Annotated in this window: 217 protein-coding genes, 6 tRNA genes, 3 rRNA genes, 1 other RNA gene, 1 pseudogene and 1 other annotated feature (2 of these 229 only partly in view); of the genes and pseudogenes, 117 read left to right on the plus strand and 111 right to left on the minus strand. The window is 55.6% G+C overall.

Annotation, left to right across the window (positions count from 1 at the left end):
- Nucleotides 1–905, minus strand: partial view of a hemin-degrading factor gene (locus ACMYSN_RS20290; protein ID WP_462495960.1) — the 5' portion only. It extends 127 nt beyond the left edge of the window; the window shows 905 of its 1032 coding nt (coding positions 1–905); it begins with the start codon at nt 903–905; its stop codon lies off the left edge, out of view.
- A gap of 75 nt (nt 906–980) precedes the next feature.
- Nucleotides 981–3350, minus strand: coding sequence for a porin family protein (locus ACMYSN_RS20295; protein WP_462495961.1), 2370 nt, complete (start codon nt 3348–3350; stop codon nt 981–983).
- A 214-nt stretch (nt 3351–3564) separates the two neighbouring features.
- Here ACMYSN_RS20295 and ACMYSN_RS20300 point away from each other — a divergent pair, with 214 nt between their 5' ends.
- A complete protein-coding gene (locus ACMYSN_RS20300) occupies nt 3565–3858 on the plus strand; it encodes an Rdx family protein (protein ID WP_123756752.1) in 294 nt (97 codons plus the stop codon).
- Between the two features lie 75 nt (nt 3859–3933).
- Entirely contained in the window at nt 3934–4284 is a 351-nt protein-coding gene (locus ACMYSN_RS20305) for a nitrous oxide-stimulated promoter family protein (protein ID WP_462495962.1), read from the plus strand.
- 81 nt (nt 4285–4365) lie between these two features.
- Here ACMYSN_RS20305 and ACMYSN_RS20310 read toward each other — a convergent pair whose 3' ends face one another.
- The 9 genes from ACMYSN_RS20310 to ACMYSN_RS20350 form a co-directional block, all read right to left on the minus strand.
- Nucleotides 4366–5211, minus strand: a complete 846-nt coding sequence (locus ACMYSN_RS20310; protein ID WP_462495963.1) for a metal ABC transporter permease — start codon at nt 5209–5211, stop codon at nt 4366–4368.
- The gene (sitC, locus tag ACMYSN_RS20315; RefSeq protein ID WP_123756754.1) at nt 5205–6053 is read right to left on the minus strand and encodes an iron/manganese ABC transporter permease subunit SitC; all 849 of its coding nucleotides are present in this window, start codon (nt 6051–6053) and stop codon (nt 5205–5207) included. Before sitC ends, ACMYSN_RS20310 begins: the two co-directional genes overlap by 7 nt.
- Nucleotides 6050–6871 (minus strand): manganese/iron ABC transporter ATP-binding protein, encoded by an 822-nt coding sequence (locus tag ACMYSN_RS20320; RefSeq protein ID WP_154143974.1) that lies wholly within the window; start codon nt 6869–6871, stop codon nt 6050–6052. Before ACMYSN_RS20320 ends, sitC begins: the two co-directional genes overlap by 4 nt.
- Nucleotides 6868–7785 carry a metal ABC transporter substrate-binding protein gene (locus tag ACMYSN_RS20325; RefSeq protein WP_462495964.1) on the minus strand — a complete coding sequence of 306 codons (918 nt, stop codon included), beginning with the start codon at nt 7783–7785 and terminating at the stop codon, nt 6868–6870. The genes ACMYSN_RS20320 and ACMYSN_RS20325 overlap by 4 nt, the downstream gene beginning before the upstream one ends.
- 223 nt (nt 7786–8008) lie before the next feature.
- Entirely contained in the window at nt 8009–8971 is a 963-nt protein-coding gene (locus tag ACMYSN_RS20330; protein WP_123756757.1) for a LacI family DNA-binding transcriptional regulator, read from the minus strand.
- Nucleotides 8972–9025: 54 nt separating this feature from the next.
- The gene (locus ACMYSN_RS20335; RefSeq protein ID WP_462495965.1) at nt 9026–9940 is read right to left on the minus strand and encodes an ROK family protein; all 915 of its coding nucleotides are present in this window, start codon (nt 9938–9940) and stop codon (nt 9026–9028) included.
- Between the two features lie 71 nt (nt 9941–10011).
- On the minus strand, nt 10012–10326 hold the full coding sequence (locus ACMYSN_RS20340) for a PTS lactose/cellobiose transporter subunit IIA (RefSeq protein ID WP_123756759.1): 315 nt from the start codon (nt 10324–10326) through the stop codon (nt 10012–10014).
- Nucleotides 10327–10428: 102 nt separating this feature from the next.
- The gene (locus ACMYSN_RS20345) at nt 10429–11751 is read right to left on the minus strand and encodes a PTS sugar transporter subunit IIC (protein ID WP_462495966.1); all 1323 of its coding nucleotides are present in this window, start codon (nt 11749–11751) and stop codon (nt 10429–10431) included.
- A gap of 9 nt (nt 11752–11760) precedes the next feature.
- Complete coding sequence (locus ACMYSN_RS20350) at nt 11761–12075, minus strand: PTS sugar transporter subunit IIB (RefSeq protein WP_123756761.1); 315 nt, start codon at nt 12073–12075, stop codon at nt 11761–11763.
- A gap of 174 nt (nt 12076–12249) precedes the next feature.
- Here ACMYSN_RS20350 and ACMYSN_RS20355 point away from each other — a divergent pair, with 174 nt between their 5' ends.
- On the plus strand, nt 12250–13521 hold the full coding sequence (locus ACMYSN_RS20355) for a PTS sugar transporter subunit IIC (protein WP_462495967.1): 1272 nt from the start codon (nt 12250–12252) through the stop codon (nt 13519–13521).
- A gap of 290 nt (nt 13522–13811) precedes the next feature.
- The gene (locus ACMYSN_RS20360; RefSeq protein ID WP_462495968.1) at nt 13812–15212 is read left to right on the plus strand and encodes a glycoside hydrolase family 1 protein; all 1401 of its coding nucleotides are present in this window, start codon (nt 13812–13814) and stop codon (nt 15210–15212) included.
- Nucleotides 15213–15270: 58 nt separating this feature from the next.
- Here ACMYSN_RS20360 and ACMYSN_RS20365 read toward each other — a convergent pair whose 3' ends face one another.
- The 8 genes from ACMYSN_RS20365 to hypA form a co-directional block, all read right to left on the minus strand.
- Nucleotides 15271–16218 (minus strand): alpha/beta hydrolase, encoded by a 948-nt coding sequence (locus ACMYSN_RS20365; RefSeq protein WP_462495969.1) that lies wholly within the window; start codon nt 16216–16218, stop codon nt 15271–15273.
- Nucleotides 16219–16333: 115 nt separating this feature from the next.
- Nucleotides 16334–16762 (minus strand): TOBE domain-containing protein, encoded by a 429-nt coding sequence (locus tag ACMYSN_RS20370; protein ID WP_462495970.1) that lies wholly within the window; start codon nt 16760–16762, stop codon nt 16334–16336.
- A gap of 40 nt (nt 16763–16802) precedes the next feature.
- Entirely contained in the window at nt 16803–18875 is a 2073-nt protein-coding gene (gene flhA, locus ACMYSN_RS20375) for a sigma-54-dependent transcriptional regulator (RefSeq protein ID WP_462495971.1), read from the minus strand.
- Nucleotides 18876–19081: 206 nt separating this feature from the next.
- On the minus strand, nt 19082–20092 hold the full coding sequence (hypE, locus tag ACMYSN_RS20380; RefSeq protein ID WP_462495972.1) for a hydrogenase expression/formation protein HypE: 1011 nt from the start codon (nt 20090–20092) through the stop codon (nt 19082–19084).
- A complete protein-coding gene (gene hypD / locus ACMYSN_RS20385; protein WP_462495973.1) occupies nt 20089–21210 on the minus strand; it encodes a HypD family hydrogenase formation protein in 1122 nt (373 codons plus the stop codon). The genes hypE and hypD overlap by 4 nt, the downstream gene beginning before the upstream one ends.
- The gene (locus ACMYSN_RS20390) at nt 21210–21482 is read right to left on the minus strand and encodes a HypC/HybG/HupF family hydrogenase formation chaperone (RefSeq protein WP_462495974.1); all 273 of its coding nucleotides are present in this window, start codon (nt 21480–21482) and stop codon (nt 21210–21212) included. Before ACMYSN_RS20390 ends, hypD begins: the two co-directional genes overlap by 1 nt.
- Complete coding sequence (gene hypB / locus ACMYSN_RS20395; RefSeq protein WP_462495975.1) at nt 21473–22345, minus strand: hydrogenase nickel incorporation protein HypB; 873 nt, start codon at nt 22343–22345, stop codon at nt 21473–21475. The genes ACMYSN_RS20390 and hypB overlap by 10 nt, the downstream gene beginning before the upstream one ends.
- A 64-nt stretch (nt 22346–22409) precedes the next feature.
- Entirely contained in the window at nt 22410–22760 is a 351-nt protein-coding gene (hypA, locus tag ACMYSN_RS20400; RefSeq protein ID WP_462495976.1) for a hydrogenase maturation nickel metallochaperone HypA, read from the minus strand.
- A 215-nt stretch (nt 22761–22975) separates the two neighbouring features.
- Here hypA and hycA point away from each other — a divergent pair, with 215 nt between their 5' ends.
- From hycA to hycI, 9 genes are all read left to right on the plus strand, one after another.
- Nucleotides 22976–23425, plus strand: a complete 450-nt coding sequence (hycA, locus tag ACMYSN_RS20405) for a formate hydrogenlyase regulator HycA (RefSeq protein ID WP_154143969.1) — start codon at nt 22976–22978, stop codon at nt 23423–23425.
- An 81-nt stretch (nt 23426–23506) separates the two neighbouring features.
- Nucleotides 23507–24115 (plus strand): 4Fe-4S dicluster domain-containing protein, encoded by a 609-nt coding sequence (locus ACMYSN_RS20410; RefSeq protein WP_123756773.1) that lies wholly within the window; start codon nt 23507–23509, stop codon nt 24113–24115.
- The gene (gene hycC, locus ACMYSN_RS20415) at nt 24112–25938 is read left to right on the plus strand and encodes a formate hydrogenlyase subunit 3 (protein ID WP_462495977.1); all 1827 of its coding nucleotides are present in this window, start codon (nt 24112–24114) and stop codon (nt 25936–25938) included. The genes ACMYSN_RS20410 and hycC overlap by 4 nt, the downstream gene beginning before the upstream one ends.
- A gap of 2 nt (nt 25939–25940) precedes the next feature.
- Complete coding sequence (locus ACMYSN_RS20420; RefSeq protein ID WP_462495978.1) at nt 25941–26864, plus strand: respiratory chain complex I subunit 1 family protein; 924 nt, start codon at nt 25941–25943, stop codon at nt 26862–26864.
- Nucleotides 26865–26881: 17 nt separating this feature from the next.
- On the plus strand, nt 26882–28591 hold the full coding sequence (gene hycE, locus ACMYSN_RS20425; RefSeq protein ID WP_462495979.1) for a hydrogenase large subunit: 1710 nt from the start codon (nt 26882–26884) through the stop codon (nt 28589–28591).
- Nucleotides 28592–28600: 9 nt separating this feature from the next.
- A complete protein-coding gene (locus ACMYSN_RS20430; RefSeq protein ID WP_123756777.1) occupies nt 28601–29143 on the plus strand; it encodes a formate hydrogenlyase complex iron-sulfur subunit in 543 nt (180 codons plus the stop codon).
- Entirely contained in the window at nt 29143–29910 is a 768-nt protein-coding gene (locus ACMYSN_RS20435; protein WP_154143966.1) for an NADH-quinone oxidoreductase subunit B family protein, read from the plus strand. Before ACMYSN_RS20430 ends, ACMYSN_RS20435 begins: the two co-directional genes overlap by 1 nt.
- Complete coding sequence (locus ACMYSN_RS20440) at nt 29907–30317, plus strand: formate hydrogenlyase maturation HycH family protein (RefSeq protein ID WP_462495980.1); 411 nt, start codon at nt 29907–29909, stop codon at nt 30315–30317. Before ACMYSN_RS20435 ends, ACMYSN_RS20440 begins: the two co-directional genes overlap by 4 nt.
- The gene (gene hycI, locus ACMYSN_RS20445; RefSeq protein WP_462495981.1) at nt 30310–30795 is read left to right on the plus strand and encodes a hydrogenase maturation peptidase HycI; all 486 of its coding nucleotides are present in this window, start codon (nt 30310–30312) and stop codon (nt 30793–30795) included. Before ACMYSN_RS20440 ends, hycI begins: the two co-directional genes overlap by 8 nt.
- A gap of 95 nt (nt 30796–30890) precedes the next feature.
- Here the strand turns inward: hycI and ACMYSN_RS20450 are convergent, their stop codons facing one another.
- Nucleotides 30891–32315, minus strand: a complete 1425-nt coding sequence (locus ACMYSN_RS20450; RefSeq protein ID WP_462495982.1) for a 6-phospho-beta-glucosidase — start codon at nt 32313–32315, stop codon at nt 30891–30893.
- Nucleotides 32316–32341: 26 nt separating this feature from the next.
- On the minus strand, nt 32342–33784 hold the full coding sequence (gene ascF / locus ACMYSN_RS20455; protein WP_462495983.1) for a PTS cellobiose/arbutin/salicin transporter subunit IIBC: 1443 nt from the start codon (nt 33782–33784) through the stop codon (nt 32342–32344).
- Nucleotides 33785–34049: 265 nt separating this feature from the next.
- Between ascF and ACMYSN_RS20460 the strand changes: the two genes are divergently transcribed.
- The 4 genes from ACMYSN_RS20460 to ACMYSN_RS20475 all read left to right on the plus strand — a co-directional run bounded on the left by ACMYSN_RS20460 (nt 34050) and on the right by ACMYSN_RS20475 (nt 38995).
- Nucleotides 34050–35063 (plus strand): LacI family DNA-binding transcriptional regulator, encoded by a 1014-nt coding sequence (locus ACMYSN_RS20460; protein ID WP_462495984.1) that lies wholly within the window; start codon nt 34050–34052, stop codon nt 35061–35063.
- 147 nt (nt 35064–35210) lie between these two features.
- On the plus strand, nt 35211–35738 hold the full coding sequence (hydN, locus tag ACMYSN_RS20465; RefSeq protein ID WP_123756786.1) for an electron transport protein HydN: 528 nt from the start codon (nt 35211–35213) through the stop codon (nt 35736–35738).
- A gap of 12 nt (nt 35739–35750) precedes the next feature.
- Nucleotides 35751–37985: a carbamoyltransferase HypF gene (hypF, locus tag ACMYSN_RS20470; RefSeq protein ID WP_462495985.1), complete on the plus strand. Its 2235-nt coding sequence runs from the start codon at nt 35751–35753 to the stop codon at nt 37983–37985.
- Complete coding sequence (locus ACMYSN_RS20475) at nt 37982–38995, plus strand: HoxN/HupN/NixA family nickel/cobalt transporter (RefSeq protein ID WP_462495986.1); 1014 nt, start codon at nt 37982–37984, stop codon at nt 38993–38995. Before hypF ends, ACMYSN_RS20475 begins: the two co-directional genes overlap by 4 nt.
- A gap of 40 nt (nt 38996–39035) precedes the next feature.
- Here the strand turns inward: ACMYSN_RS20475 and norW are convergent, their stop codons facing one another.
- A complete protein-coding gene (norW, locus tag ACMYSN_RS20480; RefSeq protein ID WP_462495987.1) occupies nt 39036–40169 on the minus strand; it encodes an NADH:flavorubredoxin oxidoreductase in 1134 nt (377 codons plus the stop codon).
- Nucleotides 40166–41602, minus strand: a complete 1437-nt coding sequence (gene norV, locus ACMYSN_RS20485; protein WP_462495988.1) for an anaerobic nitric oxide reductase flavorubredoxin — start codon at nt 41600–41602, stop codon at nt 40166–40168. Before norV ends, norW begins: the two co-directional genes overlap by 4 nt.
- Before the next feature lie 187 nt (nt 41603–41789).
- Here norV and norR point away from each other — a divergent pair, with 187 nt between their 5' ends.
- Complete coding sequence (norR, locus tag ACMYSN_RS20490; RefSeq protein ID WP_462495989.1) at nt 41790–43334, plus strand: nitric oxide reductase transcription regulator; 1545 nt, start codon at nt 41790–41792, stop codon at nt 43332–43334.
- Here the strand turns inward: norR and gutQ are convergent.
- The 7 genes from gutQ to srlA form a co-directional block, all read right to left on the minus strand.
- The gene (gutQ, locus tag ACMYSN_RS20495) at nt 43297–44262 is read right to left on the minus strand and encodes an arabinose-5-phosphate isomerase GutQ (protein ID WP_174509799.1); all 966 of its coding nucleotides are present in this window, start codon (nt 44260–44262) and stop codon (nt 43297–43299) included. The genes norR and gutQ overlap by 38 nt on opposite strands.
- Nucleotides 44255–45028, minus strand: coding sequence for a glucitol operon DNA-binding transcriptional repressor SrlR (gene srlR / locus ACMYSN_RS20500; protein WP_123756793.1), 774 nt, complete (start codon nt 45026–45028; stop codon nt 44255–44257). Before srlR ends, gutQ begins: the two co-directional genes overlap by 8 nt.
- Before the next feature lie 71 nt (nt 45029–45099).
- Nucleotides 45100–45459, minus strand: a complete 360-nt coding sequence (gene gutM / locus ACMYSN_RS20505; protein ID WP_123756794.1) for a transcriptional regulator GutM — start codon at nt 45457–45459, stop codon at nt 45100–45102.
- A gap of 116 nt (nt 45460–45575) precedes the next feature.
- The gene (gene srlD, locus ACMYSN_RS20510) at nt 45576–46355 is read right to left on the minus strand and encodes a sorbitol-6-phosphate dehydrogenase (protein ID WP_123756795.1); all 780 of its coding nucleotides are present in this window, start codon (nt 46353–46355) and stop codon (nt 45576–45578) included.
- A 17-nt stretch (nt 46356–46372) separates the two neighbouring features.
- Complete coding sequence (srlB, locus tag ACMYSN_RS20515) at nt 46373–46735, minus strand: PTS glucitol/sorbitol transporter subunit IIA (RefSeq protein ID WP_462495990.1); 363 nt, start codon at nt 46733–46735, stop codon at nt 46373–46375.
- Between the two features lie 13 nt (nt 46736–46748).
- Nucleotides 46749–47726, minus strand: coding sequence for a PTS glucitol/sorbitol transporter subunit IIB (srlE, locus tag ACMYSN_RS20520; RefSeq protein WP_462495991.1), 978 nt, complete (start codon nt 47724–47726; stop codon nt 46749–46751).
- Nucleotides 47723–48286 (minus strand): PTS glucitol/sorbitol transporter subunit IIC, encoded by a 564-nt coding sequence (gene srlA / locus ACMYSN_RS20525; RefSeq protein WP_154143960.1) that lies wholly within the window; start codon nt 48284–48286, stop codon nt 47723–47725. Before srlA ends, srlE begins: the two co-directional genes overlap by 4 nt.
- Nucleotides 48287–48584: 298 nt before the next feature.
- On the opposite strand from srlA, the gene mltB reads away from it, so the two are divergent.
- The 20 genes from mltB to ACMYSN_RS20625 all read left to right on the plus strand — a co-directional run bounded on the left by mltB (nt 48585) and on the right by ACMYSN_RS20625 (nt 63859).
- A complete protein-coding gene (mltB, locus tag ACMYSN_RS20530) occupies nt 48585–49661 on the plus strand; it encodes a lytic murein transglycosylase B (RefSeq protein WP_462495992.1) in 1077 nt (358 codons plus the stop codon).
- Between the two features lie 201 nt (nt 49662–49862).
- Entirely contained in the window at nt 49863–50573 is a 711-nt protein-coding gene (locus ACMYSN_RS20535) for a metal ABC transporter ATP-binding protein (protein ID WP_462495993.1), read from the plus strand.
- The gene (locus tag ACMYSN_RS20540; RefSeq protein ID WP_462495994.1) at nt 50570–51433 is read left to right on the plus strand and encodes a metal ABC transporter permease; all 864 of its coding nucleotides are present in this window, start codon (nt 50570–50572) and stop codon (nt 51431–51433) included. The genes ACMYSN_RS20535 and ACMYSN_RS20540 overlap by 4 nt, the downstream gene beginning before the upstream one ends.
- A 7-nt stretch (nt 51434–51440) precedes the next feature.
- The gene (locus ACMYSN_RS20545) at nt 51441–52322 is read left to right on the plus strand and encodes a metal ABC transporter substrate-binding protein (RefSeq protein ID WP_462495995.1); all 882 of its coding nucleotides are present in this window, start codon (nt 51441–51443) and stop codon (nt 52320–52322) included.
- A 138-nt stretch (nt 52323–52460) separates the two neighbouring features.
- Nucleotides 52461–52958 carry a nicotinamide-nucleotide amidase gene (gene pncC / locus ACMYSN_RS20550; protein WP_123756803.1) on the plus strand — a complete coding sequence of 166 codons (498 nt, stop codon included), beginning with the start codon at nt 52461–52463 and terminating at the stop codon, nt 52956–52958.
- 80 nt (nt 52959–53038) lie between these two features.
- Nucleotides 53039–54103 (plus strand): recombinase RecA, encoded by a 1065-nt coding sequence (gene recA / locus ACMYSN_RS20555; RefSeq protein WP_462495996.1) that lies wholly within the window; start codon nt 53039–53041, stop codon nt 54101–54103.
- A 125-nt stretch (nt 54104–54228) separates the two neighbouring features.
- Nucleotides 54229–54729, plus strand: coding sequence for a regulatory protein RecX (recX, locus tag ACMYSN_RS20560; protein WP_462498302.1), 501 nt, complete (start codon nt 54229–54231; stop codon nt 54727–54729).
- A 254-nt stretch (nt 54730–54983) separates the two neighbouring features.
- A complete protein-coding gene (alaS, locus tag ACMYSN_RS20565) occupies nt 54984–57611 on the plus strand; it encodes an alanine--tRNA ligase (RefSeq protein WP_462495997.1) in 2628 nt (875 codons plus the stop codon).
- A gap of 238 nt (nt 57612–57849) precedes the next feature.
- Complete coding sequence (gene csrA / locus ACMYSN_RS20570; protein WP_000906486.1) at nt 57850–58035, plus strand: carbon storage regulator CsrA; 186 nt, start codon at nt 57850–57852, stop codon at nt 58033–58035.
- A gap of 341 nt (nt 58036–58376) precedes the next feature.
- A tRNA-Ser gene (locus ACMYSN_RS20575) sits at nt 58377–58469 on the plus strand.
- Nucleotides 58470–58473: 4 nt separating this feature from the next.
- Nucleotides 58474–58550 (plus strand) — tRNA-Arg (locus tag ACMYSN_RS20580).
- Between the two features lie 63 nt (nt 58551–58613).
- A tRNA-Arg gene (locus ACMYSN_RS20585) sits at nt 58614–58690 on the plus strand.
- Nucleotides 58691–58753: 63 nt separating this feature from the next.
- Nucleotides 58754–58830, plus strand: a tRNA-Arg gene (locus tag ACMYSN_RS20590).
- Nucleotides 58831–58921: 91 nt separating this feature from the next.
- Nucleotides 58922–58998 (plus strand) — tRNA-Arg (locus ACMYSN_RS20595).
- 187 nt (nt 58999–59185) lie between these two features.
- Nucleotides 59186–59500 carry a BON domain-containing protein gene (locus ACMYSN_RS20600; protein ID WP_123756806.1) on the plus strand — a complete coding sequence of 105 codons (315 nt, stop codon included), beginning with the start codon at nt 59186–59188 and terminating at the stop codon, nt 59498–59500.
- A gap of 120 nt (nt 59501–59620) precedes the next feature.
- Nucleotides 59621–60187, plus strand: a complete 567-nt coding sequence (gene yqaB, locus ACMYSN_RS20605; protein WP_123756946.1) for a fructose-1-phosphate/6-phosphogluconate phosphatase — start codon at nt 59621–59623, stop codon at nt 60185–60187.
- Nucleotides 60184–60612, plus strand: a complete 429-nt coding sequence (locus ACMYSN_RS20610; RefSeq protein ID WP_123756807.1) for a YqaA family protein — start codon at nt 60184–60186, stop codon at nt 60610–60612. Before yqaB ends, ACMYSN_RS20610 begins: the two co-directional genes overlap by 4 nt.
- A gap of 187 nt (nt 60613–60799) precedes the next feature.
- Entirely contained in the window at nt 60800–62356 is a 1557-nt protein-coding gene (gene gshA / locus ACMYSN_RS20615; protein WP_462495998.1) for a glutamate--cysteine ligase, read from the plus strand.
- Between the two features lie 163 nt (nt 62357–62519).
- Complete coding sequence (luxS, locus tag ACMYSN_RS20620; RefSeq protein ID WP_462495999.1) at nt 62520–63035, plus strand: S-ribosylhomocysteine lyase; 516 nt, start codon at nt 62520–62522, stop codon at nt 63033–63035.
- Nucleotides 63036–63091: 56 nt separating this feature from the next.
- On the plus strand, nt 63092–63859 hold the full coding sequence (locus ACMYSN_RS20625) for an AraC family transcriptional regulator (protein WP_462496000.1): 768 nt from the start codon (nt 63092–63094) through the stop codon (nt 63857–63859).
- Here the strand turns inward: ACMYSN_RS20625 and leuA are convergent.
- The 14 genes from leuA to ACMYSN_RS20695 form a co-directional block, all read right to left on the minus strand.
- Entirely contained in the window at nt 63838–65514 is a 1677-nt protein-coding gene (leuA, locus tag ACMYSN_RS20630; protein WP_462496001.1) for a 2-isopropylmalate synthase, read from the minus strand. The two genes, ACMYSN_RS20625 and leuA, sit on opposite strands and share 22 nt — an antisense overlap.
- Nucleotides 65515–65670: 156 nt before the next feature.
- Complete coding sequence (gene emrB / locus ACMYSN_RS20635; RefSeq protein ID WP_462496002.1) at nt 65671–67209, minus strand: multidrug efflux MFS transporter permease subunit EmrB; 1539 nt, start codon at nt 67207–67209, stop codon at nt 65671–65673.
- 15 nt (nt 67210–67224) lie between these two features.
- A complete protein-coding gene (emrA, locus tag ACMYSN_RS20640; RefSeq protein WP_462496003.1) occupies nt 67225–68397 on the minus strand; it encodes a multidrug efflux MFS transporter periplasmic adaptor subunit EmrA in 1173 nt (390 codons plus the stop codon).
- 130 nt (nt 68398–68527) lie between these two features.
- Nucleotides 68528–69058: a transcriptional repressor MprA gene (gene mprA, locus ACMYSN_RS20645; RefSeq protein ID WP_123756813.1), complete on the minus strand. Its 531-nt coding sequence runs from the start codon at nt 69056–69058 to the stop codon at nt 68528–68530.
- Nucleotides 69059–69148: 90 nt separating this feature from the next.
- Nucleotides 69149–69484: an L-valine transporter subunit YgaH gene (gene ygaH / locus ACMYSN_RS20650; RefSeq protein ID WP_462496004.1), complete on the minus strand. Its 336-nt coding sequence runs from the start codon at nt 69482–69484 to the stop codon at nt 69149–69151.
- Nucleotides 69474–70220: an AzlC family ABC transporter permease gene (locus tag ACMYSN_RS20655; RefSeq protein WP_462496005.1), complete on the minus strand. Its 747-nt coding sequence runs from the start codon at nt 70218–70220 to the stop codon at nt 69474–69476. Before ACMYSN_RS20655 ends, ygaH begins: the two co-directional genes overlap by 11 nt.
- Before the next feature lie 236 nt (nt 70221–70456).
- Entirely contained in the window at nt 70457–71455 is a 999-nt protein-coding gene (gene proX / locus ACMYSN_RS20660) for a glycine betaine ABC transporter substrate-binding protein (protein ID WP_462496006.1), read from the minus strand.
- Between the two features lie 81 nt (nt 71456–71536).
- Nucleotides 71537–72601, minus strand: a complete 1065-nt coding sequence (gene proW / locus ACMYSN_RS20665; RefSeq protein WP_123756817.1) for a glycine betaine/L-proline ABC transporter permease ProW — start codon at nt 72599–72601, stop codon at nt 71537–71539.
- Nucleotides 72594–73796: an ATP-binding cassette domain-containing protein gene (proV, locus tag ACMYSN_RS20670; protein WP_462496007.1), complete on the minus strand. Its 1203-nt coding sequence runs from the start codon at nt 73794–73796 to the stop codon at nt 72594–72596. Before proV ends, proW begins: the two co-directional genes overlap by 8 nt.
- A gap of 355 nt (nt 73797–74151) precedes the next feature.
- The gene (gene nrdF / locus ACMYSN_RS20675; RefSeq protein ID WP_462496008.1) at nt 74152–75114 is read right to left on the minus strand and encodes a class 1b ribonucleoside-diphosphate reductase subunit beta; all 963 of its coding nucleotides are present in this window, start codon (nt 75112–75114) and stop codon (nt 74152–74154) included.
- A gap of 10 nt (nt 75115–75124) precedes the next feature.
- Entirely contained in the window at nt 75125–77269 is a 2145-nt protein-coding gene (gene nrdE, locus ACMYSN_RS20680; RefSeq protein WP_462496009.1) for a class 1b ribonucleotide-diphosphate reductase subunit alpha, read from the minus strand.
- Nucleotides 77251–77652, minus strand: a complete 402-nt coding sequence (gene nrdI / locus ACMYSN_RS20685; RefSeq protein WP_123756821.1) for a class Ib ribonucleoside-diphosphate reductase assembly flavoprotein NrdI — start codon at nt 77650–77652, stop codon at nt 77251–77253. Before nrdI ends, nrdE begins: the two co-directional genes overlap by 19 nt.
- Nucleotides 77649–77891 carry a thioredoxin domain-containing protein gene (nrdH, locus tag ACMYSN_RS20690; protein ID WP_462496010.1) on the minus strand — a complete coding sequence of 81 codons (243 nt, stop codon included), beginning with the start codon at nt 77889–77891 and terminating at the stop codon, nt 77649–77651. The genes nrdI and nrdH overlap by 4 nt, the downstream gene beginning before the upstream one ends.
- Nucleotides 77892–78075: 184 nt before the next feature.
- Nucleotides 78076–78507, minus strand: coding sequence for a carboxymuconolactone decarboxylase family protein (locus ACMYSN_RS20695; protein ID WP_123756823.1), 432 nt, complete (start codon nt 78505–78507; stop codon nt 78076–78078).
- 89 nt (nt 78508–78596) lie between these two features.
- On the opposite strand from ACMYSN_RS20695, the gene pdxR reads away from it, so the two are divergent.
- Nucleotides 78597–79952, plus strand: a complete 1356-nt coding sequence (gene pdxR / locus ACMYSN_RS20700) for an aminotransferase-like domain-containing protein (RefSeq protein WP_462496011.1) — start codon at nt 78597–78599, stop codon at nt 79950–79952.
- A gap of 619 nt (nt 79953–80571) precedes the next feature.
- Here the strand turns inward: pdxR and ACMYSN_RS20705 are convergent.
- Complete coding sequence (locus tag ACMYSN_RS20705; RefSeq protein WP_123756826.1) at nt 80572–80898, minus strand: DUF883 family protein; 327 nt, start codon at nt 80896–80898, stop codon at nt 80572–80574.
- Nucleotides 80899–81049: 151 nt separating this feature from the next.
- Here ACMYSN_RS20705 and ACMYSN_RS20710 point away from each other — a divergent pair, with 151 nt between their 5' ends.
- Nucleotides 81050–81412 carry a YgaC family protein gene (locus ACMYSN_RS20710; RefSeq protein ID WP_462496012.1) on the plus strand — a complete coding sequence of 121 codons (363 nt, stop codon included), beginning with the start codon at nt 81050–81052 and terminating at the stop codon, nt 81410–81412.
- A 78-nt stretch (nt 81413–81490) separates the two neighbouring features.
- On the opposite strand, the gene alaE is transcribed toward ACMYSN_RS20710, so the two are convergent.
- Entirely contained in the window at nt 81491–81940 is a 450-nt protein-coding gene (gene alaE / locus ACMYSN_RS20715; RefSeq protein WP_462496013.1) for an L-alanine exporter AlaE, read from the minus strand.
- Between the two features lie 716 nt (nt 81941–82656).
- Here alaE and stpA point away from each other — a divergent pair.
- Nucleotides 82657–83058 carry a DNA-binding protein StpA gene (gene stpA, locus ACMYSN_RS20720; protein ID WP_462496014.1) on the plus strand — a complete coding sequence of 134 codons (402 nt, stop codon included), beginning with the start codon at nt 82657–82659 and terminating at the stop codon, nt 83056–83058.
- Nucleotides 83059–83151: 93 nt separating this feature from the next.
- Here stpA and ACMYSN_RS20725 read toward each other — a convergent pair whose 3' ends face one another.
- From ACMYSN_RS20725 to ACMYSN_RS20740, 4 genes are all read right to left on the minus strand, one after another.
- A complete protein-coding gene (locus ACMYSN_RS20725; protein WP_462496015.1) occupies nt 83152–83331 on the minus strand; it encodes a hypothetical protein in 180 nt (59 codons plus the stop codon).
- Between the two features lie 39 nt (nt 83332–83370).
- Nucleotides 83371–83898: a rhodanese family protein gene (locus ACMYSN_RS20730; protein WP_123756832.1), complete on the minus strand. Its 528-nt coding sequence runs from the start codon at nt 83896–83898 to the stop codon at nt 83371–83373.
- Nucleotides 83899–83907: 9 nt separating this feature from the next.
- Nucleotides 83908–84207 (minus strand): ArsR/SmtB family transcription factor, encoded by a 300-nt coding sequence (locus ACMYSN_RS20735; RefSeq protein ID WP_123756833.1) that lies wholly within the window; start codon nt 84205–84207, stop codon nt 83908–83910.
- Nucleotides 84208–84305: 98 nt separating this feature from the next.
- Nucleotides 84306–86105, minus strand: a complete 1800-nt coding sequence (locus ACMYSN_RS20740) for a sigma-54-dependent Fis family transcriptional regulator (RefSeq protein ID WP_462496016.1) — start codon at nt 86103–86105, stop codon at nt 84306–84308.
- Nucleotides 86106–86355: 250 nt separating this feature from the next.
- On the opposite strand from ACMYSN_RS20740, the gene exaC reads away from it, so the two are divergent.
- The 5 genes from exaC (at nt 86356) to ACMYSN_RS20765 (ending at nt 93674) form a co-directional block, all read left to right on the plus strand.
- Nucleotides 86356–87876, plus strand: coding sequence for an acetaldehyde dehydrogenase ExaC (exaC, locus tag ACMYSN_RS20745; RefSeq protein ID WP_123756835.1), 1521 nt, complete (start codon nt 86356–86358; stop codon nt 87874–87876).
- Between the two features lie 745 nt (nt 87877–88621).
- Nucleotides 88622–89218, plus strand: a complete 597-nt coding sequence (locus ACMYSN_RS20750) for a fimbrial protein (RefSeq protein ID WP_462496017.1) — start codon at nt 88622–88624, stop codon at nt 89216–89218.
- A 99-nt stretch (nt 89219–89317) separates the two neighbouring features.
- Nucleotides 89318–89983, plus strand: a complete 666-nt coding sequence (locus ACMYSN_RS20755; protein WP_462496018.1) for a fimbrial biogenesis chaperone — start codon at nt 89318–89320, stop codon at nt 89981–89983.
- Nucleotides 89984–90099: 116 nt separating this feature from the next.
- Nucleotides 90100–92553, plus strand: coding sequence for a fimbria/pilus outer membrane usher protein (locus ACMYSN_RS20760; protein ID WP_462498303.1), 2454 nt, complete (start codon nt 90100–90102; stop codon nt 92551–92553).
- Between the two features lie 17 nt (nt 92554–92570).
- Nucleotides 92571–93674 (plus strand): fimbrial protein, encoded by a 1104-nt coding sequence (locus tag ACMYSN_RS20765; RefSeq protein ID WP_462496019.1) that lies wholly within the window; start codon nt 92571–92573, stop codon nt 93672–93674.
- A 31-nt stretch (nt 93675–93705) separates the two neighbouring features.
- Here the strand turns inward: ACMYSN_RS20765 and ACMYSN_RS20770 are convergent, their stop codons facing one another.
- The 7 genes from ACMYSN_RS20770 to ACMYSN_RS20800 are packed head-to-tail and all read right to left on the minus strand — an operon-like array spanning nt 93706 to nt 100661.
- On the minus strand, nt 93706–94662 hold the full coding sequence (locus ACMYSN_RS20770; protein WP_462496020.1) for an ABC transporter ATP-binding protein: 957 nt from the start codon (nt 94660–94662) through the stop codon (nt 93706–93708).
- The gene (locus ACMYSN_RS20775; protein ID WP_462496021.1) at nt 94655–95641 is read right to left on the minus strand and encodes an ABC transporter ATP-binding protein; all 987 of its coding nucleotides are present in this window, start codon (nt 95639–95641) and stop codon (nt 94655–94657) included. The genes ACMYSN_RS20770 and ACMYSN_RS20775 overlap by 8 nt, the downstream gene beginning before the upstream one ends.
- Entirely contained in the window at nt 95638–96534 is an 897-nt protein-coding gene (gene ddpC / locus ACMYSN_RS20780) for a D,D-dipeptide ABC transporter permease (RefSeq protein ID WP_462496022.1), read from the minus strand. The genes ACMYSN_RS20775 and ddpC overlap by 4 nt, the downstream gene beginning before the upstream one ends.
- Nucleotides 96535–97554 carry an ABC transporter permease gene (locus tag ACMYSN_RS20785; protein WP_462496023.1) on the minus strand — a complete coding sequence of 340 codons (1020 nt, stop codon included), beginning with the start codon at nt 97552–97554 and terminating at the stop codon, nt 96535–96537.
- Between the two features lie 56 nt (nt 97555–97610).
- On the minus strand, nt 97611–99173 hold the full coding sequence (locus tag ACMYSN_RS20790; protein ID WP_462496024.1) for an ABC transporter substrate-binding protein: 1563 nt from the start codon (nt 99171–99173) through the stop codon (nt 97611–97613).
- Entirely contained in the window at nt 99170–99754 is a 585-nt protein-coding gene (ddpX, locus tag ACMYSN_RS20795) for a D-alanyl-D-alanine dipeptidase (RefSeq protein ID WP_462496025.1), read from the minus strand. Before ddpX ends, ACMYSN_RS20790 begins: the two co-directional genes overlap by 4 nt.
- Before the next feature lie 37 nt (nt 99755–99791).
- The gene (locus tag ACMYSN_RS20800; protein ID WP_462496026.1) at nt 99792–100661 is read right to left on the minus strand and encodes a MurR/RpiR family transcriptional regulator; all 870 of its coding nucleotides are present in this window, start codon (nt 100659–100661) and stop codon (nt 99792–99794) included.
- Nucleotides 100662–100974: 313 nt separating this feature from the next.
- Here ACMYSN_RS20800 and ACMYSN_RS20805 point away from each other — a divergent pair, with 313 nt between their 5' ends.
- Complete coding sequence (locus ACMYSN_RS20805) at nt 100975–101736, plus strand: type 2 periplasmic-binding domain-containing protein (RefSeq protein WP_462496027.1); 762 nt, start codon at nt 100975–100977, stop codon at nt 101734–101736.
- A gap of 47 nt (nt 101737–101783) precedes the next feature.
- On the opposite strand, the gene ACMYSN_RS20810 is transcribed toward ACMYSN_RS20805, so the two are convergent.
- Entirely contained in the window at nt 101784–102686 is a 903-nt protein-coding gene (locus ACMYSN_RS20810; RefSeq protein WP_462496028.1) for a LysR family transcriptional regulator, read from the minus strand.
- 134 nt (nt 102687–102820) lie between these two features.
- On the opposite strand from ACMYSN_RS20810, the gene speB (ACMYSN_RS20815) reads away from it, so the two are divergent.
- Together speB (ACMYSN_RS20815) and ACMYSN_RS20820 are read left to right on the plus strand one after the other, a co-directional pair.
- Nucleotides 102821–103792 carry an agmatinase gene (gene speB / locus ACMYSN_RS20815; protein WP_462496029.1) on the plus strand — a complete coding sequence of 324 codons (972 nt, stop codon included), beginning with the start codon at nt 102821–102823 and terminating at the stop codon, nt 103790–103792.
- A gap of 14 nt (nt 103793–103806) precedes the next feature.
- Nucleotides 103807–104622: a type 2 periplasmic-binding domain-containing protein gene (locus ACMYSN_RS20820; protein ID WP_462496030.1), complete on the plus strand. Its 816-nt coding sequence runs from the start codon at nt 103807–103809 to the stop codon at nt 104620–104622.
- Nucleotides 104623–104674: 52 nt separating this feature from the next.
- Here ACMYSN_RS20820 and ACMYSN_RS20825 read toward each other — a convergent pair whose 3' ends face one another.
- The 8 genes from ACMYSN_RS20825 to speB (ACMYSN_RS20860) all read right to left on the minus strand — a co-directional run bounded on the left by ACMYSN_RS20825 (nt 104675) and on the right by speB (ACMYSN_RS20860) (nt 112486).
- Nucleotides 104675–105469 carry an SDR family NAD(P)-dependent oxidoreductase gene (locus tag ACMYSN_RS20825; RefSeq protein WP_462496031.1) on the minus strand — a complete coding sequence of 265 codons (795 nt, stop codon included), beginning with the start codon at nt 105467–105469 and terminating at the stop codon, nt 104675–104677.
- 86 nt (nt 105470–105555) lie between these two features.
- Nucleotides 105556–106488: a 2-hydroxyacid dehydrogenase gene (locus ACMYSN_RS20830; protein ID WP_462496032.1), complete on the minus strand. Its 933-nt coding sequence runs from the start codon at nt 106486–106488 to the stop codon at nt 105556–105558.
- Between the two features lie 5 nt (nt 106489–106493).
- Nucleotides 106494–107222 (minus strand): class II aldolase/adducin family protein, encoded by a 729-nt coding sequence (locus ACMYSN_RS20835; RefSeq protein ID WP_462496033.1) that lies wholly within the window; start codon nt 107220–107222, stop codon nt 106494–106496.
- Entirely contained in the window at nt 107223–108743 is a 1521-nt protein-coding gene (locus tag ACMYSN_RS20840; RefSeq protein WP_462496034.1) for an amino acid ABC transporter permease/ATP-binding protein, read from the minus strand.
- Nucleotides 108744–108774: 31 nt separating this feature from the next.
- Nucleotides 108775–109578: an ABC transporter substrate-binding protein gene (locus tag ACMYSN_RS20845; protein WP_462498304.1), complete on the minus strand. Its 804-nt coding sequence runs from the start codon at nt 109576–109578 to the stop codon at nt 108775–108777.
- Between the two features lie 9 nt (nt 109579–109587).
- Nucleotides 109588–110664, minus strand: a complete 1077-nt coding sequence (locus tag ACMYSN_RS20850; RefSeq protein ID WP_462496035.1) for an isopenicillin N synthase family dioxygenase — start codon at nt 110662–110664, stop codon at nt 109588–109590.
- A gap of 2 nt (nt 110665–110666) precedes the next feature.
- Complete coding sequence (locus ACMYSN_RS20855) at nt 110667–111524, minus strand: sugar phosphate isomerase/epimerase family protein (RefSeq protein ID WP_462496036.1); 858 nt, start codon at nt 111522–111524, stop codon at nt 110667–110669.
- 11 nt (nt 111525–111535) lie between these two features.
- Entirely contained in the window at nt 111536–112486 is a 951-nt protein-coding gene (gene speB, locus ACMYSN_RS20860) for an agmatinase (RefSeq protein WP_462496037.1), read from the minus strand.
- 112 nt (nt 112487–112598) lie between these two features.
- On the opposite strand from speB (ACMYSN_RS20860), the gene ACMYSN_RS20865 reads away from it, so the two are divergent.
- Nucleotides 112599–113510 carry a LysR family transcriptional regulator gene (locus ACMYSN_RS20865; RefSeq protein ID WP_123756852.1) on the plus strand — a complete coding sequence of 304 codons (912 nt, stop codon included), beginning with the start codon at nt 112599–112601 and terminating at the stop codon, nt 113508–113510.
- Between the two features lie 65 nt (nt 113511–113575).
- Here ACMYSN_RS20865 and ACMYSN_RS20870 read toward each other — a convergent pair whose 3' ends face one another.
- The 9 genes from ACMYSN_RS20870 to ACMYSN_RS20910 all read right to left on the minus strand — a co-directional run bounded on the left by ACMYSN_RS20870 (nt 113576) and on the right by ACMYSN_RS20910 (nt 123412).
- Nucleotides 113576–114571 (minus strand): HAD family hydrolase, encoded by a 996-nt coding sequence (locus ACMYSN_RS20870; protein WP_462496038.1) that lies wholly within the window; start codon nt 114569–114571, stop codon nt 113576–113578.
- The gene (locus ACMYSN_RS20875; protein ID WP_462496039.1) at nt 114568–115596 is read right to left on the minus strand and encodes an oxygen tolerance domain protein; all 1029 of its coding nucleotides are present in this window, start codon (nt 115594–115596) and stop codon (nt 114568–114570) included. Before ACMYSN_RS20875 ends, ACMYSN_RS20870 begins: the two co-directional genes overlap by 4 nt.
- Nucleotides 115593–117110: a vWA domain-containing protein gene (locus ACMYSN_RS20880; protein WP_462496040.1), complete on the minus strand. Its 1518-nt coding sequence runs from the start codon at nt 117108–117110 to the stop codon at nt 115593–115595. Before ACMYSN_RS20880 ends, ACMYSN_RS20875 begins: the two co-directional genes overlap by 4 nt.
- Nucleotides 117107–118084: a VWA domain-containing protein gene (locus ACMYSN_RS20885; protein ID WP_123756855.1), complete on the minus strand. Its 978-nt coding sequence runs from the start codon at nt 118082–118084 to the stop codon at nt 117107–117109. The genes ACMYSN_RS20880 and ACMYSN_RS20885 overlap by 4 nt, the downstream gene beginning before the upstream one ends.
- Entirely contained in the window at nt 118077–118517 is a 441-nt protein-coding gene (locus ACMYSN_RS20890; RefSeq protein WP_462496041.1) for a DUF4381 family protein, read from the minus strand. The genes ACMYSN_RS20885 and ACMYSN_RS20890 overlap by 8 nt, the downstream gene beginning before the upstream one ends.
- The gene (locus ACMYSN_RS20895) at nt 118518–119423 is read right to left on the minus strand and encodes a DUF58 domain-containing protein (protein ID WP_462496042.1); all 906 of its coding nucleotides are present in this window, start codon (nt 119421–119423) and stop codon (nt 118518–118520) included.
- A complete protein-coding gene (locus ACMYSN_RS20900) occupies nt 119423–120421 on the minus strand; it encodes an AAA family ATPase (protein ID WP_462496043.1) in 999 nt (332 codons plus the stop codon). The genes ACMYSN_RS20895 and ACMYSN_RS20900 overlap by 1 nt, the downstream gene beginning before the upstream one ends.
- The gene (locus tag ACMYSN_RS20905; protein ID WP_462496044.1) at nt 120418–121713 is read right to left on the minus strand and encodes an anaerobic sulfatase maturase; all 1296 of its coding nucleotides are present in this window, start codon (nt 121711–121713) and stop codon (nt 120418–120420) included. The genes ACMYSN_RS20900 and ACMYSN_RS20905 overlap by 4 nt, the downstream gene beginning before the upstream one ends.
- A gap of 121 nt (nt 121714–121834) precedes the next feature.
- Nucleotides 121835–123412: an arylsulfatase gene (locus tag ACMYSN_RS20910; RefSeq protein ID WP_462496045.1), complete on the minus strand. Its 1578-nt coding sequence runs from the start codon at nt 123410–123412 to the stop codon at nt 121835–121837.
- 382 nt (nt 123413–123794) lie between these two features.
- On the opposite strand from ACMYSN_RS20910, the gene ACMYSN_RS20915 reads away from it, so the two are divergent.
- Entirely contained in the window at nt 123795–124478 is a 684-nt protein-coding gene (locus ACMYSN_RS20915) for a helix-turn-helix domain-containing protein (RefSeq protein WP_462496046.1), read from the plus strand.
- Nucleotides 124479–125019: 541 nt separating this feature from the next.
- Here ACMYSN_RS20915 and ACMYSN_RS20920 read toward each other — a convergent pair.
- Nucleotides 125020–125424, minus strand: a pseudogene (locus ACMYSN_RS20920) (integrase arm-type DNA-binding domain-containing protein); the annotation flags it as partial.
- Between the two features lie 504 nt (nt 125425–125928).
- Between ACMYSN_RS20920 and ACMYSN_RS20925 the strand changes: the two are divergent.
- The gene (locus ACMYSN_RS20925) at nt 125929–126132 is read left to right on the plus strand and encodes a helix-turn-helix transcriptional regulator (protein WP_023214634.1); all 204 of its coding nucleotides are present in this window, start codon (nt 125929–125931) and stop codon (nt 126130–126132) included.
- Nucleotides 126133–127042: 910 nt separating this feature from the next.
- Here the strand turns inward: ACMYSN_RS20925 and ACMYSN_RS20930 are convergent.
- The 3 genes from ACMYSN_RS20930 to mobQ form a co-directional block, all read right to left on the minus strand.
- The gene (locus tag ACMYSN_RS20930) at nt 127043–127420 is read right to left on the minus strand and encodes a hypothetical protein (protein ID WP_462496047.1); all 378 of its coding nucleotides are present in this window, start codon (nt 127418–127420) and stop codon (nt 127043–127045) included.
- A gap of 36 nt (nt 127421–127456) precedes the next feature.
- Entirely contained in the window at nt 127457–127951 is a 495-nt protein-coding gene (locus ACMYSN_RS20935) for a DUF4755 domain-containing protein (protein ID WP_079844914.1), read from the minus strand.
- 362 nt (nt 127952–128313) lie between these two features.
- The gene (gene mobQ / locus ACMYSN_RS20940; protein ID WP_462496048.1) at nt 128314–129624 is read right to left on the minus strand and encodes a MobQ family relaxase; all 1311 of its coding nucleotides are present in this window, start codon (nt 129622–129624) and stop codon (nt 128314–128316) included.
- 340 nt (nt 129625–129964) lie between these two features.
- On the opposite strand from mobQ, the gene ACMYSN_RS20945 reads away from it, so the two are divergent.
- From ACMYSN_RS20945 to ACMYSN_RS20970, 6 genes are read left to right on the plus strand one after another with little or no spacing between them, the layout of a single operon-like run.
- Nucleotides 129965–130150: a hypothetical protein gene (locus ACMYSN_RS20945; RefSeq protein ID WP_131008765.1), complete on the plus strand. Its 186-nt coding sequence runs from the start codon at nt 129965–129967 to the stop codon at nt 130148–130150.
- The gene (locus ACMYSN_RS20950; protein WP_462496049.1) at nt 130147–130482 is read left to right on the plus strand and encodes a DUF4017 family protein; all 336 of its coding nucleotides are present in this window, start codon (nt 130147–130149) and stop codon (nt 130480–130482) included. The genes ACMYSN_RS20945 and ACMYSN_RS20950 overlap by 4 nt, the downstream gene beginning before the upstream one ends.
- Nucleotides 130472–130813, plus strand: a complete 342-nt coding sequence (locus ACMYSN_RS20955) for a hypothetical protein (RefSeq protein WP_131008763.1) — start codon at nt 130472–130474, stop codon at nt 130811–130813. Before ACMYSN_RS20950 ends, ACMYSN_RS20955 begins: the two co-directional genes overlap by 11 nt.
- The gene (locus ACMYSN_RS20960) at nt 130806–131216 is read left to right on the plus strand and encodes a hypothetical protein (protein ID WP_462496050.1); all 411 of its coding nucleotides are present in this window, start codon (nt 130806–130808) and stop codon (nt 131214–131216) included. The genes ACMYSN_RS20955 and ACMYSN_RS20960 overlap by 8 nt, the downstream gene beginning before the upstream one ends.
- Complete coding sequence (locus ACMYSN_RS20965; RefSeq protein WP_462496051.1) at nt 131213–131449, plus strand: hypothetical protein; 237 nt, start codon at nt 131213–131215, stop codon at nt 131447–131449. Before ACMYSN_RS20960 ends, ACMYSN_RS20965 begins: the two co-directional genes overlap by 4 nt.
- A 1-nt stretch (nt 131450) precedes the next feature.
- Nucleotides 131451–131915: a hypothetical protein gene (locus ACMYSN_RS20970; RefSeq protein ID WP_462496052.1), complete on the plus strand. Its 465-nt coding sequence runs from the start codon at nt 131451–131453 to the stop codon at nt 131913–131915.
- Nucleotides 131916–132116: 201 nt separating this feature from the next.
- On the opposite strand, the gene ACMYSN_RS20975 is transcribed toward ACMYSN_RS20970, so the two are convergent.
- The 4 genes from ACMYSN_RS20975 to smpB all read right to left on the minus strand — a co-directional run bounded on the left by ACMYSN_RS20975 (nt 132117) and on the right by smpB (nt 136316).
- Entirely contained in the window at nt 132117–133856 is a 1740-nt protein-coding gene (locus tag ACMYSN_RS20975) for an LA2681 family HEPN domain-containing protein (protein ID WP_462496053.1), read from the minus strand.
- A gap of 82 nt (nt 133857–133938) precedes the next feature.
- Nucleotides 133939–135159 (minus strand): integrase, encoded by a 1221-nt coding sequence (locus tag ACMYSN_RS20980; protein WP_462496054.1) that lies wholly within the window; start codon nt 135157–135159, stop codon nt 133939–133941.
- 167 nt (nt 135160–135326) lie between these two features.
- Nucleotides 135327–135690: a transfer-messenger RNA gene (gene ssrA / locus ACMYSN_RS20985) on the minus strand.
- A gap of 143 nt (nt 135691–135833) precedes the next feature.
- On the minus strand, nt 135834–136316 hold the full coding sequence (gene smpB, locus ACMYSN_RS20990; protein ID WP_123756903.1) for an SsrA-binding protein SmpB: 483 nt from the start codon (nt 136314–136316) through the stop codon (nt 135834–135836).
- 152 nt (nt 136317–136468) lie between these two features.
- Between smpB and ACMYSN_RS20995 the strand changes: the two genes are divergently transcribed.
- Both ACMYSN_RS20995 and ACMYSN_RS21000 read left to right on the plus strand, forming a co-directional pair.
- Nucleotides 136469–136906 (plus strand): SRPBCC family protein, encoded by a 438-nt coding sequence (locus ACMYSN_RS20995; protein WP_462496055.1) that lies wholly within the window; start codon nt 136469–136471, stop codon nt 136904–136906.
- A complete protein-coding gene (locus ACMYSN_RS21000) occupies nt 136896–137186 on the plus strand; it encodes an RnfH family protein (RefSeq protein ID WP_462496056.1) in 291 nt (96 codons plus the stop codon). Before ACMYSN_RS20995 ends, ACMYSN_RS21000 begins: the two co-directional genes overlap by 11 nt.
- 72 nt (nt 137187–137258) lie before the next feature.
- Here the strand turns inward: ACMYSN_RS21000 and bamE are convergent, their stop codons facing one another.
- The 3 genes from bamE to nadK form a co-directional block, all read right to left on the minus strand.
- Nucleotides 137259–137600, minus strand: coding sequence for an outer membrane protein assembly factor BamE (gene bamE, locus ACMYSN_RS21005; protein ID WP_123756906.1), 342 nt, complete (start codon nt 137598–137600; stop codon nt 137259–137261).
- 147 nt (nt 137601–137747) lie between these two features.
- Nucleotides 137748–139409, minus strand: coding sequence for a DNA repair protein RecN (gene recN, locus ACMYSN_RS21010; protein ID WP_123756907.1), 1662 nt, complete (start codon nt 139407–139409; stop codon nt 137748–137750).
- An 86-nt stretch (nt 139410–139495) separates the two neighbouring features.
- Complete coding sequence (gene nadK / locus ACMYSN_RS21015) at nt 139496–140374, minus strand: NAD(+) kinase (protein ID WP_123756908.1); 879 nt, start codon at nt 140372–140374, stop codon at nt 139496–139498.
- Between the two features lie 124 nt (nt 140375–140498).
- Here nadK and grpE point away from each other — a divergent pair, with 124 nt between their 5' ends.
- Complete coding sequence (grpE, locus tag ACMYSN_RS21020; protein ID WP_148060401.1) at nt 140499–141089, plus strand: nucleotide exchange factor GrpE; 591 nt, start codon at nt 140499–140501, stop codon at nt 141087–141089.
- 118 nt (nt 141090–141207) lie between these two features.
- Here grpE and ACMYSN_RS21025 read toward each other — a convergent pair whose 3' ends face one another.
- Together ACMYSN_RS21025 and ACMYSN_RS21030 are read right to left on the minus strand one after the other, a co-directional pair.
- Nucleotides 141208–142494, minus strand: a complete 1287-nt coding sequence (locus ACMYSN_RS21025; protein ID WP_462498305.1) for an HlyC/CorC family transporter — start codon at nt 142492–142494, stop codon at nt 141208–141210.
- Nucleotides 142495–142569: 75 nt separating this feature from the next.
- A complete protein-coding gene (locus tag ACMYSN_RS21030) occupies nt 142570–143361 on the minus strand; it encodes a cytochrome C assembly family protein (RefSeq protein WP_462496057.1) in 792 nt (263 codons plus the stop codon).
- A gap of 171 nt (nt 143362–143532) precedes the next feature.
- Here ACMYSN_RS21030 and ffh point away from each other — a divergent pair, with 171 nt between their 5' ends.
- From ffh to ACMYSN_RS21065, 7 genes are all read left to right on the plus strand, one after another.
- Nucleotides 143533–144897 (plus strand): signal recognition particle protein, encoded by a 1365-nt coding sequence (gene ffh, locus ACMYSN_RS21035; protein WP_123756912.1) that lies wholly within the window; start codon nt 143533–143535, stop codon nt 144895–144897.
- Nucleotides 144898–145146: 249 nt separating this feature from the next.
- The gene (gene rpsP, locus ACMYSN_RS21040) at nt 145147–145395 is read left to right on the plus strand and encodes a 30S ribosomal protein S16 (protein WP_110277455.1); all 249 of its coding nucleotides are present in this window, start codon (nt 145147–145149) and stop codon (nt 145393–145395) included.
- A gap of 18 nt (nt 145396–145413) precedes the next feature.
- The gene (gene rimM / locus ACMYSN_RS21045; RefSeq protein ID WP_462498306.1) at nt 145414–145962 is read left to right on the plus strand and encodes a ribosome maturation factor RimM; all 549 of its coding nucleotides are present in this window, start codon (nt 145414–145416) and stop codon (nt 145960–145962) included.
- A gap of 31 nt (nt 145963–145993) precedes the next feature.
- On the plus strand, nt 145994–146761 hold the full coding sequence (gene trmD, locus ACMYSN_RS21050; protein ID WP_123756914.1) for a tRNA (guanosine(37)-N1)-methyltransferase TrmD: 768 nt from the start codon (nt 145994–145996) through the stop codon (nt 146759–146761).
- Nucleotides 146762–146800: 39 nt separating this feature from the next.
- Nucleotides 146801–147148 carry a 50S ribosomal protein L19 gene (rplS, locus tag ACMYSN_RS21055; RefSeq protein ID WP_041146788.1) on the plus strand — a complete coding sequence of 116 codons (348 nt, stop codon included), beginning with the start codon at nt 146801–146803 and terminating at the stop codon, nt 147146–147148.
- 120 nt (nt 147149–147268) lie between these two features.
- Entirely contained in the window at nt 147269–147703 is a 435-nt protein-coding gene (locus ACMYSN_RS21060) for a DUF2946 domain-containing protein (protein ID WP_462496058.1), read from the plus strand.
- Between the two features lie 53 nt (nt 147704–147756).
- Nucleotides 147757–149127, plus strand: coding sequence for a PepSY-associated TM helix domain-containing protein (locus ACMYSN_RS21065; protein ID WP_462496059.1), 1371 nt, complete (start codon nt 147757–147759; stop codon nt 149125–149127).
- 5 nt (nt 149128–149132) lie between these two features.
- Here ACMYSN_RS21065 and ACMYSN_RS21070 read toward each other — a convergent pair whose 3' ends face one another.
- From ACMYSN_RS21070 to ACMYSN_RS21080, 3 genes are read right to left on the minus strand one after another with little or no spacing between them, the layout of a single operon-like run.
- On the minus strand, nt 149133–149618 hold the full coding sequence (locus ACMYSN_RS21070) for an OmpA family protein (RefSeq protein WP_462496060.1): 486 nt from the start codon (nt 149616–149618) through the stop codon (nt 149133–149135).
- Nucleotides 149619–149629: 11 nt separating this feature from the next.
- Entirely contained in the window at nt 149630–150853 is a 1224-nt protein-coding gene (dgcN, locus tag ACMYSN_RS21075) for a diguanylate cyclase (RefSeq protein WP_462496061.1), read from the minus strand.
- Nucleotides 150846–151355 carry a YfiR family protein gene (locus tag ACMYSN_RS21080; RefSeq protein WP_462496062.1) on the minus strand — a complete coding sequence of 170 codons (510 nt, stop codon included), beginning with the start codon at nt 151353–151355 and terminating at the stop codon, nt 150846–150848. Before ACMYSN_RS21080 ends, dgcN begins: the two co-directional genes overlap by 8 nt.
- A gap of 349 nt (nt 151356–151704) precedes the next feature.
- Between ACMYSN_RS21080 and aroF the strand changes: the two genes are divergently transcribed.
- From aroF to ACMYSN_RS21095, 3 genes are all read left to right on the plus strand, one after another.
- Nucleotides 151705–152775, plus strand: coding sequence for a 3-deoxy-7-phosphoheptulonate synthase AroF (gene aroF / locus ACMYSN_RS21085; RefSeq protein ID WP_123756920.1), 1071 nt, complete (start codon nt 151705–151707; stop codon nt 152773–152775).
- Nucleotides 152776–152784: 9 nt separating this feature from the next.
- Nucleotides 152785–153906, plus strand: coding sequence for a bifunctional chorismate mutase/prephenate dehydrogenase (gene tyrA, locus ACMYSN_RS21090; RefSeq protein WP_154145319.1), 1122 nt, complete (start codon nt 152785–152787; stop codon nt 153904–153906).
- A 66-nt stretch (nt 153907–153972) separates the two neighbouring features.
- Nucleotides 153973–154845, plus strand: a complete 873-nt coding sequence (locus ACMYSN_RS21095; RefSeq protein ID WP_462496063.1) for an SMP-30/gluconolactonase/LRE family protein — start codon at nt 153973–153975, stop codon at nt 154843–154845.
- On the opposite strand, the gene pheA is transcribed toward ACMYSN_RS21095, so the two are convergent.
- From pheA to bamD, 4 genes are all read right to left on the minus strand, one after another.
- Nucleotides 154842–156002 (minus strand): bifunctional chorismate mutase/prephenate dehydratase, encoded by a 1161-nt coding sequence (gene pheA / locus ACMYSN_RS21100; protein WP_123756923.1) that lies wholly within the window; start codon nt 156000–156002, stop codon nt 154842–154844. The two genes, ACMYSN_RS21095 and pheA, sit on opposite strands and share 4 nt — an antisense overlap.
- 31 nt (nt 156003–156033) lie before the next feature.
- Nucleotides 156034–156158: a sequence feature (Phe leader region), on the minus strand.
- Entirely contained in the window at nt 156110–156157 is a 48-nt protein-coding gene (pheL, locus tag ACMYSN_RS21105; RefSeq protein ID WP_125294913.1) for a pheA operon leader peptide PheL, read from the minus strand. (Overlaps the previous feature by 48 nt.)
- A 106-nt stretch (nt 156159–156264) precedes the next feature.
- Nucleotides 156265–156600, minus strand: coding sequence for a ribosome-associated translation inhibitor RaiA (gene raiA / locus ACMYSN_RS21110; protein ID WP_004866516.1), 336 nt, complete (start codon nt 156598–156600; stop codon nt 156265–156267).
- A 270-nt stretch (nt 156601–156870) separates the two neighbouring features.
- On the minus strand, nt 156871–157608 hold the full coding sequence (bamD, locus tag ACMYSN_RS21115; protein WP_100686641.1) for an outer membrane protein assembly factor BamD: 738 nt from the start codon (nt 157606–157608) through the stop codon (nt 156871–156873).
- Between the two features lie 131 nt (nt 157609–157739).
- Here bamD and rluD point away from each other — a divergent pair, with 131 nt between their 5' ends.
- From rluD to ACMYSN_RS21155, 8 genes are all read left to right on the plus strand, one after another.
- Nucleotides 157740–158720, plus strand: a complete 981-nt coding sequence (gene rluD, locus ACMYSN_RS21120; RefSeq protein WP_462496064.1) for a 23S rRNA pseudouridine(1911/1915/1917) synthase RluD — start codon at nt 157740–157742, stop codon at nt 158718–158720.
- Nucleotides 158717–159448 carry a purine nucleoside phosphorylase YfiH/LACC1 family protein gene (gene yfiH, locus ACMYSN_RS21125; RefSeq protein ID WP_462496065.1) on the plus strand — a complete coding sequence of 244 codons (732 nt, stop codon included), beginning with the start codon at nt 158717–158719 and terminating at the stop codon, nt 159446–159448. Before rluD ends, yfiH begins: the two co-directional genes overlap by 4 nt.
- Nucleotides 159449–159577: 129 nt before the next feature.
- Nucleotides 159578–162151 carry an ATP-dependent Clp protease ATP-binding subunit gene (clpB, locus tag ACMYSN_RS21130; protein ID WP_462496066.1) on the plus strand — a complete coding sequence of 858 codons (2574 nt, stop codon included), beginning with the start codon at nt 159578–159580 and terminating at the stop codon, nt 162149–162151.
- Nucleotides 162152–162616: 465 nt separating this feature from the next.
- Nucleotides 162617–164155: ribosomal RNA gene (locus ACMYSN_RS21135) — 16S ribosomal RNA — on the plus strand.
- An 85-nt stretch (nt 164156–164240) separates the two neighbouring features.
- Nucleotides 164241–164316, plus strand: a tRNA-Glu gene (locus tag ACMYSN_RS21140).
- Nucleotides 164317–164534: 218 nt separating this feature from the next.
- Nucleotides 164535–167439 (plus strand): 23S ribosomal RNA (locus tag ACMYSN_RS21145).
- A 94-nt stretch (nt 167440–167533) separates the two neighbouring features.
- Nucleotides 167534–167649: ribosomal RNA gene (rrf, locus tag ACMYSN_RS21150) — 5S ribosomal RNA — on the plus strand.
- Together the 16S, 23S and 5S rRNA genes with 1 tRNA gene alongside form the textbook arrangement of a ribosomal RNA operon.
- 330 nt (nt 167650–167979) lie before the next feature.
- Nucleotides 167980–169278: an MFS transporter gene (locus tag ACMYSN_RS21155; protein WP_123755429.1), complete on the plus strand. Its 1299-nt coding sequence runs from the start codon at nt 167980–167982 to the stop codon at nt 169276–169278.
- A 4-nt stretch (nt 169279–169282) separates the two neighbouring features.
- Here the strand turns inward: ACMYSN_RS21155 and ACMYSN_RS21160 are convergent, their stop codons facing one another.
- The 5 genes from ACMYSN_RS21160 to trxC all read right to left on the minus strand — a co-directional run bounded on the left by ACMYSN_RS21160 (nt 169283) and on the right by trxC (nt 175005).
- A complete protein-coding gene (locus ACMYSN_RS21160; RefSeq protein WP_154144156.1) occupies nt 169283–169606 on the minus strand; it encodes a YfiM family lipoprotein in 324 nt (107 codons plus the stop codon).
- 41 nt (nt 169607–169647) lie between these two features.
- Nucleotides 169648–171003 carry a CDP-diacylglycerol--serine O-phosphatidyltransferase gene (gene pssA, locus ACMYSN_RS21165; protein ID WP_123755427.1) on the minus strand — a complete coding sequence of 452 codons (1356 nt, stop codon included), beginning with the start codon at nt 171001–171003 and terminating at the stop codon, nt 169648–169650.
- Nucleotides 171004–171123: 120 nt separating this feature from the next.
- Nucleotides 171124–173775, minus strand: coding sequence for a bifunctional acetate--CoA ligase family protein/GNAT family N-acetyltransferase (locus tag ACMYSN_RS21170; protein WP_462496067.1), 2652 nt, complete (start codon nt 173773–173775; stop codon nt 171124–171126).
- Between the two features lie 35 nt (nt 173776–173810).
- Nucleotides 173811–174509, minus strand: a complete 699-nt coding sequence (locus tag ACMYSN_RS21175) for a tRNA-uridine aminocarboxypropyltransferase (protein WP_462496068.1) — start codon at nt 174507–174509, stop codon at nt 173811–173813.
- A 70-nt stretch (nt 174510–174579) separates the two neighbouring features.
- Entirely contained in the window at nt 174580–175005 is a 426-nt protein-coding gene (gene trxC / locus ACMYSN_RS21180) for a thioredoxin TrxC (RefSeq protein WP_123755424.1), read from the minus strand.
- Between the two features lie 203 nt (nt 175006–175208).
- Here trxC and ACMYSN_RS21185 point away from each other — a divergent pair, with 203 nt between their 5' ends.
- Nucleotides 175209–176279, plus strand: a complete 1071-nt coding sequence (locus ACMYSN_RS21185) for a tRNA/rRNA methyltransferase (protein ID WP_462496069.1) — start codon at nt 175209–175211, stop codon at nt 176277–176279.
- Between the two features lie 68 nt (nt 176280–176347).
- Here the strand turns inward: ACMYSN_RS21185 and ung are convergent, their stop codons facing one another.
- Complete coding sequence (gene ung, locus ACMYSN_RS21190) at nt 176348–177037, minus strand: uracil-DNA glycosylase (RefSeq protein WP_174507683.1); 690 nt, start codon at nt 177035–177037, stop codon at nt 176348–176350.
- A 316-nt stretch (nt 177038–177353) separates the two neighbouring features.
- Here ung and grcA point away from each other — a divergent pair, with 316 nt between their 5' ends.
- The gene (gene grcA / locus ACMYSN_RS21195; protein ID WP_123755421.1) at nt 177354–177737 is read left to right on the plus strand and encodes an autonomous glycyl radical cofactor GrcA; all 384 of its coding nucleotides are present in this window, start codon (nt 177354–177356) and stop codon (nt 177735–177737) included.
- 56 nt (nt 177738–177793) lie between these two features.
- On the opposite strand, the gene srmB is transcribed toward grcA, so the two are convergent.
- Nucleotides 177794–179119: an ATP-dependent RNA helicase SrmB gene (gene srmB, locus ACMYSN_RS21200; RefSeq protein WP_462496070.1), complete on the minus strand. Its 1326-nt coding sequence runs from the start codon at nt 179117–179119 to the stop codon at nt 177794–177796.
- A 132-nt stretch (nt 179120–179251) separates the two neighbouring features.
- Between srmB and trmN the strand changes: the two genes are divergently transcribed.
- Nucleotides 179252–179989, plus strand: coding sequence for a tRNA1(Val) (adenine(37)-N6)-methyltransferase (trmN, locus tag ACMYSN_RS21205; protein WP_462496071.1), 738 nt, complete (start codon nt 179252–179254; stop codon nt 179987–179989).
- On the opposite strand, the gene nadB is transcribed toward trmN, so the two are convergent.
- Nucleotides 179974–181593 (minus strand): L-aspartate oxidase, encoded by a 1620-nt coding sequence (gene nadB, locus ACMYSN_RS21210; RefSeq protein WP_462496072.1) that lies wholly within the window; start codon nt 181591–181593, stop codon nt 179974–179976. The genes trmN and nadB overlap by 16 nt on opposite strands.
- A gap of 422 nt (nt 181594–182015) precedes the next feature.
- On the opposite strand from nadB, the gene rpoE reads away from it, so the two are divergent.
- The 11 genes from rpoE (at nt 182016) to acpS (ending at nt 191432) form a co-directional block, all read left to right on the plus strand.
- Nucleotides 182016–182591, plus strand: a complete 576-nt coding sequence (rpoE, locus tag ACMYSN_RS21215; RefSeq protein ID WP_004866461.1) for an RNA polymerase sigma factor RpoE — start codon at nt 182016–182018, stop codon at nt 182589–182591.
- 31 nt (nt 182592–182622) lie between these two features.
- Complete coding sequence (gene rseA, locus ACMYSN_RS21220) at nt 182623–183273, plus strand: anti-sigma-E factor RseA (RefSeq protein ID WP_123755417.1); 651 nt, start codon at nt 182623–182625, stop codon at nt 183271–183273.
- A complete protein-coding gene (gene rseB / locus ACMYSN_RS21225) occupies nt 183273–184229 on the plus strand; it encodes a sigma-E factor regulatory protein RseB (RefSeq protein ID WP_462496073.1) in 957 nt (318 codons plus the stop codon). The genes rseA and rseB overlap by 1 nt, the downstream gene beginning before the upstream one ends.
- The gene (rseC, locus tag ACMYSN_RS21230) at nt 184226–184705 is read left to right on the plus strand and encodes a SoxR-reducing system protein RseC (protein WP_123755415.1); all 480 of its coding nucleotides are present in this window, start codon (nt 184226–184228) and stop codon (nt 184703–184705) included. Before rseB ends, rseC begins: the two co-directional genes overlap by 4 nt.
- A 186-nt stretch (nt 184706–184891) precedes the next feature.
- A complete protein-coding gene (gene lepA / locus ACMYSN_RS21235; RefSeq protein ID WP_462496074.1) occupies nt 184892–186691 on the plus strand; it encodes an elongation factor 4 in 1800 nt (599 codons plus the stop codon).
- Nucleotides 186692–186707: 16 nt separating this feature from the next.
- On the plus strand, nt 186708–187682 hold the full coding sequence (gene lepB / locus ACMYSN_RS21240) for a signal peptidase I (protein WP_174507685.1): 975 nt from the start codon (nt 186708–186710) through the stop codon (nt 187680–187682).
- A gap of 295 nt (nt 187683–187977) precedes the next feature.
- Entirely contained in the window at nt 187978–188658 is a 681-nt protein-coding gene (gene rnc / locus ACMYSN_RS21245) for a ribonuclease III (RefSeq protein ID WP_123755539.1), read from the plus strand.
- On the plus strand, nt 188655–189560 hold the full coding sequence (gene era, locus ACMYSN_RS21250; protein WP_462496075.1) for a GTPase Era: 906 nt from the start codon (nt 188655–188657) through the stop codon (nt 189558–189560). Before rnc ends, era begins: the two co-directional genes overlap by 4 nt.
- Nucleotides 189561–189571: 11 nt before the next feature.
- Nucleotides 189572–190312 carry a DNA repair protein RecO gene (gene recO / locus ACMYSN_RS21255; protein WP_462496076.1) on the plus strand — a complete coding sequence of 247 codons (741 nt, stop codon included), beginning with the start codon at nt 189572–189574 and terminating at the stop codon, nt 190310–190312.
- Between the two features lie 8 nt (nt 190313–190320).
- Nucleotides 190321–191052 (plus strand): pyridoxine 5'-phosphate synthase, encoded by a 732-nt coding sequence (pdxJ, locus tag ACMYSN_RS21260; protein ID WP_123755410.1) that lies wholly within the window; start codon nt 190321–190323, stop codon nt 191050–191052.
- Nucleotides 191052–191432: a holo-ACP synthase gene (acpS, locus tag ACMYSN_RS21265; protein WP_123755409.1), complete on the plus strand. Its 381-nt coding sequence runs from the start codon at nt 191052–191054 to the stop codon at nt 191430–191432. Before pdxJ ends, acpS begins: the two co-directional genes overlap by 1 nt.
- A gap of 18 nt (nt 191433–191450) precedes the next feature.
- Here acpS and ACMYSN_RS21270 read toward each other — a convergent pair whose 3' ends face one another.
- Nucleotides 191451–191711: a YfhL family 4Fe-4S dicluster ferredoxin gene (locus ACMYSN_RS21270; RefSeq protein WP_004866440.1), complete on the minus strand. Its 261-nt coding sequence runs from the start codon at nt 191709–191711 to the stop codon at nt 191451–191453.
- A gap of 56 nt (nt 191712–191767) precedes the next feature.
- Nucleotides 191768–192616: a MurR/RpiR family transcriptional regulator gene (locus ACMYSN_RS21275; RefSeq protein WP_123755407.1), complete on the minus strand. Its 849-nt coding sequence runs from the start codon at nt 192614–192616 to the stop codon at nt 191768–191770.
- A 220-nt stretch (nt 192617–192836) separates the two neighbouring features.
- Here ACMYSN_RS21275 and yfhb point away from each other — a divergent pair, with 220 nt between their 5' ends.
- A complete protein-coding gene (gene yfhb, locus ACMYSN_RS21280; RefSeq protein WP_462496077.1) occupies nt 192837–193472 on the plus strand; it encodes an HAD family hydrolase in 636 nt (211 codons plus the stop codon).
- Between the two features lie 58 nt (nt 193473–193530).
- On the plus strand, nt 193531–194037 hold the full coding sequence (gene tadA, locus ACMYSN_RS21285) for a tRNA-specific adenosine deaminase (RefSeq protein WP_462496078.1): 507 nt from the start codon (nt 193531–193533) through the stop codon (nt 194035–194037).
- Here tadA and mltF read toward each other — a convergent pair whose 3' ends face one another.
- Nucleotides 194038–195651, minus strand: a complete 1614-nt coding sequence (gene mltF, locus ACMYSN_RS21290) for a membrane-bound lytic murein transglycosylase MltF (protein ID WP_462496079.1) — start codon at nt 195649–195651, stop codon at nt 194038–194040. It lies immediately after the preceding gene.
- Nucleotides 195652–195825: 174 nt separating this feature from the next.
- On the opposite strand from mltF, the gene purL reads away from it, so the two are divergent.
- From purL to glnB, 5 genes are all read left to right on the plus strand, one after another.
- Nucleotides 195826–199713 (plus strand): phosphoribosylformylglycinamidine synthase, encoded by a 3888-nt coding sequence (purL, locus tag ACMYSN_RS21295; RefSeq protein WP_462496080.1) that lies wholly within the window; start codon nt 195826–195828, stop codon nt 199711–199713.
- Between the two features lie 652 nt (nt 199714–200365).
- Nucleotides 200366–201802: a sensor histidine kinase gene (locus ACMYSN_RS21300; RefSeq protein ID WP_462496081.1), complete on the plus strand. Its 1437-nt coding sequence runs from the start codon at nt 200366–200368 to the stop codon at nt 201800–201802.
- A 17-nt stretch (nt 201803–201819) separates the two neighbouring features.
- A complete protein-coding gene (qseG, locus tag ACMYSN_RS21305) occupies nt 201820–202524 on the plus strand; it encodes a two-component system QseEF-associated lipoprotein QseG (protein ID WP_462498307.1) in 705 nt (234 codons plus the stop codon).
- On the plus strand, nt 202511–203848 hold the full coding sequence (gene glrR, locus ACMYSN_RS21310; RefSeq protein WP_123755400.1) for a two-component system response regulator GlrR: 1338 nt from the start codon (nt 202511–202513) through the stop codon (nt 203846–203848). Before qseG ends, glrR begins: the two co-directional genes overlap by 14 nt.
- A 65-nt stretch (nt 203849–203913) precedes the next feature.
- A complete protein-coding gene (gene glnB / locus ACMYSN_RS21315) occupies nt 203914–204252 on the plus strand; it encodes a nitrogen regulatory protein P-II (protein ID WP_002914032.1) in 339 nt (112 codons plus the stop codon).
- A 67-nt stretch (nt 204253–204319) separates the two neighbouring features.
- Here the strand turns inward: glnB and hmpA are convergent, their stop codons facing one another.
- Nucleotides 204320–205510 (minus strand): NO-inducible flavohemoprotein, encoded by a 1191-nt coding sequence (gene hmpA / locus ACMYSN_RS21320; RefSeq protein ID WP_462496082.1) that lies wholly within the window; start codon nt 205508–205510, stop codon nt 204320–204322.
- 323 nt (nt 205511–205833) lie between these two features.
- Here hmpA and glyA point away from each other — a divergent pair, with 323 nt between their 5' ends.
- Nucleotides 205834–207087, plus strand: a complete 1254-nt coding sequence (gene glyA / locus ACMYSN_RS21325; protein ID WP_123755398.1) for a serine hydroxymethyltransferase — start codon at nt 205834–205836, stop codon at nt 207085–207087.
- 68 nt (nt 207088–207155) lie between these two features.
- Here glyA and ACMYSN_RS21330 read toward each other — a convergent pair whose 3' ends face one another.
- Entirely contained in the window at nt 207156–207578 is a 423-nt protein-coding gene (locus ACMYSN_RS21330; RefSeq protein WP_123755397.1) for a DoxX family protein, read from the minus strand.
- Nucleotides 207579–207651: 73 nt separating this feature from the next.
- Complete coding sequence (locus tag ACMYSN_RS21335) at nt 207652–208848, minus strand: ROK family transcriptional regulator (RefSeq protein ID WP_462496083.1); 1197 nt, start codon at nt 208846–208848, stop codon at nt 207652–207654.
- 112 nt (nt 208849–208960) lie between these two features.
- Here ACMYSN_RS21335 and ACMYSN_RS21340 point away from each other — a divergent pair, with 112 nt between their 5' ends.
- The 4 genes from ACMYSN_RS21340 to ACMYSN_RS21355 all read left to right on the plus strand — a co-directional run bounded on the left by ACMYSN_RS21340 (nt 208961) and on the right by ACMYSN_RS21355 (nt 215791).
- Nucleotides 208961–212236, plus strand: a complete 3276-nt coding sequence (locus ACMYSN_RS21340; RefSeq protein WP_462496084.1) for a DUF5107 domain-containing protein — start codon at nt 208961–208963, stop codon at nt 212234–212236.
- Between the two features lie 70 nt (nt 212237–212306).
- Nucleotides 212307–213743 (plus strand): sugar porter family MFS transporter, encoded by a 1437-nt coding sequence (locus ACMYSN_RS21345; RefSeq protein ID WP_462496085.1) that lies wholly within the window; start codon nt 212307–212309, stop codon nt 213741–213743.
- On the plus strand, nt 213743–214570 hold the full coding sequence (locus tag ACMYSN_RS21350) for an aldose 1-epimerase (RefSeq protein ID WP_462496086.1): 828 nt from the start codon (nt 213743–213745) through the stop codon (nt 214568–214570). Before ACMYSN_RS21345 ends, ACMYSN_RS21350 begins: the two co-directional genes overlap by 1 nt.
- Nucleotides 214571–214657: 87 nt before the next feature.
- Nucleotides 214658–215791 carry a 3-phenylpropionate MFS transporter gene (locus tag ACMYSN_RS21355; protein ID WP_123755392.1) on the plus strand — a complete coding sequence of 378 codons (1134 nt, stop codon included), beginning with the start codon at nt 214658–214660 and terminating at the stop codon, nt 215789–215791.
- Here ACMYSN_RS21355 and csiE read toward each other — a convergent pair.
- Nucleotides 215788–217065 carry a stationary phase inducible protein CsiE gene (csiE, locus tag ACMYSN_RS21360; protein ID WP_462496087.1) on the minus strand — a complete coding sequence of 426 codons (1278 nt, stop codon included), beginning with the start codon at nt 217063–217065 and terminating at the stop codon, nt 215788–215790. The genes ACMYSN_RS21355 and csiE overlap by 4 nt on opposite strands.
- A gap of 124 nt (nt 217066–217189) precedes the next feature.
- On the opposite strand from csiE, the gene ACMYSN_RS21365 reads away from it, so the two are divergent.
- Nucleotides 217190–217828, plus strand: coding sequence for a DUF1007 family protein (locus ACMYSN_RS21365; protein WP_174507697.1), 639 nt, complete (start codon nt 217190–217192; stop codon nt 217826–217828).
- Nucleotides 217819–218799, plus strand: a complete 981-nt coding sequence (locus ACMYSN_RS21370) for a nickel/cobalt transporter (RefSeq protein ID WP_462496088.1) — start codon at nt 217819–217821, stop codon at nt 218797–218799. The genes ACMYSN_RS21365 and ACMYSN_RS21370 overlap by 10 nt, the downstream gene beginning before the upstream one ends.
- Before the next feature lie 42 nt (nt 218800–218841).
- Here ACMYSN_RS21370 and suhB read toward each other — a convergent pair whose 3' ends face one another.
- Nucleotides 218842–219645: an inositol monophosphatase gene (gene suhB / locus ACMYSN_RS21375; protein WP_462496089.1), complete on the minus strand. Its 804-nt coding sequence runs from the start codon at nt 219643–219645 to the stop codon at nt 218842–218844.
- A 120-nt stretch (nt 219646–219765) separates the two neighbouring features.
- Between suhB and trmJ the strand changes: the two genes are divergently transcribed.
- The 10 genes from trmJ to pepB form a co-directional block, all read left to right on the plus strand.
- Nucleotides 219766–220500 (plus strand): tRNA (cytosine(32)/uridine(32)-2'-O)-methyltransferase TrmJ, encoded by a 735-nt coding sequence (gene trmJ / locus ACMYSN_RS21380; protein WP_462496090.1) that lies wholly within the window; start codon nt 219766–219768, stop codon nt 220498–220500.
- Nucleotides 220501–220708: 208 nt separating this feature from the next.
- Entirely contained in the window at nt 220709–221200 is a 492-nt protein-coding gene (gene iscR, locus ACMYSN_RS21385) for a Fe-S cluster assembly transcriptional regulator IscR (protein WP_041146727.1), read from the plus strand.
- Between the two features lie 178 nt (nt 221201–221378).
- Entirely contained in the window at nt 221379–222593 is a 1215-nt protein-coding gene (gene iscS / locus ACMYSN_RS21390) for a cysteine desulfurase (RefSeq protein WP_123755386.1), read from the plus strand.
- A 26-nt stretch (nt 222594–222619) separates the two neighbouring features.
- Nucleotides 222620–223006, plus strand: a complete 387-nt coding sequence (gene iscU / locus ACMYSN_RS21395; RefSeq protein ID WP_002913991.1) for a Fe-S cluster assembly scaffold IscU — start codon at nt 222620–222622, stop codon at nt 223004–223006.
- A gap of 15 nt (nt 223007–223021) precedes the next feature.
- Nucleotides 223022–223345 carry an iron-sulfur cluster assembly protein IscA gene (iscA, locus tag ACMYSN_RS21400; protein WP_123755385.1) on the plus strand — a complete coding sequence of 108 codons (324 nt, stop codon included), beginning with the start codon at nt 223022–223024 and terminating at the stop codon, nt 223343–223345.
- 282 nt (nt 223346–223627) lie between these two features.
- The gene (hscB, locus tag ACMYSN_RS21405; RefSeq protein ID WP_462496091.1) at nt 223628–224143 is read left to right on the plus strand and encodes a co-chaperone HscB; all 516 of its coding nucleotides are present in this window, start codon (nt 223628–223630) and stop codon (nt 224141–224143) included.
- A 15-nt stretch (nt 224144–224158) separates the two neighbouring features.
- Entirely contained in the window at nt 224159–226009 is a 1851-nt protein-coding gene (hscA, locus tag ACMYSN_RS21410; RefSeq protein ID WP_462496092.1) for a molecular chaperone HscA, read from the plus strand.
- A gap of 1 nt (nt 226010) precedes the next feature.
- Entirely contained in the window at nt 226011–226346 is a 336-nt protein-coding gene (gene fdx, locus ACMYSN_RS21415) for an ISC system 2Fe-2S type ferredoxin (RefSeq protein ID WP_004866372.1), read from the plus strand.
- Nucleotide 226347: 1 nt separating this feature from the next.
- Nucleotides 226348–226548, plus strand: a complete 201-nt coding sequence (gene iscX / locus ACMYSN_RS21420) for a Fe-S cluster assembly protein IscX (protein ID WP_462496093.1) — start codon at nt 226348–226350, stop codon at nt 226546–226548.
- A 109-nt stretch (nt 226549–226657) separates the two neighbouring features.
- A protein-coding gene (pepB, locus tag ACMYSN_RS21425; protein ID WP_462496094.1) for an aminopeptidase PepB crosses the window boundary here: on the plus strand, nt 226658–227295 show its start. 649 nt of this gene lie beyond the right edge of the window; 638 of the gene's 1287 nt are visible here — the first part of the coding sequence; it begins with the start codon at nt 226658–226660; the stop codon falls past the right edge of the window.

Here is a 227295-nt window from a genome sequence, read left to right on the forward strand (position 1 = left end):
ACGCTTGTGACGTGGCCATCTGAAGTGGGCTTGCGGGTCACCCACACTTCATCGATGCTATCTTCGCGCAGATGCAGGGTAAAGGCGGTGTTGAAGATGTTCAGCCAGCCGCGCATCGGCGTGAGTTTTTCCAGCGCACCAGTAAAGATCTGCACGCAGCCGCGGTTGCCAACGAAGATCATGATCTCGTTCCCTTCTTCGCGTATGGTCTCCAGCAGACGCGGCAGGGCATCACTATCAATGCGGCAGGCCAGGTCGTCGTTGACCAGGCGGAATGCCTGCTGGCGGGAGAGGTTATATTTGCGCAGCAGCCCGAAGAACTGATGCACGTCGGTCATGGCGCGCCATTCGCTTTCCAGCGCAGCGCCGTCGGCAGAATCCGCGTAGCGGGGGGCATCGACCGGGCGGAGAGCCAGCGCTTGCGGAGCCGTCTGGCTGTGCCCGGCAACCAGCGCATCCCACGCCGCCATATCGGTCTGCTCGGTGGTGTAGACCTTCAGCAGCGCGTCGCCGTGATGGTCGAAGAACTGGATACTCTGACGACCGTTGTCGTTCAGGTGGAAGGCGCTGGCCCACTGGCTGAGGAACAGGCGAAGATCGAGCGCGCGCGGGTTGAGAACCAGCCCCGCGTGGCCGTTAAGATGCTGGTGGGTAAACTGGCCAACCTGCTCATGGACCGCATATTCGTTACGGCAGATGCATTTGGTCTCGCCGACGCTTTCCAGCCCGGCAATCAGCACCCGCGCGTCATCCTGCAGGCGCGTGGCGTCGTATCCAACGCGTGCGGCGGTCAGTTCGGCTTCACTGATCGCCATTTCGGCGGCGATATCGCGCGCATATTTGGCGGAGGAGTTGGCTTTGGCGGTCTGATAACGCTGCCACAGGTCGTTTTGCGCGTTTTGCATAATTCACATCCTTCTCTACGATGAATATCCCCGGCCTCGTCAGGCCGGGGAGCAGGTTTATTATTATTACGGTGATTAGAAGTCGACGTTCACGCCCAGCTGCCAGGTTCGGCCCGGCATGACCGCCAGCGCTTTATCGTTGGCATCCTGGTTGGTGGATGTCTCAATATTGCGGCTGCTCAGGTAATCCCAGTATTTACGATCGGTAATGTTGTACACGCCGCCGTTCAGGCGCACGTTCTTCGCCACCTGCCAGTAAGCGGTCCAGTCCAGCATCCCATAGCCCGGTACGCGCATGTATTCGCTGGTGGAATCGGTAATCGCGGTGCCGGTGTTGGTGTAGCTTTCGCGGTTGGTGGCGGTGGCCTGCTTACCTTTCACAAAGGTCGCGGTCAGCGCGGTACCGTAGCGTTTGGCCGGGTCATCCCATGCCACGCCGACAATCGCTTTCATTGGCGCAACGCTATCGATGTCGACATATTTGTCGCCGCTGTAGCTGGATTTCGATTTGCCTTCGTTATAACCGTAGGCGAGGGTCGCGCTCAGGCCATTAACCTCTTCAAACCAGGTGCCGAAGTTGAACTTCGCGCTGATTTCACCGCCGTAGATATAGGCTTTATCACGGTTTTCCGCCTGATAGATGGTGTAGATATTCGACGGAACGTTGCTGAACTTATCCGGGTTACCGGAGCGCGTATAGCGGCTATAGGCGATGAAGTTTTTATAGCTGTTATAGAACAGCGCGGTGCGCATGGTGATCCCTTCCACCACTTCACCTTTTAAGCCCCATTCGAAGTTATCGCTGGTTTCAGTTTTCAGATCGGTGTTACCGATCAACGCGTATTGCGCCCGGCCGGCGTAGCTGGAGCCGAGGTTCCACGAACCGTACAGCTGGCTGGCATTCGGGAATTCAGCGCCGCGCTTATACTGCAGATAGGTCATGGCGCGTGGCGTAATGTCGTACTGGAAGGTTAAGGACGGCAAGACCTGGGTGTCGGAGTTTTTGCCGTACAGGGTGGCAACCGAGTCTTCGGTCAACACGCTGCTGTTAGTGGTCAGCGAGCTGAGGTTTTCAGGCCTGGTGGATTGATGCACCACGCGCACGCCCGGGATCACCGCAAAGTTGTGGCTATCCAAATCGAAGTTGATCTTGTCCTGTACGAAGCCGCCCAGCGTGTAGCCGCGGCTGTCCGCTTCCGGCTGCATGATCGCAGTGTAGACGCTTGGTACCGGTGACTGGCTAAACGGACGCTGAGTTTTGGTGGTGCTGGCGTTCAGGCCGGCGCTCAGGTCGTGACGACCGATCGACTTCGCCAGCGCGGTCTGGAAGCCCCAGGTGTCGGTATCGTAGTTGGAGTTGACCGTTTCCATCGCCAGGGAGGTGCTGTCCGGCATGTAGGTCCAGTCGTGGGCTTCGGTGTGCTGGTAATAGACTTTGGTCGACATGCTGTCGATGTAGTCATTCATCGGCGTCCAGTCGTCTTTCAGGCTGATGCCCCAGCGACGAGTCTGGCTGGTCTGGTTAGAAGTACCGATAACGCTGTTACCGCTGGAATCCCACGCGTCGTAATGGGTATGGTTGGTTTTGTGGTAGTAATCGAAGGTACTGGTCAGCTTATGTTCGTCGTTCGGCTGCCAGATCCCGGAGGCCATAAACGCGTCGGAGTGCCAGTTTGCCGGGTACGCCTCTACCGTCCCGCTGTTATTTTCCGTTTCCTGACCATCGCGGCGGCTGTAGACGAAAATGCCGCGCAGGGTTTCATCCCCGCCCGCCACCGTCACGCCGTTATGCCAGCTGCGGTCCGCCGAGTCATAGCCGCTGCGGTAACCAAACGCGCTGGTTTTTCCCGGATGCAGATAGTCATCCGCCGATTTCGGCTGGAACGAGACATTTCCGCCGATCGAGGTATTCACGGTTTCAGTTGAGGTTGCACCGGACTGAATATCGATGCTGCCGTACATGTACGGGTCGATATAATCGCGGCCGATGCCGAAGGTATTCAGGCCAGCACGGCTGACGTAGCTGCGCCCGGTGGCGTCCGGCTGGGCGATGCCGTCGACGTCAATGCCGACGCGGTTGCTTTCCAGCCCGCGAATGTTATACCCGGTGTAGCCGCCGCGGTCGAAGCCGCTTTTGCCGTTGCCCGAGCCGCCACTGGCGCCAGTTGCGCCAATCAGCGGTTCATAACGCATGATGGAGCCAAAGTCTTTGGCCCCTTTATCCTGCAGTTCCTGGGCGCTAACCGAATGTTCGCTGCCCGGCTTGAACACCGGCGCAGGTGCCGTGACCGTCATCTGCTCCGTCGTATCGGACGAAGCATCGTTGATCGAAGTTTGGGTGGTCGTATCAGCCGCCCCGGCGGTGGTCTGATACATTGCTGCGAGCAAAGAAGTCACCAGCAGGCTTTTTTTAAACCAGACAGGTGATTGAGTGGATTTATACATAGTAGCCACGCCTTGATAATTATTAGTATCGGCTCACGCGTTACTTCCAGATTTGCAGGTTAGTCCCGTTGTTTCCCTGGCGGACCGTATTCTCCATGCTTGTTGATTGCGAATGGTAATAATAGGCATTATCATTTGCAACAAGATCTTCAACTATTCCTCATTTATTCTGCAACCTGTTTACAATTACCCTTTCAGACACCGTGAGATCACCATGAGCCATAAAGCCAACATCACCATCAACTACTGCTCGCAATGTAACTGGATGCTGCGCGCCAGCTGGATGGCGCAGGAGCTGCTGCATACTTTCAGTACCGATATCGCCTCGGTGAAGCTGGTTCCCGGAACCGGAGGGATCTTCACGATCCACGTGGACGAGGTACAAATCTGGGAGCGCAAACAGGATCAGGGCTTCCCGGATGCCGCCGAGCTGAAGCGCCGGGTTCGCGATGTCTGCTTCCCGGAAAAAGCGCTGGGGCACGTGGATAAACCGGCCGACCCGGCGTAAGCGGCAGGGGAAAAACGGCTGCGCCCTGGACGTTAAAGGTGTATTATTTTTGCATCTTTATTGAGGGGAAAGGCCATGGCAGGAAAACGCATCGACCGTGAGAAACAGACCATTCGTTGCATGATTGCGCTCTACCAGCGCCGCTGCCCGGATGCGCAGGGCGATGCGGAGCACTATCAGGCACTGAACGTCTATGCGGATAAGCGGCTGGATAAGTGCGTGTTTGGCGAGGAGAAACCGGCCTGCAAGCAGTGCCCGGTACACTGCTACCAGCCGCAAAAACGCGAAGAGATGAAGCAGATCATGCGTTGGGCCGGGCCGCGTATGCTCTGGCGGCACCCGATACTGACCATTCGCCATCTGATTGATGATAAACGCCCGGTGCCGGAGTTACCGGAGAAATACCGCCCGAAAAAGTCGCGGTGATTTCCCCGGAGGCGACCCATCGCACCTGCCAGTAGCCCGGACAGATGCGCAGCATCGCCGCCGGGAAGCGTATTCTGACTACTAACCACCACTCACGGTCGCCTGGGTTCGACTATCGCGAACCGACGTACCGACAAATGTGATCACGAACAGCGCGCTGAACAGCACCACGATTGTCGGCGCCGGTGCGCTATCCAGATAAAACGACAGCCAGACGCCGGCGAAGCTACAGCTAACGGCAATGGCCACCGCCAGCAGCAGCGCGCTGACAAACCGTCGGGTCAGCAGCAGCGCAATGGCGCCGGGGGCAATCAGCAGCGAGATCGACAGAATAATCCCAACCGCTTTGAGCGTCGCCACGATGGTCAGCGCAATCATGCACAGCAGCCCGTAGTGCAGCAGCCCGCAGCGCAAGCCGCTGGCTTTGGCCTGATGCGGGTCGAAGGCATGCAGTACAAAATCACGCCATTTTAATCCGACAATCAGCGTAATAATTAAGGCAATCACCGACGTTTGCCCAATATCACTCGCGGAAATCCCCAGCATATCGCCAAACAGAATGTGGTCGAGATGGACCTCCGACTGGATCGAGACGTACAGCACCAGCCCGGCGCCAAACATCCCGGAAAAGACAATGCCCATAATGGTATCGCGTTTGATGCGGCTGTTATCGTCGAGATAGCCGGTGGCCACGGCGCAGAACAGGCCGGCGACAAAGGCGCCGATGGCGAACGGAATACCGATAATGTAGGCCACCACCACGCCGGGGAAGACCGCGTGACTCATGGCATCTCCCATTAACGCCCAACCTTTCAGCACCAAAAATACCGACAGCAGCGCGCACGGGACGGCGACAATCGTCGCCACCAGGAGGGCGTTAATCATAAACGAAAACTGGAAGGGTTCGAGGAGGGTTGTTATCAGCATGAAGACCTCCGGGCGCGGCGACGGTTAGCCAACAGACCGTGTTTAGGCGCCATCACAAAGGTGATTAAAAAGATCAGCGTCTGGGCCACCACGATAATGCCGCCGGTGGCGCCGTCCAGATAGTAGCTTAGCCAGGCGCCGAAAAAGCTGGTCAGGCTGCCAATGGCCACGGCAATCGCCAGCAGACGCGGAAAGCGGTCGGTCAGCAGCCAGGCGGTGGCACCGGGGGTGACCACCAGGCAAATTACCAGGAAGGCGCCCACGGTTTGCAGGGCCGCCACGGTACAGGCTGCCAATAGGGTGAAGAACAGCAGCTTCAGCCCGGTGGTGTTGAGGCCAATGGAGCGGGCGTGACTTTCATCGAAAAAGGTCACCATCAGATCTTTCCATTTCAGTAGCAGTATCACCATTGAAATCGATCCGATGGCCGCCAGCTGGATAATATCCTCCGGCGCAATCGCCAGAATATTCCCGAGAATAATGGTCTGGATATTCACCGAGGTCGGGTTGAGGGAGACCATAAACAGCCCGATGCCGAAGAACGAGGAGAATATCAGGCCGATAATGGCGTCTTCTTTCAGCTTCGACCGTTGGTTGAGAAACAGCATGCTGCCTGCCGCCAGCCCGCCGGAGAGAAACGCGCCGACGGCAAAGGGCAGACCCAACATATACGCCCCGGCGACGCCGGGCACGATGGAGTGGGAGAGGGCATCGCCAATCAGCGACCAGCCTTTCAGCATCAGGTAGCAGGAGAGAAAAGCGCAGACGCCGCCCACCAGTGCCGATACCCACATCGCATTCAGCATGTATTGATAGCCAAACGGCTCAAGCAGCCAGTTCACTCTTCACCGCCCGTCGCCCGGCGGCTGATAAACGGACGTTCATCGTCAGTAATGACCTGAGTTTCACCGCCGCTGAGCACCACGTGGCGCAGGACGCCGCTGAACGCGCGCTCGAGGTTTCCGGCAGTGAAGGTGGTTTCCGTCGGCCCGCTGGCCAACACGGTACCTTTGACCATCACCGTATAATCGCAAAACTCGCTGACCGACCCGAGATTATGGGTGGAGACCAGCATGGTGCAGCCTTCATCGCGCAGTTCGCGCAGCAGGGCGATGATCCGCGCTTCGGTCTGGACGTCAACGCCGGTGAACGGTTCGTCGAGCAGAATCACCTGGCCTTGCTGAGCAATAGCGCGGGCAAGAAACACCCGCTTTTTCTGCCCGCCGGAAAGCTCGCCGATTTGCCGATGGCGGTACTCGCTCATGCCGACCCGGGCCAGCGCCGCATCGACGCGCTGGTGATCCTCGGCTTTGGCCCGCCGCAGCCATCCCATGTGTCCGTAGCGGCCCATCATCACCACATCCTCTACCAGCACCGGGAAGGACCAGTCCACATCCTCAGACTGCGGTACATAGGCCACCAGGTTCTGGCGCAGGGCGCGATTGACCGGCTGCCCAAGAATAGCAATCTCGCCGTGGGACAGGCGGACAAAGCCCATCAGTGCTTTAAACAGCGTCGATTTCCCCGAGCCATTCACCCCGACCAGCGCGGCAATCGAACCGCGCGGGACGCTGAACGTCGCATCGCGCAGCGCCGTGTGGCCATTGCGATAGGTGACACTGACCTGGTTGACCGCAAGGCCGGCGATGTCTGTACTCATTGCTGTTTCCTCAGGCCGTCGTTGATGCCCTGGACGATGGTTTGCGTGGTGACGCGCAGCAGGTCCAGATAGGTCGGAACCGGGCCGTCGGCGGCGCTCAACGAGTCTACATACAGCACGCCGCCGTAGTGGGCACCGGCTTCTCTCGCCACCTGACGCGCGGGTTTATCAGAGATGGTGCTTTCGCTGAAGATAGTCGGGATATGCTCTTTTTTCATGGTGTCGATGGTTTTACGCACCTGCTGCGGCGTGCCCTGCTGGTCGGCATTGATCGGCCACAGATAGCGCTCCTTCAGCCCATTATCCCGGGCCAGATAGGAGAAGGCGCCTTCACTGGTCACCAGCCAGCGCTTATCTTCCGGCAGCCGGGCCAGTTCCGCTTTCAGCGGCGCCATGGTCTGGCGGATTTTCTCTTTATAGGCTTCGGCGTTCTGGCGATAGGTATCGGCATGCGCAGGGTCGTACTTCACCAGCGCGTCGCGAATGTTATCGACGTAGATCAGCGCATTGTCCATCGACATCCACGCATGAGGATTGGGCTTACCGTTATAGGGGCCATCGCTGATCCCCATCGGCTGAATGCCGTTGCTGACCACCACTTCCGGGACTCCTTTCAGATGCTGATAGAAGCGGGCGAACCACAGTTCCAGATTAAGGCCGTTGGTGAGGATCAGTTGCGCCCCCTGGGCGCGCTTAATGTCGCCTGGAGTGGGCTGATATTCGTGGATCTCGGCGCCAGGTTTGGTGATCGAATTGACCTGGGCCGCATCGCCGGCGACGTTTTGCGCCATATCGGCAATCACCGTAAAGGTGGTGATCACGGTGAATTTTTCGTTCGCCTGAACCGGGGCGATGGTCATTACGGCCAGCAGCGTGGTAAAGAGCAGATGTTTCAGCGACGGCAAATGCAGCATAAGATCCCTCATTGCGATGTGGTTAATTAATCATCTTTTATAGCCATTGCTATGTTATATAGCATAGGCTATTTACAAATGAAAATGATTATTATTTATGGTGGAGATGCCGGGATAATGATTAGCACGGCAAGGGCATCGCGGGAGCTAAGCGGGGAAATTGCAGGAATAAAACAGGGTATCTGCCTGCCCGGCAGGGGATAACAGCCCGGGCAGGATAAAATCAGGAGATGTCGGCGACCGACTGGCGTGGGATCAGGCGGCCTGCGAGAGTGCGTCCTTCGGTGGCAAATGCCGGACGCTCATCAATCAGGTTGCGGATGCGCTGCAGGCAGTTTTCCATCAGCTGTTCCAGCGGCCAGGAGATACAGGTCAACGGCGGATAGAGCAGCGAGGCCAGCGGCGAATCTTCGAGGCTCAGCAGCGAGACTTCCTGCGGCACGGCAACATTAAATTCGCGCAGCAGGCGCATGGCCTCCGCCGCGTAGCGGTCACGCTTCACGATAATCACCGAATATTTGCTGAAGCTGTTGATCAGCGTAAGCAGCGCCTGTTCGACATCGTCATTGGCGGTCAGCACCAGCTGGCGGTTGAAAGGAATCGAGTAGTTTTGCAGGACGTTACGATAGCCTTCCTGCATCTGGCGGCTGGCGTCATCGCTGTCGCTGTCAGAGAGCAGGGCGATGTGACGATGGCCTTTGCCAATCACGTAGCGACAGGCGCTTTCGGTAGCAAAGGCGTAGTCGTAACCCTGATTGTTCACCCCGGCGATGCTGAAACGATCGAAGGAGATCACGTTGCGTGGCGTATCCGCCGGCAGGGGGCCGAGCACCACCACGGCGACACACTGGCGCTGGAAATCGTCGATGACGGCCGCCTGCTCGACAGCATCCGTCACGTACTGGACGATCAGGTTTTTATTCAGGCTTTTCAGCGCCACAGACAGCAGAGGTAGCAGCCGTGCGCTGCTGCTTTCATCCCGCACCGGGAGCACCAGACCGACATGATTGGATGTTTGACTGGCGAGGTTCTGCGCGGCAAAACTTGGGCGATAGTTCAGCTCTTCCACTGCCCGCAGGACGGCTTCCCGGCTTTCGTCACGCACGCCGCGGGTGCCGGTGAGCACACGAGATACCGTCGCTCTCGAGACATTCGCTAATCTTGAAACATCATCAATGGTTGGCATGGTATTTTCTGCTTTGATTATTTCGCTTAGCTTAACATACCTGCTGAAAAAGTGTCATCGCCAGCGGTCCGTGGAATTTGCCAGAACCGGCAGCCACGCTGCCCCGCGCACGCCGCTGGCATCGCCGAAGCGAGCCGGTTTAATCTGGGTTCTGCAACTGTCGGAAAACAGATAAGGCACCAGCGCTGCCGGCAACGTGTCGTAGATTTTTTCAACGTTAGATAAGCCGCCGCCTAGCACAATGACCTGGGGATCGAGAATATTAATCACCGATGCCAGGCTGCGGGCAAAAGCATCGATAAAGTGCTGCCAGTGGGCCAGTGCCTGCGGGTCGCCCTCGCCAGCGGCCTGAATAATCGCCTCCGCTCGCGCCTGCTCGCCGAAGCGACTGGCAAAGCCGGTGCCGGAGATAAAGCTTTCTATGCAGTTCACTTTGCCGCAGTAGCAAGGCTGATCCGGGCCATCGCGCTCCGGCGTATAGCCCGGTAGCGTGTTGTGTCCCCATTCGCCCACGATGGCGTTGGGTCCGCTCAGTAGCTGCTGATTGACGGCGATGCCGCCGCCGCAGCCGGTGCCAATAATCACCCCGAATACTGTACTGGCACCAGCCCCTGCGCCATCCACGGCTTCGGAGAGCGTGAAGCAGTCGGCATCATTGGCTATCCAGACCGGCTGGCCGAGCTGCTGCTTGAGATCCCGACGCAGGTCGTGGCCGTTGAGGACCAGGCAGTTGCAGTTTTTAATCAGGCCGCTCTGCGGGTCGATGGCGCCCGGCAGGCCAATGCCAATCGTAAACGGCTGTTCGCTCCACTGGCGCACGCTGTCGATCAGGCCAAGCAGCTGCTGCATAAAGGCCTCATAGCTCTCTTTGTGCGTCGGTCGACGTTGGCGATAGACGCATTCGCCGTCGGCATTGAGCATCACGGCTTCCATTTTGGTACCGCCGATATCTAAACCCAGATGTAGCATGGTTGTCCTCAGATAAGAGTGGGGGAGTGCACTCCCGGACGGTCGCGTCAACGCCCGTCCGGGTCGCCCGGCTACTGGTGCAGCGGGCGTGAACGGTAGACCGCAATCAGCTCGGCGATCAGCTCTTTCGCCAGAATTGAGGTCATCAAATGATCCTGGGCGTGAACCATCACCAGCGTCATTTTGGTTTTCCCTTCCCCTTCATCGGCTTCAATCAGCTGAGTCTGGACCAGGTGCGCTTCGCGGGAATAGTGCGCGGCTTCTTTCATCTTCTCGTCAGCGGCGGCAAAATCCCCCTCTTTGGCACAGCTTAGTGCTTCAAAGCAGAGGCTACGCGCCTGACCGGCATTGATGATAATGCCCATGATTTGTTCTTCTGATTCCATCATAAATCTCCATATCCGTCATACTTCAAGCTGCAGGGGATTCACTGCGTCGCCGCCTGCCTGCAACTTGAATTATTTAGGATATACATAGTGTTGTGTGAATTAAGCGGACTGAGCCACGGCTTCAGTCTGGGCTGCTGCGTTGTCGTGTTCTTGCTGCAGCAGCTGTTTTTCGTAGGCTTTCAGGAACGGCATATACATCACCATCGCTGTGGCCATACAGATCAGGCACATGATCACCGGGCTAAAGCTCCAGTTAGCCGCCCACGATGCGCCAATCGGCGCCGGGGTGGTCCACGGGGTCATCGAGACCACGCGACTCACCAGATCCAGCTTCAGGGCAAACCAGGCGAGGGTGGCGTTAATCATCGGTACCAGCACAAATGGCAGGAAGAACAGCGGGTTCATGATAATCGGCGCGCCGAACAGAATTGGTTCGTTGATGTTGAACACGCCCGGGACGACGCCCATGCGTCCAATGGTACGCAGATGGACCGCCTTGCTGCGCAGCAGCATCAGCGCCAGCGGCAGCGTTGAACCAACGCCGCCAATCAGCAGGTAGTGGTCCCAGAAACCTTGCACATAGATGTGAGGGATCGCCGTACCCGCCGCCATAGCGGCCTGGTTAATCGACAGGTTCGCCATCCAGAACGGATTCATGATCCCGGTGACGATCAGCGCCCCGTGGATCCCGGCAAACCACAGTACCTGGCAGACCAGCACCGACAGCAGAATGGCGGGTAAGGTATCGGAGGCGGCAACCAGCGGTTTCACCAGCGACATGATCGCTTCTGGAATGATCATCCCCAGTTGCGCTTCGATAAACAGGTTCAGCGGATGCAGCGTCAGGACGATAGCCAGCACCGGGATCAGGATTTCAAACGAGCGCGCGACGCCAGCCGGGACTTCAGGCGGCAGGCGAATGGTAATGTTGTGCCGCTTGAGGAAGGCGTACAGTTCGGTGGAGTAAATCGCCACCAGAATCGCGGTAAAAATCCCCTGTCCGGAGAAGTAGGCGGTGGAGATCTGCCCGTCTTTCAGCGGGGCGGCTACCAGCAGGAAGGACATCAGCGACAGCATGCCAGCGGTCAGTGAATCCAGGTTGTGATGCTTTGCCAGGCTGGCGGCAATGCCGACCGCGATAAACAGGGTCATCACCCCCATGCTGAAGTTAAAAGGCAGCATCAGGGCATCGCGATGATCGAGAGAGAACTGTAGCCACGCCCGGGCAAATCCCCAGCTGGTATCCGGCGAGAAGGGCGGGAAGATAAAGACCAGCAGGAAAGAGCCGACGATCATAAAGGGCAGCGCCGTGATGAAACCATCGCGGATCGAGGTGACATACTTTTGCTGCCCGATTGCCCCGGCCAGCGGAGTAATTTTTTGTTCAATAACGGCGATCAATTTAGCGTACAGAGAGCTCATGATCTTTCCTTAGTGGTTGTTATCAATCAGGGAGAGCGCGAAATCCAGTACGGCGCCGCCTTTCTGCATGCCGTAATCCATCATGTTGATGGGCTCAACGCGGATCCCATATTTGTCCGCCTGCTTTTGCAGATCTTTCTGCATGTATTTCACCTGCGGGCCAAGCAGGACGACCTGATAGTTCCCGACCTGCTGATCAAACTCGGCGACGCCAAAGGCATTGATCTCCACCGGCAGACCGCGCTGCTCTGCTTCGGCAATCATTTTTTTCATCAGCAGGCTGGTGGACATACCTGCGGAACAACACAACATAATCTTTTTCATAAACCGTTCCTGGTGAGTTGGATGGGTGGACTATAGTCACAATGGCGTCATTACGGAAAGCGCTTTCCATTTGTGGATTTATTAATTGTGATAACGATCACCTAAGGCGGGCTTTTACTTTATGTTGTAGTGCGCGATCATCCAGCCAACAAAACCACTCGATAAGGTAGAACCATGAACAATCCGTTGATGAATGTTGCCGTGGACATCATCGAACAGCGTCTGGCGCCACTGGCGAACATCCTGACGCGCAATAATCACATTACGGCGATGCGCGATAGTTTTGCGCTGGCGATGCCGTTCGTGATTGTGGGGAGTTTACTGGTGCCCGTTTTGTTTCCGCCCGTTTCCATAAATGGCGCGACGACGTTCGGACAGTTCTACCTGTGGCTGCGCCCGATGCTGCTGCCGACGTTTGAATTGACCATCGGCCTGGTGGCGCTGATTGTTGCCTTCGGCGCCAGTGCCAGCCTGGCGAAGCAGTACCGCCTGCCGGAAAGGCTCTGCGGGCTGACCGGCTGCCTGTCGTTTCTGCTGTTCATTGGCTTTCGTGATAATGGCGTAACCAATATTTTCCTCGGCGGCATGGGGATTTTTACTGCGCTGATATCCAGTACGTATTCAATTGAAATAATTAGGTTTTTTTATAAGAGAGGCTGGTGCATTCGCTTGCCTGAAGAGGTGCCGCTGATGACCCGCAATGGGTTCCAGCTGCTGGTTCCGCTGCTGTTTGTGATGATTTCCATCAGCGTGGTCAATGCGCTGATGCAGCAAGCCACCGGGCGGATTTTACCGGAGCTGATCAGCGAAGCGGTCAGGCCGCTGGTGGTGGCCTCAGATACCCTGACCGCGGTGCTTATCTCTTTGTTTATCTGTAATTTACTGTGGTTTGTTGGTATCCATGGCGCGCTGATCATCACTGGAATAATGAACCCGTTCTGGATGACCTATCTGTTTGAAAACCAGCAGGCGCTGGCGGAAGGAGCGACGGCGTTACCGCATATCTACCTGCAGGGGTTCTGGGATTTCTACCTGCTGATTGGTGGCATTGGCTCGACGCTGCCGCTGGTCTTTATGGCGATGCGTAGCCGATCGCGGCAGCTGAAAAGCGTCGGTAAAATTGGCCTTATCCCGTCGTTGTTTAATATCAACGAGCCGATACTGTTTGGTTTTCCTATCATTATGAACCCGGTTTTCCTGCTGCCGTTTATCTTCGTCCCGCTGATAAACGCCTGTATCGCATGGTATTTGACGCAGATTGGCATCCTCGATCGGGCGGTGGCGATGTTACCGTGGTCGATGCCGTCCCCGCTCGGCGCGGCCTGGTCTGCAAACGGCAGCTGGAAAAATCTATGCATGACGCTGTTCGCCATCTTCAACGCATGGATGCTATACCGGCCGTTCTTTAAGGTCTACGAACGCCAGCTTGCCGACGCCGAACGCTAGTTTTTTTGCCCTTCTGCTGGCCGACATCTCGCCCGCGTCATGCGGGCGTTTGAATATTTCATTGCGTGATGTAAATCACAAATATATCTGAGTCCCCCTCAAATTTGTGAACCAGGCCGACAATAATGGAAAGCGGTTTCCGTTTGTGGATGTACATTTCCGCATTTTGTCAGTAGATTTCTTTTGGTGCACTGGGCCGTATTTTTCACCTCAACAGATGAGGTGACAGGGTAGACCTTTTTTTGGCTGCGCCTGTCAGGCGCGGCCTTTTTTCACTGACAGGAGGCGTTATGACCCGGTATCAGTTTCCGGAAGGCTTTTTTTGGGGGGCAGCAGCATCAGGTCCGCAAACGGAAGGGGTAAGCAACAAGCCGCACCGCTCGATTTGGGACAGCTGGTTTGCCGAGCAGCCGGAACGTTTTTATCAGCAGATTGGACCGCAAACCGTCTGTGACACCTATCATCAATACCCGCAGGACGTGGCGTTGATGAAACAGACCGGCTTTAACTCCTTTCGTACCTCGATTCAATGGTCTCGCTTGATTGATGATTTTGAAACCGGGGCCGCCAATCCGGACGCGGTGCGTTTTTACAATGCCTATCTTGATGAGATGATCGCCAACGGTATCGAGCCGATGATCAACCTCTATCACTTCGATATGCCGGAAGCGCTGCAAAAGCAGTACGGCGGATTTGAATCGGCGCACGTGACGGATCTCTTTGCCCGTTTCGCCCGCACCGCCTTCGAGCTGTTTGGCCATAAAGTGAAATACTGGATCACCTTCAACGAGCCGATTGTGCCGGTGGAAGGTGGCTATCTGTACGATTTCCACTATCCGTGTAAAAAGGATGGCAAGCTGGCGGCGCAGGTGGCTTTTAACATTATGCTGGCCCACGCCAAAGCGATTCGTGAGTTCCGTGAGCTGGCGCTGCCGGGCGAGATCGGGGTGGTGCTGAACCTGACGCCTTCCTACACCCGCAACGACAGTCCGGAGGATAAAAAGGCGGCATGGTATGCGGATCTGTTTTTTAACCGCAGCTTCCTCGACCCGCTGGTCAAACATCAGTTCCCGAAAGAGCTATGCGAAATTCTGGCCGCTCACGATTGCCTGCCGGAAGTGACGAAAGCCGACGTTGAGCTGATTACCGGTTCGCACGTCGATTTTCTCGGCGTGAACTACTACGTTCCGCGTCGGGTACAGGCGCGTGAGAGCGACTATACGCTGGGCTATTTCACCCCGGAGTATTACTTCGAAAACTACGTTAATCCTGAAGGGCGGTTTAACCCGTATCGCGATAACAACGAAATTCTGCCGCAGGCGATCTATGACATTGCCGCCAACGTGCGCGACAACTACGGCAATATTAAGTGGTTCCTCGCAGAAATTGGTATTGCGATGGATATCGAGTCGGAAGGGGAACCGGGTGACGACGGGGTGATCGATGATTCATTCCGCATTCGTCTGATGGAAGAGCATCTGGTGCAGCTGCACCGGGCGATAGCCGACGGCGCCAACTGCTTCGGCGTGCACCAGTGGACCTTCATCGACAACTGGTCGTGGATTAACTCGTTCAAACGCCGCTACGGCTTCTGGCGCCTCGATCTGCAAACCGGCGAGCGGCAGATAAAACGCAACGCGCTGTGGTTTGCCGAACTGGCGGCCAGCAACGGCTTCAGCACCGATAAATAGCCCCGCAAAATCTCCCGGAGGCGGCGCAGACGCGCCTCCGGGGGAGATATATCTGGCGCTACTTTTTCATCTCCGGCAGTGATGCAATCCAGTTCATCGCCAACTGAGGCCACTCGGCGGCGGGCAGCCCCGTCGTTCCACGTATACCGAAACCGTGCTTACCCTCGGCAAACAGGTGTAACTCGGTCGGCACCTTGTGAGCACGCAACGCGTTAAACATCACCAATGCGTTATCGACCGGCACCGAAGGATCGTCCACCGCATGCATAATGAACGTCGGCGGCGTCGCGGCGGTCACATTGTGCTCCGGCGAATAGTGACGTTGCTGTTCTGCCGTCGGCGTATCGCCAATCAGCGCGTGGCGCGAACCGGGATGGGCAATGGCGGGATCCATCGAAATCACCGGATAGCCGAGCACCACAAAATCGGGGCGCGCACTCTGGTGGTCGACGGCGTCCGTGGCGGGATAGACCGTATCGTCATAACGGGTCTCGAGGCTGGCGGCGACATGACCGCCGGCAGAAAAGCCCATGATGCCAATTTTATGCGGGTTGATGTGCCACTCCGAGGCGCGGGCCCGCAGGGTGCGCAGCGCGCGCTGGGCATCAGCCAACGGCGCGTTGCTGCCTTCCGCGTGACCGTCCGCCGGCATGCGGTAGGTCATGACGAACAGGGTATAGCCTTGCGCAGTAAACACCGGGGCAAGATCGCTGCCTTCTTTGTCCAGCACCACCCGCTGGTAGGAACCGCCAGGGGTGATCAGCAACGCAATACCGTTGGGCTTCACGGGTGCATACACCGTGATCTCCGGCGCGCGGATACCGGTCACCGCTCGGTCGGGCAGGGCGCCATCTTTGCTACGATCCACCAGCGACGGGACCGCCTGGCTGTTTTTTGCACCGGGGGCCTCGCCGCCGGGCCAGACCGGGAGCGTGGGCAGGGCGGCGAGTGCCGCCTGAGAAGAGATAAGCAGAGTCATGGCTGCCGCCAGGGGTAAACGCGTCATAAGCATCTCCATGATGGAAAACGCTTATGTATCATTCATTCACGGCGGGTAACGCGAGGTGACTCACAGAACACTGTTTCATTTTTATCGAAATGAAACAGTGTTTTGGATGGTGTTAAGCGCGGGTGGCAATCAGGATCGCCGAGGCCTTAATCAGCGCCAGCACGCGGCTGCCCTGCACCAGCTGCATCTCTTCCTGACTCTCGTTGGTCACGACCGCCACAATATCAAACCCGGCATCGGTAGTAATATGCACCGTCGCGTTCACCGCGCCTTCGGTCACCCGGCTGACGCTGCCGGCAAACTGGTTACGGGCGGAGAACTTCAGACCGCACGCTTCTGTTGCCAGGGTCACCCACGGGGCTTTAATCAAGGCAATGGCTTCTTTGCCAGGGACCAGCCCCAGCGCCTGCTGGCTGCTGTGGGTGACAATCGCCACCAGTCTTGCGCCGCCGGTGAGCGTCAATTCAACTTCATCATTGACCGCGCCAGTGGCAACGGCACTCACCGTGCCGGTCAGTTGGTTACGTGCTGATACCGCCATAAAACCTCCTTCCAGTGATTGATTGCAATAAGTATGAAATTTATACTAACTCATCTTTGCCAATTCCAAGGCGTTTCATGCGGGAAAGTAGCGTGGTGCGTTTGAGACCCAGCCGTTGCGCGGCCCCTTTCGGCCCGGCAACCACCCCGTTACTCTCTTTCAGCACCCGAACAATCAGCTGATATTCGTCTTCCCCCTCCTGCGGCAGGGCGGCCTCCGGTAGGGTTTCCGGCTCAATATTCAGCTCAGGCAGCGACAGCTGGAGCACGCTGCCGCGGGTCAGCAGCACCGCGCGCTCAATCACGTTCTCCAGTTCCCGAACGTTGCCTGGCCACTCCATCCGGCTGAGGGTGCGCAGGGTCTCCGCCGGAATGCTGTCGATATTGCGCCCGAGGCGGCGGGCGATTTTAAAGGTAAACGCTTTGACCAGCAGCGGGATATCGTCCGGGCGCTCGCGGAGCGGCGGCAGATGGATCGGGAAGACGTTCAGACGGTAATAGAGATCGCTACGGAATTCGCGATCGGCGACCATCTGTTTAAGATCGCGGTTAGTCGCGGCGATCAGCCGGACGTCGGTCTGGATCAACTTATTGCTACCGAGCCGCTCAAATTCCTGCTCCTGCAACACCCGTAACAGTTTCGGCTGCAGCTCCAGCGGCATATCGCCCACTTCGTCGAGGAACAGGGAGCTTTTATCCGCCAGCTCGAAACGGCCAATACGCTGCGCGCTGGCCCCGGTAAAGGCGCCACGCTCATGGCCGAAGAGATCGCTCTCCAGCAGCCCGGCAGGCATCGCGGCGCAGTTCATCTTAACCATCCGCCGGCCGTTGCGCCCGCTGAGATTGTGGATCGCCCGGGCAATCAACTCCTTGCCGGTGCCGGTTTCACCGAGGATCAGCACGGTGCTGTCACTCTGCGCCACCATCTCGACCTGCTTGAGCACGCTGTGCATGGCTTCGCTGCGGCCGATAATTTCACCAAACTCGCTCTCGACGTTATTCAACTGCTCGGTCAGCGCCAGGTTTTCGTCAACCAGTCGCTCTTTCAGACGCTGAATTTCCTGGTAGGCGAGGGCGTTATCGATGGCGATCGACACCCGCTCGGCAATCTGGCGTAGCAGCTTGAGGTTGGTGGTGGTGAACACCTTTTCGTCGCACTGCGCCAGCTTCAGCACCCCCAGCAAATTATTGCCGGACATCAGCGGTAGCAAGCACAGGGTCTGGATCTGGTTGCCCCACATCTCGAAGAGCATTTTTTCATACGGTGCCAGCGAGTCGTGCTCGTGCAAGTTGAGCAGCAGCATCTCTTTGCTTTTAAACACCCGCTCGGTCAGGGTTCCAGCCTCATTGACCTCGCTCTGGTCGTGCACCGGGTGGCTGGCGTCAAGATAGTGAGTCGAGTAGATATTCAGCTTGCCCTTGCGGCTGCTGTGCAGCACCACGCTGATGGCGTCGATACGGAAATAGCGGTGAATCTCCTTCGCCACCTCGCCCACCAGCTCATCGATATCCAGCCGGGAGAGCACGGCGTTGGTGATGGCGACCAGAATGCGGAAGTTGTCGCGCTCGTGGCACAGCAAATCGTAATCCACATTGTTGCTGACCCGACTCTGGATTTGTTCGGTCACCACCGCAACCAACTGGGTAAAGGTATGCAGCCGCTGGTACTCTTTTTCGGTCCAGGGGCGGTCGTCGTTGCGGATAAACTCGCAGCCGCCGAAGATGCGACCTTCCGCCGCCAGCGGCAGCAGGCAGTAATAACCGAATGGCGGATACAAACCGCAGCTGGCCAGCTGCGGCCAGGCTTCGACAAAGGTGGCATGGTCACAATGTAGCGCATCGGGGCGCGACAGCAGGCGGCGCACCGGCCCGTGGGCCAGTAAGGTTTCATCTTCATAGCTGACCGGCAGGCCCGCATCGTCGCAGGCGTAGCGGGTCGCGCGGTGGTTTCCGGCATTCCACAGGATAATGGCCGCGCGATCTGCCAGCGCAGATTGCTGAACCAGGTGGGTTAGCGTTTCACTCAGCGCGGCCAGATCAGGCTGCTGTAACAGAATACGGGTGATATCGAACAGCCCTTGCTGCCCAAAATCGCCCAGTGGTGTATACGACATTGCTTAAGTCCAAAAAGCGCCATTCAGGCGGCGCATAAGAAAGTGATGACACAAATAATAGTATGTTAAAAAGCAGTCGTTGCCGCGGTAATCCATCCGTGGTGGCCCGATGATTTGGGCTGGATAATCATGCTGAGATACTGATGTTTTCCCCGGAGGCGATGCTGCGCATCTGTCCGGGCTACCGGTTCACTCGGTCAATCCGGTTAACAAATCCGTGGTAAAGGCTCGGCGTGAGGCAGATCCAACGTGCGTTTGACGCCGTATAACCCGACGGAACGTACGCCGCGGCGTTCAACCACCTCGCCAACCATCGCCGCATCGCGGCCCAGCGGATGGCTGCGCAACTGCGCCAGCGCCGCTTCCGCCGCCTCCCGGGCAACGGCAATCACCAGCTTGCCTTCGTTGGCGAAGTTAAGCGCATCCAGCCCTAATAACTCGCAAACTCCGCGCACGGTATCGTTGACCGGCAGCGTCTGTTCATGCAGCTCGATGCCGCAACCGCTGGTGGCGGCGAACTCATGGGCCACCGCGTTGACTCCGCCGCGAGTGGCATCGCGCAGGGCTTTGACGCCGGGAACGTCGCGCAGGGTCTGAATCAGCGGCGTGAGTACTGCGCAGTCGCTGGAGAGCGCGCCGTCCAGCCCCATCTGCTCGCGCAGGTTGAGGATGGTGGCGCCGTGATCGCCGAGGGTGCCGCTGACCAGCAGGACATCGCCGGGGGCAATCTGCTGTGCGCCCCAGCGAATGTCTGCCGGGATCGCGCCGATCCCGGCGGTGTTGATAAACAGTTTATCCGCCGCGCCGCGCGGCACGACTTTGGTATCGCCGGTCACGATGGCAATCCCGGCGGCCTGCGCGGTATGGGCCATGCTGTTGACCACCCGTTCGAGGATGCTCATCTCCAGCCCCTCTTCGAGAATAAACCCGCAGGAGAGATAGCGCGGCAGGGCGCCGCTGACCGCCACGTCGTTGGCGGTACCGCATACCGCCAGCTTGCCGATATCGCCGCCGGGGAAAAACAGCGGGTCAATGACGTAGCTGTCGGTGGAGAAGGCAAGGCGGTCGCCGAGGGCGGCTAACTGCGCCAGATCAAGACGCGCCTGATCTTCCTGCTCCGCCAGCCACGGGTTGGCAAACGCCTGCATAAACAGGGAGGCGATCAGCTGCTGCATCGCCTGACCGCCGCTACCGTGGGCTAACTGGACGCTTTTCATGCTTCGTTTTCCTGACTGCGATATTGATACCAGGCGGCGCATGCGCCTTCTGATGAGACCATCAGCGCGCCGAAGGCGCTCTGGGGATTACAGACTTTGCCGAACAGTGAACACTGGTGCGGCTTACAGCGACCGGTCAGCACGTCGCCGCAGCGGGCGCGCGGATCGTCACAGACGCGCTGCGGCGCCGGGCGGAAATGGGCCTCGGCATCGAAACGCTGGTAGGCGGGCGTCAGGCATACACCGGAATTGCTGATGACCCCCAGGCCGCGCCATTCGCTGTCGCCGCTGAGGCAGAAAACATCGGCTATCGCCGATTGCGCCAGCGGATTGCCTTCATCAGGCACCACGCGGCGATACTGATTTTCCACCTGATTGTGCCGCGCTATTGTCTGCTCAACCAGCATCACCGCGCCTTGCAGTAGATCAAGCGGTTCGAATCCAGCAACCACTAAAGGACGATGATAGTCGCTGGCGATAAAACCGTAGGCGTCGGTACCAATGACCATGCTGACGTGACCGGGGGCCAGAAAGGCGTCGATGTCGTTGTCCGGCTGGTCGAGCAGGCTGCGCAGGGTCGGGAGCAGCGTGATGTGCTGGCAGAAGAAGTAGAAATTGTCGACGCCGCGCTCGCGGGCGTGGCGGAGGGTCAGGGCGGTGGCGGGCATGGTGGTTTCAAAGCCGAGGCCGAAGAAGACCACTTCACGTTCCGGGTTCTGCTGCGCCAGCTTCAGGGCGTCCATCGGCGAATAGACGATGCGCACATCGGCGCCGCGGGCTTTTGCCTGCAGCAATGAACCGTTTTTGCCGGGCACGCGCATGGCGTCGCCGAAGGTACAGAAAATCACGCCCGGACGGCTGGCAATGTCGATACAGGTGTCGATACGCCCCATCGGCAGCACGCAGACCGGGCAGCCAGGACCATGAATAAATTCAATATTGTCGGGAAGCAGCTGGTCGAGGCCGAATTTAAAAATGGCGTGGGTGTGGCCGCCGCAGACTTCCATAATCCGCAGCGGGCGTTCGGCGGTATGGGGAAGCCGCTGCGCCCGCGCCTGCAGGTGCTCAACCAACTGCATCACCTGTTCCGGGGCGCGGTATTCATCAACGAAACGCATTATCGCTCCTCGCCGTACAGCAGCGCGCCGACGTCCGGCTCGACCTCAAACATATTCTGCAGCGCCTCGAGAGTATCCCGGGCTTCGGCTTCATTAATGATGCTCATGGCGAAGCCGACGTGGACCAGCACCCACTGTCCGAGGCGCGGCTGACCGTGCTCGTCGACGGCGCCGACAAGGGTCAGATCGACTTCGCGCTGAATGCCGCACACTTCGACCTTCGCCTGATTGCCATTAATGGCGCAGATTTGTCCCGGAATGCCTATGCACATTGCTGCGCCTCCAGCCAGTTGAGCCACGTATCCATGCCTTCACCGCTGGTGGCGGAGAGCATGATGATCTCAATATTGGGGTTCACCTCCATGGCACTGGCGAGGCACTTCTCCACATCAAAGTTGAGGTACGGCAGCAGATCGATTTTGTTCAGCAGCATCAGGCTGGCGGCAGCGAACATATGCGGGTATTTCAGCGGTTTGTCTTCCCCTTCGGTCACCGATAGCACCGCCACTTTGTGACGTTCGCCGAGATCGAAGCTGGCCGGGCACACCAGGTTGCCGACGTTTTCAATAAACAGAATTCCGTTATCCGCCAGCGGCAGGCGCGGGGCGGCATCGGCGATCATCTGCGCATCGAGATGACAGCCTTTACCGGTGTTGACCTGAATGGCCGGGGTGCCGGTGGCGCGAATACGCGCTGCGTCGTTGATGGTCTGCTGGTCGCCTTCGATAACCGCGCACGGCGTTTTGTCTTTCAGGCGCAGTAAGGTTTCGCTCAGCAGGGTGGTTTTACCGGAGCCAGGGCTGGAGACCAGGTTCAGCACCACCTGACCACGGGCGGCAAAGCGGGCGCGGTTGCGGGCGGCCAGCCGGTTATTTTTATCCAGTACGTCGATCTCCACCTCCAGCATCCGGCGCTGGCTCTGGCCTGGCGCGTGGGTTCCTGCTTCGCCATGGCCGTAGTGCAGGTCGCCGCTTTCAGTGCGGGTAGGGGTGAAGTTATCGGTTTTGACGCCGGTAATGGTCATGGTCTGGCGCGGGGCCGGCGCGAAGGGGGCGCTGCGAAACGCCGAGTGAGGGTTGTGTTCATCACCTTCGATATAAAGGTTGCCTTCCCCACAGCCGCAAGTCGTACACATAGTTTACTCCTGATCTGTCCCGTCATCGTTCACGTTGTTTTGGTCTTGCCGGAAACAACCCGAATCAGTCGGGGCTCACTTCTATTCGTTGGATCTGTAAGCCGTCGTCGGCGACGATTTGTAAGGTGTCGCTCTGACACTGCGGACACCGACGCACATGCTGCGAGATGAGATGTACATACTTCTGGCAGGATTCACACCAGCATTCCGCCTGCTGTTCGTCGATATGCAGCTCGCAGCCTTCCGCCAGCGTCCCGCGGCACACCAGTTCAAAGCAGAAGGTCAGCGCGCTGGCTTCTACGCAGGAAAAGGCGCCGACTTTCAGCCACACGCCGGTGACCCGTTGTGCCCCGGCCTGCTGCGCTTGCTGTTCAATAATTTCCAGCGCCCGCTGGCTGAGTGTGATTTCGTGCATGGTTGCCTACCTCTCTATCGCTATTGGCCTTATATGCAATAACGATGCCAGCTCACCGTTATCGTCGGCGTGGCTGTCGATGACGACAGTGAATGGCTGTCATCGACATGTCAGTTCAGGACGTTGTTTTTATTAATTTCATTTAATATCAGATAGTTAAAATTTGGCATGGAAAATGCTAGTACGGTGCATCTCATGAAAACGGGGAATCCGAGATGACTATTTGGGAAATAAGTGAAAAGGCGGACTACATCGCCGATCGTCACCGTCGCTATCAGGATCAGTGGCGGCATTACTGCAACTCGCTGGTTCAGGGCATCACGCTGTCCAAGGCGCGTTTGCATCACGCGATGAGCTGCGCGCCGGACAAAGAGCTGTGCTTTGTTTTATTTGAACATTTTCAGGTGTATGTCGCACTGGCGGAAGGGTTCAACAACCACACCATCGAATACTACGTTGAAACACGCAACAGCGATGATAAGCGTCTGATTGCTAAAGCAACGCTGGCCTCCGACGGCACCATTGATGGCCGTATCAGCAACCGTTCGCGCGAACAGGTGCTGGAGCATTATCTGGCGATTATCGCCAGCGTGTATGACCGTCTGTATGACGCCATGGAACGCGACCAACCGGTGGATTTAAGCCATCTGGCGTTGGCTCATTAACCGTAGGTGTCGACAGGTGTCGAAAATGACAGCTGAACACCCTGATTTCGTCAAAAATGACTGTCACCCGAGGATGATCCGGTGAACCGTTTTGTAATTGCTGACTCCACCGTCTGTATTGGCTGCCGCACCTGCGAAGCCGCCTGCGCAGAGACGCACCGCCAGCACGGCCTGCAGGCCATGCCGCGACTGCAGGTCATGCGTAATGAAAAAGAATCCGCGCCGCAGATGTGCCACCACTGCGAAGACGCACCCTGCGCCGCCGTGTGCCCGGTTAATGCGATTAACCGCGTTGATGGCGCGATCCAACTCAACGAAAGCCTGTGCGTAAGCTGCAAGCTATGCGGAATTGCCTGCCCGTTTGGGGCGATCGAATTTTCCGGTAGCCGTCCGCTGGATATTCCGGCGAATGCCAATACGCCTCTGGCACCCGCCGCGCCACCGGCCCCAGCACGCGTCAGTTCGCTGCTCGACTGGGTTCCCGGCGTGCGGGCTATCGCCGTGAAATGCGACCTGTGCCATTTCGATGAACAGGGACCGGCCTGTGTCCGGACCTGTCCGACCAAAGCGCTGTTGCTGGTGGATATTCGTGATATCGCCCAGGCCAGCAAGCGTAAGCGCGAGCTGACCTTTAATACCGACCTCGGCGATCTGTCGCTGTTTCAGGCGCAACAAGGAGGCGTGAAATGAGTGTGATTTCTTTAGTCAATCAGGCTGTGGTCTGGTATGCCGTCAGCGGCGTGCTGGCCTTTCTCTTTACCATGCGTAAATCGCTGAGCGGCGCAATTGCCGGGATTGGCGGCGCGGTGGCCAGCGTGATGCTGGTGCTGGCGGGCGGCGCAGCGCTGCTGATGCCGGACCGGATGAACGGCGGTGTCCTGCAGTTGCTGAACCTCACCATGCGGGTTGGCGGTATTAATGCGCTGTGGCTGCTGGCCATCGGGCTGTCGGCTTTACCGATTTCGCTGTTCAATATCGCGTGGCACCGTCACCCGCAGGTCAAAGCCAACGGCCTGCTGGTGAACCTGCTGCTGGCGGCGGCCACCAGTGCGGTAGTGGTGACGAACTTTGGTGCGCTGGTGGTGATGGCGGAAATCATGGCCCTGTGCGCCGCCTTCCTGACCGGCTGCGCACAGTCCGGCAAGCTGTGGTTTGTGCTGGGACGTCTCGGCACTCTGCTGCTGGCCTGGACCTGCTGGCTGGTCTGGTCGACCTACGGCACGCTCGAAGTGGCGCAGATTAACCGCCTGACGCTGGGCGTCGCGCCGGATATGCTGCTGTGGCTGCCGGGGCTGATTGGCTTCGCCCTGCTGGCCGGGGTGATCCCGCTGCACGGCTGGGCGCCGCAGGCGCATGCTGGCGCCAGCGCTCCGGCTGCCGCGCTGTTCTCCACCGTGGTAATGAAAGTCGGTCTGTACGGTATTTTGACAGTTTCGCTGGCCGGGAGCGTACTACCGCTGTGGTGGGGCGTGATGCTGTTAGTTCTGGGGATGATCACCGCCTTTGTCGGCGGACTGTATGCCCTGATGGAGCACAATATTCAGCGTCTGCTGGCGTACCACACCCTCGAAAATATCGGCATTATTCTGCTCGGCCTTGGGGCCTTCGTCACCGGCGTGGCGAGCCACAACACCACCCTGATGCTGCTGGGCTTTATTGGCGGCATGTATCACCTGATCAACCACAGCCTGTTTAAAACCACGCTGTTTCTCGGCGCGGGCGCGGTCTGGTTCCGTACCGGTCATCGTGACATCGAAAAGCTTGGCGGGATTGGCAAAAAGATGCCGCTGATTTCGCTCTCCATGTTGGTGGGGCTGATGGCGATGGCCGCGCTGCCGCCGCTGAACGGCTTTGCCGGCGAGTGGGTTATCTATCAATCCTTCTTCACCCTGAGCACCGGCGATGCCTTTGTCGGTCGCCTGCTGGGGCCGATGCTGGCAGTTGGACTGGCGATTACTGGCGCACTGGCGGTGATGTGCATGGCCAAAGTCTATGGCGTGACCTTCCTCGGCGCGCCGCGTAGCAAAGAGGCGGAAAACGCCACCTGTGCGCCGTGGCTGATGACCTTTAGCGTGGTGCTGGCTGCCGCCAGCTGCGTGGTGGGTGGGGTCGCTGCGCCGTGGCTGCTGCCGCTGGTTGGCGGGGCCTTCCCGGTACAGGCGGAAGTCTCAAGCGTGGTGTCGCAGCCGCTGATCGCGCTGCTGCTGATCGCCTGCCCGCTGCTGCCGTTGCTGCTGATGATCTTCTTTAAAGGCGACCGTCTGCCGGCCCGCTCGCGCGGTGCGGCCTGGGTGTGTGGCTATGACCATGAAAAATCGATGGTTATCACCGCCCACGGCTTTGCCATGCCGGTGAAGGAAGCCTTTGCACCGGTGCTGAAACTGCGTCACTGGCTGAACCCGGTCCGTCTGGTTCCCGGCTGGCAGAACGCTGCTGCGCCTGCGCTGTTCCGCAGCGTCGCGCTGGTTGAGCTGGCGGTGCTGGTGGTGATTGTGATTTCGCGAGGAGCCTGAGAATGAGTGTATTAATTGCATTGTTGCAGGCGCTGGTGCTGTTCGCCGCCGCGCCGCTGTTGTCCGGGATAACCCGTGTCGCCCGCGCTCGTCTGCATAACCGTCGCGGTCCGGGCGTGCTGCAGGAGTACCGGGATATCTTGAAGCTGCTGGGGCGCCAGAGCGTTGGTCCGGACGCTTCCGGTTGGGTGTTCCGCCTGACGCCGTACGTGATGGTCGGGGTGATGCTGACCATCGCCACCGCGCTGCCGGTGATCACCGTCGCCTCCCCGATGCCGGGGCTGGGCGACCTGATCACCCTGATCTACCTGTTCGCCATCGCCCGCTTCTTCTTCGCGATTTCTGGCCTCGATACCGGAAGCCCGTTTACGGCGCTTGGCAGCAGCCGCGAAGCGATGCTCGGCGTGCTGGTTGAGCCGATTCTGCTGCTCGGCCTGTGGGTCGCGGCGCAGGTCGCGGGTTCCACCCATATCAGCAACATCGCCGATACCCTTTATCACTGGCCTGCCGCGCGCAGCATTCCGTTGATTCTGGCGCTGTGCGCCTGCGCCTTCGCCACCTTTATCGAAATGGGCAAGCTGCCGTTCGACCTGGCGGAAGCGGAGCAGGAGCTGCAGGAAGGGCCACTCACCGAATACAGCGGCAGCGGCTTTGCGATCCTGAAGTGGGGGATCAGCCTCAAACAGCTGGTGGTGTTACAGATGTTTGTCGGCGTGTTTATCCCGTGGGGACAGATGACCCACTTCAGCGTCGGCGGACTGCTGCTGGCGCTGGTGCTGGCCGTCGTCAAGCTGGTGGCCGGTGTGTTGGTGATCGCCCTGTTCGAAAACAGCATGGCGCGTCTGCGTTTCTGTGCCACCTCCCGCGTCACCTGGGCCGGGTTTGGTTTCGCCTTTTTAGCCTTCGTCTCCTTGCTGGTGGCGTGATTTAAGAGAGTTTGAGCATGTCTGAAGAAAAAATCGGTCAACACTATCTCGCCGCTCTGCACCAGGCCTTCCCTGGCGTGGTGCTGGATGAAGCCTGGCAGACCAAAGACCAACTGACGGTCACGGTGAAGGTCAACTACCTGCCGGAAGTGGTCGAGTTCCTTTACTACCAGCAGGGCGGCTGGCTGTCGGTGCTGTTCGGCAACGACGAACGTAAGCTGAACGGTCACTACGCGGTGTATTACGTACTGTCGATGGAGCAGGGCAGCAAATGCTGGATCACCGTGCGCGTGGAAGTCGATGCTGATAAGCCGGAATACCCGTCGGTGACGCCGCTCGTGCCTGCCGCGGTCTGGGGCGAGCGCGAAGTGCGCGATATGTATGGCCTGGTGCCGGTGGGACTGCCGGACGAACGTCGTCTGGTGCTGCCGGATGACTGGCCGGATGAACTCTATCCGCTGCGCAAAGACAGCATGGATTACCGTCAGCGCCCGGCGCCGACCACTGATGCGGAAACCTACGAGTTCATCAACGAACTGGGCAGCAAGAAAAACAACGTGGTGCCGATTGGCCCGCTGCACGTGACCTCCGATGAACCGGGCCACTTCCGCCTGTTTGTTGACGGCGAGAATATTATCGACGCCGATTACCGCCTGTTCTACGTCCACCGCGGCATGGAGAAACTGGCGGAAACCCGCATGGGTTACAACGAAGTGACCTTCCTCTCCGACCGCGTGTGCGGTATCTGCGGCTTTGCCCACAGCACCGCCTATACCACCTCCGTTGAGAATGCGATGGGCATCGTGGTGCCGGAGCGGGCGCAGATGATCCGCGCCATTCTGCTGGAAGTGGAGCGTCTGCACTCGCATCTGCTGAACCTCGGTCTGGCCTGCCACTTTACCGGCTTCGACTCCGGGTTTATGCAGTTCTTCCGGGTGCGCGAAACCTCAATGAAGATGGCTGAGATCCTCACCGGGGCGCGTAAAACCTACGGTCTGAATCTGATCGGCGGGATTCGCCGCGATCTGCTGAAAGATGACATGATCCAGACCCGTCAGCTGGCGCAGCAGATGCGTCGTGACGTGCAGGATCTGGTGGATATGCTGCTCAGCACCCCGAACATGGAGCAACGTACCGTAGGTATCGGCCGTCTTGATCCGCAAATCGCCCGTGACTTCAGCAACGTTGGTCCGATGGTCCGCGCCAGCGGCCACGCCCGTGACACCCGCGCCGACCACCCGTTTGTCGGCTATGGTCTGCTGCCGATGGAAGTCCACAGCGAGCAGGGCTGCGACGTTATTTCACGCCTGAAGGTACGCATCAACGAGGTGTACACCGCGCTGAATATGATCGATTTCGGCCTCGACAACCTGCCGGGCGGTCCGCTGGCGGTTGAAGGGTTCACCTACATTCCTCACCGCTTCGCGCTCGGCTTCTCGGAAGCGCCGCGCGGGGATGATATCCATTGGAGCATGACCGGCGACAACCAGAAACTGTATCGCTGGCGCTGCCGTGCCGCCACCTACGCCAACTGGCCGACCCTGCGCTACATGCTGCGCGGCAACACCGTCTCCGATGCGCCGCTGATTATCGGTAGCCTCGACCCTTGCTACTCCTGTACCGACCGCATGACCGTGGTCGACGTGCGCAAGAAGAAAAGCAAAGTGGTGCCGTACAAAGAGCTGGAGCGCTACAGCATCGAGCGTAAAAACTCGCCGCTGAAATAAGGAATCGCCATGTTTACCTTTATCAAGAAAGTCATTAAGACCGGGAATGCGACCCACTCCTATCCGCTGGAGCCGATGCCGGTAGATAAAAACTTCCGCGGCAAGCCGGAGCATAGCCCGCAGCAGTGCATCGGCTGTGCGGCCTGCGTCAATGCCTGCCCGTCCAACGCCCTGACGGTGGAAACCGATCTGGCGACGAACGAACTGGCGTGGCAGTTCAATCTCGGGCGCTGCATCTTCTGCGGACGCTGCGAAGAGGTCTGCCCGACGACGGCGATTAAGCTTTCGCAGGAGTATGAGCTGGCGGTGTGGAAGAAAGAGGATTTTCTCCAGCAGTCGCGTTTCGACATCTGCCATTGCCGGGTGTGCGAACGGCCGTTTGCGGTGCAGAAAGAGATCGATTACGCCATTGCGCTGCTCAAGCACAACGGCGATTCCCGTGCCGAACTGCATCGCGAAAGCTTTGAGACCTGCCCGGAGTGCAAGCGCCAGAAATGTCTGGTGCCGTCCGACCGTATTGAACTGACTCGTCATATGAGAGAGGCCAGCTGATGAGCAACTTATTAGGCCCGCGCGATGATAACGGCATTCCGGTGCCGATGACGGTGGATGAATCCATCGCCAGCATGAAGGCATCGCTGTTGAAGAAAATTAAGCGTTCCGCCTACGTCTACCGCGTGGACTGCGGCGGCTGTAATGGCTGTGAAATTGAGATTTTCGCCACGCTTTCGCCGCTGTTTGATGCCGAACGCTTCGGGATCAAGGTGGTCCCGTCGCCGCGCCATGCCGATATTCTGCTGTTTACCGGCGCGGTCACGCGCGCCATGCGCTCGCCGGCGCTGCGGGCATGGCAGTCGGCACCGGACCCGAAAATCTGTATCTCCTACGGCGCCTGCGGCAATAGCGGCGGTATTTTCCACGACCTGTACTGCGTCTGGGGCGGCACCGACAAAATCGTGCCGGTGGATGTCTATATCCCAGGCTGCCCGCCGACGCCTGCCGCCACGCTGTACGGCTTTGCAATGGCGCTGGGTCTGCTGGAGCAGAAAATTCACGCGCGTCTACCGGGTGAAGAAGACGACAAAGCGGCGGAGATCCTGCACCCGAATATGGTGCAGCCGCTGCGCGTTCGCATCGACCGTGAAGCGCGGCGCCTGGCAGGCTATCGCTACGGTCGCCAGATCGCCGACGACTATATGCGGCTGCTGGGGCAGGGCGATAACCAGGTGCTGCGGTGGCTGGAGGCGGAAAAAGATCCGCGTCTGACCGAGATTATTACCCATCTGAATCAGGTGGTTGAGGAGACGCGTATCCGATGAGCGAGACGGTGGTGTTCAGTCAGCTGAGCCGTAAATTTATTGATGAGAACGATGCCACGCCGGATCAGGCGCAGCAGGTAGTCTATTACAGCCTGGCGATTGGCCATCACCTCGGCGTTATCGACTGTCTGGAGACGGCGCTGAGCTGCCCGTGGGATGAATATCTGGCGTGGATTGGCACGCTCGAAGCAGGGAGTACCGCGCGGCGCAAAATGGAAGGGGTGCCGAAGTATGGCGAGATTGTCATCGACAGTAACCACGTCGTGATGCTCGCGCATGCTTTCGATAAAGCCCAGGCCGGGCAGACTGCACAGCAGCAGGCATGGAGCAAAACGATGCTCAGCATGCTGCATGATATTCACCAGGAAAGCGCCATCTACCTGATGGTGAGGAGACTCCGTGACTGACGTTTTACTCTGTGTCGGCAACAGTATGATGGGCGATGACGGCGCCGGACCGCTGCTGGCGGAAATGTGCGCCGCCAACCCGCAGGGCGACTGGGTGGTGATTGATGGCGGCAGCGCGCCGGAAAATGACATCGTGGCGATCCGCGAACTGCATCCTACGCGGCTGTTGATTGTCGATGCCACCGATATGGGGCTGAACCCCGGCGAGATTCGCATCGTCGACCCTGACGATATCGCCGAGATGTTTATGATGACCACCCACAATATGCCGCTCAACTACCTGATCGACCAGTTGAAAGAGGACGTTGGCGAGGTGATCTTCTTAGGTATTCAGCCGGATATCGTCGGGTTTTACTACCCGATGACCCAGCCGATTAAAGATGCGGTGGAAGTGGTGTATCACAAGCTGAACGGCTGGCAGGGACAGGGCGGCTTTGCCGCACTGGAAGCGCCGGAAGACGAGCCACTTCAGGGATAACCTATTCGGGATAGCCCCCCGGTTACAGGGGGCTTTATCTCGTCGTCTGGATAAGCCATTTGTGGCGCAATGCTGGGCCGGTGAGGCAGGCGATGTTACACCAGGTCTTCGCCGTTGCTGGCAATGACCTTTTTGTACCACCAGAACGATTTCTTGCGCTTGCGCTCGAGGGTACCGTTCCCGGCATCGTCGCGGTCAACGTAGATAAAACCGTAGCGCTTGCTCATCTCGCCGGTAGAGGCGGCCACCAGGTCAATACAGCCCCAGCTGGTGTAGCCCATCACCGGAATGCCGTCCTCGATGGCATCGCCCATGGCTTTAATATGCTCACGCAGATAGCTGATGCGGTAGTCGTCGTTGATCTCGCCGTTGGCGTCAATCTCATCCCGCGCGCCGAGGCCGTTCTCCACCAGGAATAGCGGCTTCTGATAGCGGTCATACATCATATTCATGGTGATACGCAGGCCGAGCGGGTCGATACCCCAGCCCCATTCGCTGGCCTGGATGTGCGGGTTCTTCAGCGATTTCACGATATTGGCGGCGTTGGTATTGTTGGCGTTCATCTCTGCCGACGCACAACGCGAGGCATAATAGCTGAAGGAGACAAAATCGACGGTGTGCTTGAGGATCTCGTCGTCACCCGGTTCTTTGGCAATGACCACCCCTTTTTCACGGAACACCCGCGCCGCCCACACCGGGTAGGCACCGCGCGCCTGCACATCAATAAAGAACAGGTTTTCGCGATCCTTTTCCAGCGCCATCCACACGTCTTCCGGCTTACAGGAATAAGGGTAAAAATTACCGCCCGCCAGCATACAGCCGACCTGATTGTGTGGGTTCACCTCGTGAGCGATTTTGGTCACCAGGGCGCTGGCGATAAGCTCATGGTGCGCCGCCTGGTACTTCACCTGCTCCTGGTTTTCGCCCTCTTCGAACACCAGCCCGGCGCCGGAGTAGGGGCTGTGCAGCATGATGTTGATTTCGTTGAAGGTCAGCCAGTATTTCACTAACCCGTCAAAGGCTTCAAAGCAGGTGCGGGCGTAGTGGCTGAAAAAGGTCACCATCTGACGGTTACGCCAGGAGCCATATTCGGTCACCAGATGCATCGGTACATCGAAATGGCACAGCGTCACCAGCGGCTCGATATTGTGCTTTTTGCACTCCTCGAAGAGTGAACGGTAAAAGGCGATCCCTTCGGCATTCGGCTCCTGCTCATCGCCTTTCGGGAACAGACGGCTCCAGGCAATCGAGGTGCGGAACACGCTGAACCCCATCTCCGCCATCAGGGCAATATCGTCTTTATAACGATGATAAAAATCGATGGCCTCGTGGCTCGGATAAAACTCATCGTCGCGCAGCGTAAAGCGCTTCTCGAGTCCCAGTTTTACCGGCAGGCGGTTCGCGCCATGAGGGATCGTATCAACCGTGGTCAGCCCTTTGCCGCCTTCCAGATAGGCCCCTTCAGACTGGTTGGCGGCCAGTGCGCCGCCCCATAAAAATCCCTGTGGGAAAGTCGCCATGCGTTACCTCGTTATCAATATTGTGTTCAGGCGTGTGTTGCTTGAATGCTGGCCTGACGCTGTCTGGCGTCGGCGGCAGCCTCTTCAACCGGAATATCTTCGAAGCCGAGTACCAGAGTCAGGATAAACGACAGGACTACCGCCAGCGCCATCACCCCAAAGACCCACACGATGGTCATCGGATTGGCCGGGTCGAAGAACTGCACGCTGGTAAACAGGCCCGGTGCCGCCATCGAGTGGCTGGCAAGCCCGGCGATACCGGCCACCGCGCCACAGATAAAGCCGCTGATCAGGCTGGCGATGAGCGGGCGTTTCAGCCGCACCGCAACACCGTACAGCGCCGGTTCGGAAATCCCGGCCAGAATCGCGGAGGCCGCTGCTGCCAGCGCCGTCTGACGCAGTTCCGGGTTTTTGGTTTTCCAGGCCACCGCCAGCGACGAGCCACCCAGCGACAGGTTAGCACCGATTTCTGACGACATAACCATGCCCTCTTTACCGGTTTCGGCAATGGTCTGAATAATGGTTGGGGTAAAGACCCGGTGCATCCCGGTCATCACCAGCAGCGGCCAGATCGCCCCCATAATGGCCACCGACAACCAGCCCAGATAGCTGTGCACGGTGTACACCAGCGCGGATATTGCGGTGCCGATCCAGATACCGATCGGGCCAATCAGCAGAATCGACAGCGGGGCGGCAATCAGCACGATCAGCATCGGTTTAAGGAAGTTTTTGGTGACCGCCGGGGTGATGCGATCGACCCAGCGTTCGATATAGGACAGACACCAGGTCATCACCAGCGCCGGGATCACGGTGTAGGTATATTTCACCGCCGTCACCGGGATGAAGGCGAATTCAACATGCTCGCCCTGGGCGGCTTTGGCCATCAGTTCGATAAAGCTCGGGTGCACCAGAACCCCGGCAATGGCGATGGCCAGCGACATATTGGTTTTGAATTTGACCGCGGCGGAGGCGGCCACCATCAGCGGCAGGAAGAAGAACGCACCATCGCCGATCACCGTCAGGATCGTCAGGGTTGGCGCCCCTTTTGGCAGTACGCCGCTCATCTCAAGGATCATCGCCAGCAGTTTCACCATCGATCCGCCGATAATCGCCGGGATCAGTGGTGACATGGTGCCGATCAGCGCATCGAGGATCCCGGCGCCGATGCGTCTGAACGTCAGCGGCGCTTTGCCCTGTGGTTCTGCGGGACGCATGTCGCCCGGCAGCAGGTTGACGACTTCGCGATACGCCTGAGAGACGGTATTGCCGATGATCACCTGACACTGGTTATCGCTCTGTACCACGCCGAGCACCCCTTTCAGGCTCTTCAGCGCAGCGCTATCCACCCGCGCATTATCTTTGACGACAAAACGCAGGCGGGTCATGCAGTGGGTGACGGCGGCGATATTTTCAATCCCGCCTGTTGCCGTCAGTATTTGCTGCGCCAGGGCTGCATAATTTTTCGACATCGGATTTTATCCTGTTTAATCAATAGGGTACTGGCTTTTTATCGCCCCATCAAAACGGGGGACGTGGTCGATACATAGGAAACCGGTTCCACAAAATCATGATTAGTTTCATTGATTCATACAAGATCTAAAAAAATCAGTTTTCCATTTTGTGATTTTGATCGCCTTGTGAGGTGAAAAAGAGTCCACCGTGACGAGGGTCAACGCTGTAAAAAAGCGAGACGTGCAGTACACTGCGGGCATCTTTTGCAACAGGAAGAACAACATGGCAACGATGCTGGAGGTAGCGAAACGCGCGGGGGTGTCGAAAGCGACCGTGTCCCGGGTGTTATCGGGCAACGGCTATGTCAGTCAGGACACGAAAGATCGCGTATTCCAGGCGGTGGCGGAAAGCGGCTACCGGCCCAATCTGCTGGCGCGCAACCTGGCCACCAAAAAGAGCCAGACGCTGGGGCTGGTGGTGACCAATACCCTCTATCACGGGGTCTATTTCAGCGAGCTGCTGTTTCACGTCGCGCGAATGGCGGAAGACAAAGGGCGGCAGCTGATTCTGGCCGACGGTAAGCACAGTGCCGAAGAGGAGCGCGAGGCGATCCAGTATCTGCTCGACCTGCGCTGCGACGCGATTATTATCTATCCCCGCTTTCTCAGCGTCGATCAGATGGATGACATCGTTGAGAACCACACTCAGCCGATCATGGTGCTCAACCGCCGCCTGCGGCGTAACGCCAGCCATTGCGTCTGGTCCGATCAAAAAGCCTCGGCCCTGGCGGCGGTGGAAAAACTGATTGCCCGCGGCCACCGCGATATCGCGTTTATTACCGGTTCGCTGGATTCGCCGACCGGGATTGAGCGTCTTTCCGGCTACAAAGATGCGCTGGCGCAGCACGGTATTGCGCTGAACAACGATCTGATTGTCGAAGGAAAGTGGACCCCGGAAACCGGTGCCGCGGGCGTGGAAACCCTGCGCCAGCGTGATGTCCGTTACAGCGCGCTGGTGGCGAGCAACGATGATATGGCGATTGGCGCCATGAAGCAGCTGCATCTGCAGGGGATCAAAGTGCCGGAAGAGGTGTCGGTGATTGGTTTCGATGACATCGTGCTGGCGCCGTATATGGTCCCGGCGCTCTCCAGCGTTAAAGTCCCGGTGACGGAAATGATCAAAGAGACCATTAACCGGCTGATCTTTATGCTCGACGGCGGCGATTTAAAATATCAGCAGACCTTCCCCGGCGAGCTGATTGAGCGCGACTCGATAGCCGCCGGCCCCGACGCCTGACGTCGACATCTGTCATCGTCAGATGTGACGATGACAGAATCTCTCTCCCGTACCCCTGTTGTTAATTCCCTTTATTATCATAATGATAAAAGTTGGAACGTATTATGCATATTCCGCCGCGTAACCTTCTTACTGCTGGAGAAATGGATGAACCGTTTCATTATTGCCGACGCGAGCAAATGCATTGGCTGCCGCACCTGTGAAGTGGCCTGCGTGGTCTCTCATCAGGAAAATCAGGACTGCGCGGCGCTGACGCCCAAATCTTTCTTACCGCGTATCCACGTGATCAAAGGCGTTAACGTCTCCACCGCGACCGCCTGCCGTCAATGTGAAGACGCACCCTGCGCGAACGTATGTCCAAACGGCGCAATCAGCCGGGATAAAGGGTTTATTCACGTGATGCAGGAGCGCTGCATCGGCTGTAAAACCTGCGTCGTGGCCTGCCCGTATGGCGCGATGGAAGTCGTGGTGCGCCCGGTTATCCGTCATAGCGGTGCCGGGCTTAACGTCATGGCGGAAAAAGCCGAAGCCAACAAATGCGATCTCTGCCACCACCGTGAAGCCGGCCCGGCCTGTATGGATGCCTGCCCGACCCACGCGCTGATCTGCGTTGACCGCAATAAGCTTGAGCAGATGAATATCGAAAAACGTCGCCGCACGGCGCTGGCCTGGTAAGGCGTCAGCATCATGAACGGGGTGCAAATTCGCATTCGCGGTAAAGTTCAGGGGGTGGGATTCCGCCCCTTCGCCTGGCAGCAGGCCCGGCAGCTCGGGCTGCGCGGTGATGTCTGCAATGACGGCGACGGGGTGCTGGTGCGCATCGTCGGCGATGAGACGGTGTTTGTTGCCGCGCTGGCTCAGCAGTGTCCGCCGCTGGCGCGTATTGATAGCTTGCAGAGCGCGCCATTCCACTGGCAGACGCTGCCTGAGGATTTCGCGATCCGCCACAGCGAAGGTGGGAGCATGCGAACCCAGATTGTCCCGGATGCCGCCACCTGTCCGGCCTGCCTTGCGGAGATGAATAACCCGCAAGATCGCCGCTACCGCTACCCGTTTATTAACTGCACCCACTGCGGTCCGCGCTTCACCATTATTCGCGCGATGCCTTATGACCGGCCATCAACCTCGATGGCGCCGTTTCCGCTCTGTCCTACTTGCGAGGCGGAATATCGCGATCCTGCCGACCGTCGTTTTCATGCCCAGCCGGTCGCCTGTGCCGACTGCGGCCCGCGACTGGAATGGCGCGCCGAGGGTGAGGTGCTGTACGGCGAGGCGGCACTCCAGGCGGCGATCCAGCGCCTGAAGCGCGGCCAGATTGTGGCCATGAAAGGACTCGGCGGCTTTCACCTGGTCTGTGATGCCGGTAATTCCCAAGGGGTGACCACGTTACGTCTTCGTAAACATCGCCCGGCGAAGCCGTTGGCGGTGATGCTGCCAGTGACAGAAGGGATCCCGTCGGAGGCGGTGGCTTTACTGACCACGCCCGCGGCACCCATCGTCCTGATAGATAAATCACAGGTGGTTGGCCTGTGTGATGACATTGCGCCAGCGCTGAAGGAAGTGGGGGTGATGCTGCCGTCTAATCCGCTGCAGCATTTGGTTTTACAGGCGCTGGCGCACCCTGTTGTGATGACCTCCGGCAACCTCAGCGGGCGGCCACCGGCGTTAAGCAACGCCGACGCGCTGCGCGACCTGGCGGGGATTGCCGACGGTTTTCTGCTGCACAACCGTGACATTGTCCAGCGTATGGACGACTCGGTGATACGCCAAGGCGGCGAGATGCTGCGCCGCTCGCGGGGCTACGTGCCGGACGCGATGCCGCTGCCGCCGGGGTTTCATGACGTGCCGCCGCTGCTGTGTCTCGGCGGCGACATGAAAAATACCTTTTGCCTGGCGCGCGGCGATCGGGCAGTGCTGAGCCAGCACTTTGGCGATCTTGGCGATGAAGGTGTTGAAGCGCAGTGGCGTGAGGCGCTGCACCTGATGCAGGATATTTACGCCTTTACGCCGCAGCGGGTGGTAGTCGACGCCCATCCCGGCTATCGTGCCTCGCAGTGGGCAGCATCGCTTACCCTGCCGGTCGACAACGTCCTCCATCATCATGCCCATGCTGCTGCCTGCCTGGCGGAACACGGCTGGCCGCTGGACGGCGGCGATGTTATCGCTCTGGTGCTCGACGGTATCGGCATGGGGGAAAACGGCGCACTGTGGGGCGGGGAGTGCCTGCGGGTTAACTACCGCGAGTGTGAACGTCTTGGCGGATTGCCTGCGGTGGCGCTGCCCGGGGGCGATCTGGCGGCTCGTCAGCCATGGCGCAATTTGCTGGCGCAGTGCCTGGCATTTGTGCCGCAGTGGCAGGACTATGCTGAAACCGCCGCGCTGCATCAGCACAACTGGCCGCTGCTGGCGCAGGCGATTGCGCGCGGAATCAATGCGCCGCTGGCGTCATCCTGTGGACGACTGTTTGACGCGGTGTCCTGTGCCCTGATGTGTGCCCCGGACAGCCTGAGCTATGAAGGTGAGGCGGCCTGTCAGCTGGAAGCGCTGGCGACGGCCTGCGAAGGCGTTGTCCACCCGGTCAGCATTCTCTGGCGCGACGGCACGCTGGATCTGGCAACATTCTGGAGGCAATGGCTGGAGTGGCAGGCTACGCGGGAACAGAAAGCCTGGGCATTTCATGATGCGCTGGCCTGCGGGCTGGCGGCGATGCTTCGGGATTGCGCCACGTCGCGCGGCGTGACGACGCTGGCCTTTAGCGGCGGGGTGCTACACAACCGCTTACTGGTCTCCCGATTGACGTTTTATCTGGCGGATTTTACTCTGCTGTTTCCGCAACAGTTACCTGCCGGAGATGGGGCGATTGCCTATGGTCAGGCGGTTGTTGCCGCCGCGCGCTGGCAGGCTCACAGGACATCACCATGATAGTGACGATTTTACGCCAGCAGCCGCGAGCCGCGGTGCTGGTTGGGGGGCTGATTCTGGCGAATGTATTGGCCTGGATCTGGGCCTGGCAGGCATTTGGCGACAGCGGTGCGCTGATGGCGGCCAGCCTGCTGGCGTGGGGATATGGCCTGCGTCATGCGGTGGATGCCGATCATATCGCGGCAATTGATAGCGTCACCCGCAAAATGATGCAGCAGGGACGGCGGCCTTTCGGCGTCGGGGCGTGGTTTTCATTAGGCCATTCGTCGATCGTGGTGCTGGCTTCGGCGGCCATTGCCGCGACGGCCACCGCGTTCGGGCAACAGATGAGCTGGTTTCATGATACCGGCAGCGTGATCGGCACTGCGGTGTCGGCACTGTTTTTATTGCTGATGGCGTTTGTGAACCTGGTGATTTTGCGCAGCGTCTGGCGCAGTTTTCAGGCGTGGAAGAAAGGCGGAAGCGTCAGTGATGAGGTGGCGACCGGCGGCGGCATGATGAGCTGGCTGTTCGGTAAAACCTTCCGTCTGATCAGCCGCAGCTGGCAGATGTATCTGGTCGGTTTCCTGTTCGGGCTGGGATTCGATACCGCCACCGAAATCGGCGTGCTGGGCATTTCTGCCGCCAGCGCTTCGAGCGGGATGTCCATCTGGTCCATCATGGTCTTCCCGGCGCTGTTTGCCAGCGGAATGGCGCTGGTGGATACCATCGACAACGTGCTGATGGTGGGCGCGTACGGTTGGGCATTCAGCAAGCCGCAGCGCAAGCTCTATTACAATATGACCATTACCGGGACCTCGGTGGTGGTGGCGCTGTTTATCGGCGGGCTGGAGGCTCTGGGGCTGCTGATGGATAAGTTTTCGCTCAGCGGCGGCCTGTGGCGCTGGGTTGGCGCACTGAACGATAATCTTGGCGATGCCGGGTTTGTGGTGGTCGGGTTGTTCGTCGCCTGCTGGGTGCTGTCGGTGCTCAACTACCGCTGGCGCGGGTACGATAACCTGGCGCGGTGATGTCTTCCCCGGAGGCGCAGCACCGCCTCCGGGAATAAGGTTAACTGACCAGCTGCTTGAGTAGGGCAAAGGCGTCTTTCATATGGTCCTCGCTGACCACAAACGCGCGCAGCTGGTTGTCGGCGTCAATGCCTTTCGCGACCAGACCGTCTTTGGCGGCAACAATATTCCATGTTAAATCGTCACGCTGGGTTTCGCCTGCCAGGTGCAGCGGTAAATCCGGCGTTTTGACCTTCACCAGCATCGGCGGCAACCTCAGCTCTCCCGACTGTCCCAACAGGGTTTTACTCAGGCACATGGCGCTGAGCATTATCGGCTGCAAAAATGGCAGCACTTTGCCGTCGATCTCCGCGCAATCGCCGAGGGCATAAATCGCCGGATGGCTGGTTTGCAGCTGGCGATTCACCACCACCCCACGCTGGATAGCCACCCCCGCATGACGTGCCAGCGCCGTTTCCGGACGCAGGCCGACGGCGGCCACTACCGCATCGACGACCGTTGAACGTTCACCCGCGAGGGCCACGTGAATACCATCGGCCTGCTGTTCGAGGCCCTCAAGCCCGGTTTGCAACAGCAGATGGATGCCCATCCCGGTCATCCGGTGCTGCAGGCGGCTGCTGACCTCCGGCGGCATCAGCGCCGACAGCACGCTGGCGGCGTGGTCGACGACCGTCACCGCTTTGCCGGCGCGGCAGAAATCCATCGCCAGCTCGCAGCCAATCAGCCCACCGCCGACGATCAGCACCCGCCGGGCATCACGCAGTTGGCTGTGCGCCGCGCCATATTCCCGCTGGCTGTTCAGGGTCAGCATCAGCTCGCGCCCCGGTACCGGCGGGACAAACGGCGCGGCACCGGTCGCCAGCACCAGCTTGTCATAGCGCCACTCGCGGTCCTGGCTCTTCACCAACTGGTTTTCGGCGTCGATATCGCTGACCCAGGTATGCGGAAACAGGCGCAGATTGTACTGCTCGGCAAACTCACCTGCCGTTTGCAGGGTCAGGTCGTCGGCGCTTTGACCGCGGCTGACCACATGGCTGAGATCCGGTTTATTGTACTCATCCATGCTGTCGGCCGCGATCAGGGTCAGCGGAACCTGCGGATCCTGCTTACGGATGTTTTTCACCAGCTGACGGGCCGCGAAGCCCGAGCCGATGATGACGATACCTTCGCTCATTTGGCCTCCGTTGCCAGCACGTCAAAGACCTCTTTACCCAGGGAACATTCCGGGCACAGGAAGTCGTCCGGAACCTCGCTCCACGGCGTACCCGGCTGCACCTGCTGGTTCGGTTCGCCTTTTGCTGGATCGTAAATCCACTGGCAGACGCTGCACTGCATGGTGGGGCCCATGCCTACTGCCGCGGCGCAGGCGTTCTGCTCCGGTGCGGCGGGGGCGGCGGCAACCGGCAGCGGGGAGAGGGCCCACTGGCGGGCAATCTGCCGGCCGTGCTCGCGACACAGCGCCAGCGCGTCGAGGTCCGGACGCCATTTGGCCTTCAGGCTCAGAGACATCTCAAAACCGGCATCCTGTAAACGGGTAGAAAGTCTGTCCACCGCGCCGCCGCTCCAGCCGTGCGAGCCAAAAGCGCTGGCACGTTTGTTACGAAAACGCAGGCCGGTCATCTCTTCCACCAGGCCGGCGATTTTCGGCATCATCACGTTATTCATGGTGGAGGTACCCACCAACACCCCTTTTGAACGGAACACGTTGGTCAGGATGTCGTTCTTATCGCTGCGGGCGACGTTGAAGATTTTTACCGCCACGTTAGGGTCAACTTCGGTGATGCCCTGAGCGATAGCGTCCGCCATCATGCGGGTGTTGTTGGACATGGTGTCGTAGAACAGGGTGATGCGATCTTCCTGATAATCCGCCGCCCATTTCAGGTACAGCTCGACGATCTGGGTCGGGTTATCGCGCCAGACCACGCCGTGCGAGGTGGCGATCATATCGACGGGCAGATTGAAGCCGAGGATCTCGGTAATTTTGGGCGTCACCAGGCGGCTGAACGGGGTCAGGATGTTGGCGTAGTAGCGCTGGCACTGTTCGAACAGTTCGTTCTGGTCCACTTCATCATTAAACAGGTGCTCGTCGCAGTAGTGCTGGCCGAAGGCGTCGTTGCTGAACAGCACCGCGTCGCCGGTCATGTAAGTCATCATGCTGTCCGGCCAGTGCAGCATTGGTGTTTCCACGAAAATCAGCTGCTTGCCGTTGCCGATATCCAGCGCGTCGCCGGTTTTCACCACGTTGAAATTCCATTCCGGGTGATGGTGATGGCCGGTAATGGAATCGATAGCGTTGGCGGTGCAGTAAATCGGCGTGTCCGGAATGCTGTTCATCAGCTCGGTCAACGCGCCGGCATGGTCTTCTTCCGCATGGTTAATGATGATGTAGTCGATATCCGCGAGATCGATTTCGCTACGCAGGTTCTGCACGAACTCGCGGCTGAATTTATGATCCACGGTATCAATCAGCACATTTTTCTCTTCGCGGATCAGGTAGCTGTTGTAGCTGCTGCCGCGCAACGTTTTGTATTCGGTACCGTGGAAATCACGCACTTCCCAGTCACGCTGGCCGACCCAATGAATGTTATTTTTCACCACAATAGACATAGCAACCTCAATTTATACAGCATGTTCAGATACGATGGGTTACCTATATCAAATTGCGTGCCAGTTTTTTAATTTGTTGATTTTGTTGTGTTTTATGTTTTTTCATTAAACCGGTTGATGTCAAAATGACAGCGGTTAAAATAGTCTTTATGACCATTACTAGTGTCAAAATGACAATGAGGCCGCGATGCGCTTTTCCGTGGACATGCTGGCGAAGATCGCCATTGATTTACAAAGCGATATTGGCCATGCCGACCGCTTTTCCCGCTTGATTACGACCCTGCGCCAGGTGCTGGGCTGCGACGCCTCAGCGCTGCTGCGCTACGAGGCGCATCAGTTTGTGCCGCTGGCGATCGACGGGCTGGCTGAAGATGTGCTGGGGCGACGTTTTGCGTTGGCGGGCCACCCGCGGCTGGAGGCGATTGCCCGCGCCGGCGATGTGGTGCGTTTCCCGGCGGACAGCGACCTGCCGGACCCCTATGATGGCCTGATTCCCGGCCATGAGAGCCTGAAGGTGCATGCCTGCGTGGGGCTTCCACTGTTTGCCGGACAGACCCTGATTGGCGCGCTGACCCTCGACGGCATGGAGGCCGACCGCTTCGATAGCTTCAGCGATGAAGCGCTGCGCCTGATCGCGGCGCTGGTGGCGGGAGCGCTGAATAACGCGCTGCTTATCGCGCGGCTTGAGAATCAGAACGTGCTGCCGGAGGCGAGCGTGCACTATACGCCCCCGGACCATCAGGAAATTATCGGCCTGTCGGCGCCGATGGTGCAGCTGAAAAAAGAGATCGATATCGTCGCCGCCTCGGATTTGAACGTCTTGATCAGCGGTGAAACCGGCACCGGCAAAGAGCTGGTGGCGCAAGCGCTGCATCAGGGCTCGTCCCGGGCAGCCAATCCGCTGATCTATCTGAACTGCGCGGCGCTGCCGGAGAGCGTGGCGGAAAGCGAGCTGTTCGGGCACGTGAAAGGGGCCTTTACCGGGGCGATCAGCAACCGCAGCGGCAAGTTTGAAATGGCCGATAACGGCACCCTGTTTCTCGATGAGATTGGCGAGCTGTCGCTGGCGCTGCAGGCCAAGCTGCTGCGGGTACTGCAGTATGGCGATATTCAGCGGGTAGGGGATGACCGCAGCCTGCGGGTTAACGTCCGGGTGCTGGCGGCCACCAACCGCGACCTGCGCCAGGAGGTGGTTGAAGGCCGGTTTCGTGCCGATCTCTATCACCGTCTGAGCGTGTTCCCGCTGTCGGTGCCGGCGCTGCGCGAGCGGGAAGATGACGTGGTGCTGCTGGCCGGTTATTTCTGCGAGCAGTGTCGGTTACGCATGGGGTTAGGGCAGGTGGTGCTCAGCGATGCGGCGCGCTCGGGGCTGCGCAAGGCGCCGTGGCCGGGCAACGTGCGCGAGCTGGAACATGCTATTCATCGTGCGGTGGTGCTGGCGCGGGCGACCCAGACGGCGGATGAGGTGCGGCTGGATCCACACCATTTTCAGTTTGCCGCCGCCGCGTCGCTGCCGCCTGCCGCAACGCCGGTCGCGCTGCAACAGACGATCAATCTGCGCGAGGCAACCGAGACGTTCCAGCGCGAGGCCATTTCCCGCGCTTTAGCGGATAACCAGCGTAACTGGGCGGCAGCGGCCCGGGCGCTGGAGCTGGACGTCGCCAACCTGCATCGGCTGGCGAAGCGTCTGGGGCTTAAAGGATCCCGGCCTGATAAAAGTTTTGCAGGTTAATGGCGCCCACCAGAAGGCCGTTTTCATCAACCACCGGTGCGGCGCTGATTTTGTGCTTCATCAGCCGCTCTTTGGCTTCTACCGCGCGGCTTTCGGCCTGCAGGGTGACGCCGTTACGGGTCATCGCCTGGCTGACGGTATCGTCCAGCGTGCCGCCGCCTACCAGCCAGCGGCGCAGGTCGCCGTCAGTGAAGACGCCCTGGACGCGGTTTTGTCCATCGCAGACGGCAACCAGCCCCAGCCCGGTGCGGCTGAGTTCCAGCATCGCGTCCATCACCCGGGTATCCAGCTCAACCCGCGGCACATCGCCATCGCGGCGCATCAGGTGGTGAACCTTGTTCAGCAGCCGTGCGCCGAGGGCGCCGGCCGGGTGTGAGCGGGCAAAATCTTCTTCATTGAAACCGCGGGCCTGCATCACCGCCATCGCCAGCGCGTCGCCGAGCATCAGGGTGTTGACGGTGCTGGAGGTCGGGGCCAGATGCATCGGGCAGGCTTCACGCTCCACGGTGATATCCAGCACCGCTTTTGCCGCCAGCGCCAGTGGCGAGGTGGATTTGCCGGTCATCGCCAGCAGCGGAATGGCTTTTTCTTCCAGACGCGGGACGATGAGATCCAGCTCTTTAGCGCCGCCGGAGTAGGAGATAAACAGCATTACGTCGCGGCCGTCGAGCATCCCGAGGTCGCCGTGCAGCGCTTCCGCCGGATGGACAAAAAAGGCCGGGGTGCCGGTGCTGGCGAAGGTGGCGGCCAGCTTTTTGCCGATGTGACCTGATTTACCGATACCGGAGACCACCAGCTTTCCTTCGCAGTGGAGGATGGTTTCCGCCGCGCGGATGAAGTCGTCGCCCAGGCGGTCAGGCAGGCGGCTGGCCTCCTGCAGCTCCAGTAACAGGGTCTGGCGTCCGGCTTCTAACAGAAAGTTACTCATGTTCTTCTCCAGTAATAATCACGTCTATGCCTTGCGCTTCCAGCGCCCGCTGGAAGGCCGGGTCGATGCCCGCATCGGTAATCAGCTTATCTACGCGCTCAAGGCCGCAGACGATATTTGGGCTTTTACGGCCAAACTTTGATGAGTCGGCCATCAGGATCACTTCTCTGGCGGCATTGCACATTGCTTTGCTGACGGTATACACCTCGTTGAAGGTGGTGACCCCCGCGTTGAGGTCGATGCCGTCGGTGCCCATAAACAGCTTGTCGAAGCTGAACTGTTCGAACGCATTTTCCGCCAGCTGGCCGTGAAAGGAAGCTGATTTTTTGCGGAATGTGCCGCCGGGCATCAGGATCGTTTGTTCATTATCCAGTTCGGAGAGGGCATTGACGATGTGCAGGCTGTTGGTCATCACCGTGATGTTGTTGAAGCAGCTGAGCAGCGGCACCATTTGCAGAACCGTGCTGCCGGCATCGAGGATGATCGAGTCGCCGTCATGGATATAGCGCACCGCCATTTCGGCGATTCGCGCTTTTTTATCGGTGTTAATCAGCGTTTTGTGATCGATAGGGGGATCGGGTTCGTCCTTGTTAAGGACCACGCCGCCGTAGGTACGAATCACGGTGCCGGCATTTTCGAGGATCACCAGGTCTTTGCGAATGGTGGTGCCGGTGGTATCGAAGTGCTGCGCCAGCTCTTCAACCGAGCATTTCCCCTGAGATTGCAGGTGCTCAAGAATGGCGGCCTGGCGCTGACGTGGTTTCATAGCGGTAATATCCTATCTTGCGTAAAGTTTCGAAGTGATAATTTCGCAAGATATTTACTTTTACAACGAAATTATACATGTTTCGGTTTAAGCGCTAATGATAGTGCATTCCGACAGAGCGGATCCTGGGGGAAGATCATATCTGGCTGCAATTCCTCACGATATTGTCCGTTAATTGCCGGGATTTTTGTCGGGCGGGCGAACACGGTTAGCCCTTTCATCAGCAGCGTGTCGCGTACCCGGTCGTGCTCGTCAAAGGCGATAGCCACGATTGCCCGTGGTTTGAAGCGCCCCGATGAGCGGCCAACCCCGACTCGCCCCTGCAGGCAGAGCTGGTCAAAGGCGCGGTTGAACTGACGAATCTGCCAGCCGCCGAAGGCGAGCTGGGTTATCCAGGCGATCGCCGCGACGGTGATTAATGCGCTAACCATAAAATCTCCTTAAGGTGTGTCTGAATATTCCCCGGAGGCGCCTTGTCCGGGCTACGGATCTCGTTTTGTAGCCGGACAGGCGCAACGCGCCGCCTCCGGGAAACAGCGCGTAACGGTTAAAACATCACCTGACCGCCGGTGACGTTGATCGACTGCCCGGTGCAGTAGGAAGCCTGCGGGCTGGCGTAGAACATCAGGACGTTGAGGACATCCTGATAATCACAGCCGCGCTTGAGCGGAACCTTGTCGATGTAATATTGCTCGACCTCGTCTTCGGCAATGCCCAGTTTGCTGGCGTATTGCGGCAGCAGCGACTGGAACATCGGCGATTTCAGCAGGTTCCCCAGCATCAAGGCGTGAACGGTAATACCGTATTCCGCCAGATCCAGCGCCAGCGACTGGGTCAGCCCGACGCCGCCAAACTTCGCCGCGCTGTAGCCGGAATTGTGCTTGCTGCCCACTTTGCCGGATTTGGAGTTGATCTGAATAATCCGCCCCTTGATGCCATCGCGGATCATCAGTCGTGAAAACTCGCGAGCGCAGAGGAAATAGCCCACCAGATTCACCTGCAATGAGCGGTCAAAATCACCGAGGGCAAAATCGCTGATAAAGGCCGCTTTGGCGATCCCGGCGCTGTAAACCAGCAGATCCACGCGGGCGAAAATTTCGTCCACCCCACGGGCGAGGGCCATTACGCTGGCCTCGCTGGTGGCGTCGGCGCCAAAGCCGTATGCCTTCCCTTCACCATATTCCTCGTTGATGGCCTGGGCGACGCGCGTGGCTTTATCGCTTTGGATATCCACAACCGCGACACGGTAGCCCTGAGCGGCAAGGCCCCGACACAAAAACTCACCTAAGGTTTGTCCACCGCCGATGACAACAGCAACCTGATTCATCATGTTCTCCTTCCTGCTTAAGCAACAAATTTCAGTATGCAACCGGGAGCAAGCGCTTCCGGTACGGGGCCGGCAACGTGCACCGTCCCTGGAAACTCCGCCTCGCGATGGCCATCAAAGCGCAGTGTGATATGGCCCAGTTCGCGCAGATTCTGTTCGGCGACCTCGCCAACGGCGGTCACCGGATAGCGCTGTTCACCCAGCAGGAGCTCGGTACCCGCCGCCAGCGCGCCGGATAACTCGCCGTGGTTGTGAATAAAGCAATACTCTTCGATATCTGCCGGTGCCCCTTCGCGGAAGGTAATTAACATCTGCTCTTCGAGCGCCATCGTCGCGCTGGCGCCGATACGGGTAATGGTGGTCTGGTAAATCACGGTCATCGTCAGGCACCTCTTATTGATAAATAAATCCGGAAACAAACCAGGCGATCAGCACCGTCGGCGCACCGGTCAGAAAACGTCCCACCAGCACCGACGGGACCCCGACACGAACCGTGTCCTGACGCGCTTCGGCCAGTGACAGCCCCACTGGTATAAAGTCGCAGGCGGCCTGGGCGTTAATGGCGAACAGCGCGGGAAGCGCAAGGTGAGGGGGAATATTGCCGAGGCCAATCTGCACGCCGATCAGCACGCCAATAACCTGAGCGATAACCGCGCCTGGGCCGAGGAACGGCGACAGCAGCGGGAATGAGCAGATGAGCGCCAGGGTCACCAGCCCGAGCGGATTGCTGGCAAGCGGGGCCAGACCGTGGGCAATCCAGTCGCCGATGCCGGAGGCCATAATGATGCCGATCAGCGCCGATACGAAGGCCATAAACGGCAGGATTGTTTTCAGTACCGTGTCGATGGTGTCGCGCCCGGACTGAAACAGCACCGCCACCACGGAACCCATCCCCATGCCGACCTTGGCCAGCAGGCCGTCGCTCTGCTCGGTAATTTTTTTGCTGGTGTCGTAATCCCGCGGAGCGGGCTGGTTGGTTTTCTGCGTCGTTGCTGCCGGGCCGCCATCGCTCAGCAGATGGATGTTCTCTTCTTTCACGCCGGAGACGTAAATATCTTCGACGATATACTGCGCCAGCGGGCCGGATTTGCCGGTCGCGTGGATATTGACGGTTGGGATGCGGCGTTTCGGATAGAGGCCGCAGCGTAATGTGCCGCCACAATCGATAATGGCGACGCCGATCTCCTCCTCCGGTGGTTCCCCTTCTTTGAAACCATCGACAGCCTGCCAGCCGGTGATGTCGGCGATCTTGTCGACGATCCTCGGGCGGGTACCGGCGGTAATGTAGACGATTTTTTTGCCAGCAACGACGTCCAGCTCAAGCGGGCCGCCCCAGCCGCTGGCGCCTTTTTCAATACGAATACGGGTCATGAGGTTGCTCCGGAGAGATGGACTTTCTGTTCAAGCTGGATGCCCATTTTTTTCTCAAAGATTGAGGTGGTCAGGTCGGTGACCCAGCCACGGAAGAAGTTGGTGACCAGACCCACCAGCAGGTAGCTCACCGCCAGTGGCCCTAACGGTAGGCCAAGGGTGGTCAGTCCGCTGGCAATCCCGAGGTAGACGAACAGTTCGCCGGGGTTGATATGGGGAAACAGGCCGTTCATGGAGTGGCAGCTGTAAGAGGCCGCCGCGTAGTAGCTGGGTTTGTACTTCTCAGGCATAAAGCGCCCCAGGCTCAGGGTCATCGGGTTACAGAAAACAAAGGTGCCGATGCAGGGCAGCAGCAGATAGCGCGAGATCGGATTGCCTGCGCAACGCTGCGCCAGCTTTTCGATCCGCCGCTGGCCGATGAAGTTGATCAGCGCGTTCATGATCACCAGCAGACTGATCAGAAGCGGCAGGATCCCGGTGACCATCCCGGTAAATACCTCGCCTCCCTTCTGAAACAGGCCGATAAACCATTCGGCACCGTGGGTAATGACTTCAATCATTGTGTTCTCCTTCAGAGTGTTATTTTTCTTGCTAACTGGCAGCTGATTTTAATCATTTTGAAAGGTTAAAAAGTGTTAATTTGATCTCAAAATGAAAGATAAATATTTTATTGTGAAAGTTATTTGTCAGGAATGACGCTTGAAACGCAGAAAACGAGGGGAGAACGGACCGGCGGTAAGAGAAAAGCGGGCGGCATGAACAGGACTATTTTATCCGCAAATACATTGCCGCTTTCTTGTTGGCGGCCACATGCTTTACCATAATTACCCTTTGCCAAACTTGTTAAATGGATGTCCCATGTTGAAGCGTCGCTATCTGGCTCTACTTCCCCTGTGTGTTCTCCTTGCTGCCTGTAGCAGCAAACCTAAAGCCACTCCAGAAGCGGAGAAGACGGGTGGAGGGGGCGGTTTTTTGCTGGAGCCGCAGCATAACGTGATGGCGATGGGCGGTGATTTCGCCAACAACCCGGCGGCGGAGCAGTTCATCGACAAAATGGTGAGCAAGCATGGCTTCGACAGACAGCAACTGCATGAGATCCTCTCCCAGGCAAAACGTCTGGATTACGTCCTGCGCCTGATGGACCGCCAGGCGCCGAGCGGCCTGCCGCCGTCAGGGCCTAACGGTGCCTGGCTGCGCTACAAGAAACAGTTTATTACCCCCGATAACGTGCAAAACGGCGTCGTATTCTGGAACCAGTATCAGGATGCGCTGAACCGCGCGTGGCAGGTTTACGGCGTGCCGCCGGAGATCATCGTCGGAATTATCGGCGTGGAAACCCGCTGGGGTCGCGTGATGGGGAAAACCCGCATCCTCGACGCGCTGGCGACGCTGTCGTTTAATTACCCGCGCCGCGCCGAGTATTTCTCCGGTGAACTGGAAACCTTCCTGCTGATGGCTCGCAGTGAAAAAGATGACCCGCTGGATCTCAAAGGCTCGTTCGCCGGGGCGATGGGCTACGGCCAGTTTATGCCGTCTTCTTATAAGCAGTATGCGGTCGACTTCAACGGCGACGGGCATATCAACCTGTGGGATCCGGTGGATGCCATCGGCAGCGTGGCGAACTACTTCAAACAGCACGGCTGGGTGAGCGGTGACCAGGTGGCGGTCCAGGCGCTCGGCCAGGCGCCGGGTCTGGAGAACGGCTTTAAAACCAACTACAGCATCTCGCAGCTGACGGCGGCGGGGCTGACGCCAACGCAGCCGCTGGGTAACCATCAGCAGGCCAGCCTGCTGCGCCTCGATGTTGGCACCGGTTATCAATACTGGTACGGCCTGCCGAACTTCTACACCATTACCCGCTATAACCACAGCACCCACTACGCCATGGCGGTCTGGCAGTTGGGTCTGGCGGTTTCTCAGGCCCGCGGACAGTAAGCCTGTTTCTGAGGTTCCCCTCGTCCTGAGGGGAGCCTGTTACATTTCGCAGCATTTCCCCTCGTTGACGTTGATTTACATTTTTCTGTCAATGCAATATTGTTACGTTATAACATATTAACTTGGTGGAATGATGACCTCTCTTTTTATGGCCTCCGCGGTACGGCGTGTCGCCGCGGCCTGCATGCTGCTGGCGCTACTGTGGCTGGCGACCTGGTGGGCGGTCACGCTGCCATGATTGAACTGGATCACCTGGTGGCAGGTTACGAAGCGCTGGCGATTACGCCCGCCCTGAGCGGCACGATCGCCGCAGGCAGCATGACGGCCATTGTCGGGCTGAACGGCTGCGGCAAATCCACGTTGCTGAAGACCCTGGCCGGTTTTATTCCGCCGGTGAGCGGCAGGCTGAGCTGGTCGACATCGCGCCCGGTGATTGGCTGGCTGGCGCAGCGGCATGCCCTCGAATCGCAGTTTCCGCTGACGGTGCAGGATGTGGTGAGCCAGGGCGCCTGGCCGCACGTCTCTTTATTGCGCGGCATACGCGGGGAATTTCGTCGGCGTATCGGCGCTGCGCTGGAGCGTGTCGGGCTGGATGCAATGGCGAAAACGCCCATTGAAGCGCTCTCCGGCGGGCAGTTCCAGCGCATGCTGTTTGCCCGGGTCATCGTGCAGCAGGCGCCGCTGGTGATGCTGGATGAGCCATTTACCGGCATCGATGAATCAACCAGCCGCGAGCTGATGGCGCTGATCCTCGAGATGCACCAGCAGGGGCAGACGGTGCTGGCGGTGCTGCACGATAACCAGCGTGTCGCCGACTATTTCCCGGAAACGCTGCTGCTCGAACCACAGTGCGCCCGCTGGGGCACCACGGACGCGGTGCTGCCGGCTTTTGATTCGGCGAGGCTGGCATGATCTGGCATACCTTCTTCCAACCGTTTATCGAATTCGGCTTTATGCGCCGTGCGCTGGTGGTGTGCCTGGCGCTCTCATTGAGCACCACCATGCTCGGCGTGTTCTTACTGCTGCGACGCATGAGCCTGATGGGCGATGCGCTGTCGCACGCGATCCTACCCGGCGTTGCGGTGGGCTACCTGCTGAGCGGTATGTCGCTGCTGGCAATGACGGTCGGCGGCTTTATCGCCGGTATCGCGGTGGCGCTGGTGGCGGGCTGGGTCAGCCGACGCACGCCGTTAAAAGAAGATGCCAGCTTCGCCGGGTTCTACCTTGGGTCGCTGGCGCTGGGGGTGACACTGATTTCACTGCGCGGTTCCAGCGTTGACCTGCTGCATTTGCTGTTCGGCTCGATTCTGGCGGTGGATAACGACGCCGCGCTGTTTGTCGCCGGGGTCGCCAGCCTGACGCTGATCTGCATCGCGCTGCTCTATCGCGGGCTGGTGAATGAGGCCTTCGACAGCGCCTGGCTGCAGGTGAACCACCCGAGACTGCCGGCGCTGCTGCACGGCCTGTTTCTGGCGCTGCTGGTGCTCAACCTGGTGGCGGGTTTTCAGGTTCTGGGGACCCTGATGGCCGTTGGCGTAATGATGCTGCCGGCGGTTGCCGCCTGCTGCTGGGCGCGCACGTTACCCGGGATATTACTGCTGGCGGCCTTGAGCGGGGTTTTCTGCGCGTGGATGGGGCTGAGCCTGTCGTGGGCGGCGAATTTGCCCGCCGGCCCCTCCATCGTGCTGACCGCCAGCGGGATCTTTTTTATTTCACTCTTTTTTGGCACACGCAGCCGACTGGTCGTCAGCTGGCGTAAATTAATGGGGTAAGGACAAAATGAAGAAAAGAACGGCAGTAATCCTGACGCTGGCCTTTGGCCTGGCGGTACAGGGGGCGATGGCGAAAACACTCAACGTGGTGAGCAGTTTTTCGGTGCTGGGGGATATGGTGCAGCAGGTTGGCGGCGAGCATGTCAAGGTCGCCACGTTGGTGGGCCCGGACGGCGATCCGCATACGTTTGAACCTTCGCCGCAGGATAGCGCGTTGCTCAGTAAGGCCGACGTGGTGGTGGTTAACGGCCTCGGACTGGAGGGCTGGGTCGACAGGCTGATTAAAGCCTCGGGCTTTAAAGGTGAACTGGTGGTGGCGTCCACCGGGGTGAAAACCCACACGCTGGATGAAGACGGCAAAACGGTGACCGACCCGCACGCATGGAACAGCGCCGCGAACGGTGCACTGTATGCGCAAAATATCCTCAATGGCCTGGTTGCCGCCTCGCCGCAGGATAAAGCCGCTCTGGAGGTCTCTGGTCAGCGCTATATCGGCCAGCTCAAAGAGCTGGATAGCTGGGCCAAGAGTCAGTTCAGCACGATACCGCAGGAAAAACGTAAAGTGCTGACCAGCCATGACGCGTTTGGCTATTTTGGCCGGGCCTATGGCGTCACCTTCCTGGCGCCGCAAGGGCTGTCTTCGGAAAGTGAAGCCAGCGCCGCGCAGGTGGGGGCGTTGATTACCCAGATTAAGGCCGATGGCGTGCACACCTGGTTTATGGAAAACCAACTTGACCCGCGTCTGGTGAAACAGATTGCCAGCGCGACCGGGGCGCAGGCGGGCGGCGAACTCTATCCGGAGGCGCTCTCTAAGCCGGGCGGCGTGGCGGACAGCTATGTGAAAATGCTGCGCCACAACGTGGAACTGATCGCTGCCAGCATGAAATAACACCATGATTAACGGTCCCGGATCCCCCGGGACCGCTCATTTTTAGATGCCTCCTCGTAAATTCATCACCTCATCCCCATATCTGTGTTGAAAGTGCTATCTTTGATGGCCTCTTTATCTGGCTTAAGAGGGGCGATAATGACTGATTCAGAATTAATGCAGCTGAGCGAGCAGGTCGGGCAGGCGCTGAAAGCGCGCGGCGCGACGGTTACCACCGCGGAGTCCTGTACCGGCGGCTGGGTCGCGAAAACGCTCACGGATGTCGCCGGTAGTTCGGCATGGTTTGAGCGTGGGTTCGTTACCTACAGCAACGAAGCCAAATCGCAGATGATCGGCGTCAGCGAGGTGACCCTGCTGGAGCATGGTGCGGTGAGCGAACCGGTGGTGGTTGAAATGGCGGTGGGCGCGCTGCGCGCGGCTCGTGCCTCCTATGCTGTCTCGGTTAGCGGGATTGCCGGGCCGGATGGCGGCAGCGCCGAAAAGCCGGTGGGTACAGTGTGGTTTGGCGTCGCCAGCGCCAACGGGCAGGGCGTTACCCAGCGTGAATGCTTCGCCGGAGACCGTGAAGCGGTGCGCCGTCAGGCAACGGCTTACGCGCTGAAACTCCTCTGGCAACAATTTCTACAAAACACTTGATACTGTATGACCATACAGTATAATTGCCTCAACAGAACAAAATTTATCACCCGGTTACACCCGGCATGACAGGAGTAAAAATGGCTATCGACGAAAACAAACAGAAAGCGTTGGCGGCAGCACTGGGCCAGATTGAAAAGCAGTTTGGCAAAGGCTCCATCATGCGCCTGGGTGAAGACCGTTCCATGGATGTTGAAACGATCTCCACCGGTTCGCTTTCACTGGATATCGCGCTCGGCGCCGGCGGTTTGCCGATGGGCCGTATCGTCGAAATCTACGGGCCAGAATCGTCCGGTAAAACCACGCTGACTCTGCAGGTCATCGCCGCTGCACAGCGCGAAGGCAAAACCTGTGCGTTTATCGATGCGGAACACGCGCTGGACCCTGTGTATGCACGTAAGCTGGGCGTTGATATCGACAACCTGCTGTGCTCCCAGCCGGACACCGGCGAGCAGGCGCTGGAAATCTGTGACGCGCTGGCACGTTCCGGTGCGGTCGACGTTATCGTGGTTGACTCCGTCGCAGCCCTGACGCCGAAAGCGGAAATCGAAGGCGAAATCGGCGACTCTCACATGGGCCTGGCGGCTCGTATGATGAGCCAGGCAATGCGTAAGCTGGCCGGTAACCTGAAACAGTCCAATACGCTGCTGATCTTCATCAACCAGATTCGTATGAAAATTGGTGTGATGTTCGGCAACCCGGAAACCACCACCGGCGGTAACGCGCTGAAATTCTACGCCTCTGTGCGTCTGGATATCCGTCGTATCGGTGCGGTAAAAGATGGCGACAACGTCGTCGGCAGCGAAACCCGCGTAAAAGTTGTGAAAAACAAAATTGCCGCGCCGTTCAAACAGGCTGAATTCCAGATTCTCTACGGCGAAGGGATCAACTTCTTCGGCGAGCTGGTTGACCTGGGCGTGAAAGAGAAGCTGATTGAGAAAGCGGGTGCGTGGTACAGCTACAACGGCGATAAGATTGGTCAGGGTAAAGCGAATGCGATTTCCTGGCTGAAAGATAATCCGGCTGCGGCGAAAGAGATTGAGAAAAAAGTACGTGAACTGCTGCTGAACAACCAGGACGCCAAACCGGATTTCGTGGTGGACGCTAGTGGTCCGGGTGCTGAAGAAACCCACGAAGATTTCTGATAATCTTCTGAATACCCCGAAGGGCTGCGCATGCAGCCCTTTTGCTTTTGGTTTGTTTTACTCGGCTTGTTTTACTCTGGATTGCCTTACTTTGTATTGTCTTGCTGAGGATTGTCGAGGTGCCTGTGACTGAACCTTCATCCCGCCGTTCCGGTTACGCCCGGCTGTTGGATCGTGCGATTCGTATTCTGGCCATGCGTGACCATAGCGAACAGGAGCTGCGGCGCAAGCTTGCCGCCCCGGTGCTGGGAAAAAATGGCCCCGAAACGCTGGACGTCACGCCGGAAGAGGTCGATACCGTTATTGCCTGGTGTATCGAGAACCGCTACCTCGACGATGGCCGCTTTGTCCGCCAGTTCATTGGTAGCCGCAGCCGGAAAGGGTATGGACCGGCGCGTATCCGTCAGGAACTCAACCAGAAAGGCATCCCGCGTGATGTCAGCGAGAGCGCGATGCGGGAGTGTGATATCGACTGGGCGGCGCTGGCGAAAGAGCAAGCGCAGCGAAAGTATGGCGAACCGCTGCCTGTGACATTTGCCGAGAAAGTTAAAATCCAGCGTTTTTTACTGTACCGCGGCTATTTGATGGAAGATATTCAGGAAATCTGGCGAAATTTTGCAGATTGACCCATCGGGTATTTTACTTCCCCGTGAAGAAAACTTATCTTATTCCCACTTTATTCCGTCCGGTCGCTGAGTGCTGGAAAGGCAGCCAGCGTCCACGACGATTATTCCTTATACACAAAATCATTCACGCTGCATCAAGGTGGCAAGAGAGTGAGTCCTCTGGAGCGTGCATTGGTACGCACCTGCTGGAACGAGCGTAGCCAACGAAGAGGTGACGTGAAGGGTGATGTGTATAGCTTGATTTCAGGATAATTATGAGCAAGAGCACTGCTGAGATCCGTCAGGCGTTTCTCGATTTTTTCCATAGCAAGGGACATCAGGTAGTTGCGAGCAGCTCCCTGGTGCCGCACAACGACCCGACCCTGCTGTTTACCAACGCCGGGATGAACCAGTTCAAGGATGTTTTCCTGGGTCTCGACAAACGTAATTATTCTCGCGCGACAACCTCGCAGCGTTGCGTTCGTGCGGGTGGTAAACACAACGATCTGGAAAACGTCGGTTACACCGCGCGTCACCACACTTTCTTTGAAATGCTGGGTAACTTCAGCTTCGGCGATTACTTCAAGCATGATGCCATTCAGTACGCATGGGAACTGCTGACCGGTGAAAACTGGTTCGCGCTGCCGAAAGATAAACTGTGGGTAACCGTCTACGAAACCGATGACGAAGCCTTCGACATCTGGGCAAACGAAGTCGGTGTTCCGCGCGAACGTATCATCCGCATTGGCGACAATAAAGGCGCGGCCTTCGCTTCTGACAACTTCTGGCAGATGGGCGATACCGGTCCGTGCGGTCCGTGCACCGAGATCTTCTTTGACCACGGCGACCACATCTGGGGCGGGCCTCCGGGAAGCCCGGAAGAAGACGGCGATCGCTACATTGAGATCTGGAACATCGTCTTCATGCAGTTTAACCGTCAGGCTGACGGTACCATGGAGCCGCTGCCGAAGCCGTCTGTCGATACCGGTATGGGCCTGGAACGTATCGCTGCCGTGCTGCAGCACGTGAACTCCAACTACGATATTGACCTGTTCAGCAAGCTGATTGAAAACGTCGCTAAAGTGACTGGCGCCACCGATCTGAGCAACAAATCGCTGCGCGTTATTGCTGACCACATTCGTTCCTGTGCCTTCCTGGTCGCAGACGGCGTGATCCCATCGAATGAAAACCGTGGCTACGTGCTGCGTCGTATCATTCGTCGTGCGGTCCGTCATGGCAACATGGTTGGGGCGAAAGATACCTTCTTCTGGAAACTGGTTGCTCCGCTGATCGACGTGATGGGCGCTGCGGGTGACGAGCTCAAGCAGCAGCAGGCGCAGGTTGAGCAGGTACTGAAAACCGAAGAAGAGCAGTTTGCTCGTACTCTGGAGCGCGGTCTGGCGCTGCTGGATGAAGAGTTGGCTAAGCTGAAGGGCGACACGCTGGATGGCGAAACTGCTTTCCGCCTGTACGATACCTACGGTTTCCCGGTTGACCTGACGGCTGACGTTTGCCGTGAGCGCAACATCAAAGTCGACGAAGCTGGCTTTGAAGCCGCGATGGAAGAGCAGCGCCGTCGTGCGCGTGAGTCCAGCGGTTTTGGCGCAGACTACAACGCGATGATTCGCGTTGACGGTGCTTCTGAATTTAAAGGCTACGATCAGCTGGAACTGAACGCCAGGGTCACCGCGCTGTTTATCGACGGTAAAGCCGTTGATAGCGTGGGGGCAGGTCAGGACGCGGTTGTTATTCTGGATCAAACCCCGTTCTATGCGGAATCCGGCGGTCAGGTAGGCGATAAGGGCGAACTGAAAGGCGCTGGTTTCTCCTTCGTGGTCAACGATGCGCAGAAATACGGCCAGGCTATTGGTCATATCGGTAAACTGACCAGCGGCGCGCTGAAAGTCGGCGACGCGGTGCAGGCTGATGTCGATCAGGCTCGCCGTCAACGTATTCGTCTGAACCACTCCGCGACGCACCTGATGCACGCAGCACTGCGCCAGGTACTGGGTACGCATGTGGCGCAGAAAGGCTCTCTGGTGAATGACAAAGCGCTGCGCTTTGACTTCTCTCACTTCGAAGCCATGAAGCCGGAAGAGATCCGTGCGGTGGAAGATCTGGTCAATGCGCAGATCCGTCGTAACCTGCCGGTTGAAACCAACATCATGGATTTGGACGCGGCAAGAGAGAAGGGCGCAATGGCGCTGTTCGGCGAGAAGTATGACGATCGCGTTCGCGTTCTGAGCATGGGTGATTTTTCTACCGAGCTGTGCGGCGGTACTCACGCCTCACGTACCGGTGATATCGGCCTGTTCCGTATTACGTCCGAGTCTGGTACTGCGGCAGGTGTTCGCCGTATTGAAGCCGTAACTGGTGAAGGCGCAATGGCTAACCTGCATACGCAGAGCGATCTGCTGGGTGATATTGCACAGTTGCTGAAAGGCGATAGCCACAACCTCGGCGATAAAGTGCGTGCCGCGCTGGAACGTACCCGCCAACTGGAAAAAGAGCTGCAGCAGCTGAAAGAGCAGGCGGCAGCGCAGGAGAGCGCAAACCTCTCCAGCAAAGCGGAAGAGATTAATGGCGTTAAACTGCTGGTCAGCGAGCTGGCTGGCGTTGAGCCGAAAATGCTGCGTACCATGGTTGACGATCTGAAGAACCAACTGGGTTCAACGGTTGTCGTGTTAGCCACGGTAGCGGATGGGAAGGTTTCTCTGATTGCCGGTGTGTCTAAGGATGTGACAGATCGTGTGAAAGCAGGGGAGCTGGTTGGTATGGTCGCCCAGCAGGTGGGTGGCAAAGGAGGCGGTCGTCCGGATATGGCTCAGGCCGGTGGTACCGATGCGTCTGCTCTCCCTGCAGCGTTAGCCAGTGTGAAAGGCTGGGTCAGCGCAAAACTGTAATAACTATAAATGCATAGATGCCGTTTTCCCCGGATTACGGTATCTTGCGAGAGAAGCACTGATAACGATAAAGTCGGGTTGAAGTTGTGTATATCGGCTAAACTTAGGTTTAACAGAATGTGATGCCGTGACTGCTTACACCGTATGGTGTTTGTCATCGCTTACTTTTTGGCGTTATATGATGGATAATGCCGGGATACGAGAGACCCGACTCTTTTAATCTTTCAAGGAGCAAAGAATGCTGATTCTGACTCGTCGAGTTGGTGAGACCCTCATGATTGGAGATGAGGTCACTGTGACAGTTTTAGGGGTTAAGGGTAACCAGGTACGTATTGGCGTTAATGCCCCTAAAGAAGTCTCCGTGCATCGTGAAGAGATCTACCAGCGTATCCAGGCTGAAAAATCCCAGCAGTCCAGTTACTAAGGTTTTCGCGCCTCGCGGTTCTGTGAGGCGCATCCCCATTCGGCTTTCGCTCTCTTTTCTTCTGTTTTTCTTCTCTGTTCTCTTTCCTGTCGTCACTTTTTTCGTTCACTGCCCATTATTCTCAACAGTTATCTTTTAGCATCAGCGAGGCGAACCCTCTGAATTCCTGTTGATAAAACACTCTTTTCGCCGTTTTTGCAGTCTAATTGCGCGGTAAGTGTGCAAACGGAAAAAGCGTTCGAAAAATTGTTTGACTTATAAGTACCAGAAAGTAATATGTGCGCCAACGCAGCGACGAAGAGCAGAAACAAGTTCTTCGAAGCACTCGCAAGAGGCGTTGTGGTGAGGTGGCCGAGAGGCTGAAGGCGCTCCCCTGCTAAGGGAGTATGCGGTCAAAAGCTGCATCCGGGGTTCGAATCCCCGCCTCACCGCCATTTTGCATCCGTAGCTCAGCTGGATAGAGTACTCGGCTACGAACCGAGCGGTCGGAGGTTCGAATCCTCCCGGATGCACCATCTTAATCAGTGTGGCAAGTGTTAGTTGTGGCACTGACATGCAGTAAAGAAGTTCTCCCTGATGCATCCGTAGCTCAGCTGGATAGAGTACTCGGCTACGAACCGAGCGGTCGGAGGTTCGAATCCTCCCGGATGCACCATATTAATCAGTGTGACAAGTGTTCGTTGTGGCTCTGACATGCAGTAAAGAAGTTCTCCCTGATGCATCCGTAGCTCAGCTGGATAGAGTACTCGGCTACGAACCGAGCGGTCGGAGGTTCGAATCCTCCCGGATGCACCATCTTCTTCGAAATAACAGCTTGTTGTTTCATGGTCTGCGAAATTATCGCCAGTACCATAGAAGTTAATGTAGTAAAGAAGTTCTCCCTGATGCATCCGTAGCTCAGCTGGATAGAGTACTCGGCTACGAACCGAGCGGTCGGAGGTTCGAATCCTCCCGGATGCACCATATTCTCCAGGTCCAAACCCCAAATCATTCATCCGTTCTCTGTTTGCCTTTTCTGGCTATCATCAGCACTGATTATCCTTCAAACGCCGTTTTTAAATTTTTTTCATTGGCAAGTGACTCTTTCCTCTATAATTTACCTGAATATATCGATCTGATTCAGGTGAGATAAGTGCAAGGAGAGAAATCCATGAAATGGTTCAAAGCAATACCTGCGTTTTGCGCGACGCTTCTGGTGGCCGTATCGTTAGCTGGCTGTGCGGGATCGTCCACAAAGGAAAGTACCGGTGGCTATATCGACGATACCGTCGTGACAACGAAAGTCAAAACTGCACTGTTTAACGAAAAGGACATTAAGTCCTCTGAAATCAGCGTGCAGACCTTTAAAGGACGCGTTCAGCTGAGCGGCTTTGTTTCATCAACGAAAGATGCCAGCCGAGCGGTGGAAGTGACCCGTCGGGTGCAGGGCGTTCGTTTGGTTGAGAATGATTTAAAAATCAAATAAGCCACGACATTGATACGATAAAGGCGCCTGATGGCGCCTTTATGGCGTAAAGTGCCGGCCGCGACAACCTGCGCCTTTTGCGATAAAGTAACGTTTTCTTATCCGGTTTGTGAGAACACGATGTACGAACGTTACGCAGGACTGATCTTTGATATGGATGGTACCATTCTCGATACCGAACCAACGCATCGTAAAGCGTGGCGCGAGGTGTTGGGCCGGTATGGCATGCGTTTCGACGAGCAAGCGATGGTCGCACTCAACGGTTCTCCGACCTGGCGTATTGCCCAGGCGATTATCGAGCTGAATAGCGCGGATTTAAACCCTCATGAGCTGGCGCGGGAAAAAACCGATGCCGTGAAGAGCATGCTGCTGGACAGCGTGCGCCCCTTACCGCTGATTGAGGTGGTCAAGGAATGGCACGGGCGTCGCCCGATGTCGGTAGGCACCGGCAGCGAGAGCGCTGTCGCAGAGGCACTGCTGGCACATCTCGGCCTGCGTCACTATTTTTCGGCGGTTGTGGCCGCCGATCATGTCGAACATCATAAACCCGCCCCTGATACCTTCCTTCTGTGCGCTGAGCGCATGGGCGTGGCAGCGGAAAAATGCGTTGTCTTTGAAGATGCGGACTTTGGTCTGCAGGCGGCGAAGCGCGCGGGGATGGATGCTGTCGACGTGCGCTTGCTGTGAGCGACGCGCTGTCGCTAGCCTCGCTGTTTGCCAGTAGCTTTTTGAGCGCGACATTATTGCCCGGCAACTCAGAAGTGGTGCTGATTGCTATGCTACTTACGGGAGCAAGTCAACCGTGGGCTCTGGTTTTAATAGCAACAATCGGCAATAGCCTTGGAGGGGTAACTAACGTTATTCTGGGGCGCTTGTTTCCGCTGCGCAAAACATCGCGCTGGCAGGAAAAAGCATCCGGCTGGCTAAAGCGCTACGGCGCGGTCACATTATTATTAAGCTGGGCACCGGTTATCGGTGATTTGCTGTGTCTGCTGGCGGGATGGATGCGCATCTCGTGGGGACCGGTACTTTTTTTCTTATGCCTTGGTAAAGCGCTACGCTACATCGTCATTGCGGTGGTAACGCTTCAGGGTATGACGTGGTGGCACTAATTGTGGAACTAAGACTATCCCGGCAGGCCATTTTACTGGCTATTTTGTCGCGCTGCTAAGCCCGACATCGCCAGACTTCGGCACTCGCATGCGAACTGGCGGTAACAATAATATCTTCTGGGATAGCCTGTATGGTCACCATTACAATTATGCTTATTCAAACGATTTCGACAGGCGGGAGGTCAAATTGATCCCGGACGTATCACAGGCGCTGGCCTGGCTGGAAAAAAATCCACAGGCCCTGCAGGGTATTCAACGTGGTCTTGAGCGCGAAACATTGCGCGTCAATGCCGATGGTTCACTGGCAACCACTGGTCACCCTCAGGAACTGGGCGCGGCGCTGACCCACAAATGGATTACCACCGATTTTGCCGAAGCGTTGCTGGAGTTTATTACGCCAGTTGATGGCGATATTCAGCATATGCTTACCTTTATGCGCGATGTGCATCGCTACACCGCACGCCACATCGGCGATGAGCGGATGTGGCCGCTGAGCATGCCTTGCTATATTGCCCCAGGTCAGGATATTGAACTGGCGCAGTACGGGACTTCGAATATTGGCCGTCTGAAAACGCTGTATCGCGAAGGGCTGAAGAACCGCTATGGGGCGCTGATGCAAACCATCTCCGGCGTCCACTATAACTTCTCGCTGCCGATGGCATTCTGGCAGGCGAAGTGCGGCGTTGTGGATGCGGAAAGCGGCAAAGAGGCGATCTCTGCAGGCTATTTCCGTTCTATCCGTAACTACTACCGCTTCGGCTGGGTGATTCCGTACCTGTTCGGCGCATCGCCGGCTATCTGCTCGTCATTCCTGCAGGGCAAACCGACGACGCTCCCGTTTGAGGAAGCGAAGAACGGCATGTACTACTTGCCGTACGCCACCTCGCTGCGCCTGAGCGACCTGGGTTATACCAATAAGTCGCAAAGCAATCTCGGTATTACGTTTAACGATCTGCATGAGTATGTGGCAGGATTGAAGCGGGCGATTAAAACGCCGTCGGAAGAGTATGCCCGGATTGGCCTTGAGAAAGACGGCAAGCACCTGCAAATCAACAGCAATATTCTGCAGATTGAGAACGAGCTGTACGCGCCTATTCGTCCGAAGCGGGTAACCCGCAGCGGAGAGACGCCATCTGACGCCCTGTTGCGCGGTGGCATTGAATATATCGAAGTGCGTTCGCTCGATATTAACCCGTTCTCACCGATTGGCGTCGATGAGCAGCAGGTGCGTTTCCTCGATCTGTTTATGGTCTGGTGCGTACTGGCTGATGCGCCGGAAATGAGCAGCGATGAGCTGCTGTGCACGCGTACTAACTGGAATCGCGTGATTCTGGAAGGGCGTAAACCGGGTCTGACCTTGGGCATCGGCTGCGAAAGCGCGCAGTTCCCGCTGGCTAAAGTCGGTAAAGACCTGTTCCGCGATTTGCGTCGCGTCGCGCAGACCTTAGATAGTATTCACGGTGGTGAAGCCTACCAGCAGGTGTGCGATGAGCTGGTTGCCAGCTTTGACGATCCGGAATTAACTTTCTCAGCACGCGTCCTGCGTTCTATGCTTGAAGAAGGGATTGGTGGCACCGGTCGGGCGCTGGCCGATCAATACCGGACGATGCTGCGCGAAGAGCCGCTGGAAATTTTGCGTGAAGAGGATTTTATCACTGAACGTGAATCTTCGGTGGTACGTCAGCAGAAGATGGAAGCGGAAGATAGTGAGCCGTTTTCAGCCCTGTTAGCGCGACACGCGTAGCAAAAAGCAGTACAAAAGAAAAAGGCCACATCAATGTGGCCAAACTTTCATCTCTGATTCAGGGATGATGATGATAATAAATGCGCGTCTTTCATATACTCAGACTTGCGGGTGTACAAAGAGTTCATTTTATTTTAAAAAAAATCACTATCGGAGGTGAAGAATGCCGTTGTTAGATAGTTTCACAGTCGACCATACCCGCATGGAAGCACCGGCGGTGCGCGTTGCGAAGAAAATGAACACGCCACACGGCGATGAAATTACCGTTTTCGACCTGCGTTTCTGCGTGCCAAACCAGGAAGTAATGCCGGAAAGAGGGATCCACACTCTTGAGCACCTGTTCGCGGGCTTCATGCGCGATCACCTGAACGGCAATGGTGTGGAAATTATCGATATCTCTCCGATGGGCTGCCGCACCGGCTTCTATATGAGCCTGATCGGTACACCAGACGAGCAGCGCGTAGCAGATGCCTGGAAAGCGGCGATGGCCGACGTGCTGAAAGTTAAAGAGCAGAAGCAAATTCCTGAACTGAACGTTTACCAGTGCGGTACCTATACCATGCACTCGCTGGAAGAAGCTCAGGACATTGCGCGTCATATCATCGAGCGCGACGTGCGTATCAACAGCAACGATGACCTGGCTCTGCCGAAAGAAACACTGCAAGAACTGCATATCTAGTGCTTCTGTGTCGGTCCGGCGTTCTTCGCCGGGCCGCTATTCCTGCGCCGCCATCCATGTCGACGACCTCAACCTTCTCTTTTCAGCACCGCGCTCTGGTGCCGTTTGCCCATGATTACGCCCACGGCGAGAGCGAACCGTGGCATCAGCATGACTGTGCCCAGCTGCTGCATATCCTCTGCGGCGTGGTACGGGTCGATACGCCGGTGGGTTACTGGGTGGTACCGCCCGGACGCGGCGTCTGGCTACCGGCGGGGACGCCCCACGCGCTGCGGATCACCGGTAAAGTCGCGGCCCGAACGCTGTTTATCGATCCCCTGGCGCGAGCCGATCTCCCGTCCACGTGCCAGATCGTGCAGATCACCCCGCTGCTGCGTGAACTGATCGTCAGTTCGCTGGCGCTGGGCGAGCGTTATGAACCCGGTAGCCGTGACGAACGGATCTATGAATTAATTCTCGATGAGATCCGCGGCATGACGGTGCTGCCGTTTGGCCTTGTGGAGCCCCAGAGCGAGGCCCTGCGCCGTTTGTGTCAGAAGGTCCGCGAGATGCCGGGGGAAGCCTGGAGCAGCCAGCAGGCGGCGAAAGAGAGCAACATGAGCGAACGAACGCTGAACCGCCACTTTCAGCAGCAGACCACGCTGACCTGGAGTGAATGGGTGCGCCGGGCGAAGCTAATGGAAGCGCTGGTTCGCCTGGCGCAGGGGCAGTCGGTGTTACGCGTGGCGCTGGATCTGGGCTATGGCAGCCACAGTGCCTTCAGCGCCATGTTTCGTCGGGTCATAGGCGTCGCCCCCAGCGACTATTTCCGCCCGCCGGCGTGATCGCCTGCGCTGAGCGCATTGCACAACGCCTGTAGTGAGGCGCGCGCCACATCATTATCGATGCCCACGCCCCAGTTGCTGACGCCGTTGGGGAAGATGCAGCGGATATAGGCCACCGAACGGCTGTCGCTGCGTTCGCCGAGGGTATGTTCATGGTAATCCTTTATCACGAACGGTTGCTTCAGCAACGCGCTGAGGCCGCTGGCGGCGGCAGAGAGCAGACCGTTGCCGCGCCCCTGAAGCCGTCGCGTCTCGCCATTAACCCGCAGCGTAGCCTGTAAGGAAAGCTGGCCGTCCTGCTGGCTGTCGCTTTGATAATCCAGCAGCATCAGCGGCGAGCCCTCGAGCAGCCCGTAACGGGAGCGGAACAGCTGCCACAGCGCATTCTGGGTCATCTCTTTACCGTGGCTATCGGTTTCCTGCTGCACGTGGAGGCTGAAATCTTGCTGTAACGCCCGGGGCAGCTTCAGCCCGTGATTCTGTTCGATCAGCCAGGCGCTGCCGCTCTTGCCGGACTGGCTGTTGACGCGGATAACCGCTTCATAGCTACTGCCAATGTCCTGCGGATCGACGGGCAGGTAGGGCATTTCCCAGTGCTCGCCGGGTTTACGGGCATCGAATCCTTTCTTAATGGCGTCCTGGTGCGAACCGGAGAAGGCGGTATAGGCGAGACTGCCGGCCCACGGATGGCGGGGATGCACCGGCAGCTGATTACAATGCTCGACCACTTCCACCACCCGGTTCATCTCCGGGAAGGTAAGCTGCGGAGCAATGCCCTGGCTGTAGAGATTCATCGCCAGCGTGACCAGGCAGACGTTACCGGTGCGCTCACCGTTACCGAACAGACAGCCTTCGACGCGGTCAGCCCCGGCCATCACCGCCAGCTCGGCGCTGGCAACGCCGGTCCCGCGGTCATTATGAGGATGAACGCTGATGCAGACCTCGGCGCGACGGGAGAAGTGGCGGCAGAAATACTCGATCTGGTCGGCGTAAACGTTCGGGGTATTGACCTCGACGGTGGCGGGCAGGTTGATGATCATCGGCCGTTCCGCGCAAGGCTGCCAGATATCCGCCACCGCTTCGCAGATTTCCAGCGCAAAGTCGGCTTCGGTAAAGCAGAAGGTTTCCGGCGAATATTCATATTGCCAGCGGGTGTCCGGCTGCGCTTCGCACTGCTCGCGGATCAGGCGGGTGGCACGGGTGGCGAGGGCCACCACCTGCGCTTTATCCATGCCAAATACCAGCTTGCGGAACAGCGGCGCGGTGGCGTTATACAGATGGACAGTGGCGTGATGGGCGCCGCGCAGCGATTCAAAGGTACGCAGGATCAGGTCTTCCCGCGCCTGGGTCAGGACCTGGATCGTGACATCCTGCGGAATACGTTGTTCATCGATCAGCTGGCGGACGAAGTTGAAATCGGTCTGCGAAGCAGACGGAAACGCCACTTCAATTTCTTTAAATCCGCACTCCAGCAGCAGATTCCAGAACTGCAGTTTGCGGGCGCCGTCCATCGGTTCGGCCAGTGCCTGGTTGCCGTCGCGCAGGTCGGTGGACAGCCAGCGAGGCGCGCGGGTGATGGGGTTGTCCGGCCAGCGGCGGTCGGGCAGGGAAATCGGCGGCCAGGGACGATATTTTTCGCCAGGGTTTGTCAGCATGATGCTCTCCTTGTGTCGGTTCTTTATCCTGCAGAAACACCGAGAGGGGCGCTTTATCAAAGCGGACAGAAACTAGCGAGAACTGGACAATGTGGCTTTATCGCGCGCCATAAAAAAAGGGATCCGCAGATCCCTTTTGATGACAGATGTTGGCCGCTAATGCGCGCCACCGCCGCCGCCGCCGGCGCTAAACGGCGGTTTCGCAAACCACACCAGTCCGAGCAGGAGGATAAAGATCGCCGCCGAGAACCAGAAAATTTCGTTGGCGGAAATAATCAGCCCCTGGTTGGTGATCTGCTGGGCTATCCAGCCCGATGCCTGCTGCTGGGTTAACCCGAGCCCCTGCAGTTGATCGTACATCTGCTGGGCGTTGGGGTTATATGGCGTCACCGATTCGGTAAGCTGCGCATGGTGCAGCGCCTCGCGGTTGGTCCACATGGTGGTGGTGATCGAGGTCCCGATTGACCCCGCCAGCGTGCGGGTGAAGTTCGACAGGCTCGATGCCGCCGCCAGCCGCTCCGGCGGCAGGCCGGACAACGTGATGGTGGTCAGCGGCATAAAGAAGCAGGCCACCGCAAAGCCCTGGATAAACTGCGGCCAGGCCGATGCGCCGAAGTCCATACCGGGCTCGAAGGTCCACGCGCGCCAGTAGAAGCAGACCGCGTACATGATAAAGCTGAAAGTCACCAGCCGGCGCATATCCAGCTTATGGGCGAAGCGGCCGATAATCGGCGACAGGATGACCGGGATAATCCCCACCGGCGCGGAGGCCAGCCCTGCCCAGGTGGCGGTATAACCGTAGACCTCCTGCAGCAGTTGCGGCAGCAGCACGATGGCGCCGAAGTAGAGCATGTAGGCGAGGCTGATACACAGGCAGCCGATGGTGAAGTTTCGCGATTTAAAGAGCGAGAGATCCACTATCGGGTTGTCGTCGGTCAACTCCCAGACAATCAGGAAGCTGATAGCGACCACCGCCACAATCGTCAGAATGATAATCTCGTTTGAGGCGAACCAGTCCAGCTCCTTGCCGCGGTCGAGCATCACCTGCAGGCTACCGATACCGATAACCAGCAGCGCCAGACCCACGCCGTCAATCCGCCGCTGTTCGGTTCTGGTTTCGCGGCTACGCAGCGTCTGCAGCGTCATGACGACCACCGCGACGCCAATCGGGACGTTGATAAAGAATATCCAGCCCCAGTGGTAGTTATCGCTGATGTAGCCGCCGAGAATCGGCCCGCAGATTGGCGCGACGATCACCGTCATCGACCACAGCGCCAGCGCAATGGAGCGTTTTGCCGGCGGGTAGTTGCTGAGCAGCAGACTTTGCGAAAGCGGAATCAGCGGACCGGCGACGATCCCCTGAATAACGCGGAAGAAAATCAGCATCGACAGGCTGTTGGACATCCCGCAGGCCCAGGAGGCGATAGCAAATGCCACCGTAGACCACATGAACAGCTTCACTTCCCCGACGCGCTTGGCCAGCCAGCCGGTGATCGGAATGGAGATCGCGTTCGCCACCCCGAACGAGGTAATCACCCAGGTTCCCTGGCTCAACGATGAACCGAGGTTACCGGCAATGGTTGGAATTGCCACGTTGGCGATGGTGGAGTCCAGCACCTGCATGAAGGTCGCAAGCGACAGCGCAATGGTCATGATGACCAGTTGCGCGCCTTCCAGCGGTTTTTGCTGTTGCATTACGCTCACCCCGAATTATCCCGCGTTCGCCTGGATGATACCGTCGATCAGTTTGTTCACCGGCGCCAGGCCGATTTCACGGGCGTTACTTTCATAAACCGGAGTTTTACGGGTCTGGTTCGACAGCATCTCGCCGCCGCGATCGGTGGTGTTGACCTCAACCAGCGTGGAGAGACCAATGCGCAGCGGGTGTTCCGCCAGCTGTTTGGCATCCAGCTCGATACGTACCGGCAGACGCTGGACGACTTTGATCCAGTTCCCGGTGGCGTTCTGCGCCGGCAGCAGTGAGAACGCACTACCGGTGCCCATATCCAGCCCTACGACCTTGCCGGTGTATTTCACGTCATCGCCATAGATGTCGCTGATGACGGTGGCTTCCTGGCCGATGCGCATATGCGCCAGCTGGGTCTCTTTAAAGTTAGCGTCGATCCACAGATTGGTCGCAGGTACTACGGCCATCAGCGGCGTGGTCGGGCTGATTTGCGCCCCCGGCTGCACCGAACGACGAGAAACATAACCGCTGATAGGGCTGACGATCTGTGTACGTTGCAGCGCAAGCCAGGCGTTACGGACGTCAGTTGCTGCCTGGAGAACCGCAGGCTGCTGTTCCAGGCGGGTGCCCAGTACGATGGCCTGGTTGGCGTTGAATTGCTGGATAGCGACGTCCAGCTCAGCTTGTGCGCTGGCGACGGTATCGCGAGAGTGCTGCAGCTCTTCGCGGCCAATCAGGTTGGCCGCGCCCAGTGGGATTCGACGGTTAAGGTCAGCCTGTGCCTGAGACAGCGCGGTTTTCTTAACGTCGATACTGGCCTGTAGCTGCTTGCTGTTGATCATCTGCTGGCGGGTCTGACGCACGCTGGCGGCCAGCTGAGTTTGCGCTTTTTCAAAGGCTTGTTGGGCGTCGGTCTGGTCAAGGGTGACCAGGGTATCGCCTTTTTGCACGAAATCGGTGTTGTCGGCCCAGACTTTCGTCACGCTGCCGGACACCTGTGCCATGATTTGAACCTGGTTCCCTGCCACGTATGCATCATCGGTTTCTTCATAATGACGCAGTACTAAAAACCAATAAATACCGTATGCCACGGCAACAATAATAAAGAGCAATGTCAGCAATAAAAGGGCGCCCTTGCGCTTGCCTTTCTTGCTGTTCGGTTGCTGCGGGATTGGGCTCTCCGCATTTGCGCTCATGTTATTCTCCACGATCTTATTATTTCACATCGGCTGAGCCGACCTGTTTATCAGACAGGCCAGCAGATAATCTGCTGGCCTGTCTGTTTTTCCTTGTTAATCCAGAAAAGTTTTTGAGCGGTTCCCGCGCTTAGCGCAGCGACTCCGCAACCACGCCATCCTCTTCCATCTGGTCAAGGCGACCTAACAGTTTGCGGGTGATGTGTTCGAGCTGATCTTTCTCGCTGGTGCTTAAAGAAGACCAGAGCTGATGCAGGCAGTTGTGCTGCGGCGGTAAGACTTCACGTAAAAACTGATGACCTTTATCGGTCAGTTGCAGATGCAGGCAGCGGCGATCGTTATCGCTTTCACGGCGTTCAATCCAGCCGCGCTTTTCCAGTTCATCGGCAATACGCGTGGCGTTGGTACGTGAAGAACCCAGCGCACAGCTCAGCTCGGAAGGCTGAATGCTGTGGTTTTCCTGAGACTCAAGGGTTATCAACGCCATAAATAATGTCTCGTTAATTCCCTGCGCTTTCAGCATCTTATTACGATTTTCCAACAGCTTACCTTGCATGTGCATGCAGAGGCGAGTGAGTAAAATCTCCTGGAAGGGGAAATCTTCGTGGCGGCTGGCGCGGAACTTGAGCATTTGCTCAATGGGAGTAAACGAACTATCCATTAGGGTATGACCTCATTAATTACAGCCGATATAATAACTATTGTGACAAATAAATCAAATGAATTATTGACTAAAATTGATACGTTAAACTTAGATCAACGTCGTGATTTTCCATGCTATTCCGTAGGCTAACGCGCTGAGCAGCGTCGGAAAAATGATGCTTCGCGTCTTCCAGAACGCCAGCCCCAGTACCGCAAATCCCACCAGGGTCGGCAGCAGCCGCCGGGCGTCGCTGAGGATTTCCGGGACGCTGGAGACGACCAGCAGGGCGCAGATAGAAGCGATACCGATGGTATCGAGCAGGACGCTGACCGGACCACGGCGCGTAGGCCGTGCGTTATCCGCCCGCAGGCGTAGGGGCAGGTAGCGGAACAGATAGTTCACGCAGCCGACCACGATGCCGATAATCAGGACGTTACTGTTCATCGGGCATCCCCTGAATACTGGCCTGAATCAGCGCGACCAGACAGCCGCAGACGATCCCGGCGAGGATAGCCGCCGGAATAGAAAACAGAATAATGCCGCCCATCGCACCCACCAGTGCCGCCAGCACGCTGAGGGACTGTTTGCGCTGGAAGGAGGCCAGCAGGAAGCTCAAAAACAGCGCCGGGAGCATAAAGCCGAGTGCCGCTTCTACCGCTGGATAACCAGCCAGCAGGCCGCTACCGGAGTAAGCTCCGAGCAGCGTGCCGAACACCCAGGATATCCAGGAGGTGAAGGCGATACCCAGCATCCAGTTTTCGCTCCAGCGGCGGTTATCGCGCACCAGCTTCGCGGTGGCGGCGGCGAAGACCTCATCCGTCAGACCAAAGGCCCAAAGCGCGGTTTTCCGCTTATCAAGCGCGCGGTGAATACGGCTGCGCAGCGAGGGACCGTACAGGACATGGCGCACATCCATCGCCATCACGGTGAGGGCGGCGACCCAGAGCGAACTGCCGGCGGCAATCATTGCGGTGATGACAAACTGGCTGGCGCCAGCGTAGATAATGCAGGAAAAGAACAGGCTTTCCAGCGGCGTAAAGCCGAGTCGGGTGGCATTCATACCAAAGGCAAAAGCGACAGGAATATAGCTGATCACAATCGGCAGGCTGTCTTTAATCCCTTCAGAAAGCGTGGCTTCGCTGGCCGTGGAGGCGGGCGTCACTGCGGCGGGTTTTTCCATTTAGCGTTATTTATTGATAACTCACGTGAATGTCACATGATTGAACAGGTCGGACTACCTTAGCAGAGAGCTGGATGCATTTATACCCTTCATCCTTCAAGTTGTTTGGGGGTTGGCTGCACCCGCTATTCGGCTCAACTCGAATTATTTTGGGTATATGCCTTGATGAGTCGGGGCAATAGCGTGAGGTGATGGCAGACCCGAAGCGCGTGCGGCGCTCCGGGTCAGTATCGTGATTACTTCTGCGCCGCCAGCGCTTCTTTTATCCAGCCGTCAAACTGCTGCTGGTGGGCTTTGATCCAGCCGTCAACGTGACCCTGGATATCGGCTTCTGACGAATGACCTTCATGCATCATCGCGTTTTCGGCGTTAACGTCGCTAATCGGCAGCTTCATGATGCTGAACAGTTTCGCCGCCGCCGGGTTTTTCTCAGCCCAGGCTTTGTTGGCTACAATATGCATGGTGCTGACCGGGAAGCCGTAGTTGGCACCGTTCGCCAGCTTGGTGTCGATATTTTTCTGCACGCCCGGCAGGGAAGAGAACGGCACCTGCAGCCAGACCACATCTTTACCCGGTTTCAGCACGTCGCTGACCCAGTACGGCGTCCAGGTGTAGTAGATGACCGGTTTCCCTTCTTTATAGCGGGCGATGGTGTCGGCCATCATTGCCGCGTAGTTCCCCTGATTGTGTACCACCGTCTTGCTCAGACCATAGGCATCAATCTGGTGGTTGATCACCGCTTCGCAGCCCCAGCCTGGAGTACAGCCGGTGAGATCGGCCTTGCCGTCGCCGTTGGTATCAAACAGTTTGGCGATTTTCGGGTCTTTGAGCTGATCGATAGATTTGATGTGGTACTGCTCGGCGGTCTTTTTATCGATCAGGTAGCCCTGTGCCGCACCGTTCACATACACGCCTTCTCGATAGAAGCTTTTGTCACCGCCAGCGGCGGCGTACATGTCGTCATGCAGCGGCTGCCAGTTAACGGCGGTAAAGGTGGCATCCCCTGAGGCAAGTGAGGTGTAGCCAACGTTATAGTCAACTTCACTCGGCTTATCGACGGTGTAGCCCAGTTTTTCCAGGGCACGGCTGACTAACAGCGTCTGGAAGGTCTCTTCCGAAATGGTGCTCTGGATCGGTTTAACGGTGATGCCTTTCCCCGGCAGGTCGGCCGCCCAGGCGGCGCTGGTGGCAAGCAGAGTGGCAAGTGCGGTAGTAATAATCGTGTTATGTCGCATCGTTATTCCTTATTTAAAGAGAGGAAAACTGCAGGCCCGGCCGGCGTGATACGACCGGGCAATGAGAAGTTCAATGAGAAGTTACTGACGGAAAGGACGAGTAATTAGCCCCAGAGGACCGGTTGCGTACCAGCGGCGGTTGCCCCGGCTACGGGAATCGCGGCCTACGGCCTGGGTCAGGCGGTCGAGAATAATCGCCAGAATGACGATCCCGACGCCACCGACGCTCGCCAGCCCCATATCAAGACGGCCGATCCCGCGCAGTACCATCTGGCCCAGACCCCCGACGGCGATCATCGAGGCGATAACCACCATCGACAGCGCCAGCATCAGGGTCTGGTTAACCCCGGCCATAATGGTCGGCATGGCCAGCGGCAGCTGGACCTTGAACAGCAACTGGCGCGGGCTGGCACCGAACGAGCGTGACGCTTCAATCAGATCGGCAGGAACCTGGTTAATCCCGAGGATCGTCAAACGGACGATTGGCGGCAGGGCGAAGATAATGGTCACCACCACCCCCGGCACGTTGCCGATACCGAACAGCATGACAATCGGCACCAGGTAGACGAACGCCGGCGTGGTCTGCATGGCATCCAGCATGGGGCGGATAATTTTGGCCGCCCGGGGGCTGCGCGCCAGCCAGATCCCCAACGGGAGTCCTATCAGCATACAGAACAGCAGGGCGGTCAAAACCAGCGCCAGCGTCACCATGGCCTGCGACCAGGCACCGATAGCGCCGATCGCCACCAGGGAAATCAGCGTTGCCACGCCCATGCCGACGCTGGAGATTTGCCAGGCGATCAGGGCGAACAGCACGATGGCTACCGGTGCCGGCATCCCTAACAGCAGCTGCTGGAAGGCGCTGAGGATATAGTCCACCGGTACGCGGATGCCCTGGAATACCGGGCGGAAGTGGACCACGATCCAGTCAATCCCGTGGGTCACCCAGCTGTCGAGCGGGATCAGGGTATGGTGGAACGGATCCATAATATTAAAGTGTTCCGGCTGTGGCGCGGGTGCGCTATTGAGCCAGTCTGCACCGCCGCCATCGGTCGGTGCGGCTGCCGGCGTGCCCCAGGCATCGGCAGATTGTGCGGCGCTGTCCGCCGCCGGTGTGGTGTCCCACGGATTCGATTGATCAGCCATTGTTTGCCCCCTCGCGATCTAAAGCTTTCAGCAACATTCCTTTCGAAATAATGCCGATGTACTGTTGCCCTTCATCCACCACCGGGACCGCGCACGGTGCCTGGCCGACGTGGGAGAGCAGGTCGCTCAGCGACGTTTGTGCATCCACCGCCTGCGGGGATTCGAGTAACGCCGCGTCAATTCCCTGACCTTCGCTCAATGCTGATTTCAGTGAATCAATAGAGACAATGCCGACAAACTTATTACCGCGTTCAATCACATAACCATATTCACGGTCCTGGTCCTGCAATAATTTCATTGCAGAGCGGGGGCCGATGCCCGGCGTTTTACGAATTAAGCCGACGGGGCTACGACGTGCAATATCTTTGGCGCTAAATACCTGGCTAATATCGACGCCACGGAAGAAGGTTTTCACATAATCATTGGCAGGATTATTGAGAATTTCATCCGGGGTACCGACCTGAATCACTTCGCCATTTTGCATGATGGCAATACGATCGCCAATGCGCATAGCCTCATCAAGATCGTGGGAAATAAAGACCACGGTACGTTGATGTTTCGCCTGTAATTTTGTCAGCTCATCCTGCATTTCAGTACGAATTAATGGGTCGAGGGCCGAGAAGGCTTCATCCATTAATAATATATCGGGGTTGATAGCCAGGGCGCGGGCGAGACCGACGCGCTGGCGCATCCCGCCGGACAATTCATCCGGGTAGGCGTGAGCATAGGTTTCCAGACCGACCTGGCGCAGCGCGTCCAGAGCGTTCTGCTGGCGTTGCTGGGTTGGAACCCCCGCCAGTTCCATGCCGAAGGCGGCATTGTCCAGAACCGTCATGTGCGGCATCAGCGCAAATGACTGAAATACCATAGCGATCTTTTTTCTGCGCACCTCGCGAAGTTCAGCTTCTGAGATTTTGGCGATATCGACGCCATCGATCAGCACCTGTCCGCGGGTAGGTTCAATCAGGCGATTGAGAAGGCGAACCATGGTGGATTTTCCTGAGCCGGAAAGCCCCATGATGACGAATATCTCGCCTTCTTCAATGGTCAGACTGGCGTCTTTTACGCCAAGCGAAAGTCCCGTTTTTTCCAGTAGTTGCTCTTTGGTAAATCCTTTTTCAATATATTTGAACGCTCGCTGTGGGTGCTCGCCAAATATCTTATAGAGATTCTTAATTTCTAATTTAATTGCCATGCAATAAAGAGTTTCCTGTTATTTATATTATATCAATATAGTACCTGATGGAGATAATGACCTTTTTACACCCTAACATACTCAGATTCTGTGACAACCCTCAATGTCCCGCGGAAGCTGACATTGGGCAGGCGGAGTTCCGCGAATTCCCCGTGACATAAGGGCTGAGCGTTGATTCACAAAAGGTAATATTTTTTGATGATGGCTGGATAATAATTGGTAAACCACGTGATTCCTGCTGAATATTGCGGCAATGTTTCAGTCAAATATCACGTGGATTATTTTGTGTAATGAAAGGTAATTATGTGAAATAGATCACCAGGGAATAAACGCTAATCCCCTGGTGAAATAAGGGTTAAAAATCCCAATCGTCGTCGGCGGTTTCTTCGGTTTTTCCCATGACATAGGAGGAGCCGGAACCGGAGAAAAAGTCGTGGTTTTCATCGGCGTTTGGCGAAAGGGCCGCCAGAATTGCCGGGTTAACTGCGGCCATCTCCGCCGGGAATAAGGCCTCATAGCCGAGGTTCATCAGCGCTTTATTGGCGTTGTAGCACAGGAAGGCGTTGACCTCCTCGCCCCAGCCGCTGTCAGCGTACAGCTCCTGGGTATAGGCCAGCTCGTTTTCATACAAATCCATCAGCAGATCGAGGGCGAACTGCTTCAGCTGCTCGCGGGTTTGCGCATCGACGCTCTCCAGCCCTTTTTGGTACTTATAGCCGATGTAATACCCGTGCACTGCCTCATCGCGAATAATTAAGCGAATCAGGTCGGCGGTATTGGTCATCTTGCCGCGGCTGGAAAAGTACATCGGCAGCCAGAAACCGGAATAGAAGAGGAACGATTCGAGAAACACGCTGGCGATTTTTTTCTTCAGCGGGTTATCCGCCTGATAGTACTCGAGCATCAGGCGGGCTTTATGCTGAAGCGAGACGCTTTCTTCGCTCCAGGCATAGGCGGCATCAACATCTTTGGTCTGGCATAAGGTCGAGAAAATCGAGCTGTAGGAGCGGGCATGCACCGCTTCCATAAAGCTGATGTTAGAGAGTACCGCCTCTTCATGCGGGGTGATCGCATCTGCCATCAGCGCCGGCGCGCCGGTGGTGTTCTGAATCGTATCGAGCAGCGTCAGCCCGGTGAACACGCGAATGGTTAGCTGCTGCTCCACCGCCGTCAGCGCCTGCCAGGCGGGAATATCGTTGGACAGCGGCACCTTTTCTGGCAGCCAGAAGTTGCTGGTCAGGCGGTTCCACACCTCCAGGTCCTTATCGTCCTCGATGTTGTTCCAGTTAATGGCGCGAATACGCGATAAATGGGTCATCCTGTTCTCCTTATAGCGCGCAGGATACGCAGCCTTCGATTTCAGTGCCTTCCAGCGCCAGCTGGCGCAGGCGGATGTAATACAGCGTCTTGATGCCTTTTTTCCACGCGTAGATCTGCGCTTTGTTGATATCGCGAGTGGTGGCGGTATCGGGGAAAAAGAGCGTCAGCGACAGCCCCTGGTCGACGTGCCGCGTCGCTTCGGCATAGGTGTCGATAATCTTTTGCGGGCCAATTTCCCAGGCGTCCTGATAGAGCGCCAGATTTTCATTGGTCATAAACGGCGCGGGGTAATAAACCCGGCCGGTTTTGCCCTCTTTGCGGATCTCTATCTTTGAGACGATCGGGTGGATGCTCGAGGTCGCATGGTTGATATAGGAGATTGAGCCGGTCGGCGGCACCGCCTGCAAATTACGGTTGTAGATGCCATAGCGCATCACATCGTCACGCAGCTGCTGCCACATGGTGCGGTCGGGCAGCACGATGCCGGCACGGGCGAACAGGTTACGGACGGTGGCGGTTTTTGGCTGCCAGTCGCCCTGAAGATACTGCCCGAAGTATTCGCCACTGGCGTAACGCGATTGGGCAAACCCGGCAAAATGCTGACCGCGCTCGCGGGCCATCTGCATCGAAGTGTGCAGCGCGTGCCAGGTGACGGTATAGAAATAGAAGTTAGTAAAGTCCAGCCCTTCCGGACTGCCGTAGGCGATGCCTTCCCGGGCCAGGTAGCCATGCAGGTTCATCTGCCCAAGTCCGATGGCATGGGAAGCGGCATTGCCCGCCGCTACCGATGGCACCGAACGGATATCGCTCATATCTGACACCGCCGTCAGGCCACGAACCGCGACGGCGATGGTCCGGGCGAAATCCGGCGAGTCCATGGTGTGGGCGATGTTAAGCGACCCCAGATTACAGGAGATATCATGGCCCACGTGGGCGTAATCGAGGTTTTCATCAAAGGTTGACGGGGTGTTGACCTGCAAAATTTCCGAGCACAGGTTGCTCATGTTAATGCGCCCGGCAATCGGGTTGGCCCGGTTCACGGTATCTTCGAACATGATGTACGGGTAGCCAGACTCAAACTGGATCTCCGCCAGCCGCTGGAACAGATCCCGGGCGCGGATCCAGCGCTTGCTGACCCGCTCGTCGGCAACCAGCTCGGCGTACATCTCGCTGATGGCAATATCGCCAAACGGCTTGCTGTACAGACGCTCAACGTCATAAGGCGAGAACAGCGCCATCTGCGCATCCTCTTTCGCCAGCTGGAAGGTGATATCGGCGATCACCACGCCAAGGGACAAGGTTTTGATGCGGATTTTTTCGTCGGCGTTTTCCCGTTTGGTATCCAGAAAACGCAGAATATCCGGGTGATGGGCGTGCAGATAGACCGCTCCGGCTCCCTGGCGAGCGCCGAGCTGGTTGGCGTAGGAGAAAGCATCTTCCAGCATTTTCATCACCGGCACCACGCCGGAGGACTGGTTTTCAATACGCTTAATCGGCGCGCCGGCTTCACGCAGGTTGGAGAGCAAAAACGCCACGCCGCCGCCGCGTTTGGAGAGCTGCAGGGCTGAATTCACCGCCCGGCCAATCGACTCCATGTTGTCCTCAATGCGCAACAGAAAGCAGGACACCAGCTCGCCGCGCTGCTGTTTTCCGGCGTTGAGGAAGGTGGGCGTTGCCGGCTGGAAGCGCCCGCTGAGGATCTCCTCGGTCAACTGACGGGCGAGGTTTTCATCGCCTTGTGCCAGGTTCAAGGCGACCATGCAGGTCCGGTCGGCGAAATGTTCGAGATAGCGTTTGCCGTCGAAGGTCTTCAGCGTATAGCTGGTATAAAACTTCCACGCGCCGAGGAAGGTCTGAAAGCGGAAGCCATAACCCTGGGCCTCGGCAAACAGCGCCAGCACAAACTGGCGATCGTAGCGGGCCAGTACGCTGGCATCGTAATAGCCTTCGGCGATAAGCCACTCCAGCTTGTCGTTTTGCGAGGCGAAGCTGACCGTATTGGGCTGCACGTGGGTTGCCATAAAGGCGTCCACCGCCTGGCGGTCCTTGTCAAACGGAATGCGGCCGTTGCTGTCGTATAAATTCAGCATTGCATTGAGGGCATGGAAATCGGATGCCCCGGTCGTTTTCGCTTCTACGGTTGTCGTTGCCAAAATTCGCTCACTCCTTTACGCACGTTATCGACATCGGTTGGGGTGCCCATCAGCTCAAAACGATACAGGTACGGGACGCCACACTTTTGGGCGATGACATCGCCGGCCCGGCCGTAGGCATCGCCGAAGTTGCGGTTGCCTGCGGCAATCACGCCGCGTATCTGCTGGCGGTTATGGGGATCGTTGAGAAAGCGGATCGCCTGGCGGGGCACCGCGCCCGCCGTACCGCCGCCGCCATAGCTGGGGACAATAAGAATGTAGGGCTCGTCTACCTGGATGCGCTGGCGCTCGTTCAGCGGAATGCGCACCGCGGGCAGCCCCAGACGCTGGACGAACCGGTGCGTATTTTCGGAACTGCTGGAGAAGTAGACGATCAGGCTCATGCGCTGGCTACCGGTTGCGGGCGCAGGCGATTGATCATATCCGGGCGGAAGCCGGACCACTGGGTTTCACCGGCCATTACCACCGGCAGCTGGCGAAAACCCTGCTCGCGCAGCATATCGGCGGCATCAGGGTGATGCTCGACATTCACCATCTCGAAGGTGACGCCGCGGCTTTCCATCGCGCGCCTGGTGGCGTGGCACTGAACGCAGTCATCTTTAGTGTAAATAGTAATGCGCATGATTCGTATTTCCATTTATGATAGCAGAACGGCGCAAAAAGGCGTGACGTTCGGTATCGGTTAACTGTTTAGGAAATACTAGATGTAGTTATCTAAAAGTTCAACCACGCAATATATAGCGTTTTTAGATAAAGGTGTGCCCTCGCGTGTGGAACCCGCGAGGGTGGGGACGTTTGCTCTGAAATTACTGACGCATGCTGACGGCCAGGCGGTTAAAGGCGTTCATCAGGCTGATGGCGAAGGTCAAATCGCTGATCTGGCGCGCGCTGAAATGGTCCAGCAGCGGCAGGTAAACATCATCTTCCGCATGGCTGGTGGCGATATCAGTCACGGATTCCGCCCATGCCAGCGCCGCCTGTTCCGCGGCGCTGAAATGTCCGCTGACTCGCCAGCCTGCCAGCGCATCCAGCTTATTCTGCGCTACACCGGAGTGACGCAGCGCCTTACTGTGCATTTCCAGGCAGAAGGCACAGCCGTTAATTTGTGACACTCGCAGGTACACCAGCTCCACCAGGGTGCTGTCCAGTTCGCTTTTATCCAGCGCCATCTTGGCTTGCAGCAGACCGTTATAGACTTCCGGGCTCAGTTGATTGTAGGGCTGACGTAGTTGGCTCATGGTATTTTCCTCAATTAAGAACCGCTGCAAAATAGCACTATAATGGACTGCAAAAGATAGCCATATTGTAATCAAAAAAGCAGACCATAATGGACGTCAAAAAAGTACCGCACTATCAGCGCATTGCCCGCCAGCTCAAATCAGCGATTGAAGGTGGCGAACTGGCGCCCGGCAGTCGCCTGCCCGCCAGCCGGGTGTATGCCCAGGCTTTGGGTGTCTCCCGGGCCACCGTCGAGAATGCCTGGGGCGAGCTGGTGGCTCAGGGCTGGCTTGAGCGACGCGGGCAGGCCGGGACGTTTGTCAGCGACAGGCTAAGTCCGCAGCAGCAAGCTCCGGCGCGTGAGCCGCTCAGCAGTGAACCGACGGCGCCGCAGCCGTTTCAGATGGGTCTGCCGGCGCTGGATCTCTTTCCTCGCGGCCTGTGGGCGCGGGTGATGGGGCGACGACTGCGCACGCAAACGCGGTTTGATTTGGCGCCGGGCGATCCGTGCGGGGAGGCGATCCTCCGCCGCGCGATCGCCGATTATTTGCGGCTTTCCCGCAGTATTGAATGCCTGCCTGAACAGGTGCTGGTGACCGGGAGCTACGCCGCCTCGATGCAGTTGATCCTCCGCACTCTGGCGCAACCCGGCCAGCATATGTGGATGGAAGATCCCGGCTTTCCGTTGATTCGACCGGTGATTACCCGCCACGGGGTGATTATCGACCCGGTGGCGGTCGATGACGAAGGGATGGATGTGACCCAGGCGCAGCAAGACTACCCGGAAGCCCATTTCGCGCTATTGACGCCGGCACATCAGAGCCCGCTGGGCGTGGCGCTGTCGCTGAGCCGACGCCGGCAGCTGCTGGCCTGGGCGGCACAGCGCGATGCCTGGATCATCGAAGATGATTACGATAGTGAATTTCGCTATCAGGGGAAGCCGCTGCCGCCGCTGAAAAGCCTCGATGCCCCGCAGCGGGTGATTTACGCCGGTACCTTCAGCAAGTCGCTGTTCCCGGCGTTGCATGCTGCCTGGCTGGTGGTGCCGCTGCCGCAGGTGGCTGCTTTTCGCGAGCAGGCGCAGATGTTGAGCTGTAGCGTCCCGACGCTGTGGCAGCAGACGCTGGCCGATTTTATCCTTGAGGGGCATTTCTGGCGGCACCTGAAGAAGATGCGTGCCAGCTACGCCCAGCGTCGGCAGTGGCTGGAGTCGGCGCTGCAGCAGCAGGGGTTTGGCGTGGTGCCGCAACTGGGAGGGATCCAACTGGTGATAACGGTAAGCGGTGACGACCGGGTGCTGGCCCGCAAAGCGCAGCAGGCCGGGCTGGCGGCCCAGGCGTTAAGCGACTGGCGGATGGCAAGCCGCGGGGCGGGAGGGCTGTTGGTGAGTTTTACGAATGTGACGTCGATGGAGATGGCGACAGAGGTGGTGCGACGGCTCAGGCAGGCGCTGTCTTCTTCTTAGGGGTAACGCTGGTTATTGAGGCTCAGGAGGATTCAGGTAAACGGTGGTTTGCGCGAAAGTGGTTTATTGCATGGGCTCCGTGGACAATTCTGTTTGCTTTCGTGGAATGTTCCGTTCACGGTGAATCCAGTACTTTTCTCACACCCTCAGCGGGTGAACGGCATGGGGGGCGTTTCGCTCGCCCCCCATGACCCCCGGCATTGCGCTGAAAACGGCCGCTGAGCGGTATGCTCCACTCCGGCTTCATCTGGCGGACCGGGCCGGACTCGACATCCCTGTCTCGACCTGCCCTCTGACGGCCGTCCAGGCCGTCAGTCCTGGATGCGCGCCTGCGTTCCCGCCCGTTTTCTTGATGCGCCTTAACCCCGCGCTGCCATCCCGAGACTGTCCCGTCGCAATATCATGGCTGAAGGCTTTTTCAGCGACCAAAATGCAGGCATGGAATATAGCGACATGCTGCAAGGAGGTTGGAGCAGCTAAAAACCACTTTCCCGTGAACCACCCTCTGAAGACAATCATGCCCACATCGGATGGCAAGCAATCAGACAACAAAAAGCCCCTGCGGACCAGAGGCTCGCAGGGGCGGACGCGTATTTGTTATCTTCATTTATCGTTTATATTATCGACGCAAATTCAATAATACGCCAATAAATAACCCCACGGCGGCGGCGGCACCCACACTCTGCCAGGGTTTATCCCGCACGTAGGTATCGGCACAGCCTGCGGCATCGCGGGCAGCCTGCTGCACGCGGTTATTGCCATTCAGGCGGGCACGTGTCTCTTTCAGCAATGCCTGTGCTTTTTTCCGCGCGGCGTCTGCTTCATCTTTGGCATCGCTGCCCCATGATTTCAGCACTTCTTCCAGCGTATCCGCTAATTGGCTGACATCGCTATGAATATCCTCAGCGCTTTCATCGATATTGTTGCGGTTTGCTCGGTTCGCCATTGCGTTCTCCCTTAATTCCGTTGAGTGATTAAGTGTAGAACAAGATTTTGAATTATGCTGATAGTGTTCGGTTTCTGGAATTTTCCGAAAGCGTTATCAATGCTGAATAAGGTAAGGTTCAATGTGCGGTAAAAGATAATGAGGAATGAGTATGTATTTAAGACCCGATGAGGTGGCGCGCGTTCTTGAAAAGGCCGGCTTCACCATGGATGCGGTAACCCAAAAAGCGTATGGCTATCGCCGCGGTGATAATTATGTCTATGTGAACCGCGAAGCGCGCATGGGGCGCACGGCTTTAATTATTCACCCTGCGTTAAAAGAGCGCAGTAATTCGCTGGCGGAGCCCGCGTCGGATATCAAAACCTGCGATCATTATGAGCAGTTCCCGTTGTATTTGGCCGGGGAGGTGCAGCAGCATTATGGTATTCCACACGGGTTCAGTTCGCGAATGGCGCTTGAGCGCTTTATCAATGGGTTATATGGCGAAGTGACGCCAAGCCTGTCTCACAGCTAAGCTTAGAGCAGCAAGGGTGGGGATGTATCCGGGAAGCGACTGACAAGGGTCAGTCGCTGAGTCGTTGAACTGAAAGGATCAGGCCTTAATCTGTTGGTACGCGCTGACGCGGAACAGGCGGCGGCAGTAATCGAGAAAGTAACCGTAAACCGCCCCCATCATCATCGATACCGCAATGTTTGAACTCACTGCTGCCGCAATCTGATGCCAGTCCGCACCGACCACAAATAAAATCGCGACGTATACCGGTGACTGAAAGGTCACATATGCCACGACATCGGCAATATTCTTCATCCAGCCAGAGGGGCTGATATGGCGTGCCAGACGCATGGCGCGGTCACGATAAAAGCCATAAGGCACCGCAATAACAATGTTCACCGGAATGGCGACCAGTCGTGAGGAAAGCGACTGCTCAAAAGTCATTCCAGAGAGGAATATTTCGATCATCATGTTTACAACGGTGCAGTACACCACCATCGCAAAGGTGTCTGCTACCGCATGACGCAAGCGGGACTGAGCAGAGAACATCGGAGTGCTCCTCGAAAATGAAGTCTGTTACGCCACAAAATGTGTTCATTTGCAGCGTTTTGGGTTGTATCGTTTTGTGTGCGTAGATTATCTCTCTGCCTTAAAACTGGCAACTAGCTATAAATTTTTATTTGGTGGCGTTTTGTCGATAAAATACTCTGTAAGAGTTCGTTTTATGGGCGTTGCGCTACTTTTGTCCTGGGTTTGTATTTTTTGTATTAATATCAAATGGTTGTTTTTCTGCTGGCTGAAGGGGAGTTGCGCGTGCGAGGAGGCGAACGGCCCGGATGGCGCCTGATGTTACGTTTCAGTGTGATGGCTATCACTTTTGGAGTAATTATCTCGTTCTTGTCGTCATTTCTGGCATGGTATTCTGATTGTTAATTTTGATTTTCATTCTGATTTAAAGCATATTTATTCATTGTCAGACTGGAGCCGTATAACCCAGTCGCCGTATTGATGCTGATAACCTGCTGAGACGCCAGATAATATATCTACTGGTGCTATCAGTGTGGCTTTTTTATTCTATTCAGCCGGGTGACGTCATCCGCTTATTTTTTAATTTGGTAATAATCCCTGCCATTTAAAATTGAATTGAGCGAGTGTCTTCGGGATATATTTATTCACAGGGATTAAAGGTGGTAATAAATAGCCCAATATATTAAAGTGTCCCGGTAGTATTGTCTTATTTGAAATTTAGGATTGTTTAGTAATTTATGTCTTTAATGTTACAGAAATTGAATAATATCCGTTCGCTGCGGGCGATGTCGCGTGAATTCTCCATTGACGTGCTTGAAGAAATGCTTGAAAAACTCAGGGTCGTCACTGAAGAAAAACGGGCAGAGCAGCTGGCTGCCAGCGAGCAACACGCTGAATACCAGGAAAAAGTACAGACCTGGCTGGAGCTGATGATCGCCGACGGTATTACCCCTGACGAACTGGTTTCACTGGATGCCGCTCCCCATCAAGGCAGCAAAAAACGTCAGCCGCGTCCGGAAAAATATCGTTTTACCGACCTCAATGGCGAGCAGAAAACATGGACTGGTCAGGGACGTATGCCGAAGCCGATTGCTAACGCCATCGCCGCAGGTGAAACCCTGGAAAGTTTTCTGATCTAATCGTTATGGCTAACGACGTTCGACCGGCGATAAACGCGGGTGGGATGGGATCGGAACCAGCAGAAATAACGGTGGGGTGACCCACCGTTAATATTAACAAACGCCAAAATCACCGTCTTCGGTATAAGGCGAAACGTCAGCAGGTTTCAGCGTATATTGCTCGCCCTGTTCGTTACTGGCCTGTACGGCAACGATATGCTCTTCGTTGACGGCTACAATTTTCAGTTTTGGCCCGCCCATACGTGGCTGTACCAGATCACCCACTGAATACATCGCTTTCTCCTCATCTGTCGATCAATATTGTGCTCAGGTTCACTGCGCACGTCGGTTCCATGGCATCACGGCCAGCAGACGCGCCATCCCGCAAAAACCGGTCAGACCGGCCAGAGTTAACCCGGCCCCGACGAACGCGCTGAGCAGGAAAAATCCGCTACTCACGCTATATCCTAGCACTACCCCCAGCAAAATGAGTCCGCCAGCGGCGATTTGTACCTGGCGCATCAGCGGCAGAGGCTGAGTTTTGTCTTCTATGACCGGCAGACCTGCCGCTTTCCACGCCTGAATACCGCCGCTCATCAGCTTGACCTGCGCGGGGGCCGCGGCGGCGACCAGTCGAATGGCGTTATTTTGCGTCCGCGAGCCCGCCTGGCAATGGAAGATAACCGTGTCGTCCGCCGTAGTACGCAGCGTGGCGCCGTTGGTGAGCGTCGCCAGCGGTACCAGTTCGGCATCAGGAATATGCTCGCGGGCATATTCATCGGCATCGCGAATATCGATTAATCTGGCGCCTTGTGCAATCTGAGCCCGGACGTCTTCGGGGGAAAGGGTGGCGATAGTCATGGTTGTTCCTTAAGGGCAATAGAGGGTCTTCAGCGTGGAGATAATTTGCTGAACCGCAGGATGAGTGATGAAGTAATGGATACGCTGCGCCTCACGCTCGCAGCCGATGAGGCCTTCTTCGCGCATGCGTGCCAGATGTTGCGAAGTGGCTGAAGGACTCAGGCCGGTGATGCGGGCCAGTTCGCCGGCGCTGGCGCGCGGCGTTTCGCAGAGCATGCAGAGGATCACCAGCCGCTTGGGGTGGCTCATCGCTTTGAGCAGAGCGGCGGCCTCGCCGGCGGCTGACTGTAACTGTTCGGGTGTATTCATCTATTTTAGCTTTTTCTAAATTTAGATAATTCTAAAATAAACAAACGCACGACGCCAGTGAGAAAGTGCGGTCGCGGGGCAACCCGCCCCGCAGCGGGTTAATTTTTTCCGTGACGTGCCGCGCGGCGATAGAGCGTGCTGCGGGCAACGCCCAGCGCCTGCGCCGCTTTACTGACGTTGCCGTTGAAGGTGCTTAGCGTCTGGGCGATCAGCTGAGCATCGTGCTGCTGAAGCCCACGCGATGGCAGCGGCGGTGGTGCAGTCTGGTACTCGGCGGGCAGATCCGCCACCGTCAGTTCATCTCCCTCGTCAGCCAGCGCCAGCAGCACCTTCATCAGGCTCTGCAACTGGCGGACGTTACCCGGCCAGGGGAGGCACGCCAGATGCGTCAGCAACGGCGGTGAGAGTTGCACATGGCGGGCCGTGGCGCCGAGGTCGTGCCAGAGCTGCTGGATAAAGGCCGGCAGCATCGTCCACTCGCGCAAAGGGGGAATGGTGAGGGCAAATTCGCGCAGGCGATACAGCAGGTCTTCGCGGAAGGTCCCTTCGGTCACGTGCTGCGCCAGGTTGCGGTGGGTGGCGCAAATCACCGCAAAGCTAACCGCAGCGCTACGGCTGGCGCCGAGCGGAGTCACCTCTTTTTCTTGCAGCACCCGCAGCAGGCGGGTCTGGAGCAACATCGGCATATCGCCAATCTCATCGAGGAACAGCACCCCGCCGTCGGCCTCGCGGATTTTACCGATATAGCCGTTTTTACTGGCGCCGGTAAAGGCCCCCGGCTGGTAGCCAAACAATTCAGATTCAATCAGCGATTCGGGAATGGCGGCGCAGTTGATGGCGACGAATTTACCGTTGCGCCAGCGGCTATGCTGGTGCAGCGTCCGGCTGACGAACTCTTTCCCGCATCCTGTTTCCCCTTCAATGCATAACGCAATACCGGCATTCAGCAGACGTAACAGCTTTTCCCCTTCCTGCGGGCTGGTGAATGGCAGCTGGAGAGGCTCAGGCTCAGGTGCCGGGGTCGGGGCCACCACCGCCACGCTGCTGCGGGCCGGGGCGCGTAAACGGTAATAACAGGTGTGTTGCTGCAGGGTGACCGGCAACGGGATGCTCACGGCGGTTTGCGTCAGCTGCGGGAACAGCTGCTGGAAGGTGACCTGCCCGAACTGCTCGGGATCGAGGCCCAGATCGCGCATCGCCAGGCGATTGCCGGCGGTCAGTACGTTATCGGAGAAGACCAGCAGCAGCTCTTCGACGCTGTCGAGCTTGTGGGGATCGGCATGCAGGCTCATCAGCCACTGCTGCGGGTGCAGGCTCTGCTTAACCCACAGGTACTCAATCTGTTTAGCCGCCGCTTTTACCCACGCCAGGGTATGCGGATGAGGCACCTGGGCCGGGCCGGAAATATCCAGCACCCCGGCTATTTTTCCGTCGGGGCTCTGCACCGGCATGGCGGCACAATAGAGGTCCTGGTTGCTGGTGAGAAAGTGCTGGCGACCATCGATTTCACAACTGTCGTCGATGGCCAGCGCGGTGCCGATGGCGTTAGTCCCGCGACCGCTTTCACTCCACAGATTCCCCGGTGCAAGGGCGAAGCTCTGCGCTTTCTCCATGGCGTGCAGGTTGCCGAAGGTTTGCAGCACCAGGCCGCTGGCGTCAGAGAGGATCACCACCGACTGCAGGTCAGCCACTTTTCGCGACAGCGTGTTCACCACCGGCTGAGTGAGCTGCTGTAGCCGGGTATGGCTGGCCAGCACATCCGCCAGCTCGTTGGATCGCAGCCGCGGAAAATCATCCGTCGTCGGCTCCAGACCATACTGCTGGCTACGAAACCAGGAATCGCTGAGCAACGGGTTGGTTTTCGCCTCGGGGTCGAGGGTAAACGAATTGCCTTGCACGGAGCACCTCATGGCCGTTTAAGTGATGTTGCAATATTGTAGCTTTATGGTTTCTCATGTGTTGCGATTTGCGACACAGAAGCAGAAATCAGTGCGACACCCGCCGAAGGTATTCGTGTAACTCAATGAATAACATTATGATTTTATCGCCATAAAACTCTGGCATAACCCCTGCATTACTCCTCATGCAGCAGGCAACAGCACAAAACCAATACGCCGCTGCGCCTCAACCCTACAGAAGGAGATTGCGATGCGTTATGCACATCCTGGCAAGCCGGGCGCCTTAGTGTCATTTAAGTCCGCTTACGGTAACTATATAGACGGCAAATTTGTCGAGCCGATCGGTGGCGAATTCTTTATGAATACCTCGCCGGTGGACGGGAGCGACATTGCACAATTCCCCCGCTCGGATGCCAAAGATATCGACTTTGCACTCGATGCCGCGCACCGCGCCGCAGAGGCCTGGGGCAAAACCTCGGTCCAGCAGCGTTCGAATCTGCTGCTGCAGGTGGCCGATCGCATCCAGCAAAACCTCGAGTATCTGGCGATTGCCGAGAGCTGGGACAACGGTAAGCCGGTGCGCGAAACCCTGAATGCCGACCTGCCGCTGGCGGTCGATCACTTCCGCTATTTTGCTGGCTGCCTGCGCGCGCAGGAGGGGAGCACCGCGGAGATCGATGAAACGACCGTGGCCTACCATTTCCATGAGCCACTGGGGGTGGTCGGGCAAATTATTCCGTGGAACTTCCCGCTGCTGATGGCGGCATGGAAGCTGGCGCCAGCGCTGGCGGCCGGTAACTGCGTGGTCCTCAAACCGGCAGAGCAAACGCCGCTGAGCATCACCCTGCTGATGGAGTTGATTGGCGATATCTTCCCGGCGGGCGTGCTGAACGTGGTGCAGGGCTTCGGTAAAGAAGCCGGTGAAGCGCTGGCGACCAGCAAGCGCATTGCCAAGATCGCCTTTACCGGCTCCACTCCGGTCGGGCGGCATATTCTGGCCTGCGCGGCGGAGAATATTATTCCGTGCACCGTTGAACTGGGCGGCAAGTCGCCGAATATCTACTTCGCCGACGTGATGGATGGCGAAGAAGAGTTTATTGAGAAGGCGGTGGAAGGGCTGGTTCTGGGCTTCTTTAACCAGGGCGAAGTCTGTACCTGTCCGTCGCGGGCGCTGATCCATGAATCGATCTACGAGCCGTTTATGGAGCGGGTGATGGCCAAAGTGGCGCAGATCCGTCGCGGCGACCCCTTTGACACCGATACAATGATTGGCGCGCAGGCATCACGTCAGCAGTTCGATAAGATCCTGTCGTACATCAAGATTGCCCGTGACGAGGGCGGCCAGATCCTGACAGGTGGCGAGCGCGCCAGCATTGCCGCCGAGCTGGACAATGGCTACTACATCCAGCCGACCCTGATTAAGGGGCGCAATGAGATGCGCAGCTTCCAGGAAGAAATTTTTGGCCCGGTAATTGGCGTGACCACCTTTAAAGATGAAGCGGAAGCGCTGGCCATCGCTAACCAGACCCAGTTTGGCCTCGGCGCCGGCGTCTGGACCCGGGACACCAATCTGGCCTACCGCATGGGTCGCGGGATCAAGGCTGGTCGCGTCTGGACCAACTGCTATCACGTCTATCCGGCGCATGCGGCGTTCGGCGGGTACAAGCAGTCAGGGGTTGGCCGCGAAACTCACAAAATGGCGCTTGAAGCCTATCAGCAGACCAAAAACCTGCTGGTGAGCTACGGTACCGCGCCGTTAGGACTGTTTTAATTGAGAATTTAACCGCGCATTTACCCACCTGATGTTCGATACAACCCGTCACCGGCGTTTGCCGTGGCGGGTTTTTTTATGGTGCACATGTACTGTTATTTGTCATTCAGATATCGGCTTGGGATTAATCACAATGAAATAACATTAGTTGCCGTGTGTGAAATTCATTCAACTAAAGCTTTCATTTGAAATATGAAATGTCAGGATAGTTATAAGAGGTATTTATTAGTGCAATTATGATTACCAATGTGACAAATATAAGCGGGTGGTCGTGACTAAGAATAATCTTAAAACAGCAGTTGTCCCTTGCGGGCTCACAGAAATAACACAGCAGAACAGGGCATCTTTTTGTTGGTGTTGTTAACTGACGAGGTGATTTGTTTCATTACCCTGTTATGCTGTTGAGTTTTTTGGGTTGTAAAATTAACAATTCTGGTGAGCTATAGGCTTTTTATTTCATTGGTAAAGTAAAACATCATTTCATTAACATAACAAAATATTGCGTTTTATTTATCGCAAGAATAGTATTTCTCTTAATATTAAATGCCTGGTGTTATTTTTCCTGTTCGCGGTTTATTTCGCCATTCTGGTGCAATAAATTGAACGGGACCTGTTGTCGAGCGTTTAATATCCCGCTGATGGAACGCGCATATTCTTAACATGGAGAAATGGAAAGCAGAGTTGCTCAAACATACTGTTTCTGAGCTGTATCTGTCATAAAGATCTGTTAGCAATGAGATAAAAAATGAAAACCAAGTTTTGTATTATGGCAACGATGGTTGGTGCTCTGGTATCCGGCGTTGTAATGGCAAGTCCCGCACAACCTGCACGTTCCGCAATGACCGTCAACCCGGGCTCAAACAGCGGTACGCAAGGTACGGGTGGTCAGGTCGAGTTCACCGGCTCCATTACCGACACCTCTTGTAACATCGAGAGCACCAGCGCCAGTCAGGTCGTCGACCTGGGCAAGTGGGCGAGCAGCTACTTTGCTGGCGCCGGCTCCGAAACCACCAAAACCGCCTTCCATATTAAAGTCAAAGATTGCCCGACCTCGGTCACCAAAGTCTCGGTGCTGTTCGATGGCTCCCGGGATACCAACAACAGCGACCTGCTGGCGGTGAACGGCGGCGCGCAGGGTGTGGCGATCAAACTGTACGAAGATGACAAATCCACGCCGATTAATCTCGGCACCGTCTCTCGTGACCAGAACGTGGTTGCCGGGACCAGCGGCGCCAGCACCGGTACGGCCGATCTGCAATTCTTTGCCGATTATATCTCCACCAGTGCGGTGACCGCCGGTGCGGCAAACGGAACCGCTAACTTCAATATGGTGTACAACTAAGAAAGCAATGAGCAGGAATACCTGCTCATTTTCTTTTTGTATTTGGCTGTTTGTTATGTTTTGCGGTTGTATTTAAACCGTTATTTGATGATTGTGACGATGAAATATACTCTGGCTGGCATCACCGCTGCTTTTATTCTGTTGGTCTGCACCACGGCTCAGGCCGGTATTGTGATGGGAGGGACGCGGGTTATTTATCCAGAAGGAAAGCGCGAAGCCTCACTGTCCGTGACGAATGCCGATACCCATTCTCCTTATCTGGTGCAGTCGTGGGTGGAAAACTATGCGGCAAAAGATACCAGCCCGGTGCCTTTTATTGTGACGCCGCCGTTATTTCGCCTCGACCCTGAACAAGAAAACGTATTGCGAATTAATTTCATTGGCAAAACGCTGCCCCGCGATCGCGAATCGGTATTTTGGTTAAATGTGAAAAGTATTTCCCCGACGCAGCAAGGGGACACCAATAAATTACAGGTCAATATTAAGTCGAAGTTTAAAATTTTCTATCGGCCAAAGGGCCTGGCGGGCGATCCGGCTAAAGCCTGGCAATCGTTGATTTTTAAAGTTATCGGTAACCGGCTGGTGGCGCAGAACCCGACGCCATACTTTGTCTCCTTTTTTACGATTTCGGTGGGTGGCAAAGCGATCGAAGAACCGGGAATGATTGCCCCGTTAGCCAGCAAAACGTGGCCGGTTAGCGGTTCCGGAGTCGTGAAATGGCGCGCCATTAATGATTTTGGCGGGATTACGGATTACGCCCAGTAGTAATTTTTGCGCTTAGCATCGCCAGGTCAGCTATTGTGAAAAAAAGATCCCTTGTTACCGTTCACGGCGATGCTGTGAAGGCGTCCCCGTGTGGGGATGCCCGGCTCATCGCCAGCGTGCCGCTGCTGTGTTTGTTGTGCCACAGCGCGCTGGTTTGGGCCGATGATTATTTCGACCCCGCGGCCCTCGAGTTTGCCAATCCACAGCAAAAAATGGCGGACTTACACTATTTCGCCAAATCCGGCGGGCAGCAGCCCGGTACCTATCCGGTGAGTATCTGGGTCAACAATCAGGAAATTGGCCAGGGGTCGGTCACCTTTGTCGAAGACCACGGGGCCTTGCAACCGGTATTGACCCCGGCGCAGCTGGCCGATTTCGGGGTCAACGTCAGCGCTTTCTCATCCTTTAACACCTTGCATGACGGTGAGACCTTCATCCGGATTGAACACTACATTCCGAATGCCAGCAGCCAGTTTGATTTCGCCACCCAGCGGCTGAATTTAAGCATTCCGCAGGCGGCGATGAACACCCAGAGTCGCGGCTATGTCGACCCGTCACGTTGGGATGAGGGCGTGCCGGCGGCGTTCGTTAACTATAACCTGACCGGGGCGCAGACCCGGCAGTCTGATGAACAAAGCCGCTCCAGCTATCTGAATTTACGCAGCGGGGCTAATTTTGGCGCCTGGCGACTTCGCAATATCTCCTCAATGCAGTATGACCAGCATTACCGCTGGCATTCACAAAGTACCTATGTGCAGCGTGACGTGGCGCCGCTCAAAAGCTTGCTGCGCATGGGCGATACCTTCACGACCGGCGAAGTCTTCGATAGCGTGCCGTTTCGTGGCGTGCAACTGATGTCCGATGACGAAATGCTGCCGGACAGCCAGCGCGGCTTTGCCCCGGTGATCCGCGGGATGGCGCACAGCAACGCCAGAGTGACGGTGCTGCAGCATGGTTATGTGATCTACGAAACCTTCGTCTCGCCGGGGGCCTTTGCGATTAAAGACCTCTACCCGACGGCACAAAGCGGCGACCTTGAAGTGCAGGTGAAAGAGAGCGATGGCTCGGTACGCTCGTTTACCCAACCCTATTCCGCGGTGCCGTTTATGCTGCGGGAAGGGCGGGCCAAATTCAGCCTCAGCGGCGGGCGCTATCACTCCGACCACAACGACGTCCGTTCACCGGAGTTTATTCAGGGCACGCTGTTCTATGGGCTGCCCGCGTCGGTCACCCTGTACGGCGGCACACAGCTGGCGCAGGATTATCAGGCCTGGGCGATGGGTATCGGGCGCGGCTTTGGCGAACTGGGATCGCTCGGCGGCGACCTGACCTGGGCCAACACCGCCACGCCGTCAGATAAACATTTTGCCGGCCATTCGTTCCGCGTGCAGTACCAGAAAGATTTTGCCCGCACCGGAACCTCGTTCAGCCTCGCCAGCTATCGTTACTCCTCGAGCGGCTATTACGACTTCAGCGAAGCGAATGCGCTCGAAAGCCAGAGCCAGATGGTCGATAACAAACGCAGCCGGGAAGAGCTCTCTATTGCCCAGTCCTTTGGTACCGCCAGCAGCCTGGCGTTGTCCGCCTACTCGCAGGATTACTGGCACAGCAACAGCCGCGATGAAACGATACATCTCGGTTTTTATAGCGCCTGGAAAGGTATCTCCTGGGGCGTCGGTTACTACTACACCCAATCCTCCGACCGGGAGCGCGCGGACCGTTCCTGGTCATTTAACCTGAATATCCCACTCAGCGGCTGGCTGGCGGAAAGCTCAGTGAGCTACAGCACCACCTCCGACAACAATGGTCACTCCTCGCAGCAGGTTTCAATGTACGGCGTGATGCCGCACAGCCAGAACCTCTATTACTCGGTGCAGCAAGGCTACGCCAACGCCGGGCAGGGGAGTAACAGCAGCGCCGCGCTGGATTACCACGGTGGCTACGGCAGCGCCCAGCTGGGCTATCGCCATGACAGTGAAAGCAATCAGCTGACCTGGGGCGCTTCCGGTTCTATCGTGGCGCACCCCCATGGCGTCACGTTGGGGCAACCTGTCGGCGACAGCTTTGCCATCGTGCGGGCGCCAGGAGCTGCGGATGTGGCGATTCAGAACGGCAGCAACGTCCACACCGACGGGCGTGGCTATGCGGTCGTGCCGACGTTAACGGTCTATCGCAAAAACACCATCACCCTGGATACCGAATCGATGACCAACGACACCGATGTCGAACTACAGGGACAGACGGTGATCCCCGGCGGTGGCGCGGTGGTGATGGCGAACTACCAGACGCACATCGGCAATCGTGTACTGTTCACCCTGCGCAATCACGACGGGGCGATCCCGTTTGGCGCCAGCGTCCAGCTGCGCCAGGAACAGGACGACATGGGTGCGGCGCCGCAGGGGATGGTCGCCGATAGCGGCCAGGTGTACCTCAGTGGTATCCCTGATCAAGGCACGCTTGAAGCGAGCTGGACCCAGGACAACCTCGCGCGGAAATGCACCCTGCATTTCCATCTTTCCAGTGAACAACAGCAGAACAGCGTAAAAACCTTCAGCGGTTTTTGCCAGTGAGTTTAGGAGTAGCAGCCATGCATCGCAGCCTTCGAATAATGCAGTTTGTATTCCTGCTGATGGCGGGGATTTATAGCCACTATGGCTGGAGTGAGAGCTGCAGCGGCAGCGTCGGGCAGATGACCATTAACGTGCCGAATATTCACTATCTTCCCACGTTGCCTGCCAACACGCAGATGACCAACGCCATGGCGGATAACGGTAGCGGCATTCATTTTGTCTGCGATCTGCAACTGCCCACCGCGGTCTGGAAACAGATTGTCTATCGGCAAAACAGCACCGGGACGCCGCTGGTGATTAACGGCCAGCATGTCTATCCCACGGCGCTCAGCGGTATCGGTTATTCGCTGGGATTCCAGTGCAGCGGCGGCCCGGTACGCTACATCGACGGCAGCAATGCGCCAGCCGGCAGCGAGTCCATGACGGTCTGCGACAGTTCACAACTGTCGGCGTTGCTGAACCAACGCGAAACCGTGGTCAAAGCCTATATTACTTTTTACAAAACCGGCGACGTGGCGTTGGTGAGCGGCAACCATGCCAGCGTCCCGGCGCAGCCGCAGGTCGGTAATTTAACCATCGAGAAGCAGGACGTCAGCGGCGGGAGCCACACCGCCAGCGCGCCGGTGAGTATCGACCTTGGCGCGCTAAACGTTGACATTGGATCCAGCGGCAGCTGTCAGGTGACCCGCCCGACCATCAACGTGAATCTGGGGACTGTGAATAAAGCGGCGTTCAAAGGCCAGACCACCACCGCCGGGACGGCGCAGACCTTCAGTATTCCGGTCTATTGCACCACCCCGACCGATATCCGCATTGGCTTTTTTGGCGTCACCGCCGACCCCAGTCTCAACGATACCCTGGCACTGGCAAAGGTTGACGGGGCCGCTAGCGGCGTCGGCATCAAACTGAGCTACGGCAATAATCCGGCACCGGCACCCTCTGCCGGGACTGCGGTAAAAATCAATGAGTCCAGTAACCTGCCGGTGCTCAAACATATGCCTGCCAGCAATGCCGCCGGCGCGGAGAACATCAATTACACCGCCCAGTACGTGCAGACCAGCACTGTCGTCACCCCCGGACGGGCGAACGGCCAGGTCACTTTCGCGATCGAATATAACTAACCTGACGTGCTGCGCCGGGAGTCGCCCTGGTTCAGGAGGCGTTTGCAATTGTGTCGGCCTTCCAGCAACGGGCTGCATTACCGTGGGCGAGTGGCTGCAGCGGCTGCGGTTGCTCACAGCCAGCGCCTGCGAAGGGGCAGCGTTCGCGAAAGTAGCAGCCCTGCGGAAGCTGCCGGTTGCCGGGCAGCTCTGTATTGCGTGGCGCATCACCCAGGGGTGATCCAATTCGCGGCACCGAGTCCATCAGCAATCGGGTATAGGGATGCGCTGGGGCATCGAGAACCTGGCGCGCTTCGCCCATCTCGACGATTTGCCCGAGATACATAACGGCCACACGATCGCTCATATGGCGGATAACGGAGACGTTATGCGAAATCAGCACAAAGGTCAGATTTCGTTGCTTTTGCAGCTCGACCAGCAGGTTGAGGATTTGCGCCTGCACCGAAATATCCAGCGCCGAAGTGGGTTCATCCAGCACGATAATATCGGGATTGGCCGACAGTGCGCGGGCAATGGCGATGCGCTGTCGCTGACCACCGGAAAATTCGTGGGGTAAGCGATCGAGATACTCCGGGCGAATACCTACCTGCAACGCCAGCTGTTGCGCCAGATGACGCCGCGACTTTTCATCGGGACGAGACTGGATCCAAACGGGTTCGGTAATGGTGCGCCACACGGGAAGGCGAGGGTCCAGTGAGGATAGCGGATCCTGAAAGACCATTTGCATGCTGCCATGCAATGGTCCGCTGTCAGATGTCTTGGTGCGTTCAAACTTCCCGGAAGAGGGATTCAGCATACCCATCAGCAGTTTTGCAAGGGTGCTTTTTCCGCAGCCGGACTCACCGACGATACCCAACGTTTCGCCGCGATATGCCGCCATATTCAGTCCGTTCAGCGCATACACGTGTTCGACGACTTTCCCGCGCCAGTTCTTGCGTGCCGGGAAGTTAAGATGAACATCACTCAGCTTTAACAGTATTTCAGACATGAACTTTCTCCCGTTGCGGGTACCAGCAGGCCGCCTGTCGATCGGTGTGTTCCAGCGGGCGCAGCGGTGGGGTCACGCCGCAACCCTCTCCGGCGGCGAAGCAACGTTCACGAAAGGCACAGCCTGCCGGTAAGCGCGCCAGATTCGGCACCGTGCCGGGAATAGATCGCAGCAGCGAGCGTGGCTCACCGTTATCCGGAGCGCTGTCGAGTAAGCCAACAGAATAAGGATGCAGAGGATGATGCAGAACCTGGTGGGTTAACCCGCTTTCGATAACTGTACCGGCATACATCACGTACAACCGATCGCAGACCTGGGACACCACCGCCATATCGTGGCTAATAAACAACACCGCGGTTCCAGTGGCCTGCGCTTTCTGTTTTAACAGGCGCAGGACCTGGCGTTGAACCGTGACGTCCAGTGCGGTGGTTGGTTCATCGGCGATCAGCAGGTCGGGTTCGCAGGAAAAGGCGATGGCGATCATCACCCGTTGGCGCATGCCGCCGGAGAGCTCGAAAGGGTAGCGCTCCATGACGCGTTCCGGGTCGGCTATCTGCATATCAGCCAGCAGGGCAATCGCTCTGGCACGGGCTTCCCGGCCGGAGAGCGGGCGATGCTGGCGGATAACATCAACCATCTGTTTACCGATACGTCGGGTAGGATTGAGCGCGGTCATCGGCTCCTGAAAAATCATCGCCACCTTACTGCCGCGGATGTCGCGCATCTCCTTTTCTGAGGCCTTGAGGATATCGTTGCCCATCAGGGTCACCTGGCCGCTATGGATCTGATAGCTTCCCGGCGGCAGTAACCGCATGGCAAGCATTGCGGTGACGGATTTGCCAGAACCGGATTCACCCACCACGCCGACAATTTCGCCGCGGTTAATGTGCAGTGAGACGGCATTCAGGACGTGTACTTCCCCCTGATAGACGGGAAAGCTCAAACGGATATTATCGATCGTCAGTACCCGGTCATTCATGTGTTGCGCCCTCCGGACTTCGGATCCAGTAAATCCTGGATACCATCACCAAACAGATTAAAACCGACAGCAGTTATCAGGATCGCGGCACCCGGGAAGGCGCAGTACCACCATTGATCGAGGACATAGTTGCGACCGTTTGCCACCATCGCGCCCCATTCGGCAGTGGGTTGTTGGGCGCCGAGGCCAATAAACCCTAACGTTGCCGCCATCAAAATGGCGCTACCGATATCCAGCGAGGCCTGCACCACCAACGGCGGCAGCGCATTACGTAAAATATGCCAGCTGATCAGATGCCAGCGGGAGGCACCGAAGGTGACCGAAGCTTCGACAAAGCTGTGCTGACGCACGATCAACGTTTGTCCGCGTGCCAGACGGACGTAAAACGGGATCCGCACGATGGCGATCGCCAGCATGGCGTTAAACAGGCTCGGGCCTAATGCGGCGGCCAGAGCCATTGTCAGCACCAGCGAGGGGATCGACAGCATGATATCCATCAGTCGCATGATCAACGCATCGCTGCGACCACCGAGAACACCGGAAAGACAACCGAGCAACGAACCACTGATCCCCGCGATAAGCACCACCGCCAGTCCGGCGGCGATCGATTGCTGGCTGCCGATCAGCACCCGGCTGAACAGATCCCGGCCCACTTCATCGGTTCCGAACCAGTGGGCTACCGAGGGAGCCTGCAGGCGCGCGGTCAGGTCGATGGCGTTGGGATCGTGCGGCACCAGCCAGGGCGAGAAGATCATCAGAAACAACATGATCAGCATAATGCCGCCACCGATCAGCGTCAGCGGGCTTTTACGCACCAGCCACAGGCGCCGTTTCCACATGTGGCTTCGGGCAGTTTTCACGATAACGGCGGGGCTTTCCTGGGTCATCATCACTTAGTTTTCTCCCCGACCCATACGCGGGTCTATCCATAAATAGAGCAGGTCAACGAGCAGGTTGACCAATACATAGGCAAATGACACCACCACGGCGAACCCCATGACCGCAGGAAAATCGAGCGCCTGAATGGAGGCAACCACGTAGGCGCCCATCCCGGGCCAGGCAAACACGGTTTCGGTTAGCACGGCGCCATACAGCAGATCGCCCAGCGCCAGCCCGAGCACGGTAACCGAGGGAATTAAGGCGTTAGGCAGCGCATAGCGCATCACAATGGTCCATTTCGGCAGGCCGCTGGCCAGCGCCGTGCGAATATAATCTTCGCTAAGCTGTTCCAGCATCGCGGAGCGAATTTGCCTGGCAACAATGCCCAGGTGCACGAAAGCAAGCGTAGTGGCCGGCAGAATCAGATGCTGTAGGGCGTTAAAGAACACCTCAAGGTTGCCCTCCAGTAGCGCGTCAATCAGATAAAAACCGGTCACGTGAGTCGGTGGATCAAACCAATCATCAAGACGCCCGCTGCCGGGCAGCCAGTCCAGCTTGCCGTAAAACAGGACAATCACCCCCAGCCCCAGCCAGAACGCCGGTGTGGAAATGCCGGTTAGCGCCATCAGGCGAACCAGATGATCGGTCCAACGGTTGCGATATACCGCTGAGAGCACGCCAAGCGGGATCCCGACGACCAGCGCGATAAACAGGGCGCATATCGCCAGTTCGAGGGTTGCCGGGAAGAAGGTTTTTAAATCTTCCACGACCGGGCGGCCGGTACGAATGGAAGTACCAAGATCGCCGTGCAGCAGGGCACTGACATAATGGAGAAATTGCTGCCACAACGGCAAATCCAGCCCCAGTTGCTGGCGAATATGCTGCACGATCTCATCGCTGGCGCGATCGCCGGCCAGCAGGCGTGCAGGGTCGCCGGGTATCAGGTGCGAAATAATAAAGGTGATCACGCAGACGCCGGCGACGACGAGGATCAACCCCCAGCTACGTTGTCGTAGTAAACCCCAGACACTCATGATGACGTCCTCTGCCGGGCCTGTAATAGCCCGGCATGACAAGGTTAAATAGCGCGCTATTTGTGCATATCGGCAATATTAAAGATCTGTTCGAGCATTGGGTTAAAGACGAACCCCTTAACCTCTTTGTTCATTGCCACCTGATAGTTTTTCTGGAACAGGTAAACGTAGGCGGCCTCGTCGATGACCGTTTTCTGCGCAGCCTGGTAATCCCGGGTACGTGCCGCCTGATCGGTGGTGGTGACGGCTTGTTTGAGCAAAGCATCAACCTGCGGATTGACGTAGAACGAACGGTTGCCCGGCAACCCTTTTTTGTCTGACTCAAACCAGTAGTTCATGAACATATAGGGGTCAGCGAAGTCCGGGCTCCAGTTGCCGATGGCGATGTCGTAATCCCCTTTACCTACACGTTCTCGCATGGTGGCATTGGCCAGTTTTTCGAGCTTGACCTGGATCCCAAGGGATTGCAGGTTGGCCTGGGTAGAGAGCGCAATAGGCTCCCAGTTGGGGTCATTGTCGGAATAGAGGAACGACAGGGTTTTGGGCTTATCCGCCACTTTCGCCAACGCGGCTTTGGCTTTGTCCAGATCAAGGGAATACTGCATTGCGCTGGCGTCGAAGCCCCACATACCATCCGGGATCGGGCCACGCATTTGTTTGCCATTACCGCCAAGAATCCCGCTGACCATGCCTTTGTAATCGGTGGCCCAGGAGACGGCGCGACGTAAATCGACCTGGTTCATCGGCGCTTTGCTGTTATTGAGATACAGATAGGTCACACGCAGCGCCGGATAATCATAAACCGCCACACTATCCTGCTTTTTCAGGGCGGCAAACTGGTCGACCGGCAGAGCATCGGCAATATCGAGATCGCCCTTGGTCAGTTGCAGACGGCGGGCAGAACTCTCGCCAATGATCTTCACCGTCACGCGTTTGAAGGTCGGTTTCACGCCGCTAAAGTGTGGGTTGGGTACCAGCACCAGCTGCTGGCCTTTTTGCCAGCGTTGCAGCATGTAGGCGCCGGACCCGGCGGTATGTTCCGCCAGCCAGGCGCGGGCATCATCGGCGGCGTTGGCCTTCAGTACCGCTGGGTTGATGATCGACGCGCCGTCATTCGCCAGGGTGTGCAGGAATGGCGCGAAGGCGTCAGGCAGGATGAAACGCACCGTGGTTGGGTCTACCGCCTCAATTTTTAGCCCGGAAGGGAAGGCTTCCGAAGGCCCTTGCTTAATGCGCATCAGGCGTTCGAAAGAGAGTTTTACCGCGTCGGCCGTTACCGGTGAGCCGTCGTCAAACTGCATGTTTTTGTGCAGCGTGAAGGTCCACGTTTTGCCGTTATCAGAGACCTGCCAGCTTTCAGCCAGATCGCCTTCCACGTCGGTGGAGCCTTTTCCATCCGCAGTTTTATATTTCACCAGCCGCTGATAGGCCGGGTAGGTGACAGTCCAGTCGTTGTTATCAATCGTGACCGCCGGGTCGAGAGTCTGCGGATCGGCCGCTTTGCCGATCACCAGCATATCTTTCGGAACGGCGGCCCAGGCCGGGGCAGTGACGCCAGCCAGCGCGACGGCCAGCAGCAGTGGGCGAAAACCGGTTAAGGGGGTGCGAATCATTTTCATGGTGTAACTCCGTCAGTCTGAGCTGGGGACAGGCAGGCAAAAACATCATCAAGGAGCGGATAACCGGCCGCATCCGGTAACTCGAAGTGCCACCATTCCGTGGAAATACCCTTAAAGCCACCACCAAACATCACGGCGTTTAGCAGCAGGCGATGACGCTGAGCGGCCGGGGGAACCGCCGGGTGATAAGGGTGAGAGAGGTCGTCCATCTCATCGAAGTCGGTGCCCATATCCAGCGGCTGACCGTTTTCGTCGAGTAACGTCACGTCTATCGCAGTACCACGACTGTGATTGGACCCTAGCGTCAATGGTGTGACGTAATCCTGATTCGGACAGGCGTTCCACAGTAGCTGCTGAGCCTGCTGCGGACGATAGGCATCGAGAACCAGCAGATTCAAACCTGCCAGCTGGGCAATGCGTAGCGATTTTTCCAGCGCGGCAGCGGCATCCGGGTGCAGCAGGCAGCGGGCTTCACCATAAATAGGCTGGCCGGTAATGTTATCGGCGCTGGCGTACTTGAGGTCGACCGGCAGCGTCGGGAAACGAGTGCGGATATCGATCAGTGTGACTGGCTGATTCATCTGTTATTTCCTGTCCTGAAGCCTGGCAAGCAGGCGTTTAATCGCGTTCAAATTGACCAAATTCTTGCTGTAGCGCGCGGTTTTCCGCGAGCCGGTGCGACAGCGACGGACCGAGCCGCTCGACAACCGCAGAGAGCAGCAGATTGAAAAGGCAGCTGATCGGCGCGAGAGAATCCCAAAAGTGACCGGTGTCGGTTTTTACCTGCAGCAGATCGACCGGGTAGTCGCGGGCCCATGGACACCAGATATCGGTGACCAGCGCAGTATCAATTTGGCGTTGGGCGGCCACCCGGCAAAACTGACGAGCCGTGCTGGAGTAAGCGCGGGTATCCGTCAGGATGACGTAAGGACGTTCATATTCTGAGTTCAGTGACTCCAGCCAGCTGCCGGAACTGCCATCGGCATAGGTCACGCGCGGACGCAGGTATTCGAGGTGACTAAAAAAGCTGTTTGCCAGGCCGCGAGTTGACTGGATCCCGAGAACAATCACCGCATCAGCATTGGCGAGTCGTTCGCTGACGCGGGCAAAGATCGCTTCCTGCGCCAGTTGATAGACATAGCGGATCGCATCCAGCTCCATCTGCAATGAAAGGCTGGCACGATTGGGTTGGGTTTGCTGTTGCTCCCAGGAGTCCAGGCGGTCGATAACGCCCCAGTGTTTATAGGGCACTGGCGGAAGATCTTTCAGGCTGTGTTTGACGTCATCGAGATTACGAAAACCCAGTTTACGCAGATAGCGGCCAACGGTTATTCCGCTGGTACCGGTAGCCTGTGCGATGCTATCGGCAGTTTCATAAGGAATATGTTCCCGATGGCTCAGTAGCCAGCTGCCGATGCGCTTTTCGCTTGGCGTAAGTTGACTAAATGTTGACTCGATCGTGCGAAACAGTCTGGAGTTATCGTTCATACTCGCCCTCAATGATATTTCACTCTCATGGACCATCATTGTGTTACTTAGCTAACAAAGCACGATGCATGCCATCTATTCCGGAAGACCGTTGTGGCCAGTATTACCGGGAAAATGCAGGAGACAGGCGAACGATGAGCATAGATTTTCGCCAACATATGCACAAAGAAAGTGCAACGCTTCCTGGTTGTGCGTCACAAAAATAAAACATACCATTAACAAATGGCCGGGTTGCCCCCGGCAATCAACCCATAAAACGCGGTGTAATAACGCGGAAAAGTACCCTAACGAACGCATTGAAAAGGATGATGGTATGAACCTGAAGGTCTGTCTTGCCTGTGTGCTGGTGAGTATTGCCGGTAGCAGCCAGGCGCGCGATATGTCGACGATCCAACACAGCGGCGAGCTGAAAGTTGGCGTACCGGGAGATTACGCCCCGCTGGCATTTCATAACGAGGCGGGGGAACTTCGCGGATACGACGTCGATATGGCGAAGGATCTCGGTCAGAAGCTGGGGCTAAAAGTTACCTTTGTGCTGACCAGTTGGCCGACGCTCTCCAGTGACCTGAAAGCCGACAAATTTGATATTGCGATGGGCGGCGTGACCGAGACCCCGGAGCGGGCGAAGGATTTTGCCCTTAGCCATCCGGTGGTGGCGAACGGCAAGATTGCCCTGGCGAACTGTGCCGCGGCCCCGGCGCTCGGTAGCCTGGAGAAGATAGACCAGCCGACGGTCAAAGTGATCGTTAATCCGGGCGGCACCAACCAGAGCTATGTCGATGCGCATATCAAACACGCGCAGATCATTCGGGTCAAAAATAACGTCGATAACCTGGAGGCGCTGCGCCAGAAAACCGCCGATATGATGGTTACCGACCTGATCGAAGGGTTTTATTACCAGAGTAAAGAGCCCGGTGTCTTTTGTGTCGCCACCGATAAGCCGTTTCCAGGTACCGCGAGCTTTAAAGTCTACATGATGAACAAAGACAATCAGCCGCTGCTGGAGAAGGTCAATCAGTGGCTGGACCGTCAGGATAAAAATGTCCTCAAGCAAAAATGGAAGATTCACGAGTAGTGGTCAGCGACACACGCCTTGCCTGAAGGCCGGGCGTGACATGAAATCTAGCGTTTACGCGCTTTGATCTCGGCGCGGACGCTGTCCCGTATTGCGCGGATTAAGGTCTCTTTGCTGCGACCGCGGCGAAAAATCAGCGAGAAGGGCGCCTGGTAGCCGTATTCTGTTGGCAGCAGGGCGCGCAGTCGTTGCGATTGCACCCACGGCAAGGCGTAGTGCTCCGGCAAATAGCCGACGTATTTCCCGGACAGAATCAACATCAGCTGGGCTTCCATGCTCTCCGCACTCGCCACGCTCTGCTTAAAGCCTTTGCGCCCCAAATCGCTGCTGCTCCAGTAGCTGCGGGTCACCATCCGCATCTGTGAAATCAGCGCTTCGGTGGGATGTTTCACCGTAAACAGCGGGTGGTTGTCGGCGCAGTAGAGCCAGTTTTGCTCGCGATAGAGCGGGTGAGAGACCACGCTGTTGGCCTGAATCGAGAAGGTACCTATCGCCAGATCCAGCTCGTTATTCAACACTCCCTGCAGCAGGGCGTTCGGGCTTCTGACCTGCAGGTTGATATGCACCAGCGGGTAGCGCTCGCTGAAGCTGGCGATGATTTTACTCATCGGCAGCATCGGGTCGGTTATCGTTGAATCAATTACCCCAAGGTTAAAAATCCCGCTTTGCTCACCGCGCAGCATGGCGGTGCTGCGCTCAAAATGCTCCATCGAATCGAGCAGGTCGATGCTCTGCTGCAGCACGGTTTCGCCTTTTTCGGTCAGCGAAAAACCGCCTCTGCCCCGGCGGCACAGGGTGATGCCGAGCTTCTCTTCAAGCTCGCTCATATAGTTGCTGATGGCTGAGACCGTCAGGTTAAGCTCCTGCTGCGCATTGGCGTAGCCCTGATATTTTGCCACCGTAATAAAAACCTGCAGCAGGCGCAGATTCGGAAATTTGCCAACTGACATAAGAGGATGCTCCGCTGTAAGTCCCGGGAATTGTTTTTATTTTTCTAAACTAATTTTTTAGCTTTGACTATTTTTTCTCAGCATCCCGTTGCGCAGTATCTCTGCATCGACCCGAAAAGCATGGAGATACCGCAATGACATCTGCCCCTGAACAGGCCTATCCGCAACCGCAGGATGGCGACATCCCGCGTTTTAGCGGACTACCGACTTTTTTCCGTCTTCCCTTTGCGCCGCAGGCCGCCGATCTGGATATCGGCGTGGTGGGCGTGCCGTGGGATGGCGGGACCACCAACCGTGCGGGAACCCGCCACGGGCCACGCGAGCTGCGCAATGCCTCGAGCCTGGTGCGCCGGGTGCACCCGGTCTCGCGCCGCTCTCCCTATGATTGTGCGCGAGTGGGGGACCTGGGTGACGTGCGCATTAACCCGATGGATGTGCAGGACAGCATGGCGCGCATTGAAGCCTGGTATCGCGACCTCGCTCAGCAGGGGGTGATGCCGTTAACGGCCGGGGGCGACCATCTCACCACCTTGCCGGTATTGCGGGCGCTGGGGCGGGATAATCCGCTGGGGATGATCCATTTCGATGCCCACTCGGACACCAACGACAGCTACTTTGGCGGCGAGCGTTTTACCCACGGCACCCCGTTTCGTCGCGCGGTGGAAGAGGGGGTGCTCGACCCCCGGCGGACGGTGCAAATCGGCATTCGCGGCGCGCTGTTCTCTGAAGACGAACACTGCTGGGCGGAGGAAAATGGCATCACCATTTTCCGCATGGAACAGGTGAACGAGTTGGGTATCGACGCGGTGATGCAGCAGGCCCGTGAGATCGTTGGCGATCGGCCGACTTACATCAGCTTTGATATTGACGTGCTGGATCCGGTATACGCGCCGGGCACCGGGACCCCGGAAATTGGCGGCATGACCACGATCCAGGGACAGCGCTGCATTCGCCAGCTTGCCGGATTGAATCTGATCGGTGCGGATCTGGTCGAGGTGTCGCCACCGTTTGATCAGGGCAACCTCACCAGCCTGACCGGCGCGACCCTGATGTTTGAACTGCTGTGCCAGCTTGCCGATGCCCACCATCGGCGTATCGCTTCCTGAACGGAGTCCGACAGATGAAACAACCTTTTGCAGTACGTACTCTCGCCAGCGCGCTGGTGCTGGCGTTGGGGCTGGCGTCGTCGGCTCAGGCCGCACAGACGCTGCTTGCGCCGGGGAAAATAAAAATCGCCATGGAGGTGGCCTATCCGCCGTTCGAGTCCTGGCAGGATGACAAGATCGTCGGTTTTGATGCCGAACTGGCGGCGCTGCTCAGCGAGAAAATGGGCCTGACGCTGCAGCTGGTGGATACCAAATTCAGTAGCCTGATCCTCGGCCTTAACGGCGGGCGCCAGGATGCGGTGATCTCCGCGCTCTATATCACCCCGGAGCGTATCCGCCAGGCGGATGCGATCCCCTATGCCAACACCGGGGCCTATATCATGGTGCGCAGCGACAGCCAGGTGATGCCGAAAACGGAAAACGATTTGTGCGGCTTAAGCGTCGGTTTGCAGCAGGGAACGTCGTGGGTGAAAAAGCTCCAGGAACTCTCCGCCGGGTATTGCCAGCAGCAGGGCAAAGGGGCTATCGAGATAAAAGAGTTCCCGACCTCGCCGGAGACCCTGCAGGCGCTGCTGTCCGGCAATATTCAGGCTCAGGTGGATATCGCCGGGGTGGTCAGCCTGTTTACCCAGCGCAGCAAAGGGCGCCTGAAGGTTAGTTCGCCGCAGACTATTTATCCGCAAACGCTGGGGATTTATGTCGGCAAGGGCAACCAGGCGCTGGCGCAACAGTTCGCGGCGGCGCTGCAAACGCTGCGTGACAATGGGCAATATCAGGCGTTGTTGCAGAAGTATGCCGCCTACGGCATTACGGATGACAGGGTGCAGTAGTTATAGAAGGATAACCCGCCCGGCCGCAACAGTGCGGACGGGCGCAATGCCGTCAGATAATATCGTCCACCACGCCGCCGTCAACGCGCAGTGCCGCACCGGAAGTGGCGGAAGCCTGGGTTGAACAGACGTACACCACCATGTTTGCCACCTCCTCAACCGAGGCCGCCCGCTGGATCACCGAACTCGGGCGATGGGTCATCACAAAATCTTTCGCGAGCTGGTCCAGCGGCTGGCCGGTTCTCGCTACCTCTTCTTTTAACATCTCGGCGAAACCGTCGGAGATCGTCGGGCCGGGCAGCACGCTGTTGACCGTGACGCCGCTACCGGCGACAAATTTCGCCAGTCCGCGGGCCAGCGACAGCTGGGCGGTTTTGGTGACTCCGTAATGAATCATGTCTGCCGGGATATTGCGCGCCGACTCGGAGGAGATAAAGACCACCCGGCCCCAGCCTTTCTGGACCATCGCCGGCAGAAGGGCGCGCGACAGCCGCACGCCGGACATGACGTTGGTCTGCCAGTAGTTTTCCCAGGTGGCATCATCGGTGGTGTAAAAATCCTGCGGTCCGTAAATCCCGGCGTTATTGACCAGAATATCCACGCCGGTGACCGCCTGGAGCAATTGCGCGACTCCGTCGGCGTCGCTAAGGTCGGCTACCGCGGCGCGCGGGCGCGCACCAGGGACGTCATTTTGCAGACGGGCGATGGCTGCACTGACGCTGCGCTCGCTCCGCCCGTTAACGATCACCTCCGCACCACTGGCGGCCAGCCCTTTGGTAATCGCGTAGCCAATGCCGGCCGTTGACGCGGTCACCAGCGCCACTTTTCCCGATAGATCAATGTGCATAATGTAGGCCTTATGGTTGATGAAACAGACCCTTAAGCGTAGCAGTTGCTCATCGTGCAGACCGGGGATTGTCCGGCAAAAAAGGATTAATAACCGCTCTGTTTATTGACCAGATTTTTCAGCGGCAGGGCCTGCTGCTGGCGCTGAATATTGTCCAGCAGCTGGCGGGCAATCACCTCGACCGGGGCGATGGAGGCCATATGCGGCGTAACCACTACCAACGGATGGTCCCACAGCGGATCGTCCTGCGGCAGCGGTTCGACCGGGAATACATCCAGCACCGCCCCTGCCAGTTGGCCGCGATCCAGCGCCTGTACCACATCGTCATTGACCATATGCTCGCCGCGCCCGCAGTTGATCAGCACCGCTCCTGGCGGGAGTTGGTCGAACAACGGCTGGGCGAGGATCCCACGGGTCTGCTCGGTGAGCGGCAAAATATTGATTAGCGCGTCCAGCTGGCCCAAAAAGGCCCCGGCCTGCGCCTCGCCGTGATAGCACTGGACACCAGCGAGCTGCTTCTCGCTGCGCGCCCAGCCGGAAACGCGGTAACCGAGTGCGGCGAGATGGCTGGCAATGTAGCCGCCGATTTCCCCCAGTCCCATTACCCCGACGTGATAATCGGCGGCGGCGCGCTGGGGATCGATCTTCCAGACCCGCTGGCGTTGATGCGCCAGGGCGCGGTCAAAATGACGCTGGAACCACAGCACGCCCCACAGTGCATACTCGAACATGCCGTGGCGAAAATCTTCATCGACAACCCGGCACAACGGAACGTCGCTGGCGAAAACAGCCTCCGGGAGATGATCCACACCTGCCGATGCGGCCTGGATTAATTGCAGGGCCGGCGAGCGGGTCAGAAGGTCCGGGTCGGGGAACCAGCAGCTGGCATACTGCGCGTCGCTGGCGGCCGGATGATCGGGCAGCACCGCTGTCACCTCGGGAAAACGCTGCAACGCGTCGCAAATCTCACGGGCATAGCTCTGGTCGTTGCAATCGACGACGATAGTCAGGTTTGACATAGGCTTTAGTCTTTGTAAGAAGTGTCGAGACGGTCGAGGCGGCGCAACCACGCCTGCCAGACCTGTTGGCGCTCATGCTCCACGCCCATCAGCTGCTCGCAGGCGTGCTGGCTCAGGTGGGGCGGAATGGTGTGGATCGGGCTGAGCGGGGCGAGCTGCGCGGTCGCCATCTGAATTTCGCAGGCACGGTTGAGGTAGTACATGATGTAAAACGCATCGGCAACGGTGCGCCCCACCGACAGCAGCCCGTGGCTCTGTAAGATCATGGCGATGTTGTTGCCCAACGAGCGCTGAATACGCGTGCGCTCGTCGAGGTCAAAGGCGACGCCCTCGTAAGGGTGGTAACCAACACGCTGATAAAACTCGGTGCTGATCTGGTTAAGCTGCAGTAAGCCATCCTGACAGGCGGCGACCGCCATTCCAGGCAGCGTATGGGTGTGGATGACGCAATGCGCATCTTCCCGCGCCATATGTACCGCGCTGTGGATGGTAAACCCGGCGGAGTTCGCCGGGGCGTGGCCGGCCACCACTTTCCCCTGCATATCGACGACGATCAGATTGCTGGCGGTTACCTCATCGAACATCATGCCGAACGGGTTAATCAGAAAACGCGGTTCGCCGTCGCCGGGCAGACGTACGGAAAAGTGGGTGTAGAGCGTATCTTCCCAGCCAAACAGCGCCGCAAGGCGGTAGGCGGCAGCCAGATCCTGGCGTAGTTCACGTTCAGTCATCATTTATTGCACTCCCATAAATTCACGTATGCGGCCGAGCGCCGGGGCGTCCGCGTTATCACGAATGCGCTGCGGGTGGGCATCGCTGACCACGACGCCGTTTTCCATCATCACCACCCGGTCAGAAATCGATAAGGCGAAGTCCATCTCGTGGGTGACGATGAGCATCGTCATCCCTTCGCGGGCGAGGGACTGAATCACCTTCAGCACTTCGCCAACCAGCTCCGGATCCAGCGCCGAGGTCGGTTCGTCAAACAGCATGATGTCCGGTTTTAAGGCCAGCGCCCTGGCGATGGCGACGCGTTGTTGCTGGCCGCCGGAGAGCTGCCATGGGTATTTTTCGGCATGGGCCAGCAGCCCGACGCGGTCCAGCAGATAGAGGGCCTGCGCTTTGCCGACCTCGCGGTCAACCAGCTTGTGATACAGCGGGGCGAGCATCACGTTGTCGAGCACTGTGCGATGGGGGAACAGGTTAAAGCCCTGGAATACCATGCCGATACGCCGCACGCCGGCACGCATCTGCGGTTTATCGACGATTGCCGCCCCTTTGAGGTAGTCTTCGCCGTACAGCACGATCTCCCCGGCATCAATGCTTTCAAGGGCGTTGATGGTGCGGATAAGGGTGGTTTTACCGGAGCCGGATGGCCCGATAATGCTGATGACCTGGCCGTTTTCGACTTTCAGGTCGATGCCTTTCAGCACCTGATGCTGGCCCCAGGATTTTTCGATAGCCCGCAGGTCGAGCGCCGGCGGCATGCCGCTGGTGGCTTCGGCTTTGACAGTCTGCTGTGGCGCCTTCAGGCTGCTGCGCAGGGCTTCACACTCGGCGTCATTGTAGGTTTGCGGGCGTTTTTGCTGAATATCCAACATGTTTTCCAGCGCCCGGAACAGCCAGGTAAAGATAGTCACCACCATCACGTAGTAGACCGCGACCGCCAGCAGCGTCTCCATCACGAGGAAGTTCTGCGCATACAGCCGTTGGCCGGTGAGCAGCAGTTCCGGTAATGAAATGACCGACAGAATTGAGCTGAGCTTAATAATGGTGATGTATTCGTTAATCAGAGTGGGTAACGAAATCCGAAACGCCTGCGGAATAATAATTAAGCGTTGGATCCCGATAAAGCTGAAGCTTAATGCGTGACCGGCTTCGCCCTGGCCTTTTGCCACTGACAGTAAACCGCCGCGATGGATCTCTGCCATATAGGCCGCTTCGGTGACGGTCATCGACACTAGTCCGGCAATAAACGGTATACCGAGCAGCGGCTGGGTTACCGGGAAGAGCTGCGGCAGGTTATAGACAAATACCAGCAGCACCATTAGCGGCACGCTACGGAAAAACCAAATATAGAGTTCGACGGGAACCTTCAGCCAGCGCGGGCCGGAGAGCTTGGCGCAGGCTAAAAGAAAACCCAGTATCAGGCCAATAAACCAGGACAATGAACTGACGACCACCACCGTGACACACGCCTGCCAGAATGCCCCAACGCTAAATAATGAGAAAAAGTATCCCCAATCGAACTCCATACCGACTCCTGTTTCTTATGGCTTTATTGTATTAATCGATGCGTTCTAAATTGTATTTCTTGATGATGGCGTCATATTTGCCGTTGGCTTTTAAGGTGGCCAGCGCCGATTTAATCGCGGTCACCAGTTCGCTATTGCCTTTGGCGACATAAATTCCCAGTGGTAATGGATACACCAGCCGCGTGGAGCTGATGGCCAGGCGGCCACGGCTTTTATCGACGATGATCTGCGCCGCTGGGGCGATTTCGACCTGCGCGTTGATATTTTTCGACAACAGGGCCTGGGAGACTTCCGGCGAGGTCGGGAACTCCGAAATGCTAATCGCCGGTTTGCCGTTTTTCAGGCAGTACTCATCAGAGTGGGTTTTCAGGCTGGTCACCCACGAGGTTCCCTGCTGCAGGCCCACTTTCACGCCACACAAATCATCTTCCGTTTTTGGCTGCACATCGCCGCTCTTGAGGGCAATGATTGCCGCGCCGGAGAGGGCATACGGGATTGCATCGGCTTGTTTCAGGCGTTCCGGGGTGATGTACATCCCGGAGATCACCGCGTCGTACTTCTTACCAATGCCTAAAATCAGGCTGGTGAATTTGGTATCGATCAGTTGTGGTTTGGCTTTCAACTGCTCGGCAATCAGCGCGGCAAAATCCGGATCGAGGCCAACGATGTTGTTGTTGCTGTCGTAAGATTCAAACGGCGGATAGGTAACCTCCATGCCTACTTTAAAGACGCCATCGGTCAGCAACTCTGCGGCCTGGGTCAGCGGGGAAAAACAGGCGGTGACGGCGATAGCTAAAGCCACACGGCGCGAGAACTTCTTAAGCGTTTTTTTCATCATTTATCCTCACGGGTTATTAACGGTTTTTTGCTGTGCTTGTTTTTTCAGGTGACCAAAGGTGTTGGTGCCGCGGGCGCGCTCCGGCAGCTGCAGCTCGCCTTTGGTGACTTTCTCGCGCAGGTAGCGATAGGTTTGCAGCGCCTGGCTCCACATATGTTCGCCGATGCTTAATTCCTGGTATTCGCCGGCTTCCCCGGCGGTCAAAAAGGTCGGCAGCGGGCGGATCAGCGTGTGGTAATCGCAGGCGAAAAACAGCGGGAAGGAGTAGCGTTCCTGCGGCACTTTGCGAACCCGGTGTGCTGTAGCAACAAATGTGCCAGCGCTCAGCACTTCCAGCATGTCGCCGATATTGATCACGAACGCCTCTTCTTCTGCGGCGTTCTTCTGCGGCGGCGCATCGATCCAGACGCTATCTTCATTCAGCACTTCCAGGCCCGGCTGGTCAGCGAGCAGCAGGGTGAAGCACTCGTAATCGGTGTGTGCACCAATACCGGGAACATCTTCGGCACTGGCATCAAAGGGATAGTGGATCAGGCGCAGCTTTGCCGGCGGGCAGGTGACCATCTCCTTGAAGTAGCCTTCCGGCAGACCCAGGGCGAGGGCAAAGGCGTCAAACAGGCGATGACCAAGGGCGAACACCGCCTCGTAGTATGCCAGCACCCGCGACTGAAACTCGGCCAGTTCCGGCCACTCGTTGGCGCCAATCAGCGGCGTACCGGCCAGCACGAACGGATGATCGGCGGCGGCCTGGAAACCGATATCGAAGGCCTCTTTATGGTCTGGTTTGCCGGAGCCATAGATCTCTTCCCCTTCCGGAACATAGCCTTTGTGGCTGGCTGAACGGCCGATGTAGTACTGCATTTTTTGATCCATCGGCAGGGCAAACAGCTCTTTGGCGGCGCTGCGGACCCCGGCGATCAGCTCAGGGGCAATACCGTGGCCGGTAATATAGAAAAAGCCGACTTCACGCGCGGCCTGGCCTATTTCATCCGCTACGGTCTGGCGCTCGGCAAGATCGTCGCTGAGAAGAGCGCTGATATTAATGGTCGGTAATTCAGTGAAAGAACTTTTTGCAACGCTCATCTCTAAAGCTCCTTGTCGGTGAGGGATAAAAAGTCGGCAAACTGCTGTTGTTGCCGGGTTGCCATCCACGCGTTCAACGACCACAGGTCGGCGACCGGGACGTTGGTGAACGGCAGATGATGGAGATAACCATCGGGGCCAAACTCAGGAGTCAGCGTGGTGTGCTGATAGCCGCGCTGGCGCTGCGAGTGCCAGATTTGCTGCCAGATGCGCTGCTGGAAATCCAGCGCGGCGCGATATTCCGGCGCCGCCGGGTGAGGCACCTGCGGCCCCTGGTCGTAACCGGCGCGGGCCTGGGTGTGGTGCACGCGATCGATAAAGGCGCTGAAATCATCGCAAGGGTCATCCAGCAGGCGTTCGCTGACCACTATCCAGTGGCTGATGTCGGCGGTAAATCGCAGCTGTGGCAACTGGGCGATAATCTCGAGGGTCAGCCACGGGCTGTACAACGAGGTGGCGCGGTGGGTTTCGAAGCTGCAGGTCAGCTCGTACGCCGCCGCCAGTTCGTGGGCCTTGCCGAGAAAATCCACCTGCTGCGCCAGCGGCCAGCGGTCGTTGCCGGCCAGCAGATTGACGAAGCGCGGATTCAGCGACTTTGCTTCATCAAAGCGGCTTTTTAAGCGCTCGAGGTGCTGCTGCGGCGTCTCGGCCTGGGCCGGGATCACGCCTCCGCCACTGAAGACGATAGCGATGTACTCCAGCGCGGACTCGTGTAACTGTTGGGCCAGCGTCTGGCGCGCGTCGGTGGTCAGCGGTACGCGAGCCTCGATACCGCAGCAGCCGACCGTTTTCAGCTCGCTGAGCGTTTGTTGCCACGGGGTGGTGACCCCCCAGAGCGTGCGAAAAACCTTGAGTTGCATGGTCTGGCTCCTTATGGGTATTTCACGCCGGGCAGCACGCAGAGCATTTCGTACAGCAGGTTGGCGGCCAGTTGCGAGGTATTGCCGCTGACGTCGTAGGGCGGCGAGACTTCAACCAGATCGCAGCCAATCAGGTTCAGGCCGCGGCAGCCGCGGACGATTTCCAGCGCCTGAATGGAGGTCAGACCGCCGACTTCCGGCGTTCCGGTGCCGGGCGCCCAGATCGGATCGAGGCTGTCGATATCAAAGCTCAGATAGACCGGGCCATCGCCCATCTGCTCACGCACCTCGGCCATCAGCGGGGCCAGGGATTTGTGCCAGCACTGTTCCGCCTGCACCAGACGGAAGCCCTGGTCGACGCCCCACTGGAAGTCTCCGGCGGCATAGCCCTGGGCGCGTTGACCAATCTGCACTACCCGTTTGAGATCCAGCAGGCCCTCTTCCTCTGCGCGGCGGAAGGTGGTGCCGTGGGCGATTTTTTCCCCAAACATCTCATCGTTGGTGTCGGTATGGGCATCCACATGAATCAATCCGACCGGGCCGTGTTTCTTGGTCAGGGCGCGCAGAATCGGCAGGGTAATGGTGTGGTCGCCGCCGAGGGTCAGCGGGATCAGCGGGAAACTATTTAATCCCGTGTAGTAATCCTCGATAATCTGCACCGATTTCAGCAGGCTGTAGGTGTTGATCGGCACGTCACCGATATCGGCAACCGATAAGGATTCAAAAGGCGCCGCGCCGGTCGCCATGTTATAGGGGCGAATCATCACCGATTCGGTACGGATATAGCGCGGCCCGTAGCGGGTGCCGGAGCGCTGGGAGGTACCGATATCCAACGGGATGCCCACGAATGCCGCATCAAGTCCCTGTAAATCTTCAATAAACGGCAGGCGCATCATGGTTGCGCGGCCGCCAAAACGTGGCATCTCGTTGCCACCCTGTGGTTGATGAAAGACGTTATCCATTTTAGCTCCTGAATCTGATACACAAATGCTCGACAGGGAGATAGTGCGAAAGATGTGCTGGACTTTAAATCGTCTGCTGTAAATACTTAGTTCATTTATTGGTGAACTAAATATGCTTAACGACGGCAGTCTTAACATCCGACAGCTACAGGTTTTTGAGGCGGTGGCCCGCCTTGAGAGCTACAGCCGGGCCCAGCAGGAACTGGGGATTTCGGTATCGGCGATCAGCAACGCCATGTCTCAGCTGGAGACACAGCTCGGGTTCAGCCTGTGTCAGCGCGGGCGCGGGGGCTTTGCCCTGACTGAGAAAGGTCAGCAGTTTTTACAGCAGGCGATTCGGGTGCTCAGCGAGCTGAACGAGCTGGAGCGCCAGTCGTCACTGTTGAAGGGCGAACACAGCGGCACGATTTGCATCTCGACGCTGGACTCGATCGAAACCGAAACCGCGCTGTCGCTGCCGGTGGTGCTGCGCAGCTTCAGCGATAAGTTTCCCCATGTGCATATCAAGCTGATTATCCGCACTCCGGCGGAGCAGCTAAACGGCGTGCTGAACAACCATATTGATTTGGCGATCGGCAGCTATAACTCCCAGGTGCATAACATCATCAGCGAGCCGCTGTACCGCGAGCAGCACTGGCTCTACTGCAGCGATCTGCATCCGATGTTCTTCAGCCGCCAGTTGGATAAAGACCAGATCAGCCAGTGTCCGCTGGTGACCCGCAGCTACTGGAATACCAGCGACCTGCGCCGCCGTGGCTTTAGCAAAGGCAGCGCCACCGTCGAAACCGTCGACGCACAACTGCTGCTGATCCTGTCGGGGAAATATATCGGTTATCTTCCCGAGCACTACGCCTGGCCGTGGATCAAAGAGAACCGGCTGCGGGTGCTGCTGCCCAACGAGTTTGGCTTCCAGTCGCCGTTCTCGGCGATCTGCAAGCGCGGGCGCAGCAACGAGCCGTATCTGAAAGAGTTTCGTAATTTGCTGAAGAAGAACACGGTGGCGAGGCCGAAGTGGAACTACTAGGCGGCGTTTCAGGGCGGGGGGAGAATGCCAGCCGCAGGGGCTGGCATGTAGGCTATGCAGGAGGCTTATTTCGTCGGGCACTGCGCCGGGTCGAAGACCGTTTTCCAGTCCTGTTTCATATCGACCACCGTCCAGCCTTTGGTTTTGGCTTCCGGCAGGGCCTCTACCAGCTTGCCGCTGGCGGGCGGATGGCTGTCGTAGGCGTACTCGCGCGCCGCATCGGTGTGGTGTACCAGCAGGCCGAAGGCTTTGTAATCCGGATTGGCAGCGGCGTATTGCAGCATCTGCAGGTCACCATCGCTGTTACCAAAGGCGGCGACCGGGCGATGCCCCATAAACAGATGGATCGCTACCGGCTTGTTGGCCTTATCGTCATTAAAGGCCCCCTGCATGGTCTTGCGGATTTGCGTGCCGTCAGCGCTCAGGGAAAACTCGCCCAGCGCAAATGAACCGACCACCTGCTCAGGCGGGATCCCGTACATCTTCTGCGACATCACGCGCATAAAGTCGATGCCGCCGCCGGAAATAATCCAGGTTTTAAAGCCGTTCTCGCGCAGATAATCAAGCAGCTGGCGCATTGGTTGATAGCCCATCTGATCGTAGCGGCAGCCAAAACGCTTATCTTTATGAGTCTCCAGCCAGGTGGCGACCCGGCGATCGAATTCGTCGGTGGTGATCCCGCTGTGGGTTAGCGCCAGCAGCTTCATCAGCCCTTTATCGCCGGCTTTCACCACGGTTTTGAGATCGTTGGTCAGCACGGCGTTGATCAGCGGGTCCTTTTTCCACTCCGGGTGCTCGGGAGCCTGACGGACAATTTCATCGAGGATGAACTGGATCTGGAAGGTTAGCGGCGCTTCTGGCCACAGCGTGCCGTCGTTATCAAATACCACGTAGCGTTTGTCTGCCGGGATAAAATCGGGGCTACCCTGTTGCGTGGCATGCTGCACCCATTGTTCTATCGACTGTTTTGCCGCGGTGTCATTCCAGGCGGAAAGAGGATCGGCATGGGCGGCGGTCGCGCATCCCAGCAGCAAGGCACAGGCCAGTAGGTTTTTTTTCATTGTTTTCTCCTGTTCACAGGGGCTAATTCGGGGAGCGACACCGGGGACCAGAAGCGCTGCCAGCGGTGCAGTAACCAGACAAGGCTTTGGCGCAGCGGTCGACGGGCGAACCAGCCTGCGGCGGCTAGCACTATCAGTGTGAGCACAATCAGGGCTATCTGCCATTTTTCGCCGTCACGACGTCCTTCGAGGGCCGACTCTTTCCCGGCGGCACGCGCGCTCTCGACTTTCAGAGTCTGGCCCGGCAGGGTCGCCAGCTGCCACTGCTGCTGATCGGTATCCCACCAGCGCAGCTTCACCGGTGGTAGCGTCAGGGTGCCGGCACCGGTCGGCAAATAGCGCAGCCGTTCGACGCGTATCGCGCCGTTAATTCCGCCCCGTCCGTCTTTGTCAAAGCGGTTCTCCGGCGCCAGCCGTTGGCTGCCGTCTCCGGGGATGGCGTACAGGATCTGCGGGATCTGCGCCGGGAGTACGTCTTCGGCCTGGAGGGTCACCACGCGTTCGACGGCATCACCGGCCCGCAGGGTTTTATCGTTCCCCGCATGGAACTGGGTGATGTTCTGGCTGAGGGTCAGATGACGCGCGGGCAAAAAGCGGTCAGGCTGCTCAACGCCCGGCGGCCAGGCCACAGGTTGCTCCAGCGCATCGAGATGGACGGTCACCGGCGGCTGACCGGCGGAAGTGAGCGTCAGATCCACCGCGGGCAACCGCAACGTACTCTGATCCCACGTCATCACCTGGCGTTCAAGGCGAATACCGCTCCAGCTGATGCCGTTTTTCTGGCGGGTAAGCAGCTGATTGGGGAGCGGAGTATTGAGCAGCACACCATTCTGCACCGCAAAGTCTGGCCATTGCGGCGGGGGATTGAACCAGCTGTCGGTCCAGAAGGTCACGGCGACCGTGATGGGCTGGCCGGGAGCGACATGGCTGGGGGCGACAATTTCACGGCTAATATCCATCACCGCCCGGGCGGGGGATATCGCCAGCAGCAGTGCCGGGAGCAGCAGGGCTGACAGGTATCTCATGGTGTCGTCTCCTGTGCGCCGTTGCGGTACAGACTTTCCAGCAGGCCGGAAGGGGAGACCTGAAGATTCTCGAACCACTGATTGAGCTGTGGCGCTGCGCTGTCGACGGCGCCGATATCTTTCTGCTTCACGCCTTCGCCTTTTTTCAGGTCTTTCACCACTTTATCCGGCCCGTCGTCCATATCATCGCCTTGTTCCTGCCCTCTCTCGCGCTCTTTCTGGCGCAGTTGCATAACGATCTGCGCGATTTTTTCGCGGTTTTCGTGCGCCATCTTCCAGTCCGGCCGCAGGCTCAGCGCCTGGTCGTAGGTATCCAGCGCTGCCTGCCACTGCTTCTGCTGCGCCAGCGCGTTGCCGGTCCACAGCAGCGTCTCGGGGGTTTGCGGCGCGCGGCGAAATGCCCCTGTCGCGGCAGGGTAGTTTCCGGCCTGATACCAGGCTATTCCCTGCCACAACGGGTCACGGAAATGTTCTGCCGCTTTCTGGTACTGGCCCTGTTCGTAGGCATGCTGCCCCTGAACATCCGGGCTGACCCAGGCGTCGAGCCATGCGGCTTCTCCTTGCGGGGACCAGAACAGCATCGGAAGGGTAAACAGCACGCAGATAAGCTGGCGTCGCCAGAAAAACAGTAGCACCAGCATCGGTATCGCCAGCCACCAGCCGCTGTTTTTCCAGTGCAGGTCGTGGCGGGTATTATTCTGCTGGGTTATCGATTGCTGGATATGGCTCTGCACCACCTGCAAATCACGGTCATCGCTGCTGACCAGGGTCACCGGAATACCGGCATCGCGAAGATCGCTGAAACGCGCAACGTTCAGGCGGGTATCGATGCCGCGGCTGGCGTAGCGCTCCGGCAGTGGGCCGCCGGCGGCGGTGCCGGGTACCCAGATTTGCAGCGGCGCGTGGCTTTTTTTCAGCCATTCGGCATCGGCGGCGGAGAGCGTATCGGCGACCAGAATCAGGCTACGCGGTGAGGCCGGCATATTTTTTTGTGCCAGGGCGATAGCCTGCTGCAACCCTGAGCCTGGCCCTTCGGGCATCAGTGAGGGTTCCTGCGCATGTAAAAACAATGAGAAAAACGGTGGGTCCTGGGTCAGGGGCGTAGTGACAAACGCCTGATTGCTGTAGACCACCATGCCGTAGCGTGCGCCGGGCGAGTTCTCCATCAGCTGGCTGATTTTGCTCTGCATCCGTGCGTTGCGGTTGGGGGCCAGGTCCTGAGCATACATCGCCAGGTCCTGTTGCAGGATCACCATCACGTTGCTTTCCGGGGTCAGCGCCGCCGGATATTCACGCTGCCAGGTGGGCCCGGCCAGCGCGATAACGCCCAGCGCAAACAGCCATGGCAGCACCTGCGTCAGGCGTTTCTGACGCCCGACGATCAGCGCCTGGGCGAAGGGTTTCTCCATGATCCGCTGCCAGGCGCTGGTTTGCCCCCAGGGTATAAACCACAGCCCGGCCGCGAGGATAAGTCCAAGGAGCCGCCAGGGATAGATAAAATGAAAGTCGTTCATCGGCGTTTCTCCGCAATCAGTCGGCCCACTGCCAGCCCCAGCAGAATCAACATCGCCAGCCCCATTGGCCAGGCAAACAGCGGCAGATGCCAGGACCAGCCGATGCTTTTCACCTGCACCGGCGTGATGGCGTCAATTTCCGACCAGACGCTGTCGAGGGCGGCGCCGGAGTTCGCGGCGGTCCAGGATTTGCCGCCGGTAGTGCTGGCGATGGTTTGCAGCAGCGGCAGATCGACTTTGTCGTCACCCTGGCTTTGCAGGTCGCCAAAGGCGATCGTGTGCACCTGCACATGGTGTGCTGCTGCCAGTTGGGCGGCGAGGGCAGGGGAGAGCTGCGAGGCGGTGTCATTGCCATCGGTCAGCAGGATGGCCAGCTTGCTGGCCTCTTTATTCTGGCTTTGATCGAGCATCTTAACCGCCACGCCAAGCGCGTCGCCGATGGCGGTCTGCTGACCAATCATGCCTGGTGCCAGCTGGTTGATACGCATATTCAGCGCCTGTTTATCTTCACTCACTGGCGCAAACGGCCAGGCGGAGCTGGCGAAAATCACCATCCCGATGCGGTCGGACTGACGCGCGGCGACAAACTTGCGCACCGATGCCTGCACCGCCTGCAAGCGGGTTATTCCGCCCGCCACGTCGTTCTTTTCCATCGAGCCGGAGACGTCGAGGATCAGCACCATATCGCGCATCGGTTTTTGAATATGCTGCGGCGGAGCAAGGTATTCCGGGCGTGCCAGCGCACAGACCAGCAGCGCCCACGTCAGCCAGAACAATGCGCCGCGCAGCCAGCCTTCGCGCACCGGCTGGCTGTCGAGCTGCAGATCGTTGATAAGCTCTGGCAGGAACGGGACGCGCACGTGGGATTTTTGCGGCTTTTCCTGCGGCATCAGGTAGCGGCTGAGCAGCGGCAGCAATAGCAGCAGCCATGCCCAGGGCCAGGCAAAATCGATCCGTGATAGTAATTCAGACATCAGGCAACTCCTTCAGCCAGCGGGTCAGCTGCTGGCGTAATCGCGACGCCTGTTCGCTCTCGAGACGGTTATCGCGCTGGCAGTACTTCAGGCACAGGGTCTGTTGCAGATCCGCTTCGAGCGGCAGCTGCTCCAGCAGTGATTCCGGGGTCAGGCTGTGGCTCACCACGTTACGCGGCTGATGCACCAGTTGGATCTGTTTGATCAACGCCATCCAGCCGTCAACGGAGTGGGGGAGAGCAAACGCGGCGAGCGCTTCACGCCGCCAGCGGTTACGGCGCCAGCGCGCGAGGCGAAAAAAGAGGTAAATGGCCAGCGCCGCCAGCAGCAGTGCGCCCAGCACCAGCCAGCCCGGCGGCAGTGGAAACCAGGAGATCGACGGGGGTAGCGCCGGATGTAACAGCACGGGCACGGTAAAACCTTTCTCGAGCATCTAGATACCCTTTTGTAACTGCTTTATCAGGTCCTGCGTCACCACCAGATGATTCACCTTGATGCCCAGACGCGTCAGGCGGCTTTGCTGACGGGCCAGGCGGGCGGTGATGCTCTGTTCAATGTCTGCTTTCATGCCAGGGGAGAGCGTAAAGGCCGCCTCATTTCCCTGATAGCTCGCGGCCAGCGAGCCAGATGCGGGCAGATGCAGGTGCAGATCGTCGAGGATCACAAAGGCGCTGATTTCGCAGCGGCGGCGCAGTCCCGCCAGCAGCGCATCGCAGTTTTTATTCAGATCGTGAAAATCGCTCAGTACCGCCACCCATGCGCCGTTGGGGATCGCTGTGCTGGCGCGCTGCAGGGCATCGGCGAGGGACACCGTTGCCACAGGCTCGGTGGGATACTGCGCCGGCAGAAGCTGGTTGTAATGCAGGAGATCGTCGAGGATTGCGTTCAGCGTGGTGCGCGGCGAGCGGCATTTCTGTAACGCCATCGCGGTATCGTTGAAGGTCAGGCTGCCGATGCGATCGCCATCATGAAAGCTGCGCCAGGCGAGCAGCGCCGCGGTTTTGGCGGCAACGACGGATTTGGTCTGCCCGCGGGTGGCGAAATACATGTCGAGCCGCTGATCGACCAGCAAAAAGACCGGGCGCTCGCGCTCTTCGTTATAGAGACGTATCCACGGGGAACGCAGACGGGCCGTGGCCTGCCAGTCAATCAGCCGCACGTCGTCTCCCGGCTGGTAGCGTCGCAGGCTGTCGAAATTAAGCCCGCGCCCCTGCTGTTTTGAGGTGCGCTCGCCCGCCAGCGCACCGGGCGGGATCTGCCCCGGCGGGTTGGCGATCAGCCGTGCGTCGTTGATCAGCGCGAGCAGCGTCTGCCGATCGACGCTGAGAGGCGTGTTCATCACGCCACCACTGCATCAAGCAGCATCGTCACCACGTCGTCGGCGCTGCGATTATCGGCATTCGCCTGATAGCTCAGCATCAGACGATGGCGGATCACCGCCGGAGCGATCCGGCGGATATCCTCCGGCTGTACCGCATCGCGGCCTTCCAGCCACGCCAGGGCACGGCCGCAACGCTCCAGCGCCAGGGTCCCGCGCGGGCTGACGCCAATATTGATGTAGCTCGCCAGGGTTTCGCTGATGTTTTGCGGATGGCGGGTGGCATCAATCAGATTGACGATGTACTCCTCCACGGTGGGAGCGACGTACACGGTGGAAATTTCCTGCCAACTGGTGGCGATTTCCTGCTGCGACAGAATCAGGGTCTCTTCAGCGCTGACGCTGTCCTGGTGAGTCAGGGCCTGATATTTGGTCTGCTGTTCGGCACGCACCAGCTGCATGACCTGTTGTTCCTGAGCTTTAGAAGGGTAGTCGACCAGGATTTTCATCAGGAAGCGGTCAAGCTGGGCTTCCGGCAGCGGCCAGGTGCCTTCCTGATCCACCGGGTTTTGTGTTGCGAGCACCATAAACACGCCGGGAAGATCCCAGCTTTTGCCAGCGACGGTGACGTGGCGCTCTTCCATGGCCTCCAGCAGGGCTGACTGGACGCGGGCGGAGGCGCGGTTAATCTCATCGGCGAGGATAATGTTGCCAAACACCGGGCCGGGGCGGAAGCGGAACTGGTCCTCTTCGCGGGTGGCATTTTGCTGGTAGATCTCACTGCCGGTGATGTCCGATGGCAGCAGGTCCGGGGTGAACTGAATGCGGCGAAATTCCCCTTCCACGTGGCGCGCCAGCTCACGCACCGCTCGGGTTTTCGCGAGGCCGGGCAGCCCCTCCAGCAGGACGTGACCGTCGCAGAGCAGGGCGATCAGCAGCATGCGTACCAGCTCTTCCTGGCCCAGTACCTGAGTGTTCATGCGCTGTTCAAGCTGAAGCAGTTTGTCTCTGCTGTTCATTTTTTCACTCCCGTAAAATCACGTTTCAGCAGCGTAGCGATGCCGACCAGAATCGGTTCTGCGTAGTTAAAGAAGGCTTTGATCCCTGGACAGAGATAGTTCAGACCCAGCTCACCGTCGGGGGTGCGGACCAGGCGGTTTTTCGGGCATTCGCCCCAGCACAGCTTGAGGTAAGGGCACTCTTTGCAGTATTTCGGCAAGGTGTCTTTTTTCCCCATCCCGAACGCTTGCTGACGCTCAGAAAACGCCAGGTGTGCCAGCTTGCTGTTCTCGATATTGCCAATCTGGTATTCCGGATAGACGTAGTGGTCGCAGGAGAAGATGTCGCCATTTTTCTCAATTGCCAGCCCCTTGCCGCAGAACTCGGAGGCGGTGCAGATTTGCGCCGGCATCCCCATGGTCTGGGCGACGGCGGTCTCAAACAGATTGACCTGTACGCGGCCTAAATCGTTGTTAACCCACTCTTCAAAGGTGGCAATCAGGAATTTACCCCAGTCTTCCGGATCGACGGACCAGTCGGTGACGATGGAGTCAAGATCCCCCGGACGCGCGCGGCGGCTGCCGGTTACCGGGATCGAGTCATCCTGCCAGAATTGCGGTGCGGTGCTTTTAAAATCGACGCCTTCAACGCAAGGGTTGTACTGGACGTAGGTGGCACCCAGTTCGCGGGTCATAAAGCGGTAGACTTCCAGCGGGAAGCGGGCGTTGGTGCGGTTGACGGTCACCAGTGCGTTAAACGGTACACCGTGGCGTTTGAGGGCCGCTACACCTTCCATCACTTTATCGAAGGTGGGCTTGCCGCTACGGGTGATGCGATAGCGGTCGTGCAGTTCTCGTGGGCCATCAATCGAGATACCCACCAGAAACTTATGTTCTTTAAGAAATTCTGCCCATTTGTCGTTGAGCAATACGCCGTTGGTCTGCAGATCGTTTTCGATGCGCTGATCCGGCTTCTTATATTGCTTCTGGAATTTAACGACTTTCTGGAAAAATTCGAGTCCCATCAGGGTCGGTTCGCCACCCTGCCAGGAGAAGACCACCTGCTCGCCATCCTGGCCGTCGATGTACTGACGAATAAACTGTTCGAGCACCTCGTCGCTCATTCCGGTGTGTCGGTCCTGATGGAGTAATTGCTCTTTTGACAGGTAGAAACAGTAGGTACAGTCGAGGTTACAGGTGGAGCCGGATGGCTTGGCCATCACGTGGAAGCGGCGTTTATATTCTGGCCCTTTGCCGTCATATTTTTCAGCAGACGGTAGTGCTCTGGCGGGCAATGTGGTGCTGTACTTCATAGCAAACCCCTAGGCTAAATGGCTGACAAAGCGCACATCAATTGTATTTTTTGTAATACAGAGCGGATTGCTGGTGCAATCCGCTCTGTTGTTGAGGTCAGCGCCTCATGTTAACGACACATTATTTGTTGACGCTAGAACCCTGCTCCAGCATAGCGGAGGCATCAGAAACGGTGAATGAACCCGGTTTCTGGCGTGGAGGGAACTCTTTGAAGGTCTCCAGCATTTTCTTCGCTTCAGCAGACGCGCCGCCCATCAGGAACAGACGATCGTAGAACCAGGACTGATAGCCCATACCTTTGTCGGCTTTCTCTAACGGATCGACATCCAGATCGAAGATCAGCGGTACACGCAGTTTGGTGAACGGATATTTCCACAGATCCAGGCCTTCATGTTCCTGGATCATGAAGTGGATTTTCCAGCGACCCATACGCATTGCCAGCAGATCGCCGTCATCACTCCAGTAGAAGAATTCGTTACGCTGGTTCTTGGCTTTACCCTGGAGGAAGTCGAGTTGGTTGTAACCATCCAGGTGAACCTTGTAGGTGATGGATGGGGTTTTGTAACCTTTCAGCAGTTCCTGTTTGATGTTCGGGTCGCCCGCTGCAGCAACCAGCGTTGGGAACCAGTCATTGGAACCGAACATGCCGTTAATCACGGTGCCTGGCTTGATATGGCCCGGCCAGCGAACCATGGCAGGTACGCGGAAGCCACCTTCCCAGCCGGTGTTCTTCTCGCCGCGGAACGGGGTTTCGCCGGCATCAGGCCAGGTGGCGGTCATTGGGCCGTTATCGGTGGTGTATAGCACGATGGTGTTGTCTTCGATGCCCAGATCTTTAATTTTCTGCAGCACTTCGCCAATCATTTTATCGTGTTCAACCATGCCATCTGCATAATCACCCAGACCAGTCACACCTTTGCTGGCGTCTTTCAGGTGGGTTTTGTTGTGCATGCGGGTGGTGTTGAACCAGGTAAAGAACGGTTTACCCGCTTTAACCTGACGTTCCATAAAGTCGTTGTTGGCCGCCAGCGTTTCTTCGTCGACGGTACCCATACGCTTGATGTTCAGAGGACCGGTATCCTCAATCTTGCCGTCCGCGGTGCTCTTAATGACGCCGCGCGGGCCAAACTGCTTACGGAACGCTGGGTCTTTCGGATAATCCGGGTTTTCTGGCTCTTCTTCAGCGTTCAGGTGATACAGGTTGCCGAGGAACTCATCGAAACCGTGGGCGGTAGGCAGGAACTCATCGCGGTCACCGAGGTGGTTTTTACCAAACTGACCGGTGGCATAACCCAGTTGCTTCAGGATGTTAGCAATCGTCGGGTCTTCTTTCTGCAGGCCCTGCGGCGCACCTGGCATACCGACTTTACTCATCCCGGTACGGAACGGCATCTGGCCGGTAATGAAGGAAGAACGGCCAGCCGTAGAACTCTGCTCAGCGTAGTAAGAGGTGAATTTTGCACCTTCAGAGGCCAGCTTATCGATGTTCGGGGTTTGATACCCCATCGTGCCGCCGTTGTAGGTACTGATGTTCCAGTAACCGATGTCATCGCCAAAAATCACGACGATGTTGGGCTTGGCATTATCTTGTTTGGGTGAGTCGGTCGCTGGCGCTGCATAAGCAGACGTTACGGCACCTGAAGCCAGCGTGAGCATACTGGCCAGCATCGTGCGTTTAAACGGGACATTTTTTGGCATTGGCAAGGTTCCTTCGACGGTAAAACAGATGACGTATAGAAAACGGCTTGTAGTATTTGATGTTGCAAATGTTATGATTTAGTTACATTACATATAGACTATCAATGAGTTACTCACCACGTGTCCGATCATGAATTTTTTACAATGTGATACGAATTCTAAATTTCGTCGTTGATGATGTAATTTGCAGAATGGTGCAACTGCAATCAGAACATGAAAGTGTGAAGCGAACTCTAATGCGAAGGTATGATATTAACCAGACCACAGTCCGTTTACGGATTCAGTATTTATTTTGGACCTGTGCGAACGCGCCAGCGCTGTGCTTTCAATCGAAGAAAAGTGGTGTTAACCTGCGGGTAGTATATATAAGAGGCACCGTAAAATGAAAATAAAGTACTCTGCCATTATTTCTGAGTATAAAAAAATCATTACTCAGGATGAGTCGATTATTAAATCCGTCGCGACGCCAGAAAATACCCGGATAATTAAAAGCGGTGAGATTTTCAGAATTGAAAACGGCGAGATTATTGTCGTACTGAGCGGGGTGCTGGCGATCAACATGCAGCAGCCTACGTTTCCGGAGCATGAGAGCATCACGGTGGCTCATGAAGAACCTTTCCGCGTCGGAAAAGCCGTACGGGGCATGGTTATCGGGCTGGTGGAGTCGTTTGGTTCATCTGTCTCCCTGCAGTACGTCGCCAAGCAGGACAGCAAAATTGCGACCCTGCGCTATGATGATTTTGTCGAGATGTTTACTCAAAAAGAGCAGTTTAGCTACCTGATTAAAATGACCGGATTTACCCTGGTGATGCTGCTGGATTCTTATAATGAACGTAATTTTAGTAATCGTTATAATGTGATTCGTTCCATGATCTACCGTTATAAAATTCAACAGGATGAAGGTATTTTACATGACGACAGCCTGGCTGGGTTTATTCTGAAACGCACCAAAATATCGCGCAGTTATTTATTCCAGATTCTCGCGGACCTGAAAGATGGCGGCTATATTGATGTGCGTAACGGAAAGCTGGATTCGATTTTAAAAGAGCTGCCAGAGAAGTACTAAAGTTTACTGACTTAGCTCCGTGGTTGCGGGATGAACCAACGGTTTTTTCTGTTCCTTTTGCTATTGTTACCCATTTCATAATGGGTGAGCCTGATTTAGAAGTGTGGGAATCGCTACGTGATTACTTTGGTATCCTGATCAACACTCTTATCTGCGTTCCAGTGCTTAGTGTGATCGTTACCGCTTACAACGTAATTACACACAGAGCTGATCAGTCAGGGCTTACGAAACAGTGGGCGGTATCCACTTTAAGACGGTTTGCTAAAATATTCGGTTTTACCTTCCTGTTTTGGGTGTTATTCCGCTTTCTGCCATTTCAATCAGTCTTCCCCGATGGCAAAACGTATTCGACTTTCATTACAGCGGCAATCATGGGCTTTAACCTGTTACTAACGATTGCTTGCTACTGGTTCATCACGAAGAAAATCACAACCAAAAGGAGTTTGTAGAATGCCTATTCCCGCTTATATGTGGCTGGACTGACCCCACAACAGTAGACATTTCCTGTCCTCATGACGGGGTCAGTCCAATTGCTGGAAAAATCAAGTGAGCGCCAGATATCGTCGGCATAGTCTTCTGTTACGCTGGCTTTCTTCACATTCCACCAACGCTCGGCAACTAACAGGAAAGTGTTGGTTTTTGCCTCTTGAGAATTTCTTACCTGTTCTTTCTGATGTTCCTGCGGATCAATGTCTTTCGCCAGTAAAACTCGAGATTCAGCTCTGAGTTTACGCGCATCAGAAAGTGAGACGGCAGGATAGGCGCCGAAGCTCTGTTTGGTTCGCTGCTTGGTCAGAGGGCGATAGTAACGGAACTGCCAGAGCTTACTACCGCTGGCCTTGATTAGCAGAGTAAGCCCGTCGCCGTCATACAGCTGGTAATCGGCATCTTTAGGTTTGGCGGCTTTGATTTCCGTATCGGTTAACGGCTTGGTTTTTCTTGCCATGGGGAGTCTCCATGCGTTTAAGCCCAACGAAAACAATAGAGCTTTTCGTTGGGCCTATCAATGGGCCTAAAAGGTTCGGATTTAATTAGTTATCTTCGGACTTCGCGGGACAAATTGAGGGCACAAAAAAGCCCGCAGGGCTTGCGCCGTGCGGGCTCTTAGGACTTCATCGGATGACTCTGGTAATCACCGATGGAGAATTTTGGTGCTGGCGTCCCTGTAATACATCCTTTAATGCTCTGATTATTAAATGTATAAATGATTTGTATTTTACAATAAGGTGCAATAGAGGGATAAAAAAAGTATTGTGGCTAAAAATCAGTCACATTTTAAATGTCATGATTAGCGGTGAGGAGTTGAACTCATGAGTTCAACTTCCGAAGGGTTGAATGACTGTCAATGTAAAATAGTCAACTAAAAAAGCACTTTTTGCTAAAAAAGTTGTTGATCGTCATAAGCGATATTCGAATAATAGCTTCTGTCGAAAAACAATGGGAGAGATAGATGAAAGAAAAAAACAACTTTATACGTTTACCTGAAGTTCTGGAAAGAACAGGATTTTGTAAAGCTTGGATTTATCGTTTGATTAGTCGTAACGAATTCCCTTCACCTATAAAAATCGGTGATCGTGCCATCGGGTTCGTCGAAAGTGAAATAGATGCGTGGATTGATGAGAAGATTTATTTCTCAAGGAATAAAGCCGCCTGAATGTTATTACAAGTTTTTTGATTTATTCCTGACGGGATTAGTCATTAAAAGTAGAAAACCTCTCAAAATCGCGTATAGAGCGTTTTAGAGCCACATATGAAAAATATTATTTATTTAAAATAAAAGACTGGTTTTTGAACTGGTCTTTTTGTTTTTTATCTAATCGCGTTTTTAAAATATTTTTGATTTTATCTATTGACTGATGTTATGAATGGATTTATATAATATAAAGATACGAAAAATTAAAAACTCTTCGCCGACTTTTAACTTACGTTAAATACCACTTCCAGAAGATTTTAATCTTTAATAAAGCAATAACGCTAATCCTGTGTATCGGGTATAAGAATGAAGGTTCCTCAAGTGTTTGGCAATTCTTATGTTATTGTGGCAGTGCCGGATGACGCGTAGCTGCCAACCTGAATCGCACAATCTAAAAAATTTCAGACGGTAGTATAAGCTCTTTAGTAAAACGAGAGTTGTTTGAAAGTTTCATGTTTTGTGTTTGCGCGGGTCGTGGGGGAAATATCAGGATGGAAATGTTCTGAATATTTTCAAGGCGCAATGAGCATCTCCTATCTCTCTATTTCAGCCTTTTGGCGTGGGGGGTAGGGGGGGAATGCTTAAAGAAAAACTATTTCCTCCTTCGGAGGAAAACTACTACGGCTGAAAGCCGCCCCCGCTAAAACACAAACCCCAAAACCTTAAAACCAAAAACTTTTAAATTAATTAATTAGTACTACTAGTACAAATTTTTTTAATAAAAATAAAATCCAAGATAAAAAATATAAAAGTAAAGTGCCATTTCATGAAGCACTAATAGAAATATAAGTAATGTCAGATCATGGAGAAAATATAAAAGAAGTCGGATTACGCCAACTTCTTTTTTAGATAAAATGGTATTGGATTTAGATTAATCTAACAACCCGCGAGAAGTTTTACTTGCCGTTTGTCTAAAGGTATAGCGTTCAACAACATCACCTTTAAACCAGATCTCAAGATCTTTCATGTGCGCTGTGCTGCTGTTTTTTAATAATGCTAATCCCGGTATGTAATTTGAAATCTGAGATTCACCGGACATAACGGAATACCCCCACATTTCTTTACCATCGTTAGTTTCTTTAGTTTGAGGCTCCCCATAAAAACGAAGGATATCTTGTTGAGTAGTTTTACCATTGATAATCTTAGAGGCTATTGTCTCCTGTGTGTCGTCTTTAATAGATTTGTTTCCATAAACGGTACAACTCGCCAAAGGAAGAATAATAAATGCTGCCGTAATCAATCTTTTCATATCAACTCCAAATATAAATATTAAAACACAACAAGGTTATAAAACGTATTTATTAAAAATGAGAAGCCAGCGATCGCAGATCTCCTGATTGGTCGATGATGTTTTGTTTTTCATTGGTAGATTGATTTTCCATGAAGGATTTTTTATATCATCTGTCAGTATAAAAATACCGGAACGCTGGTTAGCTAACATTTGTTCATTACTGTTAGCTCCAGCGGACTTTATCATAGAGTTTAGATTATTACCTGTGCTATAAATTTTTCCGGCTTCGGATAGCGTATAATTTATTTCCCTGATGTTGCCGTATTCGAAAGTGCTATCTTTATCTGCATTGAAAATACGTACTGTGCGTTTTTTAGTATTAATGACTATACCGGTGTTTTGGCATTCATATGAGAGAATATCACCATCTAACATCTCTGTGTAAGTATTGAGATGCCTTCTTTTCTTAGGGCCAAAGTAAAAAAACTGGCAGAGAATCAGGATAAAAATCACTGCCCAAAAAAGAAAAATAATGTTTTCGGTTTTCATAAAATTTCATTCCTCATAGAGCGATAGTTTTTAGCTTAATCATGAAGATACCAAGGTGATTCGCCCGGCCTTCCACGCTCCGAGCATACCATGAGGAGGGCTACTCTCAAGTAAAATGATCGTTATTGCAGATCAATAATTTAATATTGATAGGTTTTAACGATTAAAATTGATTTATCGATCGGTGTATCAATTGCTTTAATCGATCGATATATGGTTTGTGATAGTTAAAAGCTATCATTTTATTGATTTTGATCGATATAAACGATACGACGTCAGGTGAAAATAAACCAATACTATCAATTGGTTAAATTAAATATAACGCTGAGTCATTCATTGTGGATAAAAAATGAGCAAAATACTTAGCGCTGTATTGGTCGGTTTCTTCTGTTCTCATATGCTTCACGTTCTTCATTAAATCTCTGTTCAGTTAATGATATTGTTTGTTTAGCTGTATGAAATTTATTTTTAAACTCACTTTTTGACTGTGTTTTGTTATCTTGAGAAAGTTCAGGAACGGCAGTGCCACCCATCAGATAAGCTTTTTTCTTAGCTGCGGCTTCTTTATTTTCTAAATCCTCTAACTCTTCTTTTTGTGCTTCTGTTAAGTGTAGGTTCTTATCTATTTTCTCATCTATCAAATTAATATTTGATGTTGAACCTGTAGCTGCTGCTGAACTGCTTTTATTATTGTTTTTAGTATCTTTAGACGTAGGGGATTTGTTTTCATTATCAGCATTAAGATCTGCTTTATCTTCCTTATTGAGTTTAAATTGAAGATATTCGCCAACTCCGCCGAGTTTATTTTGTGGGTTGTTTTCATTGCCTCCCTGTGTAGCAACTGGTAAAGATGCGGCAGAGGAGGAAGCAGGAGCCAGCGGCGAGGGCTTAAGCTGTTTCTGTTCAATGTGGTTAAGTGCTTTTGCCTCTTGTGATACTTTCACTTCTTGTAGCACGTCAAATCTTGCTTGTCGCTCTGGATTGCGGCTATGGCCTCTATGGATAGTCGGCGGTCTGTCTAAGCTGATAGTCTGCGCCTCTTGCTCAACCGTTCTGAGAGGGGGGAGGATAGCGTCAAGCTCTGCTTTTTGTTCTTTCAGTGAACGATGATCAATACGCGCATCGATGCCAGCCTTTTGCATGTGCTCGTTCGCTGTGTCTGCCCAGCTCTTGCGCCATTCTTGTAGCTGCTCTTTGCTGTTCCATTCTCTGACCTTTTGCCCGAACCCTGCACCGTCAGGAGTAAGGCGGCGAGTGGTTAGCATTACGTGGAAATGTGGGTTGTCGCTATCGAGCTTGTGAAAAGCTATATCAGCTATCATTCCATTTTTTACAAAATGCTCTTGGCAAAAATCTATTGCTAACGTCTTTTTTTGTTCGTCTGTCATTTCGATAGGAAGCGCAATATTAAACTCGCGTGCTAACTGCGCATCTTTTCTTTTTTCGCTTTTTTCTATCGTGTTCCATAAATATCCAGTCTTTAAAAAATTACGGTCTGCGCTTTCAGGTATTAATATCACACTGTCTGAAATGCCTTTCTTTTTGCTGTAGTCGTGGATCTCTCCTGTGTGTTCGTCCGTTAACTTTTCGCCGTGGCGATAAGCTGACGCAGCGACGCTACTATGCCCCTTACTGCGTGTTATTGTTTGAGCGCTCATATGAAATATTGCCATTGTTTCTATCTCCTGATATTGAAAGCACATACTTTTTAAAACAAGCAAAATATATTTGCTTTTTTAAAAATCGATTAAGTAATATTGAGCATAAAGCTAATATTACTTTTTATTTTTATGCGTTAGTAAATCCCCATTTATGGGGCGCGCACATTCGAAGAATGTATAAGTGCGCTATTGTAGTTTTTAGCAAAACTAAAATAGCCGCTATACGTAAACCTTTTATCTATAAAATCGCGCTCTGTACATGAAAATATATATATCGCGCTTTACTTAAATAAATAAATATATTACTTAAAAAATATATAACAGAAAAACGTAAAAATAAAAGAGGTGGAATATGAATGATATTGATAAAAAAATAGAAGTGGCAGCGTCTGAACTTGTTAGATTGATTATTAAAAAACTACAAGATGAAAATACGGATGTTATATGTAGAACGAGCTTATTTATAACTTACAATCTTTTTTCTCATGAAAGCGATTTTACTGTTGTTTATGACACGCTAGGGGGAGAACTGGAATGATTGGAAATTATAACAATGATTACGACTATGATGATAATGAGTATTTAAATGATGACACTATAGAAATCCCTTTGAGCTGTGAAGATGACGAATATAGAGAGAATTATTTAAGAGAACAAGAGCAAGAACAAAAATCTGTTTTACAGAAAATGATTGAGTATAAAAATGAAAATACGCTGTTTGGCCATGTATACGAAATGTCCGGCGTTTTTGGTTTTACTGTTGTTTTATTGTTAGGGTTTATTTTTACTCTGCCGATTTTGTTTATAGCTGGATTGATTTCGTTTTTTATTACATTGAAAGAAAAGAGGAGTTCAAAAAATGGCGTTTAATATAGAAAAATATAATAAAGTAAAAAAAGAGCTTGAGCAAAGAGCAAACTTACTGAATAGAATGGAGCAAGAAATGAAGGCAGAGGAAAGGAAGAAAGAGGCGGCACGTAAAATAAAAGTTGGCGCTGAACTAATAAGAATAGTTAGAGAGAATAACATCGAGACATTAGATTTTGCGAATGACATTTCTTTGTTAGTAGGATCGTTAACTAATAATCTAATACTGAAAAGAATACACGATCAGCGTGAGTTCTTAAAAGCTGAAGGCGATAAAAGATTGAATGAATGGAAGCTAAAAAACAACAAGAAAAGGAGTAAAGCAGATGAATAATTTAAGACCTAACACGAACCCTCGAAAAGAGGGAACGGCGGATATGATGAACCGCTTAAACTTCTATGGTACGTCTTTTACTTGCTTACATTTTTTAATGATAGATTTTGATAATGACATGCAAGAAATGAAAAGAAAAAAAGATTTTCACCCGCTCCAGCTTTTAAACAAGCACGATAGAGCAAGTTTAGATTTAGAGATATTAAATATTATTAGAATATCACTTGCTAGCAAAATGTTAGATATTCAAAGTGAAGAACTATTGAGCGCTGATTTATATTTTAATAAAAAAGATGAGTTAGACATGGGGGAGGATGCGAGAATAATAGGTTTTGTGTTTAGAGACTTTGTAAAACAAAGAATAGAAACAGCGATTAAAGCTATTGAGGAGAAAAATATATGAATATATTAGGTTTAATAGCAAAAGCAAAACCTGCGGTAGACGATGGCGGCGGTAGTCTCATTCCTGCCGCGATGGGTTTTTTTATTTGTGCTTTTTTAGTTGCTATCATTTCCTCTGTTGTTTCTAGTGCTTTTCGTTCTGCTAAAAATTCAGCAGACGTGAGTATAAACAATGCAAAAAAATATCACATAGCACTAATAAAAGAGCAGTATAGAAAGAAAGGCGGGGGCTGATATGTTTTATTTAATATGTATGGTTTTTATGGTCATATTTTTTATTGCTTGTATGTTGTCGGTTATATATGCGTCTGAAATATATCAGTGGCAGCATTATAACAGCTATAAGTTTAAGCAATGGTTAAAAAATGGGAGTATAAAAAAAGATGCGCATGAAGAAAAAATAAAAAAGGAAGTGAAAAAAATGACTATAGATTATATATTAAAACTTCTTAAAAAATACAATATAGATTTTGATGCTAACGAGTTTGTAAAGGCAAGTTTTAACATTAAGATGAAATACTACAAGTTAATATTAAATGAAAAGGAGAGGCTGAAAGAAAATAAAATATTAGATGAAGCAGTTAAACAAAAAATAAAAATAGAAACTGACACATTTGACGCTGAAAAATTTCAAAAAGAAGCTGATGAACGTTATAAGTTATTCATGGAACGCCGCAATCTCTCCAATAGAGAAAAATAACAACTCCTATATTTAGGACGTCAAGAAGAATGGCGGGGGTTCCCTTTTAAGGGTTCCGCTATTGTTCTTGATGACACATAGATAAAGAATTTTTATGGGTGGGTGATTCACGTAGTGAAACACTCCACCTATTATACCTTTTTATCACGGCCCTACATGAAAAAGCATATGTATAGATCTGCTGAAATGTTCTTAGTACAATCATAAATTATGCTTGAGTGGTACTTCTCTTTGCATGTAAATACCGTCGTTTGGGCGTTTTCGCTCTTCAAAATGGATAGCTAATGATAGATACATTATTGAGTTACGAGCTAAGCCAATGAGTTGCATAATTCTTGATTCGAATTGGCTTATTGGCACTAAAAGACAATGTGATGATAGTTTTTCTTTTTCATGGATTTTTGCTTTTAAGTCTGAATGCTTAGTATTTAGTTTGTTAATCTTTTCTTTAAGCTGTTTAGATAAATGAGGGTCATTGTCTTCATTTGTTTTTTTTATCTTTAATTCAATTTCTCTAATTTCATCTGGTATCGTATTGACCTCTCTTTGCAATTTTGTAAATTCTTCATCATTGTAAGTATTATGTGATGTTGCGAGTTCATAGCCAAAATCATCAACAATTTTCAATGAACGATGTTCCATAGCATTTCTGATTTCAGCAAATGCTACAGCATTTGGATCTAACCATTTTGATACTGAATCAGAGCTACCAACTTTGCGGATATCTTTTAATATATAGAATAAAGCATGGATAAAAGGATTATCACTATCCTTAAGTTTTTTATGGGGCTTCCATTCACTATTCTTGCCTGTGAAGTCGCGAAATAAATTGTCGATGCTTATTTTTCTGTCATGCTTTAAGTCATTTAAATCAAAAAAATGGCTAATTAGGTATGCTATTTTGTCAAAAAGTGAATATATTATTCTGAATGCTGATTTGTATTGGGCAACCTTTAAATTGTTAATTGAGTAAGTCATATCTTCAACGTGTTGAAAAGTTGAGTTGAATATATGAGGCGCATCGTCCGGTATATCCTTTGAGGAGTATATTAAATACCGCGCATAGCAGTAATCATTTTTTAATTCATCATAATTACCATGGTATGATAATTCTTCATGCATTGTAAGCGCACCATTAAGAGATTGGATAAATGATGGTAATGAAAAAATATCTTGGTAAGTAATCTGGTAATCGCAAACATCATTTAAATCATTAAGGAAAAGCTTGTTTTTTGCACACCATTCAAAATACTTTTTCTGTTTTATTGATGTGAGTTTTTCAGTGTATTTCATGAAATAATCGAAAGATGATATCTCAAAATTATCCTCAAACCATTTTTGGAAATTGTGTAATCGCCCCCCATCTTCAAGTGATTCTTTTTGTTCTGGATATTGTTTTTTGAAATTATCGAGTCCCTTTTTTAATAGATTATAAGCAATGAAATAATGATATTCAGAATGTCCTTCATCGTATAGTGAATTGCCAAGAAATAATTCATTATTGGCTTTTGATATAATTGCTACGGGATTGTTATCTATAGAAATAGCTTTGTCATAGTGAGGGATACAGCATAGTGCTCTTCCCTGCGATGAAAGACGGTTAGCTAAATTTGTCTCAATCATAGATCTAAGACTATCATATGCATGAATGTTATTTACGTGTTCCTGCCAGTTTGCTTTAGGGAGAGTATGTATGGCTTTTCTGTAGAAGATGACCGATTTCATCAAATCATCTGAATACCACTCTGTTTTACGTGTTTCATAGAGTTTGGAATAACAATTTCCTAGACAGTAGAGATAATGGGCTTCGTACAAGGGGTGAGAAAAGGTGAAATCCTGTTTTGTATAACTTTCGACTAACGCAGCTAAAGAAGCGTGATCACATGTAATGATGTATTGATCCGCAAGTTTACTGAACTCCTCAAGTTCATCTTTTACCATTAACAAGGGAACTCCTTAAATATTGATAATTATTAATTGCCGAACTTCGATATTAAAAGATAGTATACATTTCTGTGTGTTATCATGCGGCAATAGACTTATATTTTTGTATTTGGACGTAATCACTCCACCATTGCATTAACTCGGCACGCTCGGCTAAATATTCTGCACGGTTGTATGCCGCAATGATTTCATCTTTTTTAGAGTGAGCGAGGGCTGCTTCAAGAACTTCTGTTCTGAACTTACTGGATTCCTCGGCGGCAGTTCTGGCAATAGAACGCATACCATGTGCCACCATTTCACCGCCAAAACCCATGCGGATTATCGCTGCGTTAGCTGTTTGCTCGTGCATATGGCTAAGAGGAGCTTTGATGCTGGGGAAAACCCACTCACGATGACCGCTGATTGGTTTCATGGATTCAAGAATACGCATAGCTTCCTTACTCAATGGAACCTTGTGGGGCCGTTTCATCTTCATGAACTCAGCGGGGATGTTCCAGAATCGGTTCTCTTCGTCGATGTCAGTCCAACGCGCCCGAACGGCTTCACCGGGCCGAACCCAAGTCAATAACTGCCACTCGATAAGCATACGTGTTTCTAAACGTATAGAAGCGTTTGCTAATGCTGATATGAAACGTGGTAGCTCACTTGGGGGGAGGGCTGGCATATTTTGCTTCTTTGGCTTGCTGAAACGCTGTGTAAGGTTATCTGCAGGGTTGAACTCAATAAGCTCTTCTGTGGCCGCATAACGGAAAATTTCGTTCAGTCGTGAAATTATACGGCGTAGAGTTTCAAGGACACCTCTTTGCTCGATAGGGTCAAGATGTTGTTTCAACATCTTAGGGCGGATCTCTTTAATAGGAATATCCCCCAAAGTTGGAAAGATGTTTCGTTCAAGGCTACGCCAGATATCCTTAGCATGATCTTGCGATATGCCTGATGTTTTAATTTTTTCATCAAGCCACTTTTTCGCCACTGTTTGGAATGTGTGTTCAGTTGCATCTTTGAGCGCTTGAGCTTTTTGCTCATTGTGGGATTGGGGATCGATGCCCTGTGCAAGCAAAGAGAGGTATTCATCCCGTAGCGCTCTTGCTTGAGCAAGTGTCAGGTAGGGATAGAACCCAAGACTCATTTTGGCCCGTTTCTTGGTTAAAGGAACGGTATAGCCGAGGTGCCAGATTTTTTTGCCACTTGGTTTGATACGCAGGAACAAGCCATCTCCATCCCATAGCGTGAACTCTTTCTCTGTGGGCTTGGCCTTTTTGATCTCTGTGTCAGTGAGTTTTGTTGCTACCTTCGGCATTTTTGCTCCCTCGTTTTTACTCCCTCATCGACGAGGGATAATAGGAGGGTGCCATAAGGAGTGGTTTCTAGCAATTCTCAGTAGACTTCACTGGACATGAAAAAGGCCGCAAACCCTTGTGGAATGCGGCCTTAGTAGACTTTAGTAGACGTCATTTTACTAAAAATTGGTGGAGCTGGCGGGAGTTGAACCCGCGTCCGAAATTCCTACATCCTCGGTACTACATGCTTAGTCAGTCTTTACATTCGCCTGGCACCTGCGGATTGACACGCCACTACCAGACTAGCCTGATTAGTTTTAACGCTTCAACCCCAGGCAGGATTTCCACGCGATCTCTTTTGGGTTTGACCTCTCTTGAATCCCCGTCTTAAGAGCGGAAGCTAGGGAGAGAGGGCTCAGAGCAGGTTATTAAGCTGCTAAAGCGTAGTTTTCGTCGTTTGCGACTATTTTTTTGCGGCTTTTTACGAGGCCAACCGCCCCTCGGCATGCACCTTGGGTTTCGCAAATCCCGTCGAATCCAGAATCAGCCCCAATGTGTTACGGCAAGTATAACAGATTAGTGAATACGGTTACCAGTACTGCGTAGGATGATTATTGCGGGGGAGTGGGCAAAAAAGCAGCATCAACAACAATATAGCGCAGAAGGGCCAGCTGAGCTGGCCCTGAGGAGGGGATTAGCGGCCCGCGTGTTTCATAATGCGCGCTTTATCCAGCGCCCACTCACGATCTTTGAGGTCGGTACGCTTATCGTGCTGTTTTTTACCTTTCGCGACGCCGATTTTCACTTTGCACCAGGCGTTCTTCCAGTACAGCGACAGGGCTACGACGGTATAACCTTCACGGTTGATACGGCCATACAGGTTATCCAGCTCGCGCTGATTGAGCAGCAGCTTACGGGTACGGGTTGGATCGCACACGTAGTGGGTGGAGGCTACGGCCATCGGCGTAAAGTTTGCGCCGAACAGGTAGGCCTCTCCATCTTTCAGGATAACGTAGCTGTCGCCGATGTTGGCTTTGCCGGCGCGCAGAGATTTAACTTCCCACCCTTGCAGAGCAAGACCAGCCTCGTATTCATCTTCGATAAAGTATTCATGGCGGGCGCGTTTATTCAGCGCAATGGTGGCTGATCCAGGTTTGTGGGCTTTTTTCTTGGTCATAATGTCCTGAAGTCATTGCTAAACGGGAACACAGTACCTCAATCCATCCTGCGAGGTGTAATGCGCTATCTTAGCACGAGTTGCAGCACAGCGTTTTTTTTAGCGCCAGATAAATGATATTATTTGCGCCGTGTTTAAATGTGGAACTTGCTATGCCTCAGATTAGCCGTACTGCGCTGGTGCCTTTCAGCGTGGAACAGATGTATCAACTCGTGAATGACGTGAAGTCCTATCCTGATTTCTTGCCTGGCTGCACCGGGAGCCGCGTGCTGGAATCTGGGCCGACGCAAATGATGGCGGCGGTTGATGTGTCCAAGGCAGGCATCAGTAAGACGTTCACCACTCGCAACACGCTCACCAGCAACCACAGTATTTTGATGAGCCTGGTCGATGGCCCGTTTAAAAAACTGATTGGTGGCTGGAATTTTATCCCGTTAAGCCCGGATGCCTGCAAAATTGAGTTTCACCTCGATTTTGAATTCACCAATATGCTGATCGAGATGGCATTTGGCCGCATCTTTAAAGAGCTGGCGATAAACATGGTGCAGGCATTTACCGCCCGGGCCAAAGAGGTTTATCGTGTTGGCTAAAATTGTGGTTGAAGTTGCCTATGCGCTGCCGGAAAAACAGTATTTGCAAAGCGTGAAGCTGGAAGAGGGGGCGACCGTCGAGCAGGCGATTCAGGCCAGCGGTCTGCTGACGCTACGCGACGATATCGATCTGACTAAAAACAAGGTCGGGATATACAGCCGTCCCGCTAAGCTGAATGATGCGGTGCATGATGGGGATCGGGTAGAGATCTACCGCCCACTAATTGCGGACCCGAAAGAACTGCGACGCCAGCGCGCGAAAAAAAACGCCGACAAGTAACGGCCGTAACCGTGGTGATAAAAAAAGCGCTCAATGAGCGCTTTTTGCATTTCTGGTCCGATGCTGACTCGATTACTCGTTGGTCAGTGCCGGTTTGTTATCGATGTTGGTTAACACACCGCTGCTGTCGAACGTCAGCGTCAATGTCTGCTGGGTAATTTTTTCATGCCCAGGCTGCTGACGGAAAACATAGAACCAGGTGTTGGTGCCAAACGGATCCGACATCATTGGGGTACCCAGCGCATAAGCAACCTGTTGTTGCGTCATGCCGACACGAATTTTTGCTACGTCGTTGGGTGCCAGATAGTTACCCTGGTTGATATCAGGACGGTAAACCACTCGTTCCAGAGTGGAACAGCCTGCGGTCAACATGAGAAGAACCGCTGCGGCAGCAGTCAGCGTTTTACAGCGCATAGTGATTTTATTCCTTTTCGGGCCCGAGCAGTACGTGGCTCATCTGTAATATGCCGATAATAATAGACCTTTGCCCGGTTGGAAACCTTCGACTGCAGGTCTTGCGGCAATTTGCTGTTCACTATGACTCTGCGAAATTCAAAAAGTTTACGCGGCGAGCAACTCTTTCGCATTAGCGAGGGTGTTGCGCGTGACCTCGCTACCGCCCAGCAGGCGGGCCAACTCCTGCAGTCGCGCCCGCTTATCTAGCGGATGCATATGCGTTTCCGTCATTTCGCCATCGGTCTCTTTGCAGACATAGAAATGATGGTGGCCACATCCGGCGACCTGCGGCAGGTGAGTCACACACATTACCTGAGTGGATTCGCCTAGCTGACGCAGCAGTTTACCGACCACCGCTGCCGTCGGGCCGCTAATGCCGACATCGACCTCATCGAAAATCAGGGCCGGGGTTTCCATCTTACGGGCGGTAATGACCTGGATTGATAACGCGATACGCGAGAGTTCGCCGCCGGAGGCCACTTTCGCAATCGGCTGCAGCGGTTGTCCCGGGTTGGTGGTGACGCGGAACTCAATGCGGTCAGCCCCTTCGGCGGTAAGATGACGCTCATCGAAGGCAACATCGATGGCAAACACCCCGTGAGGCATGGAAAGTGAGTGCATACTTTCAGTAATCAGCTGTGTTAGCTCTTCGGCACTGCGTTGACGCAGGTCGTGCAGCTGGCGGGCGGTCTCCAGCGCCAACTGATGATGCTCGACGACGCTATGGCTCAGGGATTCCAGCGAGCCGGCGCTATCGTCCAGCAGGCGCTGCTCTTCCAGTAGGGCCTGATAAAATGCCGGGAGCTCTTCCGGGGTGATCTGATGCTTACGCGCCAGGGCAATCTGGCGGGAGATGCGTTGCTCCAGCTCGAACAGGCGGTTCGGGTCGAGATCCAGACGGTCGTTATAGTGGCGCAGTTCGTCGGTGGCTTCGCTGAGCTGAATGGCCGCTTCTTCGAGCATGTCCAGCACGCCGGAGAGTTTGCTGTCCATGCCGGCGAGTTCGGTCACCAGCTGTCTGGCAGTGTAGAGCTGGCTTTGCAGGTTAGCTTCTTCGCTGTCGGCGAGTACCGTCAGCGCATGCTGGCAGGTGGTCAGCAGCTGGCCGCTGTTGGCCAGACGCTTATACTCTTCGTCGATTTGTTCGTACTCACCCGCTAGTGGGTTGAACTCATTGAGCTCTTTTAACTGGTATTGCAGCAGGTCGGCCCGCGCGGCGCGCTCCTGGCTTTGTTGCTGATGTTGCGCCAGCTCGCGGCAGCTCTGGTGCCACTGATGGTAATGCTCAGCCATACGCTGAGTAAGCGCATACTCACAGGTGTAACCATCGAGCAGCGCTTTTTGATGTTCGGGCCGGGTCAGCCGCTGGTGTGCATGCTGGCCGTGAATCTGGATAAGCAGCTGACCGAGTTCGCGCAGCTGAGAGAGCGGGACGGCGGTGCCGTTAATAAAGCCCCGGGAGCGGCCGTCAGTGCTGATGACGCGGCGGAGTAAACACTCACACCCGCTTTCCAGCTGGTTCTCTTCCAGCCAGCGCTGGGCCGCCGGTGTGTCTTTCAAGGCGAAGCGGGCGCAAAGGTCTGCACGGCTGGCGCCTCGTCGCACCATGTCTGCTTCTGCTCTTCCGCCAAGGCACAGCCCCAGCGCATCAATGGCGATAGATTTCCCGGCACCGGTTTCCCCGGTGATCGCGGTCATGCCGCTGTGAAAATCAATTTCCAGTTCACGAACGATAGCAAAATTACTGATGGTGAGTTGCGCCAGCATAGCAGCCTTCCTGTATGAAAAACCATTACTGTGTTTTCGTACAGTATAGACTGGTTTTTTATCCAGTAAAGAGGCGGCAGTAAAAATCAGAACAATTTTTTAGACCAGCCGAGTTTGGTACTCAATGTATTGAAATAGCTGTAATCTTTGGGATGAATCAGATTCAGATGATAATCGCAGCGATGGATCAGTACGTCTTCGCCGTCCTGAATCGGCAGCGCTATCTGGCTGTCACAGCTGATCTCCAGATCGCTGCAGCGCTGAGAGAAACGCAGGCGGATAGTGCTGTCGCCGTTAATCACCAGCGGGCGAGCCGATAGCGTATGCGGGAACATCGGGACCAGGGTGATGGCGTCCAGTGATGGCGTCAGAATCGGGCCGCCGGCGGACAGCGAGTAGGCGGTAGAGCCCGTTGGGGTGGAGATAATCAGGCCGTCGGAGCGTTGGGAGAAGGCAAACACCTCATCAATGTAGACCTCAAACTCAATCATATGCGCGACTTTGCCTGGGTGCAGAACCACTTCATTAATTGCGGTGCTGATGCGTTTCTGACAGTCTTGCTGGCACACCTGCGCTTCCAGTAAAAAGCGTTTTTCGGAGATGTAGTGGCCTTCCAGTACGTCCGCGAGCTGCTGCAGGGCGTTATCCGGATCAAGGTCGGTCAGAAAGCCGAGATTGCCGCGGTTAATGCCGATGACGTTGATATCGTAACGCGCCAGGGTCCGCGCCGCGCCGAGCATATTGCCGTCGCCGCCGACCACTACCGCCAGATCTGCCTGCTGACCAATTTCGGCCAACGTGCCGGTTTTGACATTGCTAAGCTGAAGTTCATGAGCGATCTGTTGTTCGACCAGGACCTCGTATCCTTTGCTGCATAACCAGCGCCAGAGCATTTCATGTGTGGTCAGCGCGGTTGGGTGACGAGGATGTCCCACAATGCCTATACACTTGAAATGATTCTTCATGTTCTGGATGTCCTTGCGTTAAATGAATGATGACAATCTGACGGCTTCCCTTGAAACCCGGAAACGGATCCCCATAATAAGCGAAGTTAGCGAGATGAATGCGAAAAAAAACGCGGAGAAATTCATGAGTAGTAAAGAACAGAAAACGCCTGACGGGCAAGCCCCGGAAGAAATTATCACGGAACAGCACGAGAGCGTTGAGGCTGTTGAGCCTGAAGTTTCGGCTGAGCAGGTGGATCCGCGCGATGAAACAATTGCGAATCTGGAAGCACAGCTTGCTGAAGCACAGAAACGTGAACTGGAAGTGAAACTGCGCGCGAAAGCCGATGAAGATAACCTGCGTCGTCGTACCGAACTGGATATCGAAAAAGCGCACAAATTTGCGCTTGAGAAGTTCGTCAACGAACTGCTGCCGGTTATCGACAGTCTGGATCGCGCACTGGAAGTGGCGGACAAAGCCAACCCTGACATGGCCTCTATGGTCGAGGGTATCGAGCTGACGCTGAAGTCGATGCTGGATGTTGTACGCAAATTCGGCGTGGAAGTGATTGCCGATACCAACGTACCGCTGGATCCTAACGTCCATCAGGCCATTGCGATGGTTGAGTCTGACGATGTGGCTGCGGGCAACGTGCTGGGCGTGATGCAAAAAGGCTATACCCTGAACGGTCGTACCATTCGCGCGGCGATGGTCACCGTGGCAAAAGCGAAGTAATTCGCTTCCAAACGGCCGCCATCCGGTGGCCGTTTTTCTCTTTCTCTTATCTTCTGCCCGTTTCCGGGGCAAAAAAAACGGCGAACCCCAGGCCCGCCGTATCTGATGTATCGGATGATTACTCGGCGACGCTTTCGCGAATCGGTTTGACCGGTATGACCTTAACCTGCTTAATCATGTTGTCCTGAACGTCGAGAATATCGATATCGTATTGCTCGATGCGCACGCGCGTGCCGGGAACCGGGATCTCTTCCAGCGCTTCCAGAATAATACCGTTAACCGTCCGCGCTTCATCTTCCGGCAGGTGCCAGTTAAAGGCTTTGTTGATTTCACGAACGTTGGCGCTGCCGTCGATAATCACCGAGCCGTCGGTTAGCGGCGTCACTTCTTCCGCCAGCGTAGGCGACATCGAGGTGGTGAAATCGCCGACGATCTCTTCGAGAATGTCTTCTACCGTTACCAGGCCCTGGATATCGCCATACTCATCGACCACCAGGCCGACTTTCTTCTTATTCCGCTGGAACTTCACCAGCTGTGTGCTGAGCGGCGTGCCTTCCGGGACGTAATAGATTTCATCGGCGGCGCGCAGCATCACCTCTTTGGTGAACTCTTTTTTCTCGGTCATCAGGCGGTAAGCTTCGCGCACGCGCAGCATGCTGATGGCGTCATCCAGCGAGCCGCGATACAGCACAATGCGCCCGTGTGGGGAGTGGGTCAGCTGGCGAACGATGGCTTTCCAGTCGTCGTTAATATCAATCCCGATGATTTCATTGCGCGGAACCATGATGTCGTCAACGCTGACCTTTTCGAGATCCAGCACCGACAGCAGCATGTCCTGGTTGCGGCGGGAGATCTGGGTTCGCGACTCGTTCACGATGGTGCGCAGCTCATCTTTGCTCAGCGCGCCGCTGACGATGATATCGGTTTTGATGCCCATCATGCGCATCAGCAGGCGGGTGATGGTGTTAAGAAACCACACCAGTGGCATCATCAGCACCTGTAACGGTGCCAGCAAGAAACTGCTGGGGTAGGCCACTTTTTCCGGATACAGCGCGGCGATGGTCTTCGGCAGGACTTCGGCAAAAACCAGCACCACAAAGGTCAGCACGCCGGTGGCAATTGCCACCCCGGCATCGCCATACAGGCGCATACCGACAATCGTCCCGAGTGCGGAGGCGAGGATGTTGACGAGGTTATTGCCGATCAGCACCAGGCTGATTAAGCGGTCAGGTTTACGTAGCAGTTTTTCGACTCGCTTCGCCTGGCGGTTGCCCTGTTTGGCCATGTGGCGCAGACGATAGCGGTTCAGCGTCATCATGCCGGTCTCTGAACCAGAGAAGTAGGCGGAGATGATCACCATGATGATCAATGTGACGATCAGCGTGGTGGTAGATATGTGTTCCAGGGGGGACTCCTTAGCGCCTGGCCCGGTAGGCTATTTGTCTCGATGATGCCTGCCGGGCCAGGCTTGTAGTCTGGGTTAACTCATTAACTGTTGCAGCACGCGGCTGCCGAAGTAGGCCAGCGTCAGCAGTCCGGCACCGGCGACGTTAAACCAGACGACCCGGCGACCGCGCCAGCCTTCATGGTAATGTCCCCACAGCAGTACGATATAGACGAACCACGCCACGATCGACAGGACGGCTTTATCGATGTTTTCCGTGCTGAACAGATTCTGCATGTAGAACAGGCCGGTGCAGAGCGTCAGGGTCAGCAGGACCACGCCAACCTGGGTTATATGAAACATTTTACGCTCAATACTCATCAGCGGTGGCATTTCATGGCTGAAAACGAGCTTTTTGTTTTTCAGTTGATAGTCAATCCATGCCAGCTGCAGCGCATACAGCGCGGCAATGATCAGCGTCGCGTAAGAGAACAGCGACAGGCCGATATGCACCAGCATCCCCGGCGTGGTTTCGAGGTGGGTGATGTATTCGTTGGGAACGAAGGTGGCGAAAGCCAGATTAATCAGCGCAAACGCATAGACGATGGGCAGCAGCAGCCAGCCACGGTTGCGCGAAGCAACGATGGTCATCACCGTACAGATCATCAGGCTCACCAGCGAGCCGACGTTAAGCAGGCTGAGATTTTGCCCGCTCTCGCCGCCGGGGAAAATGCGTGACTCCAGCGCAAAAGCATGACAAATCAATGCAATTGTTGCTGAAAGTATCGCCATCCGCCGCCAGCTGCTGTTTTTTTGCAGTAAGCCGGGGACGATCAGCGCAAGGCTGATGGAATAGGCGACAAGCGCGAGTAGAGCAAAAACAGGCATATGGGCGTCGACTGTTGACTAAATAAGTAAGAAAGATAAGCAGTATAGCGTTACGCGACGTCTGCTCCAACCGTTGCATCACATCGCGCTTCATGTCGTGTTATACTGCGCCAAATCCGTGTTTTTCGAGTCGCTACCGCGACCGACAGTTTCCACCTCAGGCGAGAGACAATGTTTGATAATTTAACCGATCGTTTGTCGCGTTCGCTGCGCAACATTAGCGGCCGCGGACGCCTTACCGAAGACAATATTAAAGACACCCTGCGCGAAGTGCGCATGGCGCTGCTGGAGGCGGACGTTGCTCTGCCTGTCGTGCGTGATTTCATCAGCCGCGTCAAAGAGAGTGCGGTGGGTCATGAAGTTAACAAAAGCCTGACCCCGGGTCAGGAATTCGTCAAAATCGTACGTAACGAACTGGTTGCGGCGATGGGCGAAGAGAACCAGGCGCTGGATTTAGCCGCGCAGCCGCCGGCTGTCGTGCTGATGGCGGGCCTGCAGGGTGCGGGTAAAACCACCAGTGTTGCCAAGCTCGGTAAATTCCTGCGTGAGAAGCACAAGAAGAAAGTGCTGGTTGTCTCCGCGGACGTTTATCGCCCGGCGGCGATTAAACAGCTGGAAACTCTGGCCGAACAGGTTAGCGTTGATTTCTTCCCGTCCGACGTGGGCCAGAAGCCTGTCGATATCGTCAACGCGGCGCTGAAAGAAGCGAAGCTGAAATTCTACGACGTGCTGCTGGTGGATACCGCCGGTCGTCTGCACGTCGATGAAGCGATGATGGACGAGATCAAACAGGTCCACGCTTCACTGAATCCGGTAGAAACGCTGTTTGTCGTGGATGCGATGACCGGCCAGGATGCCGCGAATACCGCCAAGGCCTTTAACGAAGCGCTGCCGCTGACCGGCGTGGTGCTGACCAAGGTCGATGGTGATGCTCGTGGCGGTGCGGCGCTGTCTATTCGCCACATCACCGGCAAACCGATCAAGTTCCTCGGCGTCGGCGAAAAAACCGAAGCGCTGGAGCCGTTCCACCCGGATCGTATTGCATCCCGTATTCTCGGCATGGGCGACGTGCTGTCGCTGATCGAAGATATCGAGAGCAAGGTTGACCGCGCACAGGCCGAGAAACTCGCTTCCAAGCTGAAGAAGGGCGATGGCTTCGACCTGACTGACTTCCTTGAGCAGCTGCGCCAGATGAAAAACATGGGCGGTATGGCTAGCCTGATGGGCAAGCTGCCGGGCATGGGGCAGATCCCGGACAACGTCAAATCGCAGATGGATGACAAAGTGCTGGTGCGGATGGAAGCGATCATCAACTCGATGACCCTGAAAGAGCGTGCCAAGCCGGAAATCATTAAAGGTTCACGTAAACGCCGTATCGCCGCGGGTTGTGGCATGCAGGTGCAGGACGTGAACCGTCTGCTCAAGCAGTTTGACGATATGCAGCGCATGATGAAGAAGATGAAGTCGAAAGGCGGCATGATGAAGATGATGCGGGGCATGAAAGGGATGATGCCGCCAGGATTCCCTGGTCGCTAATCGGCCTGGCTTGTTTGCCATTTCGGCACCGGGGTGTGCTCGCCATCCTCACGTACTACGTGTACGCTCCGGTGGCTGCGCGCACGTCGGCACCGAACTGACCGCACCGCCGACGGCCTTTTATAGCAGACTTATCAACTGTTGATTGCAATTTCCCCAAAAATGAGTAAAATTTTCGGGCTTTTAATATGACACCCGGGCTCCGTTCCTCGATGGGGCCCGGTTGTTCTATTCACACAAGAGGATGTTATGGTAACTATTCGTTTAGCTCGTCACGGCGCTAAAAAGCGTCCGTTCTACCAGGTTGTTGTCACCGACAGCCGTAATGCACGTAACGGTCGCTTCATCGAGCGCGTTGGTTTCTTCAACCCGATCGCATCTGCGAATGAAGAAGAAACTCGTCTGGATCTGGATCGTATCGCTCACTGGGTTGGCCTGGGTGCGACAGTTTCCGATCGCGTAGCTACGCTGATCAAAGCAGCAAACAAAGCAGCTTAATCTGTCACGGTGGTCATGATGAGCAAGCAACACACCGCACAAGCACCTGTTGATCCGATTGTATTGGGCAAGATGGGTTCTTCCTACGGTATCCGTGGTTGGCTCAGAGTGTTTTCCTCCACCGAAGACGCCGAAAGCATTTTTGACTATCAGCCCTGGTTAATCCAGAAGGCGGGTCAGTGGCAGGTTGTTGAGCTGGAAAGCTGGCGCCACCACAATCAGGACATCGTGATTAAGCTGAAAGGCATTGACGATCGCGATGCTGCGAATCTGCTGACTAATTGTGAAATTGTCGTCGATTCCTCGCAGTTGCCGAAGCTCGAAGAGGGCGACTATTACTGGAAAGACCTGATGGGTTGCCAGGTAGTCACCACTGAAGGCTATAGCCTGGGTAAAGTCATCGATATGATGGAAACCGGGTCAAATGACGTTCTCGTCATTAAGGCAAACCTGAAAGATGCATTTGGCATCAAGGAGCGGTTGGTTCCGTTCCTCGATGGGCAGGTTATCAAGAAAGTCGATCTCGCTACTCGTACAATCGAAGTAGACTGGGATCCTGGTTTTTAAATTATCCGGATAAACGGTAAAAGACGGCGCTATGTGGATTGGCATAATTAGCCTGTTTCCTGAAATGTTCCGCGCAATTACCGATTACGGGGTAACTGGCCGGGCAGTAAAAAATGGCCTGCTGAGCATCCAGAGCTGGAGTCCTCGTGACTTTGCTCATGACCGGCACCGTACCGTGGACGATCGTCCTTACGGCGGCGGACCGGGGATGCTAATGATGGTGCAACCCTTACGGGACGCCATCCACACAGCAAAAGCCGCGGCAGGTGAAGGCGCTAAGGTGATTTATCTGTCACCTCAGGGACGCAAGCTTGATCAAGCAGGCGTCAGTGAACTGGCAACGAATCAGAAACTGATTCTGGTGTGCGGTCGCTACGAAGGGATAGACGAGCGCGTAATCCAGACCGAAATTGACGAAGAATGGTCAATCGGTGATTACGTTCTCAGTGGTGGAGAGTTACCGGCAATGACGCTGATTGACTCCGTTTCCCGGTTCATTCCGGGAGTTTTGGGCCATGAAGCATCAGCAACGGAAGATTCCTTTGCTGATGGGTTGCTGGACTGTCCACACTATACTCGTCCTGAAGTGTTAGAAGAGATGGAAGTACCGCCAGTATTGCTGTCGGGAAACCATGCTGAGATACGTCGCTGGCGTTTGAAACAGTCGCTGGGCCGGACCTGGCTTAGAAGACCTGAACTTTTGGAAAACCTGGCTCTGACTGAAGAGCAAGCAAAGTTGCTGGCGCAGTTCAAAACTGAACACGCACAACAGCAACATAAACATGATGGGACGGCGTAAGCCCCCAATATCAGTTTACCCAGGATAAGAGATTAAATTATGAGCAACATTATTAAGCAAATTGAACAAGAACAGATGAAGCAGGACGTACCTTCCTTCCGCCCGGGTGATTCCGTGGAAGTGAAAGTATGGGTTGTTGAAGGTTCCAAAAAACGTCTGCAGGCATTCGAGGGCGTGGTTATCGCTATTCGTAACCGCGGTCTGCACTCTGCATTCACTGTTCGTAAAATTTCCAACGGCGAAGGCGTTGAGCGTGTCTTCCAGACTCACTCTCCGGTAGTTGACAGCATTGCTGTTAAACGTCGTGGTGCTGTACGTAAAGCTAAACTGTACTACCTGCGTGAGCGTACCGGTAAGTCTGCTCGTATCAAAGAGCGTCTTAACTAAGATTCGCTTTCGCGACATCCTGATGAAAAGGGCTGGCCTGATGGGCCGGCCCTTTTTTTATCTTTAATTTAACTATCGTGATGTAAATCATTTACAATATCCCCTCATCTCGGAGGGGCGGTGGTCAGCGATATTTCTCAACACTCAACAATCGAACGGCGGGCCGCATGGCTGGCGCTTTTTTCGATCCTGTTGATCGTGATCGCACCGCTGATTTCGGTTTCGTTGCAAAAAGATCCGATGAGCGTCATGCCGGGCATGCACCATGCGATGATGGGCATGACGCACGATATGGCGGAGCCGCATTCTGCCGCGTCCACAGATCCCTCCTCGACGCATACGCAACCGCTTGACCATGCCGAAGCCTGCGGCTATTGCGTGCTGTTAGCCCATGTTCCGGGGCTGCTCTTTGCGCTGGCGGTGTTGCTCTCCGTCGTCCTGCGACGCGTGCGGGTCCTCTTCCCCTGTCTGGTGCTGAATCGCCGACATTACTTCCCCTGGCTTTACCCGGAAACCCGCGCACCGCCGCGCCGTTCTGCTTTTCCCGCTTTCTAAAAATAATGTGCGCACTGCGCAACGTTCTCTTTTTGCTTTCAGAAAGGAAAAGTATGACAACCTGCACCTCGCGCGCGGCATGGCTCAACCTGCTGCGACGTCTCCATTTTTACATTGGCCTGTTTGTCGGGCCGTTTATCTTTGTGGCGGCCTTGACCGGTACGCTGTACGTCGCCACCCCGCAGCTGGAAAACTGGCTTTATCGGGACGCCCTGCACGGCACGCTCAACGGCGAAAGTCAGCCCCTGAGCTTACTGCTGGCGGCGGCGCAAGATGCCACTAATGGTAACCTTCGTATACAGGCGGTGCGTCCGGCCCTCAACGCCGGTGAAACCACCCGGGTGATGTTTGCTGACCCGCAGCTGGGCGAGTCTGAAACGCGGGCAATTTTTATCGACCCGGTGACGCTGAAGGTGATGGGGGACATGACCGTCTACGGAACCAGCGGAATTTTACCGCTGCGCCAATGGATCGATTACGCCCACCGCTCGCTGTTGCTAGGGGATAGCGGGCGGCTTTATAGCGAGCTGGCGGCATCGTGGATGTGGGTGGCGGCGCTCGGTGGGCTCGTGCTCTGGGCGATGACCCGTCCCCGCAGACGGATCAACAACCGGATGCAGAACCACCGTCGTTTGCATGTCTCTTTGGGCTGGGTGCTGTTGGCGGGCATGTTACTCTTTTCTGCCACCGGCCTGACCTGGTCGCAGTGGGCGGGCGGCAACGTCGATAAGATGCGTGCCGCGTTCGGCTGGCTGACGCCGCAGGTGAATACCCAACTGCATAGCGCGATGCCGATGACGCATGACCCGCATGCTGAACATCATATGGGGCATATGGCGATGACGGAGGCCATGCCATCAGCATCGGGCGAGCAGTTTGATCGCGTGCTGACGGTGGCGCAGGCGGCGGGCCTGGATGCCAGCAAGCTGGAGATCCGCCCACCGGCCTCGGCCGGCCGGGCGTGGACGGTCACGGAGATCGACAGAAGCTGGCCGACCCAGGTTGATGCGGTGGCGATTGATGGTGAACGGATGCAGGTGGTGGATCGTACCCGTTTTGCTGATTTCCCGCTGATGGCCAAGCTGACCCGCTGGGGCGTGGACTTCCATATGGGGATCCTGTTTGGCCTGGCCAACCAGCTGCTGCTGATCGCCTTCGGTATCGCGCTGTGTGTGATGATCGTGGTGGGATATCGTTTGTGGTGGATCCGTCGTCCGGCCCACGCTGCTTTTAACCCGGCAAACACCCTGGTTCAGGCGTGGGTGAATCTCGGGTGGCCAGCCCGCGTCATCACGCTGGCGATCGCGGTGATTCTGGGGCTGGCGTTGCCATTGATGGGCGTCAGTCTGGCGGCATGCCTGGCGATCGACTATCTCCGCTGGCGTGGGGCTACGGGCGTCACGCTCGCGAACTCCGTCGACTAAGCCGCTTAAGGCGTGCTGAGCACCACCGTGACGCGGCGGTTTTCAGCACGACCTTTCGCCGTATCGTTACTGGCAATCGGATACTTTTTACCTAACCCGCGGGTGGTTAAATTACTGCGCGGGATGTTGGCTCCCTGCGTCCAGGCATCAGCGACGATATCAGCCCGTTTAAGCGACAGCGCTTCGTTGTAGCTGTCCTCTCCGTAGTTATCGGTGTGGCCATCCAGTCGGCCATGTGTAATGCCGGTTGCTGCCAGTCGGGAGGCCATTTTCTGGATTTGCGCCTGGCTGTCGCTACGCAGATGGTAGTCGTTTTTATCAAACAGAATGCTGTCGGATAAACCCAGTGACCAGTCACCCTCACTTTCCGTAAAGCCGTATGACTGCATCTCGGCAATTTGTTCCGCAGAGAACTTGCCTTGCGGTGCCGTCTGGCAGCCGCTGAGTAAAGCCATTGCTATCAGTGCGGGAGCAAAATATTTCCTGAGCATGGTGGATCCCTTTAATTTTGTACTTGCTGAATACGCTGGTGTTTTTTCCGATACATATTTTGATCGGCGAACTCCTGCAGGCTTTCCGCAGAGTGATGTTCCCAGGCTAACGCATAGCCAATACTGAGAGACAAGGTTGCCGTATGGCCGTTGTGCAAATTAAACGGCTCGAGGAACAGAGCCGAGAGCGTGGCGCAAAGTGCCTGCACTTCCGCCTCTGAATGAACATCGCGCAGCAGGATAGCAAACTCGTCGCCGCCTAAACGCCATGCCTGATGACGCTTGTTGGCAAAAGCCATCAGCCGACTGGCGACGTCGATCAGGACTTTGTCACCCGTTGCATGACCCCAGTTGTCATTAATCAGTTTAAAGTTGTCGCCATCGAGGAACAGTAATGCTGAGCGCTGGCGGGCGGTGTCATCTTTCATTAATGCCATGATAATGCTGCGGAATGCAGCACGGTTGGCCAGTCCGGTCAGCGGGTCATGCAGGGACGAGCGTAACAGCTGGGCATTTTTCGCCTGCAGCTGCTGCTGCCAGTCCTCCATTTCGCCCAGCAGGCTATTAAAGTCCTGGGCAAAAAGATGGAATTCCTCGATGCGTTCTTGCGGAACCCGACGGGAGAAATGGCGGTTTTCCCGAATGTCGTGAACCACTTCAGTAATACTTTGCAGCGCGGTGACAATACCGTGGTGCAGTGAGTGGGTCAGCAATAAGGAAATCACAGAGGCCAGCAGAATACTGCCGGTTAATACAATAATCGAGATCCCGAGGAAATGGCCGATCATGCTGTCCAGCGCCTTCAGACGGAGCTCGCCGATGACTTTGCCTTGATGCAGGATCGGCTGCGTGGTTGGTTCCGGGAACAGCCATTGGCTGATAATTCCGCTCAGTTTCTCGTGGCGGACCAGATCGGTATTCTGCCAGACGGCAAAGTGGTTTTTCTGGTTGTCCAGCACCAGGGCTTCAGAGAATTGTCCCTGTTTCCCGAGCGTCGCCAGGGTTTCTTCCGCAGCGGAACTGTCATCAAACACCAGCGCGGCCTCAAGGCTTCGGCTCATGGTGGCGGCGGTTAGCGCCAGGTTTTTTTGCGCATATTGCTTAAGCGTAACTACCGAGGCGGTGCTCAGCAGCATCCAGACCAGCGTCATTGAGATCACTACGCTTATCACGCTGATTCGGCGCAGCGCTCTTTTAAACGTCGGGCGTGGAGCCTGTGATAAATCCTTATTCATGTGCGCTATTCCGGGCAAGCATCAGTACGTCTGGATTAACCCGTACGCCGCTGTGCGTCAGGACATCCAGATTCACGGAGAATCTGACCCTCTCGTCATTGATAATCAGGCAAAAAGCACTACCAATCGCGCATTCGCTATTTTGTTCTGCGATCAGCAAAAGAGGGCGGGATTGATATTTTGAGGTGAGCTCTGCCTGCTGAGACGGCGACTCGCTGCCAAAATAAAACCCATCACAGACCGTATTCATTGCTTCCTGGGTACTGTGAACAATGACCGGCCGATATGGCAACGCTTCAGGCTTTTCCTGAGCAAGGCTCTGTACGTAATGTGAGGTAGAAAAAATACATAATTTAGGCGGACCGGATAATGCAGGCCAACGGGTATAAGTAACAATACCTGAAACAATAGCCCGAACATTTTTCGATGGCTCGGAGGCGAAAACAGGGTGGCCCACGATAAATAATAAAAATATAAAAATAAGACGGTGAAACTGTTTCATTAACGGATCCGTCAGGTTCGTCTTAATGCATGAAGTGCAGATCGTTGATGCCGGGGCGCAGGATACCATCGTTGGCGAGGGGCGTCATTAATCACTGCTTTATCCTTACGGCAATTTCACCCAGGATTTTTCGTAACGGAATGGTGAATAAAGTAACTGCCCTGGTAGCATAATCGCTATGTTGTATAGATATGTTTACATTGAGTGGCGATTTTCAGGCCATTTAATTTGCTGGTGTAAAGTAAAATTTACGGAATATGGATTGAAATCTTTACTCTGTGTGGTATCGTTACGTCACTCCTCAGCCGAGGAACCCATTATCGCAAACGAGCTACACAGGATCGCCATCATGCAAAAAGACGCGCTGAACAACGTACATATTACCGACGAACAGGTTTTGATCACTCCGGATCAGCTGAAAGCTGAATTCCCGCTGAGCCTTGAACAAGAAGCGCAGATTGCGCAGTCCCGCCAGACTATCTCTGACATTATCGCCGGCCGCGATCCACGCCTGCTGGTGGTGTGTGGTCCTTGTTCAATTCACGATCCTGAAGCGGCAATTGAGTACGCCCATCGTTTTAAAGCACTTGCCGCAGAGGTCAGCGATAGCCTCTACCTGGTGATGCGCGTCTATTTTGAAAAGCCTCGTACTACTGTGGGCTGGAAAGGGCTGATTAACGATCCGCACATGGATGGCTCGTTTGATGTGGAAGGCGGTCTGAAAATTGCGCGTCGCCTGCTGGTTGAGCTGGTGAGCATGGGATTACCGCTGGCAACAGAAGCGCTGGATCCGAACAGCCCGCAATACCTCGGCGATCTCTTTAGCTGGTCTGCAATCGGTGCACGTACCACCGAATCCCAGACTCACCGTGAAATGGCATCGGGCCTGTCGATGCCGGTTGGCTTTAAAAACGGCACAGATGGCAGCCTCGCAACGGCAATCAACGCCATGCGCGCCGCCGCCATGCCACACCGCTTTGTCGGGATCAACCAGGCCGGCCAGGTTTGCCTGCTGCAAACCCAGGGCAATCCGAACGGTCATGTGATCCTGCGCGGCGGTAAATCGCCGAACTACGGCCCGGAAGATGTCGAGAAATGCGAAAAAGAGATGGCGCAGGCGGGACTGAAACCGTCGCTGATGGTAGATTGCAGCCATGGTAATTCTAACAAAGACTACCGCCGCCAGCCTGCGGTTGCAGAATCCGTCGTTGCACAGATCAAAGATGGTAATCGTTCCATTATTGGTCTGATGATTGAAAGTAATATCCACGAAGGTAATCAGTCTTCTGAGCAGCCGCGTTGCGATATGAAATACGGCGTATCCGTTACCGATGCCTGCATCAGCTGGGAAACCACCGATGCACTGCTCCGCGAACTTGATAAAGATCTGCGCGGTCATCTGGCGGCTCGTCTGGGGTAAGAGGAAAGTATGGTTGCTGAACTGACCGCGTTACGCGATCAAATTGATGAAGTCGATAAGGCGTTGCTGGGATTACTGGCACGCCGCCTGGAGCTGGTCGCGGAGGTCGGAGAAGTTAAAAGCCAGTATGGCCTGCCGATCTACGTTCCGGAACGTGAAGCGGCGATGCTGGCTTCCCGGCGGGAAGAGGCGTCAGCGCTTGGCGTCCCGCCGGATCTTATCGAAGACGTGCTGCGTCGCGTCATGCGCGAGTCATATTCCAGCGAGAACGACAAAGGTTTTAAAACGCTGTGTCCGAATCTGCGCCCGGTCGTGATTGTCGGCGGCGGCGGGCAGATGGGGCGTCTGTTTGAGAAAATGCTGACGCTTTCAGGCTACCAGGTCCGTATTCTTGAGAAAGAAGACTGGCCACGTGCGACAGAGATTGTTGCCGATGCCGGGATGGTTATCGTCAGCGTGCCTATTCATACCACGGTTGAGACGATTGGCCGGCTGCCGCCTTTACCGGCGGATTGCATCCTGGTGGATCTGGCATCGGTTAAAGCGGAACCGTTGCAGGCGATGCTGGCGGCACATCGTGGTCCAGTGCTGGGCCTGCACCCGATGTTCGGTCCGGATAGCGGGAGCCTGGCGAAGCAGGTGGTGGTTTACTGTGACGGTCGTCAGCCGGAAGCGTATCAGTGGTTCCTGGAACAAATTCAGGTCTGGGGCGCGCGTCTGCACCGTATCAGCGCTGTTGAGCATGACCAGAATATGGCCTTTATTCAGGCGCTGCGCCACTTCGCGACCTTTGCTTATGGCCTGCATCTGGCAGAAGAAAACGTCCGTCTGGAGCAACTGCTGGCGCTGTCATCACCGATCTACCGCCTTGAGCTGGCGATGGTGGGCCGCCTGTTTGCCCAGGACCCGCAGCTGTATGCCGACATTATTATGTCGTCAGAAAATAATCTGGCGCTGATTAAACGTTACTACCAGCGTTTTGGTGAAGCGATTGGCCTGCTGGAGCAGGGAGATAAACAGGCGTTTATCGACAGCTTCCGCAAAGTGGAGCACTGGTTTGGCGATTATGCGCAGCGCTTCCAGAGCGAAAGCCGGACGCTACTGCGTCAGGCGAATGATAACCGGCAGTAACGGAAAACCGTATATAATCAAAGCCAGAGGGGAAACCCGCTGGCTTTTTTTATAGGGATGACAACGATGGCTGAACCACATCCGCTGTTTGATTACGCAGGACATCTTCCGGAATGCCCGACCTGGAGCGAGACCGAGCAGGCGCTCTACTGGGCCGATATCCTTGAGTGTGAAATTCACCGCTATGACATCAACAGTGGTGAGCATCAGATCCTGCAATTTCCCGAAGAAGTGGGCTGCTTTTCTCTGCGCGAGAAAGGCGGCTTTATCGTGGCGCTGCGCAGCGCTATCTGGTTAACCGATGCGCACGGCCTGCTGCGACGTAAAATTTGTGATAACCCAAGCAACCCGCAGCTGGCACGCTTTAACGATGGCGGTACCGACCGCGAGGGCCGCTTTTACGCCGGGACATTCTGGGGGCCGGGAGATTTTAATGGTGCGCTGCTGATGCGAATCAACCACGACCTGACGCCTCGGGTGATTCAGTGTGACATTCATGGCGCCAACGGCCTGGCATTTAGTGACGATAAACGTTGGATGTATACTTCTGATACGCCAAATGCCGTGATTTACCGGACGCCGCTGGATGAGCAGGGCGAACCCCGCAAGCGGGAAGTCTTTCGTCGTTTTCAACCGGGGGAGGGGATCCCAGACGGGGCGGCTATCGACGAAGAAGGGTGCTACTGGAGTGCGATGTTTGACGGCTGGCGGATTGCCCGTTTTTCCCCAAACGGAGAAGCACTGGAAACCTACCGGCTGCCGGTGCGCTGCCCGACGATGGTCTGCTTTGGCGGCGCGGATATGCGCACGTTGTACATCACCACCACCCGGGAAAACATGGACGCCGATGAAGTACAGCAATATCCGCTCTCTGGCGCCATCTTCACCCTGCCGGTTGCGGTAGCAGGGATGAAGAAGCCAGTATTTATTGAGCGTTAAATCGGGTCGACCGGCACCACGTTTTCGCCCGGGTAGCAGCCGAGAACCTTCATGGAACGGGTAATCTCGGCCAGCTCTTTCAGTGCTTTACGCATCGGGATTGATTCGAGGTTGGCCTGGATATCCAGATAAAACATCTCTTCCCACGGGTTACCGTGAATCGGGCGCGATTCCAGCTTGGTCATGATCAGGTTGTGGTTGCGCAGTACCAGAAGCGCTTCAACCAGCGCACCCGCCTGTTGACCGGTCGCCATCAGTAGCGTGGTTTTTGCCGGTACCTGATCGGAAACATTCACCGCTTTGCGTGCCAGCACCAGGAAGCGGGTAATGTTTTGTGTTTGGTTCGCCTGGCAATGTTCCAGCACCTGCAGGCCGTACAGCGCGCCGCCGGCTTCGCTACCCAGTGCGGCAACGGCAGGAGAGTTAGCCTGCGCCACTTTCTCCATCGCCGCAGAGGTGCTTTCGGTATATTCAATTTTCCAGTGTGGATAACGGCTCAGATACTGGCTGCACTGCTGAAACGGTTGCGGGTGGCTATACACGGTCTGAATGCGTTGCGGGTCGGTTGACGCCGAGACAAGCACGCAGTGATCGATGGGGATCGTCAGCTCGCCAACGATCGACAGGCTGGTGTGTTGCAGCAGATCGTAGACGTCGTTGATCCCGCCGGAGCTGGTGTTTTCAATGGGGACGACCGCGTAGTCGGCCTGTCCGGTTTCTACCTGATTGAAGATATCGGCAAATTTAGCGCAGCCGCTCTCGATGAACTGCTCGAAGTGGCGAGCGGCGTACTGGCGTGCAGCAAGATGCGAGTATGACCCTTTCGGCCCGAGGAACGCCACGCGTGCTGAGTGCGGATTGATTTTATTCAGATGTTGCTGCAGCAGCGTTTGTTGAGTGAGTACAGAATCCTCGATGATCAGCTGGAACAGGCGTGTGATGTAGTGGGCATCGAGGTGATGGCTTTTCCCCAGCGTCATCAGGCGCTCCAGCAGGTCGCGTTCGCGGTCGATATCACGGACCGGACGGTGCGATGCCAGCTTTGCTTTACCTACTTCTACCGCCAGTCCACGGCGTTCTGCCAGCAGCGCGAGCAGTTTTTCATCCAGTGCGCTGATCTTATCGCGCAGGGCCAGTAACGGGTTTTCCTCGGTCATATTGTGTTGCCTTTCTTGTTATTCATTTATCAAAAAAAAGGCCTCCCGTTTGGGAGGCCTTGTTGTTCGTCTTCGCATTCTTTATCACACGACGAATTGCCTCCCGTTCAGGGGAAGGTAAAAAAGAATGCGAAGAAGAACGGTAGTTGTTTCACGGTGATATCCTTTGGTTGATGGCAGTTACAGTACCCGTACTGTTTTCATTCTGTCAATAAAAAACGCGCCCGAAGGCGCGTGGCGTTACACAATATTAAGTTAAGGATTACTCTTCTTCTTCCACAAAGCCTGCCTCTTTCACCGATGTTGCGGCGCGGCGGGCTTCCCCTTTGTGTTGCACTTTATTCAGCTGCCGTTCCAGCTTGTTGATTAATTCGTTGATAGCGACGTACATATCTTCACTTCTTCCGCTGGCAACCAGGTGACCATTAGGCGTGTTAATGGTTGCGTCAGCGACAAAACCCTGCGGCTCTTTGGAAAGAATGATGTGCGGGTTGATTAAGTGGGTTTGCCATTTATCCAATTTGGCGAGACGGTCTGCGACGTGCTGGCGGATTGCCGGAGTAATTTCCATTTGTTTACTGGTAATGTTCATTGTCATAAATTTTACCTCTTGTCTTTCCCGTCTTGGTGAACTCAGCATACCTCGCCCAATGTCAAGATGTGTGATTAGGATCACATTTTAATGTCACTTTTTGTCAACGAATTCATTTTGTGAGGCAGGGCAGGAACAGGTGAGATTTTACTTGTCGAACAGGGGAAAGGGAGTCATATTTGATAGGATGTCTCGGCGCTAAAACGCTTCAGCTTTGGTGCCTGAGCAATAAAAAACGGCAGCTCATGGCTGCCGTTTTGCTTATCTGAAATGCGATTAGGTGTTTTTGCTGTTGGCCGCGATAATTTTCGCTACTTTATCGGCCTGGGCATTCATTTGCATCTGGCGATAGGCGTTTTCCATCTTCGGCAATGCATCGCGAGTGGCCTGTGTATCCGGATAGCTGCGCAACATGCCATCAACACGGTTCACAACGGCAACCCATGCACCACGGTCGGTGTAGTAATCCACCACTGACAGCTCGTACTTCGCCAGGCGATCCTTCAGGAACACCATGCGTTTGTAGGCATCGGTCGCATACTGGCTGTTCGGATAACCGCGCACCAGTTTGGAGAAGTCGTTAAAGGCATCGCGCGCGTGCTGTGGATCGCGGTCAGAACGATCGACCCCGAAGAAGCCTTGCAGCGCACTGTCATCCAGAGCCATATTTGTCAGACCACGCATATAAATGACGTAATCAATGTTAGGATGTGTCGGATTCAGACGAACAAAGCGGTCGATGGCTGCCTGAGCCAGCGGTAGATCGGCATTTTTGTAGTACGCATAAATCAGGTCGAGCTGTACCTGCTGGGAATAAGGACCGAACGGGTAGCGGTTATCCAACGCTTCCAGTTGCGTTATTGCCTGTTTCCAGTTACCGTCCTGCAGCTTTTGCTGAGCGGTCGCGTAGATTTCATTCGGCGGATTATCAGGCACCTCTTCCTTTGAGCCGGAGCAACCCACCAAAGCCAGGCTCAGTGTGGCCGCTGCCACCAGGTATTTCATGCGCGTCATGACGTTTTGACTTCCTCAAAATGTTTATGCGGGAGAATCTCTGTTCCTGCTCCCGATTAAGACCAGCTACAATAGCACACTATATTAAACGGCAAAGCCGTAAAACCCAACGTTAAACGAAGAAGCTGTATATGGCACAACGAGTACAACTCACCGCAACGGTGTCCGAAAAACAACTCGGACAACGCTTAGATCAGGCTTTGGCCGAAATGTTCCCTGATTATTCGCGATCGCGAATAAAAGATTGGATCCTTGACCAGCGAGTGCTGGTAAACGGCGCTGTCAGCGACAAGCCGAAAGAGAAAGTTTTAGGGGGAGAACTCGTCTCCATCGATGTTGAAATCGAAGAAGACGTCCGCTTCGAACCGCAGGATATTCCGCTCAATATCGTTTATGAAGATGATGACATCCTCGTCATTAACAAACCGCGCGACCTGGTTGTACACCCGGGTGCGGGCAACCCCGACGGTACTGTGCTGAATGCGCTGCTGCACTACTATCCGCCGATTGCCGATGTCCCGCGCGCGGGTATCGTGCACCGTCTGGATAAAGACACGACCGGCCTGATGGTCGTCGCGAAGACTATCCCGGCGCAAACTCGCCTGGTGGAATCGCTGCAGCTGCGTGAAATCACCCGTGAGTATGAAGCGGTGGCGATTGGCCACATGACTTCCGGCGGAACGGTGGAAGAACCTATCAGCCGTCACCCGACCAAGCGTACGCACATGGCGGTGCACCCGATGGGTAAACCGGCGGTCACGCACTATCGTATTATGGAGCACTTCCGTATTCATACGCGCCTGCGTCTGCGTCTGGAAACCGGTCGTACGCATCAGATCCGTGTGCATATGGCGCATATCACCCACCCGCTGGTGGGCGATCAGGTATATGGCGGCCGTCCGCGCCCGCCGAAAGGCGCTTCGGAAGCGTTCATCACCGCGCTGCGCAAGTTTGACCGTCAGGCGCTGCATGCGACGATGCTGCGTTTGTACCATCCGATCAGCGGTATTGAGATGGAATGGCATGCGCCTATTCCTCAGGATATGGTTGATCTGATTGACGCAATGCGTGCCGATTATGAAGACCACAAGGACGATATCGACTGGTTATGACTAAACTGATTGTACCGCAATGGCCTGTGCCGGAAGGCGTGGCGGCCTGTAGCTCCACGCGTGTTGGCGGCGTCAGCCTGCCACCGTACGATTCACTCAATCTGGGTGCCCATTGCGGAGACAATCTGCAGCATGTGGAAGAGAACCGCCGGCGGATGTTTGCCGCAGGCGGGTTACCGTCGTATCCGGTCTGGCTGGAGCAGGTGCATGGCACTGCCGTGCTGAAACTGGACGGCGGGCCATATGAGTCAAAGCGAGCGGATGCGTCATACTGTAATACGCCGGGCACGGTGTGTGCCGTGATGACCGCAGACTGCCTGCCGGTGCTTTTTTGCAATCGTGCAGGAACCGAAGTGGCCGCAGCACATGCCGGCTGGCGCGGATTATGCGACGGTGTGCTCGAAGCAACCGTCGCCTGCTTTGCCGATAAGCCAGAAAATATTCTGGCCTGGCTCGGCCCGGCCATCGGCCCCGAGGCGTTTGAAGTCGGTCCGGAAGTGCGCGATGCCTTTATGAGTAAAGACGAGAAGGCCGACAGCGCTTTTCGGCCGGTGGGTGAGAAATACTTTGCCGATATTTATCAGCTTGCCCGCCAGCGCCTGGCTAACATGGGCGTGACGCAGATCTTCGGCGGCGATCGCTGTACGCTAAGCGAAAAGGATGATTTTTTCTCTTATCGCCGCGATAAGACGACAGGTCGTATGGCGAGTTTCATCTGGTTGAGATAACCTCGCGAGTCAAGACGATCCAGAAGGCAAACATATTTTTCGCATACTTCAGGTCTTTAACCTTGAATAATTGAGGGATGACCTCATTTAATCTCCAGTAGCAAATTTGACCTGTTTATGGGAGGAATTATGCGTCTGGATCGTCTTACCAATAAATTCCAGCTTGCTCTTGCCGATGCCCAGTCTCTTGCACTTGGGCACGACAACCAATTCATCGAACCTCTTCATCTAATGAGCGCCTTGCTGAATCAGGAAGGGGGATCGGTACGTCCTTTATTAACGTCTGCTGGCATTAACGCCGGAGAGTTAAGCACAAGCATCACTCAGGCGTTAAGCCGTTTACCGCAGGTGGAAGGCACCGGTGGCGATGTGCAGCCGTCTCAGGATCTGGTGCGTATTCTGAATCTTTGCGACAAGCTGGCGCAAAAGAGGAAGGACAACTTTATTTCGTCAGAACTGTTCGTTCTGGCGGCGCTTGAATCACGCGGTACGCTGACCGACCTTTTAAAATCTGCCGGAGCAACAACCGCCAATGTGACTCAGGCGATTGAACAAATGCGCGGAGGTGAAAGCGTGAACGATCAGGGTGCCGAAGACCAACGTCAGGCATTGAAGAAATTTACGGTCGATCTGACCGAGCGGGCTGAACAAGGCAAACTGGATCCGGTGATTGGCCGTGATGAAGAGATTCGTCGGACAATCCAGGTCTTGCAGCGACGCACTAAAAATAACCCGGTTCTGATTGGTGAACCCGGCGTCGGTAAAACCGCCATCGTGGAAGGACTGGCGCAGCGTATCGTCAACGGTGAAGTACCGGAAGGGCTGAAAGGTCGCCGTGTACTGGCGCTGGATATGGGGGCGCTGGTAGCCGGGGCGAAGTATCGTGGTGAGTTCGAGGAGCGTCTGAAAGGCGTCCTGAACGATCTCTCCAAACAGGAAGGTAACGTCATTCTGTTTATTGACGAGCTGCACACCATGGTGGGGGCAGGGAAAGCAGACGGCGCAATGGATGCCGGCAATATGCTGAAACCTGCACTGGCACGTGGTGAGCTGCACTGCGTCGGCGCGACCACGCTCGATGAGTATCGTCAGTATATTGAAAAAGATGCTGCGCTGGAGCGTCGTTTCCAGAAAGTGTTCGTGGCTGAACCGTCAGTGGAAGATACCATCGCGATTCTGCGTGGTTTAAAAGAGCGTTACGAGCTGCATCACCATGTGCAGATCACCGACCCGGCGATCGTCGCAGCCGCAACGTTGTCGCATCGCTATATTGCTGACCGTCAGTTGCCGGATAAAGCCATCGACCTGATCGATGAGGCCGCGTCCAGTATTCGTATGCAGATTGACTCGAAGCCGGAAGAGCTCGACCGACTCGACCGCCGTATTATCCAGCTCAAGCTGGAACAGCAGGCGTTAAAGAAAGAGGCCGATGAGGCCAGTCTGAAACGGCTGGATATGTTGAATGAAGAGCTGGCGGATAAAGAGCGTCAGTATTCAGTATTAGAAGAAGAGTGGAAGGCGGAAAAAGCGTCACTCTCCGGAACCCAGACCATCAAAGCCGAGCTGGAACAGGCGAAAATCGCGATTGAGCAGGCGCGGCGCGTCGGTGACCTCGCGCGGATGTCTGAGTTGCAGTACGGCAAAATTCCGGAACTGGAGAAACAGCTTGCGGCTGCCACCCAGTCGGAAGGCAAAACCATGCGTCTGTTGCGAAACAAAGTGACCGATGCGGAAATTGCCGAAGTGCTGGCCCGCTGGACCGGTATTCCGGTAGCGCGAATGATGGAAGGTGAGCGTGAAAAACTGCTGCGGATGGAGCAGGAGTTGCACAGTCGAGTGATCGGTCAGAACGAGGCGGTTGAAGCGGTATCCAACGCGATTCGTCGTAGCCGTGCCGGGCTGTCTGACCCTAACCGTCCAATCGGATCGTTCCTGTTCCTCGGCCCAACCGGTGTCGGTAAAACCGAGCTTTGCAAAACGCTGGCTAACTTTATGTTCGACAGCGACGATGCAATGGTGCGTATCGATATGTCGGAGTTTATGGAGAAACACTCCGTCTCGCGTCTGGTCGGTGCGCCTCCGGGATATGTCGGCTATGAAGAAGGGGGCTATCTGACCGAAGCGGTACGCCGCCGTCCGTATTCCGTCATTCTGCTGGATGAAGTCGAAAAGGCCCATCCGGATGTGTTCAACATTCTGTTGCAGGTGCTGGACGACGGCCGTCTGACCGATGGGCAGGGGCGAACGGTCGATTTCCGTAATACGGTGGTGATCATGACCTCCAACCTCGGTTCGGATCTGATTCAGGAGCGTTTCGGGGAGCTGGATTACGGCCATATGAAAGATCTGATTCTGGGTGTGGTTAGTCAGAACTTCCGCCCGGAATTCATCAACCGTATCGATGAAGTGGTTGTCTTCCACCCGTTGGGTGAAAAACACATTGCTTCTATTGCGCAGATCCAGCTGCAGCGTCTGTACAAACGTCTGGAAGAACGTGGTTATGACGTTCATATGTCCGATGAGGCGCTGAAACTGCTGAGCGCGAATGGTTACGATCCGGTATATGGTGCGCGTCCGTTAAAACGCGCTATCCAGCAGCAGATCGAAAACCCGCTGGCGCAGCAAATTCTTTCCGGTGAGTTAATTCCTGGTAAAGAAGTGCAGCTGGTGGTTAAAAACGACCATATCGTCGCAGTGCAGTAAATCACAAAACGACAAAAACGGGCCCAATGGGCTCGTTTTTGTTTAAAAACCAGGCAAGAATTAAAGTTCGAACGCAATATTGCTTAATAAGTAAGCGAACGAATTGTTTTTGTGAATTTAAACTTGTCACGTCAGAATTACTGCCTATAATGCGCCTCCACTGACACGGAACAACGGCAAACAAGCCGACGGGTCAGCAGGGTTCTTCGCTGAAAGCCAGCCGAGTTACCCGGCAGAGAAAAGCAAAAATAAATGCTTGACTCTGAGGCGGGGAAGCGTATTATGCACACCCCGCGCCGCTGAGAAAAAGCGAAGCGGCACTGCTCTTTAACAATTTATCAGACAATCTGTGTGGGCACTCAAAGTGACATGGATTCTTAGCGTCCTCGGACGAAAAATGAATGCCAAGTCTCTGAGTGAACATACGTAATTCATTACGAAGTTTAATTCATGAGCATCAAACTTAAATTGAAGAGTTTGATCATGGCTCAGATTGAACGCTGGCGGCAGGCCTAACACATGCAAGTCGAGCGGTAGCACAGAGAGCTTGCTCTCGGGTGACGAGCGGCGGACGGGTGAGTAATGTCTGGGAAACTGCCTGATGGAGGGGGATAACTACTGGAAACGGTAGCTAATACCGCATAACGTCGCAAGACCAAAGTGGGGGACCTTCGGGCCTCATGCCATCAGATGTGCCCAGATGGGATTAGCTAGTAGGTGGGGTAATGGCTCACCTAGGCGACGATCCCTAGCTGGTCTGAGAGGATGACCAGCCACACTGGAACTGAGACACGGTCCAGACTCCTACGGGAGGCAGCAGTGGGGAATATTGCACAATGGGCGCAAGCCTGATGCAGCCATGCCGCGTGTATGAAGAAGGCCTTCGGGTTGTAAAGTACTTTCAGCGAGGAGGAAGGCATTAAGGTTAATAACCTTGGTGATTGACGTTACTCGCAGAAGAAGCACCGGCTAACTCCGTGCCAGCAGCCGCGGTAATACGGAGGGTGCAAGCGTTAATCGGAATTACTGGGCGTAAAGCGCACGCAGGCGGTCTGTTAAGTCAGATGTGAAATCCCCGGGCTCAACCTGGGAACTGCATTTGAAACTGGCAGGCTTGAGTCTTGTAGAGGGGGTAGAATTCCAGGTGTAGCGGTGAAATGCGTAGAGATCTGGAGGAATACCGGTGGCGAAGGCGGCCCCCTGGACAAAGACTGACGCTCAGGTGCGAAAGCGTGGGGAGCAAACAGGATTAGATACCCTGGTAGTCCACGCTGTAAACGATGTCGACTTGGAGGTTGTTCCCTTGAGGAGTGGCTTCCGGAGCTAACGCGTTAAGTCGACCGCCTGGGGAGTACGGCCGCAAGGTTAAAACTCAAATGAATTGACGGGGGCCCGCACAAGCGGTGGAGCATGTGGTTTAATTCGATGCAACGCGAAGAACCTTACCTACTCTTGACATCCAGAGAACTTAGCAGAGATGCTTTGGTGCCTTCGGGAACTCTGAGACAGGTGCTGCATGGCTGTCGTCAGCTCGTGTTGTGAAATGTTGGGTTAAGTCCCGCAACGAGCGCAACCCTTATCCTTTGTTGCCAGCGATTCGGTCGGGAACTCAAAGGAGACTGCCAGTGATAAACTGGAGGAAGGTGGGGATGACGTCAAGTCATCATGGCCCTTACGAGTAGGGCTACACACGTGCTACAATGGCATATACAAAGAGAAGCGACCTCGCGAGAGCAAGCGGACCTCATAAAGTATGTCGTAGTCCGGATTGGAGTCTGCAACTCGACTCCATGAAGTCGGAATCGCTAGTAATCGTAGATCAGAATGCTACGGTGAATACGTTCCCGGGCCTTGTACACACCGCCCGTCACACCATGGGAGTGGGTTGCAAAAGAAGTAGGTAGCTTAACCTTCGGGAGGGCGCTTACCACTTTGTGATTCATGACTGGGGTGAAGTCGTAACAAGGTAACCGTAGGGGAACCTGCGGTTGGATCACCTCCTTACCTGAAAGAACCTGCCTTTGTAGTGTCCACACAGATTGTCTGATGAAAAGTAAATAGCAAGGCGTCTTGCGATTGAGACTTCAGTGTCCCCTTCGTCTAGAGGCCCAGGACACCGCCCTTTCACGGCGGTAACAGGGGTTCGAATCCCCTAGGGGACGCCACTTGCTGGTTTGTGAGTGAAAGTCGCCGACCTCAATATCTCAAAACTGGTTCTCCGGAATCACGTTTGAGATATTTGCTCTTTAAAAATCTGGATCAAGCTGAAAATTGAAACGACACACTGTTTCCTTTCTCCGTAATAAGAAAGGAAAAGCAGTGTGTTCGAGTCTCTCAAATTTTCGCAATGCGAACTGTTTTACGAAACAGCTTCGGGTTGTGAGGTTAAGCGACTAAGCGTACACGGTGGATGCCCTGGCAGTCAGAGGCGATGAAGGACGTGCTAATCTGCGATAAGCGTCGGTAAGGTGATATGAACCGTTATAACCGGCGATTTCCGAATGGGGAAACCCAGTGTGTTTCGACACACTATCGTTAAGTGAATACATAGCTTAACGAAGCGAACCGGGGGAACTGAAACATCTAAGTACCCCGAGGAAAAGAAATCAACCGAGATTCCCCCAGTAGCGGCGAGCGAACGGGGAGGAGCCCAGAGTCTGAATCAGCGCGTGTGTTAGTGGAACGGTCTGGAAAGTCCGGCGGTACAGGGTGATAGCCCCGTACACTAAAATGCACACGTTGTGAACTCGAAGAGTAGGGCGGGACACGTGGTATCCTGTCTGAATATGGGGGGACCATCCTCCAAGGCTAAATACTCCTGACTGACCGATAGTGAACCAGTACCGTGAGGGAAAGGCGAAAAGAACCCCGGCGAGGGGAGTGAAAAAGAACCTGAAACCGTGTACGTACAAGCAGTGGGAGCCTACTCGTTAGGTGACTGCGTACCTTTTGTATAATGGGTCAGCGACTTATATTCTGTAGCAAGGTTAACCGTATAGGGGAGCCGCAGGGAAACCGAGTCTTAACTGGGCGTTAAGTTGCAGGGTATAGACCCGAAACCCGGTGATCTAGCCATGGGCAGGTTGAAGGTTGGGTAACACTAACTGGAGGACCGAACCGACTAATGTTGAAAAATTAGCGGATGACTTGTGGCTGGGGGTGAAAGGCCAATCAAACCGGGAGATAGCTGGTTCTCCCCGAAAGCTATTTAGGTAGCGCCTCGTGAACTCATCTTCGGGGGTAGAGCACTGTTTCGGCTAGGGGGTCATCCCGACTTACCAACCCGATGCAAACTACGAATACCGAAGAATGTTATCACGGGAGACACACGGCGGGTGCTAACGTCCGTCGTGAAGAGGGAAACAACCCAGACCGCCAGCTAAGGTCCCAAAGTCATGGTTAAGTGGGAAACGATGTGGGAAGGCACAGACAGCCAGGATGTTGGCTTAGAAGCAGCCATCATTTAAAGAAAGCGTAATAGCTCACTGGTCGAGTCGGCCTGCGCGGAAGATGTAACGGGGCTAAACCATGCACCGAAGCTGCGGCAGCGACACTATGTGTTGTTGGGTAGGGGAGCGTTCTGTAAGCCGTTGAAGGTGGCCTGTGAGGGTTGCTGGAGGTATCAGAAGTGCGAATGCTGACATAAGTAACGATAAAGCGGGTGAAAAGCCCGCTCGCCGGAAGACCAAGGGTTCCTGTCCAACGTTAATCGGGGCAGGGTGAGTCGACCCCTAAGGCGAGGCCGAAAGGCGTAGTCGATGGGAAACAGGTTAATATTCCTGTACTCGGTGTTACTGCGAAGGGGGGACGGAGAAGGCTATGTTAGCCGGGCGACGGTTGTCCCGGTTTAAGCATGTAGGCGGGAAGTTTAGGTAAATCCGGACTTCTGTTAACGCTGAGGTGTGATGACGAGGCACTACGGTGCTGAAGTAACAAATGCCCTGCTTCCAGGAAAAGCCTCTAAGCATCAGGTAACATCAAATCGTACCCCAAACCGACACAGGTGGTCAGGTAGAGAATACCAAGGCGCTTGAGAGAACTCGGGTGAAGGAACTAGGCAAAATGGTGCCGTAACTTCGGGAGAAGGCACGCTGATGGTAAGTGAAGCGACTTGCTCGTGGAGCTGAAATCAGTCGAAGATACCAGCTGGCTGCAACTGTTTATTAAAAACACAGCACTGTGCAAACACGAAAGTGGACGTATACGGTGTGACGCCTGCCCGGTGCCGGAAGGTTAATTGATGGGGTTATCCGTAAGGAGAAGCTCTTGATCGAAGCCCCGGTAAACGGCGGCCGTAACTATAACGGTCCTAAGGTAGCGAAATTCCTTGTCGGGTAAGTTCCGACCTGCACGAATGGCGTAATGATGGCCAGGCTGTCTCCACCCGAGACTCAGTGAAATTGAACTCGCTGTGAAGATGCAGTGTACCCGCGGCAAGACGGAAAGACCCCGTGAACCTTTACTATAGCTTGACACTGAACATTGAGCCTTGATGTGTAGGATAGGTGGGAGGCTTTGAAGCGTGGACGCCAGTCTGCGTGGAGCCAACCTTGAAATACCACCCTTTAATGTTTGATGTTCTAACGTAGACCCGTGATCCGGGTTGCGGACAGTGTCTGGTGGGTAGTTTGACTGGGGCGGTCTCCTCCCAAAGAGTAACGGAGGAGCACGAAGGTTAGCTAATCCTGGTCGGACATCAGGAGGTTAGTGCAATGGCATAAGCTAGCTTGACTGCGAGCGTGACGGCGCGAGCAGGTGCGAAAGCAGGTCATAGTGATCCGGTGGTTCTGAATGGAAGGGCCATCGCTCAACGGATAAAAGGTACTCCGGGGATAACAGGCTGATACCGCCCAAGAGTTCATATCGACGGCGGTGTTTGGCACCTCGATGTCGGCTCATCACATCCTGGGGCTGAAGTAGGTCCCAAGGGTACGGCTGTTCGCCGTTTAAAGTGGTACGCGAGCTGGGTTTAGAACGTCGTGAGACAGTTCGGTCCCTATCTGCCGTGGGCGCTGGAGAATTGAGGGGGCTGCTCCTAGTACGAGAGGACCGGAGTGGACGCATCACTGGTGTTCGGGTTGTCATGCCAATGGCATTGCCCGGTAGCTAAATGCGGAAAAGATAAGTGCTGAAAGCATCTAAGCACGAAACTTGCCCCGAGATGAGTTCTCCCTGACTCCTTGAGAGTCCTGAAGGAACGTTGAAGACTACGACGTTGATAGGTCGGGTGTGTAAGCGTAGCGATACGTTGAGCTAACCGATACTAATGAACCGTGAGGCTTAACCTTACAACGCCAAAGCTGTTTTGGTGAGCAGAGAGAAGATTTTCAGCCTGATACAGATTAACTGGGGTGCTTTTTGGCATCCTGGTAACAGAATTTGCCTGGCGGCAATAGCGCGGTGGTCCCACCTGACCCCATGCCGAACTCAGAAGTGAAACGCCGTAGCGCCGATGGTAGTGTGGGGTCTCCCCATGTGAGAGTAGGGAACTGCCAGGCATCAAATAAAGCAAAGGGCTCAGTCGAAAGACTGGGCCTTTTGTTTTTTCTGCGATTTATTCCCACGAAAGTCTCCATTCATCATAAAAGCACGCGGGATTCACTCTTCCCGACAACATAAAAGCCTGCTGCCAGCGCCTCCTCACCATATTTCACTTTATCCCAGGCCATGTTTTAGCGTTAATCCCGAAAACCAGATGACGGGAAAAAATGTGAATTCATTCACATATAATTAAATAACAATTATATAACATTTGGTTTACTAATTGATTTGTCTCAGTGACGTGGAACGCCCAGACAGATTGCAGTCCTTGCTGGAGCAGAATAACAATGGCAGAAAGTAGTCTTAACGAACGAGGCTCGCTGGAGCACAGCGACACTCGTCGTCGCATATGGGCAATTGTCGGTGCATCATCGGGTAATCTGGTTGAATGGTTTGATTTTTATGTCTACTCATTCTGCTCTCTCTATTTTGCACACATCTTTTTTCCTTCAGGAAACACAACCACCCAGCTATTACAAACCGCCGGGGTTTTTGCCGCAGGCTTCCTGATGCGCCCCATTGGTGGGTGGCTGTTCGGCCGTATCGCTGACCGCCGTGGTCGTAAAGCCTCAATGCTCATTTCCGTTTGCATGATGTGTGCGGGATCGTTGGTCATTGCCTGTTTACCCGGCTACGAAACCATCGGCACCTGGGCTCCGGCACTGCTACTCGTCGCGCGCCTGTTTCAGGGGATCTCAGTCGGAGGGGAATACGGGACCAGCGCAACCTATATGAGTGAGGTCGCTGTCGAAGGCAAAAAAGGTTTCTACGCATCATTCCAGTACGTCACGTTGATCGGCGGACAGTTACTGGCCGTACTTGTGGTCGTGGCCTTACAACAAATTCTCAACGATGAACAACTGCATGCATGGGGATGGCGAATCCCATTTGCACTAGGGGCCGTTCTCGCCGTCGTCGCCTTATGGTTGCGTCGCCAGCTGGATGAAACCTCTAAGCAAGAGACTCGTGCGTTAAAAGAGGCGGGTTCTTTCAAAGGGCTATGGCGCAACCGCAAAGCCTTTATGATGGTGCTGGGCTTTACCGCTGCAGGGTCGTTAATTTTTTATACCTTTACGACCTATATGCAGAAATATCTGGTCAATACGGCAGGGATGAGCGCCAGTACCGCAAGCGTAATCATGACCGCGGCACTGTTCGTCTACATGCTGGCGCAACCGCTGTTCGGGGCGCTGTCGGATAAAATTGGTCGTCGGACATCAATGATCTGCTTTAGCGCATTAGCTACGCTCTTTACGGTACCGATTTTGAGCGCCTTACAGAATGTGACCTCACCTTATGCTGCATTTGCGCTGGTGATCTGCGCGTTGATGATTGTGAGTTTTTATACTTCGATCAGCGGTATTCTGAAAGCGGAGATGTTCCCGGCGCAGGTCCGTGCGTTAGGGGTCGGTCTGTCCTATGCGGTGGCGAATGCGTTGTTTGGCGGTTCAGCTGAGTACGTTGCGTTGTCGCTGAAATCAGTTGGGATCGAACACGTCTTCTACTGGTACGTCACCGTGATGTGCGCCATCGCGCTGCTGGTCTCTCTGATGCTGCACCGTAAAGGCAAAGGGCTGAGACTCTAGGGTATTACTGATGCGCCAGTTGCCACACGGCATAGCCCGTCGTGGCACCGGCGACATCCCATGCGAAGTCTTTCCAGCTCCAGCCGCTTCCCGCCGGGCGGCTGTCCCACAGCTCTTTCGATGCGCCCAGACTGACGGAAAACATAAAGCCAATTGCTGCACTGCGGTCGCGGCTGTAGCCCTGGTGTTGAGCATACTCATTCCCGGCGGCCGAGAGCATCGCCGACGCAATAAAGTGCTGAGCTTTATCCTGGCCGCGCCACGAATCGTTGGCCATATGGCTACAACCGGTGAGCAGCAATGGGGCAAGAAGGATGATATTACGCATACACATTCCAGAAAAAAGCCCCGGCAATGCGGGGCAGATGTTCAGAGAATACGGCTGATCAGTCGATCAATACGAATACGCCTCAGGCGGCGAATCAGTTTTCGCACTTTAACCGGATAATCGGCGATGCTTTGCAGATCGCGATAGTGTTTAACGATGGTCGTATGCTCGCGGATCAGATGCAGCTCTTTTTCGCGCATCGCGCCCAGCTGTTGCTGCGGATCGTGAATGAGGATGGCGTTTTCCAGATCCAGGCGCCAGGCACGCGGATTGAGGTTATTACCGGTCAACAACATCCACTCATCATCAACCCACATCCCTTTCAGGTGATAGCTGTTGTCCTCATCCTTCCACAGTCGCACTACCAACTGGTCTGTATTGACATAATACTGCAGCCGGCTCAGAAAACGGCGGAGGTTAATTTCATACAGATACGGGAGCGCCCCGATAATCTTAAACGGCTGATCTTCCGGAATATAGAAGTCATTCGCCGTTTTATCGCCAACGATAATCTCGACTTTCTTGCCGCTACGCAGCAGCTGGATGATATTACGCACCAGCAGCGCGGGAAGGTTGAAGTAGGGGGTGCAGATAGTCAGCTTATGCTCAGCGCAGGGCATAAGGTGGAAAATGGTTTTGTTCAGCAGACTTGATTTACCAAGACCAACCAGCGGCGTGACCGACAGCCGATCGTCATCAGCATTGCCGACAAAATGGTAGCTGCTGTCACGCAGGTCCTGGCGATACTGACGGATCTCATTCTTGATTTCCGGGCTTTTCGGGCGGCTGGCGCTGTCGAGGCGGTTAACACCACGACCCTGAACCAGGTTGTGATCGACCCAGTCGAACATCACATCCGCCATTTTGGCGTTGCGAATACACTGGTAACGATCGTAACGATATTTATCGTGCTGATGCAGATAGACATCGTTCAGACTTGCGCCGCTGTAGAGGACGCAATCATCGATGATAAAACCTTTATAGTGGAGCACACCCAAGGCTTCTCGGGTATTGACCGGCACGCCATAGACCGGGACATTGACGCCAGGATTCTCCTGCGCCATACGACAGTACCAGTCAGCATTGGTATTTGCCGCAGCTGCGCCGATACGCCCGCGTTGGGCGCGGTGCCAGTCAACCAGAATGCGTACATCTAACTCCGGACGCTGGCGTTTGGCGTCGTACAGTGCCTGCAGAATTCCTTTGCCGCCATCATCCTGCTCGAGATAGAGCGCAATAATACAAATACGCTGGGTGGCGTGGGCTATCTTTGCCAGTAACGCCTGACGAAAATCCGCAGGCGCGTAATAGAACTCGATATCATCAACTGACTGAGAAAGCTTAGGGAGTTGGGCAAGGTGTTGTTGATGTTTATTACGCTTAAATTTTGACAACATCACAGTGCGTTTCTTCTCTGTTTATTGAAGGGTCTTCTGTACCATGCAGACGACGTAAGCGGGCAATAATAACATTACTGTTCGCGAATGTGGTCAACAATTGCGGCCGCCAGTTTATGATTATTGCGGTGTAAATTGTAGGGATAAGCTGACGATCCCATCTTCCAGCTGAATATCAACCGTGAACCCCAGCTTTCTGGCCAGGCCAATCATGCCTTTGTTATTTGGCATGGTGATGCCGTTTAACCGCTGCAGACCGTGGCTCTGTGTGTAGGTAATCAGTTTCTCTAGCAACCGCCGGCCAAGCCCCAGGCCTTTCAGATCGGAACGGACTAGCACGGCAAATTCCGCATCAATATTATCCGGATCGGAAATGGCTCTTGTTACGCCGAGAATTTCATTCCCCTCGGCGGTGGCGCGCACGGCAACAAACGCCATTTCTCGATCGTAGTCGATCTGCGTCATATTGGCTAAGTCATCGTGGGTAAATTCATTGATTTCGCTGAAATAGCGATAATACAGATCCTCTTTCGTCACCTGAGCGATGAACGCCATCAGCAGCGGTTCATCTTCCGGCAGAATAGGGCGGAACAGGCAGCGCTCGCCATTTTTCATCACCACCCACTCTTCTTGCTGTTGAGGGTAGGGGCGGATAGCCAGTCGGCTTTCGCTGTCGCCGCTAAACGGGGCAAGGCCTAGCGTGACGTCGAGCGCCGTGAATTCGTTCCCTGAGGCCAGCAGCGGATGAATGTCCAGCCGCTGGATCTCCGGGCAATCAACGATCAGATTCGACACCTGGACCAGTAGCTGGCTCAGACCGGGGACATCCAGCGGACGTAGCGCGCTGCGGCCACGGATCTTCTTGCTTTTGATCGCCTGGATCACCAGATAGCGGGCAAGGTTCATATTGAGCGGTGGCAGAGCCACGGCGGCCTGATCTTCCGCCCGCCATTCGACACCACCTTCACCCAGCATAATCAGTGGGCCAAACACCGGATCGTGCTCAACGACGACGCGTAGTTCCTGCGCCCCGGCACGGTTGGCCATACTTTGCACCAGCAGACCGTGAATACGAGCCTGTGGCCAGGCCATTTTTACGCGGTCAAAAATGGCGTCTGCCGCCTGTTGGACTTCCGTGGCCGTTCGCAAATAGAGCATGACGCCCTGCACTTCAGATTTATGCGGAATATCCGGCGAGCGGAGCTTCAGGGCCACCGGATAACCAATTTGTTCGGCGATGTGTACCGCTTCGGCGCTGTCGGCGGCGATCCAGGTGGGTAGCGTATGGATGCCATACGCATGTAACACCGGGCTGACCTCATGGGTATCCAGCGAATGAGCCCCCTCGTTAATCGCCTGCTGCAACAGCACATGGGCTTGTTCAGTATTCGCGGTTACCATATCAGACAGCACCGGCGTCTCCCGCAGCTGTTTCTGGTTACGCCGGTATTCCACCATATGCATAAACGCGGTAATGGTCCCTTCCGGAGTACGGTAGGTTGGCAGACCGGCATCGCTAAACAGACGACGAGCTTCCTGGGATGAGTATTCGCCGCACCAGTTCGTCAGTACCGTGACATATTTCCCGCGCGGATGCTGCTTCAGCGCGTCAATCAGCGCCAGGGCGCTTTCCGTTCCCGGCGCGGCGGCGCTGGGAGAGTGGATCACTAACAGAGCGTCATAGTCATGACTATCCAGCAGAACGTTCAGCGCCTTGAGGTAATGTTCACTGCTGGCATCGTCACGCAGATCCAGCGGGTTAGCGATGCCGATACCGGCTGGCAGGGCCTGGCGCAGCTGGTTGCAGGTTTCATCGCTGAGGGTGGCTAGCTTGCCGTTGCGTAGCCATAGCTCGTCCAGCGCCAGCGCCGCCGGGGCAGCACCGTTGCTGATGATCATCAGCTTTTCACCCCGCAGTGGACGCATATGGCTGAGGGTTTCAACTGCGGAGAAGAGCTCATGAGTATCCTGCACGCGCAGCAGGCCCGCGCGTTGAATCGCAGCGTCCCAGGCCGGATCCATACCGGAATTGACGTGCAGCAGCTGTTGCGCCGCCGGGCTACGGCCGCTTTTGATCACCAGAATCGGTTTATTACGTGATGCGCTGCGTGCGGCGGAAACAAAGCTCCGGGCATCGCTCAGGTGTTCAAGATAGAGAAGAATAGCGCTGGTTTTACTGTCGCGGGCCAGAAAATCGAGGAGATCGTCTACGTCGATATCCAGGCTATCCCCGAGGGCAATAAAGTAAGAGAAGCCCATCTCACGCTGCTGCGCCCAGTCGAGAATGGTATTCGAAACCGCCGCCGACTGAGAGATAAACGCCAGTTTGCCACGATGAATCGGCACCGGAGAAAAGCTGGCATTCAGCCCCTGCCACGGGGCGAGTAGCCCGAGGCTGTTGGGGCCAAGCAGGCGCATTTGATAGCGGGTTGCGCATTCAAGCAGCGCAGGGTACTGATCCGGCGGGGAGGAGAGAATAATGCAGGTTTTACACCCTTTTTGCCCCAACGCTTCCAGCAGAGAAAGATTGCGTCGGGCATTGGTACAAAGCACCGCAAGGTCCGGAGTGAACGGCAGGCTGTCGATAGTCGGCCATGCCAGCACGCCCTGAACGGCTTTCCAGGCGGGCGTAACGGGCAGTACCGGGCCATTAAATCCACCGGCCAGCAGGTTGCGCATCATCAGATAACCGGCACGCTGCGGTTTCATTGACGCGCCAATAACAGCAATCGACTTCGGACGCAGCAGCGCTTCCAAGCCTTTTTGGCTCATACCGGTCTCCTTTGATCCCCAGTGACCGAATGATTTTAAACGCTTTCTGCTATTTGTGCTGTGATACTGCCCTTATGCTGGGTTTTTCCCGCCAGGTAGCGAGAGCGGAACAGACTAAAATGATCGCCAAGTGCGCGGGCGGCTTTTCGATCGTCGGCAAGATCCAGCAGCGCAATGGCTACTTCGGCGGTGCAGTACTGCCCCTCGGCATGCGCTTCACGCAGGTGATAGGCTGAAATACGTGAGAGATCGACGGAGATGATCGGTAGCGCGTCGAGGTACGGACTCTTACGAAACATTTTTCGCGCTTCCGTCCAGGTTCCATCGAGCATAATAAACAGCGGCGGTTTACCCTCCGGCGGCGCGCTCAGCACCTGGCGTTCAGCTCCCGCATAAGAGGCCGGGAAAACCACCATCGGCTGGTAATTCGGATCGGCGACGGCATCCAGTAGCGCCTGCGGTGGCTCCGTTCGCGACCATTGAAAAGCGGTGGTGTCCGGCAGGATGTCGGCAATCAGCCGCCCGGTATTGCTGGGTTTCATTGGCTCGGTATCAAACATCACCAGACAGAAGCGGCTGGTGGCTGCAGCCGGTGCCAGCGTGGCGCACAGACACTGCTTCAACGGCAGCAGACAGCGCTGGCAGCGGTGAATACGGTTACCACGAGCGAGAAAAGGCCGGGTCGCGCGAGCGAGGCGTTCGGCGCGAAGACGAAGAACGGCGTTGTCCATCATAAAGGGTCGCTAAGAAAAAACGCCATTGTCGCAGAGGTAAAAAGGGGGCACAAGCGGTGCCCCGGCAGGTTTACTGCTGGTTGGCTTCGTTCAGCCAACTGTCGAACGGCGCTTTTGGTACCGCACCGTTCAGCATGTCGATGACTTCGCCATTTTTAAACATCATAATGGTCGGGATACTGCGGATGCGGAAACGCGCGCTGAGCTCGCGTTCAGCTTCGGTATTGACTTTAACGAAACGCATCTTACCGCTACGCTCTTCCGCAACGTCTTCGAAGATGGGGGCAAAATTACGGCAAGGGCCGCACCATGGCGCCCAGAAATCAACGACAACGGGTAGATCGTCCTTTAGTAGTTTATCCAACGTTGCCCCGGTCGCGTTGATCACATCGCCGTCAAAAAGATCGTGGCCGCAGCGTCCGCACTTCGCGCCATCGGCGCTACGTTGCTCGGGGATGCGGTTCAGAGCCTGACAACTGGCACAAACGGTATTCATAACTAACCTCTGGTTATGGGTTGCAGCGTGGCACGTGGCCGATTTGTTTCTGTAATGTTACATATTATTGATTAGCGACGTGTAAACAACAACGCGTTTTGTTCGATGAGTACAATAGACCCTATCTTTTAAACGAAATAATGGCGCGGCGGTGACACATCGGGTAATCTGCGCGCTTCGCGCAGCGCAGGTGGAGAAAATTGATGAGCGACGAACTGAAAAATAAAAGCGGCAAGGTCAAAGTGATGTATGTCCGCAGTGATGATGATTCTGACAGACGCACCCATAACCCGCGTACCGGGAAAGGGGGAGGGCGCCCAGGAAAATCTCGTGTTGACGGCCGTAGCCGCCCTGCCCGCGATGAGCGAAACAGCCGCGGTGATGACCGCAAACGTGACGATCGTAAACGTGATGATTTCGATCGCGAAGGCGGTTCTCCATGGCGTACCGTTTCGCGTGCGCCGAATGATGACGCGCCGGCCAAACCGGATCACGGTGGGATCAGCGGCAAAAGCTTTATCGATCCGGAAGTGCTGCGTCGTCAGCGCGCGGAAGAGACCCGCGTTTACGGCGAAAATGCCTGTCAGGCACTGTTCCAGAGCCGTCCGGATGCGATCGTTCGCGCCTGGTTTATCCAGAGCGTGACCCCGCGTTTCAAAGAAGCGCTGCGCTGGATGGCGGCGAATCGCAAAGCCTATCATGTGGTTGATGAAGCTGAACTGGCGAAAGCCTCCGGTACCGAGCACCACGGTGGGGTATGCTTCCTGATCAAGAAACGCAACGGGACCTCCGTGGCGCAGTGGGTTGCTAAAGCCGATGCTGAAGACTGCGTGCTGGCGCTGGAAGATGTTGGCAACCCGCACAACCTCGGGGCTATCATGCGTAGCTGTGCGCATTTCGGCGTGAAGGGTGTAGTCGTACAGGATGCCGGCATGCTGGAATCCGGTGCGGCGATCCGTACCGCAGAAGGTGGCGCGGAACACGTTGAACCGATCACCGGTGACAGCTTCCTCGATACCCTGGAACAGTTCCGTAAAGCGGGCTATGCCATTGTTTCGACCTCCAGCCACAACGGCACGCCGCTGCACAAAGCTGATCTGCCGAAGAAAATGGTACTGGCGTTAGGTCAGGAGCGTGATGGTCTGTCCGATGCGGCGATTTCCAGCGCGGATCTTAACGTTGCTATCGAAGGCACCGGCAATGTCGAAAGCCTGAACGTTTCTGTCGCAACCGGTGTATTGCTCGCCGAATGGTGGCGCCAGAACAAGGCCTGATCGCTAAGTTGATCTAAAAAAATGCCAGCGGAATGCTGGCATTTTTGTCTCTGCAGGACGCCGATGGGCTATTGCTGGTCGGCGGGTAACACCGGCATCCAGTCGATGGGCGACTCGCCGCGCTCGGCCAGCCACTGGTTCGCCTGAACAAAATGATTGCTGCCAAAAAAGCCGCGATGGGCGGAAAGCGGTGAAGGATGCGGCGCCTTCAGTACGCAATGGCGCTGGCGATCGATAATCGCTCCTTTCTTTTGCGCATGCGCGCCCCACAGTAAAAACACCACCCCTTCACGATGTTCATTGATCAGCGAAATCACCTTATCGGTGAAGGTCTCCCAGCCAAGGCTGGCATGAGAATGGGCCTGTCCCGCCCGTACCGTCAGGACGGTATTGAGCAACAGCACGCCTTGCCGCGCCCAGCTTTCCAGATAGCCGTGCGCAGGGCGGCTGAAACCAGGGATGGTCCCTTCCAGCTCTTTATACATGTTTAACAGCGAAGGGGGCGTCGCAATACCCGGAAGTACCGAGAAGGCCAGGCCATGCGCCTGGCCGGGCCCGTGATAAGGATCCTGCCCCAGGATCACCACTTTGACATCGCCAAGTTCGGTATAACGAAAGGCATTGAAGACATCTTTTTGCGGTGGGTAAATCGTCATTCCCGACTGGCGTTCTTCGGCGACGGTTTTCAGGGTATTCACAAAATAGGGCTGCTGCTTCTCTTCCACCAGCACGTCGTGCCAGGTTAATGGGGTCGTCATTCTGCTCTCCTGCAAAGTGTCATCGCTATAGCTTAACTGCTTCTTTCTGCATAACAAAATCTGCAGGCTGCAACTGACGTTTTTCATGCAAAAATAATTGAAAATTTACAAAATTATTTTGAATTGGCTATGGCGTAACTTGATGTAAAACAATAATATCCCTCTATACCCATTTGTACTGCATGGTTTTTGTTGATTTAAGTCAATGAATGCCGGGTGGTTGACTGATATACATACACTCATACAACAATGGTTTTACCAATTGGCCGCGAACAGGCCAGGAAGACGAATAACTATTGCCTAAGGGAGGCATCAAATGATTACTGGTATCCAAATCACTAAAGCTGCAAATGACGACCTGCTGAACTCTTTTTGGCTGCTGGATAGCGAAAAAGGCGAAGCGCGCTGCCTGTGTGCCAAAGGCGGTTTTGCGGAAGATGACGTGGTTGCGGTGAGCAAACTGGGCGAAATCGAATACCGCGAAATTCCGCTGGATGTGAAACCTGAAGTCCGCGTTGAAGGTGGTCAGCACCTGAACGTTAACGTGCTGCGTCGTGAAACGCTGATGGATGCGGTTGAACATCCAGAAAAATACCCGCAGCTGACCATTCGTGTCTCTGGCTATGCGGTACGTTTCAACTCCCTGACGCCAGAACAGCAGCGTGACGTTATTGCTCGTACTTTTACAGAAAGCCTGTAAGTCGAAGCCTGAAAATAAAAACGCCGGGATATCCCGGCGTTTTTTTTGCTCTCTGCTTACTGCGGAGTACTGCTATCGCTACCGCTTGGCTTACGACGCTTACCCACATTTTTAGCATCACGGTGACGTTTCTTCACGCGTGTCTTATCTTTGTCTTTCTCTTTTTTCTGCTCTTCGCGCTTAGCCATCACCTTCTTGGAAGGTTTACCGGTCTGCTTTTCACTCGGTGCACGGGTGGTCGGACGTAATTCATCGATAACGCGCGGCTTGAGCGGCTCCTCGATGTAACGACCAATTTTCCCTAACAGCAGATGGTCGTGGGCTTCGACCAGAGAAATGGCAATGCCTTTTTTCCCCGCGCGACCGGTGCGTCCGATGCGGTGCAGGTAAGTATCGGCCGTACGCGGCATATCGAAGTTGAATACGTGGCTGACGTCAGGAATATCGATCCCGCGTGCGGCGACGTCGGTAGCAATCAGCACGTTCATGCGACCATCGGTCATGCGCTTAATGGCTTCGTTACGTTTAGCCTGCACCATCTCGCCTTCCAGCCAGCAGGTATTAATACCCGCTTCACGCAGCCAGGAAGCCAGCTCATGAACGCGCTCGCGCTTACGTACAAAGACGATGGAGCGGGTCGCATCCGGCTGTTGCAGCAGGTTAATCAGCAGCGCGGTTTTATGCTTGATATCATCGGCGCGATAGTACCACTGGTGAATTTTCTTACGTTCACGGGTGGAGGGGCTGGCGGATACTTCAACAGGCTCTTCCAGCAGACGTTCGGCAAAGTCTTTGATCGCATCGCCTTCCAGCGTCGCAGAAAACAGCATGGTCTGCTTACGCCAGCGGGTTTCACCGGCAATGTGCTCAATATCCTGAGCGAAGCCCATATCCAGCATACGGTCTGCTTCGTCGAGGATCAGCGTTTCGACAGCGCGGCAATCGAAGTTCTCTTCTTTAATGTATTGCAGCAGTCGTCCGGTGGTGGCGACCACGATATCCTGATTCTCGCTAAACACTTCCGCATGGTTCATATACGCGACACCGCCGGTAATGGTGGCGATATCCAGGTGCGTGTGTGCAGCCAGTTCGCGCGCGTGGTCAGCAACCTGCATCGCCAGCTCACGGGTTGGCGTCAGGATGAGAATGCGCGGTGGTCCGGATTTTTTGCGTGGGAAATCAAGCAGGTGCTGCAACGCTGGCAGCAGGTATGCCGCAGTTTTACCGGTGCCTGTCGGGGCTGAACCGAGAATGTCACGGCCATCAAGCGCAGGCGGAATAGCGGCGGCCTGAATGGCTGTCGGGCGTGTGAAACCTTTTTCCTGGAGGGCTTCCAGAAGGTTTTCGTCGAGTTCAAGTTCGGAAAAAGTCGTTACAGTCATGATCTACCTCTGAGTGGACCGACGATTATAGACGTTACGGGCATAATGTTCATCTGTTTGTAAGGCTATCTGTTCTCCGGTATTGTGCATAGCCTCAAGCCCAGGAGTTTTTCGTCCGCAAGGTTATTAAGGATGTCTCAGTCGAAGTTTGCGCTGCCGCGCAATGGTTTTACGTTTAAACAGTTCTTTGTTGCTCACGATCGCTGTGCGATGAAAGTGGGCACCGATGGCATTTTGCTCGGTGCATGGGCGCCGATCGCGCGGGTCAAACAGGTGCTGGATATTGGCACCGGTAGCGGCCTGCTGGCCTTAATGCTGGCGCAGCGAACCGACGCGCGGGTCACGTTGGATGCGGTGGAACTTGACGACAATGCGGCAGACCAGGCGCGGGAAAACGTCGATGCGTCTCCGTGGCCGGCACGAATCCAGGTTCATCAGGCGGATATTCAACAATGGCAGCCACCGCAAACCCGGCGCTACGAACTGATCGTCAGCAATCCGCCTTTTTTTGCTGAAGGTGTGCCCTGCGCGACCTCGCAGCGTGAACAGGCGCGATATACCACCACGCTCGACCATGTGACGCTTTTAACCTGCGCCGCGGAGTGTATCACAGAAGAAGGGTTCTTCTGCGTGGTGCTGCCGGTGGATATTGGCAATGCATTTGTCCAGCGCGCTCAGAATATGGGGTGGCATTTGCGCTTGCGTACCGACGTGGCGGAAACGGAAATGCGTCCTCCGCACCGGGTGCTGTTGGCGTTCTCGCCGATGGCGGGGGAGTGTTTTAGCGATCGCCTGATTATCCGTGGGCCAGAGCAACAATACTCTGAAGGGTTTACTGCCCTGACCCAGGATTTCTATCTCTTTATGTGAACCAGGGGCGAGAGGATCGACGGCCCGCTGTTGGGGAGCTGCTCCGGATAATCCAGCGTATAGTGCAGCCCGCGGCTCTCTTTGCGCTGCATCGCGCAGCGAACGATCAGCTCGGCAACCTGTACCAGGTTACGCAACTCCAGCAAATTGTTAGACACGCGGAAGCGCGCGTAATATTCGTCAAGCTCCTGTTGCAGCATGGTGATGCGGCGCAACGCGCGCTCCAGTCGGCGGGTGGTACGAACGATCCCGACATAGTCCCACATCAGTAATCTCAACTCATGCCAGTTATGCTGAATGACCACGAGCTCATCGGGGATCTCAACCTGGCTCTCATCCCAGCAAGGAAGCCCGTTGACCGGTTGGGCAAACGGCATGCGCTTCATAATATCTTCGGCAGCGGACCAGCCATAGACCAGGCATTCGAGCAATGAATTGGACGCCATGCGGTTAGCCCCGTGCAGCCCGGTGTAGCTCACCTCGCCAATGGCATACAACCCGTCGACGTCGGTGCGGCCGTGGTCATCGACCATCACGCCACCGCAGGTATAGTGAGCGGCAGGAACAATGGGCACCGGCTCTTTCGTCAGATCGATCCCCAGACCAAGCAGTTTTTCGTAGATCATCGGGAAGTGCTGACGGATAAAGGCTTCCGGTTTATGGCTGATGTCGAGATACATACAGTCGACACCGAGCCGTTTCATCTCATGGTCAATGGCGCGGGCAACGATATCGCGTGGGGCCAGTTCGCCGCGTTCGTCAAAATCAGGCATAAACCGTGAGCCATCCGGGCGCTTCAGGTATGCCCCTTCGCCGCGTAACGCTTCGGTCAGCAGGAAATTACGCGCTTGCGGATGGTACAACGCGGTGGGGTGAAACTGGTTAAACTCGAGGTTGGCGACGCGACAACCCGCGCGCCACGCCATGGCAATGCCGTCGCCGGAGGAGACGTCCGGGTTGGTGGTGTACTGATACACTTTGGCGGCACCGCCGGTGGCCAACACCACGGACCTGGCGCTGCAGGTTTCCACCTTTTCTTTATTACGGTTCCAGATCCAGGCGCCGACGACGCGACGCGTTCCCGGCAGGCCGATTTTATCGGAAATGATCAGATCGACCGCGTTGCTTCGTTCCAGCACCCGAATATTAGGGTGAGAGAGCGCCTGGCTGACGAGTGTGGTCTCTACTGCTTTACCTGTCGCATCGGCCGCATGAAGAATACGACGGTGGCTGTGGCCCCCTTCGCGGGTCAGGTGGTAGCTCTGCTCGCCGTTAGCCTGCGTTTGGGTATCGAACAGGACGCCCTGATCGATAAGCCACTGCACGCACGGTTTGGCATTGCTGGCGACGAAAGAGACCGCGTGGCGTTCGCACAGGCCAGCGCCGGCGATCAGCGTATCTTCAACATGGGATTCCACGCTGTCCGTCTCATCAAAGACCGCGGCAATGCCGCCCTGAGCGTATAACGTAGAGCCTTCGCTGATGGGTCCTTTGCTCAGTATGGTCACTGAACTGTTCTCCGCCAGACGCAGAGCAAGGGATAAACCAGCGGCGCCGCTGCCGATAATCAGCACATCACAGGAAAAGTCAGGAGTAGTATTCATGGGCTTTGTTTAATTTACTAAACACGATAAAACCACAATAGCACCAGGCCGTGATGAATCGTACATTTTTTTTCCGACTAGTTGCGGAAACTAAACATCGGGTCGCGGAGCGGCCTTCAGGTAAAGGAGAGAAAATATTTGCGAAGCAGATCGTTAGCTTCAGATTTTATAGTGAAATAAAAACGATGTTACGTTACCCTTCTGGCGGACCTTACGCTTTTTCTTCATCATCTTACCTGGCGTTGAGTTGCGGGACTTATAATGAGAGATAACAAATTGTCCGCCGTTGCCAGACAAAAAACAAAAGCGTAACGGAACTTTATTGTTTTCAGACACTCCAATCGTCTGCTTGCTCATAATGCAGTGATCGGGTAGTGCTTTGAAGGCGCATGGGAATTGGGTTTGGGGAGACATTACCTCGGATGAGCGAGCAGTTAACGGATCAGGTCCTCGTTGAACGGGTCCAGAAAGGAGATCAGAAGGCGTTTAATCTGCTGGTGGTACGCTATCAGCATAAGGTTGCGAGCCTGGTTTCCCGCTACGTGCCACCGGGCGATATCCCTGATGTCGTTCAGGAATCGTTCGTAAAAGCATGGCGCGCGCTGGAGTCTTTCCGGGGAGATAGTGCTTTTTATACCTGGTTATATCGTATCGCCGTCAACACGGCGAAGAATTATCTGGTAGCTCAGGGGCGCCGCCCACCGTCCAGCGATGTTGACGCCAATGAGGCAGAAAACTTCGAAAGTGGTGGGGCACTGAAAGAAATTTCGAACCCTGAGAATTTAATGTTGTCAGAAGAACTGAGACAAATAGTTTTTCGTACCATTGAATCGCTCCCGGAAGATTTACGCATGGCAATTACATTGCGGGAGCTTGATGGCCTGAGCTATGAAGAAATAGCCGCTATCATGGATTGTCCGGTAGGGACCGTACGTTCGCGTATTTTCCGGGCACGAGAAGCTATTGATAATAAAGTTCAACCGCTCATCAGGCGTTGACGATAGCGGAATACTGAAAAGGGTATCAGGCATGCAGAAAGAAAAACTTTCGGCTTTAATGGATGGTGAATCGCTGGATAACGAGCTGCTCAATGAGCTGAGCCGTTCTTCTGAAATGCAAAAGACCTGGGAGAGCTATCATCTCATTCGTGACTCGCTGCGAGGCGATACCGCTGAGATGCTCCATTTTGATATCTCAGCCCGCGTTATGGCCGCCATTGAAAACGAACCTGTTCGCCAGGCGGTGCCGCTTATTCCTGAATCTCAGCCGGCTCCACATCAGTGGCGCCAGATGCCTTTCTGGCAAAAAGTCCGCCCATGGGCCAGCTCTTTGACTCAGATGGGTGTGGCTGCGTGCGTATCGCTTGCTGTTATCGTTGGCGTTCAGCAGTATAATGGGCAGAACGAATCATCTCAGCAACCTGAAGCACCGGTGTTCAACACCATGCCGATGATGGGTAAAGCCAGTCCGGTAAGCCTTGGCGTTCCAGCAGATGCGTCTGCAGGAAGCGGTCAGCAGGCGCAGGTGCAAGAACAACGTCGCCGCATTAATGCTATGCTGCAGGACTATGAACTGCAGCGCCGCCTGCACGCAGAGCAGCTTCAGTTTGGGCAAGCCCAGACTCAGCAAGCCGCCGTTCAGGTGCCAGGTTATCAAACATTAGGAACGCAATCGCAGTAATGAAGCAACTTTGGTGTGCCATGTCGCTCATGGCAGGCAGCCTGTTCTTCTCTGTCAACGCCTCGGCTGATACATCGTCCGGGGCGTTGTTGCAGCAAATGAACCTGGCCAGCCAGTCCCTGAATTATGAGCTGTCTTTTGTCAGCATTAACAAACAGGGCGTTGAGTCGCTGCGTTATCGTCACGCGCGCCTTAACAATCAACCTCTCGCACAGCTGCTACAACTCGATGGCCCACGCCGGGAAGTTGTGCTGCGTGGTAATGAAATCAGCTATTTTGAACCTGGGCTTGACCCCTTCACGCTGAATGGCGACTACATTGTCGATTCATTACCGTCGCTGGCTTACACCGATTTCAAGCGGCTGGCCTCCTACTACGACTTCATTTCCGTTGGCCGTACCCGTATTGCCGATCGCCTGTGCGAGGTGATTCGTGTGGTCGCGCGCGATGGCACACGCTATAGCTATATTGTCTGGCTGGATGCTGAAACGAAACTGCCGATGCGGGTTGATTTGCTTGACCGCGACGGGGAAACCCTCGAGCAGTTCCGGGTCGTCTCGTTTAGCGTTGGCGATAAAGTCAGCAGCAGTATGGAGACGCTAGCAAAAGCGAGCCTGCCTCCTCAGCTGTCGGTGCCGGAAGGGGGCGATAAAGCCAACTTTAACTGGGCACCAACCTGGCTACCGCAAGGGGTTTCGGAAGTCTCCAGCAGCCAACGCCGTCTGCCAACCATTGACGGTCCGGTTGAATCCCGCCTCTATTCGGACGGGCTGTTTAGTTTTTCTGTTAACGTTAATCGTGCCACGTCAACCAGCAGCGATCAGCTGCTACGCACCGGGCGTCGTACCGTGAGCACGACGGTACGCGATAACGCAGAGATTACCGTAGTCGGCGAAATGCCGCCGCAAACGGCTAAACGCATCTCCGACAGTATTAAGTTCAAGGCAGTACAATGATTAAAGAGTGGGCCACGGTCGTCTCCTGGCAAAATGGCATGGCGCAGGTGCACTGCGACGTTAAAGCCTCCTGCAGCAGCTGCGCCTCGCGTGCCGGTTGCGGCAGCCGGGTGCTGAACAAGCTGGGGCCGCAAACCAGCCATACCATTAGCGTTCCCAGCGACCAGCCGCTGTCCGCCGGGCAGAAAGTTGAGCTGGGAATTGCCGAAAGCAGCCTGCTGGGCTCTGCGGTTTTAGTCTATATGGCGCCGTTGGTCGGGCTGTTTGTGGTGGCTTCCATTTTTCAGGTGCTGTTTGCCAATGACTTCGCGTCACTGTGTGGTGCGGTTCTCGGTGGCGTTGGCGGATTCCTGATTGCGCGTGGACTTTCTCCAGGGTTAGCCGCTCGTCAATCGTGGCAACCCGTCATCATTAGCGTGGGCCTGCCGCCGGATTTACTGCGTACAGAGACACCCTCTTCAGAGCCAGGTCAGTGATTCCACTGGCCTTTATTTTTTATTAGCTACGCTCAGACCCACTCACCATTTGTTACGGTTATGCTGCTGGTAAGAGCATTTCCTGGTTTCGTGGATGTAGTGTAGAATGCGGCGTTTTCGGATTAAAAAACGTCAGGCACAGAACAGCGGCCTCATGATTCGCGTAAGGCAAAATTAACTCTAAATATGAAGAATATACGTAACTTTTCAATCATCGCTCATATCGACCACGGTAAATCGACGTTGTCTGACCGTATCATCCAGATTTGCGGTGGCCTTTCCGATCGTGAAATGGAGGCCCAGGTACTGGACTCCATGGATCTTGAGCGTGAGCGTGGCATCACCATTAAGGCGCAGAGCGTCACTCTGGATTATAAAGCGACCAATGGCGAAACCTATCAGCTGAACTTTATCGACACGCCGGGCCACGTCGACTTCTCTTATGAGGTGTCACGTTCTCTCGCCGCGTGTGAAGGTGCGCTGCTGGTGGTCGATGCCGGTCAGGGCGTAGAAGCCCAGACGCTGGCTAACTGCTATACCGCTATGGAAATGGATCTGGAAGTGGTTCCGGTCCTCAACAAAATCGACCTGCCTGCTGCCGACCCGGAGCGTGTAGCCGAAGAAATTGAAGACATTGTCGGCATTGATGCGGCTGATGCCGTGCGCTGCTCGGCGAAAACCGGCATCGGTGTTCCTGACGTTCTCGAACGTCTGGTACGCGATATCCCGCCACCGGAAGGTGACGCGGATGGCCCGCTGCAGGCGCTGATCATCGACTCCTGGTTCGATAACTACCTCGGCGTAGTGTCGCTGGTGCGTATTAAAAACGGCACCATGCGTAAAGGCGACAAAATCAAAGTCATGAGCACCGGACAAGTCTACAATGCTGACCGTCTGGGCATCTTTACGCCAAAACAGGTTGACCGTACCGAGCTGAAATGCGGCGAGGTTGGCTGGCTGGTGTGCGCCATTAAAGACATCCTTGGCGCGCCGGTTGGCGATACCCTGACCACCTCGCGTAACCCGGCTGACAAAGCTCTGCCTGGCTTCAAAAAAGTCAAACCGCAGGTATATGCCGGTCTGTTCCCGGTCAGCTCTGATGACTACGAAAGCTTCCGTGATGCGCTCGGCAAACTGAGCCTCAACGATGCTTCTCTGTTCTTCGAGCCGGAGAGTTCCACGGCGCTGGGCTTCGGCTTCCGCTGCGGCTTCCTGGGCCTGCTGCACATGGAAATCATTCAGGAGCGTCTGGAACGCGAGTATGACCTGGATCTGATCACCACTGCGCCGACGGTAGTCTACGAAGTCGAAACCACCGCGAAAGAGGTTATCTATGTCGATAGCCCGTCCAAGCTGCCGCCGCTGAATAACATTCAGGAACTGCGTGAGCCGATCGCCGAGTGTCATATGCTGCTGCCGCAGGAATACCTGGGTAACGTTATCACCCTGTGTATTGAGAAGCGTGGCGTGCAGACCAACATGGTTTACCACGGTAAACAAGTGGCGCTGACCTATGAAATTCCAATGGCGGAAGTGGTTCTCGATTTCTTCGACCGTCTGAAGTCAACGTCACGCGGCTATGCGTCGCTGGACTATAACTTCAAACGCTTCCAGGCCTCCAACATGGTCCGCGTGGACGTGCTGATCAACAGCGAGCGTGTTGATGCGCTGGCGCTGATCACCCACAACGATAACGCACCGTACCGCGGCCGTGAGCTGGTAGAGAAGATGAAAGAGCTGATCCCACGCCAGCAGTTCGATATTGCGATTCAGGCGGCGATCGGCAACCACATTATTGCCCGTGCGACCGTCAAGCAGCTGCGTAAAAACGTCCTGGCGAAATGCTACGGCGGTGACGTCAGCCGTAAGAAAAAGCTGCTGCAGAAGCAGAAAGACGGTAAAAAACGTATGAAGCAAGTGGGTAACGTTGAGCTGCCGCAGGAAGCGTTCCTTGCCATTCTGCACGTCGGTAAAGACGGCAAATAACCATTAAGGAGTTGGCATGGCGAACATGTTTGCCCTGATCCTGGTGATCGCAACCCTGGTCACAGGGTTGTTGTGGTGTCTGGATAAATTCATCTTTGCGCCGAAGCGTCGTGAACGTCAGGCCGCGGCTCAGGCTGCGACAGGCGATAGCCTCGACAAGCAAACGCTGAAGAAAGTGGGCCCGAAACCGGGCTGGCTGGAAACGGGAGCCTCGGTATTTCCGGTACTGGCTATTGTTCTGGTGGTTCGCTCATTTATTTATGAGCCGTTTCAGATTCCATCAGGTTCAATGATGCCAACGCTGCTGATTGGCGATTTTATTCTGGTTGAGAAGTTTGCCTACGGCATTAAAGATCCGATCTACCAGAAAACGCTGATCGAAACCGGTCATCCCAAACGCGGTGATATCGTGGTCTTTAAATACCCGGAAGATCCGCGTCTGGATTACATCAAGCGTGCTGTCGGGCTGCCGGGCGATAAGGTCACCTACGATCCGTTGACCAAGCAGGTCACCATCCAGCCAGGCTGCAGTTCCGGCCAGGCTTGTGGTAGCGCGCTGCCGGTCACCTACTCCAACGTTGAGCCGAGCGATTTCGTTCAGACATTCTCGCGCCGTAACGGTGGTGAAGCGACCAGCGGGTTCTGGCAACTGCCGAAGGGCGAGACCAAAGAAGATGGTATCCGTCTGACCGAACGTAAAGAGACGCTCGGTGAGGTGACTCACCGTATTCTGACCGTTCCGATCGCTCAGGATCAGGTCGGCATGTACTACCATCAATCGGGTCTGCCGCTGGCGACCTGGATTGTGCCGCCGGGTCAGTACTTCATGATGGGTGACAACCGCGATAACAGCGCCGACAGCCGTTACTGGGGCTTTGTGCCAGAAGCGAACCTGGTGGGTAAAGCCACGGCAATCTGGATGAGCTTCGAAAAACAGGAAGGTGAGTGGCCAACCGGCGTGCGTTTATCACGTATCGGCAGCATCCACTAATTCCCCTGCCTTATTCACGCTGCCGTCGCAATACGGCAGCGTGAATTATTTAATATTTAAATCTATTCAAACTAACGACATCCCTTGTCGTTGCGTATAGAATATCCCCCCGAAGTTTTGGTTGTCTCTCGTAAGAGTGACACTGCACACGAAACCGCGTTGGTTGATTTTACTCTGAAATAAGTTGGGTTGCAGAAAGGCGACAGGTTTGCGCACAGGCAATCTACTATGAGACAGAGCTGCCCAGGTCGGTTTCGTGTGCTGCATTTTTGACGCATTCATTTATTGGTATCGCATGAACCCCATCGTAATTAATCGGCTTCAACGGAAGCTGGGCTACACTTTCCATCATCAGGAGCTGTTGCAACAGGCATTAACTCACCGCAGTGCCAGCAGCAAGCACAACGAGCGCCTGGAGTTTCTGGGTGACTCAATTCTGAGTTTTGTGATCGCGAATGCGCTCTATCACCGCTTCCCTCGGGTTGACGAAGGTGACATGAGCCGCATGCGCGCCACGCTGGTTCGAGGCAACACGCTGGCGGAAATCGCCCGTGAGTTTGAGTTAGGTGAGTGCCTGCGCCTTGGGCCGGGTGAGCTGAAAAGCGGCGGTTTTCGTCGCGAATCTATTCTGGCAGATACCGTTGAAGCACTGATCGGCGGGATTTTCCTCGATAGCGATATCCAGAACGTTGAGCGCCTGATTCTGAGCTGGTATCAAACTCGTCTGGACGAAATCAGCCCGGGCGATAAACAAAAAGATCCGAAGACTCGTTTGCAGGAATATTTGCAGGGTCGCCATCTGCCGCTGCCATCTTATCTGGTGGTACAGGTGCGTGGTGAAGCCCACGATCAGGAATTTACTATCCACTGCCAGGTCAGCGGCCTGAGTGAACCAGTGGTTGGCACAGGTTCCAGCCGTCGCAAGGCGGAGCAGGCTGCCGCCGAACAGGCGCTGAAAAAACTGGAGCTGGAATGAGCAACGAAAAAAGTTATTGCGGGTTTGTCGCTATTGTCGGCCGCCCGAACGTGGGTAAATCCACACTGCTGAACAATCTGCTTGGGCAGAAGATTTCGATCACCTCGCGCAAAGCGCAGACAACGCGTCACCGTATTGTCGGCATCCACACGGAAGGGCCGTATCAGGCAATCTATGTCGATACCCCGGGCCTGCATATGGAAGAAAAACGCGCTATCAACCGCCTGATGAACAAAGCGGCGAGTAGCTCGATTGGCGACGTTGAGCTGGTTATCTTCGTGGTTGAAGGTACCCGCTGGACCGCCGATGACGAAATGGTGCTGGGCAAACTGCGTGATGCCAGAGCGCCGGTGATCCTGGCGGTCAATAAAGTCGATAACGTGCAGGAAAAAGCGGATTTACTGCCGCACCTGCAGTTCCTGGCAAGCCAGATGAACTTCCTGGATATCGTCCCGATTTCTGCAGAAACGGGAATGAACGTCGATACCATCGCCGGGATCGTCCGTAAGCATCTGCCGGAAGCGATTCATCACTTCCCGGAAGATTATATTACTGACCGCTCACAGCGCTTTATGGCTTCTGAAATCATCCGTGAAAAACTGATGCGTTTCCTTGGCGCAGAACTGCCGTACTCTGTGACGGTAGAAATCGAACGTTTCCAGACCAACGAGCGTGGCGGTTATGATATTAACGGCCTGATCCTGGTTGAGCGTGAAGGGCAGAAGAAGATGGTGATTGGCAACAAAGGCTCCAAAATCAAAACCATCGGTATTGAAGCCCGTAAAGACATGCAGGATATGTTTGAAGCGCCGGTTCACCTTGAACTGTGGGTGAAAGTGAAATCCGGCTGGGCTGATGACGAACGCGCGCTGCGCAGTCTCGGTTACGGCGACGATCACTAAGCGCTATTTTGATGGAAGGCTGGCAGCGCGCTTTCGTCCTGCATAGTCGTCCCTGGAGCGAAACCAGCCTGATGCTGGACGTCTTCACGGAAGAGTCCGGCCGCGTGCGCCTTGTTGCTAAAGGCGCACGTTCCAAACGCTCCAGCCTCAAAGGTGCTCTCCAGCCTTTTACCCCCTTATTACTTCGCTTTGGTGGCCGCGGCGACGTCAAAACGCTACGCAATGCCGAAGCAGTTTCACTGGCCCTGCCGCTCAGCGGTATCACGCTCTACAGCGGGCTGTATGTGAATGAACTCCTCTCCCGCGTGCTGGAACATGAAACGCGCTTTTCCGAACTCTTTTTCGATTACCTGCACTGTCTCCAGGCGCTGGCGGGCACAAGCGGCACGCCGGAGCCGGCATTACGCCGTTTTGAACTGGCGTTGTTGGGGCATCTGGGTTACGGCGTCGATTTTCTCCACTGCGCCGGCAGCGGCGACGCGGTCGATGACACCATGACCTACCGCTACCGTGAAGAAAAAGGCTTTATCGCCAGCGTGGTTATTGATAACAACACCTTTACCGGGCACCATTTAAAAGCGCTGGCGAACCGTGAGTTTCCGGACAGCGATGCGCTGCGGGCCGCTAAGCGCTTTACCCGTATCGCCCTGAAGCCGTATCTTGGCGGTAAGCCGCTGAAGAGTCGGGAGCTGTTTCGCCAGTTTATGCCCGCACGCGCGGCGCGAGCAGATAAAACGAATAACGATCAATGAGGATTGTCATGGCTGAATTACTGTTAGGGGTCAATATTGACCATATCGCGACACTGCGTAATGCGCGCGGCACTGCTTATCCGGACCCGGTACAGGCTGCGTTTATCGCTGAGCAGGCCGGGGCTGACGGCATTACCGTCCACCTGCGCGAAGACCGCCGCCACATTACCGACCGTGACGTGCGCGTGCTGCGCCAGACGCTGGACACCCGCATGAATCTCGAGATGGCGGTCACCGAAGAGATGCTGACCATCGCCTGCGACACCAAACCGCATTTCTGCTGCCTGGTGCCGGAAAAGCGTCAGGAAGTGACGACGGAAGGCGGCCTGGACGTGGCCGGTCAGCGCGAGAAAATGCGCGATGCTTGCAAACGTCTGGCCGATGCCGGGATTCTGGTCTCTCTGTTCATCGATGCCGATGAAGCGCAAATTCAGGCCGCAGCAGATGTCGGCGCTCCCTATATTGAAATTCACACCGGCTGCTACGCCGATGCCGAAAGCGACGCCCAGCAGGAAAAAGAGCTGCAGCGTATCGCGACCGCGGCGACCTTTGCGGCAAGCCTCGGTCTGAAGGTGAATGCCGGCCACGGTCTGACCTATCACAACGTCAAAGCGATTGCCCGCATTCCGGAAATGCACGAGCTGAACATCGGCCACGCGATCATCGGTCGGGCAGTGATGAGCGGCCTGAAAGAGGCCGTTGCCGAGATGAAACGCCTGATGCAGGAAGCTCGTGCGTAATGGCGATTCTGGGGCTGGGAACCGATATTGTTGAAATTGCGCGGATAGAAGCGGTGATTGCCCGTAGCGGCGATCGCCTTGCCCGGCGCGTGCTCAGCGACAACGAGTGGCTGATTTGGCAGCAGCACCAGCAGCCGGTCCGTTTTCTGGCGAAGCGCTTTGCGGTTAAAGAGGCGGCGGCGAAAGCCCTGGGAACCGGGATCCGCAACGGTCTGGCGTTTAATCAGTTCGAGGTGTACAACGACGAGCTAGGTAAACCCAGCCTGCGTCTATGGGGTGAAGCGCAAAATCTGGCACAGCGTATGGGGGTCAGGAGCATTCACGTGACCCTGGCGGATGAGCGCCATTACGCTTGTGCTACGGTCATCGTGGAGAGTTAACGCCTGCGGGGAGCAGCGTCAGATTTTGTCCGCATGATGCATCAGGACAAACTTATCCCACAGCTGCTCTTCATTTTCGACGTGTGCCGGGTCTTTCAGAATCGTATTGGGGATCGGGCACACTTTCTGACAGGTGGGCGTCTCATAGTGGCCCACGCACTCCGTGCAGCGGTCGCTGTTAATTTCATAGATGCTGTCACCCATCGAAATCGCCTCATTCGGGCATTCCGGTTCGCACATATCGCAATTGATGCATTTTTTGGTGATTAACAGCGCCATCAGGAAATTCTCAGAAACATCACAAACAGGGCGGGCATTATACGCCCATTTTCTGCTCACACCAGTTTTTTCACCAGCGCCTCGCTGTGGCGGATCCTGTCCGGCGCATGTTCAAGATCCTGCTGAACCAGTGCCATAAACAGCAGATCGGTGAGCATCATTTGCGCGCTGGTGGAGGAGATCGCGGCGCTGCGCGTCGCCTGCTCCTCGGCGATGGTGTACAGACACTGCGTCGCCTGCTGCTGCAGCGCATTCGGCGTAAACCCGGTGATCGCCAGGATCCGACAGCCAACCCGCAGCGCTTCCCCGGCGGCCATGTTGATCTCGCGGCGTTCGCCAGAATAGGAGATCGCCACTAGCAGATCGTCGGATGACATCGCCTGCACGGTCGCGAGCAGGGCGTGCATATCCTGTTCGGAAACGGCGTTAATGCCGATTTTCATCAGCTTCCAGCCGAAATTACGCGCCACCAGCCCGGACGCGCCGATCCCGGTGATCACTACCCGACGGGCGTGGCGTAACAGTGCAACAGCTTCCAGCAGCTTCTCTTCGGTGTTGACATCCAGCGAAGCGTGCATCGCGGCCACGTTATCGTTGATCAGCTTCTCGCCCACCAGGCGCAGCGGATCGTCACCGCGAATTTGGTTATGCACCGGAACCGATTGTGGATCGGGCGCGCTGGCCAGCGCTTCACTTAAGGCCAGCTTCAGTGCCGGGAAACCTTTAAACCCCATCTTCTGCGCGAATTTCACGACGCTGGACTGGCTGACGCCGGCCTCACCAGCCAGCTGCTGCGAACTGAGGTGGCGGGTCTGGTCAGGCTGAGCCAGAATAAAGTCTGCCAGCTTTTTGTCGCTTGCCGCCAGCGAGGGATAGCGCTGGCGAATGCGGATTAAACAGTTCATCGGTTTTCCTCAGGACAACCTTCGCCCTCTGCTGAAAGAATTTTGTATTCGATTATAAGAGGAATACAGCGAATTAAAAATTCTACCGGTGAGATTTATTGATTGCAGAAAAATAGCCTTAACCCAGGGTTAACGTCCGTAGATGTTTTCTCTGTTCACGACATAAGGCTGTTAAGCTAACGGCATCAGCTACGATATTTGCTAAAGAAAGAGGTCGGTTTTGAATAGCAGCACGCGGCGAGTGGTTTTTTTTGATCTCGATGGAACGTTACATCAACAGGATATGTTCGGCAGTTTTCTGCGCTACGTCTTGCGTCACCAGCCGTTGAATGTCCCGCTGGTGGTCCTCATGTCGCCGGCAATCCTGCTGGGGTTAGCCGTCAACGGTCGGGCGGCGCGCTGGCCAATGAGCCTGCTGCTGTGGGCTGCCACCTTCGGGCGCAGCGAGCGCGCCCTGAAGCGACTAGAGGCCGGTTTTGTCCGCTGGTTTCGCCAGCGGGTGACCGCGTTCCCGGTGGTGCAGGCCCGGCTGACGGACTATCTCGACCATCACGATGCCGAGGTCTGGTTGATTACCGGCTCGCCCCAGTCGCTGGTTGAGCAGGTCTATTTTGATACCCCCTGGCTGGCGAGAGTGAATGTTATCGCCAGCCGGATGGAGCGCCGTTGCGGCGGCTGGGGGCTGACCCTACGCTGCCTGGGACATGAAAAAGTCGCCCAACTGGAGCAGAAAATCGGTGCGCCGTTGCAGCTGTACAGCGGCTACAGCGACAGCGAGCAGGACAACCCGTTGCTCTGTTTTTGCCAGCACCGCTGGCGCGTTACGCCGCAGGGCGATCTTCACCAGTTAGAATAGTGTGTAATGCCGGTTGCCATGTATAATGCGCCCCGCTTTTTCCGCAGGAGTGCCCGCTTTGTCTGACCATGAACTAAACGATGAATACTGGATGCGTCACGCATTAACGCTGGCGAAACGTGCCTGGGAAGAGGGCGAAGTGCCGGTAGGGGCCGTGCTGGTGCACAATAATCAGGTTATCGGTGAAGGCTGGAACCGTCCTATCGGGCGCCACGATCCGACGGCGCATGCTGAAATTATGGCCTTGCGCCAGGGCGGAATGGTCCTGCAAAACTACCGGCTGATTGACGCCACGCTGTATGTCACGCTCGAACCGTGCGTGATGTGTGCCGGTGCGATGGTGCATAGCCGGATTTCGCGGCTGGTATTTGGTGCCCGGGATGCAAAAACCGGCGCGGCCGGATCGCTTATCGACGTCTTACATCATCCGGGAATGAATCATCGGGTCGAGGTCAGCGAAGGGATCCTGGCGGAATCGTGCTCGGGAATGCTCAGTGACTTTTTCCGCTGGCGTCGCGAAGAGAAAAAAGCGCTGAAAAAGGCGCGCTCTGGCGAAGACGCGTAGTTAGTGCCCCAGGCCGGGGATTTTAAGCCTGACGTTGTCGACTAAAGACTCGGCGTGATACTGGAAAAAAGGAATCGTGCGTGGCGCTTGCTCAAGTTCGTCCGGCATCACCGCCGGATAGTCTCCGGCCATCGCCAGCCTCTGCGCTTCCTTTCTCTCTTTCTCGGATAAGTAGCCCACCAGGCTGATGTGATATTTACGGATGTTTTCGACATACGCGTACGCCTCGTGGCCGCGTGCGTAGCCGTATTTCAGCTTGCTGTAATAGGGTTTCTGGCTAAGCAACGGTAAGCGTTGCTTCACGTCCGCCCAGCTGTCGGGATTGCCTTTCTGCTTTTTGGTCAACGAAATCGCATCCAGCATATGGGCGTAACCCATGTTGTACGCCGCGAGGGCAAACCAGATCCGCTCATCTTTCGGGACGGAATCCGGTATCTTGCCCATCATATCCTGCAGGTAACGCATGCCGCCGCTGAGGCTTTGCTCTGCATCCGTTCGGTCGGTCAACCCCAGGCTCTGTGCGGTGTTTTTGGTCAACATCATCATCCCGCGAACTCCGGTCGGCGAGGTGGCCTGCGGATCCCAGTGTGATTCCTGCCACGCAATGGACGCCAGCAGACGCCAGTCGATCTGACGGGCATACTTTTCAAACATCGGCTGCAGACCGGGCAGGGCATTTTCGACAGCGCGCAGGAAGGTACGGGTATCGACATAATCGAAATCGTTGCCGTGCCCAAGATACTTCTCTTCCAGCCGCGCCAGAGTGCCGTCTTCATTCATGGTGTCGAAGAAATCAAGCATCGCTGCGGACAGCGAGTTGTCCTCGCTCTTGAGGCTAAACCAGGTGACCGGCTGCTCGTCGCTGATATCCAGCGCAACGGCTAGCTCCGGATGAACGCGCTGGAACAGGCTGACCGCCACCGAATCCGCAATGGTGTAATCGAGATCGCCATCAATCACCGCCTGCATCAGCGCGGTGGTGCCACGCTTTTCATCCACACGCCAGCCGAGGTCCGGGTATTTATGATCTTTCAGCGCCTGCAGATCGTTAATCGCAACATGACCTGGGGCGAGGGCCAGCTGCTCTGCCGTGAGGCTGGCAAGGTTACGCGGCCGCAAGCTGCCGACCCGATAAACCAGCTGCTGGGATACGGAGTAGTAGCTCGGTCCGGGCTGGTAGTTTTTGACCCGCTCCGAGTTGTAAACCAGCCCGGCAGCTAACATATCGGCTTTGCCGGTGTCCAGGTCGTCGAACAACTGGCTGATATTCTGGCGGACGGTCACTTTCAGCGGCACCCCGAGGTAGTCGGCGAACTGTTTTGCCAGCTCGTAATCCAGCCCATAGGTTTTGTCATTGATCGTGGCGAAGGTCAGCGGTGAATTGATGGTGCTGATACGCAGCTCGCCGCGGGCGATAATCCCGGCCACGCGGTTCTCTGGCTTGCCGGACCACGGGATCGACGGCCACAGGGCGGCCGCCAGCAGTAAGGTCACAATGCCGATGAGCAGATAATTAATCTTCAGTTTTTTCAGATAGTTAATCTTCTGCAGCTCTGAGTTCCTCAGCAGGCTATTAGCGGAAAAGTGAAAAGACAGACGTCGAATGAGCGGCATTTTGCTTAAGAATGCGCCAGTTGGCAACTTATTCGCGACTGCGGTCACATTAATTGATAAACCAGGGGAATCATTTTATTTCCACGCAAACGGTTTCGTCGCGGCTCAGGATTCACTATAATGGCGCCCGTTTCCCCCCTGGCTCATATTGAAAGCTGCGAAGACGAGAGACTTATGATGGAAATTTTGCGTGGTTCACCTGCACTGTCGGCATTTCGAATTAATAAACTGCTGGCACGTTTCCAGGCGGCGAACCTGCCGGTTAGCACTATATATGCAGAGTATGTTCATTTTGCCGATCTGAGCGCGCCGTTAAGCGGCGACGAACGAGAGAGTCTGGCGCGACTGCTCAAGTATGGTCCTGATTTAAAAAGCCATACCCCAACCGGTAAATTACTGCTCGTCACTCCCCGCCCTGGCACCATCTCCCCCTGGTCTTCTAAAGCTACCGATATCGCCCATAACTGCGGTCTGTCGCAGGTTGTGCGCCTTGAGCGCGGCGTGGCGTACTATGTAGAAGCCAGCACTCTGAGCGAAGCGCAGTGGGCCACCGTCGCGAGCGAACTTCACGACCGGATGATGGAAAGCGTCTTTGATGCGCTGGAAGCGGGTGAGCAGCTGTTCGCTCAGCATCAGCCGACGCCGGTTACCAGCGTCGATATGCTGGGTCAGGGTCGTCAGGCGCTGATTGACGCTAACCTCCGTCTGGGGCTGGCGCTGGCGGAAGACGAAATTGACTACCTGTTCGATGCCTTTACCACGCTTGGGCGTAACCCCAACGACATCGAGCTGTATATGTTTGCCCAGGCGAACTCCGAGCACTGTCGTCACAAGATTTTTAACGCCGACTGGGTCATCGATGGCGAACAGCAGCCGAAGTCGCTGTTTAAGATGATCAAAAACACCTTCGAAAAGACGCCGGATTACGTTCTGTCCGCCTATAAAGATAACGCGGCAGTCATGGAAGGTTCTCAGGTAGGGCGCTTCTTCGCCGATCGCGAAAAGGGCCGCTATGACTACCATCAGGAAGACGCACATATCCTGATGAAGGTCGAAACGCACAACCACCCAACGGCCATCTCTCCGTGGCCGGGCGCGGCGACCGGCTCCGGCGGTGAAATCCGTGATGAAGGGGCGACCGGGCGTGGGGCGAAGCCGAAAGCGGGCCTGGTGGGCTTCTCGGTATCTAACCTGCGTATTCCTGGTTTTGAACAGCCGTGGGAAGAAGACTTCGGTAAGCCGGAGCGCATTGTTACCGCGCTGGATATCATGACCGATGGCCCGTTGGGCGGCGCAGCGTTTAACAACGAATTTGGTCGTCCGGCGCTGAACGGTTATTTCCGTACCTATGAAGAAAAAGTGACCAGCCACAACGGCGAAGAGCTGCGTGGGTATCATAAGCCGATCATGCTGGCAGGCGGGATCGGTAACATCCGCGGCGAACACGTGCAGAAAGGCGAGATCACCGTGGGTGCGAAACTGATCGTTCTGGGCGGCCCGGCGATGAATATCGGCCTGGGCGGCGGAGCGGCCTCTTCAATGGCTTCCGGTCAGTCCGATGCCGACCTCGACTTTGCCTCGGTACAGCGCGATAACCCGGAAATGGAACGCCGTTGCCAGGAAGTGATCGACCGTTGCTGGCAGCTGGGCGACGACAACCCAATTCTGTTTATCCACGACGTCGGTGCGGGCGGCCTGTCTAACGCCATGCCGGAGCTGGTGAGCGACGGCGGACGCGGTGGTAAATTCCAGCTGCGCGATATCCTCAGCGATGAGCCGGGCATGAGCCCGCTGGAAATCTGGTGTAACGAATCTCAGGAACGCTATGTTCTGGCGGTTGCGCCAGAGCAGCTGCCGCTGTTTGATGAGCTGTGCCGCCGCGAGCGCGCACCTTATGCGGTGATCGGCGAGGCCACCGAAGCGCTGCACCTCAACATGAGCGATTCCCACTTCAACGACCAGCCGATCGACCTGCCGCTGGACGTGCTGCTGGGTAAAACGCCGAAAATGACCCGCGACGTGCAGACCCTGAAAGTCAAAGGTGAAGCGCTGGATCGCCAGCCTATTACCGTGGCTGATGCCGTCAATCGCGTCCTGCATTTACCTGCGGTGGCGGAAAAAACCTTCCTCGTGACCATCGGCGACCGTAGCGTCACCGGCATGGTTGCACGGGATCAAATGGTCGGGCCGTGGCAGATCCCAGTGGCGAACTGCGCGGTAACCACCGCCAGCCTCGATAGCTACTACGGTGAAGCGATGGCTATCGGTGAACGTGCGCCGGTTGCTCTGCTCGACTTTGCCGCTTCTGCCCGCCTGGCGGTGGGTGAAGCGCTGACCAACGTTGCGGCGACGCAAATTGGTGCGTTGAATCGCGTGAAACTCTCCGCTAACTGGATGGCCGCAGCCGGTCACCCGGGTGAAGATGCCGGCCTGTATGAAGCGGTGAAAGCGGTGGGTGAAGAGCTGTGTCCGGCTCTGGGCCTGACGATTCCGGTGGGTAAAGACTCGATGTCGATGAAAACCCGCTGGCAGGAAGGCAGCGAGCAGCGCGAGATGACCTCACCGCTGTCGCTGGTGATTTCCGCGTTTGCCCGTGTGGAAGATGTCCGTCATACCGTGACGCCGCAGCTCTCCACAGAAGATAACGCCCTGCTGCTGATTGATTTAGGCAAAGGCCATAACGCGCTCGGCGCCACCGCCCTGGCGCAGGTCTATCGTCAGCTGGGTGATGTGCCGGCCGACGTTCGCGATGTTGCCCAACTGAAGGGCTTCTGGGATGCGATGCAGGCGCTGGTAGCGGAACGTAAGCTGCTGGCGTACCACGACCGATCTGACGGTGGTCTGCTGGTGACCCTGGCCGAGATGGCCTTTACTGGTCACTGTGGCCTGACGGCCGATATCGCCGCGCTGGGCGACGATCGTCTGGCGGCGCTGTTTAACGAAGAGCTGGGCGCGGTGATTCAGGTTCGCGCGGCGGATCGCGAGTCGGTGGAAGCTCTGCTGGCCTCTCATGGTCTGGCTGATTGCGTCCATTACCTGGGCCAGGCGACGGCGGGTGACCGTTTTGTTATCACTGCGGATGACCAGCCGGTGTTCAGCGAAAGCCGCACCACGCTGCGTATGTGGTGGGCAGAAACTACCTGGCAGATGCAGCGTCTGCGCGATAACCCTGAGTGTGCCGATAGCGAACACGAAGCGAAAAGCCGCGATAACGATCCGGGCCTCAACGTTAAGCTCTCCTTCGATATCAGCGAAGATATTGCCGCACCGTATATCGCAACCGGCGCGCGTCCAAAAGTGGCCGTGCTGCGCGAGCAGGGCGTCAACTCGCATGTTGAAATGGCGGCTGCCTTCCATCGCGCGGGCTTTGATGCCATCGATGTGCACATGAGCGACCTGCTGGCCGGCCGTACCGGGCTGGCAGATTTCCAGGCGCTGGTGGCCTGCGGCGGCTTCTCTTACGGTGATGTGTTAGGCGCGGGTGAAGGCTGGGCGAAGTCGATCCTGTTCAACGAACGCGTGCGCGATGAGTTTGCCACCTTCTTCCATCGTCCGCAGACCCTGGCGTTGGGCGTGTGTAACGGTTGCCAGATGATGTCTAACCTGCGCGAGCTGATCCCGGGAAGCGAGCTGTGGCCACGCTTCGTGCGCAACTACTCCGACCGTTTTGAAGCGCGCTTCAGCCTGGTCGAAGTGACGCAAAGCCCGTCTCTGCTGCTGCAGGGGATGGTGGGCTCCATGATGCCGATTGCCGTTTCCCACGGTGAAGGGCAGGTGGAAGTGCGTGACGGTGCGCATCTGGCACAGCTGGAGAGCAAAGGCCTGGTGGCGCTGCGCTTTGTCGATAACTTCGGTAAGGTGACGGAAAGCTACCCGGCGAACCCGAACGGTTCAGCCAACGGTATCACCGCGGTAACCAGCGAAAGTGGCCGCGCGACGATTATGATGCCGCACCCTGAGCGCGTATTCCGTACCGTTGCCAACTCCTGGCACCCGGAAAACTGGGGCGAAGACAGCCCGTGGATGCGCATCTTCCGCAACGCGCGTAAACAGCTGGGCTAACCGCAGACACGCATTAAGCCCCCGGTATCGACCGGGGGCTTTTTTATTTGTGATAGCGGCCGCTTTCAGGTGTCGGGGATCGCCGACAAACGCCTGAAAGTGGTGTCGCCAATTGGCGACATTTAAGTTATTGATTTTAAAAAATATTATTAAATTAGCTATGAAGTGTTGCTAAATAGCGACACTGTGAGTAAAAAGTGACTGCGTTAGTCAGCGGCTAAAAGTATTAAAAATACATTATATTTCATTGTGTTAATAAATTATTTTGCAATGTGGCACAGTTACTGCATAATAATAACCAGTGGCTCATTCACCTTCTTATGTCAGCCCCTTCGGGACGCGCTACATAAACTTCGAATGACGCACAACAAGGTGCCTGCCGTCCAACTATTGATAATAGCCTAGCTTTATCAGCCATCGGGCGAAACGTCGAGTTAGGCACCGCCTTATTCCTTAACAAAGCCAGGCATCTGCCTGGCTTTGTTATATCTGCGGTACTTCACCTGGCAAGGTCATCCATCGCCTCCCTACAACTTGAACGCATTAGGGTATATATTGTGACCTTCCTGACGACAGCACGGTTGCCAGTACCTGTCATGCTGTGATGTCTTCACCCGGCATCGTTATGAGCTAATCATTGAGACCCCTGGCCTTGAAGCGTATCTCTCTTTTCCCTCGTTCCCTGCGTCAACTGGTCACGCTCTCCTTTGTGCTGATTCTGCTGCCGCTGCTGGTGTTAGCCTGGCAGGCCTGGCAGAGCCTGAATGCGCTGAGCGCCCAGGCGGCGCACATCAACCGTACGACGCTGATCGATGCCCGACGCAGTGAAGCGATGGTCAACGCCTCGCTGGAAATGGAGCGTAGCTACCGGCAGTACTGCGTGCTGGACGACCCCACGCTGGCGAAGGTGTATCAGAACCAGCGCAAACGCTACAGCGAAATGCTGGATGCCCATGCTGGCGTGCTGCCGGATGAAAAAATCTGGCAGGCGCTGAGCCAGGCGTTAAGCGATCTGGCCCAGCTTAAGTGCAGCAACAGCAGCCCGGATACCAAATCCGGGGCCAGCCTGGAAACCTTTGCCGCGGCGAACAGCGAAATGGTGCAGGCCACCCGGACGGTGGTGTACTCGCGTGGACAACAGTTGCAGCAGGAGATTGCTGAACGCGGGCAGTTCTTTGGCTGGCAGGCGCTGGTGCTGTTTTTGCTGAGCCTGGCGTTGGTCCTGCTGTTCACCCGCATGATTATCGGTCCCGTAAAGGGGATCGAGAGGATGATTAACCGGCTGGGGGAAGGGAAGTCGCTGGACAACGCGGCGCTGTTTACCGGACCGCGCGAGCTACGTTCTGTCGGGGAGCGCATTATCTGGCTGAGCGAACGCCTGGCGTGGCTGGAATCGCAGCGCCATCAGTTTTTGCGCCATCTCTCCCACGAGCTGAAAACTCCGCTCGCCAGCATGCGCGAGGGGACCGAGCTGTTGGCAGACCGCGTGGCCGGACCGCTGACCGCTGAGCAGCAGGAGATTGTCGAAATTCTGGATAGCAGCAGCCGCAATCTGCAAAAGCTGATTGAGCAACTGCTTGATTACAACCGCAAACAGGCGGATGGCCCGGTCCCGCGTGAGCGCGTGAATCTGGCTGAGCTGGTTGAAAACGTTGTGGCAGCCCACAGTTTGCCCGCCCGGGCTAAAATGATGCATACCGAGATTCAGCTAGAGGAACGGACCTGTCTGGCGGACCCGGCATTATTCATCAGCGTGCTGGATAATCTCTATTCCAATGCGGTGCACTATGGGGCTGAATCCGGTAACATTCGTCTCCATAGTTACCGGCATGGCGAGCAGGTTCGTATTGACGTGATCAACAGCGGCGAACCGATTCCACCTGCGGAAAAAAACATGATTTTCGAGCCGTTTTATCAGGGAAGTCATCAGCGTAAAGGGGCGGTGAAGGGAAGCGGTCTGGGGCTGAGTATTGCCCGGGACTGCGTCCGACAAATGCAGGGAGAACTGAGCCTGGAAGAGGATGAACCCGGGTATATCTGTTTTCGCATCACGCTGCCCGTCGCTGAGTCGGGAAAAACCAACACATGAATCAACAACGGGTGAATATGTCCCACTTTTTCGTAGTGGTTCGTGCTGTCAAAGGACGCTTGCTGTGCGGCATCGCATGTCTGGCGCTGACGGGATGTTCCGCTTCTTTTTCGCCGCACACGGCACATGACAAAGCACAACCTGAACTGCCACAGCATCAGGTTGCGGATTTTCTCGCAGTCGATTGTGCCGACATCTGGTCGCTGAAGAGCGATGCCAGCGATAAAAACCCGCTGTACTGGCTACGCGGGATTGATTGTGCCGACCGTCTGGCGCCGGTGCAGGCGCGGGCTGAAGCCCGGCTTCACGGCGATAATAACTGGCAGGACGCGTTTAAGCGCGGGATCCTGCTGGCGGATGCCAAAATCACGCCCAACGAGCGGCGCGACGTGGTGTCTCGCCTGAATACCTACAGCGCGCACATTGCGGTGCAGGTGCGTCCTCTTTATCAGCTGTGGCTCGATGGTCAGAACCGCCAGCTTCAGCTGGTAGAAGAGCGTGCGCGCTATGCGAAGCTGCAACAGTCCAGCGATGCCGAACTAGGGGCGCTGCGCCTCCAGGAAGAGCAACTGCGCAGCCAGCTGGAGCTGACAACACGCAAGCTGGAAAACCTGACCGATATCGAACGCCAGCTCTCCAGTCGCAAACCTGGCGGCAATTTTAATACCGATGGCAGTCACGGAAGCGATAAAGTTCCGGAGGTGATCCATGACGATCCGTAAACCCGCCCATTTGCTGCTGGTGGATGACGATCCAGGCCTGTTAAAGCTGCTGGGCATGCGCTTAACCAGCGAGGGATACAGCGTGGTCACCGCCGAAAGCGGCCCTGAGGCGCTGCGAATCCTGGCCCGCGACAAGGTCGAACTGGTGGTCAGCGACCTGCGCATGGATGAGATGGACGGCCTGCAGCTGTTCAGCGAGATCCAGAAAGTACAGCCGGGGCTGCCGGTTATCATCCTCACCGCCCACGGTTCGATTCCCGATGCGGTCGCCGCCACCCAGCAAGGGGTATTTGGTTTTCTGACCAAGCCGGTGGACAAAGATGCGCTGTATAAAGCCATCGATGATGCACTTGAGCAAAGCGCGCCGGTCACGGATGAGCGCTGGCGCCAGGCGATTGTTACCCGCAGCCCGCTGATGCAGCGTCTGCTGGAGCAGGCCGGGATGGTTGCTCAGTCGGACGTCAGCGTGCTGATTAACGGCCAGAGCGGTACCGGGAAAGAGATCGTCGCCCAGGCGATTCATAACGCCAGTCCGCGCCACGACAAGCCTTTTGTCGCCATCAACTGTGGGGCATTGCCGGAACAGCTGCTGGAGTCCGAGCTGTTTGGTCATGCGCGCGGAGCCTTTACCGGCGCGGTCAGCAACCGGGAAGGGCTGTTCCAGGCAGCGGAAGGCGGGACGCTGTTCCTCGATGAGATCGGCGATATGCCGGTGGCGCTCCAGGTCAAGCTGCTGCGGGTGTTGCAGGAGCGGAAAGTACGCCCGCTGGGCAGCAACCGCGATATCGATATCGATGTGCGAATTATTTCGGCGACCCACCGCGATCTGCCAAAAGCGATGGCGCGCGGCGAGTTTCGTGAAGACCTGTTTTACCGCCTGAACGTGGTGAATCTGAAGATACCGCCGCTGGCCGAGCGTGCTGAAGATATTCCGCTGCTGGCGAACCACCTGCTGCGTCAGTCTGCCGACCGGCATAAGCCGTTTGTCCGCGCCTTTTCCACCGATGCGATGAAGCGGCTGATGGCGGCCAAGTGGCCCGGTAACGTGCGCCAGCTGGTGAACGTGATTGAGCAGTGTGTCGCGCTGACTACCTCACCAGTGATCGGTGATGCGCTGGTGGAGCAGGCGCTGGAAGGGGAAAACACCGCGCTGCCGACCTTCGTTGAAGCGCGTAATCAGTTTGAGCTGAACTATCTGCGCAAGTTACTGCAAATTACTAAAGGTAACGTCACCCACGCCGCCAGAATGGCGGGGCGTAACCGCACTGAATTTTATAAGTTGCTGTCGCGCCATGAGCTCGACGCCAACGACTTTAAAGAGTAGCTCCGCAACATAACGCAAGCTATGATACGGTAAGCAACCGGTTACGCGACAAAGACAGGAACACCATGAAAAAGATTGATGCGATTATTAAACCTTTCAAACTGGATGACGTGCGTGAAGCGCTGGCCGAAGTCGGCATCACCGGGATGACAGTAACGGAAGTGAAGGGCTTTGGCCGTCAGAAAGGCCACACCGAGCTGTACCGCGGTGCAGAGTACATGGTGGATTTTTTGCCGAAAGTGAAAATTGAAATTGTGGTCACTGACGATATCGTCGATACCTGTGTGGATACCATTATCCGCACCGCCCAGACCGGTAAAATCGGTGATGGTAAAATCTTCGTCTTCGACGTGGCCCGCGTGATTCGTATTCGTACCGGTGAAGAAGACGACGCCGCGATTTAAATGTAAGACCGCATAGATCTGTAGCCCCGGTAGGCTCGCGCCACCGGGGCTACTTTGTTTTACCGGCTTACAGCACCTTGTGCGGGCCGAAACACTCGTAGTGAATGTTCTCGCCGCTCACGCCCAACGCCACCAGCTGCTTCGCGGCAAACTGCATAAACACCACCGGACCACAGAGATAATACTGCATCTGCGGATCGCGCAGCGCATCGGCCAGCTCGGACAATTCAATCAGACCTTCGCTATTAAAGCGCGCAGCCTGACGGTCGGCGGCGGTGGGCGTGCGATACCAGACGTGGGAACGAAACGCCGGCAGGGTAGCGCCCAGGGCGGCAACTTCATCGGCAAACGCGTGAACGTCGCCATTTTCCGCAGCGTGGAACCAGTTAACCTGGGCGGCATGCTGCGTTTTTGCCAGCGTTTCGAGCATCGCCAGCATCGGTGTCTGACCAACCCCGCCGGAGATCAGCGTTACCGGTGTTTGCGCGGTGACGTCGAGGAAGAAGTCACCTGCCGGTGCCGCCAGATGTACGATATCCCCTTCCTGCGCCGCAGCGTGAAGCCAGTTTGAAACCTGGCCACCGTTTTCACGTTTCACCGCGATGCGATAGCTTTTGCCATTTGGCTTGCGGGTCAGCGAGTACTGGCGAATTTCCTGATATTCAAACCCTTCCGGCTTCAGCCAGATAGCCAGGTACTGGCCCGGCTGGTAATCGGCGACCGGCTGACCGTCTACCGGCTCCAGGTCGAAGCTGGTAATCAGGGCACTGCGCGGGGCTTTGCGGGTAATGCGGAACGCTCGGGTGCCTTCCCAGCCGCCGGTTTTGCTGGCGTTCTGCTGGTAGATTTCCGCTTCACGGTTGATAAAGACGTTCGCCAGTACACCATAGGCTTTTCCCCATGCGTCAAGCACCTCCTGGCCCGGGCTGAACAGCTCATCGAGCGTCGCCAGCAGGTGAGCACCCACGATGTTGTACTGTTCCGGTTTGATCTGGAAGCTGGTGTGTTTCTGCGCGATTTTCTCGACTGCCGGCAGCAGGGCAGGCAGGTTCTCGATGTTGCTGGCGTAAGCCGCAATCGCATTAAACAGCGCTTCACGCTGATCGCCGTTACGCTGGTTGCTCATGTTGAAGATCTCTTTGAGCTCCGGGTTATGCGCGAACATGCGATCGTAAAAATGGGCGGTCAGCTTAGGGCCGGTTTCGACGAGCAAGGGGATCGTGGCTTTGACGGTAGCGATGGTTTGAGCGTCGAGCATAGCAGCTTCCTTAAGAGTTATTTAAATGATGTATTTTATATGCATCTTATAAAAATAACCCTGCAATGTAAATGGTTCTTTAACACTTTTCCCTGTAGTGGTAACAACATGAATTATTTGCATCACAAACCTGAAAAGAAATCCGTTGATAATCGTGGAGTCGTTGTTGCTCAAAGCCTTGTATCATGCGGAGCCAATCGTTTGCGTAAAATCCTTTGTCAAGACCTGTTATCACAGAACGATTCAGTTATACTGTGGGCCGTTGCCCGAAAAGGCCCCCCTTTTAGAGCTGTAATCTATTGTTAGCTGAGCAGGAGATGCGGATGTTAAAGCGTGAAATGAACATTGCCGATTATGATGCCGAACTGTGGCAGGCTATGGAGCAGGAAAAAGTACGTCAGGAAGAGCACATCGAACTGATCGCCTCCGAGAACTACACCAGCCCGCGCGTCATGCAGGCGCAGGGTTCTCAGCTGACCAACAAATATGCCGAAGGCTATCCGGGCAAGCGCTACTACGGCGGTTGCGAATACGTTGATATCGTTGAGCAACTGGCTATCGATCGTGCAAAAGAGCTGTTCGGCGCTGATTATGCCAACGTGCAGCCGCACTCTGGTTCTCAGGCTAACTTTGCGGTCTACACCGCGCTGCTGCAGCCGGGCGATACCGTTCTGGGTATGAACCTGGCACAAGGCGGTCACCTGACTCACGGCTCCCCGGTAAACTTCTCCGGCAAGCTGTACAACATCATTCCTTACGGTATCGATGAGTCCGGTAAAATTGACTACGAAGATATGGCTAAGCAGGCTCAGGAACACAAACCGAAGATGATCATCGGTGGTTTCTCTGCTTACTCCGGCATCGTTGACTGGGCAAAAATGCGTGAAATCGCTGACAGCATCGGCGCCTATCTGTTCGTTGATATGGCTCACGTTGCAGGCCTGATCGCGGCAGACGTGTACCCGAACCCGGTTCCGCATGCTCACGTTGTGACCACCACCACCCACAAAACCCTGGCGGGTCCGCGCGGCGGCCTGATCCTGGCGAAGGGCGGTAGCGAAGAACTGTACAAAAAACTGAACTCTGCCGTCTTCCCAAGCGCGCAGGGCGGCCCGCTGATGCACGTTATCGCGGGTAAAGCTGTCGCACTGAAAGAAGCGATGGAGCCTGAGTTCAAAGTCTACCAGCAGCAGGTTGCTAAGAACGCGAAAGCGATGGTTGAAGTGTTCCTGAACCGTGGCTACAAAGTGGTTTCCGGCGGTACTGAAAACCACCTGTTCCTGCTGGATCTGGTCGACAAAAACCTGACCGGTAAAGAAGCTGACGCTGCCCTGGGCCGCGCCAACATCACCGTCAACAAAAACAGTGTACCGAACGATCCGAAGAGCCCGTTTGTGACTTCCGGTATCCGTATTGGTTCTCCGGCCGTGACTCGCCGTGGCTTTAAAGAAGCGGAAGTCAAAGAGCTGGCTGGCTGGATGTGTGACGTGCTGGACAACATCAATGACGAAGCGGTCATTGAGCGCGTGAAGGGCAAAGTGCTGGACGTCTGTGCACGCTTCCCGGTTTACGCATAACGTTTAGTGACGCAAGCGTAAAGAAAAAGGCCGCAAATGCGGCCTTTTTTACGTCTGGCGATCGGTGCTTAACGACGGTCGAGGGAGAGCGACCCCGGCCCGGTGATGGCCAGCAGCAAGAAGGCTCCGGCGATACTGACGTTTTTGTAGAAGTTAATCATGTTAGGTAAAACCGCATCCCCGGTCATGTCCCAGTAATGGTGACCAATGACGGCGGTGCCGAGGGTGTAAAAAATAAAAATAACCGCCAGCGGACGGGTAAAGAAGCCGAGGATAATCAGGATGGCCGCCGGAACCTCCATCACGATGGCGATAATCGCCGACAGCGTCGGGAGCGGAGCGCCGGAGGACGCCATGTACTGTACCGTGCCGCTAAAGCCCATCAGTTTGGGATAGCCAAACAAAATAAACAACAACACCACCGCAATACGGGCGATCAACAGCAACACGGGGCGGGAAGCACCAAAATCAAAATAGCGTAGTGTGTTCATAATCAATCCGTTGTGAAGATGAGTCTTATAAACGTAATACACCGTTTGGCGATCTGCCACATGCCGCATGCGTTCAGCGCAAAGCCTGCAGTTGCTCCTCCACGTACAGATAACCGATACCGAGCAGCTGCTGCTGGCGGCTCAGTTGGCCAAAGCCAATCTGGGTGGCGTGCGTCCGGGGAGAATCACCATGGTCGAAGGGATTAAATCCGGTTTGTTTGACGATAGTGCTTAACCACGTCTCGCCAAAAGCGCAGCTGCGGCCATAGAGCCAGATTTGATTAATATTTAAAATATTCAGAAAGTTATAAAGACTTAAGCCAATGGCGTTGGCGGCGCTGTCGGCCCAGGCGCGAATATGCATATCGCCTGCTCTCCAGGCGTTCATTAGCGACTCGGTGGTGATGTTCTCCGGCGAGGGACCGGCGTCAGGCTGCGTTTTTAACCACGTCCGCGCCTGTTTCTTCAGCGCGCTGAGCGATGCCACCGTTTCCAGGCAGCCGTATCGGCCACAATCGCAGGCCATGCCGTCAGGATTAACGATCGTATGGCCGATTTGTCCGCTGCCGTAGAGGCTGCCGCGCCACACCTGATCGTTGATCACAAATGATGAACCGATACCGTAATCGACGTTAATCACGCAAAAATCCAGGGGATGCCCATCGTTCTGCCACTTTTCCGCCAGCGCCAGCATCACGCAGTCGTTGTCGACCATGACCCGAACCTTGAGCTTTTCTTCCAGCAGGTATTTTAATTCCACCGGCGTTTTCCAGCGCGCCTGGGGCATGGTTTGCGAAACCCCGGTCACCGGATCGACCTGCCCATGCACCCCCAGCGCGAGATTGATGCGCGACTGCGGATATTGACGATGGACTTCCTGCCAGCAGCCGGCAATGGCCGCAAGCAGAGCCTGAGGCGTGGGAGCATCGATATGCACGTGTTGGAGAGGGCCGGTGGCCAGCAAGCGCGCGTCGGCAAGCTGATATTCAATGCTGGTCGGCGTGATGTTCATGCATAGCGTCCAGGCACCGTGCTGCGGGATCTGAAAACTTCCGCTATTGACGCCCCGGTTGCTCATCTTTTCGCTGGAGTGGCTAATCAGTCCATCGCTAAGCAACTCGCCGAGAATATTGCTCACCGCCGGGATAGATAAACCGCTGAGCTGAGAAAGCTGCGATTTGCTGAGCTGCTTCGCCCGCCAGAGGTGGGAAAGAAAAACAGATTTATTGGCCTGCCTGACCCGGGCGTTATTGAAACCGGTCCGCTGCATACACTTAACTCCCTTAACTATATTGCGTGAGCATTGCGCATTTTAGCAGCTATATAGCGATATAAACTGCTGTCATAACATCTTTTACTTTATTTGTTTTAGTGGAGGCGTCATGTACGGTTCGGTTAAGGTCTGGCAGGAAACGATTTCATTACCGACGTGGACGACGGGTACGGAAGATCCGAATCCGATGTTCCTTGAGAAACGTGTGTATCAGGGCTCTTCCGGCAGCGTCTATCCCTACGGCGTGATTGATACGCTGACCGGCGAGCGGGAAATGCGCGAATATCAGGCACTCTGGATGGAGAATGACTTTATTCGCATCATGCTGCTGCCGGAGCTTGGGGGCCGCATTCATCGGGCGTATGACAAAGTCAAACAACGCGATTTTGTCTATTACAACGAAGTGGTTAAGCCGGCGCTGGTGGGGCTGCTTGGGCCGTGGATCTCCGGCGGCATTGAATTCAACTGGCCACAGCATCACCGTCCGACCACCTTTATGCCGGTCGATTTTTCGATCCAGCAGAGAGAAGACGGTGCGCAGACCGTATGGATGGGGGAAGCTGAGCCGATGCGCGGTTTGCAGGTCATGACCGGGTTTACGCTCTATCCTGACCGCGCGCTGATTGAAATCACCGGGAAGGTGTTTAATGGTAATTCGACGCCACGTCATTTCCTGTGGTGGGCCAACCCCGCAGTCAAAGGCGGCGATGCCCATCAGAGCGTGTTCCCACCGGATGTGACCGCGGTCTTCGACCACGGCAAGCGTGACGTCTCTGCGTTCCCGATTGCGACCGGCACCTACTACAAAGTGGACTACTCCGCAGGCGTTGATATCTCCCGCTATAAGAACGTCCCGGTGCCAACCTCCTATATGGCCGAGAAATCGGACTACGATTTTGTCGGCGCTTATCACCATGATGAGCGCGGTGGGCTGCTGCATGTCGCCGATCACCATATTTCGCCGGGTAAAAAACAGTGGAGCTGGGGCTACGGTGATTTCGGCCAGGCCTGGGACCGCAATCTGACCGATGAAAATGGTCCCTACATTGAGCTGATGACCGGCGTGTTCACCGATAACCAGCCTGACTTTACCTGGCTTGCGCCTTATGAAGAAAAGGCGTTTGTGCAAAACTTCCTTCCCTACAGCGAGTTAGGGATGGTGCAAAATGCCAACACGCAACTGGCGCTGAAGCTGGTTCGCGAATCTCAGCAGCTACAGGTCGGCGTGTATGCCATTGCGCCGCTGGAGAATATCGTGGTTGAGCTCAGCGACGACAATCAGCCGCTGTATGAAACTCAATTGTCGCTCAGGCCGGGTGAGAGCTGGCTCCAGACGCTGCCGGAAAACGGCGCCGGACGTTTGACGCTCCAGGTGAAAACCGTCGAAGGCAAGGCGCTGCTGGACTATCGGGAGCATCTGGCCCAGGAAACCCCGCTGCCCGAACCGGCCACCGCGCCAGCGCTGCCGGAAGCGCTCCACAATGGCGATGAACTCTATTTTATCGGCCAGCATCTTGAACAGTACAACCACGCAAGCCGCTATGCCGCCGACTACTATCGCCGGGCGATTGCTCTGGATCCGCAAGATTATCGCAACAACGTCGCTCTGGGGACGCTGGCGTTCAATAGCGCCGACTGGGCCTGCGCTGAACAGTGTGCCCGTGCGGCGTTGCGCCGCGCCCATCGGCTGAATAAAAACCCGCGCGATGGCGAGGCCAGTATGCTGCTGGCCAATGCCCTCGAACGGCAGGGCGATGATGCCGGTGCCTGGGATCATTATTACAAAGCGTCCTGGAGCGGCAACTGTCGCGATGGGGCCTGGTGGTCATTGGCACGCCTGGCGATGAAGCGCGGTGATATGGCCGACGCGCTGGAAAAAGTGAATATCAGCCTGCAATTCAATAGCAGTAACCATCTGGCGATGGGGCTGAAAACGCTGGCGTTGGCGCAGGTTGCGTCGATTCATGACGCGCTGGAATACAGTGCCGCCTGCCTTGAGCGCTATCCGCTGAGCTATCCGCTGCACTGCGTGCGCTGGATGATTGCGCCTGGCGATGAGGCCCGCGAGAATCTGTTACGTGTGACCGGGGGCAGAGGGATTAACGCCAGCCTGCTGGCGGGGTGGCTGTTATCGCTTGGGCAAAAAAAGGCGGCAACAGAGGTGCTCGCGCTGCTGGATAGCCAGGAGGCGCTGCCGCTGCTGTGGCGAGCCTCGTTAAGCCATGACGCGACGCAACGGGAACAATTTATCGCAGCGGCCGAAGAGTGCCATGCCCGAAAAGTTCGTTTCCCCAACATGCTCGACGAAGTCCAGATGCTGCAAGCCCTGGGCGACAGCGCCTTTGCGCAGTATCTGCTGGGCTGTTTCTGGTACAGCAAGCGGCGCTATGACGATGCGGTAGGCTGCTGGCGCAAGACGCTGGAAACATCCCCGGATTATGCACCGGCACATCGGTTGCTGGGGGTCTACGCCTGGAACAAACAGCAGGATGCGCGGCAGGCGCTGGCCTGTTTGCAACGCGCCGTCGCGCTGGAGCCAGACAACGCCCGCTTCCTCTTTGAACTTGATTTTCTTAAGAAATTACTGGGTACTCCCGTGGCTGAACGCCTGGAGACGCTGGCGGCACGTCAGGCGGTGGTAGACAAGCGCGATGATCTGACCGCTGAACTGTTAAGCCTGTGGCACATCACCGGTCATTACGCCGAAGCGGCCTCTGTGCTCAGCTCGCGGGTCTTTCACCCCTGGGAAGGGGGCGAAGGGAAGATGACCGGCCAGTACTTGCTTAATCAGCTTCACCGGACGTTATGTTCTGTTGCACAACATGAGTACCTGTCAGCGGCGCAATATCTGCAGGAGGCATTGCACTATCCCCACAACCTGGGGGAGGGGCGGCTGCCAGGGCAGACGGATAACGATATCTGGTATCTGCTGGGGTATTGCGCGGAGCAGTCCGGAGAGATGCAGCAGGCAGCGCAGTACTATCAGCGCGCTCTGCAAGGCGGCTCTACGCTGGATGCCGGGCGCTACTACAACGATCAACCCGCCGATTATCTTTTCTGGCAGGGCATGGCTTTACGTAAGTGCGGCAATACCGCCCAGGCCGAGCAGCATTTCCGCAGCTTTATCACCTGGGCGAAACAGCATCGGGATGACGTTCCGCAGGCTGACTTTTTCGCCGTCTCTCTCCCGGACCTGGTGGTCCTCGATGTATCAGCTCAGCAGCAGCATCAACAACACTGCTTGTTTATTGAAGCGCTTGGTCATCTGGGACTGGGCAACGTATCCGCCAGCCAGCAGGTGATGCAGCAGCTTCTGCACATCAATCCTGCTCATGATAAGGCGCATTTGATTCACCATGCCCTGCAAAGCGGCATTTTTTCCTGAACCTCAAACGGGCGGGCTGGTCCCGCCTGAACCCTACTGTTCCCTGCGTTTCCCTTATAGAGGAATCATTATGAATAACGCGCAGACACATCTGAAAATGGGCTACGTCTGGACTATCTGTCTGGTTGCCGCCTGCGGTGGTTTACTGTTTGGTTATGACTGGGTGGTGATTGGTGGCGCGAAGCCATTTTATGAAGCCTGGTTCTCGATTACCGACCCGGCGCAGTCCGGCTGGGCCATGAGTTCGGCGCTGGTGGGCTGCGTTTTTGGCGCGTTAATCTCGGGGTGGTGCGCCGATAAACTGGGGCGCAAGCTGCCATTAATTCTCTCTGCCGTTCTGTTCAGCGCCTCGGCGTGGGGGACGGCGCTGGCCAGCAATTTCGACATGTTTGTGTTTTACCGCATTGTGGGCGGGGTGGGCATTGGCCTGGCATCGGCGCTCAGTCCGCTGTACATCGCCGAAGTCAGCCCGGCCGAGAAAAGAGGGCGCTTTGTGGCGGTCAACCAGCTCACTATCGTGATTGGCGTACTGGCGGCCCAGTTGATCAACCTGATGATTGCTGAACCGGTGGCGACGGGAGCAACCCAGCAGATGATCGTGGAAACCTGGAACGGTCAGACCGGCTGGCGCTGGATGTTTGGTGCGGAGCTGGTGCCGGCGCTGGCGTTTCTGGTGCTGATGTTTTTTGTGCCGGAGTCCCCGCGCTGGCTGATGAAAGCCGGTAAGCCAGAGCGCGCGCGTGCCGCGCTGGAGCGTATTGGATCTGCCGATTACGCCGACAGAATATTGCGTGAAATCGCACATACCCTGGAAAAAGATAACAACAAAGTCTCCTACAGCGCCTTGCTGGCGCCACAAGTTAAACCGATCGTCATCATTGGGATGGTGCTCGCGATATTTCAGCAGTGGTGCGGGATTAACGTCATCTTTAATTACGCCCAGGAGATTTTTGCCTCGGCGGGATTTGATATCAACAGTACCCTGAAATCGATTGTCGCGACCGGGGTGGTAAACCTGGTGTTCACGATTGCCGCTCTGCCGCTGGTGGATAAAATCGGCCGCCGTAAGTTAATGCTGCTGGGGGCCAGCGGGTTGACGGTGATCTATGTGCTGATCGCCGGCGCCTATGCCATGGGCATTATGGGGTGGCCGGTATTGCTGCTGGTGCTGGCCGCGATTGCCATTTACGCCCTGACCCTGGCGCCGGTGACCTGGGTACTGCTGGCGGAAATCTTCCCTAACCGCGTCCGGGGGCTGGCGATGTCTTTGGGGACGGTGGCGCTATGGATTGCCTGCTTCCTGTTGACCTACACCTTCCCACTGCTCAATGCCGGGCTGGGGGCATCAGGTAGTTTCTTGCTGTACGGCGTGATTTGTGCTGCCGGATACCTCTACATTCTGCGCAACGTGCCGGAAACGAAGGGCATTACTTTAGAAGCGCTGGAGGAGCAGCTGGCACAGCGGCATGCCGGTGGCCAGGCGATGAAACACGAGCAGACCCGCTAATGACGCAGGCGTTGATGCTGGAAAACGCGCATCTGAGGATGCGCGTCTCAACGTTGGGCGGCAAAGTGCAAAGCCTGTTTTCGCCACGCTATCAGGCGCCGGTGCTGTATGAAAACCCGGCTGGCGGCATGTTTCCGATGCTGCCACTGGCTAATCGGGTGGCCGGAAACCGTTTTAGCTTTCAGGGGCGAGAGATCCTGCTGCCGCACCATCATGCCGATGAGCAATTCTTCCTGCACGGCGACGGCTGGCTGCTGCCATGGGAGGTGCTGGAACAGGCTGACCACTCCTGTCTGTTGCAGCTGCGCCAGCAGCACGCCTGTGGTTTTGATTACCAGGCCCGGATACGCTACGAACTGCAGCACGGGACGCTGATCGCCACGATGACGTTGGTGCATTGCGGGCAGACGCCCATGCTGTACGGCGGCGGTTTTCACCCGTTCTTCGCCTTCGAACAGCACAGTCTGGTGCAGTTCGAGGCGAGCGGCCACTGGCCGGAAGGCGCATCGCATTTGCCACTGGACTGGCGCGGCGATCTGCCAGAAGGCGGGGACTTCTCAGAGGCGACGTACGGCGAGGATCGTTGGTTGAATGTCTGCTATTCCGGCTGGAACGGTGTTGCGAACATACAGCGAAGCGTGATGTCCGTCACGATTTCATCACAAACTCCGTGGTTGATGCTGTTCCGCATGCCGGGTGAATCGTTTATCTGCCTGGAGCCGCAGAGTCATCCGGTCAATGCGCACAACATGGCGGGGCAGCCAGGTCTGGTGGTTTTAGGGCCGGGAAATAGCGTTTCATGGGGGGGGAAAATCACTGTCGATTAGGGGCTGTTTCGCGGAGGTTCTCAAAATCCCTGGCTTGCGCCGGCTATGCTTTATCGCCAGACTATCGCCTCCATTCAGGAGGGAATCATGGTTTTGCACTCCACGCGCTGGCTGGCGCTTAGTTACTTCACCTACTTTTTTAGCTACGGCATCTTCCTGCCATTCTGGAGCGTCTGGCTGGCCGGGACGGGCTTAACGCCGGAAACCATCGGCATGCTGCTGGGAGCGGGGTTGGTGGCTCGTTTCCTCGGGAGCCTGTTGATCGCCCCCAGGGTCAGCGATCCCTCCCGCCTGGTTTTCGCCCTGCGTGTTCTGGCGCTGCTGGTTCTGCTGTTTGCGCTGGCCTTTTGGGCCGGAAACCACGTCGCCTGGCTGACGTTGGTGATCGTCGGCTTCAACCTCTTTTTCTCTCCGCTGGTGCCGTTGACCGACGCGCTGGCGAACACCTGGCAAAAACAGATCACCATGGATTACGGGCGCGTGCGTCTGTGGGGATCGGTGGCTTTTGTCATTGGCTCGGCGCTGACCGGTAAGCTGGTCAGCCTGTTTGATTACCGGGCGATTCTGGTGCTGCTCAGTCTCGGGGCCGCCTCGATGCTGTTGGGGATGCTGCTGAAGCCCTCGGTGATGCCGCAAGGAGAGTCCCGTCATCAGGAAGGCGCGGGGCTGGCGGCCTGGCTGACGCTGGTGCGCCAGAGCTGGCGTTTTCTCGCCTGCGTCTGTTTGCTGCAGGGCGCGCATGCCGCCTATTACGGCTTTAGCGCTATCTACTGGCAGGAGGCCGGATACTCAGCCTCGGCCATCGGCTATTTATGGTCGTTGGGCGTCGTGGCGGAAGTGGTTATCTTTGCGCTGAGCAAAAAAGTATTCAGTCGCTTCAGCGCCCGGGAACTGCTGCTGATTTCGGCGGTGTGCGGCCTGATACGCTGGACGCTGATGGGGGCGACTACCGCGCTGCCGTGGCTAATCGTCGCGCAGATCCTGCACTGTGGGACTTTCACGGTCTGCCACCTGGCGGCGATGCGTTATATCTCCGCACGTCAGGGCAGCGAAGTGATTCGCCTGCAGGCGGTCTACTCCGCGGTGGCGATGGGCGGCAGTATTGCCATCATGACGGTGTTTGCCGGTTTCCTTTACCAGCATCTGCATCAGGGGGTGTTCTGGGTGATGGCGCTGGTGGCGCTTCCGGCGCTGGTGCTGCGGCCGAAAGCGGTCGCCTAATCCTCCAGCATCTTACAAATATGCTGCCGCTGGTGATCGCTGAAGGTCTCTTCCGCGTGAAACAGCGGCGGCGAAAACAGCGGCAGCGCGGTCGCATAGGGCGTGATGACCAGGGTCACGCCTTTCGGGGCCCCCTCTTTCTGGAAGGTATGCACGCTCTGATATTTAATGGTGAGCGGAAGCAAGGTCAGCTCGCGTAACTGCAGTTCCAGCGCCTGTTCACGGTCAGGATTATCATGGGTGAGCAGCACCACCTGCTTCTCATGCAGGTCGCTTTTTTGCATCAGCCATGCGCCGAAGATCACCGCAATTAACCCCACTTCCTCCTGATTAAAGACTATCTCATACGCGGCTTCAAACTCGCTCAGTGCCTGTTGAGTGGTGCGCATCAGGCGCGGATACAGTCGGCTAATCTCCTCCGGTAAGGCGTTATCGATGCCGATGGCGAACACGCTGCGGTTGAGCGCCTGCGACAGATGAATATACAGCTGGTCGCTGAGTCCCTGGTCGTCGCTGAACGGCCGGCCTGCCAACTGCTGGAAACGATGAATTAAGTGGGAAATCGCCAGGTGCAGCCGCCGGTCCTGATGGTGGCCATCGCGGATCGGGTCGGGGGTCTTCAGGAGCATAAACAGCAGCGTCAGAAACAGCTGTTCACCCGCGTGCGGCGAGCTGGAGACCCGGCGTTGCCAGTGGCGGACGATCTCCTGCGCCAATGTGAACTCCGCCGCTTCCTGCGCCCAGCGCTGCTGCTCGCGGGTGAAGTCTGGCGTCAGGCCCTGATGGTGCTGCAGCAGGCAATATTGCAGATACAGACACAGGAAATGCATATCCCGACAATCAAACTGCCGGTTGAGCGTGCGCGCGCAGCGATTGACCAGCGCCTGCAGGTTGGTGTCGTCATACAGCGTCCGCGCAATGCCCTGTTGTTTCAGCTGCGTTTTTAAGGCGGGCGTAAAATGGTGAGCAATAAAATGTGGGCATAAACGCAGCGCCCGCCGCAGGCCATGCAGCAGACACAGGCGTTGATCGATTACGGCGCCTTCAATCCGGTAGCTACCGTCCACCTGTGACGAGAGCGTCAATCGGTGGTAACGCTGAATTTCACGTTCCGTCTCCGTGATATCCTGCCGGGCCGTTGCTTCATCAACCTGGTTGATGTGGCTGAGCTGTTCGGGCGTCACTGACTGCCCTGGCAGGTAAAACATCAGGAGTACCTGGCTACGGCGCTGTGGACTGGAAAGCGCAGATGGTGGTTCAATGACGGTCATCATCTGGTGAGTTCCAGTTAGGGTTTTCGCTAAGAATAGCCAATGGATGAATGGAGATCAGGGCCGTTCGGCGGCTTTACGTCAGGAATGCTGGCGAAGTTCACAGAATTTTTCACGTGAGGAACGGATGAAGAGAGTGAAACAATGCACCAGTGCGGCATTTTTCATGGTTTTATCATTTAGTGTGCTAGCGCACCCGCATAGCTTCATCAGCATGAAAACGGACATTGTGACCGACAACGGGCTGCTGACCGGGTTTAAGATGCGCTGGACCATGGATGAGATCACCTCCGCAGACCTGCTGTACGATGCCGGAAAGGCGAAACCGGGGGATGAGGTCTGGAAAAGGCTGGCGGCGGAAGTGATGGCCAATGTTCTCGGCCAGCACTATTTCAGCGAGTTGTGGCATAACCAGCAGCGGGTCAAATTCGATAACCGGCCCGATGGCTATGGCCTTGAGCGCGAAGGTCATCAGGCGGTGCTGACGTTCACGATGCCGCTGGCAACTCCGCAACCCTTAGCAGGGCAAACCCTGACCTTGTCGACCTTTGATCCGACCTATTACGTTGATATGCACTATGACCACCCGAGCGACGTCACGCTGCCCGCCGCCTTACGCACGATGTGCAAGGTGAAAGTCATCACCCCGGAGCCAAATGAAAAAATGACGACGTTTGCGCTGTCGCTGGATAAAGCCGACGCGCCGCCGGAGGATATGGCGCTTGGAACCTACTTTGCTCAGAAGGTGACCCTGACATGTCAGTAATTCTTTCTCCCGCTGCCCGGGCGTCGCGTCTGCGTCAGCTGTGGCCGCTGGCGGTTTTTTTACTGCTGGCCTCCGGGGCTGGCATCTGGCTCTGGCGCGCCTGGCCGCAGGTGTTGTTGCAAAGTACCATCTGGCAGCGGGCGTTGAATGTCGAGTTGAGCCAGCTATTACAGGCCGTGGCGGATAACCCGTCAGCGGCAGGTTTTACCCTGCTGGCCTTTAGCTTTATCTATGGCGTGCTGCACGCGCTGGGGCCGGGGCACGGCAAGATTGTGATTACCACCTGGCTGGCGACGCATCCGGCGAAGCTGAAATCCAGCATTGCCCTGACGCTGGCCGCCTCGCTGCTGCAGGGCGTGGTGGCGATTGTGCTGGTGGTGGTGGTGCTGACGGTGTTGCAGTTGCCCGCAAGGCAGCTTCATCTCAGCAGCTTCTGGCTGGAGAAAGGCAGCTATCTGCTGGTCGGTGTGCTGGGCCTGCTGTTGTGCTGGCGGGCGCTGAAAAAGTTGCGGGGACTCCTGCGCCGTCCTCGGTTTACCGCGTTTACGCCTCATCACGTTCATGATGCCCACTGTGGCTGCGGGCATCAGCATATGCCGGCGCCGGAACAGCTCCAGAGCGGCGATGACTGGCGCGCACGGCTGGCGATCGTGTTGTCGATGGGGATGCGTCCCTGTTCAGGGGCGATCATGGTTCTGCTGTTTAGTAAGGTGATTGGCGTATTTAGCTGGGGCATGGCGGCGGCACTGGCAATGGCGGCGGGAACGTCACTGACCATCAGTGGACTGGCGTTGATGGTGCATGGCTTTCGTCAGCTAGCCGTGAAGCTGAGCGGGAGTAAAACGCCTCCTCTCTGGCAGCAAATTGGCTGGTCGACGCTGGCGCTCTCCGGCGGCGTCATTTTACTGGCGGCGGCGGTGGTGATGTGGAGTAGTGCGGTACCGGGCGGCGGCGGATTGCGGCCGTTTTGAAAAACAACCTCACCCCGGTGAACCGGGGTGAGGTGAGAGAGATTAACGCTTCAGCGCTTCGCTCAGTTCGTCACGCATGTTGGCCAGCATTGCTTTAACCACACGCGGGTTGCCCGCAACGATGTTGCCGGTGAGCAGGTAGTTATGACCACCGGTGAAGTCGCAAACGATCGCGCCAGCTTCGCGAGCAATCAGCTCACCAGCAGCGAAATCCCACGGCTTCAGCGCGATTTCAAAGTAACCATCAACGCGGCCAGCGGCAACGTAGGCCAGATCCAGAGCAGCAGAACCGGTGCGACGGAAGTCCGCGCATTCGGTGAACATTTTGCCCAGGATATTCATGTAAGAGGTCGCGTGCTGTTTGGCTTTGAACGGGAAGCCGGTGGCAATAATCGTGCCATCCAGATCGCGAGCGGTGCTGCCACGCAGACGATAGCCGTTGAGCTGTGCGCCCTGACCACGGGTTGCGGTGAACAGTTCGTTGCGCATTGGATCGTAAACCACCGCGACTTCAGTACGGCCTTTAATGCGTACGGCGATAGATACAGAGAAATGAGGCAGGCGTTTTACAAAATTGGTGGTGCCATCCAGCGGATCGATAATCCATTGAACATCCTGATCTTCACCTGCGTGTTCACCGCTTTCTTCGGTGATGATGGTGTGCTGCGGGTAAGATTTGCGAATGGTTTCAATAATCAGCGCTTCGGCTGCTTTATCGACGTTAGTCACAAAGTCATTGCTGCCTTTCTGGCTCGTTTCTACGGAGTCTGGGGTTTCGTAGTGCTTGGCAATTAAATTACCCGCCTTGCGCGCTGCGCGCACGGCGATGTTCAGCATCGGATGCATCGGTATCTCTCACTGGATGTTAAAGAACGGGAAAAAACGGCGCACATAGTAACAGCCAAATCTCCTTATGTCTCCGTTTTATGATAGCATGCGTGAATAATCTTTAGCCGAAGAACCATAATGCTGCAAAATATTCGAATCGTACTGGTAGAAACATCACACACTGGAAACATGGGTTCCGTTGCTCGCGCCATGAAAACCATGGGGTTAACGAACTTGTGGCTGGTCAACCCGTTGGTTAAACCTGACTCTCAGGCTATTGCCCTGGCGGCGGGTGCCAGCGATGTGATCGGCAATGCGCAGATCGTCGATACTCTCGATGAAGCGCTGGCAGGCTGTAGCCTGGTGGTCGGTACCAGTGCCCGCTCGCGTACTCTGCCGTGGCCGATGCTCGACCCGCGTGAATGCGGTCTGAAGAGCGTAGCGGAAGGGCAGCATGCGCCGGTAGCGCTGGTCTTTGGCCGCGAACGCGTCGGGCTGACCAACGATGAACTGCAGAAATGCCACTACCATGTTGCGATCGCCGCTAACCCGGAATACAGCTCGCTGAACCTGGCGATGGCCGTACAGGTTATCGCCTATGAAGTGCGGATGGCCTGGCTGGCCGCGCAGGAGCAGAATGCCCCGGCGCTAGAGCACGACGAAACGCCTTATCCGCTGGTCGATGACTTAGAGCGGTTTTACGGTCACCTCGAACAGACTCTGATTTCCACCGGTTTTATCCGCGCCACCCACCCAGGGCAGGTGATGAACAAACTGCGTCGTTTGTTTACGCGCGCACGCCCGGAAAGCCAGGAACTGAACATTCTGCGCGGCATGCTGGCGTCGATTGAGCAAAAAAACAAAGAGCAGTGATGCCGCTTTTCCGAGGGTGCACGGCATGCCCGGCAGACAAAAACGTAGGCCGCGCAAGCACATGAGCGCACGGAAGGTTAAATACCTGACTAAAACAGTCAAGTAAATAGTTGACCAATTTACTCGGGAATGTCAGACTTGCTCCTGCTATGCAATACCCATATTAATAAAAAGCCCGGGCAGGGGCGAGTTTGAGGTTAAGTAAGACATGAGACTGACATCTAAAGGGCGTTATGCTGTGACCGCGATGCTGGACGTTGCGCTCAACTCTGAATCGGGCCCGGTTCCGTTGGCTGATATTTCTGAACGTCAGGGGATCTCGCTGTCCTATCTGGAGCAGCTGTTTTCCCGTCTGCGTAAAAACGGTCTGGTTTCCAGCGTGCGTGGACCAGGCGGTGGTTATTTGTTAGGTAAAGAAGCCGGTAGCATCGCCGTAGGCGAAGTGATCAGCGCAGTAGACGAATCGGTAGACGCGACCCGTTGTCAGGGTAAAGGCGGCTGCCAGGGCGGCGATAAATGCCTGACCCACGCACTGTGGCGTGACCTGAGCGAACGTCTGACCAGCTTCCTGAATAACATCACCTTGGGTGAACTGGTCAATAACCAGGAAATCCTTGATGTTTCTGGGCGTCAGCATAGCCATGAATCCCAGCGCAACACCCGCACCCAGGACGCCATTGACGTTAAGCTGCGTGCGTAATACTCGTCTGGTTTCAACTCGTGGCCTCGGTGCTGCAAGGTGAAACGGTCAGAGTCATAAAAGATAAAATAAAGATTTCAGAATCAGGCCGGGATGCTACGGCATCCCGTGTCCCCGGCCGTACATCAAGCCGGTTGCCTGGTTCCTTGCATTGAGTGATGTACGGAGTTAAAGAGCAATGAAATTACCGATTTACCTCGATTACTCCGCAACAACGCCGGTGGACCCGCGTGTTGCCGAGAAAATGATGCAATTCCTGACCCTGGACGGGACCTTTGGTAACCCGGCCTCTCGTTCACACCGTTTCGGTTGGCAGGCTGAAGAGGCGGTTGATATCGCCCGTAATCAGATTGCTGAGCTGGTCGGTGCTGACCCGCGTGAAATCGTCTTTACCTCCGGTGCAACGGAATCCGACAACCTGGCTATTAAAGGTGCTGCTAACTTTTATCAGAAAAAAGGCAAGCACATTATTACCAGCAAAACCGAGCACAAAGCGGTGTTGGATACCTGTCGCCAGCTGGAGCGTGAAGGCTTCGAGATCACCTACCTGGCGCCACAGCGCAACGGGATTATCGATCTTAAAGAGCTGGAAGCCGCGATGCGTGACGACACTATCTTGGTGTCCATCATGCACGTGAACAACGAAATTGGCGTGGTGCAGGATATCGCTACCATCGGCGAACTGTGCCGTGCGCGTGGCATCATTTACCACGTTGACGCGACCCAGAGCGTAGGCAAACTGCCTATCGACCTGAGCCAGCTGAAAGTTGACCTGATGTCCTTCTCCGGTCACAAAATCTACGGACCTAAAGGTATTGGCGCACTGTACGTTCGTCGCAAACCGCGTATCCGCATTGAAGCGCAGATGCACGGCGGCGGTCACGAGCGTGGCATGCGTTCCGGTACTCTGCCTGTTCACCAGATCGTCGGTATGGGTGAAGCTTACCGTATCGCGAAAGAAGAGATGGAAACCGAGATGGCGCGTCTGCGCGGTCTGCGTAACCGTCTGTGGGAAGGCGTAAAAGATATGGAAGAGGTTTACCTCAACGGTGACCTTGAGCAGGGCGCGCCGAACATTCTCAACGTCAGCTTCAACTATGTTGAAGGCGAGTCGCTGATTATGGCGCTGAAAGACCTGGCCGTTTCCTCGGGTTCAGCTTGCACCTCCGCAAGTCTTGAGCCGTCCTATGTGCTTCGTGCACTGGGCATGACTGATGAACTGGCACACAGTTCTATCCGTTTCTCTTTAGGTCGATTCACTACCGAAGAAGAGATTGACTACACCATTGATCTGGTTCGTAAATCCATCGGCCGTCTGCGCGATCTGTCTCCACTGTGGGATATGTTCAAGCAGGGCGTGGATCTGAACAGCATCGAATGGTCACATCATTAATCGGTAGGGTATAAGGAGAATTCATCATGGCATATAGCGAAAAAGTTATCGATCATTACGAGAATCCACGCAACGTTGGTTCTTTCGACAACAGCGATGAGAACGTCGGCAGCGGCATGGTTGGCGCACCGGCATGTGGCGACGTCATGAAGTTGCAGATCAAAGTCAACAATGAAGGTATCATTGAAGACGCGCGCTTCAAGACCTATGGTTGCGGTTCCGCTATCGCGTCCAGCTCCCTGGTCACCGAATGGGTGAAAGGGAAATCTCTGGACGAAGCTCAGGCGATCAAGAACACCGATATCGCCGATGAACTGGAACTGCCGCCGGTGAAAATTCACTGCTCCATCCTGGCGGAAGACGCGATTAAAGCCGCGATTGCGGATTATAAAAGCAAACGTGAAGCGAAATAATTAAGAGGTTATTGTATGTCGATTACTCTTAGCGACAGTGCAGCGTCGCGAGTTAATTCCTTCCTGGCCAACCGTGGCAAAGGCTTCGGTCTGCGCTTAGGGGTCCGCACTTCTGGCTGTTCAGGTATGGCCTATGTGCTGGAGTTTGTTGACGAGCCGGCGGCAGAAGACACCGTGTTTGAAGATAAAGGCGTCAAGGTAGTGATCGACGGCAAAAGCCTGCAGTTCCTCGACGGCACTGAGCTGGACTTCGTCAAAGAAGGCCTGAACGAAGGGTTTAAATTCACTAACCCTAACGTTAAAGATGAGTGCGGTTGCGGCGAAAGCTTTAACGTGTAATCGCGTTCCGCTGTTATACCGATTAATTCGTGTTGCAGAAGGTGGTAAGCGAGCCACTCGCAGACGATGCATCTGCAACGCGAAGTAAGAAAGTATATACCCCAAATAATTCGAGTTGCTTGTAGGCGGCAAGGCCGGAAATCCCCAGGAGCTTACACAGGTAAGTGACTGGGAGGAACGGGTGCAGTCAACACCCAGGCAACTTGAAGGATGAAGGGTATAGCCCCACCGTAGTTTTGCTGCGCGTGGGGTTTGCTTTATCTCGTTAACCCTGAGGTTACTATGGACTATTTTACCCTCTTCGGGTTACCGGTCAGTTATACCCTTTCGCAAGAACAGCTGGCTGTCCGGTACCAGGATTTACAGCGCCAGTATCATCCCGACAAGTTCGCCAGCGCGAGTGCGGCCGAACAGCTCGCCTCCGTGCAGCAATCCGCCACAATCAATCAGGCATGGCAAACGCTCCGTCATCCGCTGACCCGCGCCGAATATCTCCTTTCGCTTCATGGCTACGACTTAGCCAGCGAGCAGCACACCGTACGCGATACCGCCTTCCTGATGGAACAGCTGGAGCTGCGTGAAGAGCTGGATGAGATTGAAAAGTCGCAAGATGAAGCGCGGCTGGCGGCGTTTATCAAGCGCGTGAAAGGGATGTATGACCTTCGTCATCAGCAGGTTGTTGAACAATTAAATAACGAGACGTGGGACGTGGCGGCAGATACCGTGCGTAAACTGCGTTTTCTCGATAAACTTCAGAGCGTGGCAGAACAACTCGAAGAAAAGCTGCTCGATTTTTAATTTTCGGAAGCAATTATGGCCTTATTACAAATTAGTGAGCCTGGTCTGAGCGCCGCGCCGCATCAGCGTCGTCTGGCCGCGGGGATTGACCTTGGCACCACCAATTCTCTGGTCGCTACCGTGCGTAGCGGTCAGGCCGAAACACTGCCCGATCATCAGGGGCGTTACCTCCTGCCCTCCGTGGTGAACTACCAGGCATCTGGCCAGAGCGTCGGTTACGATGCCCGGCAGAATGCCGCCCAGGATCCGGTCAATACCATCAGCTCGGTAAAACGTATGATGGGGCGTTCGCTGGCCGATATTCAGACCCGCTATCCGCATCTGCCTTACCAGCTACAGGCTAGTGAAAACGGTCTGCCGATGATCCAGACCGCCGCGGGTCTGCTCAACCCGATTCGTGTCTCTGCCGATATACTGAAAGCGCTGGCCGCCAGGGCCACCGAAGCGCTGTCCGGCGAGCTTGACGGTGTGGTCATTACTGTCCCGGCCTACTTTGACGACGCCCAGCGTCAGGGCACCAAAGACGCCGCGCGTCTGGCGGGCCTGCACGTGCTGCGTTTGCTGAACGAACCGACCGCGGCGGCGATTGCCTACGGCCTGGACTCCGGTCAGGAAGGGGTGATTGCGGTTTACGATCTTGGTGGCGGCACCTTTGATATTTCAGTGCTGCGCTTGAGCCGTGGGGTGTTTGAAGTGCTGGCCACGGGCGGCGATTCCGCGCTCGGTGGCGATGACTTTGACCACCTGCTGGCGGATTACCTGCGCGAACAGGCGGGGCTGAGCGATCGTCGCGACAACCGCCTGCAGCGCGAGCTGCTGGATGTGGCTATCGCGGCCAAAATCGCCCTCAGCGATGCCGACGTCGTCAGCGTCAGCGTGGGCGGCTGGCAAGGGGAGATTACCCGTAGCCAGTTTGATGAACTGATTGCGCCGCTGGTCAAACGGACCCTGCTGGCCTGTCGTCGTGCGCTGAAAGATGCGGGCGTGGCGGCGGAAGAGGTGCTGGAAGTGGTGATGGTCGGCGGTTCAACCCGCGTGCCGCTGGTGCGTGAGCGCGTCGGCGAGTTCTTTGGCCGTCCCCCGCTGACCACCATCGACCCGGACAAAGTGGTAGCCATTGGCGCCGCGATTCAGGCCGATATCCTGGTGGGCAACAAGCCCGACAGCGAACTGCTGCTGCTCGATGTTATCCCGCTCTCTTTAGGGCTGGAGACCATGGGCGGCCTGGTGGAAAAAGTCATCCCGCGCAATACCACCATTCCGGTGGCGCGCGCGCAGGAATTTACCACTTTCAAAGATGGTCAAACCGCGATGTCCATTCACGTGATGCAAGGCGAGCGTGAACTGGTACAGGATTGCCGCTCGCTGGCGCGTTTTGCACTGCGCGGTATTCCGGCACTTCCGGCCGGCGGCGCGCATATTCGCGTGACCTTCCAGGTGGATGCCGACGGCCTGCTGAGCGTAACCGCGATGGAGAAATCGACCGGCGTCGAAGCCTCCATTCAGGTGAAGCCATCCTATGGCCTGACCGACGGCGAAATCGCCACCATGATCAAAGATTCGATGAGTCACGCCGAACAGGATATCGAGGCGCGTATGCTGGCTGAGCAAAAAGTCGAAGCCGCACGCGTGTTAGAGAGCCTGGTCAGTGCGCTGGCCGCCGATGCCGCGCTGCTCAGCGCCGCAGAACGTCAGGCTATCGATGAGGCAATGGCGCAGTTGAGCGCGGTTGCCGCAGGTGATGATGCCGACGCCATTAAAGATGCGATTAAAAATACAGACACACAAACCCAGGAATTTGCCGCACGCCGCATGGACCAGTCGGTCCGTACTGCGCTGAAAGGCCAATCCGTGGACGAGGTTTAATATGCCAAAGATTGTTTTTCTGCCTCATCAGGACCTGTGTCCGGATGGCGTAGTTGTGGAAGCTGAGATCGGTGAGACCATTCTGGATGCGGCGTTACGTAGCGGCATCGAGATTGAACATGCTTGCGAAAAATCCTGTGCCTGCACGACCTGTCACTGCATTGTGCGTGAAGGGTTTGACTCGCTGGCGGAAAGCACGGAAGACGAAGACGACATGCTGGATAAGGCATGGGGGCTGGAACCCGATAGTCGTCTGAGCTGCCAGGCGCGCGTGACCCACGATGACCTGGTCGTCGAGATCCCGCGTTACACCATCAACCACGCACGCGAGCACTAATATGGGACTGAAATGGACCGATAGTCGTGAAATTGGTGAAGCGCTGTACGACGCTTACCCGGATCTCGACCCGAAAACCGTTCGCTTCACTGATATGCATCAGTGGATTTGCGAGCTGGAAGCGTTCGATGACAATCCAAACGCATCGAATGAAAAAATTCTTGAGGCGATTCTGCTAGTCTGGTTAGACGAAGCCGAATAATTTTCGCGTCATGCTCTACGCTGCAGAGCTCCTGCAACGCAGATCATGTAGCGAAAAAATTCTAACGGGCTGCCATGAGGTGGCCCGTTTGCTAATAAGGATGAAAAAAATGACAGAAGCCATGAAGATTACGCTGACGACTCAACCTGCCGATGCGCGTTGGGGCGAAAAAGCGACTTACAGCATTAATGATGACGGCATCACCCTGCATCTGAACGGTAAAGACGACCTGGGGTTGATTCAGCGCGCGGCGCGTAAGGTCGATGGTATGGGGATTAAGCATGTCGCGCTGAGCGGTGAAGGCTGGAATACCGACCGCGCATGGGCGTTCTGGGCCGGTTATAAAGGGCCGAAAGGTAGCCGCAAAGTCGAATGGCCGGCGCTGGACGACGCGCAGAAGAGCGAGCTGGACAGCCGCCTGACGATCATCGACTGGGTCCGTGACACCATTAACGCCCCGGCGGAAGATCTGGGGCCGGAACAGCTGGCGCAGCGTGCCGTCGATCTGTTGTGTGGCGTGGCCTGCGACAATGTCTCTTACCGCATCACCAAAGGCGAAGACCTGCGTGAACAGGGCTATCTCGGTCTGCATACCGTGGGTCGTGGCTCCGAGCGTCCGCCGGTGCTGCTGGCGCTGGATTACAACCCAACCGGCGATAAAGACGCGCCGGTGTATGCTTGCCTGGTCGGGAAAGGCATCACCTTTGATTCCGGCGGCTACAGCATCAAACAGAGCGCGTTCATGGA

Origin of the sequence: Klebsiella sp. R445 (genome assembly GCF_051131755.1) — a bacterium.
In the GTDB taxonomy this organism is placed as follows: domain Bacteria; phylum Pseudomonadota; class Gammaproteobacteria; order Enterobacterales; family Enterobacteriaceae; genus Klebsiella; species Klebsiella lignicola.

What these genes read in the sequence shown, in the direction of transcription:
- norR (WP_462495989.1), top strand. Translation starts at nt 41,790, where the DNA reads ATGCGCTTTTCCGTGGACATGCTGGCGAAGATCGCCATTGATTTACAA.
- hycA (WP_154143969.1), top strand. Translation starts at nt 22,976, where the DNA reads ATGACTATTTGGGAAATAAGTGAAAAGGCGGACTACATCGCCGATCGT.
- rplS (WP_041146788.1), top strand. Translation starts at nt 146,801, where the DNA reads ATGAGCAACATTATTAAGCAAATTGAACAAGAACAGATGAAGCAGGAC.
- proX (WP_462496006.1), bottom strand. Translation starts at nt 71,455, where the DNA reads ATGCGACATAACACGATTATTACTACCGCACTTGCCACTCTGCTTGCC.
- ACMYSN_RS20955 (WP_131008763.1), top strand. Translation starts at nt 130,472, where the DNA reads ATGGCGTTTAATATAGAAAAATATAATAAAGTAAAAAAAGAGCTTGAG.
- ACMYSN_RS20875 (WP_462496039.1), bottom strand. Translation starts at nt 115,596, where the DNA reads ATGAGATACCTGTCAGCCCTGCTGCTCCCGGCACTGCTGCTGGCGATA.
- recA (WP_462495996.1), top strand. Translation starts at nt 53,039, where the DNA reads ATGGCTATCGACGAAAACAAACAGAAAGCGTTGGCGGCAGCACTGGGC.
- ACMYSN_RS20930 (WP_462496047.1), bottom strand. Translation starts at nt 127,420, where the DNA reads ATGAAAAGATTGATTACGGCAGCATTTATTATTCTTCCTTTGGCGAGT.
- ACMYSN_RS20600 (WP_123756806.1), top strand. Translation starts at nt 59,186, where the DNA reads ATGAAATGGTTCAAAGCAATACCTGCGTTTTGCGCGACGCTTCTGGTG.
- glnB (WP_002914032.1), top strand. Translation starts at nt 203,914, where the DNA reads ATGAAAAAGATTGATGCGATTATTAAACCTTTCAAACTGGATGACGTG.
- ACMYSN_RS20325 (WP_462495964.1), bottom strand. Translation starts at nt 7,785, where the DNA reads ATGCTGCATTTGCCGTCGCTGAAACATCTGCTCTTTACCACGCTGCTG.
- leuA (WP_462496001.1), bottom strand. Translation starts at nt 65,514, where the DNA reads ATGCTGACAAACCCTGGCGAAAAATATCGTCCCTGGCCGCCGATTTCC.
- srlD (WP_123756795.1), bottom strand. Translation starts at nt 46,355, where the DNA reads ATGAATCAGGTTGCTGTTGTCATCGGCGGTGGACAAACCTTAGGTGAG.
- glrR (WP_123755400.1), top strand. Translation starts at nt 202,511, where the DNA reads ATGACGATCCGTAAACCCGCCCATTTGCTGCTGGTGGATGACGATCCA.
- hycC (WP_462495977.1), top strand. Translation starts at nt 24,112, where the DNA reads ATGAGTGTGATTTCTTTAGTCAATCAGGCTGTGGTCTGGTATGCCGTC.
- ACMYSN_RS20735 (WP_123756833.1), bottom strand. Translation starts at nt 84,207, where the DNA reads ATGAATACACCCGAACAGTTACAGTCAGCCGCCGGCGAGGCCGCCGCT.
- speB (WP_462496037.1), bottom strand. Translation starts at nt 112,486, where the DNA reads ATGGATAACGTCTTTCATCAACCACAGGGTGGCAACGAGATGCCACGT.
- ACMYSN_RS20845 (WP_462498304.1), bottom strand. Translation starts at nt 109,578, where the DNA reads ATGAAAAAAACGCTTAAGAAGTTCTCGCGCCGTGTGGCTTTAGCTATC.
- raiA (WP_004866516.1), bottom strand. Translation starts at nt 156,600, where the DNA reads ATGACAATGAACATTACCAGTAAACAAATGGAAATTACTCCGGCAATC.
- flhA (WP_462495971.1), bottom strand. Translation starts at nt 18,875, where the DNA reads ATGTCGTATACACCACTGGGCGATTTTGGGCAGCAAGGGCTGTTCGAT.
- recO (WP_462496076.1), top strand. Translation starts at nt 189,572, where the DNA reads ATGGAAGGCTGGCAGCGCGCTTTCGTCCTGCATAGTCGTCCCTGGAGC.
- pdxJ (WP_123755410.1), top strand. Translation starts at nt 190,321, where the DNA reads ATGGCTGAATTACTGTTAGGGGTCAATATTGACCATATCGCGACACTG.
- ACMYSN_RS20970 (WP_462496052.1), top strand. Translation starts at nt 131,451, where the DNA reads ATGTTTTATTTAATATGTATGGTTTTTATGGTCATATTTTTTATTGCT.
- qseG (WP_462498307.1), top strand. Translation starts at nt 201,820, where the DNA reads ATGTCCCACTTTTTCGTAGTGGTTCGTGCTGTCAAAGGACGCTTGCTG.
- iscR (WP_041146727.1), top strand. Translation starts at nt 220,709, where the DNA reads ATGAGACTGACATCTAAAGGGCGTTATGCTGTGACCGCGATGCTGGAC.
- ACMYSN_RS20960 (WP_462496050.1), top strand. Translation starts at nt 130,806, where the DNA reads ATGAATAATTTAAGACCTAACACGAACCCTCGAAAAGAGGGAACGGCG.
- rseB (WP_462496073.1), top strand. Translation starts at nt 183,273, where the DNA reads ATGAAGCAACTTTGGTGTGCCATGTCGCTCATGGCAGGCAGCCTGTTC.
- pdxR (WP_462496011.1), top strand. Translation starts at nt 78,597, where the DNA reads ATGGACGTCAAAAAAGTACCGCACTATCAGCGCATTGCCCGCCAGCTC.
- ACMYSN_RS20905 (WP_462496044.1), bottom strand. Translation starts at nt 121,713, where the DNA reads ATGAAGTACAGCACCACATTGCCCGCCAGAGCACTACCGTCTGCTGAA.
- speB (WP_462496029.1), top strand. Translation starts at nt 102,821, where the DNA reads ATGACATCTGCCCCTGAACAGGCCTATCCGCAACCGCAGGATGGCGAC.
- ACMYSN_RS20730 (WP_123756832.1), bottom strand. Translation starts at nt 83,898, where the DNA reads ATGACTATCGCCACCCTTTCCCCCGAAGACGTCCGGGCTCAGATTGCA.
- clpB (WP_462496066.1), top strand. Translation starts at nt 159,578, where the DNA reads ATGCGTCTGGATCGTCTTACCAATAAATTCCAGCTTGCTCTTGCCGAT.
- ACMYSN_RS20295 (WP_462495961.1), bottom strand. Translation starts at nt 3,350, where the DNA reads ATGTATAAATCCACTCAATCACCTGTCTGGTTTAAAAAAAGCCTGCTG.
- gutM (WP_123756794.1), bottom strand. Translation starts at nt 45,459, where the DNA reads ATGGTTAGCGCATTAATCACCGTCGCGGCGATCGCCTGGATAACCCAG.
- mprA (WP_123756813.1), bottom strand. Translation starts at nt 69,058, where the DNA reads ATGGATAGTTCGTTTACTCCCATTGAGCAAATGCTCAAGTTCCGCGCC.
- ACMYSN_RS21030 (WP_462496057.1), bottom strand. Translation starts at nt 143,361, where the DNA reads ATGCCTGTTTTTGCTCTACTCGCGCTTGTCGCCTATTCCATCAGCCTT.
- yqaB (WP_123756946.1), top strand. Translation starts at nt 59,621, where the DNA reads ATGTACGAACGTTACGCAGGACTGATCTTTGATATGGATGGTACCATT.
- ACMYSN_RS20435 (WP_154143966.1), top strand. Translation starts at nt 29,143, where the DNA reads ATGAGCAACTTATTAGGCCCGCGCGATGATAACGGCATTCCGGTGCCG.
- ACMYSN_RS20890 (WP_462496041.1), bottom strand. Translation starts at nt 118,517, where the DNA reads ATGCTCGAGAAAGGTTTTACCGTGCCCGTGCTGTTACATCCGGCGCTA.
- rluD (WP_462496064.1), top strand. Translation starts at nt 157,740, where the DNA reads ATGGCACAACGAGTACAACTCACCGCAACGGTGTCCGAAAAACAACTC.
- norW (WP_462495987.1), bottom strand. Translation starts at nt 40,169, where the DNA reads ATGAGCGAAGGTATCGTCATCATCGGCTCGGGCTTCGCGGCCCGTCAG.
- ACMYSN_RS20305 (WP_462495962.1), top strand. Translation starts at nt 3,934, where the DNA reads ATGGCAGGAAAACGCATCGACCGTGAGAAACAGACCATTCGTTGCATG.
- ACMYSN_RS20830 (WP_462496032.1), bottom strand. Translation starts at nt 106,488, where the DNA reads ATGTCAAACCTGACTATCGTCGTCGATTGCAACGACCAGAGCTATGCC.
- ACMYSN_RS20420 (WP_462495978.1), top strand. Translation starts at nt 25,941, where the DNA reads ATGAGTGTATTAATTGCATTGTTGCAGGCGCTGGTGCTGTTCGCCGCC.
- ACMYSN_RS20770 (WP_462496020.1), bottom strand. Translation starts at nt 94,662, where the DNA reads ATGTCTGAAATACTGTTAAAGCTGAGTGATGTTCATCTTAACTTCCCG.
- rimM (WP_462498306.1), top strand. Translation starts at nt 145,414, where the DNA reads ATGAGCAAGCAACACACCGCACAAGCACCTGTTGATCCGATTGTATTG.
- proW (WP_123756817.1), bottom strand. Translation starts at nt 72,601, where the DNA reads ATGGCTGATCAATCGAATCCGTGGGACACCACACCGGCGGCGGACAGC.
- ACMYSN_RS21175 (WP_462496068.1), bottom strand. Translation starts at nt 174,509, where the DNA reads ATGATGGACAACGCCGTTCTTCGTCTTCGCGCCGAACGCCTCGCTCGC.
- rnc (WP_123755539.1), top strand. Translation starts at nt 187,978, where the DNA reads ATGAACCCCATCGTAATTAATCGGCTTCAACGGAAGCTGGGCTACACT.
- ACMYSN_RS21080 (WP_462496062.1), bottom strand. Translation starts at nt 151,355, where the DNA reads ATGAAACAGTTTCACCGTCTTATTTTTATATTTTTATTATTTATCGTG.
- ACMYSN_RS20625 (WP_462496000.1), top strand. Translation starts at nt 63,092, where the DNA reads ATGTCGACGACCTCAACCTTCTCTTTTCAGCACCGCGCTCTGGTGCCG.
- ung (WP_174507683.1), bottom strand. Translation starts at nt 177,037, where the DNA reads ATGACGACCCCATTAACCTGGCACGACGTGCTGGTGGAAGAGAAGCAG.
- rseC (WP_123755415.1), top strand. Translation starts at nt 184,226, where the DNA reads ATGATTAAAGAGTGGGCCACGGTCGTCTCCTGGCAAAATGGCATGGCG.
- ACMYSN_RS20790 (WP_462496024.1), bottom strand. Translation starts at nt 99,173, where the DNA reads ATGAAAATGATTCGCACCCCCTTAACCGGTTTTCGCCCACTGCTGCTG.
- hypD (WP_462495973.1), bottom strand. Translation starts at nt 21,210, where the DNA reads ATGCGTTTCGTTGATGAATACCGCGCCCCGGAACAGGTGATGCAGTTG.
- iscS (WP_123755386.1), top strand. Translation starts at nt 221,379, where the DNA reads ATGAAATTACCGATTTACCTCGATTACTCCGCAACAACGCCGGTGGAC.
- ACMYSN_RS21365 (WP_174507697.1), top strand. Translation starts at nt 217,190, where the DNA reads ATGAAGAGAGTGAAACAATGCACCAGTGCGGCATTTTTCATGGTTTTA.
- srlA (WP_154143960.1), bottom strand. Translation starts at nt 48,286, where the DNA reads ATGATTGAAGTCATTACCCACGGTGCCGAATGGTTTATCGGCCTGTTT.
- stpA (WP_462496014.1), top strand. Translation starts at nt 82,657, where the DNA reads ATGTCTTTAATGTTACAGAAATTGAATAATATCCGTTCGCTGCGGGCG.
- ACMYSN_RS21270 (WP_004866440.1), bottom strand. Translation starts at nt 191,711, where the DNA reads ATGGCGCTGTTAATCACCAAAAAATGCATCAATTGCGATATGTGCGAA.
- mobQ (WP_462496048.1), bottom strand. Translation starts at nt 129,624, where the DNA reads ATGGCAATATTTCATATGAGCGCTCAAACAATAACACGCAGTAAGGGG.
- pssA (WP_123755427.1), bottom strand. Translation starts at nt 171,003, where the DNA reads ATGTTGTCAAAATTTAAGCGTAATAAACATCAACAACACCTTGCCCAA.
- aroF (WP_123756920.1), top strand. Translation starts at nt 151,705, where the DNA reads ATGCAAAAAGACGCGCTGAACAACGTACATATTACCGACGAACAGGTT.
- recN (WP_123756907.1), bottom strand. Translation starts at nt 139,409, where the DNA reads ATGCTGGCGCAACTCACCATCAGTAATTTTGCTATCGTTCGTGAACTG.
- trmD (WP_123756914.1), top strand. Translation starts at nt 145,994, where the DNA reads ATGTGGATTGGCATAATTAGCCTGTTTCCTGAAATGTTCCGCGCAATT.
- gutQ (WP_174509799.1), bottom strand. Translation starts at nt 44,262, where the DNA reads ATGAGTAACTTTCTGTTAGAAGCCGGACGCCAGACCCTGTTACTGGAG.
- ACMYSN_RS20755 (WP_462496018.1), top strand. Translation starts at nt 89,318, where the DNA reads ATGAAATATACTCTGGCTGGCATCACCGCTGCTTTTATTCTGTTGGTC.
- ACMYSN_RS20855 (WP_462496036.1), bottom strand. Translation starts at nt 111,524, where the DNA reads ATGCAACTCAAGGTTTTTCGCACGCTCTGGGGGGTCACCACCCCGTGG.
- ACMYSN_RS20885 (WP_123756855.1), bottom strand. Translation starts at nt 118,084, where the DNA reads ATGTCTGAATTACTATCACGGATCGATTTTGCCTGGCCCTGGGCATGG.
- emrB (WP_462496002.1), bottom strand. Translation starts at nt 67,209, where the DNA reads ATGCAACAGCAAAAACCGCTGGAAGGCGCGCAACTGGTCATCATGACC.
- ACMYSN_RS20705 (WP_123756826.1), bottom strand. Translation starts at nt 80,898, where the DNA reads ATGGCGAACCGAGCAAACCGCAACAATATCGATGAAAGCGCTGAGGAT.
- ACMYSN_RS20335 (WP_462495965.1), bottom strand. Translation starts at nt 9,940, where the DNA reads ATGCTACATCTGGGTTTAGATATCGGCGGTACCAAAATGGAAGCCGTG.
- ACMYSN_RS20900 (WP_462496043.1), bottom strand. Translation starts at nt 120,421, where the DNA reads ATGAACAGCAGAGACAAACTGCTTCAGCTTGAACAGCGCATGAACACT.
- ygaH (WP_462496004.1), bottom strand. Translation starts at nt 69,484, where the DNA reads ATGAACAGTAACGTCCTGATTATCGGCATCGTGGTCGGCTGCGTGAAC.
- emrA (WP_462496003.1), bottom strand. Translation starts at nt 68,397, where the DNA reads ATGAGCGCAAATGCGGAGAGCCCAATCCCGCAGCAACCGAACAGCAAG.
- ACMYSN_RS20350 (WP_123756761.1), bottom strand. Translation starts at nt 12,075, where the DNA reads ATGAAAAAGATTATGTTGTGTTGTTCCGCAGGTATGTCCACCAGCCTG.
- iscX (WP_462496093.1), top strand. Translation starts at nt 226,348, where the DNA reads ATGGGACTGAAATGGACCGATAGTCGTGAAATTGGTGAAGCGCTGTAC.
- ACMYSN_RS20475 (WP_462495986.1), top strand. Translation starts at nt 37,982, where the DNA reads ATGATAGTGACGATTTTACGCCAGCAGCCGCGAGCCGCGGTGCTGGTT.
- ACMYSN_RS20865 (WP_123756852.1), top strand. Translation starts at nt 112,599, where the DNA reads ATGCTTAACGACGGCAGTCTTAACATCCGACAGCTACAGGTTTTTGAG.
- ACMYSN_RS21070 (WP_462496060.1), bottom strand. Translation starts at nt 149,618, where the DNA reads ATGCTCAGGAAATATTTTGCTCCCGCACTGATAGCAATGGCTTTACTC.
- hscB (WP_462496091.1), top strand. Translation starts at nt 223,628, where the DNA reads ATGGACTATTTTACCCTCTTCGGGTTACCGGTCAGTTATACCCTTTCG.
- ACMYSN_RS21340 (WP_462496084.1), top strand. Translation starts at nt 208,961, where the DNA reads ATGTACGGTTCGGTTAAGGTCTGGCAGGAAACGATTTCATTACCGACG.
- ACMYSN_RS20360 (WP_462495968.1), top strand. Translation starts at nt 13,812, where the DNA reads ATGACCCGGTATCAGTTTCCGGAAGGCTTTTTTTGGGGGGCAGCAGCA.
- ACMYSN_RS20310 (WP_462495963.1), bottom strand. Translation starts at nt 5,211, where the DNA reads ATGCTGATAACAACCCTCCTCGAACCCTTCCAGTTTTCGTTTATGATT.
- ACMYSN_RS20935 (WP_079844914.1), bottom strand. Translation starts at nt 127,951, where the DNA reads ATGAAAACCGAAAACATTATTTTTCTTTTTTGGGCAGTGATTTTTATC.
- ACMYSN_RS21355 (WP_123755392.1), top strand. Translation starts at nt 214,658, where the DNA reads ATGGTTTTGCACTCCACGCGCTGGCTGGCGCTTAGTTACTTCACCTAC.
- ACMYSN_RS21335 (WP_462496083.1), bottom strand. Translation starts at nt 208,848, where the DNA reads ATGCAGCGGACCGGTTTCAATAACGCCCGGGTCAGGCAGGCCAATAAA.
- ACMYSN_RS20800 (WP_462496026.1), bottom strand. Translation starts at nt 100,661, where the DNA reads ATGAACGATAACTCCAGACTGTTTCGCACGATCGAGTCAACATTTAGT.
- ACMYSN_RS21155 (WP_123755429.1), top strand. Translation starts at nt 167,980, where the DNA reads ATGGCAGAAAGTAGTCTTAACGAACGAGGCTCGCTGGAGCACAGCGAC.
- ACMYSN_RS20330 (WP_123756757.1), bottom strand. Translation starts at nt 8,971, where the DNA reads ATGCCAACCATTGATGATGTTTCAAGATTAGCGAATGTCTCGAGAGCG.
- ACMYSN_RS20995 (WP_462496055.1), top strand. Translation starts at nt 136,469, where the DNA reads ATGCCTCAGATTAGCCGTACTGCGCTGGTGCCTTTCAGCGTGGAACAG.
- trxC (WP_123755424.1), bottom strand. Translation starts at nt 175,005, where the DNA reads ATGAATACCGTTTGTGCCAGTTGTCAGGCTCTGAACCGCATCCCCGAG.
- ACMYSN_RS21160 (WP_154144156.1), bottom strand. Translation starts at nt 169,606, where the DNA reads ATGCGTAATATCATCCTTCTTGCCCCATTGCTGCTCACCGGTTGTAGC.
- glyA (WP_123755398.1), top strand. Translation starts at nt 205,834, where the DNA reads ATGTTAAAGCGTGAAATGAACATTGCCGATTATGATGCCGAACTGTGG.
- mltB (WP_462495992.1), top strand. Translation starts at nt 48,585, where the DNA reads ATGTTGAAGCGTCGCTATCTGGCTCTACTTCCCCTGTGTGTTCTCCTT.
- ACMYSN_RS20340 (WP_123756759.1), bottom strand. Translation starts at nt 10,326, where the DNA reads ATGGAATCAGAAGAACAAATCATGGGCATTATCATCAATGCCGGTCAG.
- rpsP (WP_110277455.1), top strand. Translation starts at nt 145,147, where the DNA reads ATGGTAACTATTCGTTTAGCTCGTCACGGCGCTAAAAAGCGTCCGTTC.
- ACMYSN_RS20840 (WP_462496034.1), bottom strand. Translation starts at nt 108,743, where the DNA reads ATGGAGTTCGATTGGGGATACTTTTTCTCATTATTTAGCGTTGGGGCA.
- ACMYSN_RS21065 (WP_462496059.1), top strand. Translation starts at nt 147,757, where the DNA reads ATGACAACCTGCACCTCGCGCGCGGCATGGCTCAACCTGCTGCGACGT.
- ACMYSN_RS20545 (WP_462495995.1), top strand. Translation starts at nt 51,441, where the DNA reads ATGAAGAAAAGAACGGCAGTAATCCTGACGCTGGCCTTTGGCCTGGCG.
- ACMYSN_RS21330 (WP_123755397.1), bottom strand. Translation starts at nt 207,578, where the DNA reads ATGAACACACTACGCTATTTTGATTTTGGTGCTTCCCGCCCCGTGTTG.
- ACMYSN_RS20805 (WP_462496027.1), top strand. Translation starts at nt 100,975, where the DNA reads ATGAACCTGAAGGTCTGTCTTGCCTGTGTGCTGGTGAGTATTGCCGGT.
- ACMYSN_RS20965 (WP_462496051.1), top strand. Translation starts at nt 131,213, where the DNA reads ATGAATATATTAGGTTTAATAGCAAAAGCAAAACCTGCGGTAGACGAT.
- rpoE (WP_004866461.1), top strand. Translation starts at nt 182,016, where the DNA reads ATGAGCGAGCAGTTAACGGATCAGGTCCTCGTTGAACGGGTCCAGAAA.
- norV (WP_462495988.1), bottom strand. Translation starts at nt 41,602, where the DNA reads ATGTCTATTGTGGTGAAAAATAACATTCATTGGGTCGGCCAGCGTGAC.
- nrdF (WP_462496008.1), bottom strand. Translation starts at nt 75,114, where the DNA reads ATGACCCATTTATCGCGTATTCGCGCCATTAACTGGAACAACATCGAG.
- nadK (WP_123756908.1), bottom strand. Translation starts at nt 140,374, where the DNA reads ATGAAGAATCATTTCAAGTGTATAGGCATTGTGGGACATCCTCGTCAC.
- ACMYSN_RS20695 (WP_123756823.1), bottom strand. Translation starts at nt 78,507, where the DNA reads ATGAGCCAACTACGTCAGCCCTACAATCAACTGAGCCCGGAAGTCTAT.
- srlR (WP_123756793.1), bottom strand. Translation starts at nt 45,028, where the DNA reads ATGAAACCACGTCAGCGCCAGGCCGCCATTCTTGAGCACCTGCAATCT.
- ACMYSN_RS20895 (WP_462496042.1), bottom strand. Translation starts at nt 119,423, where the DNA reads ATGAACACGCCTCTCAGCGTCGATCGGCAGACGCTGCTCGCGCTGATC.
- dgcN (WP_462496061.1), bottom strand. Translation starts at nt 150,853, where the DNA reads ATGAATAAGGATTTATCACAGGCTCCACGCCCGACGTTTAAAAGAGCG.
- ACMYSN_RS20450 (WP_462495982.1), bottom strand. Translation starts at nt 32,315, where the DNA reads ATGGCGACTTTCCCACAGGGATTTTTATGGGGCGGCGCACTGGCCGCC.
- ACMYSN_RS20540 (WP_462495994.1), top strand. Translation starts at nt 50,570, where the DNA reads ATGATCTGGCATACCTTCTTCCAACCGTTTATCGAATTCGGCTTTATG.
- ACMYSN_RS21370 (WP_462496088.1), top strand. Translation starts at nt 217,819, where the DNA reads ATGTCAGTAATTCTTTCTCCCGCTGCCCGGGCGTCGCGTCTGCGTCAG.
- fdx (WP_004866372.1), top strand. Translation starts at nt 226,011, where the DNA reads ATGCCAAAGATTGTTTTTCTGCCTCATCAGGACCTGTGTCCGGATGGC.
- csiE (WP_462496087.1), bottom strand. Translation starts at nt 217,065, where the DNA reads ATGATGACCGTCATTGAACCACCATCTGCGCTTTCCAGTCCACAGCGC.
- ACMYSN_RS21345 (WP_462496085.1), top strand. Translation starts at nt 212,307, where the DNA reads ATGAATAACGCGCAGACACATCTGAAAATGGGCTACGTCTGGACTATC.
- proV (WP_462496007.1), bottom strand. Translation starts at nt 73,796, where the DNA reads ATGGCAATTAAATTAGAAATTAAGAATCTCTATAAGATATTTGGCGAG.
- iscA (WP_123755385.1), top strand. Translation starts at nt 223,022, where the DNA reads ATGTCGATTACTCTTAGCGACAGTGCAGCGTCGCGAGTTAATTCCTTC.
- ACMYSN_RS20345 (WP_462495966.1), bottom strand. Translation starts at nt 11,751, where the DNA reads ATGAGCTCTCTGTACGCTAAATTGATCGCCGTTATTGAACAAAAAATT.
- ACMYSN_RS20765 (WP_462496019.1), top strand. Translation starts at nt 92,571, where the DNA reads ATGCATCGCAGCCTTCGAATAATGCAGTTTGTATTCCTGCTGATGGCG.
- era (WP_462496075.1), top strand. Translation starts at nt 188,655, where the DNA reads ATGAGCAACGAAAAAAGTTATTGCGGGTTTGTCGCTATTGTCGGCCGC.
- tyrA (WP_154145319.1), top strand. Translation starts at nt 152,785, where the DNA reads ATGGTTGCTGAACTGACCGCGTTACGCGATCAAATTGATGAAGTCGAT.
- ACMYSN_RS20925 (WP_023214634.1), top strand. Translation starts at nt 125,929, where the DNA reads ATGAAAGAAAAAAACAACTTTATACGTTTACCTGAAGTTCTGGAAAGA.
- nrdH (WP_462496010.1), bottom strand. Translation starts at nt 77,891, where the DNA reads ATGCGCATTACTATTTACACTAAAGATGACTGCGTTCAGTGCCACGCC.
- ACMYSN_RS21350 (WP_462496086.1), top strand. Translation starts at nt 213,743, where the DNA reads ATGACGCAGGCGTTGATGCTGGAAAACGCGCATCTGAGGATGCGCGTC.
- ACMYSN_RS21185 (WP_462496069.1), top strand. Translation starts at nt 175,209, where the DNA reads ATGAGCGACGAACTGAAAAATAAAAGCGGCAAGGTCAAAGTGATGTAT.
- hypB (WP_462495975.1), bottom strand. Translation starts at nt 22,345, where the DNA reads ATGTGTACGACTTGCGGCTGTGGGGAAGGCAACCTTTATATCGAAGGT.
- hydN (WP_123756786.1), top strand. Translation starts at nt 35,211, where the DNA reads ATGAACCGTTTCATTATTGCCGACGCGAGCAAATGCATTGGCTGCCGC.
- smpB (WP_123756903.1), bottom strand. Translation starts at nt 136,316, where the DNA reads ATGACCAAGAAAAAAGCCCACAAACCTGGATCAGCCACCATTGCGCTG.
- rseA (WP_123755417.1), top strand. Translation starts at nt 182,623, where the DNA reads ATGCAGAAAGAAAAACTTTCGGCTTTAATGGATGGTGAATCGCTGGAT.
- lepA (WP_462496074.1), top strand. Translation starts at nt 184,892, where the DNA reads ATGAAGAATATACGTAACTTTTCAATCATCGCTCATATCGACCACGGT.
- grpE (WP_148060401.1), top strand. Translation starts at nt 140,499, where the DNA reads ATGAGTAGTAAAGAACAGAAAACGCCTGACGGGCAAGCCCCGGAAGAA.
- ACMYSN_RS21170 (WP_462496067.1), bottom strand. Translation starts at nt 173,775, where the DNA reads ATGAGCCAAAAAGGCTTGGAAGCGCTGCTGCGTCCGAAGTCGATTGCT.
- ACMYSN_RS20825 (WP_462496031.1), bottom strand. Translation starts at nt 105,469, where the DNA reads ATGCACATTGATCTATCGGGAAAAGTGGCGCTGGTGACCGCGTCAACG.
- ACMYSN_RS20910 (WP_462496045.1), bottom strand. Translation starts at nt 123,412, where the DNA reads ATGCCAAAAAATGTCCCGTTTAAACGCACGATGCTGGCCAGTATGCTC.
- bamD (WP_100686641.1), bottom strand. Translation starts at nt 157,608, where the DNA reads ATGACGCGCATGAAATACCTGGTGGCAGCGGCCACACTGAGCCTGGCT.
- exaC (WP_123756835.1), top strand. Translation starts at nt 86,356, where the DNA reads ATGCGTTATGCACATCCTGGCAAGCCGGGCGCCTTAGTGTCATTTAAG.
- ffh (WP_123756912.1), top strand. Translation starts at nt 143,533, where the DNA reads ATGTTTGATAATTTAACCGATCGTTTGTCGCGTTCGCTGCGCAACATT.
- ACMYSN_RS20440 (WP_462495980.1), top strand. Translation starts at nt 29,907, where the DNA reads ATGAGCGAGACGGTGGTGTTCAGTCAGCTGAGCCGTAAATTTATTGAT.
- ACMYSN_RS20725 (WP_462496015.1), bottom strand. Translation starts at nt 83,331, where the DNA reads ATGTATTCAGTGGGTGATCTGGTACAGCCACGTATGGGCGGGCCAAAA.
- ACMYSN_RS20975 (WP_462496053.1), bottom strand. Translation starts at nt 133,856, where the DNA reads ATGGTAAAAGATGAACTTGAGGAGTTCAGTAAACTTGCGGATCAATAC.
- ACMYSN_RS20320 (WP_154143974.1), bottom strand. Translation starts at nt 6,871, where the DNA reads ATGAGTACAGACATCGCCGGCCTTGCGGTCAACCAGGTCAGTGTCACC.
- ACMYSN_RS20750 (WP_462496017.1), top strand. Translation starts at nt 88,622, where the DNA reads ATGAAAACCAAGTTTTGTATTATGGCAACGATGGTTGGTGCTCTGGTA.
- hypA (WP_462495976.1), bottom strand. Translation starts at nt 22,760, where the DNA reads ATGCACGAAATCACACTCAGCCAGCGGGCGCTGGAAATTATTGAACAG.
- ACMYSN_RS20870 (WP_462496038.1), bottom strand. Translation starts at nt 114,571, where the DNA reads ATGAAAAAAAACCTACTGGCCTGTGCCTTGCTGCTGGGATGCGCGACC.
- ddpX (WP_462496025.1), bottom strand. Translation starts at nt 99,754, where the DNA reads ATGAATCAGCCAGTCACACTGATCGATATCCGCACTCGTTTCCCGACG.
- ACMYSN_RS21275 (WP_123755407.1), bottom strand. Translation starts at nt 192,616, where the DNA reads ATGAACTGTTTAATCCGCATTCGCCAGCGCTATCCCTCGCTGGCGGCA.
- iscU (WP_002913991.1), top strand. Translation starts at nt 222,620, where the DNA reads ATGGCATATAGCGAAAAAGTTATCGATCATTACGAGAATCCACGCAAC.
- ACMYSN_RS20370 (WP_462495970.1), bottom strand. Translation starts at nt 16,762, where the DNA reads ATGGCGGTATCAGCACGTAACCAACTGACCGGCACGGTGAGTGCCGTT.
- ACMYSN_RS20655 (WP_462496005.1), bottom strand. Translation starts at nt 70,220, where the DNA reads ATGGAAAAACCCGCCGCAGTGACGCCCGCCTCCACGGCCAGCGAAGCC.
- ACMYSN_RS20710 (WP_462496012.1), top strand. Translation starts at nt 81,050, where the DNA reads ATGTATTTAAGACCCGATGAGGTGGCGCGCGTTCTTGAAAAGGCCGGC.
- ACMYSN_RS20950 (WP_462496049.1), top strand. Translation starts at nt 130,147, where the DNA reads ATGATTGGAAATTATAACAATGATTACGACTATGATGATAATGAGTAT.
- srlB (WP_462495990.1), bottom strand. Translation starts at nt 46,735, where the DNA reads ATGACCGTGATTTACCAGACCACCATTACCCGTATCGGCGCCAGCGCG.
- ACMYSN_RS20785 (WP_462496023.1), bottom strand. Translation starts at nt 97,554, where the DNA reads ATGAGTGTCTGGGGTTTACTACGACAACGTAGCTGGGGGTTGATCCTC.
- pncC (WP_123756803.1), top strand. Translation starts at nt 52,461, where the DNA reads ATGACTGATTCAGAATTAATGCAGCTGAGCGAGCAGGTCGGGCAGGCG.
- trmN (WP_462496071.1), top strand. Translation starts at nt 179,252, where the DNA reads ATGTCTCAGTCGAAGTTTGCGCTGCCGCGCAATGGTTTTACGTTTAAA.
- srlE (WP_462495991.1), bottom strand. Translation starts at nt 47,726, where the DNA reads ATGACCCGTATTCGTATTGAAAAAGGCGCCAGCGGCTGGGGCGGCCCG.
- alaS (WP_462495997.1), top strand. Translation starts at nt 54,984, where the DNA reads ATGAGCAAGAGCACTGCTGAGATCCGTCAGGCGTTTCTCGATTTTTTC.
- ACMYSN_RS21095 (WP_462496063.1), top strand. Translation starts at nt 153,973, where the DNA reads ATGGCTGAACCACATCCGCTGTTTGATTACGCAGGACATCTTCCGGAA.
- csrA (WP_000906486.1), top strand. Translation starts at nt 57,850, where the DNA reads ATGCTGATTCTGACTCGTCGAGTTGGTGAGACCCTCATGATTGGAGAT.
- trmJ (WP_462496090.1), top strand. Translation starts at nt 219,766, where the DNA reads ATGCTGCAAAATATTCGAATCGTACTGGTAGAAACATCACACACTGGA.
- ACMYSN_RS20835 (WP_462496033.1), bottom strand. Translation starts at nt 107,222, where the DNA reads ATGATGACTGAACGTGAACTACGCCAGGATCTGGCTGCCGCCTACCGC.
- yfiH (WP_462496065.1), top strand. Translation starts at nt 158,717, where the DNA reads ATGACTAAACTGATTGTACCGCAATGGCCTGTGCCGGAAGGCGTGGCG.
- ACMYSN_RS20945 (WP_131008765.1), top strand. Translation starts at nt 129,965, where the DNA reads ATGAATGATATTGATAAAAAAATAGAAGTGGCAGCGTCTGAACTTGTT.
- hycE (WP_462495979.1), top strand. Translation starts at nt 26,882, where the DNA reads ATGTCTGAAGAAAAAATCGGTCAACACTATCTCGCCGCTCTGCACCAG.
- ascF (WP_462495983.1), bottom strand. Translation starts at nt 33,784, where the DNA reads ATGTCGAAAAATTATGCAGCCCTGGCGCAGCAAATACTGACGGCAACA.
- ACMYSN_RS20980 (WP_462496054.1), bottom strand. Translation starts at nt 135,159, where the DNA reads ATGCCGAAGGTAGCAACAAAACTCACTGACACAGAGATCAAAAAGGCC.
- hypF (WP_462495985.1), top strand. Translation starts at nt 35,751, where the DNA reads ATGAACGGGGTGCAAATTCGCATTCGCGGTAAAGTTCAGGGGGTGGGA.
- pheA (WP_123756923.1), bottom strand. Translation starts at nt 156,002, where the DNA reads ATGACCGAGGAAAACCCGTTACTGGCCCTGCGCGATAAGATCAGCGCA.
- nadB (WP_462496072.1), bottom strand. Translation starts at nt 181,593, where the DNA reads ATGAATACTACTCCTGACTTTTCCTGTGATGTGCTGATTATCGGCAGC.
- purL (WP_462496080.1), top strand. Translation starts at nt 195,826, where the DNA reads ATGATGGAAATTTTGCGTGGTTCACCTGCACTGTCGGCATTTCGAATT.
- ACMYSN_RS20915 (WP_462496046.1), top strand. Translation starts at nt 123,795, where the DNA reads ATGAAAATAAAGTACTCTGCCATTATTTCTGAGTATAAAAAAATCATT.
- suhB (WP_462496089.1), bottom strand. Translation starts at nt 219,645, where the DNA reads ATGCATCCGATGCTGAACATCGCCGTGCGCGCAGCGCGCAAGGCGGGT.
- ACMYSN_RS20460 (WP_462495984.1), top strand. Translation starts at nt 34,050, where the DNA reads ATGGCAACGATGCTGGAGGTAGCGAAACGCGCGGGGGTGTCGAAAGCG.
- hypE (WP_462495972.1), bottom strand. Translation starts at nt 20,092, where the DNA reads ATGAAAAGCGTCCAGTTAGCCCACGGTAGCGGCGGTCAGGCGATGCAG.
- ACMYSN_RS20775 (WP_462496021.1), bottom strand. Translation starts at nt 95,641, where the DNA reads ATGAATGACCGGGTACTGACGATCGATAATATCCGTTTGAGCTTTCCC.
- acpS (WP_123755409.1), top strand. Translation starts at nt 191,052, where the DNA reads ATGGCGATTCTGGGGCTGGGAACCGATATTGTTGAAATTGCGCGGATA.
- ACMYSN_RS20365 (WP_462495969.1), bottom strand. Translation starts at nt 16,218, where the DNA reads ATGACGCGTTTACCCCTGGCGGCAGCCATGACTCTGCTTATCTCTTCT.
- ACMYSN_RS20810 (WP_462496028.1), bottom strand. Translation starts at nt 102,686, where the DNA reads ATGTCAGTTGGCAAATTTCCGAATCTGCGCCTGCTGCAGGTTTTTATT.
- hscA (WP_462496092.1), top strand. Translation starts at nt 224,159, where the DNA reads ATGGCCTTATTACAAATTAGTGAGCCTGGTCTGAGCGCCGCGCCGCAT.
- bamE (WP_123756906.1), bottom strand. Translation starts at nt 137,600, where the DNA reads ATGCGCTGTAAAACGCTGACTGCTGCCGCAGCGGTTCTTCTCATGTTG.
- ACMYSN_RS20355 (WP_462495967.1), top strand. Translation starts at nt 12,250, where the DNA reads ATGAACAATCCGTTGATGAATGTTGCCGTGGACATCATCGAACAGCGT.
- ACMYSN_RS20390 (WP_462495974.1), bottom strand. Translation starts at nt 21,482, where the DNA reads ATGTGCATAGGCATTCCGGGACAAATCTGCGCCATTAATGGCAATCAG.
- srmB (WP_462496070.1), bottom strand. Translation starts at nt 179,119, where the DNA reads ATGACTGTAACGACTTTTTCCGAACTTGAACTCGACGAAAACCTTCTG.
- ACMYSN_RS20820 (WP_462496030.1), top strand. Translation starts at nt 103,807, where the DNA reads ATGAAACAACCTTTTGCAGTACGTACTCTCGCCAGCGCGCTGGTGCTG.
- grcA (WP_123755421.1), top strand. Translation starts at nt 177,354, where the DNA reads ATGATTACTGGTATCCAAATCACTAAAGCTGCAAATGACGACCTGCTG.
- alaE (WP_462496013.1), bottom strand. Translation starts at nt 81,940, where the DNA reads ATGTTCTCTGCTCAGTCCCGCTTGCGTCATGCGGTAGCAGACACCTTT.
- ACMYSN_RS20850 (WP_462496035.1), bottom strand. Translation starts at nt 110,664, where the DNA reads ATGAGCGTTGCAAAAAGTTCTTTCACTGAATTACCGACCATTAATATC.
- luxS (WP_462495999.1), top strand. Translation starts at nt 62,520, where the DNA reads ATGCCGTTGTTAGATAGTTTCACAGTCGACCATACCCGCATGGAAGCA.
- hmpA (WP_462496082.1), bottom strand. Translation starts at nt 205,510, where the DNA reads ATGCTCGACGCTCAAACCATCGCTACCGTCAAAGCCACGATCCCCTTG.
- ACMYSN_RS20880 (WP_462496040.1), bottom strand. Translation starts at nt 117,110, where the DNA reads ATGAACGACTTTCATTTTATCTATCCCTGGCGGCTCCTTGGACTTATC.
- ACMYSN_RS20430 (WP_123756777.1), top strand. Translation starts at nt 28,601, where the DNA reads ATGTTTACCTTTATCAAGAAAGTCATTAAGACCGGGAATGCGACCCAC.
- ACMYSN_RS20300 (WP_123756752.1), top strand. Translation starts at nt 3,565, where the DNA reads ATGAGCCATAAAGCCAACATCACCATCAACTACTGCTCGCAATGTAAC.
- lepB (WP_174507685.1), top strand. Translation starts at nt 186,708, where the DNA reads ATGGCGAACATGTTTGCCCTGATCCTGGTGATCGCAACCCTGGTCACA.
- nrdI (WP_123756821.1), bottom strand. Translation starts at nt 77,652, where the DNA reads ATGAGCCTGATCGTCTACTTCTCCAGCAGTTCCGAAAATACGCACCGG.
- mltF (WP_462496079.1), bottom strand. Translation starts at nt 195,651, where the DNA reads ATGCCGCTCATTCGACGTCTGTCTTTTCACTTTTCCGCTAATAGCCTG.